At 68.8% G+C, this 230,686-nt stretch carries 178 protein-coding genes, 6 tRNA genes and 1 pseudogene (2 of these 185 running past the window's edge); 120 read left to right on the top strand and 65 right to left on the bottom strand.

The features are described from left to right. The 10 genes from ACZ6SF_RS28220 to ACZ6SF_RS28175 all read right to left on the bottom strand — a co-directional run. A protein-coding gene (locus ACZ6SF_RS28220) for a sensor histidine kinase (RefSeq protein WP_466066054.1) crosses the window boundary here: on the bottom strand, positions 1-1,038 show its start. 1,341 nt of this gene lie to the left of the window's left edge; the window shows 1,038 of its 2,379 coding nt (coding positions 1-1,038); the start codon lies at positions 1,036-1,038; its stop codon lies beyond the left edge, outside the window. Positions 1,039-1,336: 298 nt separating this feature from the next. Next, complete coding sequence (locus ACZ6SF_RS28215) at positions 1,337-1,714, bottom strand: DUF742 domain-containing protein (protein ID WP_466066052.1); 378 nt, start codon at positions 1,712-1,714, stop codon at positions 1,337-1,339. Further along, complete coding sequence (locus tag ACZ6SF_RS28210) at positions 1,711-3,999, bottom strand: sensor histidine kinase (RefSeq protein WP_466066050.1); 2,289 nt, start codon at positions 3,997-3,999, stop codon at positions 1,711-1,713. The genes ACZ6SF_RS28215 and ACZ6SF_RS28210 overlap by 4 nt, the downstream gene beginning before the upstream one ends. Positions 4,000-4,286: 287 nt before the next feature. Continuing rightward, positions 4,287-4,661: a DUF742 domain-containing protein gene (locus ACZ6SF_RS28205; RefSeq protein WP_466066049.1), complete on the bottom strand. Its 375-nt coding sequence runs from the start codon at positions 4,659-4,661 to the stop codon at positions 4,287-4,289. Then, a complete protein-coding gene (locus ACZ6SF_RS28200; RefSeq protein ID WP_466066047.1) occupies positions 4,658-5,074 on the bottom strand; it encodes a roadblock/LC7 domain-containing protein in 417 nt (138 codons plus the stop codon). Before ACZ6SF_RS28200 ends, ACZ6SF_RS28205 begins: the two co-directional genes overlap by 4 nt. Next, complete coding sequence (locus ACZ6SF_RS28195) at positions 5,052-7,364, bottom strand: sensor histidine kinase (protein ID WP_466066046.1); 2,313 nt, start codon at positions 7,362-7,364, stop codon at positions 5,052-5,054. The genes ACZ6SF_RS28200 and ACZ6SF_RS28195 overlap by 23 nt, the downstream gene beginning before the upstream one ends. A 286-nt stretch (positions 7,365-7,650) precedes the next feature. After that, entirely contained in the window at positions 7,651-9,192 is a 1,542-nt protein-coding gene (locus ACZ6SF_RS28190) for a hypothetical protein (protein WP_466066044.1), read from the bottom strand. 138 nt (positions 9,193-9,330) lie between these two features. Next, the gene (locus ACZ6SF_RS28185; protein WP_466066043.1) at positions 9,331-9,687 is read right to left on the bottom strand and encodes a hypothetical protein; all 357 of its coding nucleotides are present in this window, start codon (positions 9,685-9,687) and stop codon (positions 9,331-9,333) included. 61 nt (positions 9,688-9,748) lie between these two features. Further along, positions 9,749-11,281, bottom strand: a complete 1,533-nt coding sequence (locus ACZ6SF_RS28180; protein ID WP_466066041.1) for an acyl-CoA synthetase — start codon at positions 11,279-11,281, stop codon at positions 9,749-9,751. A 203-nt stretch (positions 11,282-11,484) separates the two neighbouring features. Continuing rightward, positions 11,485-12,348 (bottom strand): alpha/beta fold hydrolase, encoded by an 864-nt coding sequence (locus ACZ6SF_RS28175; RefSeq protein WP_466066040.1) that lies wholly within the window; start codon positions 12,346-12,348, stop codon positions 11,485-11,487. 364 nt (positions 12,349-12,712) lie between these two features. On the opposite strand from ACZ6SF_RS28175, the gene ACZ6SF_RS28170 reads away from it, so the two are divergent. The 5 genes from ACZ6SF_RS28170 to ACZ6SF_RS28150 are packed head-to-tail and all read left to right on the top strand — an operon-like array spanning position 12,713 to position 17,813. Further along, on the top strand, positions 12,713-13,858 hold the full coding sequence (locus tag ACZ6SF_RS28170) for an acetamidase/formamidase family protein (RefSeq protein WP_466066039.1): 1,146 nt from the start codon (positions 12,713-12,715) through the stop codon (positions 13,856-13,858). Then, on the top strand, positions 13,855-15,072 hold the full coding sequence (locus tag ACZ6SF_RS28165; protein WP_466066037.1) for an amidase family protein: 1,218 nt from the start codon (positions 13,855-13,857) through the stop codon (positions 15,070-15,072). The genes ACZ6SF_RS28170 and ACZ6SF_RS28165 overlap by 4 nt, the downstream gene beginning before the upstream one ends. Positions 15,073-15,081: 9 nt before the next feature. After that, on the top strand, positions 15,082-16,056 hold the full coding sequence (locus tag ACZ6SF_RS28160) for an ABC transporter substrate-binding protein (protein WP_466066035.1): 975 nt from the start codon (positions 15,082-15,084) through the stop codon (positions 16,054-16,056). After that, a complete protein-coding gene (locus ACZ6SF_RS28155; protein ID WP_466066033.1) occupies positions 16,053-16,952 on the top strand; it encodes an ABC transporter permease in 900 nt (299 codons plus the stop codon). The genes ACZ6SF_RS28160 and ACZ6SF_RS28155 overlap by 4 nt, the downstream gene beginning before the upstream one ends. 51 nt (positions 16,953-17,003) lie before the next feature. Then, positions 17,004-17,813, top strand: a complete 810-nt coding sequence (locus ACZ6SF_RS28150) for an ABC transporter ATP-binding protein (RefSeq protein WP_466066031.1) — start codon at positions 17,004-17,006, stop codon at positions 17,811-17,813. Positions 17,814-17,882: 69 nt separating this feature from the next. Here the strand turns inward: ACZ6SF_RS28150 and ACZ6SF_RS28145 are convergent, their stop codons facing one another. The 3 genes from ACZ6SF_RS28145 to ACZ6SF_RS28135 form a co-directional block, all read right to left on the bottom strand. Next, positions 17,883-18,635, bottom strand: coding sequence for an isocitrate lyase/PEP mutase family protein (locus ACZ6SF_RS28145; RefSeq protein WP_466066029.1), 753 nt, complete (start codon positions 18,633-18,635; stop codon positions 17,883-17,885). A 28-nt stretch (positions 18,636-18,663) separates the two neighbouring features. Beyond that, positions 18,664-20,004 (bottom strand): amidohydrolase family protein, encoded by a 1,341-nt coding sequence (locus ACZ6SF_RS28140; RefSeq protein ID WP_466066027.1) that lies wholly within the window; start codon positions 20,002-20,004, stop codon positions 18,664-18,666. An 82-nt stretch (positions 20,005-20,086) separates the two neighbouring features. Then, positions 20,087-20,782, bottom strand: coding sequence for a GntR family transcriptional regulator (locus ACZ6SF_RS28135; protein ID WP_466066026.1), 696 nt, complete (start codon positions 20,780-20,782; stop codon positions 20,087-20,089). 199 nt (positions 20,783-20,981) lie between these two features. Here ACZ6SF_RS28135 and ACZ6SF_RS28130 point away from each other — a divergent pair, with 199 nt between their 5' ends. The 5 genes from ACZ6SF_RS28130 to ACZ6SF_RS28110 all read left to right on the top strand — a co-directional run bounded on the left by ACZ6SF_RS28130 (position 20,982) and on the right by ACZ6SF_RS28110 (position 25,934). After that, a complete protein-coding gene (locus ACZ6SF_RS28130) occupies positions 20,982-21,725 on the top strand; it encodes a sulfite exporter TauE/SafE family protein (protein ID WP_466066025.1) in 744 nt (247 codons plus the stop codon). A 38-nt stretch (positions 21,726-21,763) separates the two neighbouring features. After that, a complete protein-coding gene (locus ACZ6SF_RS28125; RefSeq protein WP_466066023.1) occupies positions 21,764-22,960 on the top strand; it encodes an amidohydrolase in 1,197 nt (398 codons plus the stop codon). 68 nt (positions 22,961-23,028) lie between these two features. Continuing rightward, complete coding sequence (locus tag ACZ6SF_RS28120; RefSeq protein WP_466066021.1) at positions 23,029-23,850, top strand: ABC transporter ATP-binding protein; 822 nt, start codon at positions 23,029-23,031, stop codon at positions 23,848-23,850. Further along, complete coding sequence (locus ACZ6SF_RS28115; protein WP_466066020.1) at positions 23,847-24,710, top strand: ABC transporter permease; 864 nt, start codon at positions 23,847-23,849, stop codon at positions 24,708-24,710. The genes ACZ6SF_RS28120 and ACZ6SF_RS28115 overlap by 4 nt, the downstream gene beginning before the upstream one ends. Positions 24,711-24,797: 87 nt before the next feature. Then, entirely contained in the window at positions 24,798-25,934 is a 1,137-nt protein-coding gene (locus tag ACZ6SF_RS28110) for an ABC transporter substrate-binding protein (RefSeq protein ID WP_466066018.1), read from the top strand. A 120-nt stretch (positions 25,935-26,054) separates the two neighbouring features. On the opposite strand, the gene ACZ6SF_RS28105 is transcribed toward ACZ6SF_RS28110, so the two are convergent. Further along, entirely contained in the window at positions 26,055-27,152 is a 1,098-nt protein-coding gene (locus tag ACZ6SF_RS28105; protein WP_466066016.1) for a serine hydrolase domain-containing protein, read from the bottom strand. Positions 27,153-27,459: 307 nt separating this feature from the next. Here ACZ6SF_RS28105 and ACZ6SF_RS28100 point away from each other — a divergent pair, with 307 nt between their 5' ends. Further along, entirely contained in the window at positions 27,460-29,010 is a 1,551-nt protein-coding gene (locus ACZ6SF_RS28100) for a bifunctional 3-(3-hydroxy-phenyl)propionate/3-hydroxycinnamic acid hydroxylase (protein ID WP_466066015.1), read from the top strand. A 21-nt stretch (positions 29,011-29,031) separates the two neighbouring features. Here the strand turns inward: ACZ6SF_RS28100 and ACZ6SF_RS28095 are convergent, their stop codons facing one another. Continuing rightward, positions 29,032-29,793 carry an IclR family transcriptional regulator gene (locus ACZ6SF_RS28095; RefSeq protein WP_466066013.1) on the bottom strand — a complete coding sequence of 254 codons (762 nt, stop codon included), beginning with the start codon at positions 29,791-29,793 and terminating at the stop codon, positions 29,032-29,034. Positions 29,794-29,998: 205 nt separating this feature from the next. On the opposite strand from ACZ6SF_RS28095, the gene ACZ6SF_RS28090 reads away from it, so the two are divergent. The 10 genes from ACZ6SF_RS28090 to ACZ6SF_RS28045 all read left to right on the top strand — a co-directional run bounded on the left by ACZ6SF_RS28090 (position 29,999) and on the right by ACZ6SF_RS28045 (position 40,955). After that, complete coding sequence (locus tag ACZ6SF_RS28090; protein ID WP_466066011.1) at positions 29,999-30,589, top strand: VOC family protein; 591 nt, start codon at positions 29,999-30,001, stop codon at positions 30,587-30,589. After that, complete coding sequence (locus ACZ6SF_RS28085) at positions 30,586-31,515, top strand: fumarylacetoacetate hydrolase family protein (RefSeq protein WP_466066009.1); 930 nt, start codon at positions 30,586-30,588, stop codon at positions 31,513-31,515. Before ACZ6SF_RS28090 ends, ACZ6SF_RS28085 begins: the two co-directional genes overlap by 4 nt. A 32-nt stretch (positions 31,516-31,547) precedes the next feature. Next, a complete protein-coding gene (locus ACZ6SF_RS28080) occupies positions 31,548-32,648 on the top strand; it encodes an alpha/beta hydrolase family protein (RefSeq protein WP_466066007.1) in 1,101 nt (366 codons plus the stop codon). Positions 32,649-32,683: 35 nt separating this feature from the next. Further along, the gene (locus ACZ6SF_RS28075; RefSeq protein ID WP_466066006.1) at positions 32,684-34,099 is read left to right on the top strand and encodes a LuxR C-terminal-related transcriptional regulator; all 1,416 of its coding nucleotides are present in this window, start codon (positions 32,684-32,686) and stop codon (positions 34,097-34,099) included. A 137-nt stretch (positions 34,100-34,236) separates the two neighbouring features. After that, the gene (locus ACZ6SF_RS28070; RefSeq protein WP_466066004.1) at positions 34,237-35,391 is read left to right on the top strand and encodes an acyl-CoA dehydrogenase family protein; all 1,155 of its coding nucleotides are present in this window, start codon (positions 34,237-34,239) and stop codon (positions 35,389-35,391) included. 54 nt (positions 35,392-35,445) lie between these two features. Further along, positions 35,446-35,886, top strand: a complete 441-nt coding sequence (locus ACZ6SF_RS28065) for a thioesterase family protein (RefSeq protein WP_466066003.1) — start codon at positions 35,446-35,448, stop codon at positions 35,884-35,886. Continuing rightward, positions 35,883-36,878, top strand: a complete 996-nt coding sequence (locus ACZ6SF_RS28060; protein WP_466066001.1) for a DMT family transporter — start codon at positions 35,883-35,885, stop codon at positions 36,876-36,878. Before ACZ6SF_RS28065 ends, ACZ6SF_RS28060 begins: the two co-directional genes overlap by 4 nt. Continuing rightward, positions 36,875-38,041 (top strand): thiolase family protein, encoded by a 1,167-nt coding sequence (locus tag ACZ6SF_RS28055; RefSeq protein WP_466066000.1) that lies wholly within the window; start codon positions 36,875-36,877, stop codon positions 38,039-38,041. The genes ACZ6SF_RS28060 and ACZ6SF_RS28055 overlap by 4 nt, the downstream gene beginning before the upstream one ends. Positions 38,042-38,200: 159 nt before the next feature. After that, complete coding sequence (locus ACZ6SF_RS28050) at positions 38,201-39,745, top strand: acyl-CoA synthetase (RefSeq protein WP_466066166.1); 1,545 nt, start codon at positions 38,201-38,203, stop codon at positions 39,743-39,745. 103 nt (positions 39,746-39,848) lie between these two features. Further along, complete coding sequence (locus tag ACZ6SF_RS28045) at positions 39,849-40,955, top strand: winged helix DNA-binding domain-containing protein (protein WP_466065998.1); 1,107 nt, start codon at positions 39,849-39,851, stop codon at positions 40,953-40,955. A gap of 37 nt (positions 40,956-40,992) precedes the next feature. Here ACZ6SF_RS28045 and ACZ6SF_RS28040 read toward each other — a convergent pair whose 3' ends face one another. Continuing rightward, positions 40,993-41,211 carry a hypothetical protein gene (locus ACZ6SF_RS28040; protein WP_466065996.1) on the bottom strand — a complete coding sequence of 73 codons (219 nt, stop codon included), beginning with the start codon at positions 41,209-41,211 and terminating at the stop codon, positions 40,993-40,995. Positions 41,212-41,433: 222 nt separating this feature from the next. Here ACZ6SF_RS28040 and ACZ6SF_RS28035 point away from each other — a divergent pair, with 222 nt between their 5' ends. From ACZ6SF_RS28035 to ACZ6SF_RS28020, 4 genes are all read left to right on the top strand, one after another. Continuing rightward, positions 41,434-41,763: a hypothetical protein gene (locus ACZ6SF_RS28035; protein ID WP_466065994.1), complete on the top strand. Its 330-nt coding sequence runs from the start codon at positions 41,434-41,436 to the stop codon at positions 41,761-41,763. Next, the gene (locus ACZ6SF_RS28030) at positions 41,744-42,265 is read left to right on the top strand and encodes a DUF6879 family protein (protein WP_466065992.1); all 522 of its coding nucleotides are present in this window, start codon (positions 41,744-41,746) and stop codon (positions 42,263-42,265) included. Before ACZ6SF_RS28035 ends, ACZ6SF_RS28030 begins: the two co-directional genes overlap by 20 nt. Continuing rightward, positions 42,262-43,110: a helix-turn-helix domain-containing protein gene (locus tag ACZ6SF_RS28025; RefSeq protein ID WP_466065990.1), complete on the top strand. Its 849-nt coding sequence runs from the start codon at positions 42,262-42,264 to the stop codon at positions 43,108-43,110. Before ACZ6SF_RS28030 ends, ACZ6SF_RS28025 begins: the two co-directional genes overlap by 4 nt. Positions 43,111-43,347: 237 nt before the next feature. Then, complete coding sequence (locus ACZ6SF_RS28020) at positions 43,348-44,685, top strand: ATP-binding protein (protein ID WP_466065988.1); 1,338 nt, start codon at positions 43,348-43,350, stop codon at positions 44,683-44,685. A gap of 22 nt (positions 44,686-44,707) precedes the next feature. Here ACZ6SF_RS28020 and ACZ6SF_RS28015 read toward each other — a convergent pair whose 3' ends face one another. From ACZ6SF_RS28015 to ACZ6SF_RS27995, 5 genes are all read right to left on the bottom strand, one after another. Beyond that, positions 44,708-45,361 (bottom strand): alpha/beta fold hydrolase, encoded by a 654-nt coding sequence (locus ACZ6SF_RS28015; protein ID WP_466065987.1) that lies wholly within the window; start codon positions 45,359-45,361, stop codon positions 44,708-44,710. Further along, positions 45,358-46,059, bottom strand: a complete 702-nt coding sequence (gene biuH, locus ACZ6SF_RS28010) for a biuret amidohydrolase (RefSeq protein WP_466065985.1) — start codon at positions 46,057-46,059, stop codon at positions 45,358-45,360. The genes ACZ6SF_RS28015 and biuH overlap by 4 nt, the downstream gene beginning before the upstream one ends. Continuing rightward, complete coding sequence (gene atzD / locus ACZ6SF_RS28005) at positions 46,056-47,114, bottom strand: cyanuric acid amidohydrolase (RefSeq protein ID WP_466065983.1); 1,059 nt, start codon at positions 47,112-47,114, stop codon at positions 46,056-46,058. The genes biuH and atzD overlap by 4 nt, the downstream gene beginning before the upstream one ends. Beyond that, a complete protein-coding gene (locus tag ACZ6SF_RS28000) occupies positions 47,111-48,442 on the bottom strand; it encodes a nucleobase:cation symporter-2 family protein (RefSeq protein WP_466065981.1) in 1,332 nt (443 codons plus the stop codon). The genes atzD and ACZ6SF_RS28000 overlap by 4 nt, the downstream gene beginning before the upstream one ends. A 243-nt stretch (positions 48,443-48,685) precedes the next feature. Next, the gene (locus tag ACZ6SF_RS27995) at positions 48,686-49,366 is read right to left on the bottom strand and encodes a GntR family transcriptional regulator (protein ID WP_466065979.1); all 681 of its coding nucleotides are present in this window, start codon (positions 49,364-49,366) and stop codon (positions 48,686-48,688) included. A 463-nt stretch (positions 49,367-49,829) separates the two neighbouring features. Between ACZ6SF_RS27995 and ACZ6SF_RS27990 the strand changes: the two genes are divergently transcribed. From ACZ6SF_RS27990 to ACZ6SF_RS27980, 3 genes are read left to right on the top strand one after another with little or no spacing between them, the layout of a single operon-like run. After that, on the top strand, positions 49,830-67,853 hold the full coding sequence (locus ACZ6SF_RS27990; RefSeq protein ID WP_466065977.1) for a WXG100-like domain-containing protein: 18,024 nt from the start codon (positions 49,830-49,832) through the stop codon (positions 67,851-67,853). 15 nt (positions 67,854-67,868) lie between these two features. Continuing rightward, positions 67,869-69,500 carry a hypothetical protein gene (locus tag ACZ6SF_RS27985; protein WP_466065975.1) on the top strand — a complete coding sequence of 544 codons (1,632 nt, stop codon included), beginning with the start codon at positions 67,869-67,871 and terminating at the stop codon, positions 69,498-69,500. A gap of 26 nt (positions 69,501-69,526) precedes the next feature. Beyond that, positions 69,527-69,838: a WXG100 family type VII secretion target gene (locus ACZ6SF_RS27980; RefSeq protein ID WP_466065973.1), complete on the top strand. Its 312-nt coding sequence runs from the start codon at positions 69,527-69,529 to the stop codon at positions 69,836-69,838. A 110-nt stretch (positions 69,839-69,948) separates the two neighbouring features. On the opposite strand, the gene ACZ6SF_RS27975 is transcribed toward ACZ6SF_RS27980, so the two are convergent. After that, positions 69,949-70,716, bottom strand: coding sequence for a trypsin-like serine peptidase (locus ACZ6SF_RS27975; RefSeq protein ID WP_466065971.1), 768 nt, complete (start codon positions 70,714-70,716; stop codon positions 69,949-69,951). A gap of 583 nt (positions 70,717-71,299) precedes the next feature. Here ACZ6SF_RS27975 and ACZ6SF_RS27970 point away from each other — a divergent pair. Genes ACZ6SF_RS27970 through ACZ6SF_RS27955 form a run of 4 tightly spaced genes read left to right on the top strand, consistent with a single transcriptional unit; the run spans position 71,300 to position 73,664 of the window. Further along, positions 71,300-71,629 (top strand): hypothetical protein, encoded by a 330-nt coding sequence (locus ACZ6SF_RS27970; RefSeq protein ID WP_466065970.1) that lies wholly within the window; start codon positions 71,300-71,302, stop codon positions 71,627-71,629. After that, positions 71,610-72,137, top strand: coding sequence for a DUF6879 family protein (locus ACZ6SF_RS27965; RefSeq protein WP_466065968.1), 528 nt, complete (start codon positions 71,610-71,612; stop codon positions 72,135-72,137). Before ACZ6SF_RS27970 ends, ACZ6SF_RS27965 begins: the two co-directional genes overlap by 20 nt. Next, a complete protein-coding gene (locus ACZ6SF_RS27960) occupies positions 72,134-72,988 on the top strand; it encodes a helix-turn-helix domain-containing protein (protein ID WP_466065966.1) in 855 nt (284 codons plus the stop codon). Before ACZ6SF_RS27965 ends, ACZ6SF_RS27960 begins: the two co-directional genes overlap by 4 nt. Beyond that, positions 72,978-73,664 carry a nucleoside/nucleotide kinase family protein gene (locus ACZ6SF_RS27955; RefSeq protein ID WP_466065964.1) on the top strand — a complete coding sequence of 229 codons (687 nt, stop codon included), beginning with the start codon at positions 72,978-72,980 and terminating at the stop codon, positions 73,662-73,664. The genes ACZ6SF_RS27960 and ACZ6SF_RS27955 overlap by 11 nt, the downstream gene beginning before the upstream one ends. On the opposite strand, the gene ACZ6SF_RS27950 is transcribed toward ACZ6SF_RS27955, so the two are convergent. Continuing rightward, entirely contained in the window at positions 73,661-74,500 is an 840-nt protein-coding gene (locus ACZ6SF_RS27950) for a class I SAM-dependent methyltransferase (protein ID WP_466065962.1), read from the bottom strand. The genes ACZ6SF_RS27955 and ACZ6SF_RS27950 overlap by 4 nt on opposite strands. 145 nt (positions 74,501-74,645) lie before the next feature. Next, positions 74,646-75,791 carry an LLM class flavin-dependent oxidoreductase gene (locus tag ACZ6SF_RS27945; protein ID WP_466065960.1) on the bottom strand — a complete coding sequence of 382 codons (1,146 nt, stop codon included), beginning with the start codon at positions 75,789-75,791 and terminating at the stop codon, positions 74,646-74,648. A 231-nt stretch (positions 75,792-76,022) separates the two neighbouring features. Here ACZ6SF_RS27945 and ACZ6SF_RS27940 point away from each other — a divergent pair, with 231 nt between their 5' ends. Both ACZ6SF_RS27940 and ACZ6SF_RS27935 read left to right on the top strand, forming a co-directional pair. Next, the gene (locus ACZ6SF_RS27940; RefSeq protein ID WP_466065958.1) at positions 76,023-77,246 is read left to right on the top strand and encodes an acyl-CoA dehydrogenase family protein; all 1,224 of its coding nucleotides are present in this window, start codon (positions 76,023-76,025) and stop codon (positions 77,244-77,246) included. Then, a complete protein-coding gene (locus ACZ6SF_RS27935) occupies positions 77,243-78,667 on the top strand; it encodes an LLM class flavin-dependent oxidoreductase (RefSeq protein ID WP_466065957.1) in 1,425 nt (474 codons plus the stop codon). The genes ACZ6SF_RS27940 and ACZ6SF_RS27935 overlap by 4 nt, the downstream gene beginning before the upstream one ends. A gap of 25 nt (positions 78,668-78,692) precedes the next feature. Here the strand turns inward: ACZ6SF_RS27935 and ACZ6SF_RS27930 are convergent, their stop codons facing one another. Further along, on the bottom strand, positions 78,693-79,184 hold the full coding sequence (locus tag ACZ6SF_RS27930; protein WP_466065955.1) for a GAF domain-containing protein: 492 nt from the start codon (positions 79,182-79,184) through the stop codon (positions 78,693-78,695). A 146-nt stretch (positions 79,185-79,330) separates the two neighbouring features. On the opposite strand from ACZ6SF_RS27930, the gene ACZ6SF_RS27925 reads away from it, so the two are divergent. The 3 genes from ACZ6SF_RS27925 to ACZ6SF_RS27915 all read left to right on the top strand — a co-directional run bounded on the left by ACZ6SF_RS27925 (position 79,331) and on the right by ACZ6SF_RS27915 (position 83,323). Beyond that, positions 79,331-80,707 (top strand): styrene monooxygenase/indole monooxygenase family protein, encoded by a 1,377-nt coding sequence (locus ACZ6SF_RS27925; RefSeq protein ID WP_466065953.1) that lies wholly within the window; start codon positions 79,331-79,333, stop codon positions 80,705-80,707. 286 nt (positions 80,708-80,993) lie between these two features. Continuing rightward, positions 80,994-82,112 (top strand): dimethylsulfone monooxygenase SfnG, encoded by a 1,119-nt coding sequence (gene sfnG, locus ACZ6SF_RS27920; protein ID WP_466065952.1) that lies wholly within the window; start codon positions 80,994-80,996, stop codon positions 82,110-82,112. Then, positions 82,109-83,323, top strand: coding sequence for an SfnB family sulfur acquisition oxidoreductase (locus tag ACZ6SF_RS27915; RefSeq protein WP_466065951.1), 1,215 nt, complete (start codon positions 82,109-82,111; stop codon positions 83,321-83,323). The genes sfnG and ACZ6SF_RS27915 overlap by 4 nt, the downstream gene beginning before the upstream one ends. 34 nt (positions 83,324-83,357) lie before the next feature. Here the strand turns inward: ACZ6SF_RS27915 and ACZ6SF_RS27910 are convergent, their stop codons facing one another. Continuing rightward, positions 83,358-83,888: a hypothetical protein gene (locus ACZ6SF_RS27910; protein WP_466065949.1), complete on the bottom strand. Its 531-nt coding sequence runs from the start codon at positions 83,886-83,888 to the stop codon at positions 83,358-83,360. Between the two features lie 155 nt (positions 83,889-84,043). On the opposite strand from ACZ6SF_RS27910, the gene ACZ6SF_RS27905 reads away from it, so the two are divergent. Then, positions 84,044-84,859 carry an alpha/beta fold hydrolase gene (locus ACZ6SF_RS27905; RefSeq protein ID WP_466065947.1) on the top strand — a complete coding sequence of 272 codons (816 nt, stop codon included), beginning with the start codon at positions 84,044-84,046 and terminating at the stop codon, positions 84,857-84,859. A 121-nt stretch (positions 84,860-84,980) separates the two neighbouring features. Then, entirely contained in the window at positions 84,981-85,853 is an 873-nt protein-coding gene (locus ACZ6SF_RS27900) for a siderophore-interacting protein (RefSeq protein ID WP_466066164.1), read from the top strand. Positions 85,854-85,884: 31 nt separating this feature from the next. Here the strand turns inward: ACZ6SF_RS27900 and ACZ6SF_RS27895 are convergent, their stop codons facing one another. The 6 genes from ACZ6SF_RS27895 to pcaH form a co-directional block, all read right to left on the bottom strand. Beyond that, positions 85,885-87,096 carry an acetyl-CoA C-acetyltransferase gene (locus ACZ6SF_RS27895; protein ID WP_466065945.1) on the bottom strand — a complete coding sequence of 404 codons (1,212 nt, stop codon included), beginning with the start codon at positions 87,094-87,096 and terminating at the stop codon, positions 85,885-85,887. A gap of 26 nt (positions 87,097-87,122) precedes the next feature. Further along, on the bottom strand, positions 87,123-87,902 hold the full coding sequence (locus ACZ6SF_RS27890; protein ID WP_466065943.1) for an IclR family transcriptional regulator: 780 nt from the start codon (positions 87,900-87,902) through the stop codon (positions 87,123-87,125). Further along, entirely contained in the window at positions 87,899-89,131 is a 1,233-nt protein-coding gene (gene pcaDC, locus ACZ6SF_RS27885; RefSeq protein WP_466065941.1) for a bifunctional 3-oxoadipate enol-lactonase/4-carboxymuconolactone decarboxylase PcaDC, read from the bottom strand. Before pcaDC ends, ACZ6SF_RS27890 begins: the two co-directional genes overlap by 4 nt. 171 nt (positions 89,132-89,302) lie before the next feature. Beyond that, entirely contained in the window at positions 89,303-90,649 is a 1,347-nt protein-coding gene (pcaB, locus tag ACZ6SF_RS27880; RefSeq protein WP_466065939.1) for a 3-carboxy-cis,cis-muconate cycloisomerase, read from the bottom strand. Positions 90,650-90,662: 13 nt separating this feature from the next. After that, positions 90,663-91,289, bottom strand: coding sequence for a protocatechuate 3,4-dioxygenase subunit alpha (pcaG, locus tag ACZ6SF_RS27875; protein WP_466065937.1), 627 nt, complete (start codon positions 91,287-91,289; stop codon positions 90,663-90,665). Continuing rightward, positions 91,282-92,001 (bottom strand): protocatechuate 3,4-dioxygenase subunit beta, encoded by a 720-nt coding sequence (gene pcaH, locus ACZ6SF_RS27870; RefSeq protein ID WP_466065935.1) that lies wholly within the window; start codon positions 91,999-92,001, stop codon positions 91,282-91,284. Before pcaH ends, pcaG begins: the two co-directional genes overlap by 8 nt. 152 nt (positions 92,002-92,153) lie before the next feature. On the opposite strand from pcaH, the gene ACZ6SF_RS27865 reads away from it, so the two are divergent. Beyond that, a complete protein-coding gene (locus tag ACZ6SF_RS27865) occupies positions 92,154-92,900 on the top strand; it encodes a CoA transferase subunit A (protein WP_466065934.1) in 747 nt (248 codons plus the stop codon). Then, positions 92,897-93,553 (top strand): CoA transferase subunit B, encoded by a 657-nt coding sequence (locus ACZ6SF_RS27860; protein WP_466065932.1) that lies wholly within the window; start codon positions 92,897-92,899, stop codon positions 93,551-93,553. The genes ACZ6SF_RS27865 and ACZ6SF_RS27860 overlap by 4 nt, the downstream gene beginning before the upstream one ends. Before the next feature lie 31 nt (positions 93,554-93,584). Here the strand turns inward: ACZ6SF_RS27860 and ACZ6SF_RS27855 are convergent, their stop codons facing one another. Next, the gene (locus tag ACZ6SF_RS27855) at positions 93,585-94,493 is read right to left on the bottom strand and encodes a LysR family transcriptional regulator (RefSeq protein WP_466065930.1); all 909 of its coding nucleotides are present in this window, start codon (positions 94,491-94,493) and stop codon (positions 93,585-93,587) included. A 124-nt stretch (positions 94,494-94,617) separates the two neighbouring features. Here ACZ6SF_RS27855 and ACZ6SF_RS27850 point away from each other — a divergent pair, with 124 nt between their 5' ends. Genes ACZ6SF_RS27850 through ACZ6SF_RS27840 form a run of 3 tightly spaced genes read left to right on the top strand, consistent with a single transcriptional unit; the run spans position 94,618 to position 98,543 of the window. Next, on the top strand, positions 94,618-95,856 hold the full coding sequence (locus tag ACZ6SF_RS27850; RefSeq protein WP_466065929.1) for an MFS transporter: 1,239 nt from the start codon (positions 94,618-94,620) through the stop codon (positions 95,854-95,856). Beyond that, positions 95,853-97,034, top strand: a complete 1,182-nt coding sequence (locus ACZ6SF_RS27845; RefSeq protein ID WP_466065927.1) for a 4-hydroxybenzoate 3-monooxygenase — start codon at positions 95,853-95,855, stop codon at positions 97,032-97,034. The genes ACZ6SF_RS27850 and ACZ6SF_RS27845 overlap by 4 nt, the downstream gene beginning before the upstream one ends. A 42-nt stretch (positions 97,035-97,076) precedes the next feature. Next, complete coding sequence (locus ACZ6SF_RS27840) at positions 97,077-98,543, top strand: aldehyde dehydrogenase family protein (protein WP_466065926.1); 1,467 nt, start codon at positions 97,077-97,079, stop codon at positions 98,541-98,543. Positions 98,544-98,548: 5 nt separating this feature from the next. On the opposite strand, the gene ACZ6SF_RS27835 is transcribed toward ACZ6SF_RS27840, so the two are convergent. Next, positions 98,549-99,136 (bottom strand): type 1 glutamine amidotransferase domain-containing protein, encoded by a 588-nt coding sequence (locus tag ACZ6SF_RS27835; protein ID WP_466065924.1) that lies wholly within the window; start codon positions 99,134-99,136, stop codon positions 98,549-98,551. Positions 99,137-99,335: 199 nt separating this feature from the next. On the opposite strand from ACZ6SF_RS27835, the gene ACZ6SF_RS27830 reads away from it, so the two are divergent. Then, complete coding sequence (locus ACZ6SF_RS27830; RefSeq protein ID WP_466065922.1) at positions 99,336-99,815, top strand: Dps family protein; 480 nt, start codon at positions 99,336-99,338, stop codon at positions 99,813-99,815. A 117-nt stretch (positions 99,816-99,932) separates the two neighbouring features. After that, positions 99,933-100,763 carry a Vgb family protein gene (locus ACZ6SF_RS27825; RefSeq protein WP_466065921.1) on the top strand — a complete coding sequence of 277 codons (831 nt, stop codon included), beginning with the start codon at positions 99,933-99,935 and terminating at the stop codon, positions 100,761-100,763. Between the two features lie 17 nt (positions 100,764-100,780). Here the strand turns inward: ACZ6SF_RS27825 and ACZ6SF_RS27820 are convergent, their stop codons facing one another. Both ACZ6SF_RS27820 and ACZ6SF_RS27815 read right to left on the bottom strand, forming a co-directional pair. Further along, on the bottom strand, positions 100,781-102,421 hold the full coding sequence (locus tag ACZ6SF_RS27820) for an ABC-F family ATP-binding cassette domain-containing protein (protein WP_466065920.1): 1,641 nt from the start codon (positions 102,419-102,421) through the stop codon (positions 100,781-100,783). Positions 102,422-102,848: 427 nt separating this feature from the next. Next, on the bottom strand, positions 102,849-103,022 hold the full coding sequence (locus ACZ6SF_RS27815; RefSeq protein ID WP_466065918.1) for a hypothetical protein: 174 nt from the start codon (positions 103,020-103,022) through the stop codon (positions 102,849-102,851). 221 nt (positions 103,023-103,243) lie between these two features. Between ACZ6SF_RS27815 and ACZ6SF_RS27810 the strand changes: the two genes are divergently transcribed. Further along, complete coding sequence (locus ACZ6SF_RS27810; RefSeq protein ID WP_466065916.1) at positions 103,244-103,942, top strand: CPBP family intramembrane glutamic endopeptidase; 699 nt, start codon at positions 103,244-103,246, stop codon at positions 103,940-103,942. Here ACZ6SF_RS27810 and ACZ6SF_RS27805 read toward each other — a convergent pair. The 4 genes from ACZ6SF_RS27805 to ACZ6SF_RS27790 form a co-directional block, all read right to left on the bottom strand. After that, positions 103,925-104,404, bottom strand: a complete 480-nt coding sequence (locus ACZ6SF_RS27805; protein WP_466065914.1) for a hypothetical protein — start codon at positions 104,402-104,404, stop codon at positions 103,925-103,927. The two genes, ACZ6SF_RS27810 and ACZ6SF_RS27805, sit on opposite strands and share 18 nt — an antisense overlap. Before the next feature lie 98 nt (positions 104,405-104,502). Continuing rightward, positions 104,503-104,973 carry a hypothetical protein gene (locus ACZ6SF_RS27800; protein ID WP_466065912.1) on the bottom strand — a complete coding sequence of 157 codons (471 nt, stop codon included), beginning with the start codon at positions 104,971-104,973 and terminating at the stop codon, positions 104,503-104,505. Positions 104,974-105,030: 57 nt separating this feature from the next. Then, complete coding sequence (locus ACZ6SF_RS27795; RefSeq protein WP_466065910.1) at positions 105,031-105,762, bottom strand: ABC transporter ATP-binding protein; 732 nt, start codon at positions 105,760-105,762, stop codon at positions 105,031-105,033. Further along, a complete protein-coding gene (locus ACZ6SF_RS27790) occupies positions 105,759-106,847 on the bottom strand; it encodes an ABC transporter permease (RefSeq protein WP_466065908.1) in 1,089 nt (362 codons plus the stop codon). Before ACZ6SF_RS27790 ends, ACZ6SF_RS27795 begins: the two co-directional genes overlap by 4 nt. 170 nt (positions 106,848-107,017) lie before the next feature. On the opposite strand from ACZ6SF_RS27790, the gene ACZ6SF_RS27785 reads away from it, so the two are divergent. Further along, positions 107,018-108,253 (top strand): sensor histidine kinase, encoded by a 1,236-nt coding sequence (locus tag ACZ6SF_RS27785; protein ID WP_466065907.1) that lies wholly within the window; start codon positions 107,018-107,020, stop codon positions 108,251-108,253. Further along, on the top strand, positions 108,250-108,888 hold the full coding sequence (locus tag ACZ6SF_RS27780) for a response regulator (protein ID WP_466065905.1): 639 nt from the start codon (positions 108,250-108,252) through the stop codon (positions 108,886-108,888). The genes ACZ6SF_RS27785 and ACZ6SF_RS27780 overlap by 4 nt, the downstream gene beginning before the upstream one ends. 34 nt (positions 108,889-108,922) lie before the next feature. Here ACZ6SF_RS27780 and ACZ6SF_RS27775 read toward each other — a convergent pair whose 3' ends face one another. The 3 genes from ACZ6SF_RS27775 to ACZ6SF_RS27765 all read right to left on the bottom strand — a co-directional run bounded on the left by ACZ6SF_RS27775 (position 108,923) and on the right by ACZ6SF_RS27765 (position 111,305). Beyond that, positions 108,923-110,170, bottom strand: coding sequence for an MFS transporter (locus ACZ6SF_RS27775; protein ID WP_466065903.1), 1,248 nt, complete (start codon positions 110,168-110,170; stop codon positions 108,923-108,925). Then, the gene (locus ACZ6SF_RS27770; RefSeq protein WP_466065901.1) at positions 110,163-110,924 is read right to left on the bottom strand and encodes a DeoR/GlpR family DNA-binding transcription regulator; all 762 of its coding nucleotides are present in this window, start codon (positions 110,922-110,924) and stop codon (positions 110,163-110,165) included. The genes ACZ6SF_RS27775 and ACZ6SF_RS27770 overlap by 8 nt, the downstream gene beginning before the upstream one ends. A 296-nt stretch (positions 110,925-111,220) precedes the next feature. Next, positions 111,221-111,305 (bottom strand) — tRNA-Leu (locus tag ACZ6SF_RS27765). 388 nt (positions 111,306-111,693) lie between these two features. On the opposite strand from ACZ6SF_RS27765, the gene ACZ6SF_RS27760 reads away from it, so the two are divergent. Both ACZ6SF_RS27760 and acpS read left to right on the top strand, forming a co-directional pair. Beyond that, positions 111,694-121,047 (top strand): fatty acid synthase subunit beta domain-containing protein, encoded by a 9,354-nt coding sequence (locus tag ACZ6SF_RS27760; protein ID WP_466065899.1) that lies wholly within the window; start codon positions 111,694-111,696, stop codon positions 121,045-121,047. A gap of 11 nt (positions 121,048-121,058) precedes the next feature. Continuing rightward, positions 121,059-121,496 carry a holo-ACP synthase AcpS gene (gene acpS, locus ACZ6SF_RS27755; protein ID WP_357422647.1) on the top strand — a complete coding sequence of 146 codons (438 nt, stop codon included), beginning with the start codon at positions 121,059-121,061 and terminating at the stop codon, positions 121,494-121,496. 62 nt (positions 121,497-121,558) lie between these two features. Here acpS and ACZ6SF_RS27750 read toward each other — a convergent pair whose 3' ends face one another. The 3 genes from ACZ6SF_RS27750 to ACZ6SF_RS27740 all read right to left on the bottom strand — a co-directional run bounded on the left by ACZ6SF_RS27750 (position 121,559) and on the right by ACZ6SF_RS27740 (position 124,173). Further along, positions 121,559-122,179: a TetR/AcrR family transcriptional regulator gene (locus tag ACZ6SF_RS27750; RefSeq protein WP_450001618.1), complete on the bottom strand. Its 621-nt coding sequence runs from the start codon at positions 122,177-122,179 to the stop codon at positions 121,559-121,561. A gap of 234 nt (positions 122,180-122,413) precedes the next feature. Then, the gene (locus ACZ6SF_RS27745) at positions 122,414-123,142 is read right to left on the bottom strand and encodes an ABC transporter permease (RefSeq protein ID WP_466066162.1); all 729 of its coding nucleotides are present in this window, start codon (positions 123,140-123,142) and stop codon (positions 122,414-122,416) included. An 80-nt stretch (positions 123,143-123,222) separates the two neighbouring features. Beyond that, on the bottom strand, positions 123,223-124,173 hold the full coding sequence (locus ACZ6SF_RS27740) for an ATP-binding cassette domain-containing protein (RefSeq protein WP_466065897.1): 951 nt from the start codon (positions 124,171-124,173) through the stop codon (positions 123,223-123,225). A gap of 395 nt (positions 124,174-124,568) precedes the next feature. Here ACZ6SF_RS27740 and ACZ6SF_RS27735 point away from each other — a divergent pair, with 395 nt between their 5' ends. After that, a complete protein-coding gene (locus ACZ6SF_RS27735; protein WP_466065895.1) occupies positions 124,569-125,189 on the top strand; it encodes a TetR/AcrR family transcriptional regulator in 621 nt (206 codons plus the stop codon). A gap of 42 nt (positions 125,190-125,231) precedes the next feature. Here ACZ6SF_RS27735 and bcp read toward each other — a convergent pair whose 3' ends face one another. Next, the gene (gene bcp, locus ACZ6SF_RS27730; protein ID WP_466065893.1) at positions 125,232-125,705 is read right to left on the bottom strand and encodes a thioredoxin-dependent thiol peroxidase; all 474 of its coding nucleotides are present in this window, start codon (positions 125,703-125,705) and stop codon (positions 125,232-125,234) included. 174 nt (positions 125,706-125,879) lie between these two features. Between bcp and ACZ6SF_RS27725 the strand changes: the two genes are divergently transcribed. Further along, positions 125,880-126,101: a DUF3618 domain-containing protein gene (locus ACZ6SF_RS27725; protein WP_466065891.1), complete on the top strand. Its 222-nt coding sequence runs from the start codon at positions 125,880-125,882 to the stop codon at positions 126,099-126,101. An 88-nt stretch (positions 126,102-126,189) separates the two neighbouring features. Here ACZ6SF_RS27725 and ACZ6SF_RS27720 read toward each other — a convergent pair whose 3' ends face one another. Beyond that, positions 126,190-126,501 carry an excalibur calcium-binding domain-containing protein gene (locus tag ACZ6SF_RS27720; protein WP_357422652.1) on the bottom strand — a complete coding sequence of 104 codons (312 nt, stop codon included), beginning with the start codon at positions 126,499-126,501 and terminating at the stop codon, positions 126,190-126,192. Positions 126,502-126,843: 342 nt separating this feature from the next. Between ACZ6SF_RS27720 and ACZ6SF_RS27715 the strand changes: the two genes are divergently transcribed. After that, positions 126,844-128,961, top strand: coding sequence for an acyltransferase family protein (locus ACZ6SF_RS27715; RefSeq protein WP_466065889.1), 2,118 nt, complete (start codon positions 126,844-126,846; stop codon positions 128,959-128,961). Between the two features lie 60 nt (positions 128,962-129,021). On the opposite strand, the gene ACZ6SF_RS27710 is transcribed toward ACZ6SF_RS27715, so the two are convergent. Continuing rightward, positions 129,022-129,333 (bottom strand): hypothetical protein, encoded by a 312-nt coding sequence (locus ACZ6SF_RS27710; RefSeq protein ID WP_466065887.1) that lies wholly within the window; start codon positions 129,331-129,333, stop codon positions 129,022-129,024. 529 nt (positions 129,334-129,862) lie between these two features. Beyond that, on the bottom strand, positions 129,863-130,492 hold the full coding sequence (locus ACZ6SF_RS27705; RefSeq protein ID WP_466065885.1) for a transglycosylase SLT domain-containing protein: 630 nt from the start codon (positions 130,490-130,492) through the stop codon (positions 129,863-129,865). Positions 130,493-131,218: 726 nt separating this feature from the next. Here ACZ6SF_RS27705 and ACZ6SF_RS27700 point away from each other — a divergent pair. From ACZ6SF_RS27700 to ACZ6SF_RS27685, 4 genes are all read left to right on the top strand, one after another. Further along, positions 131,219-133,258, top strand: a complete 2,040-nt coding sequence (locus tag ACZ6SF_RS27700) for an oxidoreductase (RefSeq protein ID WP_466065883.1) — start codon at positions 131,219-131,221, stop codon at positions 133,256-133,258. A gap of 100 nt (positions 133,259-133,358) precedes the next feature. Next, positions 133,359-134,189, top strand: coding sequence for an ABC transporter permease (locus ACZ6SF_RS27695; RefSeq protein WP_466065881.1), 831 nt, complete (start codon positions 133,359-133,361; stop codon positions 134,187-134,189). Further along, the gene (locus ACZ6SF_RS27690) at positions 134,182-135,030 is read left to right on the top strand and encodes an ABC transporter permease (RefSeq protein ID WP_466065880.1); all 849 of its coding nucleotides are present in this window, start codon (positions 134,182-134,184) and stop codon (positions 135,028-135,030) included. Before ACZ6SF_RS27695 ends, ACZ6SF_RS27690 begins: the two co-directional genes overlap by 8 nt. A gap of 15 nt (positions 135,031-135,045) precedes the next feature. Next, positions 135,046-136,026: an ABC transporter ATP-binding protein gene (locus ACZ6SF_RS27685; protein WP_466065878.1), complete on the top strand. Its 981-nt coding sequence runs from the start codon at positions 135,046-135,048 to the stop codon at positions 136,024-136,026. 59 nt (positions 136,027-136,085) lie between these two features. Here ACZ6SF_RS27685 and ACZ6SF_RS27680 read toward each other — a convergent pair whose 3' ends face one another. Beyond that, positions 136,086-137,291, bottom strand: coding sequence for a L,D-transpeptidase (locus tag ACZ6SF_RS27680; RefSeq protein ID WP_466065876.1), 1,206 nt, complete (start codon positions 137,289-137,291; stop codon positions 136,086-136,088). Positions 137,292-137,600: 309 nt separating this feature from the next. On the opposite strand from ACZ6SF_RS27680, the gene ACZ6SF_RS27675 reads away from it, so the two are divergent. Both ACZ6SF_RS27675 and ACZ6SF_RS27670 read left to right on the top strand, forming a co-directional pair. Next, positions 137,601-137,673 (top strand) — tRNA-Lys (locus ACZ6SF_RS27675). A 167-nt stretch (positions 137,674-137,840) separates the two neighbouring features. After that, positions 137,841-139,178, top strand: coding sequence for an MFS transporter (locus ACZ6SF_RS27670; RefSeq protein ID WP_466065874.1), 1,338 nt, complete (start codon positions 137,841-137,843; stop codon positions 139,176-139,178). A gap of 3 nt (positions 139,179-139,181) precedes the next feature. On the opposite strand, the gene ACZ6SF_RS27665 is transcribed toward ACZ6SF_RS27670, so the two are convergent. Further along, the gene (locus ACZ6SF_RS27665; protein ID WP_466065872.1) at positions 139,182-139,790 is read right to left on the bottom strand and encodes a TetR family transcriptional regulator; all 609 of its coding nucleotides are present in this window, start codon (positions 139,788-139,790) and stop codon (positions 139,182-139,184) included. A gap of 175 nt (positions 139,791-139,965) precedes the next feature. Here ACZ6SF_RS27665 and ACZ6SF_RS27660 point away from each other — a divergent pair, with 175 nt between their 5' ends. From ACZ6SF_RS27660 to ACZ6SF_RS27635, 6 genes are all read left to right on the top strand, one after another. Continuing rightward, the gene (locus tag ACZ6SF_RS27660) at positions 139,966-141,024 is read left to right on the top strand and encodes a ferredoxin reductase (RefSeq protein ID WP_466065870.1); all 1,059 of its coding nucleotides are present in this window, start codon (positions 139,966-139,968) and stop codon (positions 141,022-141,024) included. Positions 141,025-141,074: 50 nt separating this feature from the next. Then, on the top strand, positions 141,075-142,259 hold the full coding sequence (locus tag ACZ6SF_RS27655; protein WP_466065868.1) for a fatty acid desaturase family protein: 1,185 nt from the start codon (positions 141,075-141,077) through the stop codon (positions 142,257-142,259). Next, complete coding sequence (locus ACZ6SF_RS27650; protein WP_466065866.1) at positions 142,259-142,648, top strand: hypothetical protein; 390 nt, start codon at positions 142,259-142,261, stop codon at positions 142,646-142,648. The genes ACZ6SF_RS27655 and ACZ6SF_RS27650 overlap by 1 nt, the downstream gene beginning before the upstream one ends. A gap of 64 nt (positions 142,649-142,712) precedes the next feature. After that, positions 142,713-143,033 carry a hypothetical protein gene (locus tag ACZ6SF_RS27645; RefSeq protein WP_466065864.1) on the top strand — a complete coding sequence of 107 codons (321 nt, stop codon included), beginning with the start codon at positions 142,713-142,715 and terminating at the stop codon, positions 143,031-143,033. A 113-nt stretch (positions 143,034-143,146) separates the two neighbouring features. Further along, positions 143,147-144,196 carry a mechanosensitive ion channel family protein gene (locus ACZ6SF_RS27640; RefSeq protein ID WP_466065862.1) on the top strand — a complete coding sequence of 350 codons (1,050 nt, stop codon included), beginning with the start codon at positions 143,147-143,149 and terminating at the stop codon, positions 144,194-144,196. A gap of 152 nt (positions 144,197-144,348) precedes the next feature. Next, on the top strand, positions 144,349-145,050 hold the full coding sequence (locus tag ACZ6SF_RS27635; RefSeq protein ID WP_466065860.1) for a DUF4389 domain-containing protein: 702 nt from the start codon (positions 144,349-144,351) through the stop codon (positions 145,048-145,050). Positions 145,051-145,117: 67 nt separating this feature from the next. Here the strand turns inward: ACZ6SF_RS27635 and ACZ6SF_RS27630 are convergent. The 4 genes from ACZ6SF_RS27630 to ACZ6SF_RS27615 form a co-directional block, all read right to left on the bottom strand. Then, positions 145,118-145,190, bottom strand: a tRNA-His gene (locus ACZ6SF_RS27630). A gap of 53 nt (positions 145,191-145,243) precedes the next feature. Further along, the gene (gene orn / locus ACZ6SF_RS27625) at positions 145,244-145,918 is read right to left on the bottom strand and encodes an oligoribonuclease (RefSeq protein WP_466065858.1); all 675 of its coding nucleotides are present in this window, start codon (positions 145,916-145,918) and stop codon (positions 145,244-145,246) included. Between the two features lie 80 nt (positions 145,919-145,998). Next, positions 145,999-146,802, bottom strand: a complete 804-nt coding sequence (gene cmrA, locus ACZ6SF_RS27620; RefSeq protein WP_466065856.1) for a mycolate reductase — start codon at positions 146,800-146,802, stop codon at positions 145,999-146,001. A 180-nt stretch (positions 146,803-146,982) separates the two neighbouring features. Further along, a tRNA-Arg gene (locus ACZ6SF_RS27615) sits at positions 146,983-147,056 on the bottom strand. Between the two features lie 136 nt (positions 147,057-147,192). Between ACZ6SF_RS27615 and ACZ6SF_RS27610 the strand changes: the two genes are divergently transcribed. The 7 genes from ACZ6SF_RS27610 (at position 147,193) to ACZ6SF_RS27580 (ending at position 158,804) form a co-directional block, all read left to right on the top strand. Beyond that, positions 147,193-149,232, top strand: coding sequence for a bifunctional copper resistance protein CopD/cytochrome c oxidase assembly protein (locus ACZ6SF_RS27610; protein WP_466065854.1), 2,040 nt, complete (start codon positions 147,193-147,195; stop codon positions 149,230-149,232). After that, the gene (locus tag ACZ6SF_RS27605; RefSeq protein WP_466065852.1) at positions 149,233-150,201 is read left to right on the top strand and encodes a threonine/serine dehydratase; all 969 of its coding nucleotides are present in this window, start codon (positions 149,233-149,235) and stop codon (positions 150,199-150,201) included. Positions 150,202-150,387: 186 nt separating this feature from the next. After that, complete coding sequence (locus ACZ6SF_RS27600) at positions 150,388-150,888, top strand: single-stranded DNA-binding protein (protein ID WP_466065850.1); 501 nt, start codon at positions 150,388-150,390, stop codon at positions 150,886-150,888. Between the two features lie 35 nt (positions 150,889-150,923). Next, the gene (ettA, locus tag ACZ6SF_RS27595; protein ID WP_466065848.1) at positions 150,924-152,600 is read left to right on the top strand and encodes an energy-dependent translational throttle protein EttA; all 1,677 of its coding nucleotides are present in this window, start codon (positions 150,924-150,926) and stop codon (positions 152,598-152,600) included. Positions 152,601-152,693: 93 nt separating this feature from the next. Next, complete coding sequence (locus ACZ6SF_RS27590; RefSeq protein WP_466065847.1) at positions 152,694-157,640, top strand: NAD-glutamate dehydrogenase; 4,947 nt, start codon at positions 152,694-152,696, stop codon at positions 157,638-157,640. Next, a complete protein-coding gene (locus ACZ6SF_RS27585; protein ID WP_466065845.1) occupies positions 157,637-158,110 on the top strand; it encodes an acyl-CoA thioesterase in 474 nt (157 codons plus the stop codon). Before ACZ6SF_RS27590 ends, ACZ6SF_RS27585 begins: the two co-directional genes overlap by 4 nt. Positions 158,111-158,135: 25 nt before the next feature. Next, positions 158,136-158,804, top strand: coding sequence for a DUF8185 domain-containing protein (locus ACZ6SF_RS27580; RefSeq protein ID WP_466065843.1), 669 nt, complete (start codon positions 158,136-158,138; stop codon positions 158,802-158,804). Between the two features lie 153 nt (positions 158,805-158,957). On the opposite strand, the gene ACZ6SF_RS27575 is transcribed toward ACZ6SF_RS27580, so the two are convergent. Then, positions 158,958-159,680: an HNH endonuclease gene (locus ACZ6SF_RS27575; RefSeq protein WP_466065841.1), complete on the bottom strand. Its 723-nt coding sequence runs from the start codon at positions 159,678-159,680 to the stop codon at positions 158,958-158,960. A gap of 251 nt (positions 159,681-159,931) precedes the next feature. Here ACZ6SF_RS27575 and ACZ6SF_RS27570 point away from each other — a divergent pair, with 251 nt between their 5' ends. The 3 genes from ACZ6SF_RS27570 to ACZ6SF_RS27560 all read left to right on the top strand — a co-directional run bounded on the left by ACZ6SF_RS27570 (position 159,932) and on the right by ACZ6SF_RS27560 (position 161,292). Next, positions 159,932-160,363: a globin gene (locus tag ACZ6SF_RS27570; RefSeq protein WP_466065839.1), complete on the top strand. Its 432-nt coding sequence runs from the start codon at positions 159,932-159,934 to the stop codon at positions 160,361-160,363. A gap of 184 nt (positions 160,364-160,547) precedes the next feature. After that, on the top strand, positions 160,548-160,841 hold the full coding sequence (ctaJ, locus tag ACZ6SF_RS27565; protein WP_466065837.1) for an aa3-type cytochrome oxidase subunit CtaJ: 294 nt from the start codon (positions 160,548-160,550) through the stop codon (positions 160,839-160,841). Next, positions 160,828-161,292, top strand: a complete 465-nt coding sequence (locus tag ACZ6SF_RS27560) for a DUF5130 domain-containing protein (RefSeq protein WP_466065835.1) — start codon at positions 160,828-160,830, stop codon at positions 161,290-161,292. Before ctaJ ends, ACZ6SF_RS27560 begins: the two co-directional genes overlap by 14 nt. A gap of 97 nt (positions 161,293-161,389) precedes the next feature. Here ACZ6SF_RS27560 and pepN read toward each other — a convergent pair whose 3' ends face one another. After that, on the bottom strand, positions 161,390-163,957 hold the full coding sequence (gene pepN / locus ACZ6SF_RS27555) for an aminopeptidase N (protein WP_466065833.1): 2,568 nt from the start codon (positions 163,955-163,957) through the stop codon (positions 161,390-161,392). A gap of 115 nt (positions 163,958-164,072) precedes the next feature. Here pepN and ACZ6SF_RS27550 point away from each other — a divergent pair, with 115 nt between their 5' ends. Continuing rightward, a complete protein-coding gene (locus tag ACZ6SF_RS27550) occupies positions 164,073-164,897 on the top strand; it encodes a phosphoribosylaminoimidazolesuccinocarboxamide synthase (protein ID WP_466065831.1) in 825 nt (274 codons plus the stop codon). An 18-nt stretch (positions 164,898-164,915) separates the two neighbouring features. Here ACZ6SF_RS27550 and ACZ6SF_RS27545 read toward each other — a convergent pair whose 3' ends face one another. Next, on the bottom strand, positions 164,916-166,136 hold the full coding sequence (locus tag ACZ6SF_RS27545; RefSeq protein WP_466065829.1) for an NAD(P)/FAD-dependent oxidoreductase: 1,221 nt from the start codon (positions 166,134-166,136) through the stop codon (positions 164,916-164,918). Between the two features lie 116 nt (positions 166,137-166,252). Between ACZ6SF_RS27545 and ACZ6SF_RS27540 the strand changes: the two genes are divergently transcribed. After that, the gene (locus ACZ6SF_RS27540; protein WP_466065827.1) at positions 166,253-166,939 is read left to right on the top strand and encodes a mycothiol-dependent nitroreductase Rv2466c family protein; all 687 of its coding nucleotides are present in this window, start codon (positions 166,253-166,255) and stop codon (positions 166,937-166,939) included. A gap of 272 nt (positions 166,940-167,211) precedes the next feature. Here ACZ6SF_RS27540 and ACZ6SF_RS27535 read toward each other — a convergent pair whose 3' ends face one another. Continuing rightward, on the bottom strand, positions 167,212-168,261 hold the full coding sequence (locus tag ACZ6SF_RS27535; protein ID WP_466065825.1) for a M48 family metallopeptidase: 1,050 nt from the start codon (positions 168,259-168,261) through the stop codon (positions 167,212-167,214). Between the two features lie 75 nt (positions 168,262-168,336). Between ACZ6SF_RS27535 and ACZ6SF_RS27530 the strand changes: the two genes are divergently transcribed. Together ACZ6SF_RS27530 and ACZ6SF_RS27525 are read left to right on the top strand one after the other, a co-directional pair. Further along, positions 168,337-168,810, top strand: a complete 474-nt coding sequence (locus tag ACZ6SF_RS27530) for a ribose-5-phosphate isomerase (protein ID WP_466065823.1) — start codon at positions 168,337-168,339, stop codon at positions 168,808-168,810. 18 nt (positions 168,811-168,828) lie between these two features. Beyond that, complete coding sequence (locus ACZ6SF_RS27525; RefSeq protein ID WP_466065821.1) at positions 168,829-169,641, top strand: Fpg/Nei family DNA glycosylase; 813 nt, start codon at positions 168,829-168,831, stop codon at positions 169,639-169,641. 7 nt (positions 169,642-169,648) lie between these two features. On the opposite strand, the gene ACZ6SF_RS27520 is transcribed toward ACZ6SF_RS27525, so the two are convergent. Continuing rightward, complete coding sequence (locus ACZ6SF_RS27520) at positions 169,649-170,605, bottom strand: diguanylate cyclase domain-containing protein (protein WP_466065819.1); 957 nt, start codon at positions 170,603-170,605, stop codon at positions 169,649-169,651. A gap of 376 nt (positions 170,606-170,981) precedes the next feature. On the opposite strand from ACZ6SF_RS27520, the gene ACZ6SF_RS27515 reads away from it, so the two are divergent. Continuing rightward, positions 170,982-171,052 (top strand) — tRNA-Gly (locus ACZ6SF_RS27515). 40 nt (positions 171,053-171,092) lie between these two features. After that, positions 171,093-171,166: transfer RNA gene (locus tag ACZ6SF_RS27510), tRNA-Pro, on the top strand. A 25-nt stretch (positions 171,167-171,191) separates the two neighbouring features. Here ACZ6SF_RS27510 and ACZ6SF_RS27505 read toward each other — a convergent pair. Continuing rightward, complete coding sequence (locus ACZ6SF_RS27505) at positions 171,192-172,010, bottom strand: MerR family transcriptional regulator (protein WP_466065818.1); 819 nt, start codon at positions 172,008-172,010, stop codon at positions 171,192-171,194. Between the two features lie 446 nt (positions 172,011-172,456). Here ACZ6SF_RS27505 and ACZ6SF_RS27500 point away from each other — a divergent pair, with 446 nt between their 5' ends. The 9 genes from ACZ6SF_RS27500 (at position 172,457) to ACZ6SF_RS27460 (ending at position 181,926) form a co-directional block, all read left to right on the top strand. Further along, the gene (locus ACZ6SF_RS27500; RefSeq protein WP_466065816.1) at positions 172,457-172,753 is read left to right on the top strand and encodes a hypothetical protein; all 297 of its coding nucleotides are present in this window, start codon (positions 172,457-172,459) and stop codon (positions 172,751-172,753) included. 45 nt (positions 172,754-172,798) lie between these two features. Continuing rightward, the gene (locus tag ACZ6SF_RS27495; RefSeq protein ID WP_466065814.1) at positions 172,799-173,692 is read left to right on the top strand and encodes an ROK family protein; all 894 of its coding nucleotides are present in this window, start codon (positions 172,799-172,801) and stop codon (positions 173,690-173,692) included. 301 nt (positions 173,693-173,993) lie between these two features. After that, a complete protein-coding gene (locus ACZ6SF_RS27490; protein WP_466065812.1) occupies positions 173,994-175,124 on the top strand; it encodes a GAF domain-containing protein in 1,131 nt (376 codons plus the stop codon). An 86-nt stretch (positions 175,125-175,210) separates the two neighbouring features. Next, positions 175,211-176,206: a conjugal transfer protein gene (locus tag ACZ6SF_RS27485; protein WP_466065810.1), complete on the top strand. Its 996-nt coding sequence runs from the start codon at positions 175,211-175,213 to the stop codon at positions 176,204-176,206. A 13-nt stretch (positions 176,207-176,219) separates the two neighbouring features. Then, on the top strand, positions 176,220-176,483 hold the full coding sequence (locus tag ACZ6SF_RS27480) for a hypothetical protein (protein ID WP_466065808.1): 264 nt from the start codon (positions 176,220-176,222) through the stop codon (positions 176,481-176,483). Further along, on the top strand, positions 176,480-177,040 hold the full coding sequence (locus tag ACZ6SF_RS27475) for a hypothetical protein (protein WP_466065806.1): 561 nt from the start codon (positions 176,480-176,482) through the stop codon (positions 177,038-177,040). Before ACZ6SF_RS27480 ends, ACZ6SF_RS27475 begins: the two co-directional genes overlap by 4 nt. After that, the gene (locus tag ACZ6SF_RS27470; RefSeq protein ID WP_466065804.1) at positions 177,040-179,565 is read left to right on the top strand and encodes an ATP-binding protein; all 2,526 of its coding nucleotides are present in this window, start codon (positions 177,040-177,042) and stop codon (positions 179,563-179,565) included. Before ACZ6SF_RS27475 ends, ACZ6SF_RS27470 begins: the two co-directional genes overlap by 1 nt. Positions 179,566-179,602: 37 nt before the next feature. Continuing rightward, entirely contained in the window at positions 179,603-180,439 is an 837-nt protein-coding gene (locus ACZ6SF_RS27465) for a hypothetical protein (protein WP_466065802.1), read from the top strand. Then, positions 180,436-181,926, top strand: a complete 1,491-nt coding sequence (locus ACZ6SF_RS27460; RefSeq protein WP_466065800.1) for a C40 family peptidase — start codon at positions 180,436-180,438, stop codon at positions 181,924-181,926. Before ACZ6SF_RS27465 ends, ACZ6SF_RS27460 begins: the two co-directional genes overlap by 4 nt. A gap of 49 nt (positions 181,927-181,975) precedes the next feature. Here ACZ6SF_RS27460 and ACZ6SF_RS27455 read toward each other — a convergent pair whose 3' ends face one another. Next, positions 181,976-184,285: a hypothetical protein gene (locus ACZ6SF_RS27455; RefSeq protein ID WP_466065798.1), complete on the bottom strand. Its 2,310-nt coding sequence runs from the start codon at positions 184,283-184,285 to the stop codon at positions 181,976-181,978. A 285-nt stretch (positions 184,286-184,570) separates the two neighbouring features. Here ACZ6SF_RS27455 and ACZ6SF_RS27450 point away from each other — a divergent pair, with 285 nt between their 5' ends. The 9 genes from ACZ6SF_RS27450 (at position 184,571) to ACZ6SF_RS27410 (ending at position 197,344) form a co-directional block, all read left to right on the top strand. Further along, on the top strand, positions 184,571-186,823 hold the full coding sequence (locus ACZ6SF_RS27450) for a hypothetical protein (RefSeq protein ID WP_466065797.1): 2,253 nt from the start codon (positions 184,571-184,573) through the stop codon (positions 186,821-186,823). A gap of 9 nt (positions 186,824-186,832) precedes the next feature. Further along, positions 186,833-189,373, top strand: coding sequence for a hypothetical protein (locus ACZ6SF_RS27445; RefSeq protein ID WP_466065796.1), 2,541 nt, complete (start codon positions 186,833-186,835; stop codon positions 189,371-189,373). A gap of 33 nt (positions 189,374-189,406) precedes the next feature. Continuing rightward, on the top strand, positions 189,407-190,888 hold the full coding sequence (locus ACZ6SF_RS27440) for a PPE domain-containing protein (RefSeq protein WP_466065794.1): 1,482 nt from the start codon (positions 189,407-189,409) through the stop codon (positions 190,886-190,888). Then, positions 190,885-191,244: a YbaB/EbfC family nucleoid-associated protein gene (locus ACZ6SF_RS27435; RefSeq protein WP_466065792.1), complete on the top strand. Its 360-nt coding sequence runs from the start codon at positions 190,885-190,887 to the stop codon at positions 191,242-191,244. The genes ACZ6SF_RS27440 and ACZ6SF_RS27435 overlap by 4 nt, the downstream gene beginning before the upstream one ends. Continuing rightward, positions 191,241-191,912: a hypothetical protein gene (locus tag ACZ6SF_RS27430; RefSeq protein WP_466065790.1), complete on the top strand. Its 672-nt coding sequence runs from the start codon at positions 191,241-191,243 to the stop codon at positions 191,910-191,912. The genes ACZ6SF_RS27435 and ACZ6SF_RS27430 overlap by 4 nt, the downstream gene beginning before the upstream one ends. A gap of 30 nt (positions 191,913-191,942) precedes the next feature. Next, on the top strand, positions 191,943-192,308 hold the full coding sequence (locus tag ACZ6SF_RS27425) for a hypothetical protein (RefSeq protein WP_466065788.1): 366 nt from the start codon (positions 191,943-191,945) through the stop codon (positions 192,306-192,308). A gap of 41 nt (positions 192,309-192,349) precedes the next feature. Beyond that, positions 192,350-192,655 (top strand): hypothetical protein, encoded by a 306-nt coding sequence (locus ACZ6SF_RS27420; protein ID WP_466065787.1) that lies wholly within the window; start codon positions 192,350-192,352, stop codon positions 192,653-192,655. A 9-nt stretch (positions 192,656-192,664) separates the two neighbouring features. Then, positions 192,665-195,262, top strand: coding sequence for a hypothetical protein (locus ACZ6SF_RS27415; protein WP_466065785.1), 2,598 nt, complete (start codon positions 192,665-192,667; stop codon positions 195,260-195,262). 87 nt (positions 195,263-195,349) lie between these two features. Then, the gene (locus tag ACZ6SF_RS27410) at positions 195,350-197,344 is read left to right on the top strand and encodes a type VII secretion target (RefSeq protein WP_466065783.1); all 1,995 of its coding nucleotides are present in this window, start codon (positions 195,350-195,352) and stop codon (positions 197,342-197,344) included. Positions 197,345-197,678: 334 nt separating this feature from the next. Here the strand turns inward: ACZ6SF_RS27410 and ACZ6SF_RS27405 are convergent, their stop codons facing one another. After that, positions 197,679-198,869, bottom strand: coding sequence for a hypothetical protein (locus ACZ6SF_RS27405; RefSeq protein WP_466065781.1), 1,191 nt, complete (start codon positions 198,867-198,869; stop codon positions 197,679-197,681). A gap of 191 nt (positions 198,870-199,060) precedes the next feature. On the opposite strand from ACZ6SF_RS27405, the gene ACZ6SF_RS27400 reads away from it, so the two are divergent. The 18 genes and pseudogenes from ACZ6SF_RS27400 to ACZ6SF_RS27315 all read left to right on the top strand — a co-directional run. After that, a complete protein-coding gene (locus ACZ6SF_RS27400; protein ID WP_466065779.1) occupies positions 199,061-200,026 on the top strand; it encodes a C40 family peptidase in 966 nt (321 codons plus the stop codon). Positions 200,027-200,041: 15 nt separating this feature from the next. Further along, positions 200,042-201,799, top strand: a complete 1,758-nt coding sequence (locus ACZ6SF_RS27395; protein WP_466065777.1) for a WXG100 family type VII secretion target — start codon at positions 200,042-200,044, stop codon at positions 201,797-201,799. 514 nt (positions 201,800-202,313) lie between these two features. Next, on the top strand, positions 202,314-204,071 hold the full coding sequence (gene eccA / locus ACZ6SF_RS27390) for a type VII secretion AAA-ATPase EccA (RefSeq protein WP_466065776.1): 1,758 nt from the start codon (positions 202,314-202,316) through the stop codon (positions 204,069-204,071). Between the two features lie 102 nt (positions 204,072-204,173). Further along, positions 204,174-205,730: a type VII secretion protein EccB gene (gene eccB, locus ACZ6SF_RS27385; protein ID WP_466065774.1), complete on the top strand. Its 1,557-nt coding sequence runs from the start codon at positions 204,174-204,176 to the stop codon at positions 205,728-205,730. Continuing rightward, positions 205,727-209,737, top strand: a complete 4,011-nt coding sequence (gene eccCa / locus ACZ6SF_RS27380) for a type VII secretion protein EccCa (protein ID WP_466065773.1) — start codon at positions 205,727-205,729, stop codon at positions 209,735-209,737. The genes eccB and eccCa overlap by 4 nt, the downstream gene beginning before the upstream one ends. Positions 209,738-210,472: 735 nt before the next feature. Further along, on the top strand, positions 210,473-210,889 hold the full coding sequence (locus ACZ6SF_RS27375) for a hypothetical protein (protein ID WP_466065771.1): 417 nt from the start codon (positions 210,473-210,475) through the stop codon (positions 210,887-210,889). 37 nt (positions 210,890-210,926) lie between these two features. Then, positions 210,927-211,226 (top strand): hypothetical protein, encoded by a 300-nt coding sequence (locus ACZ6SF_RS27370; protein ID WP_466065769.1) that lies wholly within the window; start codon positions 210,927-210,929, stop codon positions 211,224-211,226. Positions 211,227-211,570: 344 nt separating this feature from the next. After that, on the top strand, positions 211,571-211,930 hold the full coding sequence (locus ACZ6SF_RS27365) for a hypothetical protein (protein WP_466065767.1): 360 nt from the start codon (positions 211,571-211,573) through the stop codon (positions 211,928-211,930). 27 nt (positions 211,931-211,957) lie between these two features. After that, positions 211,958-213,316, top strand: a complete 1,359-nt coding sequence (locus ACZ6SF_RS27360; protein WP_466065765.1) for a PPE domain-containing protein — start codon at positions 211,958-211,960, stop codon at positions 213,314-213,316. Positions 213,317-213,433: 117 nt separating this feature from the next. Further along, entirely contained in the window at positions 213,434-214,267 is an 834-nt protein-coding gene (locus tag ACZ6SF_RS27355; protein WP_466065763.1) for an ESX secretion-associated protein EspG, read from the top strand. 30 nt (positions 214,268-214,297) lie between these two features. Continuing rightward, entirely contained in the window at positions 214,298-216,112 is a 1,815-nt protein-coding gene (locus tag ACZ6SF_RS27350; RefSeq protein WP_466065761.1) for an AAA family ATPase, read from the top strand. Next, positions 216,109-217,647 carry a type VII secretion integral membrane protein EccD gene (eccD, locus tag ACZ6SF_RS27345; RefSeq protein WP_466065759.1) on the top strand — a complete coding sequence of 513 codons (1,539 nt, stop codon included), beginning with the start codon at positions 216,109-216,111 and terminating at the stop codon, positions 217,645-217,647. Before ACZ6SF_RS27350 ends, eccD begins: the two co-directional genes overlap by 4 nt. Further along, a complete protein-coding gene (gene mycP / locus ACZ6SF_RS27340; RefSeq protein ID WP_466065757.1) occupies positions 217,647-219,005 on the top strand; it encodes a type VII secretion-associated serine protease mycosin in 1,359 nt (452 codons plus the stop codon). Before eccD ends, mycP begins: the two co-directional genes overlap by 1 nt. Then, a complete protein-coding gene (eccE, locus tag ACZ6SF_RS27335; protein WP_466065755.1) occupies positions 219,002-220,729 on the top strand; it encodes a type VII secretion protein EccE in 1,728 nt (575 codons plus the stop codon). The genes mycP and eccE overlap by 4 nt, the downstream gene beginning before the upstream one ends. Before the next feature lie 23 nt (positions 220,730-220,752). After that, a complete protein-coding gene (locus ACZ6SF_RS27330) occupies positions 220,753-221,097 on the top strand; it encodes a helix-turn-helix domain-containing protein (RefSeq protein WP_466065753.1) in 345 nt (114 codons plus the stop codon). A gap of 95 nt (positions 221,098-221,192) precedes the next feature. Further along, the gene (locus tag ACZ6SF_RS27325; protein WP_466065751.1) at positions 221,193-222,311 is read left to right on the top strand and encodes a discoidin domain-containing protein; all 1,119 of its coding nucleotides are present in this window, start codon (positions 221,193-221,195) and stop codon (positions 222,309-222,311) included. Between the two features lie 174 nt (positions 222,312-222,485). After that, complete coding sequence (locus ACZ6SF_RS27320; RefSeq protein WP_466065749.1) at positions 222,486-223,217, top strand: hypothetical protein; 732 nt, start codon at positions 222,486-222,488, stop codon at positions 223,215-223,217. A 242-nt stretch (positions 223,218-223,459) separates the two neighbouring features. Beyond that, a pseudogene (locus ACZ6SF_RS27315) lies at positions 223,460-226,708 on the top strand (NAD-glutamate dehydrogenase); the annotation flags it as partial. A gap of 106 nt (positions 226,709-226,814) precedes the next feature. Here the strand turns inward: ACZ6SF_RS27315 and ACZ6SF_RS27310 are convergent. Further along, on the bottom strand, positions 226,815-227,957 hold the full coding sequence (locus ACZ6SF_RS27310) for an SPFH domain-containing protein (RefSeq protein ID WP_466065747.1): 1,143 nt from the start codon (positions 227,955-227,957) through the stop codon (positions 226,815-226,817). Positions 227,958-228,161: 204 nt separating this feature from the next. On the opposite strand from ACZ6SF_RS27310, the gene ACZ6SF_RS27305 reads away from it, so the two are divergent. Together ACZ6SF_RS27305 and ACZ6SF_RS27300 are read left to right on the top strand one after the other, a co-directional pair. After that, positions 228,162-229,685: an amino acid permease gene (locus ACZ6SF_RS27305; protein WP_466065745.1), complete on the top strand. Its 1,524-nt coding sequence runs from the start codon at positions 228,162-228,164 to the stop codon at positions 229,683-229,685. Positions 229,686-229,830: 145 nt separating this feature from the next. Next, on the top strand, positions 229,831-230,686 hold the beginning of the coding sequence (locus ACZ6SF_RS27300) for a serine/threonine-protein kinase (RefSeq protein ID WP_466065743.1). It continues 1,802 nt past the right edge of the window; the window shows 856 of its 2,658 coding nt (coding positions 1-856); it begins with the start codon at positions 229,831-229,833; its stop codon lies off the right edge, out of view.

The raw sequence follows: 230,686 nt of genomic DNA, 5'->3' as shown, positions 1-230,686 counted from the left end.
CGCGATGAACCGGTTGGCCAGCACCAGCGCGGCGAGGAAGGCCAGCACGGTCAGCAGCAGCACCGCCGCGCCGCCGGCCAGCGAGCGCATCGCCGTATCGTCGCCCTGGGCCCGGGCCGTGGCATGGGCGTCGTTGCTCTGATCCTCCCAGAGTTTCAGCAGCCGCCCGGTGACCTGGCCGGAAGCCTGCTGCCAGGTGGTGATATCCATCGGCAGGGCCGCCGGCTCGCTGCCGGCCCGTTCACCGGCGCCCGCGCGTCCGGTCTCGGTCGTCTCCGGCCGGGATTCCCCGGGGAGCCGGGCGCCGCGCTGCATGATGGCGTCCTGCATCGCGATCACCTGCTGATACGCGGCGGAGCCGGTGATCTCCTGGAGCTGGGCGAGCCGGTCACCGCGCAGCACGGCGGCGGAATACGCGATCTCGCCCCGGAATTCGCCGACGTAGCGGTTGAACTCGACCAGCTGGGCCTGGGACAGCTCATCGAGGGTGAGCGCCGCCGCGCCGAGCGTATCGGCGCTGGACAGCGACTCCGCGGCGCGCAGGGGTTCGACACCGTAGCCGAGCGAGATCGCCAGCCCGGCGTTCGGGGCCACCCGCGCCGCCAGCATCGACGCCGCGACGATGGTGTCGATCACCTGGCCGAAGAAGCCGAACGCGTCCTCGCGGGGGATCGCGCGGGCGTCCACGGCCGCGCGGGTCGTCGGAATACGCCCGAAGAGCTGGACGTATTCCTGCAGTTCGGCTTCCGACCCCGCGGGACTCAGCTGCTGGGCGGCGTCGTTCTTGGCGACGACCGCGGCCAGGGCGAGGTCGGATTCCTTGCGCGCGTCCACCAGCGCCGGCCCCACAGCGAGATTGCCCGCCAGATACAGCGACGACAGCCGCCGCTCCTCCTGGAAGGCCTGCACCATCGAGATCGCCGGGGTGGTGGTGCTGCTCGCCAGTTCCGCCCATTTCGTGGCGTCGCGGCCGGATTGCACCAGGTAGGCGGCGGCGCCGATACCGATCGTCAGCAGCGCGACACTGGTGATCAGCACGATCGCGAGCAATCGGGTGCGGATTCCGACCCGGCCGCGGGTGCGATCCCGTCCGGAACCGATCCTGCGGGCCGGTGCTGCGGGGAGAAGCCGAAAAGCCAAAGTAGGTCCCACTCGTTCCCGGGGGGAGCGCCACCACCACGTTGTCGGTTCGGCTCGTCGCCCCAACTTTCCCTGCATTGCGGTGATCCCGGCAATGCCCCATCTGTCTCAGACCCTAGCGAAGAAGAGTCGTTTCAGCCTCCCGGGAGCGGGGGGTCGCACCGGTCGTTCACGCGGCGTTCTCCGCCGATCCGCGTCAGCCGCCGCGCAGACTGTTGGCGATGGTCTTCAGCAGTCCGAGTCCGGCCTCGTCGTCGGTGGTCCGCACCGGCGCGCGCACAGCGAGCCGGCCGTCCTCGATCAGATCGCCGACCAGCACTTTGGTGAGAGTGAGGGGAACGTGGATATGGGCCGATATCTCGGCCACCGATTGCGGGGTCCGGCAGAGTTGGACGATGGCGACGTATTCGGGGGCGGAACGCCGGGGCGCGAGCCCCGCCTCGGTATCGACCACCATGGTGTCGAGGGTGAGTTCCGACCGGCGCGACCGGCCCCGGCCGCGGGTCAGCGCGTAGAGCCGGACGACAGGTCCGACTACCTCTTCGTCCCAGGGTTCGTCGTCGGGCGGGTTCACGGCTGTCGCTCACCCTCCGGATCCGAGGTGCCGGAATCCGCGGTCTCGGCGCTCTGCTCGCGGCCCGAACGGGTGCCGCCCTCGATCGCGGCCATCAGATCGCGCGCCTGTTCGGGGGTGCGCTCATGGGTCGGCTCGGCGGCGGCCGCGGCGGCCGGGTTCTCGCCGGTATCGGGTTCGGCGGACTGGCGGCGCCGGCGGGGCAGCGGCGGTTTGGCGCCCGGGGCGGCGGGAACGGGCAGCTTCTCGGTGACCTGTTCGGCGGCCACCGCGAGGGCGGGCGCGGCCGAGGCGCCGTTGGTCCGGGCGGGCGGAGTCTTGGATCCGGCGCCGGCGAGCGCGGGTTCGGGCACCGGCGATTCGAGGGGAACACCGGTTTCGACGAGGGGACCGGGAATGAGCACGATCGCCTTGAGCCCACCGGATTCCGATGCCGCGAGCCGCACCGAGACCTCGTGCCGGGCCGCCAGCGTGGCGACCACGAACAGTCCGAGACGCGTCTGGCCGGTCAGCGCCGCCACCCCGAAGTCGGGCGGTTCGGCCAGCAGCCGGTTGCGTTCGGCGATCTCCTGCTCGGTCATGCCCAGTCCCTGATCGCTGATCTCCACCGCGACCCCGCGCCCGACCTCGGTCGCCGACACCTCCACCTGGCACTGCGGCGGCGAGAAGGCGGTCGCGTTGTCGATCAGTTCCGCGAGCAGGTGGATGAGGTCGGCCGTGGCCTGACCGGCGATATGGACATGACTGATATGGCCGATCTGGATCCGGGTGTAGTCCAGGCTCTCGGCCTCCGCGCCGCGGATCAGATCCCACAGCGGGATGGGCTTGCGCCAGCGGCGGCCGGGTTTCTCGCCGCCGAGGACGATGAGGTTCTCGGCGTGGCGCCGGGCGCGGGTGGCGAGATGGTCGAGCTGGAACAGCAGTTCGAGCTGGTCGACGTTCTCTTCCTGGCGTTCGGCACGTTCCAGCAGCGTCAGCTGGCGGTGCACGGTCACCTGGCTGCGGTGCGCGATGTTCAGGAAGACGCTCCGGAAGCCCGACCGGGTGCGCGATTCCGCGACCGCCGCCGAGACTGCCGCGAGCTGTGCCCGGTTGAACGCGTTCGCGACCTCGCCGAGCTCATCGGTGCCGAAGTCGAGCGCGGGCACCGCGGTGGCGGAATCGACCTGTTCGCCGTTGTCGAGACGGCGCATGATGTCGGGCAGGCGTTCGTCGGCGAGTTCCAGGGTGTCCTTGCGCAGCCGGCGCATCCGCGCGACGAACCGGTTGACCATCAGCAGTGCCGTGCCGACGGCCAGTCCGGTGATCAGCAGGACGAGAATGCCGCCGGCGAGTGAGGTCGCGGCCGTGGTGGTGCCCTCGGAGCGCGCGGTGGCGTGGGCGTCGCGGCTCTGGTCCTCCCACAGCTTCAGCAATGCCGAGTTGAGCTGCTGGGATGCCTCCTGCCAGGCGGGCACGGTGAGCGGCAGGGCGGTATCGCCCCGGCCGGACTGCTCGGAGCCGGACCCGTCGGTGTTCGCGCCGCGGGAGGGCACCGGACCGCGCAGGATGACGGCGTCCTGAATCTCGACCACCTGGTGCCAGGCCGGCGAGTCGGTGATCGCGCGCAACTGGTCGAGCCGTTTGCCCTTCAGCACCGCCGCGGCATAGACCGCCTGGGCCCGGAACTCGCCCGCGTGCCGGGTGAACTCCAGCAACTGGCCGGGGGTGAGCTGGCCGCGCATCACAGCGACCACGCCCAGCGCGTCGGCCTTGGACAGCGCCTCGGCGGCCCGGAGCGGTTCGACGCCGTACCCGAGTTCCAGGGCGGTGCTCGCCTCGGGCGCGACCCGGGCCGCGATGAGCGAGGCGGTGAAGATCGTATCGATCACCTCGGTGAAGAAGGCGAACACTTCCTCCCGGGGGACGACGCGGGTATCGATCGCGTCGCGCATCCCGGGCACCCGGTTGTAGAGGGGGCGGAACGTCTCGAGTTCGGCCGCCGACCCGTCGGGATCGAGCCGCTGGGCGGCCTCGCCCTTCTCGATCACGGCGGCCAGGGCGTCATCGGAGCGTTTGCGGGCGGGTACCAGTTTGTCCGCCGCGGTCGGATCGTTCTCCAGGAACAGCAGCGTCAGGCGCCGTTCCTCTTCGAAGGACTGCACCATCGAGATGACCGGGGTCGTCGTACTGCTGATCAGATTGGCCCATACGGTGGCCTTCAGGCTCGAGAACAGCAGATATCCGGCGGTCCCGGTGCCGACCGCCAGCAGGGTGACACTGGTGACGAGGACTATCGCGAGCATCCGGGTGCGGATACCGATCCGGCCGCGAAATCCCTCTCCGCCGAAACCGGTCGCCCGGACCAATGATCCGGGTAGGCGCCGCAGACCAGCCACAATCGATCAACTCGTTCCCGGCGATGCGCCGCGTACGACATCCCGGCGCCCGGCCCACCACCCAATGCTCGGCGTCGCCGACAACTCCGGCGACGCATCGGGTTTCGTCCGGAGACCATAGCAAGTCGCCCGCTCGGCCGGTGACGGGTCTCACCGAGCGGTCCACGATGTTTGGATTGTGATCGGGTGTGAGATCAGCCTCCCCGCAGGCTGTGGGCTATGGTCCGCAGCAGGTCGAGGTCGGGTGCGGCGGCGGTGGCCTCGACGGGAGCGCGCACGATCAGCCTGCCGTCGTCGATGAGATCGGCGATGAGGATCTTGGTCAGCGCGAGCGGGAGATGCAGTTGCGCCGAGACCTCGGCCACCGATTGCGGGTGCCGGCACAGCCGGATGATATCGACGTACTCGGGTTCGGTACGCCGCGGCGCGAATCCGGCCCCGGCATCGACCACCCTGGTATCGAGGGTGAGATCGGCCCGCGCGGAGCGGCCCCTGCCGCGGGTCACCGCGTAGAGGCGTACGACGGGTCCGGCGTCCTCCTCGTCCCAGGGGTCGTGCGGGGCGTTCACGGCAGTCTCGCGCCGTTCGGATAGGGGCGGGCCTCGACCGCGAGATGCGCGCCCACCCGCGCGACGGTGCGGTTCATCTCGTAGGCCACCATCCCCATATCCGCGGAATCGGCGGCCAGCAGGGCGAGGCAGGCGTTACCGCCGGCCGCGGTGATGAACAGGACGGCCCGGTCGAGTTCGACGACCGTCTGGCAGACGCCGCCGGCGTCGAAATGGCTGCCGGCGCTACGGGCCAGGCTGTGGAACGCCGAGGCCATCGCCGAGAATCGTTCGGCGTCGACGCGGTCGAGTGCGGCCGAATGGCCCATCAGCAGGCCGTCGGTGGACAGCAGAACGGCGGATTCGGCGTCGGGCAGACCACTGACCAGTTCTTCGAGGAGCCAGCTCAGGTCAGTGCGCGGGGAAGTGGTCATCGTTGCCTTCTTCTCGACGGTGTTCGGTTGTGGGGTGTGCCGGACCGGCGCGCCGCCCCGACCGGGTGCCGCCCTCGATGGCCGACATGAGGTTTCGTGCCTGGTCCGGGGTGCGGGTCGGGGGCGTCTCGAGGACGGGGATCCGTCCGGTATCGCTATCGGCCGGTGGTCTGTTTCGCCGGGGCAGCGGCGGTCGGGCGCTCTCGGACGGGCGGGGTTCCGCGACGATGGTGAGAGTTTCGGCCATTCCGTTGGCGCTGCGGGGTGGTGCGGCGCTGCCGTGGGACCGCGTGGGCGCGGGCCGGGTTTCCCGGACCGGTTCGATGGCCGGGCGTTCACCGGAAGGCGGTCCGCCCACTTCGGTGAGCGGGGTCGGAATGATCACGATGGCCTTGATCCCGCCGTACGCGGACTCCGACAACCGCACCGCGACCCCGTGCCGGGCCGCCAGGGTGGCGACGACGAACAGGCCGAGCCGGGTATCGCCGGTCAGCGCGGCCACTCCGAAGTCCGGTGGCTCGGCCAGCAACCGGTTACGGGTGTCGATCTCCTCCTCCGACATTCCCAGACCCTGATCGGCCACCTCGACCGCGACCCCGCGCCCGACCACGGTCGCCGACACCTCGACCCGGGATTCCGGCGGCGAGAAGGCGGTGGCGTTGTCCATCAGCTCCGCGAGCAGATGGATGAGATCGGAGGCGGCCTTCCCGATCACCCGGACGTCGGCCACCCGGCCGGTATGGATCCGGGTGTAGTCCAGGCTTTCCGCCGCCGCGCCGCGGACCAGATCCCACAGCGGCACCGGATTACGCCAGCGCCGGCCCGGCTGTTCGCCGCCGAGCACGATGAGGTTCTCGGCGTGGCGGCGGGCGCGGGTGGCGAGATGGTCGAGTTCGAACAGCAGCTCGAGCTGTTCGGCGTTCTCTTCCTGGCGTTCGGCCCGGTCCAGCAGGGCGAGCTGCCGGTGCACGGCCAGCTGGTTGCGGTGCGCGATATTCAGGAAGACGGTGTGGAACCCGGCGCGGGTCTGGGCCTCGGCCACGGCGGCCGAGATCGCGGCCACCTGGGCCCGGTTGAACGCGTCGGCCACCTGACCGAGTTCGTCGGTGCCGAAGTCCAGCCGGGAGACCTCGGCGGCGGAATCGATCTTCTCGCCCCGCTCCAGGCGGGCCATGATGTCGGGCAGCCGCTGATCGGCGAGTTCCAGGGTGTCGGTGCGCAACCGGCGCATCCGGGCGATGAACCGGTTCGCCAGCACGAGCGCGGCGAGGAAGGCCAGCGCCGTGATCAGCAGGACCGCCGCGCCGCCGAGCAGCGAACGGAACGCGGTGTCCTCGCCCTGGGCCCGGGCGGTGGCATGGGCATCCGCGCTCTGGTCCTCCCACAGTTTCAGCAGTCCGCCGATGACCTCGCCGGAGGCCCGCTGCCATTCGGGAACGCCCAGCGGCAATTCGGGGGTTTCGGATTCGGTCGGCTCGCCGGCACCGTAGCGGCTGCCGGTGGTGCTCGTCGTGCTGTCGTCGGCTTCCTCGGCCGTGACCGGTCCGCGCAGCATCACCGCGTCCTGTACGGCGATCAGCTGATACCAGGCCGGGGAGGTGGTGATCGCCTCCAGCTGCGCCAGCCGCTGTCCCTGGAGTTGGGTGGCCGAATACGCCACTTCGCCGCGGAATTCGCCGACCAGGCGGTTGAATTCGATCAGTTGCGCGTTGCTCAGCTCACCGAGGGTGAGCGCCACCGCGCCGACGGTATCGGCCCTCGACAGCGCCTCGGCGGCGCGCAGCGGGTCGACCCCGTAGTCGAGTGCGATGCCGATACCCGCGTCGGGAGCCACCCGGGCGGCCAGGACCGAGGCGTCGATCACGGTATCGATCACGGTGCCGAAGAACCCGAACGCTTCCTCTCGCGGCAGTGCGCGGGCGTCGACGCCCGCGCGCAGCATCGGCACCGCCTCGAAGAGCTTGCGATACCCCTCCAGCTGGTCCTTCGACCCGTCGGGGTCGAGCCGCTGGGCGGCATCACCTTTGGCCGTGAGCATCGCCAGGGCCGCATCGGAGCGCTGCCGCGCATCCACCAGAGCGGGCGCCGCGCCGGGATCACCGGCCAGGTACAGCAGCGATAGCCGCCTTTCCTCCTGGAGGGACCGGACCATGAGGATGGCGGGGGCCGTGGTGCTGCTCGCCAGGTCCGCCCATTCCCGGGCCTCCCGGCCGGATTGCACCAGGTACGCCGCGGCCCCGACGCCGATCGCCAGCAGGACGACGCTGGTGATCAGGACGATCGCGAGCAAGCGGGTCCGGACACCCACCCGGCCGCGCGTCCGGTCCCGGCGGGCATCGAGTCTGCGGGCAAGAAATCGGGGGAGGGGCAGTCGTACGGCCACGGCAGGTCAACTCGTTCCCGGGCATGCGCGCGTCCGACGGCATACGTGGCCGGCCACCGCCCAACTCTCTAGGCACTGGCGGTGATCCGGCAATGCGTCGTGCTCGATCCGAGAATTTACCGAAAGTTCCGCGTTTCAGTCAGGAAAATGACGAGTCTCACCAGGAGTATTCGCCGAATTCCGAATCTTTCTTTTACCGGAGTGCCGAGCCGGTGGTCCGGGAAGTGGTGGTGCGTCCGGCGGCCGCGCGGAAGCACAGCACCAGATCGCCGTAATCCGCGAGCGGTTGCGCCTCGGCCGCCTGCCGGACACCGCTGGCCGGAAGTTCGGTCAGTTTCGCGAACATGGTGGCATTACCGAACGCGGAACGGATCTGGGTCTCCGAGGCGTAATCGGCGCCGTAGTCGGCCAATTTACCGAAATCCAATGGCGCCAGCGGGGCGTCCAGGGCGACCGGCTCGGCCGGCCGGCCCAGCGCCGCGTACTGCGTGGCGCTGCCCTGCTCGTACCAACACAACTCGTAGGCGAAGCTTTCGGTGCTGGTCACGCTCATCACCGGCCAATGTTTCGACAGGCTCAGCGCCAGCGGGTTCTTCGCCACCGGGGTGAGCTCCCATTTCAGGCTCTTCACCGCCACCCAGCTACCCGAGAGTCGTTCCACGAGCACGATGTCCTCACCGAGTTCGGTGGCGGCGTTCATCTGCGGATCCCGGGTCCCCCAGTGCGCCTTGTCCACTCCGTAGGCGGTGTTGATATCGGCCCGTTCGGCGCCCGCCGCGGTGAAGGCCTCGATGATCGCGGCCCGCACCTGTTCCAGCGCGTCGGGCGCCGAACACAGCACGCTCAACGCCCCGAACGACGAACCGATCTCCACCGGTTTGGCGGGCTGATCCGGCATCGCCCCGGCGACCAGCGGTTTCAACCCGACCAGCGCCAGCTGCCAGTTGATCTCCTCGATCGTGGCCAGATCGCCCGCGCTTTGGTACAGGATCTGCTGCTGGGTCAGATAGCCGGCGCGCTCCAGCGTCCGGCATTCCAGTTTCCGCAGCGCGGACTGGGTTTTGCCGGTGAAACCGATCTCCTCGATCTTCAGCGCGCGCAACTGTGCCGCCATGGTGGGCGTCGTGAGCGCGGTATAGCGCTCGCGGTACATCGACACGGCCTGTTTGCGCTGCCGGCCCACCATCAGCGTGCGCAACAGGGTGTTCAGGGTGGCGAGGTATTTACGGGATTGCTCGGGATCGGCCTGGAACAGGGTGGCGCGGATGCGCACCGCCTCGTCGGTGGCGACCACCGCCGCGCCCGGATCGAGCCGGCACAGCCACACACCGCATTTGGACAGACCGTCCGCGCAGACCCCCGCCGCGTTCGGGTACTCGTGTGCCACCTGCGTATAGGCATTACAGGCGTCGCGGATGGTGGCGGTGGCGAGTTCGCGATGCCCGATGGCGCGGGCCGCCTGTTCCAGCAGCCGCAGCGTGTCCTGGACCTCGTTGGCGAATACCGCCGAGACCCGGCCCGCGGTGAACCAGCGCAGCCGGATCATCACCGCTTCCTGCGCGGGTTCCAGGGCGCCGGCCACCCGGTTGCGCACCGAGCCGTCGTTCTTGGTCTCCAGATACCCCGTGGCGAGTTCACACAGGGTGGCGGCCAGTTGGAGTTCGGTTTCCGGGGTCCGGTGCCGCGCCGCGATCCGGTCCGCGGCGACCCGCCCCTCGATGGCGATCAGATCCATCGCGCTCTCAATTCCCGCATCACCTTCCGCGCACGGTCGTCGAGCGGCCGTCGTCCCAGCATTTCCGCAAAGTCTGCCACACGCAGGGGTGGGTTAGCAGGGCTACCGGGAGGTATCGCTGCGCGGCGCCGCCGTGGATCACCCGGCCGGTATCGTCGCGCTGCCCATTCCGAGATAGAACAGGGTCAGCAGCAACAGGAACCAGCCCGCGCCCTGCCAGATCGGCCAGGTCCCGCCGCGCCGCCACACCCGGATGGTCTCGGCGAACGCGCCGATCCCGCCCAGGAACAACACCGCTCCCGGGCCGAACAGCACCGCGATCTGCGCGGGCGTATCGCACAGCAGCGCCTCGGCGTCGCGGCACCGGCCGGTGGCGGCCCACAGTGCGGTGGCCGCGCACACCAGCGCGGCGACCACCAGCACAGCCAGTACATAGCGCACGGCCCGGCGGAAGTTCCCGTCGTCGGACCAGCGTTTCTCCACATCGTCGGTCATCGCCGGATCCTCCTCGGCGCGGGATAACCCGGTGTGTCCGGCCCAAACGTGCGCTGCCCTCTCAGAGATACTGTTCGCGTAGTTTGCGCTTGACCAGTTTGCCGGTGGGTGTGCGCGGCAGTTCCTCGGCGAAGTCGACACTGCGGGGCACCTTGTAATGCGCGATGCGCTCACGCAGGTAGTCGCGCAGTTCGGCGGCCAGTTCCGGCCCCGGCTCCGCACCGGGCGCGGGCTGGACGACCGCCTTCACCGATTCGCCCATCTCCTCGTCGGGCAGCCCGATCACCGCGACGTCGAGCACCTTGGGATGCAGGGCCAGCGCGTCCTCGACCTCCTGCGGGTAGATGTTCACCCCGCCGGAGATGATCATGAACGCCTTGCGGTCGGTGAGGAACAGGAAACCGTCGGCATCGACGTAGCCGATATCGCCGGTGGTGGTCCAGGTCGGATACGCCGGGTGCTGCGCGTCCTCGGTTTTCGCCGGATCGTTGTGATAGGTGAACGGCACTTCCTCGCGTTCGAAGTAGATGGTGCCGATCTCGCCGATCGGCAGCTCCGCGCCGTCGTCGCCGCAGACGCGGATCGAACCCATTCCGGCGGGCCCCACCGATCCCGGCTTCCGCAACCACTGCTCACTGTCGATGAAAGTGGCCCCGTTGGCCTCGGTGCACGCGTAGTACTCGTACAGGACCGGGCCCCACCAGTCGATCATCGCCTGTTTGACCTCGACCGGGCACGGGGCCGCGGCGTGGACGGCGACCCGCATGCTGGAGACGTCGTAGCGGGCGCGGACGGCCTCGTCGAGTTTGAGCATCCGCACGAACATGGTCGGCACCCACTGGCTGTGCGTCACCCGGTAGCGCTCGATCGCGGCCAGGGCGGCCTCGGCGTCGAACCGCTCCATCACCACCAGGGTGCCGCCGAGAGCGTGCACCACGCCGCCGAACCGCAGCGGGGCGGCGTGATAGAGCGGGGCGGGCGACAGGTACACGGCATCGGGGCCGAATCCGTAGAGCGGGCCGAAAACGGCGGTGTAGGGGTCGCCGGGCTCATCGCCGACCTGACTGTCCGACAGCGGCTGTTTGATGCCCTTCGGGCGGCCGGTGGTGCCGGAGGAGTAGAGCATATCGGCGCCGCGCGGCTGGTCGGCCAGCGGTTCGGGCGAGGCCGCGGCCAGGGCTTCTTCGTAGGATTCGTACCCGGCCACCGCGCCGCCGAAGGCGAGCCGGAGCTCCACTCCCGGCGTCTTCCCCGCGACCTGCTCGACGGCCTCCCGCAGACCGGCCGACGCGATCAGCGCGCGGGCGCCGCAGTCGTCGACGATATAGGCGATCTCGTCCGGCGACAGGTGCCGGTTGACGGCTGTGATGTAAAGCCCGGATCGCAGCGCGGCCCAGTAGGCCTCGTACACCTTCGGATCGTTTCCGGACACCAGCGCGATGTGATCGCCGCGGCGCAGTCCCGCCTCGTGCAGATGGCGGGCGAGCCGGGCGGAGTTGTCCTCGAGTTGCCGATAGGTCAGCGTCTCGCCGGTCCCGGCCATGATGACGGCCGGTTTATCAGGGAAACGATCGACATGCGCACCGGGGTACATGCTGCTCCTCTTCGCCAACACCGGCGGTCGCGACCGGCCGCCGAGCCGATGGGGGACCGCGCCGCGCCGCGTCGCGCGTCTCCCGCCGGGCGTGTTGCCCGGTAGCGCGACGATAACCGAAAGTGAACGGTCATTCGGTCAATATGTCTGAAATTGCGAGGTGCCACCGCAATCCGGCGCCGCCGCGGTCCGGGTTGCCGGGTTCAGGTGTGGCGGGTCTCCGTCAGGAAGGTGCTCGCCAGTTCGTTGAACAGCGCCGCGCGCTCCCACTGCACCCAGTGACCGGCCCTCGCCACCCGGTAGATATCGCAGTCGGGCATCCGATCGGCCAGCATGCGCGCGCCCCCGGGCCGGTTCACCCGGTCGTGCGCGCCCCAGACGACCAGCGTCGGCTGCGATACCCGCCGCAGCCGGGGGTCGCGGGTGAGGTCCATGCGCAGCAGGGTCCGGGCGGCGCCCCGGCCGGACGGGCGGCGTAGCGGCGGGTTCGCGACCACCTCGGGGTCCACACTGGCCCGGAACCGGGCGTCGATCATCTCGTCGGTGACGGCGCTGCCGTCGAAGACCAGGTGTTCGCGCAGGAAGACGGCGAGTTCGTCCCGGTCGGGCCCGGTGCCGGTGTAGTAGGACAGCAGTGCCCGCAGCCCCGGCGTCGGCAGCGTCCGGGTGGTGCCGATACCACCCGGCGCCAGCAGGATCAGCCGGTCGACGAGATCCGGGCGGTCCATCGTCAGCCGCAGCGCCGCCGCCCCGCCGTAGGAATTCCCGATCAGGTGCGCGCTCGGCAGGTCCAGTGCGTCCAGGAGCCCGCCGATCGCGGCCGCCAGATCTCCGAACGGGTCGGACCGGTCGATTCGTTTGGTGGACCGGCCGTAGCCCGGGAGGTCGGGCACGATCACCCGGAACCGGCGGGCGAGGGCGTCGATATTGCGCGAGTAGGCGGCCGCGCCCGAGGCGCCGGGTCCGCCCCCGTGCAGCAGCACCACGGGTGTTCCGCCGCCGTGGTCGCCGTAGAAGATCTCGCGGTCGCCCACGTCCACTGTGCGCCCGCTGTCCGCGCCGGTCATCCGATCCTCCTTGCCCGGGGTACGCGCCGAACGCTACGCAATGCGGGGGAGGGGTGACGGTCCGGTGCTACGGAGCCGGGCGGTGGTGCGGTGGCCGGGCGGTGGTCGGCGGGCCGACATCCGAGTGGTCTGACCAATACTCCGATTTCACTCGGATCGGTATGGGCCGGTGCCGCTCGGGGGTTGTCGTCCGCGGTGTGAAGTCTCGCCTAATTGGTCGGGGAAGTTACCGCCGCACAGTGATTTTCCAGGTTGTATTGCCGCCCGGTAAATCGGTCGTTACGTTCGGCGACCGTTCTCGCCAGGGCCGGTCCGGCACCTTATCGTCGGTGCATCAGGTGGTCTGACCAATAAGGAGATCGCGGTGACGCTGACCTGGCAGGAGGCCGCGGCCTTTCCGGTTTTGCAGCAGGACACGGGAATCGAGCCGGGTACGGCGTATGTACCCGCCGAGCCCGGCACAGTGCTCTGGGGCAGGTTGCCCTGTCGCTCGGATTCCCCGGTGGCGACCTTCGCGCCGGGCACGACGGTGGTGATCGACACGATCAGCCACGAGGGAATCCTGGAGGACCAGGGCTCGGATCCCGTGCGCTATTTCGGGGGCCACGGGGTGGAACGCGACGACGTGCTCGCCGATGCCGTCGAGGTGACGGCCCGCTGCCGGCGTGAGCCCGGCGCCGGGCCGCATATCGTCACCGGGCCGATCGCGATCGCGGGGGCGCGGCCGGGCGATCTGCTGGCGGTCCGGATCGACGCGCTCACCATGCGGGCGCCCTACGGCGTGATCTCCACCCGCCACGGTCGCGGAGTGCTCGCCGGGCGTCCGGGATTCGACGGCGACTACGGCCAGTTCTGCCGCGTGCGGTCCCAGGACGGCGACTGGATCGCCACCATGCCGCTGGCCGCCACGGCCGGTGCCGCGCAGGCCGCCTTTCCGCTGGCGCCGTTCCTGGGCATCATCGGGGTGGCGACCGATACCGGTATCCGGGTCGACTCGGTGCCGCCGGGCCCGCACGGCGGCAATATCGACGTCAAACTCCTCACCGAGGGCGCCACCCTGTTCCTGCCCGTGCAGGTCCCCGACGCGATGCTCTACATCGGCGATCCGCATTTCGCCCAGGGCGACGGCGAGGTGGCCCTCACCGCGCTCGAGGCACCGCTGCGCGCGAGCCTCACGGTGGATGTGATCCCGGCCGCGGAGATCGCGGGTGGATTCGGCGGCCGGATCGGGCCGTTCGCCGCGGCGCACGGGCTGCTGATCCCCACCGGCCTGCACACCGATCTGAACACCGCGCTGGAGCTGTGCGTGACCCATGCGGTGGAGATGATCTCCGAACTCTTCGACGCCGAACCCCGGCGCGCCTACCTGTATCTCAGCGCCGCCGCGGATTTCACCGTCTCGCAGGCCGTGGACCGGGTCCGCGGGGTGCACGCCGCGGTGCGCCGGTCCGATTTCGGTCCGGGCGCCGATACCGCACTGGCCCGCCGGATCCTGGAGCGGGTGAGATGACCGGATCCGCGGCCACCGAGGTGGACACCACGGTCTGGCGCCTGGTGGGCGCGCCGCTGGTCGAGGCCACGGCGCCGGGACCGCTCACCGGTCATACGGTGGCGGTCAAGGATCTGTACGCCCTGGCCGGATACACCATCGGCGCCGGGGTGCCCGGTTACGAACTCGACGGGACCCCCGCCCGCGCGCATGCCGCGGTCCCGGCCCGGCTGCTGGCCGCGGGCGCGCACATCACCGGTATCGCGCAGACCGACGAATTCGCCTACAGCCTCACCGGCAGCAACGGCCGGTTCGGGATGCCGGTCAATCCGGCCGCCCCCGACCGGATTCCGGGCGGTTCGACCAGCGGCCCGGCGGTGGCCGTGCGCCGCGGCGAGGTGAGTATCGGACTCGGTACCGATACCGCGGGATCGATCCGGGTACCGGCCGCCTACCAGGGGCTGTGGGGAATCCGCACCACCCACGGCCGGGTCGCGACCACCGGGCTGCTGCCGCTGGCGCAGTCGTTCGACGCGGTCGGCTGGCTCACCCGCGACGGCGCCACCCTGGCCGCGGTCGCCGACTGCGTGCTCGGCGTCGATATCGAGCTCCAGGGCCGCACCCCGGGCCCGGTGGAGTCCGCCGATCCGGCACCCCGCGCGGGTTTCGCGTTCGACCCGGCCTTGTGCGATCGCGCCGACGCCCCGATAGCGGCCGCGGTCCGTGACTACGCGCGCGCGGTCGGCGCCACCCGGGTGGACCTGGCCCCGGACGGATCCTGGCCCGAGGCGTTCCGGGTCGTCCAGGCGTTCGAGGCCTGGGCCAACCACGGGCGGTGGATCGCCGCGCACCCCGGCGTACTGGAACCCGATGTGGCCGAGCGGTTCGCCTTCGCCGCGACCGTGACCCCGGCACAGGCCGAGGCCGCGCGCGCGGTCCTGGCCGACGCCTCGGACGGTATCCGGGCCGCGGTCGCCGGCCGCGCCCTGATCCTGCCCGCCACCGCGACCCAGCCGCCGCGTCGTTCGGCGGGCCCGGCGGCATTCGCGGCCGCCCGTGCCCGCACCGTCGCGCTGACCTGCCCGGCCGCCATCGCGGGCCTGCCCGCGGTGACCCTGCCGCTGGGCGATCACGACGGCGCGCCGGTCGGCGTCTGCCTGGTCGGCGCGCCCGGTACCGACCGCTCCCTGATCCACCTCGCACTCAGCAGCGCCGCTGGGCCCGCTCCACAGTGAGGACCGAGTATGAAACGCCCACTCCGTCATATCTTCTCGATCATCGCGGTCGCTGTCCTGGCGGTGGCCGGCCTGAGCGGGTGTATCGCCACACCCGACAGCGTCGGCGGTGACCCGGGCGCGATCAAGATCGGAACCCTGCGCGGGCAGCCGCATCTGTACGCCCCGTACTTCATGCAGCGGTTCGCGCCGGAGAACACCACCTACGAGGTCGTGCTGTTCGAGAACTCACCCGATATCAAGAACGCCCTCGCCTCGGGCGCCATCGATCTCGGCGTACTCGGCGCACCGGCCATGCTCGCCGGAGTCGCCGCGGAACAGAATGTCCGTGTCATCGCCTCGGCGGCCGACGGCGGATCCGGTTTCGTCGGGCGTCCGGAGATCCGGACCGTGCAGGACCTGCGGGGTAAGCGGATCGGGTTCCCGGCCGGGTCGTCGCAGGAGATCGCGCTGAAACTCACCCTGCGTGCGCACGGCCTGGACCCGGACTCCGATGTGCAACTGGTGAATCTGGCCTACTCGGATATGGCCAACGCCTACACGGCCGACCGGGTGGACGCTTTCCTCAGCGCCGAGATGGGCGTATCCATCGCCCGGCAGGCCGGGGCCCATGAAATCGTCTCCCCCTACGAGACCCCGATCGGCGCCACCAATATCGTCTTCGGCGGTAACGGCGCCTTCCTGGACGCCGAACCCGACCGCGCCCGCGAAGCCGTCGGCGCCTTCACCCGCGCCACCGATTTCATGAAAGGCGACCACGACGCGTGGGCCGCCGGACTCGTGGAAACATTCGGGATGGAGCGGGGCGTCACCGATATCGCCATCGGCAATATCAGCCTGCGCTGGCAGCTGGACGACGAGTACCGGCAGCGGGTCGCCGAACTCGCGCGACAGATGGTCGCCTTCGATCAGCTCCCGGCCGCTCCGGATATGACGAAGGTCTTCCGCACCGAATTCCTCGACACCGTGGGAGCCGCGGGATGACCACGCTGGGAATCGCGGCCGAAACCACCGACGCGAAGCCGGTCACCCCGGCGGAAGCCGAACCCGGCCGCGGCCCGGCACGGTGGGCGCGCTACCGGGGCCGGCTGGTCACCCTGCTCTGGGCGCTGCCGGTGCCGGTCCTCGGACTGCTGCTGTGGCATCACGGCGTGGGTGGCGGCTGGACGCTGCCGTTCGGGATCCAGATGGAATTCCTGCCCACCCCCTACGAAGTGGCGCGCCGGCTGGCCGACCTCGCCGTCGGCGGCATCGTCGACGACACCTACAGCGGCACCCTGTGGGTGCACCTCTACGCCAGCACGCTGCGGGTGGTCCAGGGCTTCGCGATCGCCGCGGCCATCGCGGTACCGCTGGGTATCGTGATGGGCCGCTCGCCGCTGGTCTACCGGATGCTGGAACCGACCCTCGGCCTGATCCGGCCCATCCCGGTGACCGCGTGGGCCCCGCTCTCGCTGCTCATCATCGGATTCGGTGATCGCGCGACAATCTTCCTGGTGTTTCTCGCCGCGGTGTTCTCGATCCTGATCAATACGATCGCCGGGGTGCGCGCGGTGCCGCGGCGGCTGTTCGAGGCCGCCGCCATGCTGGGGACCCCGCCCGCGCAGACCCTGTACAAGGTCGTGCTGCCCGCGGCGATTCCCACCATCGTGTCCGGCCTGCGGATCGCGCTCGGATTGTCGTGGGTGATCCTGGTGGTGGGTGAGACCGTCGGTATCCGGGTGGGGCTGGGTGCGTTGATCACCCAGGCCCGCGAACAGTCGCGCACCGATCTCATCGTCGCGGTGATGATCGTGATCGGCCTGGCCGGTTTCCTCGCGGACCGCATCCTGATGCTGGCCGTGCGGTTGTTCGCGGGGCGGCGCCCCCTCCTTCCATGATGCGGCGGCGCCCCCTCCTCCCATGACCCTTCCTCGGATCAGGTGATCACCATGAAGATCTATTCCACCCGCCGCCGCCCCCACCGGCCCGCCCGTATCACGATCGAGGATCTGGGCAAACGGTATCCGGGCAGCACCGGCTACGCCGTGGACGGTGTTTCCCTCGATATCACCGCCGGTGAATTCGTCTGCGTGGTCGGCGCGAGCGGCTGCGGTAAATCCACCCTGCTGCGGATACTCGCCGGTTTCGAGACCGCGACCAAGGGTTCGGTCGCCGTCGCCGAGGAACACGTCACCGGCCCCGGCCCGGACCGCGGCGTGGTCTTCCAGGACTACGGTCTGTTCCCGTGGCTGACCGTCGCCGAGAACGTCGCCTACGGGCCGAAACAGGCCCGGATGACCCGCGACGATATCCGCGAGACCACCGACCGCTGCCTGGAGACGGTCGGGCTCACCCGGGTCCGCGATTCGTTCCCGCATCAGCTCTCCGGCGGTATGCAGCAGCGGGTGGCCATCGCCCGGGTGCTGGCCAACCGGCCGGCCGTCCTGCTGATGGACGAACCCTTCGGCGCCCTGGACGCGCTCACCCGCACCGGGATGCAGGCCGAACTGGCGCGTATCCACCGTGATTCGGGGGTGACGGTCGTCTTCGTCACCCACAGTGTGGAGGAGGCGGTGTACCTGTCCGACCGGGTGGTGGTGATGGCCGGGGGCACCGCGCACGGGTCGGCGGGGCATATCCGCGAGGTCGTCGAGATCGATCTGCCCCGCGAGCGCGAATCCACCACCCCGGAATTCAACGACTACAAACGCCGTATCGACGCACTCATCCACCAGGGCGATCACGCGGCCGCGCACTGAGCCGGAGATGTCACGAGGACGGCCCCGGCCTGTGTGACACCTCCGGGGCGGTGCCTCATCCGTGTGGGCTCACCGCCAGGGGGCGAGCAGCCGGTTCGCCTCCGCCGCGAGCGCGTACTGCAGAAACGGTCCGAAACTCACTCGTGCCGCGCCGTGTTCGGCGAAGTACGCCTTATCGCCCTGCTCCGGCAGCGTGACGGCGTTGACCGGCAACGGCAGTTCCGCGCACAGGCGGCTCAGCACCTCGGGTCCGTAGCGGCCCACCGGGTACAGCACATCGGCGCCGGCCGCGGCCGCCAGCCGCAATCGGTCGATCGCGGACCCGGCCAGTTCGGCCGGATCGCCGGAGGACGTGAGCAGCAGATCGGTCCGGGCGTTCACGACGACGTGCACACCGGTATCGTCGGCGGCCAGGCGCAACCGGCCCACCAGATCGGCGTGCTCCTGCGGCTCGCGCATCCGGCCGCCCTCTTTGTGCACTGTGTCCTCGATATTGAAACCGACGGCACCGGCCTGCAGCAGCCCGTCGATGAGGGCCGCCGGCTCGATCCCGTAGCCGGATTCGAGATCGACCGAGACCGGCACGTCCACCGCCGCCGTGATCTCCCGGACCCGGCCGAGGACTTCGGCGAAGGCCATACCCTCCTGATCGGCTTTGCCGACCGAGTTGGCGAGCGGATGACTGCCGACCGTGAGCGCCGGAAAACCGGCCTGCTGCACCAGATCCGCCGACCACGCGTCCCAGACCGTGGGCAGGACGACCGGATCACCGGGACGATGGAGCGCGAGAAACGCGGCGGCTTTTTCGGACAGTGTGGTCATCACACCGATCCTGCCGTACTCCCGGCTCTCATCCGGCGGTGACGGGCAGCAACTCGCGGATCCGTCTGGTTCGCGCGACCACCCGGCCGCCTTTGATCACATAGCAGCGGTCGGGCCGGTCCAGCAGCGCGTCGGCGACCCGCGAGGTGTCCAGGACCACCAGATCGGCCGCCGCGCCCACCCGCAGGCCGTAGCTGTCGGCGATACCGATCACCGCGGCGGCCTCGTAGGTGGCCATACCGAGGACCCGGGTGAGGTCGGCGGGACCGGCCAGATGCGAGGTCTGGGCCAGGAACAGGCCGATATCGAGCAGATCGGCATTGCCGTAGGGGGTGAAGGCATTGCGAATATTGTTGGACGAGTAGGCGGTTCGCACTCCGGCGGCCCACAGTTCGCGGACCGGGGCGATACCGCGGCGGATATTCGCGGTATCGGTACGGCCGCCGAGGAACATATCGGTGGCGGGCAGCGGCACCACCGCGACCCCGGCGTCGGCGAGCAGGCGCAGCACCCGTTGCCGGTCCCCGGGTTCGCGGGCGGCCAGTGAGGTCGCGTGACCGATGGTGACCCGGCCGCCCATTTCGGTGCGCCCGGTGACCTCGGCGATGTAATCCGCGAGGGCGAACCGGGGATCACCGATATCGTCGGCGAAATCGGCGTGCAGATCCACCGGCACCCCGAATTCGGCGGCCAGTTCGAAGACCAGGTCGATATGCCGGCGGCACTGCGCGGGCGAATCCTCGTTGTAGGTGCAGCCGCCGATCACATCGGCGCCGTCACCCAGCGCCTCCCGCAGCAGCGCCAGGGTGCCCGGCGCGCGGAATATCCCCTCCTGCGGAAACGCGACGATCTGCAGATCGATCCGGCCCCGGAACTCCTCCCGCAACTCCAGCAGTGTGTGCACACCCAGCAGTCCGACGATCGGGTCCACATCGGGGTGGGCGCGAATGGCCGTGGTGCCGTTGCCGATCGCCTGTTCCAGGACCCGGCGGGCGCGGGCGCGGAGGGAATCCGCGGTGAACTCGCGTTTGAGGTCCGCGGTGATCTCGATCGCCCGGGCGAGGGTGCCGTCGTCGTTCGCGCGCTCCCCGTCGAGCAGCGCCTTGTCGAGGTGGACATGTGATTCCACCAGTCCGGGGATCACCACCCGCCCGGCGCAGTCGATCTCGTGCGCGGCCGGCACCGCGATATCCGGCCCGATCGCGGTGATCACGCCGCCGGTGACGGCGATATCGACCGGAGCGGTCGCGTCATCGATCCGGGCATGCCGGAGCAGCAGATCGGCGGTGCCGGGCGCGGCCGGCGGCGAATCGCGCAGCGGGATCTCCGGTGCCGGAGCCTCGGGTGTGCGGAGCGGGGACGTCGACATCGATACCTCCCGGAGAAAAACGAACTCCGGTTTGTATACGACCCGGGTGTTTCCGGTAGGGCGGCGGAATGCTTCGCTCAGGTTACGAACTCGATCCGGGCCCGCCGGTGACCGCGGGGTGGTGCTCCGGTACCCCCCGCTGCCGCAGCCGGTACGCGGTGGTCGCGTGCCCGATGTGCTCGGCGACCACCCGCCGCGCCGCCTCGGCGTCCCGGGCCTCGAGGGCATCGCAGATCCGCTCGTGTTCGTACCAGGAATCCGCGGCGCGGCGCGGGAGTTCGACCGCGTACACCCAGGCGATCTTCCAGCCGAGCTGGGTGATCAGCTGGGTCAGCAGCGTACTGCCCGACGCTTCGGCCAGCACCTCGTGGAACCGGCTGTTGAGCCTGGTCAGCTCGTCGAGCCTGCCGCCTCGGACCGCCTCCTGGCCGAGCGCGGTGAGTTCTTTGAGCCGGCCCAGCTGCTCGGGGGTGCGCCGGTGCGCGGCCCGGCTCGCGCACAGCGGTTCCAGCAGCGCCCGGATCTCGAGCAGGTCGGCGGCCTCGTCCTCGGTCAGTTCCGCGACGAAGGTGCCCGCATAGGGGCGGGAGTAGGCGAATCCCTCGGCCTCGAGTGTGCGCAGTGCCTCGCGGACCGGTACCCGGGAGACGCCGTAGCTCTCGGCGAGGGTGTCCTCGGTGAGCCGCTGGCCGGGGGCGAACAGGCCGTGGATGATGTCGTCGCGAATGGCGCGGCACACCTGCTGCTTGGTCATGCGCGGGTTGCGGGTGCTGTCCACATCGTCCTCGGTTCGCTGGGGGAGCGGCGGCCTTCGTCTACGATCCGCCGCCCGGTATTTCCACTGGATACCAGGAAACTCCGCCGGACGCCGAGGGGGCTCGCCCGGCCGGGGCGGTCGGAGTGACCGGCGGCACTCGATCGACAGGCCGGAAATTTTTCGTATACGATCCGGACTCACTTCGGATCGGAAGGACGCCATGGATCCCGTGTACGCGGTTCTGCTGCTGGTGGCCGGATTCGGCGCCGGCGTGTGCAATGCCATCGCCGGCGGCGGCAGCCTGCTCTCGTTTCCCGCCCTCGTCGCCACCGGACTGCCCCCGGTGACCGCGACGGTGACCAACGCCGTCGCCGTGTGGCCCGGTTATCTGGGCGGCGCGGCCGCCCTGCGCTCCCGGCTCGCCGATCACCGCAGCCTGGTCCCGGGGCTGGTCGCCGCCGGTACCGCCGGTGCGATCGGCGGAGTGATCGCCCTGCTCGCGGCCCCGCCGGAGGTGTTCGCCGCTCTCGTGCCGTATCTGGTGCTCGCGGCCACGGCACTGTTCGCCGCGCAGCCGATGATCTCCAAGCGGCTGGCCCAGAAGGGCGGCGACTCCCGGTTCACGTTGTTCGCCGGGGTCTTCCTCGGCGGTGTCTACGGCGCCTATTTCAACGGCGGGATGGGTATCGTGCTGCTCACGGCCCTCGCGCTGGGGATCGAGGCTTCGATCAATTCACTCAACGGCCTCAAGAGCGCGCTCACCCTGGCCGTCTCCACCACCGCCACCATCGCGGTCGCGCTGTTCGGGCCGGTCGAATGGTGGTCGGTCGCGGTACTGGCCCCGGCCTGCCTGCTCGGCGGCACGGTCGGCGCGAAGATCGCCGACCGGCTGCGCCCCGGGGTGTTCCGCGGCGTCGTGATCGTGTTCGGCGCCGGCGCCGGCCTCGCCATGCTGTTCACCTGATTCGCCGGACCCACTCCACTCTCGGGAAAGAAGGAACCATGACCGACCTGCTGTTGCGCAACGGACGCCCCTGGAGCCCGGGCAGTCCGCTCACCACCGCCGATATCCTGGTCCGGGGCGGCCGGATCGAGAGCATCGGACCCGATCTCGCGGCCGCCGATATCGAGACCGTGGATCTCGGCGGCGCGCTGGTGCTGCCCGGCTTCGTCGACACCCACTGTCATCTCGACAAAACCCTGTACAGCGGTCCGTGGGTGCCCAACACGGGTGGCCGTTCACTGGCCGGCCGGATCGCCAACGGCGAGAACCGGCGCGCCGAACTCGGGATCCCCAACGCCGGTTACGCCGGAAACCTGCTCGCCGCCATGATCGGCAGCGGCACCTCCTACGTGCGCAGCCATATCGATATCGATCCGTCGGTGGGGCTGGGCGGGGTCGAGGCGGTGCGCGAGGCCGCGGCCCGTCACCGCGACCGGGTGGACGTCGAACTGGTCGCGTTCCCGCAGGGTGGTCTCGTCTCCCGGCCGGGCGTCGCCGATCTGCTCGCGGCGGCCTTGGCCGACGGCGTCGAGGCGGTGGGCGGAATCGACCCCGCCGGCTTCGACGGCGATCCCACCGGCCAGCTCGATATCATCTTCGGCCTGGCCGAACGGTTCGGCGTGAAGATCGATATCCACCTGCACGATCCGGGCAACCTGGGCGCCTGGGAGTTCGACCTGATCATCGAGCGCACCAAAGCGACCGGGATGGCCGGCCGGGTGACCATCAGCCACGCCTACGCGATGGGCGGGCTACCGGCCGACGATCAGCAGCGTATCGCGGAACGGCTGGCGGAGGCGGGGGTCGCCATGGTGACCTGCGCTGTCGGCGACGCGCCGGTGGTCCCCGCCCGGGTGATGCACGCCGCCGGCGCGACCCTCGCGCTGGGCAACGACGGTATCCGCGATCTGTGGACGCCCTACGGCGACGGTGACATGCTGCGCCGGATCATGACCGTCGCGTTCCGCGACCGGCTGCTCTCCGATACCGAGATCGAACTGGCCCTGGCCGCCGGAACCCACGGCGGCGCCGAGGTTCTGGGGCTGACCGATTACGGCTTGGTCCCGGGAGCCCGGGCGGATTTCCTGACCGTGGACGCCCCGGCGCCCGCCGCGGCGGTGGTGAGTGTCGCGCCGCGCGGACTGGTGGTCAAGGGCGGCCGGGTGGTCGCGCGGGCCGGGCAGCTCACCAACTGATCGTATACGAAACAGGGGTGTAATCCGGTCGACCGCGATCGGCAATCAGCGCCCGATAAAACTGTTTCATGAGCACAAAGGCTATTCCGGTACCGACCTCCGTGGAGGAGGCCGTGTATACGAACCGCGCGGCTACGGCCGAGCCGGACCCGGCGCTCGCGTTCCGGAACGTTTCGATGGTGTTCGAGAACGGGACCGCCGCTCTGCGCGATATCGATATCACCGTTCGCCCAGGGGAATTCGTCTCCCTGGTCGGGCCGTCGGGGTGTGGCAAATCGACCCTGCTGCGCTTGGCGGCCGGATTCGAGGAGGCCAGCGCCGGTTCGGTCGACGTGGCCACCGAACAACTCGGCTACGTCTTCCAGGAGGCCACCCTGCTGCCGTGGCGGACGGTACTGCGCAATGTCGAGCTACCCGCGGAACTGGCGGGGGTGGACCGCAAGGTGCGCCGCGCCGCCGCCCTCGACGCCATCGAGCGGGTCGGTCTCGGTGGTTTCGAGAAACACAAACCGGCGCAACTGTCCGGCGGGATGCGCATGCGGGCCTCGATCGCCCGCGCGCTCACCCTGCGCCCGGAGGTGTTCCTGTTCGACGAACCGTTCGGCGCGCTCGACGAGATCACCCGCCAGCGCCTGAACGAGGAGGTGGGCGGGTTGTTCCGCCGGGACGCGTTCGCGGGTGTGTTCGTCACCCACTCGGTACCGGAGGCGGTGTTCATGTCGACCCGGGTCGTCGTGCTCACCGGCCGTCCCGGCCGGGTGGCGGCCGATATCACCGTGCCACTGGACTTCCCGCGCGACACCGGGATGCGGTACACGCCGGAGTTCGCCGAAATCGCCGGCACCGTCTCGGCCGCCCTGCACGCCGCCGAACAGGCGGTGGCGGCATGACCACGGTGGCGGCGGATACCGCCGCGCAGACGGTCACCGCGGAAGCCCGCCCGAAAGCCGCCGCGGGGCGGCGGGCACGGATCGCGCCGGTCCGGATCATCGCGCCCGTAGTGGTGTTCGTGCTGGTGATGGGCGCCTGGTACATCGCGAGTCACTATCTGATCGCCGCGGAATCGCGGTTCCTGCTGCCGGGGCCGGACCAGGTGATCACCGAGGGCCTGCTCGATGCCGCGGTGCGGGCCGAGATCCTGTCCGCGCTGGGATCCACGGTGCTGGTGGCGCTCAGCGGGCTGGTGATCGCGATGGTGCTGGGGGTGGGCTTCGCGGTGATCATGAGCCAGGCCCGGTGGGCGGAGTACTCGCTCTATCCGTACGCGGTGATCCTGCAGACGATTCCGATCCTCGCGGTGGTACCGCTGTTCGGGTTCTGGTTCGGCTACGAATTCGGCAGCCGGGTGATCGTCTGCGTGATGGTGTCGCTGTTCCCGGTGGTCACCAATACGCTGTTCGGTCTCAAGGCCGTCGCGCCGGCCGAACACGATCTGTTCACCCTGCACGGCGCCACCCGGTGGCAGCGCCTGCTGAAACTCCAGTTGCCGACCGCGCTTCCCGCGATGATCTCCGGTTTCAAGATCTCCGGCGGGATGGCGATCATCGGTTCGATCGTGGCGGATTTCTTCTTCCGCCAGGGCGAACCCGGAATCGGCCGGATGATCGACGTCTACCGGCAGCGGCTGGCCACCGAGGAACTGCTGACCGCGCTGCTGCTCTCCTCGCTGGCCGGTCTGATCCTGTTCTGGTTCTTCGATTTCCTGGCCGTCCGCGTCGAACGGGCCCACGGCCGCCGCCGCGGCCACTGATCCCCGCCCGGCGGTGATCGACCGGTGCGAACCGGTGGATCACGGCCGTGCTTCCCTCCCATCCACCGCTGCACACCAGGAAGTCCCATGAAGAGACCCCTTTCCGTCCTGACCGCCGTAGCCGGCGCCGCGCTGCTCACCGCCTGCGGCGGCGCGACCTCGGTTCCCGAACCCACCGGTGAGGGCCCGCTGGCCGGTGTCTGCCCGTCCACCGTCGTCATCCAGACCGACTGGTACGCGACGCCGGAACGCGCGGCCGCCTTCCAGCTCGTCGGTCCCGACGGAACCGTCGACGTCAACAAGGGCTCCTACGCCGGCCCGCTGGGCGATACCGGTATCAACGTCGAGGTCCGGCTCGGCGGCCCCTTCCTGGGCGGGCAGCCGGTGCCCGCGCAGATGTATCAGGACACCTCGATCACACTCGGATTCGTCCCGACCGACGACGCGGTGAGGGCGCAGTCGGAATTCCCGGTGACCGGTGTGTTCGCTTCACTCGATGTGAACCCGCAGATCGTGATGTGGGATCCGGCGACCTACAAGGTCGATTCATGGAAGGACGTGCCCGGCACCGACGCCCCCGTGGTGTACAGCGAGGGCAAGATCTTCATGGACTATCTGGTCGCCAACGGGTTCGTGCGCCCCGATCAGGCCGACGCCTCCTTCGACGGCACCCCGAGCCGGTTCGTCGCCGAACGCGGCAAGGTGATGCAGCAGGGTTATGTCTCCAACGAGCCCTATCGCTGGGAACACGATGTCGAGGGCTGGAAGAAACCCACCGACTATCTGCTGGTGCACGAGGCCGGCTACGAGATCTATCCGCACGCCTGGTCGGTGCGCGCCGGTGAACTCGAATCGCTGCGTCCCTGCCTGACCGAACTGGTGCCGATGCTGCAGCAGGCCCAGGTCGATTACATCGCGAATCCGGAACCGGTCAACGCCGCGCTGCTGCGTATCGCCGAGACCATCCCCGACGGCCCGCCGATGACCGCGGCCGGTAACTCCGATTCGGTGAAGGTGCAGGTCGCGGAGAAGATCGTCGGCAACGGACCCGACAGCACGCTGGGCGATTTCGATACCGCGCGGGTGGACCGGGTGATCGACGCGGTGACCCCGATCCTGCGCAAACGCGGTGATCAGATCGCCGACGGCCTCACCGCCGCCGATCTGGTGACCAACGAATTCATCGATCCGGCCATCGGCCTGCCGGCCGCGCCGAAGCCCTGAAACCCGGCGCCGTCCGGCTGCCGAGCCCGGCCGGACGGCGCCGACCCGTCCTCCGGTAGCCGTCCGTGCCGCGGTTGCCGGAGGACGGTGCCGTCCGGAGCGCCGCCGGTCGCGAGCCGCTCATCCGGCGACGTCGGCGTACACGGCGCGGACGAGGTCCGCGAACGGGTGCTGCGGGTGCGGTCGCTCGTCGAAGAACTCGTTGTGACAGATCATGACGGCGAGCTCTGCGTCCAGATCGGCAAATCCGAGGGCTCCTCCGGCGCCGGGATGCCAGAGAACACGATTGCTTCGAAAACCCAAGAGTTCGTCGCATGCGGGGAGGGCCGAGCCCACCATCAGTCCGCCTGTTCCGATGACGGCCCGTGGGCCCGCGATCGATCCGGCCGGGTGGGCACAGGCCCGGGGTGCCAGGAAGGTCTCGATGCGATCGGAGGGCAGCAGGCGCGCTCCGTCCAGCTCGCCGCCCTGGGCGTACAGCGCCCAGAGGCGTGCGGCCCCTCGTGCGGTCGTCCACGCCCCGCTCGGATCGATCCTGTCCCGGTACCGGGGCGTGTTGATCTCGTGGTCCGCGCTGACGATGAACTTCGCCGGATCCCCGCTGAGGATCTCACCCTGTACTACGGCGACATCCGTCTGCGCCGATTCCGGTAGCCGGTGCCAGATCTCGGTGATTCCCAAGGGTGCATGGACCTCCGCGCGAACGAGGTCCTCGAACGATCGGCCCGCCGGGTCGGCCCGCCGAGCGATCTCCCCGACGACGTAACCCCAGGTGCGTGCGTGATAGCTGTTCCGGTGGGCCGGAACATCGCTCGGGGCCGAACGTGCGAGTCGTTCGACCATCCACTCCCAGTCTCCGAGCAGTTCCGGTGTCGCATCGCCGGGCAGGTCGGGGAGGCCGACGCGGTGGGTGAGAGCATCGCGCACCGTGGCCGTCTCTTTCCCATGAGCGCCGAACTCCGGCCAGATGGACGCCACGGGCTGGTCGTAGTCGAGCAGCCCCCGTTCCACCTGCACGTGCAGGGCAGTCGCCGTGGACACCTTCCCCGCGGAGGCCACCCAGAAGATCGTGCCGGAGCCGACTTCATGGCTGTCCGGCGCCACTTTCCCGGCGTTGATATCGATGACCAGCTCGCCCCGGTGGTACGCCGCGACCTGCAGGCCCACTTCGCCGCGCGAGAGCGCCTGGTCGATCGCGTTCGCTACTGCGCTTCCCATCGTCGAAACCATCCCGTTCATATGTCGGCCAGTGGATTGTGGAGCGGGACGGACAAGCCGATACGGGCGACGGAGCGACCATCGGTTATCTGTTCACCAGAACGTGATCTGTAAAATAGAACACATTCTCCGCCCTCCGCAAGGTTTTCCGTCACGGGAGGGGCCCTGCCGGTGATCTGCTTGACAGAATTTGTTCTGCTCAACAGAATATCGAAGACCTGTACTCGACCGCTGCCGCGGTGCGGGTCCCGCGCGGCCCGCCGGCCGCGCCGCAGGTCGACGACGGCTAGGCGAAAGGTCGCAGCACATGACTCCTTCCGGGGACCCCCACACCACCTCGGCCGATCCTTTGGACGCGGACGTCCTGATCGTGGGGTACGGCCCGGTCGGTCAGGGCCTGGCCGCCCTGCTCGGCGGGGCGGGACACCGTGTCATCGTGTCCGAACGGCGTGCCGGTCGTTACGAGACGCCGCGTGCCGGTCACTTCGACCACGAGATCATGCGAATCTTCCAGGCGATGGGCGCCGCCGACGCGGTCGGCCGTATCGCCGATCCCGCGCGCCTGTACGCGTTCCTCGACCCCGGCGGGGAGGTGCTCGCCCGGCTCCCGCGGGATTGGGACGCTCCGTCCGGGTGGGAGGCGTCATATCACTTCTACCAGCCCGAACTCGAGGAAGTCGTCGACGCGGCGATCCATGAGATTCCCACGGTGGACCTCCGCTTCGGTGACGCCGTCGTCGATCTCCGGCAACACCACGACCGCGTTGCGGTGACCATGGCCAGCGGTACGGTCGTCACCGCTCGCTATGTGGTCGGCGCGGATGGCGCGAACAGTACGGTGCGGGCTCTGTGCGATATCGGCACCGAGGACCTGGGCTTCCGTGGGGACTGGCTGGTTGCCGATATCCGCCCGAAGCCCGGTGCCCCCGTGCTCGACATTCCGCACACGGGACAGGTCTTGAACCCCGAGCGGCCGAATCATATGGGCCGGGTTGCCCAGCGATACTTCCGGTGGGAGTTCATGCTCGTGGACGGCGATGACCCCGCGGAGATGGCGACCCCGGAAAATGTGTGGAAGCTGGTGCGGCCGTGGATCGGGCCGGACGCGGGCGAGCTTATCCGGCAGACCGTCTACCAGTTCAGATCCATAGTGGCGGAGACGTTCCGCGCCGGATCGGTCCTGCTGGCGGGCGATGCCGCGCACGTTATGCCGCCGTTTCTGGGACAGGGCATGAGCTCCGGTATTCGCGACGCCGCGACGCTCGCCTGGATTCTCGACCTGATCGTGAGCGGGGCCGCGGACCCACGGCTCCTGGATCTGTACACCGCCTCGCGCCGGCCGCAGGTCCTGGCATATATCGAGGAGTCGATCCGGATCGGGACCGTCGTCTGCGAGACCGATCCGGTACGCGCGGCGCAACGCCGCGAGACCATGCGGTCCGCGACCGAACTGCCACCGCCGTTCCAGCCGCCGGTCGGCGCGGGTTTCCGCGCCGGGGACCCGCTGGCCGGTCACCTCGGTGTCCAGCCCCTGCTGCGCACCGCGGAGGGCAGGTCCCGCCGCTCCGACGACATCCTCGGCACCGGGTTCACCCTCTTCAGCCTTGCCGAACTCGATACTGCCGCGGCCGCGGCGGTCGCCGAGCTGGAGAGCTCGATCGGCCTGCGATCGGTGGTCGTGAATTCGCCCTACGGGCTCTATGAGGACGGCGATACATTGAGCCGGTGGATGAAGGAGGCCGGCGTCATCGCGGTGCTGGTGCGCCCGGACTTCTATGTCCTCGGTTCGGCGTCCGAGCTCGCCCGGGTGCCGGGACTTCTCGCCTCGCTGCGACCGGCACTGTCGCTGACCCGGTAGCCGTCGCCCTGGGGGCGGTCGCTAGCTCAGCGCCGCGCTGAGCCGGTCGGTCGCCTCGAGCAACGCCTGGGCATGGCCGGCCAGCTCGTCTTCGGTCAGCCGGAACGACGGCCCGGAGATGCTGATGGCGGCGCGGACATTGCCTGCCGCATCGAGAACAGGGGCTGCGATGGCATGCAGACCCGGTTCGCTCTCGCCGAGGTTCACCGCGTAACCCTGCCGGCCGACGGTCTCGAGTGCTTCTTCGAGCTTGCGCCGGCTGGTGATCGCTTCGGCCGTGCCGCCCTGAATGCGGCTCCCCGGATATCGTTCGCGAAGCTCTTCGCGGGTCAGCGATGCCAGCAGCACCTTGCCTGCCGCCGACGCGTGCGCGGGCGCCCGGTCTCCGGTCCGTTCCGCGGCACGGATCGCGAATCGCCCCTCGACACCGTCCAGGAACACGATCGTCGTGCCGTCGAGCACGATCAGGTGCGCCGTTTCGCCGATATCGTGGCAGAGCCGCTCGAGTGTGGGCCGCACCTCGGCCCGCAGATCGTTCGCGCCGATAACCGCGATACCGAGCTGTACGAGCTGAGGGCCCGCGGCATAGCCGCGCGTCGTGGGGTCCTGGCGCAGCAGCCCCTGGGATTGCAGGGTTGTCAGCATGCGGTGGGCGCTGGACCGGGCGATGCCCAGCTCCGAGGCGACCTCGGCCACGCGGAGAACGCGCCGGCCGCGCAGCATCAGCAGGACCCGGGCAGCGTTCTCCACCGATTCGATCGGGTAGCCGGCCAGCGCCGCCATCGGTGCCCTCCATGGATGTCGAGACGAAGACCACGCCCGGTGGCGGTCGCACCCTATCACGGACCGGGCGAAATCATTCTGTTGTGCAGAACAATGTATGCCCAGCGCGTCGACCATTGTTCTATTGACAAGAACCGCGTCTGCTGAACAGAATGGGTCGCAGATCGCGGTCGTCGACCGCTCATCGCTGAAAAGGATTCGCTCCATGTACGCGTACACCGACATCCCGCGCCCGAAGGTCGCGGAGCTCGGCCACGTCGGCATCCGCTGCCTCGACGTGGACAGGCAACTCGCGTTCTACACCGAGGTACTCGGGCTGGTCGTCACCGATCACGACCCCGCACTCGGTAACTACTTCCTCTCCGCCCGTCCCGACGACGAGCACCACGAGCTTCTGCTGGCGAAGGGGCGCGACGTACCCCGCGAGGGCCGCTTGATCCAGCAGATCTCGTTCCGTTGCGAGACGTTCGATGATCTCCTCGGGCTGTACCGCCGGCTGCGGGAGCACCGGACCGAGTTCGACATGATCGTGTCCCACGGCAACGCCGTGGGTGTGTATTTCTTCGACCCCGAAGGCAATCGGGCCGAGGTGTATTGGCGGACCGGTCTGGTGGCGCGCCAGCCGTTCGTCGAGACCATCGATATCGAGACCCCGGCCGCGGAGCTCATGGCCGCCATCCGTGCCTCGGTGGACAAGTACGGAACCGCTGGGTTCACCGAAGAGAGCTATGAGCGGTGGACCCACGACCAAGCGGGTCCGAAGGACGCTGTCACGAAAGGGAATGTCGCCGAATGAAGTTCGCTCGATTCGCTCGCACCGACGGTGCGGTCCAGGTCGGGGTCGTCGTCGAAACCGGCTTCCGAGTCCTCCACGGCTACAACGACCTCCTTCCGCTCATCGAATCCGGGGAGGCAGCCCTGCTGGCGGCCGGACGCGAGGCCGCGGCTTCCGGCGCGGAAGTCGATCCCACGGACGTGCGCATCCTCTCGCCGCTGGAGACGCCCCCCACCTTCCGCGACTGCTACGCCTTCGAACAGCACGTCCGGGCCGGCCGCGCCTGGCGTGGGCTCGAAATGGACCCCACCTGGTACGAAATTCCCGTCTTCTACTTCTCCAATCCGTACGCGTTCCGCGGCGATGGGGAGATCCCCATGACCCCGGGAGCCACCAAGTTCGACTTCGAGCTCGAGGTGGCGGCGGTTGTCGGCAAGGCGGGCGCCAACCTGACCGTCGAGGAAGCGGCCGATCACATCGTCGGCTACTGCGTCCTCAACGATTGGAGCGGCCGCGACGTGCAGCAGCGCGAGATGACATTGTCCATGGGCCCGGTCAAGGGTAAGGACACTGCCACCGGACTGGGGCCCTACCTGGTGACCGCCGACGAGCTCGCTCCGTTCGCCGCGGGCAACGGCTTCGACAGGGCCATGACGCTGACGGTCAACGGCCGCCTCTATACCGAGGCCAACTGGTCCGATGTCCACTGGTCGTTCCCGCAGATGATCTCGTATGCCTCGCGCGGAACCGAGGTCCGGCCGGGAGATGTCATCGGGTCGGGCACCTGCGGTACGGGCTGCATCCTCGAGTTGTCCCGAACCCACAGCGAAGAGGCCTATCCGTGGCTGAAGGAGGGCGACGAGATCGTCGCCACCATCGAAGGGCTCGGAAGTCTTCGCAATACGATCGTCGCCGCCGATCCCGTCCATCCGCTCGACCGAGGCTGATTCCGGTCCGGCCTCTCGACTATCGGAGCCTCATGACCGAGATCAGCGAAAAACCCCGGGAACCGGCAGACGCGGTCAAGACGCGAGCCGCGCTCCTGCGCTCCATGACGCCGACCCGCATGCTCGACTACGGCATGGATCATTGGGACGCGGCCCAACTCACCGGCGCACCGGCCACGCAGGCCTGGGACGATACCGCGGCCGCGCTCGCCGAAGCTCAGCTCGCCCGCGCCGCGTCCGCTGTCGGACAGGGCAATATCGAGACGGCGGTCGACTGTTACCGGTGGGCGGTGGCGGCACTGGTCGCCGCCCAGATGGCCCACAACTACGACAACGCCGCCAAGCGCGCTCTGTACGGCCGGCTGTCGCAGGCCTACCAGGACGCGGCCCATCTCGACACCGACCTGTGCGTCGAACGACTGGCGATCCCCCACAGGTCGAGCCACTGCATCGCATGGTTCGTTCGTCCTCGCACGGATCACCCGACCCCGACGGTCATTATCGTGGGAGGTCAGAGTGGGTGGGGGCCGGCATACCACCGGCAGGCCGCAGCCCTGGCCCGGCGGGGGCTGTCCGCCGTCCTGCTCGAGGCTCCCGGCCAGGGCGAAACCCGGATCTTCAACGGTCTGTACCTCGACGAGCATGCGGATGGGGCCTTCAGCGCGACGCTCGACGCTGTGCGCGAACGCACAGGTTTCACCGGCCCGGCCGGAGTGTGGGGCAACAGCTTCGGCGGATTGATCGCCGCGCGCGCCGCCCTCCACGACAGCCGCTTCGGCGCATGCTGTGTCAACGGCGCACCCTCGCGCCCGGAACCCGCGCCGTTCCGTACTGCCGGCGAGCAGTCCCGAGCCCTGCTCGGTGTCGGAAGCGACGAGGAGGTCGCCGCCATCTTCCGTACGCTCTGGATCGACCCGGCGGTCGACCGCACCTCAGCGGCGGTGCTCGTGCTACACGGCGAGGCCGACCCGCTGATCACATTGGACCAGCAGCGCGCCTTTCTCGACCTGTCGGCCGATTCGACACTGCGAGTGTGGGAGGACGGCGAGCACACCATCTACAACCATTCCGCCGAACGCACGGATTTCGTGGCCGACTGGTTCCGCCATCGGCTCAGCGCACTGTCCGCGTAGGACACCCGGTTATGCGGAAGTGATATTCTCCTGCAGTGGAATCGCCGATCAACCCGCAGGTCGGCGACGTTCTCTATCTCATGGCCACGGTCGAGCGGGCCGAGGGACTCACCGAATCCCAGCTGTCCGGGCTGTCGGTCGGCAGCGCCGCCCTGGTACGCGGCGATATGCCCGCCGCGCTGGCCGGTTTCGATATCGTGCTCGCCGCGCCCGACCTCACCGAGAAGACCCGTGACCAGGTCGCCGCGCTGCGGTTGCTGACCGTGACACTGCTCGGCGATCCGGCCGGCCGCGCCCCGGATCCCGCCGAGGAGGCGGGCGGGCCGGCGCTGCGCGCCGTCACCCTGTGCCTGCGTGCCGACCGGCGCTGGCGGGCCGGTGAACTCGCCGAGGCGCTGTGGCAGAACCAGCTGGCCGAGAACGTCGCGGCCGAGGCCGGGCCGGTATGGCACGTCTACACCCGGCTGATGTCGGCGAAACGGCTGGTCGATATGCGGGTGACCGCCCGGGCCGCCGATCTCGTCGCCCGGGTCCGCGAGGAGCAGGATCGGTACGGCCTGCACGCCTTCGAGTCCATCCCGGCCGCGCTCGACGCCGCGCTGTGCCTGCAGCGCGACGAACCCGAGGCCGCGTTGCGCTGCGCCGCCGCCGCGATCGAATACGCCCGGCGGCACCGGACCACCGTCGCGGTCCCGCGAGCGCTGGCGGTCTCCGCGCTCGCCCGCCTCCGGCTCGGGGATATCGGCGGGGCCGCCGAGCAGCTGCGCCGGATGCGCGAGCTGCCGGATTACTTCGTGCTGCCCGATACCGTGGCCCGCGCCGCCCTGATCGAGATCGCGATCGCCGCGCGCGGGTCCGATCCGGACGCCGCGGCCGGTCTGGTGCGCGCCGGCCGGCCGGTGATCGAGGCCGAACCGGCCTCCTTCCTGGAGGACCCCACGACGGCGGGCGTCCTGACCGCTACCGCCGTGCGCGCGGGCGATACCGCCACGGCCCGGCTCGTCGTCGCGGCCATCGAGGCCCTGGCGCAACGGAACCCGGGGATCTCCCTGCTCTACGACGCCGCCCGCTACGCTCGCGCCGTTCTCCACGGCGACGCGCACGCCCTGGCGCACCTACTCGATTCCGCCTCCGACCCCTACCTGTTGCGTCATCTCCGGGCGGAGGCCGGTGCGGCGCCCGCGCAGTCGCGTCCGGGCGGCGCACCAGCCGCCGCGTCTCCCGTCCATCTTCCGCCGGTGATCGGTTCCGGCGGCGCGCTCTACGCCGAACTCACCGACCGGGAACACGAGGTCGCGGGACTGGTCGGCCGGGGGATGACCAACCGTCAGGTGGCGCGCGAGGTCGGGATCACCGAGCACACCGTGAATTTCCATCTCCGCAAGATCTACCGGAAACTCGATATCTCCTCACGCGCCGAACTGATACGCCGAATAGCCAGTTCCGACTGAACGCCGCGGCGCTACCCGTTCTGCTACTACCAATTTTGGTAGTCCCCATTCACATTGCGCGGCAATATGATTCGAATATGGGCAGCGGAGCCTGATCACGATCCGAAACCTATTCGAACAAGGAAGCGGAGGGTTGGGTGAACGACTTCTGGGAGCGGGCGCAGCTCATACGCGAATCAATTCGCGAAGATCTCGAGAATCTGGATGCGAAGAAAACCGATGCCGCCACCGGAGACGATATGGTCTCCCGGCTGATCGCCCTGGGCTGGAGCGGGGTCGGTATTCCGCGGCAGTGGGGTGGGCAGGGCAAGGGCACCCTCGCGCGGCTGGTGGCGATCGAGGAGGCCGCCCGTAAGGATGCCGCGCTGGGTGCGAGCCTGTCCGCGGCGACACTGGGCGCGGGCCTGTTACTGGAGTTCGGCGACGAGCGGCAGCGCGCCCGCTGGCTCCCGCAACTGGCCCGCGGCCAGGACATCATGACGATCTGCATGACCGAGGCCGATTCCGGATCGCATCTGCTGGGGATGGGCACCACCGCGGTCCGCGACGGTGACCACTGGATCGTCAACGGCCGCAAATGGTTCATCGGCAACTCCCATATCGCCACCCTGCACGGGGTGATCGCGCGGACCTCGCCCGGAGCGCACTCCGGTGCGCTGAGCGCGTTCGTGGTGGAGGCCGGCACCCCCGGCTGCTCGGCCGGGATCGAACACGATCTCGCCGGACTGCGGGGATTCAGCCTGGGCGAGGTCGTCTTCGAGGACTGCCGGATACCGGCGGGCAACATGATAGGAGGGGAGGGCGAGGGGCTCGGCTACGCGCACGCGGTGGTGACCAGGCACGGAAAGCCGAATATCGGTTCGGTGGCGCTGGGTCTGGCCACCGCGGCACTGGACCGGGCACGCGAATACAGCCGGAACAGGGTGCTCTACGACGCGCCGCTGGCCGGGCTGGACAGTGTGCAACGCCGCCTCGCCGATATGTTCGCCGGTATCTACAGCAGCCGGCTGGCGCTGTATCACGCGGCGTCCCGCCTCGATGCCGGGCATCGGCACGATGTCGGCTTCATCATCGGAAAACTGCAGGCCAGCGAAACCGCCGTGCACTGCGCGACCGCGGCCGTCGAGCTCATGGGCGCCCGCGGCTGCCATCCCGGTATCGGCGCGGTGCAACTGCTCGACGACGCGCTCATGACGCTGGCGCCGTCGGGAACCTCCGATGTCATCCGGAAACGGCTGGCCGAGTTCGCGCTCGGCGTCAACCGGCCGGCCCCGGAAAGCGCCCCGGTCTGATACCGGCGCGTGCCCTCCGAATTTCTCTTCCCTATTACGACAGGAGCTTCTGCTGTGCGTGACATTCTGACCGTGGGCGACGTCCAGGAAATGACCTATACGGTGCCCGAGAACAAAACGGTGCCGCATCTGTATCCCGAATCCGAGGATTACCGCATCATGCCGGAGGTTTTCGCCACCGGTTTCATGGTGGGCCTGCTGGAGTGGTCGGCGATCCTCGCGCTGCGCCCGGTGCTCGAAGAGGGCGAGGGCAGCCTCGGCACGATGGTGAACATCCTGCACAGCGCACCGACCCCGCCCGGCGCCCGGCTCACCGTCACCGCGCGCTGCGTCCGGGTGGACAAGAACTACGTCGAATGGGAGGTCGAGGCCCGCGACGACGAGGGGGATGTGGCGGCCAAGGGCACCCACGGCCGGCACGTGATCGACACCGGGCGATTCCTCGCACGCGTCGCCGCCAAGGCCGAACGCCTGGTCCCGGTCAGCGCGTCGTGACCACCGCCGCCGTATCCACCGCCGACCGGACCGCGCACGGATGGTCGGTGGGTACGGCGGTCCTCGCGACGGTATGGGCGCTGCTGTGGGCGGGTGCGTTCCTCGCCACCCAGATCGCGTTGCGGCACGCGGGTCCGGCCGCGGTCGTGGGCGCGCGCTGCGTACTGGCGGGGCTGGTCCTGCTCACGCTCCGGATACATCTGGTGCGCACCCTGGCGCCGCGCTCGCTCCTCGCACTCGGCCTGCTGGGGCTGCTCAACAACATCGGATATCTGCTGGTGATGGCCTGGGCGCTCCCGCATCTGTCGGTGGGAATGGCCGCCGTCCTCTCGGCGTGCACTCCGCTGCTGGTGCAACTCGGGTCGGCCGCGCTGGGACAGGGGCGGCTCTCCGGCGTCCGGCTGCTCGGCCTGCTCCTCGGGTTCGGCGGCATCGTGGTCTCCGCGCTCGACCGGCTCGGGGCGGGGGTGATCACCGGTGCCGGGATCGCCGCCGGGGCGGTCGCGGTGGGATTCCTCGTGGTGGCCACCGTCTGCACCCCGCGCCTGGTCGGCGATATCGACCCCTATCTGGCCACCGGCTGGCAGGCGCTGGTCGCCGGGGTGCCGATGGTCGTGTTCGCGGTGGCCTCCGGCGACACCGTGGATTTCGGACCCGCGCCGGCCGTCGCGGTGCTGTTCCTGGCCCTGGGCGCCTCGGTGATCGGGATGAGCCTGTGGCTGCTGCTGATCCGGCGGGCCGGACCGGCGGGCGCCAGTGTCGCCCAGTTCATGCCGCCGCTGTTCGGGGTCGCGCTCGGGGCGCTGGTCCTCGGAGAGGCGGTCACCGCCGTCGAAATCGCCGCCGTGATCCCCGTGGCGGCCGGAATCGTCCTGGCCACCCGGCGGCCCGCCGCTTCATCGGGGCGTCCCGACGCCGTGCGACCGACAACCGGGCGGACCACGCCCGGTGCCCGACAAGATCGTTACCGACAGACCCAGGAGTCGTCATGAGAGACGCAGTGATCGTCGAAGCCGTCCGCACCCCTATCGGCAAAGGCAAGGCCACCGGAGCGCTGCACGGCGTCCATCCGGTCGACCTGCTCGCCCACAGCCTGCGAGAACTGGTGGAACGCACCGGTATCGACCCGGCGCTGATCGACGATGTGATCGGTGGCGTGGTCACTCAGGCCGGCGAGCAGTCGGTCAATATGAGCCGCCGGGCCGCGCTGGCCGCCGGCTACCCGGAATCGGTCCCCGCGACCACCGTCGACCGGCAGTGCGGGAGCAGCCAGCAGGCGATCCATTTCGCGGCCCAGGGCGTGATCGCGGGCGCCTACGACTGGGTGGTGGCGGCCGGGGTGGAGTCGATGAGCCGGGTGCCGATGGGCGCCAGTGTGCTCGGCGCCGACCTGGACGGATCCGATTTCCCGAAGCGCTATCCCGAACCGCTGGTATCGCAGGGAATCAGCGCGGAACTCATCGCCGCCCGCTGGAATCTGACCCGCGGTGAGGTCGACGAGTTCGCGGCCGTGAGCCACGAGAAGGCGGCCCGGGCCACCAAGGACGGCGCCTTCGATGCCCAGCTGGCCCCGATCGCGGGCCTGGCCACCGACGAGGGCATCCGCACCGGGACCACCGCGGAGACCCTGGCCGGGCTGCGCCCCGCCTTCCACAGCCCGCAACTCGCCGATCGCTTCCCCGAGATCGGCTGGAACGTCACCGCCGCCAATGCCAGCCAGATCAGTGACGGCAGTGCCGCGGTGCTCATCACGACCAGCGAGAACGCCGCGCGGCTCGGGCTGCGGCCGCTGGCCCGCCTGCACAGTTTCGCGGTGGCCGGTGACGATCCGCTGCTGATGCTCATCGCGGTGATCCCGGCGACCCGCAAGGTGCTGTCGCGCGCGGGTCTCGATATCTCCGATATCGACCTCTTCGAGGTGAACGAGGCCTTCGCGTCGGTAGTGCTCGCCTGGGCGCGCGACGTTCGGGCCGAGCTGTCCCGGGTGAACGTGCACGGCGGCGCGATCGCCCTCGGCCACCCCCTGGGGGCGTCCGGAGCCCGCCTGGCGACCACCCTGGTGCACGCCCTGCGTGATCGCGGCGCCCGCTACGGCCTGCAGACCATGTGCGAGGCCGGCGGTCTGGCCAACGCCACCGTCTACGAACGACTCTGAGCCGCGAACGTCTGAGCTGCGAACGTCGCCGAAAACGCCGCATCGGGCCGGGTGTGGCGAGTACAACCGGAACAGGGCCGAATCCGCCGGAGTATGAGGACCACGCGTATGAACGACCAGCACAGCCCATCGCGGGACGGATTTCCGCGGGCGGCCGAGATGACACCCGGATGGCACGCCGAGCGCACACCGGACCGCCCGGCCGTGATCATGGCCGAAAGCGGGCAGGTCGTGACCTACCGCGAACTGGAACAACGTTCGATCCGCGGCGCCCGCGCCCTGCGGGCCCGCGGATTGCGCACCGGCGACCATCTCGCGATCCTGATGGAGAACAACGCGGCGAATCTGGAGATCGCCTGGGCGGCGCAGCGGTCGGGTCTGTACTACACCGCCGTCAACTGGCACCTCACCGCCGGTGAGGTGCAGTACATCCTCGACGACTGCGGCGCGACCGCGCTGATAGCGGGGGAGTCGGTGGCCGGGGTCGTCGCGGACCTGGACCTCACCCGGATCCCGGTGCGGATCGCGGGAGCCGGTGAGCTGCCGGGTTTCGAACGCTACGAGGACGTGCTGGCCGCCGAATCGGCGGAGCCGCTCGGCGCCGAGGAATGCGAAGGCCGGGAGATGCTGTACTCCTCGGGTACCACCGGACGGCCCAAGGGGATCCGCAAACCGCTACCGGCCACACCGCTGGGCGATCCGTCCGCCGCGCCGGTGCAGATCGCCCGCGGGCTGCTGGTGAGCGGCGATACCGAGGGCGCGGTGTATCTGTCGCCCGCGCCCCTCTATCACGGTGCGCCGCTGGTGTTCTCCATGTCCTGGCACCGGCTCGGCGCCACCGTGGTGGTGATGGAACGGTTCGAGCCGCGGTTGTGCCTGGAGCTGATCGAACGGCACGGTGTCACCCACACCCAGATGGTGCCGACCATGTTCGTGCGCCTGCTGCGCCTGCCCGCCGCCGACCGCGCGCGCTACGACACCTCCAGCCTGGTGGACGTGGTCCATTCGGCCGCGCCGTGCCCGGTCGCGATCAAACAGCAGATGCTGGACTGGTGGGGGCCCATCATCTCCGAGTACTACTCGGGCACCGAGGATGTGGGCAACACCTATATCACCGCCCGGGAATGGCTCGACCATCCCGGATCGGTGGGCCGGCCGGCGCAGGAATGCCATATCGTCGGCGAGGACGGCGCCGAACTCCCCGCCGGTGCGGTCGGAGTGGTGTATTTCGACGGCGGCCGCCCGTTCGAATACCACCACGACCCCGGCAAAACCGCGTCCGTGGTGCATCCGAAGGGCTGGCGCACACTGGGCGATATGGGGTATCTGGACGCCGACGGCTATCTCTACCTCACCGATCGCCAGGCCCATATGATCATCTCCGGCGGAGTGAACATCTATCCGCAGGAAGCCGAGAACACCCTGGCCGCCCACCCCGCCGTCGCCGATGTGGCGGTGATCGGGGTACCGGACGCGGAAATGGGGGAGTCGGTCAAGGCCGTGGTGCAGCCGGTCGACCCGGCCGCCGCGAACGCCGGGCTGGCCGCCGAACTCATCGCCTGCTGCCGGGCGGAACTCGCCGGTTACAAATGCCCCCGCACGGTCGATTTCGTGGACGAACTGCCGCGCGACCCGAGCGGGAAGCTGTACAAGCGGCAGCTGCGGCAGCGGTACTGGCGCGACCACGACAACCTCATCGTCTGAGCCCGAGGTCGTCGCCGCGCACGGGCTCGTTCGTGGCACCGCCGCGTCGGTGGGCGGGTGTAGCCTGCGGCTTCAGCGGTTGTCGGGAGTTCGGGAGGCTACGGTGCGGCTCGGCCGGGATCAGGTGTTCGCGTGGCGGCTCGAACGTCAATTCGTCTCGCGGGTGGCGAGCGGCGGGGCGGCCGAGGTGGCCGGGCGGCTGGCCGGGGTGCAGGCGCAGGTGACGTCGGCGGCGGAGATGGCGGTGGCGCTCCGGAGCGCGGCGCCCGAGCCGGGCGCCGTCGCCGGCGCCCTCGAGCAGGGTGTGCTGATCAAGACCTGGGCCATGCGCGGCACGCTGCACGCCATGCTGCCGAGCGACGCGGCGGCGGTGCTGCCGCTCATGGCGGCGACCCGGATCTGGGAGAAACCCTCGTGGCAGAAGACGTTCGGCGCGACGCCCGCCGAGGTCGCCGCGCTCACCGAGGCGGTCGGCGGCATCCTGGCCGATGCGGTGCTCACCCGGGAGGAACTGGTGGCGGCGCTGCTCGCCGATCGCGCGTTCCACCGGATGGGGGAGGAGTTGCGTTCGGGCTGGGGTGCGCTGCTGAAGCCTCTTGCCTGGCAAGGGGCGCTGTGCCACGGCCCACCGCGCGGCACCAAGGTCACGTTCACCGCGCCGCGGCGGGCCGTGCCCGGCTGGACCGGCCTCGCCGATGTGGACGCGGCCGCGACCACCGCGATCACCGCCTATCTCGGCGCGTACGGTCCGGCCACACCGGAGGTGTTCGACGCCTGGCTGACCCGGAGCAGCCTGCGCAAGACCCTCGTGCGCGGATGGTTCGGCGAGATGGGTGACGCGCTCACGCCCGTCGATATCGACGGGCGCCCCGGCTACGCCCTCACCGAACACCTCGACGCGCTCGCCGCCACGAAACCCGATGACGCGGTCTACCTGATCGGCCCGTTCGATCAGTACGTGCTCGGCCCCACCACCGCCGATACCGACCTGCTCCCGAAACAGCACCGCTCCGCCGTCAGCCGTACAGCCGGGTGGATCGCGCCGGTGGTCGTGGTGAACGGCCGCATCGTGGGCACCTGGGAACTCGACGGCGCCGAGGTCGCGATCGCGATGTTCGACGAGGCACCGCTGCCGGAGAGACTGGATGCGGCCGTGGCGCGCGTGGCGGCGGCCGCCGGCCTGGAGAAGGTGAGCGTGCGGGCGGTGTGAGGGTGGTGTCGCCGGGCCGGGGCCTACGCCTCGGAATTCAGCGGCGCCCGGGACGGGACGCCGTTCGCTTGTCGGGTGCCGGAACGTTCACGAGATCTATGTCGAATACTGCCGGAGCCGTACCGCATTCGGCGATCATCCGGATCGCCTCCTTGCGTATCGCCTGTTCGTCGAGGACAATCCTCGTCACGCCGAACGCTGGTGCGGTGATGAGCCACCGGGCGCCGTCACAGCTCACCCTCACCTCGAAGCGCATGCTCTCCCCTTTGTCATTGTCACCGACCCCATGGGCCGTGCCGACGCGAAAGCACCGGGCGCGGCAGCCGATTCGACGTTAAGGAGCCGATACCCGCCAAGGCGAGCAGTGAGCACAAGTTTGCACAGATGCCGTTTCGTGTGCGACCCGAGTAAACAGTGGGGTGCATGATGGACCCGGTACGGGAAAACTCGTGCTCATCTTCGGAACAGGGGTCGAACAATGCAGTTGGCGTTCCTCGGCAAAGGCGGTTCGGATCTGGGTGGCTGCCCGAGCCTCTACACCACCGATCAGGAGAGCTATCTGGTCCAGGGCTGGGAGACGGAAAGACCGGAAACCATCGAAATCCCTCATCTGCTGGTCGGATACGTCGAGCCCGATACTTTCATCGGCGCCACGATGACCGATACCGGGCGGGGTACCTTCACACTCACCGGTCGTCCCGTCGCCGAGCGCGAGGTCCTGGCGCAGCTCGAACTCGCGCCGAACGAAACCGCGATCGAAGTCCCGAAAACTCGAAGGACGTTCTACGGTGCTCTACCTTCCGCATGAACCGCCGGACTGGGCCGCATTGCTCCGTGACTGTGACCTCGAGGCCTTCCACCTCGAGGTCCGCGACGACTACGCCGTTCCCACCGAGTCGGACCGGTACCGCCGGTTCCTGGAGGGGCGGCCCCTCCGGCCCGACGCCTACAAGGACCGGTGGAACACCCTGATCAGGGCGACGATCGCCCGGGGGGTGACGGTCCGGAGGGTGCGGGTGGTCACCGTCCCGCACACCACCTACCACCGGTGGCTGCTCTCGGTGACCGATACCAATACCGAGGCGGGTGAGGATATCCGCTACGTTCCCCGGCATCTGGCCGGGGACGTCCCGCCCGACGACTGGTGGCTGATCGACAACGAGCGCGTCGTCTACAACCTGGTCGACGTGTGCGGGAGCCCCGCCGGGCTGGCGATCACCACGGACCCGGAGATCGCCGGGCACTGCCGGACCGTGAAAGAGCGGCTCTGGGAGCTCGCGACGCCCTACCCGGAGTACGCAAGACGATGACCGACGTACACGACGCGCGGGAAGCGCTCGGAGCCAGACTCCGCGAGGTCCGCCGCACCGCCGGGCTCACCAACCGCCGGCTCGCGCAATTGGCCGGCTGGCACGAGTCCAAGGTCAGCAAAATCGAATTCGCCCGGATCAGGCCCTCCGACGACGATGTCCGCGCCTACTGCCGGCACTGCGACGCCGACGATCAGCTCCCCGATCTGCTGGCCACCGCGCACACCATCGAAACCGCCTATCTGGAGTGGCAGAAGGTCCTCGGGACCGGCCTGAAACGCCGCCAGCAGAAATCGCTGAAGCTCGAAGCGGCCTCCACCCATATCCGTGATTTCCAGCCGCAGATCATTCCCGGCCTGCTGCAGACCGCCGAATACGCCGAGGCGAAGCTGCGCCGGGGTATCGAATTCCATCGCATACCCGGCGATATCGAGGAAGCCGTCGCGAAACGGATGGAGCGCCAGCAGGTCCTGTACAAACGCGACCATCGGTTCCACTTCCTGATCGCCGAGCAGGCGCTGTACACCACGGTCGGCGACGATGCGGTGATGATCGGCCAGCTCGACCGCCTGTCCTCCATCCTGGGTATGCCCCGGGTGACCCTCGGTGTGATCCCGTCCACCGCCGAGGCGCTGGTGGTTTCCACGAATTTCGCGATGTTCGACAACCGGCTGGTCATGGTGGAGGGGACGGCGGCCGAACTCACCATCACCCAGCCGCGCGAGATCGACGTCTACGGCCGCGCGTTCGACACCCTGGCCGAGCAGTCGGTGACGGGTGCGGGGGCGCGCGGGCTGATCCAGGCGGCATCGCGGGCCCGGGGTGCGGAGGTCGGCGGCAGGTGATCCTTCGAAGGCCCCGTGAGCTGGGGATCTTCGATACCGAGAAGTGTGCTCTGGACGCGCCCTGGGGCCATAAAGTTCGATAAAATAAACTAAGATCTAATCAAACTTAGATTCGATCTAACATTATGGAGGCTGTCTGTGCAGTTCAGGGGCCGTACCGGCGACCTCCGGTTGTTGAACGAGCAACTGAGGTCGGTTGCCGAAGGGACCGGCGCGACCAGGGGACGGGCCGTCATCATGACCGGCCGTCGCCGGGTCGGAAAATCGCGCCTCGTCCAGGAGTTCTGCGATCGTTCCGGGCTTCCGTATGTCCTCTTCCAGGCGACCCGAGGTCGTAACTCGGCGGCCGAACGGGCGGATTTCGTCTCCGCCGTCGCGTCCGGCCCGTTCGATAATGCGGAGCTGGTGGCCGGGCTCGCCACGGCGGACTGGAATCAAGCGTTGCGTACCGCCGCGATCGCGGCCGCCGCCGACGCTCCGAGTCTTCTCGTGCTCGACGAAGTCCCCTGGCTCGTGGAGCAGGATCCCGAGTTCGAAGGAGCATTGCAGACGATCTGGGATCGGCATCTTTCGGCGAAGCCGGTCCTGCTGCTGCTGGTCGGAAGCGATCTCTCGGTGATGGAGGCGCTGCAGTCGCGCGACCGGCCCTTCTTCGGGCGCGCGACGAAGATGACCGTACAACCGCTGCATCTGGCCGATGTGCAGGAGATGACCGATCTCCCCCCGGCGGAGGCGGTCGATGCTCTACTCATCACCGGTGGATTTCCCGAGATAGTTCAATCCTGGCAACGGGGTAGCAGTCGCGGGGAATTTCTCGCGGAGTCACTGTCCAACCCACTGGCCCCGCTGCTCGTCGCGGGAGAGCTGTCGTTACTCGGTGAGTTTCCCGAATCCAGTAGGTCCCGTGCTGTGCTCGAGGCGATCGGTAGCGGCGAACGCACGCACGGCACGATCGCTGCGCAGGCGGGGAATTCCGGTTCGCTGCCTGCGGGGACCCTGTCGCCGATATTGAATACGTTGCAGGCCAAGCGAATCGTCGCCGCGGATCTGCCGCTGTCGACCGCATCCGATACCAAGAACAAGCGGTACCGGATCGCGGACTCCTACTTACGATTCTGGCTCGCATGCCTGGAGCGCGCGATCCCGTTGACCGAACGAGGACGCGGCGATCTCGCACTGGCCCGGGTCGAACGTGCGTGGACGAGCTGGCGAGGCCGCGCGGTGGAGCCGCTCATCCGGGAATCGCTGGCTCGAATCCTTCCCGATGAGCGCTGGTCACGCGTGGAAGCGGTGGGTGGATGGTGGAATCGGCAGAACAATCCCGAGATCGACCTGGTCGGCACCGATCGGCGGCCGGTTGCCGGGGAGGTGTCGTTCGTGGGCTCGATCAAATGGCTCGAGGACCGGCCGTTCGATCGACACGATTACGACGCGCTGGCTCGCAGCGTGCTCGCTGTTCCCGGGGCGGCGGCGACCACTGCGCTGGTCGCGGTATCCCGCTCGGGGACGGTCCCCGACCTACCACTCGCGATGGTATGGGGGCCCGACGACCTACTGCGCGCGTGGCATCGGTGAACAGCGGGCCGTGCGGCGGTGATCAGGGGAAGGGCGGCGTGCGGTAGGCCCCGACCCCGGCTCCCGCTCTGCGCCGGATCAGGGTCGCCAGCTGCGACGGGTTCTGCAGGTGGACCGCGTGACCGGTACCGGGGATCTCGCGGTGCCCGGCGCCCAGGAGGCCGGCGAGATCGCGGACCGAGCGGTGGCGGATGGGCGGTGAATTCCGGCCGACGGTGAGGGTGATCCGGTCCGGCGCGGCCACCGGTTCCGGTTCGAACGCGCGGAACATCGCCAGCTCGGCGGCCACCGTTTCGCGGGACGCGGCAGTGAGTTCCGGCGACCAGCACGGTCCGTAGAGCGTGCGGCCGAAGCCGGCCACTCCGTCGCGTCCGAACTCGCGGACGACCTCGTCGAGCAGTCCGGGCGCCAGCGATCCGGCGGCGGGTTCGTGCAACAGCGCGCCCGCGAATTCCACGCCCCGGGCCGCCAGCGCCAGACCCAGGGTCGCCCCGCCGCTCACCCCGACCACCAGCGCCCCCGCGCACAGTGGGGCGAGGGCGGCGAGTTCGGTGTCCATATCCCCGGATTGGGGGCGGTCGGGAGTGTGCACTTCCACCGCCGGGCCGAGTGCGGCGACCGTGGCCGCCCACACCCGGCTGTCGGTGGCCACCCCGTGGATCAGGACGACCCTCATGCGGTGACGGGCTTCGTCCCGAGTGCGGCCAGGAGCTGGTCGGAGGTGGCGACCGCGCCGAAGATGCCGCCCTGCATGGTGACCATGCTCAGGGCCGCCTCGTGATGCCTGCGCTCGGTGGCGCCCGTGCAGTCCGAGAGCACCAGGCATTCGTAGCCGCGGTCGTTGGCCTCGCGCATGGTGGTGTGCACGCAGACATCGGTGGTGATTCCGGTGAGGACGATATGAGTGATGCCCGCGCTGCGCAGCAGCAGGTCCAGGTCGGTGGCGTAGAAGGCGCCCTTACCCGGTTTGTCGACGATCGGTTCGCCGGGAACCGGCGCGACCTCGGGCACGATCTCCCAGCCCGGTTCGCCGCGTACCAGGATGCGCCCGCACGGGCCCACACTGCCGATCTCCGCGCCGACCCGCGCCGACCGCCAGCGTTTGTTGGCGGGCAGATCGGAGAGGTCGGGGCGGTGACCCTCGCGGGTGTGGATGACGGTGAAACCGAGTTCGCGGGCGGCGGCGAGGACGCGGGCGGTGGGTTCGAGCCCGGCACGGGTGAGCGACAGGTCGTAACCCATCTGGTCGACGTATCCGCCGGGTCCGCAGAAATCGGTCTGCCAGTCGATCAGCAGCAGCGCGGTGCGGGCGGGGTCGATCGTGCCGTCGAAGGGCCAGGTGTAGGGGGTGGCGTCCACGGGGGTGATGGTCATGGCGTAGCGGTCCCTTCCGGGGTCGGGAGTTCGTAGATCACGGTGACGCTGCCGCCGCCGGGTGGGCCCTGGTGCTCGGCGCCGCCGGAGACGTACACGGCGCTGTCACCCTTGAGCGCCGCCAGCAGGCCGCCGACCGCGCCGCGGGCGTGCCGGGTGGCGTTGATATCGGAGTCGGTGAGCATGGTGTGGCGGAATCCGCGGATCGATCCGGCCGGATCGGCCTCGGCCTTGGCGAAGATCTGGCGCACGGTGCCCCCGGCGGCCGTCACCCGGGCCAGGAGTTTCTGCACCGACGCCAGGTCGATGGCATCGGTCATATGTCCGTGCAGCGCGCGCAGCGGGTTGGCGGCGGTGGGGCTTTCGGCGACCACCAGCACATGGCAGTCATCGAGTTCGGCGCCCGCGCTGGCCGAGGCCCGCGCCGACCAGACGCCGGTGTCGCCGGCGAGTGCCCGCAGCGCGGTGTCGCGATCGCATTCACCGAGCGCGACCGCGATTCCCAGTGAACTCGCCGCCCGCGACCAGCCCATCGACGCGTAGGTGTCGGTGGCGACGGGCACCTGGCCGGCGGCGTGCAGCGCGGTGATCTTGTCCGAGGTGAGCAGCGGGCATTTCACCAGCACCAGATGGACGTCGGCGGGGGTCACGCCCAGTTCGGCGAGCAGTTTGCCCACGGTTTCGGTGACGGTGTCCACCTGACCGGCCCGCCCGAGCTCGGCCGGATCGAGCACCCGGCTGCGCCGTGCCGCCGCGACCAGGCCGCGATCGAATCCGGGATGGTGGCGTTCGTCGCGGACCAGCAGGTTCACATGCGGGCTCAGCACCCCTTCGGTGCCGCCGGAGAACACGGTCACCGCGGCCTCCGGAATGCGCGGCTCCCAGACCGCGGTGGCCAGGGTGCGGCTGAAATCGTTGACGCAGCCGTTGCCCTCGGTCTTACCGATGATCGAGACGAGATCCTCGGTGCGGTAACCGGATTCGGCGAGTACCTCGACGGGGTGGGTATCGCCGGGATCGGCGGTGGGGACGGTCAGCAGGGCGATGCCGGTCATACGGCGCTCTCCTTCGGGGTGCGGGCCGGGGTGAGGTGGTTGAAGACGAGGTTCAGGACGAACGCGACGATGACCGTGCTGGTGATCGCGCCGCCGGCGATGATCCGCACCGAGGACGGCAGTCCTTCGTAGACCTCCGGCGCGACCACCGGGATCATGCCGATACCCATGGCCAGGGAGACGACGAGCAGATTGTCGTTGCGGGAGTAGTCGACCTTCGCGAGGGTGGCGATCCCGACCCCGGCGACGGTGGCGAACATGACCAGGCTCACCGAGCCGATCACCGCCCCCGGCAGGTTGGCGACGACCTCGCCCATCTTGGGGACCAGTCCCAGCGCCACCAGCAGCCCGCCGGCCACGGCGACCGCGTGCCGGCTGGCGACCCCTGTCATGCGGACCAGGCTCACGTTCTGCGCGAAGATCGTGTCCGGGAACGAGGTGAGCACCCCACCCAGCACCGCGGAGGCGCCGTCGGCGCCGAGGGCGCGGGCCAGCCGGTTCGGTTCCAGCGGGCGGCCCAGATGGTCGGCGGTGGCCATCAGATACGCGGTGGACTCGGTGAAGATCACCAGCATCACCAGGCACATCGAGATGATTCCGGCGATCGGGAAGGTGGGGGTGCCGAACAGGAACGGGTTGGGCAGGCCGAACCAATCCGCGCTGCCGACCGCGCTGAAATCGGTGAGGGAGAGGGCGGCGGCGGCCAGCGTTCCGGCGACCAGTGCGATCAGCACCGCGGACTGCGCGATGATGCCGCGGCCGTAGCGCATCAGCACGATGATCATCACGATCACACCGAGTGCCAGCGCCAGCGGGGCGCCGCCGGCCGGTTCGTCGCCGAAGGTCATGGAGACGGCCTTGCCGATCAGCGACAACCCGATCATGGTGACCGCGGCGCCGCGCACCATCGGCGGGAAGAACCGCACCAGCTTGGAGAACGGGACCGCCACCAGCATGCCGAAGATCCCGGCGGCGATCATCGCGCCGTAGACCGCGGACACCCCGTACTCTTCGCCGATCAGGATCATCGGCGTGACGGCGGTGAAGGAGGCGCCGGCCACCACCGGCATCCGGGCCCCGAGCAGTTTCCCGAGCCCGAGGGCCTGTACGAGCGTGATGACCCCGGCGACCAGCAGGTCGGCGTTCACCAGTGTCGCGATGGTGGAGGTGTCCAGGCCCAGGGCGGCGCCGAAGACGAGCGGGACCGCGACGCACCCGGTGTACATGACGAGCACATGCTGGACACCGAAGAGCGCGGTGCGCCACCAGGGGAGCGGCGGGGAAGAGATCAGCTGCGGCGACTGGGTCGGGGCGGCGTCGGTGGACATGGGACCTGGCCTAGGGCAGAGGAAATAAGCAACACCCAAGTTTGTATACAAACAACGTTTCATTGATGTTGCCCAAGGTTCCAGTACCGTGAACTATCGAGAATCGGCGAGGATGTCGACCAATCTTGTATACAAGAAGGCATCGAATCGAGTCCGGAGTGACCCGGGCGCCAGGGCGTGGGAAACATTCACCGGGAGTGCGTGTTCCGGATCCATCCCCGGAATCCGCGGCGCGCGAGGTCCCTATGGCCCCGGGGTGTTGTCCGGCGCGGTATCCGCATCCATCTCGGCGAGCAGCTCCTCGTCCCGGGCGATGTGCTCGTCCATCAGAAAACCGGCCTGAACAGGTGACCCGTTGAGAATGGCCTGGGCGATCGCCGCGTGATCACTCCACGAGATATGGGTGCGCGATTCGAGCCGCTGACCGAAGATCCAGGACACCCGCTCCAGAATCTGCTCCAGCATCGCCCGCAATTGCTGATTACCGGATGCCTCCGCCACCAGGGAATGAAACCGGTGGACCAGGGAGGGCACCTCGTCATGGGCGTGACTGCGATCGGCGGACCGGCCCAGCTCCACCACCCGGGCCAGCTCGGCGGCCACCGGACCACCCCGCGAGCCGGCCGCCAGCTGCGCGGCCAGCACCTCGAGTCCGCGCCGGATCTGCACCAGCTCCCGCGCCGCCGACCCCGAAGGAGCCGATACCGTCGCGCCGCGATACCGCACCAGGGTGACGAAGCCCTCGCTCTGCAGCTGTGACAGCGCCTCGCGGACCGGCACCCGGGAGACCCCGAACCGCTCGGCCAGATCCACTTCCCGCAGCCGGTCACCGGGCGAGAGCCGGCCGGCGAGGATATCTCCGCGCAGGGCTTCGGCGACCGTCGTACCGGGGGCGGTCCGGCCGGTGGGCTGGGAGATGGTCATGTGGTGAGGGTAATCGGGTCCGCCGGCCCGGCCCGGCTCGCCGCGGCCCTGTCGACCGATACTGCCGGAGTAACGGTTCCCGGGAAACGTCGAATTCACTGAAATGTAACCCCGGCAACTGTATCGCGGGATTTTCGGCAAACTCACAGACATTCTCACAATGGGTCCGATCGTGGCGCCGGGTCGGTAATTCAGCGCTGTCACCTGTATTGATGCCGACGGTTTCCCATGGATCGGCGGAGCTCTGTGTACGGGTGGCCGTTTCGCCCTGATTGACAGGGCCGCAACATCTTTCGTACACGAGCCCAGCATCCCACCGGCATTCGAGCCGAGACACCCTGCATTCCCGGTGAATTGGGGTACCGTTTATCGGGAGTCCACGTACGGATTCGTCCCGGACACGAGATCCCCGGTGGCGAGGGAAACCGCCGACGGCAGGTACGCGCATGAGATCGGCTGATCGATGAGCATCGAGATTCCGCCCGAATTGCAGTGGCTGTCGTATCTGGCCGGGGCGTCGTGGCCGCAGGGGGACGAGGACGCGCTCTTCGCGCTGAGCCAGGACTGGACCGATGCCGCGAACGCGCTGCTCGGCGAAGTCATCCCGGCGCTGCGCACCGCCTGCGATACCGCGCTGCGGAATTACAGCGGGAGCGGCGCGGACCAGATGTCGGCCCAGTTCGACAAGTTCTTCTCCGGCGACACCTCCGTGGAGTCGATGGCGCACGCACTCGAACAACTGGCCGATTCGGTATTCGATTGCGGGACCCAGGTCGAATACGCGAAGTTGCAGATCATCATCACCCTGGCCGTGATGGCCATCGAGATCGCCTACGCCCTGGCCTCGGCGTGGGGGGCGTGGGCGGTGCCGATCATCCAGGCCACGGGGGCCGGGGTCATGCGGACCATCGCCTCGCGAATGGCCTCGGCCCTGGCCGCGCGTGCGACCAAGATGGCCCAGACCCCGCTGTGGCGGCTCACCGCGATCCAGGCCCTCGAAGAGGCCGCGATCGGGTTCGGGATCGACGCCTTGGCGCAGGGAATCCAGCTGGCGAACGGGCACCGGGAGGAATTCGATACCGAGCAGGCGTTCGTCACCGCCGCCGTGAGCGGGTTCGCCGGCGCCGTGGCCGCGCCGGTCGGGTACTTCGGCGGTAAGTACCTGGGCGGCGTGGTCAGCAAACACGGCCCGATGACCTGGTGGAAAGGCGGGCTCGTCGCCGTCGGCGCCGGTATTCCCGCCGGCCTGGTGGGTGCCGGGGCGAGCATCGTGGGCGTCGGGGTGCTCACCGGGAACTGGGAATTCGACCCGGCGGCCCTGGTCGGCGGTGTCGGCGGCGGTATCGCCGGTGGGATGCACGGGGTGGCGGGGTACTTCCAGAACCAGGCCGTCGCCGCGCATCTCCAGGCCGAGGCCCTCGCCGGGCCGGGTGGCGGTACGGAGAAGGTGCCGCCTATCGGTGGTACGGAGGGCGATCCGCCGCCGTACAGCGACGGGAGCGCGCTGCCGCCCGGCGCGACCACCGGCGATCCGCCGGCCTACGGCGACCGGAACGCGCCGCCGCCCGAGACCCGGAACGGGGGACCGGACAACAGGACCGTCGGCCCCGCGGCCTTCGGCAACAGCGACGAGCAGGCGGTCGACGGCGGTTCGCGGCGCGCGCCCGGCGAGGGCGAGAACCGGACGGGCCCGCTGGAGAACTCGCGCAATGGCAACGGCACCCTGTCCGGCGGCAACCACAACGGTGCCCCCTCCCAGTTCCAGCGCAACGGGGTGGAGAGCGAATCGCCACAGGTCAATGGCAATTCGCAGCGTACTCCGGGCCAGTCCGATGGACTGCCCGGCGCGGACGAGAGCACACGGAACGGACACAGCAACGCCCCGGGCAACCAGAACGGCGTCACGCCGCAGGCCCACGGCGACGAGTTCCCCGGGTCGTCTTCGAACGACGGTGAGTTCGGCGGGTCGTCCGAATCGGATCGTGACGATGTTTCCGAGATCTCGTCGGAGGACGACGACTACCAGGGGACGCCCTGGTCGGGCCGTGACGACGCTTCCGAGGTCTCTTCGCTCGATGGTGAGTTCGAGGGTTCGCCGTGGTCGGGTCGTGACGACGCGTCCGAGGTGTCCTCGCTCGATGGTGAGTTCGGTGAGTCGTCCCAGTTCTCTCGCGAGGATGACGAGGGTGTCCGGGATTTCGACGGAAACCGCGAGGAGTACTCGCCGAACGACCTCTTCACACCGGACGGTGACCGGACCGAGAACCCGTTCTTCACGCCGACGACTCCGGCGGACGGCATCCGCGGTGCGAATCCGGCCGTCCAGCAGCCGGTACCGCCGGGCAGCGAAAGCTCCTCCCCGCGACCGGAACAGCCGCCACGCACCTATTCCACGACCGTCGAGATCGCGGACGGCTCCGCCTCCGCCAACCCGTTCCGCTCCGATATCCAGGACCGGCCCCGCCCCAGGGCAGCGCTACCCGGCAGGAACCCGTTCGGTACCTCGTTCGCCGCCAACGGCACCGATCAGTTCCGGCCCGTTCCCGGCGCGGACTCCCCGGACCGCAACCCGTTCCGTACCAAGGCGGACGATATCCCCGGCGGGCGCTCGACTACGACCGAGGACGGTCGCGACCGCAGCAGTGCCATGCGGCCCACCTCCGATCAGAACCAGCGCACCCCGCTCACCAGGTCCGACGGCGACACCCGGCTGCCGCGCGAGGAGGCCCCCGGGCCCCGGGCCCGTGACACGAATCCGTTCCGGTCACACCTCGGCAACGGCGACGATCCGGTCTCGCGCATCACGGCGGACCGGCGTGATCCGGTCCGGCCCGTAGCGAAGGACGGCACCGAACAACCGGCGTCGACGGAGCGGTTCACCGAAGTACCCGGTATCGCGCGGGAGCATCCGGCCGCCGATCGCGTCACCGGTGACCGTATCGGTAACGAATGCGGCCGGCAGGTGTTGCAGCGGCTGGCCGCCGAATTCCCCGGCAATCACCGGATCAACGCGCCCCGGGATCCCGTGGGTCTGCGCGGTATGGACGCGTTCGAGTTCGAGATGCGCTCCACCGGCACGCTGCAGCGCTTTCCCGGCCACGAGGCGGTCGGTGCGGCATTGGACGCACTCGGCCCGGGGGCGCGGGCGGCGGTGGTGGAAACCTATCGGGGGCCGGTCGATCGGCACGGTATCGGTGCGCATGCCGTGGTGATGTCGGTCCGGAACGGCGAGACCTGGGTCTGGGATCCGGCCACCGGGCAGGAAACTCCGCTGCTGTTCCGCGACAGCGACGATATCGCGGTGGTGACCGCGGTGCTCTACGACGCCGACGGGTCGCCGTCGATCGATTCCGCGTTCGGTCTCGACGGGGTTCTCGCCACCGGCGGTGCCCGGATCGGGTGGTCCACCGCGCCGGGTTCGGATTCCCTCGGGACTTCGTCACGTGATGAGCCCGGACCCGGCGACCTCCCCTCGACCGACCCGGCCGCCGTATCGACGCGCGATTCCGATGTGTACCGGGATCGTGTCACCGCGCAGGAACGGGCCGAGCAGCATCAGCAGCAGGTAAAGCAGGCCGTCCAACGGTCCGGTGACCGCCTCGAGGAGACCCGGCGCGCGCTGGAGGCGGCCGTGGCGACCGACGACGGCTCGCGTATCGGCGAGGCACGGACAGCGCACACCCGGGCGGCCGAGGATCATCGGCGGACGGTCGAATCGGCCGTCGACGAACTCATGGACGCCGCGAAGGTGGCCGGTACGGACACCTGGAACGCGTTCCAGGACGGATATATCGGCCGCGATGACGCCTTCCCCCTGGTGCGCAGGGAGCGGGTGTCGGCCGCGAAGGCCGCCGCCGAGGTACTGCTCGCGCATTACGACAGCCAGGCCGGAACGGACAGGTCCGGTCCGCTGGCGACGCTGAGTGGCGCGGAGCTGGAACAGCGAATCCTCACCGGTTCGGAGAAGGACTCCCGCGTCGCGCAGATCGAGCTGTTCCGCCGCGGTACCGGCGGCGATATCGGCGGTCCGGGCGGCAAGGTGCTGCGGTGGACCCAGCTGACCTCCGAAATCCTGATGCACCACGGCCCGGTCGAGATGGACACCGGTGAGGGCAAGGAACTGACCGCCATCTCGCGGGCCACCCGCACCGCCCTGGACAAAGGTATCGCCCATGTGATGACCAGCAGTGATCCGCTGGTGGTGCATATGCAGCACGAGTTCGAGAATCTGGTCGCCGGCGATCACGGCCTGGGTATCGATGTGTACCACCTGGATTCGGACCAGCCGTTCCCGGAACGGGTGGAGGGCCGCAAGCTGATCGTTCTGGGTACCGCGCAGGACTACGGGTTCCGGGCGGTCAAAGAGGCGCAGGCGGTGGTCGACACACTGAAACAGAGCGGGATGCCGGCCGAGGAGCTGACCCGCCTGCGCTCGGATCTCGAGCAGGCGCCGTCGATGCGGGAGTACAAGGCGCTGCTGGACGCCGCGGCCGCGGACCGCGGATCGGACGAGCGTTTCGAACCGTTCCCCGGCGGGGATCTGATCATCGACGAGATCGACGCGCAACTGATCGACGAGCAGACCCACTACGTCCTCTCACCAGGGAAGTCCGGCCCGGCCGACGAGACCTTCTCGAACCGTGTCCACGACGTCTGGAACACACTGCAGGAAGCGAAGCGCAAGGGTGTGCTCAGTGCCGCGGATTTCGGAAAGGATCCGGACAAGCGCGGGATCTTCGACGCGAAGATGACCCGCTGGGGCCGGGCCAAACTGGCGACCATGCTGAAGTCCGGCCAGAACATCAGCGACGCGGACGCGGAGGAGTTCGCGCATGCCGCCCAGGCCGAATGGGGACCCGAGCGGGATTCGGACTACCACGTGAGCGACGACGGCAAGATCAAGATCATCTCCTCCCAGACCAACGATCAGGTCATGGATGATCCGGAGAAACAGAGTTCCAGCCGGTGGAACGGATTCGCGAAATACCTGGAGGCCAAGAACGGGCTGGAGATCACCGCGGACTCGGAGCATTCGCTGAGCATCACCGGAAAGCAGATATTCAGCGGCGGCCACTTCGGCCACATCACCGGCATGTCGGGGACCCTGCTCACCCCCTCGGAGGGCAATCCCCGCGGCGTCGAGGACGTGATGCACGAGGAGTACGGGACCGGGCCGATCTCGCATGTGGACAGATTCTTCAAATCGCAGCTCGAAACCCCCGACGCGCGGCATTTCACCTCCGGCGCCGAGAAGTTCGCGGCGATGGCGACCGATATCCTCGACACCGCGTTCTTGCGGAACCCCCAGTCCGGGGCCTGGGAGCAGAAGGGTTCGCCCCAGCTGGTCATCGCGATGGACAACGCCGATGTCGCCCGCCTCGCCCAGGCGCTCGATAGTGCCGCGGCGCAGCGGGGCGTCGAGGTGAAGTTCGACAAACTCGATGTCGCCTGGGTGGATTCGCACGGCAGCAAGGACCGGGCGAACGACGAACTGCAGAAGATCATCGCCGACGGCGGCGAGATGGGCCGGATCATCCTGGGTAACAAGATGATGGGCCGGGGCGTCGATATCACTCCCTCCAAGGAGGCCGTCGCGAACGGCGGACTGAAGGTCAAGATCAGCGGCGGACCCGCGTACTCGGAGCGCGTGAACCATCAGGCCGAAACGCGCGCCGCCCGCAGCGGCGATCCGAACGGGGACTGGGCGACCGGCGGAACTCCCGGCGAAGCCGTGCACTACGTCTCGCCCGAGGACTATCGCAGCGCCGCTCCGAACACCCGGGTCAAGACCTTCATCACGCGCTACGAGCAGGCGGCGGACCGGCACCGGGAGGCCGCAGCGGCGCACCGCGACGATCGGACCGCCGATACCGAGGCCGATCTGGACCGGACGCGCGCCGCGCTGGAAACGGCCGAGAACGACCTGCGCGACCTCGCGACGCCCCTGCAGAAGGCCGCCGTCGAACAGCAGCTGCTGGGTTCGCGGCGCACCGATCCGGACCCCGGCCGCGGGCCGCCGCTGCAGGACGACACCGGCGTCCGGCGTCCGGCCGTACCGCCTCCCGAGCCCGTCGCGGCGGAAACGGGCGCCACGCGCCCGCCGCCCACGACCGACGGCAGCGACACCGATCGCGCGGACCGTCCGCTACCGCGACGAAGCCACCCACCCTCCGGGCCCCCGGGCATCGGACGGATCCCCGGACCGCACCCTGTCGTCTTCCAGCAGCGGCGAGAATTCCCCTCGATCGAAACCATGCTCGGTACCGGGCAGTTCGGTTCGATCGGCCTCGGCACCGACCCGGCCGGTACCGCCACCCCCGGCCCGTCCTTCCGCCCGGAGGACCTGCCCGATTCCACCGTCGACGGTTCCGCGCCGCCGGTGAAACAGCCCCCGCCGCCAACCGGGCAACCGACTCAGAGCGCGCCGCCACGGCGATTCCCCGTGACCACCGCCCCGTACGAACGCCGGGCGAGGTCCGGGCTCGGGCGGCTGTTCCGAGGACTGTCCCGCGGGGTGCCCACAGTACTGGTCGACGGCCGCCGGACGACCGTGCAGCAGGAGTCGTGGCACCACCCCGCGACCATGCGCAACCCCTACCTGCAGTTGACCGGTGAAACGAACGACCGGACGCTGTGGGTCCGCCCCGAGAGCCGGGTGGCGGAACTGCCCGGTCATACGGTCGGCCGGTTCGGCGGCTGGCTGGCGATGCACTGGCTGCTGCACGAGTCGGACGACGCCGACCGGTTCGATTTCACGACGCTCACCTCCGCGCAGCGCCAGGACGCGATCAATGTGATCGCCGGGCTGCGCGCGGATACCGACGAGCGCACCGCGGACCGATGGGTCAATTGGGTGCAACTGAGCATGGGCGCCGGAGCCACTCACGCACTGCGCGAATCCGCGCCGCTGCGGGATCTGGCGGACAACGTCCGGATCTGGATGGTGGATCCGGGCCACACCCGGGCGCTGGCGGTGCAGCGCGTCGACGGGACCGAGGATTTCCGCGTCTACGATCCCGACACCGGCCGGACCGCGTACACGCACGTCTCGGTGCTGGAACAGATGATGACCCGCGCGGGCATCACCGATCTGCTGATCCTCGAACCCACACATGCCGACGCGGCCGCCGGGATGCCGATGCCCCGGGCCGTGGCCCCCGCGCGCGACGATCTGCCGGTCTACGACTATCCGGAGCTGCCCCGCTATCCGACGCCACCCGCCTACACGGGCCCGGCGGATCCCGTCGCGCTGTGGGGTGAGGCCAACTGCGCGGTCGTGGCGCTGGAGCAACTGTCGGCGTTCACCGGTCGTCCGCGTCCGCGGGTGCCCGGCGATCTGGCGGGAATCACCGGTATGCCCGCGGACGTGCTGGCCGGCCAGGCGGGCGCGCCGTTGCGGCGGTTCGGCGATCACGCGGATATCCGCACGCAACTGGAAGAGCTCGGGCCGGGCGCGGTGGCGCTGGTGGTGGACGAGTACCGGGATCACACCGACGCCCACGGGGTGGGGGCGCACGCGTATCTGCTGCGGGTCGGGGAGGACGGCACGGTCGGGGTCCACGACCGGTCCGATCCCGATACCCGGGTCTTCCCGCCGCGGATGCCGCACGAGCTGGCCGGGACCCATGCGGTGCTCTACGACGCCGAGGGCAACCCGCAGGTCACGGTGCCCGCCGGCGCGGAGGGGCTGCCCGCCTCCACCCGGATCGGCGCGAATCCGCTCAGTGACCCGGTCAAGAATTTCGGCGCGCACCGCCGCGGTGCCGAGGACCTGATCCACGTCATGCCCATCCCGCAGCGCACGATCGAGTGGCTGCGCGACCGCATCGTCGACGAAGTCGCGGCCAACAGCGGCAAATCGGACGCACAGCTCTGGCTGCAGGAGGTCAGAGAGCTCAATCCGGATGTCACCCCCGCCGCGATCCGGGAGAAACTGAAGGAACTGGGTCGCGACGAGAAGTTCGCCGCCGAGGTGGAAAAGAACCTGTCCACCGGACCGGGCCGGTTCGAGCGCGTCCTGACCATGGCGGGCCTGGGCAAGAAACCCGAGGGCGACGAACCGGAAATCGTCCCGGACAAGAAGTTCCGCGCCGCTGTCGACCGGAAACTGACCTCCCGCCTCACCACCGCCGAGATCTACCGCCTGCTGAGCGAATCGGGTATGCCGCTGGCCGTCGATTACCAGGGCAAACCGTTTCCGGTGTTCCTGCGGCTGGCTTTGAAGCCCCGCGACGGTTCGGTGGCGCACGACGGCCCGACGGTGAGCACCCAGCGGTGGACCTACGGGTTCACCGAAGCCAGCGATACCGCGGGCAGCCACGACCTGCGCTCGGCCGGGCTCGCGATCGACCTGCTGTGGGACGCGTTCAGCCAGAAGTTCCTCAACTGGGGTCTGGCGCCGCAGATCAACGCCACGCACAACCAGCTGTCCTCGAGCACCTCGGTCTTCTCGACGATCCAGTCGATCATCAAGAAGCGCAGTACCGAGGCCGCCGCCGTGCCGCACGGCTACGAGATGCAATGGGAGATGCGTCTCAACGACGACGGCCTGGCCGGGGTGATGTCACCGGACCTCCCGACGGCGAAGGGCTGGAAACCCATCCGGGGGCCGGTCCCGGACGATCTGGTGGCCTGGTTCCCGAAATACCTGCACGCGAGCGAGGGCCTTCCGAAGGTCGATACCGAGAAGCCGGCCACCGTCCCGCTGCCCTGGCATCGGCCGCTCGTGACACCGGAGCCCACCTCCTCGGCGTCTCCGCACGCGAAGGACGAGGACGGAGCCGTCGCGCCGGCGCAGCAGCCGGTGGAGGACGAGAACTCCCTCTCGCAGAAACAGCTGCCCTTCTACGGGCCGCTCGACTTCCCGCATCAGGACCGGCTCTTCGCCGATGTGATGAAATCGTTCCCGGGCCGGGTCGAGGGGATCTCCCAGAGTTCCGCGGTCGGGCTGCGGGCGTTCTTCGGCGACAACTTCCGCGGCAACATCCCGATGATGCACGGCGGCCGGGTGCAGTCGCCGACCCTGTACACCGCCTCCGGCGAACCGCTGGGGTTCTTCGAGGTGGAGATCGCCGACTTCCACGGCGGGGACACCCTCACCGGACCCACCACCACCCCGGGCGCCTCCCGCCTCGAATACAACGTGCTGCGGGCCTTGCGCACCCAGGCCCGGTCCATGATCTCCAACGCGCTCGGCGGCTCGCTGGCGCTGTCGTTCGGGCTGGGGAAGGGTAAGGCCGACAAGAAGACCGGATACTCGCCGGTCGGCGGGAACATCACGCCGCTGAAGGTGGGGGCGTCGCACGAGGCCAGCCATTCGCTGACCTACGGCGACCGCGCCCTCACCTCACGTGCGCTGCGGCTGGTGGCGCATCTGCTGCACACCACGCCCGAGATGGAGATCCGGGTCAGGTTCGTGCCGCCCGACGGTCCGCCCCTCGAACCGGACCCGGGGACGCCCCTCGGCATACCGGTGCGCGACGACGAGCAGTCCGAGACCGGCGAGACCAGGAAGGACGGTAAGCGCTACCCGATCAACATGCTGGTGCCGTCGATGGAATCCCTCGGTCGCCCGCCCATGGATTCCGAACGCCGCTATCTGCCCTCGGACCTGCTGCATCTGCAACAGCTCGGTTTGCTCACCACGCCGCTGCAGGTGAACGTGCCCCAGAACGTGTTCGACGGTATCGAGAAGTTCGTCGCCGACAAGGGGTTCCTGCCGCCGGCGACGGAGAAATCCTCCATTCTCGATCAGGACTCCACCCGGAACCAGCGGCTGGAGAACTACCGCAAACTCGCGCAGATCAAATCCCGGATGAACCGGCTCGGCACCGCGGACGAGATGATCCAGGGCGGCTCCCGGACAGTGTTCGAGAAATCCAACGGAGTCGATACCGAGCGCATCACCGTCACCATCAAGGCCGCCCGGAAATACGACACCGTCGATGGCCGGTACGACGAGGACAGCGACCCGAACGAGGGTGTGAGCCACTACTGGCTGACCCCCCACGTCCAGACGATGAACTACACCGGCATCATCCTGTACAGCGGGGAACAGTCCGAAAGCACACCGTTCGCCTGGGATGTCGGCGCCGCCGCCGCGGTGACCAATCCGTTCGACGTCACCGGCAGCCAAGGAGTGTCGAGCTTCGGCGGCTCGTACGACCGGTCGGGCGGCACCTCGAAGACCACCCAGAGCGACCACAATCACGCCGAGGAGAACTACACCTTCAGCCCGGGCCCCAATGCCGACAAGCCCGGTATCCAGCTGTTCCGCGTACCCACCCGCTACTACGTGGAGATCGCCTACAGCCACGGCCGCGGCGCGGATCCGATCGAGGGCGAAGGCAGCTTCCACCTGGCGGTTCCGACATATCTGACCACGGGCGAACCCAATACCGAACCGCTGGCCGAACCGAGTATCCGCCCGGATTCGGAGTCGAAGGACGGCCCGCCCGCCGAGGTCACCGAGCGGCTCGGCCTCGCCACGAAGGCTTCGATCGAGAAAGGCGTCGGCAGACTACCGCTGGCCGCCGTCATCGCCGGCCACCCGGTCGGCGAGATCCTCCACAAGGCCACGGTCGGCCTCATCGGCGATATCGAACGCGACGCGGCAACCGAGGCGAGGGAGCGCCTGGACGGTGAACGGCCCCCGTCCGTCCCCGGCGGGTTCACGCCGACTCGGGAGGACACAGAGTCGTCGCACCGGCAGCAGGAGCCGGGCTCGCGGTCCGGCTGGAACCTCGGGGGGTGGATGCCGAGCACGAACCCCTTCCGCCGGGCTGCCGACGCCTGGTTCGGCTCGCGGGATACCGAGCCGGAGAGCCACGAACTGACCGTCCGCGACCGGACCCGCCCGGTCGTCCCCGAGGCGCCGAAGTCCACCGAATCCGGCACGGTCGGTCCCGAGATCACCGTCGGAACGGTCGATCTGGAGGCCCAGAAGTCCACCGCCGGCACGGTCGATCCCGAGATCCGGCAGGCCACCGGCCGCGACGCGGAAGACGACGAACTGCCGAAGCCTCCGGGCGCCTGGCGCGAAGACGGCGAGGAGACCCCGGCCGGTGCGGTTCCGGAAACGACCTGGTCCGATGTCGGGCACTGGATGCTGGACAAAGCGGCGGGCGTCGGAAAATGGATCTGGCGCAATGCCTTCGGCGATCCCGTGGACAACCCCACCTCGTCGGTCCAGTCGGTGGTGCACACCGCGCTGTCGCCGCACCATATGTCCTCCTTCGCGCCGCTGATCTTCCGTGACTCCTACAAGTTCGAGGCCGAGATCCCCGGCGATGTGGCCGGAACCGATTACAGCGTCGATATCCGCGGCTACTTCGACAACATCAAGGCGCTGGAGCCGACTCCGATCGATACCGAGCACTGGCTCGAGGGCACCAACAACACCGCCCGCACCACGACCGTGAACAGCGGCAACCGCGGCGACATCACCCTGCAGGGCACCTACGGCAACAAGGCCGACAACAGCTTCCGGCCCGCCGGCGGCTGGCAGGGCAGCGACTCCACCAGCAAGAACGTCACCTCCGCCGATGCCACCGACACCATGCGCGTCACCTCCGACTACAACGGCAAGGTGTACCGGTTCGTGGCCGACGGCCACTACCTCGTCACCGTCGAGGTCGGTCTGCGCAACTATCTCAGCGGCCTGCTGCACGGTAAGCCGTACGCCAGTCGCACCCGCGTCGTCGACGCGCCGCAGCGGTTCGAGTTCTTCCTCACCGACCACGATCTGCACGACCATCCCGAATACCTGAAACTCGTCCAGGACGCGGCGAAGGCACGCGGCGACGAACTGGAGATCCTGCCCGAGGCGCAGGAGAAGAAGGACGGCGAGTGGCGGCCGACCGAGCCGCGCCTGCTGCCCGACGCCTACGCCGGAAAACGCGCCGACGATCCCGAGACGGCCAAGGGCCTGCTGTCCTTCGGGGCGGTCACCGAGGTCCTCTTCGACGACGGCCGCGGCGCGCTCGGAAACAAGGCCACCGAACTGGTGGAGAAACTCTCCCCGGGCGCCACCACGGTCGGCTCCACCAACTACCACCCGGGTGTGGCGCCGCTGATCAACAGGCAGACCACCAGTTTCGGTGTGCGCAACCTCGCCAACGCCGGGTCCGAGGGCAATCACTCTTTCCACTTCGTCGACCGGACCGGGTTGACGCCGCGCCTGGTGGGGGTCACCTTCACCGCCCGGCCCCGGCGGGACGAGGATCTGCCCGACGGGCAGACCCTGGCCACACTCGAAGGTAAGCAGGTTCCCCGCACCGCCGCCCTGGACAACGTCCACCGGCATATCCGCGCCGACGGTAACGCCCTGCTCGAACCCGGTGCGACCAGTGTCGGCACCAGCCGCACCAAGGGCAACGAACTGAGCGTCACCATGGGCGGCCAGAAGGGCCGCCATCGCCCCGCGGGCACGCTCGCCGTCCAGCGCGAAGGCACCCACAGCGAAGTCCAGACCTCCACCCGTGACCTGAGCGCGTGGCAGCGCAGTGGCGATGCCCAGTACCAGTTCAAGGTTCCGACCGAGTACAGCGTCACGGTCGACTGGCGGCCGATGACCGCGGCGTTGTCGTCCTACCTGCAGGAAAAGGCCGGGGATGCCCTCGTGATGGGCGGGCAGTGGATGGGTGTCACCCAAGGTCTGGTCCCCGAAGAACTACCGCCCCCGGGCGAATCCGAATCCGCGACCCTGAACGCCACCTCGCATGTGCGCCTGCATATCGCGGATACCAAGCCCAAACCGAAGCCGGGGGAGTCCGCCGCGCCGGAGGTTGCGCGTACCCGGCCGGCGGTCTTCGGATTCGATCCGTCCGCGAGCAAGCTCGGTCCGACCGATACCGTGCCGGCGGACGTGCGCTCACTGCTGTCCGTCGAGTCGTGGAAGCCCGAGCTACCGTTCGATATCCGCGAATTCGACGGATCGCAGCAACTCGCCGAGGTGCTGCTGGCCGTCGACCCCTCCCTGTCGACCAACGACAACACGCGCTCGGCCGAGGCCATGTACAACCGCCTCGTCACGCTCGTGGCCAGCGGCGAGGCCACCGCCCTGGGACCCCAGTCCACCGCACCGTTCCTCAATGTCGATCCGTCCGGCGCCGTGCCCGCCCCGCGTGCGCACGCCGCGAAGGTGACGGTGGACGGGATCGAGATCAAACTCAGTCTCTACTCGCCGCGCGCGGAGGAATCCGCCACCTCCATCGCCAACGACCGCTTCGAATTCACCGTCGACAATATGAGTTCCTCGGAGAGCAAGAGCACGACGGTGGCTCCGAGCTTCACCTACAGCGGCAAGCTGACCGCGGAGGGCAGCCACCGCATGGGCCCCACCGGCGTTCCCCTCGGCGGGCAGACCGAGACCAAGGGCGGCAGCGCCGCCACCGGCAGTATCCTGCGCAATCTCTTCCGCACCAACGCGCCGGCGAACGGCCACCGCCTGCGCTCGGTGGCCCTCGTCGAGGTCAGCGGACCGAAGGGCACCCTCTGGGTCACCGGCGATCTGATCCTGCGCAGCATCGAGACGCCCCCGGCGAGCGCGAACGTCACGAAGACCGTCGATCCTCCGAAGGACGGAAAGCCTCCGAAGACGGAACCGGAGCAGAAGTCCGAACCCGAGAAGTCCGGGGACGAGAAGGGGTCCGATACCAAGGACAAGGAAGGCAAGGACAAGGACGCCGAAGCAAAGGCGAAGGCGGATGCGGAGGCCAAAGCGAAGGCGGACGCGGAAGCCAAAGCGAAGGCGGACGCGGAAGCCAAAGCGAAGGCCGACGCGGAAGCCAAAGCGAAAGCCGACGCGGAAGCCAAGGCGAAAGCCGACGCGGAAGCCAAAGCGAAGGCCGACGCGGAAGCCAAAGCGAAAGCCGACGCGGAAGCCAAAGCGAAAGCCGATGCGGAAGCCAAAGCGAAAGCCGATGCGGAAGCCAAGGCGAAAGCGGATGAGAACGCGAAAGCGAAAGCCGATGCCGATGCGAAGCCGAAGGCGGACGAAGAAGCCGAAGGGAAGGAACAGGCCGAGGCGAAGCCGAAGGACGTAGCCGAGTCCGAGGCAGAGGCCAAGGCCGATGCGGAAGCCAAGGCGAAAGCCGATGCGGAAGCCAAGGGGAAAGCCGAACAAGAGGCCGGGGAAGGGGACGATGCCGCGAAGGTCGACGGGAAGGGCAAGTCCGTACTCTCGGGCCCGGAGGGAAGCTACCACTACAAACCACCGCCGCCGAAGATCAGGCGTGGCACCGGAGCGCGATCGGCCGTGGTGGACGGCGTGCAGGCGCCGGAGGGTTACGTGTGGGAATCCATGCCCCCCGACGGCGACTGTTTCTTCCACTCACTCGAACGCATCGTGCACCGCGACCCGTACGCATCGGAATCCGAACTCGACCGCCGGATCCGCGACCTGCGCAGGCTGACCGCCGACGAACTGTCGGGTCCCAGGCGTGCCGACTACTTCGAGGTCTTCCAGAACATCATGGTCGCCGCCGAGAACCGGGGCCGGAAACTCACGCCCGCGCAGGAGAAGGCCCCGATCTCGCCGCGGGATACCGCCCGCTATCGTGCGGCATTCGACGAACAGGTCGAACAGATACGGCGGCGCGGAGTCTGGCGGACCGGTATCTTCCACCTGGTTCCGCGGGCGGCGGCCGCTGCGCTCGCCGAGCACGGTTCGATCGTGCGCCTGTACAGCCGGCAGATCCCGGAGGGCTGGACCTTCGGCGAGGACACCGGGGCGCGTCCGGACGGCGCGGCCCTGATCGCGCACAACCACTACCATCTCGCCGTACCCGCTGGGGACCGGGTGCCCGGCCATCCACCCGGCGCACCCGCAGGCACGCAGCACACCAGGACCTGGGGTGAATTCGCCGATGTTCTCGGCCCCGGCTCCGTGCAGTACACCCCGCAGGCCTACGCGCAACCTTCCGCCGACACCACCCGGATCGTGGTGTTCGGCAACGAGAACGCCGTCCGCTATATCTGGCTCCCGCCGACCGGTGCGTGGCCCGGCGAGATGCACGACGCCGACAGCCTGCCGGTGCAGGTCACCTTCGACCAGGTTCTCGCCGATCCGGCCATTACCGTTGTCCGCGCGTCCGCGCCGGTCACCGAGGACGGCGACCGGAATCAGGAGTGGACCGATCCCGACCTGGCGGCCGCCATCGCCGCGTCCCTGGCCGGCTTCGAGGCAGCCGAAACGGAGGTCGACGACAGCCTGACGAAACCCGGCCCGGTCGCCGAATCCTCGTCCACACCGCCCGCCGTGCCGATCCCGGCCACCCCGGCCGACCTCGATCCGGTCGTCGTCACCGAGTATTCGCCCGCCGTGCCGTCCGAGAGCGTGCAATCCGGTGCCGAACTACCGGTCGGCACCGATCCGGCAGCCGAAGCCCCGGTCCTCGGCACCCTCGACGAGGAGGCCGTCGAATCGGATGACGATATCGTCGTTCCGCCCGTTTCTCCCACGGGCACCGTCATTCACCATCCCCTGTCCGAGGACACGAAAGCCGTGCTGTCCGAGGAGGAATCCGGTCCGCTCGATCCCGGTCCGCTCGATGGGACGGCGAGGCGACACCCCACCCCACCCCTCGTCCCGGCCACGCACCACATCCGCTCGAGTTCGCTGCCGCCCGGGATCCGGCCCCGCCCCGTGGTCGCGCCGGACCAGGACAGGCAGCCGCGACCGTCACGTTCGGATGAGCAGATCGGCTTCACCCGGCTCCAGGCCGCGGGCCGCCCGGCCCTGTTCTCCGGCGCGAGTTCACCGCGTATCGATCCCCGCCTACCGGCCGCGGCGGACCCGCTCTCCACCGTGTCGACGCCGCGCGAGAATCTCGAGAACCTCGGGCCGCCGGAGTCGTCCGGGATCGTGGATTTCATTCCCTCCGAGACTCCTCCCCGGTCCGAGACTCCGGATTCGCCCCGGGTCGTCCCGGTATCCGAGAACATCACGCCGATCGGACCCGTCGAGGGGTCGCCCGACCGACTCCGCGACTCCGCGATCCGGGACCTGAGGCCGGAGGAGAATCACGCGCTGGGCGAATACTCCGAGGTCCGGCGGCTCGTTCTGCAACGGATCGTCTCCTACCGCGGAGTCGACGAGGACGACGTGGTCCGCCTTGTCGAACGGATGAGCCCGCAGCTGCCAGCCGACCTCACCCGTGCGGCGGAAGCACTCGGCACGACCGTCCGGAATGCCGCGCGGTGGCAGGCCCGGGCCGACAACCTGGGGACGAGCGTGCAGGACGTCGCCCGTGCGGAAACGCGGGAGACCGACGATTTCGGCGACGGCTTCGTAGACGATTTCGCCGCATTCCGCGCCGGTGACGCGATGGGCGATTTCGCCGGACTCCGGGGCGTGAACGACGAACGATCCCCGGAGCCGCCGGTATACGGAGACGCCACCGTGCCTTCCGACGACGTCACCGTGCAGCCGAAAGAAGAAACCGCGCAACGACCGACGACACCGGAATTCCGCGAGCCGACAGCCCCCGAAACCGAGGCGTTGCGCCGATTCGCCGCGATCGACGAGGCGATCGACGCCACGGAACCGGAGAACAGCCTGGAACTGGCCCGGCACCTGTGGCCGGAGTTGCAGGACGCTTTCCACGGCGCGGTGACAGCGCTGCGGGTGCCCCCCGAACTGGCTGTGGACCTGTGGGCAGAAGCCGCCGACCGCCGGTCCGCCGACCCCGGTATCCGGGTGGAGGACATCAGACGGCGGATCACCCTGTCCTGGGAACCGGGAAACAACCACACCGGACTGCCCGCACCCGTCTGGGCATCGTCGCCGAACGATGGAAACCACCTGCTGGACTTGTTCACACCGCTGTCCGGGCACTCGACACCACACGAGACGCGCGCCACGCTCGCCCGGCGGATGGAGGCGCATCTCGAGGACTATGTGGATCTGATCCCCGCCTACACCCCGGACGGGTTGAAGGAGCTGAAGGTCGAGAAGCTCCGCGTCGCCCGGATGGAGGCCCAGGTCAGCGGGGAACGGTGGCGTCGCGCCCAGTTGCACACCGAACTCGTCATGCGCGGCGAGCTCACCCGCGATCAGCCGTTGCCGAGAACCGCCGAGGATCTCGCGGCGGAGACCCGCCGCCACGAGCAATTCGAGGAATCGATCCGGCGATTCGACGAATCCGGCCGCCGCCGGGCACGGGAGCGGCTGGCGTATCTTCTCGACGCGGTGCGCGACCCGAACCGGCCCACCGACCATCTCATGAGCGCCGATCTGCTGCCCATCGTCGCCCGGGAACTCGGACTCAACATCGTCGTGCTGCGTCCCGACGCACCCCGTGACGTCTTCCCCCACGGCGGACCGGAAGCGCCCTTCACCCTCCTGTACGCCTCCGCCGAGAACCCGCGGCATCTGCAGGTGGCCACGACCGCGGACGGTAGCCCGCTCCTGCTGCATCCGGACGAACTGCACACCGCCGCCGCGTTCGAACCACCGCCCGGACGCGAATGGCGGCCCGGCCCACCGGCCGGGCACTCCGGCACCGGACACCTCGACGACACCGGCACCCGGGTGTTCGATTCCGACGACGCGGGCCTGAACTACGGCGAGGCCGTGCTGAACCAGTGGCACCTGCTGCCGCCGGAACAACAGCACGCGGCATGGGCGTATCACGCGTCCGCGATCCACAACACCCTCCTCCGGGAGGGCGGAGGCCGAGCACAGGAGGTGCTCGACCGCGGGCACTCGGCGGCCGAACACCTCGGGCTGCTGACCGAACTGACCGGATCGGAGGAGCCCACACCGGCCCGGCTCGCCGAGCACTACCGCGCCGGAGCAGAGCATGTGTACGAGGCGATCACGGATCCGCGGCGCGCGAACACCACCTGGCGGCTGCTCCACGCCATCGTCACCCGCGATGATCCGGAATCCACGCTCGCGCAGCTGATCGCCGACGCCGCCTTCTACCGGCAGACGCTGCAGCAATTCTTCCAGCGCTATTTCGGTACGACGCCGCGACTCGACATACTCGGGCACGGGGTCCATACGCTCGATCGGGCGACGCGGCCGCTGCCCAATACCGAACCGATCCGGGTGGTGCGCGGTCTGACGGATATCGGGTTCATGCGCAATCGCGACGGCAGCCGCTTCGGTTTCTTCCAGGGCCCGGCCGATCTCGTGGGCTCGGTGCAGCAGGAACCCGGCTACCTGTCCACCTCGGCCGGTAGCGATCTCGCCACCATGCCGGACGGCCGCCGGTTCGAGTACCGGCTGAATCTCACCGTCCCGCCGGGCGCCCCGGGCCTGTGGATCGGGCCGCGCAGCGGCGTGCCCCGCGACAACGAACTCCTCCTCGCCCGCGGGACCCGCTATCGCATCACCGGGGTGACCCGGGACGAAGCGAACCACACGATCGTGCTCGACGCGGTGGTCCTGCTCCCCGACGAGCCTTCCGAGCCCTCGGAAGCCGCGCCCGATCACCGAGCACCCGAGCCGGAGGCGTCCGAGGACGACTCGCGTCGATGAGGAAGGCAGGATCGAATGAACGAACCGCACCAGGACCCCGCCGCGTCCGGCGAGGCTCCGGATATCGCCTTCAACCTGAGCGGTCCGGTTCCCGTGGGAGCGCTATCGACCGCCGGCCAGGTCGATTCCGGACCGGCGGGCCCGGTCGCCTCGGCGGCCGGTATTCCGGCCGGGCCCACTACCGACGCGGCGCCCGGCGCCGAACCGGTCCCGGCGCAGGCCGAGCCGCCCGACGCCGCCCCGCCCATCGAGCAGCAGGCGACCGAACTCGCGCATACGGTCGCGCGTGAACTCGCCGCGGCGGGCCCGCCGGGATGGCAACGCCTGGAAGCGCATTTCGCGATCACGACCGTGGGCGGGGTGACCTACTCGCTGTACACCGATCCGACCGGGCGAGTGTCCCGGTTCGAACCGTCCGACGAGATCGTCGATATGGTCCGGCTGCAGCGTGAGATATCGGCCGGGCTGGGGGACGGTCCGTGGTGGCGGATGGTGATCCGGCTCGATAGCGCCGGTGACCTCGCGATCACCTACGACTACGGCGAGGAACCGTTCCCCGATGATCAGCTGCTGGTCCCGGACGCCTACCGCGCGGATCTGGAGACCTTCCCCCGCGACCGGCTGCCGGTCTGGCTGGCGGCCTATATCGGTCACGGGAACCGGCAGTGGCGACCCGCGCAGCGGGCAGCGGCACGCGCCCGCGCGGACCAGGACGCCGGTATCACCGCGGTGCGGGCCGGCGACGATCTCCCCGAACTGCCGGTGCTCTGGGCGCGCTGGGCGACGATCGCGGCCGCCTTCGTCGCCGTCGGCTCGGAATGGGGCCCGCGAATCCTGCCCGCACTCGGCGTCTTCGAGGGTTCCGGGCGCAGCGGCGCCACGCTGTATGTCCTGCCCGGGGGACGCGCGGTGCTGTCGGGCGGTGTGTGGAACGCCCCCGAACTCGATGCCGCCTACAACGACGGCCGCCCCATGCCCGACCTGTACGCGGGCGCCCCGGAGTGGGTGGCCGACCAGGTGCTCAATCCCCGTGCCGCGCGCGGCCTGCTGTCGTTCTGCTACTGGTGGGAGGGCGACAGCTGGTTCCGCGGCGAATCGGCCCCGGCGGACCTGATCAGCGCCGCGGTACCCGGGGTGTGGTCGGCGCGGACCGTCGCCGAGGTGGTGTGCGGCGTGGTGAGTCCGGACCCGAGCGACCGGCAGCGCGCGGCCGCGGCGGATCTGGTGGCCGCCACCGAATCCGCTGTCGTCAACCGCGATACGCTGGCCGCCCTCTTCGACAACCCGTCCGACGATCTCGACGCCGCCCTCTACCAGCTCTCCCTCGCCGGTGTGGTGACCGAGGTGCCCGAGGTGCTGACGCGGGACCGCGCGATCGCCACGGTGCGCGAGCACATCCTCGCCCTCGGCATCGACACCTCCGGCTACCCGGTCGACGAACTGGTGGCCGAACGCCTGACCGTCGGCTGGATGGTCTTCGTGCCCACTCGGCCGGACGAGATCTCCATCGGCCGCGCGATCTTCTACATCGCCGACGACGGGGTGATCGAGCAGTCCTCGTCCTCCACCGCGCCCTCCCGCTACACCGAGGGCTTCGAGGCCCGCTTCCACCAGCGGCAGGGCGCCGCCGCCGACTTCACGATCTGATCCGAACCGAGAACAGGAGCAGGGCAATGAGTGATTCCGTAGAGATCAACCCCGACGGACTGCGCCAGGCGGGAGTCGAATTCGGTGTCGTCGCCGATATCACCCGGGGAGTTCTCGAGAACCTGCGGACCTCCTGCGAGAGCCGGGGCGAGCCGTGGGGCGACGACAAGGCCGGCCGGGAATTCGCCGAGGGGGAGAAGGGCTACAAGGCGAACCGGGACAACACCTTCGGCTCCCTGTCCCAGCTCGTCACGGTTTTCGGGGACAACGCCGACAACCTCCGCGACTCGGCGAACGCCTTCGAGCACAACGAGAACGAAGTCTCCGGCAACGGCTAGTGCGGGCGCGGTACTCGGCGGAACAGATCGCCCTGATGCCGGGCGCGGACGAGGTCCTGAAGGAAATCCTGCGGCGAGTGCGGTAGGCACGATCTCCGACCGCCCAGCGGTCAGCAGTCGTTGACGATATCGGGAACGGGAGCCGTATCCGACGGGCCGCGGCTCTCCGCCCGCCGAATCAGTGCGTGCAAAGCGTCGTCGAACGGCGGTGTGTAGGAAACTCCGGTCGCGCAGCCGCCCAGATGCGGACCGGCGATGATTCCGACGAGATCGCGCCCGTTCCGCGCAACCCACGGCCCCCCGCTGGTCCCGTACACGAAACCGCCGCAGACGAATGCGGAGTAGCCATGCTCGGCCTGGGCGGGTCGTGTGCAGGCGGTCGGCGAATCCAGCAGTCCCACACCGTAGCCGGTCACGGTGACCGGATCCCCGACCCCGGGATTGCTCGCCACTCGGAGTCCTCCTCCGACCGCGTCTCCGATAGAGACCTCCCTCGCACCCGCTCCCGGGCGCACGCGCAGTATCGCGTAGTCGTGATCCACCGCGAGCCCGGCCACCCAGCGCCGATCGAGATAGACCTGCGATACCTGCCACCGCCCCAGCGGCTCACGCCCTCGGTCGTACCCCGGCGCGAAGCCGATGAGCGCCCCCGGCCCGATCACACAGTGCGCGGCGGTGATGACCAGATCCCCGTCCCCGCTGTCCAGAACACTCCCGGAGCAGGTGTGTACGGCCGTGCTCCCGACGAACAACGCTCCGATGCGCGGATCCGGTTCGGCCACCGGATACGAATCCGGCACCTCCTCCGCCCGGCCCGGTGCGGAGGTCCCCATCAGCACCGAGACCAGCAGAACAAGTACTCCGGCGGCAGGACGCATGCGCTCACGCTACAACTCCTTTCCCCCGCGTTGCGGCCCGGAAATTCGATACTGTGAGATCAACTGGAACGGTCGTGGCGCCGATCGTCGGATATCTGATCTCCTGCCACCCGGCGGGATCCGCTCGGCCGGCTGGACGTGGGCGGGTCTCCGGGCAGTATTCGAAGGTCGGCTCGGTCCAAGACCCTCCCCAGCTCCAACTCGATTTCGAACGTAGAGGGGGCGGCGCCGCACTGGGCGATCATGTCGCGCGCGGTCTGCCGGATAGCGTGCTTTTCCGCGACGAACCGCGATACGCCGAACGCGGGCGCGTACAAGAACCACTGCGATCCACAACAACTCACTCTCACGGAGAACAGCATGGTTGGCCCCTTGCCCTGTGTCCTTGGCTTGCTCGCGGCGGCGGGGAAGCGGCGCCCGACGCCGCGAGCTGCAGATGACGCTAGATTCGATCGGCTCTGACGCCCAGGAGTTTGGCACTGTTTGACGCATTTATTTCTACCTGCGGTGATATTGCTGATGCGCGGGCACAATCAGTTTCAGGAGTGTCACATCAGGTCATACTCCGGAACGGAGGAGAGGCATGCGTTTGCAATTCCTGGGCAGAGGCGGCTCGGGCGTCGGCGAGTGCCCTTCGCTGTATGTCAGCGACGAGGGCACCTACATAGTTCAGGGCTGGAGGACCGGTCGGTCCGGGACGGTGGAAATCCCGCATCTGCTTCCGGGTTTCGCCGAGCCGAATACGTACATAGGTGCGACGATGACCGATACCGGCCGGGGGACCTTCACCCTTGCCGGGCGTGCGGTTTCGGAGCCGGATACGCTCGCCCAACTCGACTTGGCCGAGGGCGAGTCGGCGATCGAGGTCCCGAAGCGGGAGAGGTATTTCTACGGTGCTATTGCTGCAAGCTGATCCCTTCCCGGATCTGCTTCGCGCCTGCACGCGCGAAGCGTTCCATCTCGAGGTGCGTGACTCCTATGGGGTCGCTGTCGAGTCCGAGCCACTGCGAAGATTCCTGTCGGGAGAGTCGGAGCCGGATTACGAGTGGTTCCGCCCGTGGCGGTTACTGATAGAGGAGACGACTCGACGCGGGGTTGCCGTACGTCGAGTGCGAGTAGTCACAGAGCCGCTCACCGATTACCATCGCTGGTTGCTGACGGTCACGCCGGAAAACCTTGCGGCCGGTGAGGACATTCGTTACTTGGGTCGGCACAGAGCCGGTCACATCCCGACGGAGGATTACTGGCTGCTGGACGACGTCCGGGTGGCATTCCACGCACGCGACCCCGACGGCCGTGGCCGCGGGATGGTCGTGACAACCGATCCGTGGATTGTTGATTACTGTGTCGATGTGAAACAGCGGTTATGGGCCTCGGCCACCCCCTACCACGAGTATCCGGCAGCCGACTCTCACCAGTGAGCAAGGCGGTTCACGAGCAGCGTCGAGCGCTCGGACAGCGTCTCCGTGAGATCCGCAAGGATGCGGGTCTCACGGGGCGCCGACTTGCCCTGCTGGCCGGCTGGCACGAGTCGAAGGTATCCAAGATCGAAACGGGTGACCGCAGCCCAAACGAAGCCGATCTGCGCGCATATTGCCTGCATACCGATAGTGGAGAGCAGCTTCCGGATCTGGTGGCCGCCGTTCGCAACATCGAGGCCGCCCATCTGGAATGGCGCCGGATACTTCAAACAGGAACGAGACAGCGGCAAGCGCGTTCGGTGGCGCTGGCCGAGCAGACGAGGCTGATGCGGATCTATGAGCCGGTCCTCGTTCCAGGAATGCTCCAGACCGCCGAGTACGCCGAGGCGGTTTTGCGCACCGGAGCCGGGTTCTATTCCGTACCCGATGACGTGGAACAGGGCGTATCGCGGCGGATGGAGCGGCAGCGGTTCCTGTACACAGGCGACCGCCGGTTTCATATCGTCATCACCGAACAATCGATCGCGACGACGGTCGGTGACCATTCGGTCATGGTGGGTCAACTCGACCGGCTCCTGGCTGTGATGGGATTGCCTCGGGTATTGCTCGGAGTTGTTCCTCTGTCCGCAGAATGGAGAGTTCCGGCAACGAATTTCGTCATGTTCGACGAGCGGATGGTGCTGGTGGAAGCTGTGTCGGCGGAGCTCACGATCACTCAGCCGCGGGAGATTGCGCTCTACCGAAGGGCTTTCGGGATCCTCGCGGAGCAGGCGGTTACGGGCGATGCCGCGCGTGGGCTGATTCACGAGGCAATGACCCGTCGGCGCGACGCAGTCGCCGGTGATCGGTGACGCCCGGGAGGATGCGCTGACAGTATCTGTGGAGCGGTTGGCGGCGGCGGTGCTGTCGCGGGCTTCGGGTGGGCGGCGGTTCGTGCTCGGTATCGCCGGGCCGCCGGCGGCGGGGAAGTCGACCCTCGCGGCGCGGCTGGTGGACGCGATGAACGGAAGTTCGGGTGGGGTCGGGGGCGTAGCCCCGATGGATGGGTTTCATCTGACTTCCGACGCCCTGGCGGCGGCCGGGGCGGCGCATCGTAAGGGGGACCCCGGCACATTCGATGTGGCGGGTTTCGTCGATCGGCTGAGACTCCTGCGGGAGACCCCACTCGGCCGGGAAGTGCCCTGGCCGACGTTCGACCGGACACTGGATGACCCGGTTGTCGATGGTTTCGTTTTCACGACGGAGCGGATCGCGGTGGTGGAGGGGAATTATCTCCTTGTCGACCGTCCGGGCTGGCGCGATATCCGGGGGCTTCTCGACGAAGTGTGGTTTCTGGATGCCTCCGAGGAGGTGATCGGCCAACGGTTGCGGCGGCGTTTTCGCGATGGCGGGAAATCCGCCGCGGAAACCGAGCGCAAGATCTCCGAAAGCGATCTGCCGAACGCGCGCCTGGTCTCCGGTACGTGGTCCCGGGCGGATCTCCGGCTGCGTGAACGCGGTGGCGGTTATCTCGTCGAGCGTTCCTAGAAACGCCTGCCGTCGCCTGCGTCGGGGGCTGTTTCGAAGAGGTTGAGTTTGTAGGTGGTGACCGGGGGCGGGAAGACCAGGCGCATCACCTTCATACCCAGGCGGTAGCGGCGCGGCCAGGTGCGGGCGACGGCGGGTTGGGGGGTGGCGAAGGTGCGGGAGTCCCGGAGTCGCAGGCCGAGCTCTTCGAGCGTGCGTGGGTCGTCGCAGATCCATTTCATGCGAGCCTGGAGCTGTTTGAATACCGGGTTTCTGTCCTGGGTGTTCATCATGGCCTTGCCGCCGGTGTCGAAGGCGAGGCCGCTGCCGGGGAACGCGGTCGCGATACGCTCGAGGACCGGGTGGACGGTGTCGGCGGGGAAGTACAGCAGGACCGCTTCGCTGAGCAGGAAGATCGGGCCGCCGCGTTCACGGACCCGGTCGAACCATTCGTCTTCCAGGATCGAACCCTCGACCATGGTGTAGCGGTCGCTGTCGGTGAAGAACTTGCGGCGCAGGGCCATGGTGTCGGGGAGATCGAGGTCGAACCAGCGCAGGCGGCCGTTGTCGAGACGGTCGAATCGGGTGGAGAGCCCGCAGCCGAGATCGACCACCGTGCCGTCGGGGTGTTCGGCGAGGAAATCGCGGACGTACTGGTCGAAGATCGAGGCGCGCAGCACCGACCCTCCGAGTGAGGGCCCGCGCAACTTGCCGAAGTCGTAATCGATGGCGGCGACCAGTTCGATCGCCTTGGTGTCGCGCAGAATGCTGTCGGGCCGCTGCGCATCCCGCGCGCGCCCGTACAGGGGTATCAGCAGCGTCTCTTGGACCACACCCAGCGATATCGCCTCACCCATGCGCCCAACGTAGCCGGAAACGGGAAAGAACGGTGAGCTACGTATCGCCGGGCGTGTTCACCAGATGATTGTCGGCCGAGTGACCCATCGGCACGCGCGGTCGGGCACGGATACCGGCGTGGCGGTGAGGTATTCGGGGCGGGGTTCAGCTGGTGGAGGCGGTGGCGAAGGGGGTGCCGGTGGCGGCTACGGGGCGGTCGACGGCGCGGCGCCACAGGCCCTTCTTCTCCAGGATCGGCAGGACGCCCTCGCCGAACCAGTACGCCTCCTCGACGTGCGGGTAGCCGGAGAGGATGAAGTGGGAGATACCGAGGCGCGAGTATTCGATGAGCCGTTCGGCCACCTCTTCGTGCGACCCGACGAGCGCGGTGCCCGCGCCGCCGCGGACCAGGCCGACGCCCGCCCACAGATTGGGGGCGATCTCGAGTTTGTCGGTGCGGCCGCCGTGCAGTTCCAGCATACGCCGCTGACCTTCGGATTCGCTGCGGGCGAGGTTGGACTGGACGCGTTCGATATCCGCCGGATCGATCCCCTCCAGCAGCCGATCCGCTTCGGCCCACGCCGCTTCCGAGGTGTCGCGGGTGATCACGTGCAACCGGATACCGAAGTCGACGGTGCGGCCGCGGTCGGCGGCCAGGCCGCGGATCCAGTCGAGTTTCTTGCTGACCGCGAAAAGCGGTTCACCCCAGGTGAGGTAGGTGTCGGTGTACTGGGCGGCGACCGGGCCGGCGGCGGGGGAGGAGCCGCCGAAGAAGATGGGCGGCAGGGGGTCGGGGTGGTTGTTCAGCAGGGCGTTCTGGACCTGGAGGTGGGTGCCCTCGAAGGTGAACGGTTCGCGGGATTCCCACAGGCTGCGCACGATGTGCAGGAATTCGCCGGTGCGTTCGTAGCGGTGTTCCTTGTCCAGGAAATCGCCGAAGGCGCGCTGTTCGTGGGGTTCGCCGCCGGTGACCACGTTGAGGAGTAATCGGCCGCGGGAATGCCGCTGGAAGGTGCCGGCCATCTGGGCGGCGAGGGTGGGGCTCACCAGACCCGGCCGGAACGCCACCAGGAACTTCAGCGTCTCGGTGGTCTCCACCAGCATGGCGGTGGCCAGCCAGGCGTCCTCGCACCAGGCGCCGGTGGGGGTGAGTACCGCCTCGAAGCCGTTCTCCTCGGCCGCGCCCGCGATCTGGTTCAGGTAGCGCAGCGAGGCGGGACGGTCGCCGGACATGGCGGTACCGTGACCGCCGGCGATCAGGCCGCGCGAATCGCCGTAGGTGGGCAGGAACCAGTGGAAGGACAGGCTCATCCGGGGAACTCCTTCGAGGGGCTCGAGAGCGGGCAGGGCGGCGGCCGAGCTCCTCGCCGGGCCGACCTCCGATCCTGACCCGTCCCGCCGCGCGGGTCACCGGTTGGAATCAGCGGGATTCTTGCCCGGGAAGGGTGCGGATGCCGTGCCCGGGCCGCGCCCGGCGGCCGGTTTCGGATCGCGGTGCGCGTAACGGGTGAGTGTGCGGGTGGCGTCGGTGATCGTGGGGCGATGACCTCCACCGCATCCCAGCCCGCGACCGATGCCGATCTCGACGCGGTGTTCGCGCCGATCTACGCCGATATCGCGGCCGGCGCGGTCGAACGCGAGATCGACCGCCGGCTCGCCCACGACGAAGTCCGCCGCCTGCGGAAGGCGCGGTTCGGCGCGCTACGGGTCCCGGTGGAGCACGGCGGGTACGGGGCGAGCGTGCGGCAGCTGTTCCGGCAGCTGATCGAACTGGCCGCCGCCGAATCGAATCTGCCGCAGGCGCTGCGGGTGCATTTCGTTTTCGTGGAGGATCAGTTGCTGGCCGAGGCCGGCGAGGGGCGTGAGCGCTGGTTGCGGGCACTGTCCGAGGGCGCCCTGATCGGGAACGCGATCACCGAGCCGGGGGTGGGCGCGGTGGACCGGTACGCGACCCGGCTCACCCGCGCGGGGGACGGCTGGGTACTCGACGGCACCAAGTACTACAGCACCGGATCGCTGTACGCCGACCACATCCTGGTGGCCGCCGATCGCGACGGTGAGCGGGTGGGGTTGCTGGTGGCCGCCGACGCCGAGGGGGTGCGTCAGCACGACGACTGGGACGGATTCGGGCAGCGGCTCACGGCCAGCGGTACCACCGAGTTCAGCGGGGTCGCGGTGGCCGAGGAGCAGATCCTCGGACCTGGCTACGGGGTCGCCGGGCCGACGTACTCGACCGCTTATCTCCAGTTGTTCCAGCTCGCGGTGCTGGCGGGTATCGCACAGCGCGCCGAACGCGACACCCGGGAGTGGGTGGCGCGCCGCCGTCGCGGCTACACCCATTCGGCCGCCGATCTGCCCCGTCACGATCCGCTGGTGCAGCAGGTGATCGGCCGGTTGTCGGCCGCGGCGTTCAGCGCGCGGGCGAATGTGCTGGCGGTCGCGGATCTGCTCGACGAGGTGCTGGCCGCGGGCGCGCAGGACGAGAGCGCGCTGAACCGGGTCGAGCTGGCGTCCGCGCAGGCGCAGCTCGCCGTGATCGATACCGTGCTGCCCGCCACCAGTGAACTGTTCGAGGTGGGCGGGGCGTCCATCACCGCCGAAGGGCTGCGGCTGGACCGGCATTGGCGCAATGCCCGCACCATCTCGGTGCACAACCCGGCGATCCAGAAGGCGCGGGCGGTCGGGGACCATCTGCTCAACGGCACCGAACTCCCGTTCGCCTGGAGCGCGGGTGAGCGCGCGGCGGCGCAGGAGCCGGCGAAATGACCCGGCGCATCCGGTTCAACGCGTTCGATATGAACTGCGTCGCCCATCAGTCCCCGGGCCTGTGGCGGCACCCGGACGATCAGTCGCACCGGTACAAGGAGATCGGCTACTGGACCGAGCTGGCCCGGTTGCTGGAACGCGGCCGGTTCGACGGGCTGTTCATCGCCGATGTGCTGGGCACCTACGACGTCTACGGCGGCGACGACCGGGCGGCGCTGCGGCAGGGCGCGCAGATCCCGGTGGCCGATCCGCTGCTGCTGGTATCGGCCATGGCGGCGGTGACCGCGAATCTCGGTTTCGGGATCACCACCGGCACCGGATTCGAGCATCCGTATCCGTTCGCGCGGCGGCTGTCCACACTCGATCACCTCACCGGCGGCCGGGTGGGCTGGAATGTCGTCACCGGGTATCTGCCGTCGGCGGCCCGCAATTTCGGCGCCGACGATCAGCTCGACCACGACGAACGCTACGACCAGGCCGACGAGTACCTGGAGGTGCTGTACAAGCTGTGGGAGGGGTCGTGGGAGGACGACGCCGTGGTGCGCGATCCGGTGCGCAACGTCTATGTGGACCCGGCGAAGGTGCACCATATCGGCCACGCCGGTAAACATTTCACGGTGCCGGGCGTCCATCTGTCGGAACCGTCACCGCAGCGGACGCCGGTGATCTACCAGGCCGGGGCGTCGCCGCGCGGGGTGCGGTTCGCGGCCGAGAACGCCGAGGCGATCTTCGTGGCCGCGCCCTCGAAGCGGGTGCTGACACAGACGGTGACCACCCTCCGCGATGCGCTCGAGGCCGCCGGGCGCGACCGCCACGCCGCCCGTATCTACGCGTTGGCCACCATCGTCACCGACGCCACCGACGAGGCGGCGCGCGCCAAACACGAGGACTATCTGTCCTATGCCAGCGTCGAGGGCGGTCTGGTGTTCATGTCGGGCTGGATGGGCATCGACCTGTCCCGCTACGACCTCGACGACCCCATCGGCGAGGTCCGGAGCAACGCCATCCGGTCGGCGGTGGCGGCGTTCCAGGAGTTCGACGACGACGGCCGGGAGTGGACCGTCCGCGATATCGCCCGGTGGGCCGGTATCGGCGGTATGGGCCCGGTGTTCGTCGGGTCCGGGGAGACGGTGGCCGACCGGCTGCAGGAGTGGGCCGGGGAGACCGATGTGGACGGGTTCAACCTGGCCTACGCGATCACCCCGGGCACCTTCGAAGATATTGTCACGCACGTGATTCCGGTGCTGACAGCGCGCGGCGCCTATCCCGGCGAGTACGTCCCGGGGACATTGCGCAACGCGCTGTTCGGCCGGGGCGACCGGCTGCCCGCCGAACATCGCGGTGCGCGGTACCGGCCGGGCGGTCCCGGTTCGACGGCGTTACCGGACGAGATCGCGCGGGATGCGCGGCTGGTCCCCTGATGCCGGTGGACGCGAGCAGGCGCGGTCAGGACGGCTTCAGGGAATTCACGAACACCTCGGCTACGGCCTCCAGCCCGCGGCGGTCGATCTCGTCGAACCGCGCCGCACGGGGACTGTCGATATCGAGGACGCCGATGAGGGTGTCCTCGCGGACCAGTGGCACCACGACCTCGGAGCGGGAATCGGCATCGCAGGCGATATGGCCGGGGAAGGCGTGGACATCGGCGACCAACTGGGTGCGCCGGGTCGCGGCGGCGGTGCCGCACACCCCGGCGCCCAGCGCGATCCGCACACAGGCCGGTTTGCCCTGGAACGGGCCGACCACCAGTTCGTGTCCGTCGAAGAAATAGAAACCGGCCCAGTTCACCTCCGGCAGCGAGTGGAACACCAGGGCGCTCAGATTGGCGGCATTGGCGATCCGGTCGGTCTCGCCGGTCAGCAGCGCCGCGGCCTGGAGGGTGAGTTCGCGGTATCCCTCGGCGCGGTCGCCGGAGAGCGGAACGAGGTCGAAGGACATGCCCGGATCGTAGAACGGGCGCTCGCCCACGTCGCCGGGCCGGTCCCCGGTGCGCCCGGAAAAACGTGCGGTCCAGCAGTTTTCGGCATCGATTCGCGGTGAGTGTAATACTGCACCGCATCGCCGGTGATCGAGACCATAGCGCCATGACATCCCAGACCAATTCCCCTCGTAAGGCAGCCGTCGTCGGGGCCGGGCAGACCGGCGTCACCGCGGCGCTCGGCCTGCTCGACGCCGGTTTCGACGTCACCCTCTACAGCGAACGTGATCAGCGCGAACTGCGCGACGCGGTACCGGCGACCGGCACCGCGCTGATCTTCGGCGAGGCCCAGGAGGCCGAGGCGAAGCTCGGCCTGCCCACCTACCGCGACCGCGCCCCGCTACACACCGGCCTCACCGTCCGGGTCGCCGGCGGCGGTGAGGAGTTGATCGCCTTCGACGGCGCCTTCGACGGCTTCGTGGGCCTCGCGGTCGACACCAGGCTCAAGGCCGATGAGCGCCTGACCGTCTTCCTCGAGCGTGGCGGGCGGTTCGTCGTCGACTCCGTCACCGCCGAAAGCCTCGATCCGATCGCGGCGGGCAACGATCTGACCCTGGTCGCCACCGGCCGTGGCGGCCTGTCGCGACTGTTCGAGATCGATACCACCCGCACCGTGTACGACGCGCCGCAACGCAGTCTGCTCACCGTCACCGTCACGGGGCTCCCGCACGACGAGTCGGTGTTCGCGCACCGCAGCCCGGCCGGGGGCGGGCGCAGCCTGTTCTCCATCGTCGCCGAACAGGGTGAGGCCTGGTGGGGCCCCTACCTGCACAAGGACGTGGGTCCGAGCTGGGCGTTCCTCGGCTGGGCGCGCCCGGGCAGCGATTGGGAAAAGCGTTTCGCCGCCGCGGATTCGGCGGAATCGGCGCACCGCATCGTGACCGAGCTCTACCGCGACTACCTCGACTGGGATCTGCCCGAGGTGCTGGCCACCAAGCCGATCACCTCCGATCCGCATTCCTGGCTGAAGGGCGCGGTCCGCCCGCTGTTCCGGCGCGGGGTGGGTCATACCGCCGGCGGACACACCGTCGCGGCGCTGGGCGATACCGCCGTCGCCTACGACCCGATCGCGGGCCAGGGCGCGCAGAGCGGGCTCATCCAGGCGCAGCGGCTGGTCGCCGCGGCCGCCGCGCACGACGGGGCGTTCGACGACGCCTGGATCACCGCGCGGTACGAGGAGTTCCTGGCCGCGCGGGCGGAGGACGCCGCCAAGGTCACCCGGCTGTTCCTCAGCGACCCCGACTTCGCCGAGGTCGGCGGCCAGTTCTTCAGCGCGGCGGCGGCCGACGAGCGGTTCGCCTCGGCGCTGGTGAGCACTCTGCACTATCCGCAGGCGGCGCATTCGGTGAACTCGGTGGAGGACGCGCACAACCTGATCGCCCAGGTCACCGGCGAGGACGCGGCCACCGTGCTGGGTCGTTTCCAGCCGGCGGGCCGGTTCAGCCGGTCGGAGTACAAGGGTCACGCCGAGTCCAACGCCTGATCCCGTGTAGCGCCGCGTACCGAACTGCGCCCGGTGTGCGGCCGTCCGCACGCCCGGCGCCCGGCATTCCCGCCGTGGCGCCGGGCGTGGGTGCGGGGGATGTGATCCGCTCGATTCAAACCCTCGTACCCCCAGCATCACGCTGGTGAACTGTGGGCGCGCCGGAATCGCGCCTGTCGCGCCCGGCGTCCAGACGACCACGCCCCACGGCCGGTAGCGGGAGCAGCGATACCCCGCCCACGCTTCGGCCTCCGCGGACCGCACGCACCAGCTCGAGGGAGGCTCGATGAGCACTGAGAAGACCACCGACCAGATCCGGTTCGCGTACTGGGTGCCCAATGTCAGCGGCGGGCTGGTGACCAGTGCGATCGAACAGCGCACGAGCTGGGATTTCGAGTACAACAAGAAGCTCGCGCAGACCGCCGAACGCAACGGTTTCGACTACGCCCTCTCCCAGGTGCGCTACACCGCGTCCTACGGCGCGGAATTCCAGCACGAGTCGACCTCGTTCAGCCTGGCGCTGCTGGGCGCCACCGAACGGCTGAAGGTGATCGCGGCGGTGCATCCCGGGCTGTGGCATCCGGCGGTGCTCGCGAAATTCGGGGCCACCGCCGACCACCTCTCGAACGGGCGGTTCGCGATCAATGTGGTGTCGGGCTGGTTCGCCGGGGAGTTCACCGCGCTGGGCGAGCCGTGGCTCGAGCACGACGAGCGGTACCGGCGCAGCGCCGAGTTCCTGGAGGTGATCCGCAAGATCTGGACCGAGGACGAGGTGAACTACGGCGGTGACTTCTACCGGATCCGCGATTTCACGCTGAAGCCGAAACCGCTGAACACCCCCGAACGGCCGAATCCGGAACTGTTCCAGGGTGGTAACTCCAGCGCGGCGCGGCGCAACGGTGGCCGCTTCGCCGACTGGTACTTCTCCAACGGCAAGGATTTCGACGGTGTCACCGAACAGCTCGACGATCTGCGCGCGGTGGCCCGGGCCCACGACCGGGAGGTGAAGTTCGGGCTCAACGGGTTCATCATCGCCCGCGATACCGAGCGCGAGGCGCGGGAGACGCTGCGCGAGATCATCGCCAAGGCGAACAAACCCGCCGTGGAGGGATTCCGGGACGCGGTCCAGCAGGCGGGAGCGTCCACCAGCGACCGCAAGGGTATGTGGGCGGATTCCAGTTTCGAGGATCTGGTCCAGTACAACGACGGTTTCCGGACGCAGCTCATCGGGACGCCCGAACAGGTCGCCGAACGGATCGTCGCCTACCGGGAACTGGGAGTCGACCTCATCCTGGGCGGATTCCTGCACTTCCAGGAGGAGATCGAATACTTCGGGGCAAAGGTGCTGCCGCTGGTGCGCGAACTGGAGGCCGCGCGACGTCCCGCCGCCGCGGCAAGCCGATGACCGCCGTCGGCGCCGCCCGGATCACCTCCGCCGAACAGGCCCGGGCGGCCGCCGAACGTCTCGCGGCCGAGTTCGCCGCCGGAGCGGCCCGCCGTGACGCCGAACGTGAGCTGCCGTTCGCCGAGATCGGGCAGCTCACCGCGAGCGGACTGCTCGCCGTCACCGTGCCCGCCGAACTCGGCGGCGCGGATCTGCCGCCCAGCGCGGTCGCCGAGATCGTGCGGGTGCTGGCCGTGGCCGACCCGAATATCGCGCAGATCCCGCACAGCCATTTCGTCTACGTCAACCTGCTGAAACTGGCCGGGACCGAACGACAGCGGAGCCGGTACCTGACCGCGGTGCTCGACGGCGGGCAGATCGCCAACGCGCAGTCCGAACGCGGCGGCGCCACGGTCGCCGAGATCGCGACCACCGTGGCCCCGATCGAGGCCGCGCAGCGGTTCCGGATCGACGGCACCAAGTACTACTGCACCGGATCGCTGTTCGCCGATACGCTCGCCGTGCTCACCCGGCTCGACGACCCCGACGGGCGATCCGGGCTGCCGGCCGGGCAGTATGTGGCCTTCCTGCCCGCCGACGCGCCCGGTGTCCGGATCGTCGACGACTGGAACGGGCTCGGACAGCGCACAACCGGCAGCGGCACGGTGATATTCGAGGGCGTGGCGGTAGAACGCGATCAGCTCGTCCCCCGGACCGCGGCCGTCGACGCCCCGACCGGCTACGGCGCCGCCGCGCAACTCCTGCATGCCGCGATCGATGCCGGGATCGCGCGCGGCGCGCTCGCGGCGGCCACCGAGTTCGTGCGGGACAAGAGCCGGCCGTGGTTCGAGGCGGGGGTGTCGCGGGCCGTCGACGACCCCCTGGTGATCCAGCGCTTCGGGGAGCTCGCGGTGACCCTCGCCGCCGCCGAATCCACTCTCGTGACCGCGGGCGCCGCCGTGGACGCGGCGGTGGGCGACCCCGGCCGGGTGGCCGCGGCGTCGATCGCGGTCGCGGGCGCGAAGGTGCTCGCCGACCGGGCCGCCAACGAGATATCCGGCGCATTGTTCGAGGTGAGCGGAACGCGCAGCGCGGCAGCCGATCTCAATCTCGCCCATTTCTGGCGCAACGCCCGCACCCATACCCTGCACGATCCGGTCCGCTGGAAATATCAGCACATCGGCCGCAGTCTGCTGCACGGGACACCGCCGCCCCTGCACGGGGTGATCTGAGAATCCGGACCGCCGCGGGAGCGGCGGTACTGCCTCAGGCCGCCGAACCCGTGGGCAGGCCGGTGACCACCACCGGGACGATATCGACCAGCTCGGGAACGAAACCACCGCTCACCGGTGCGATATTGCAGATCGTGGCGACCAGGTAGATGCCCTGGGGCACCTCGGTGAACGATCCGGCGACCTGTCCGGTCGGGCCGGCGAACTGGATCCGCGGTCCGGCGGCGACGGCGCCGTCGGCGATCAGGCGCTGCAGCAGGGCGAACGCGTCGGGGGTGCGGCCGGCGAGCGAGTCGACGGCGGCGGGGGTGAGCGCAGGGGCGGCGGCCAGGGTGTCCACCAGGACGGTGGTGCATTCGCCCGGTATGACCGGGAAGTTGTTGCGCCGGTTGGGGATATCGGCCACCGCGTAGTCGATGGTGGTCCCGGAGACGGCGGCGGAGAGGGTGATCGCCGGTCGGGTGTCCTGAGCGACGGCCGCCGCGGGGAACAGCGCGGCCAGGACGGCCAGGACGAGCGCGGCGAAGGTCGCGCCGAGGCCGAGACGGAGAACGGACCGATCCATCGATCTCTCCTGTTCGTCAGGTTGCGGTCACGCTAGCAGGAAAAAGCAGGTCAGCGTGGTATTCACCCGGGTGTGCCGCGAGGGTGACATGGTGGCGGCGGGCGTATCAGTCCGGCGTCAGGGAGCTGTCAGGCCGGGTGCCGATAGTTGCTGTCATGACGAACCACAGCATCTATTCGGACAACTCGCACTGGACCGGCATGGTGGAGGTCGAGGACACCGCCCTCGCGGTCACCGATACCGGCGGCCCCGGTATTCCCCTGGTCTACCTGAACGGCCAGTTCGCCACCCAGGGCTACTGGAAGAAGGTCATCGCCGAACTCGGCCCCGAGTTCCGCCACATCACCTACGACGAGCGCGCTCGCGGCAAGTCGAAGCGTTCGGCCGACTATTCCTTCGACGCGGCGGTCCGGGATGTCGACGCGATCCTGGCGGCCCGGAGCGTGGACCGGCCGCTGCTGGTGGGCTGGTCCTACGGCGCGGTGGTCGGGGCGCACTGGGCGAACCGTAATCCCGGCCGGACCCGCGGCGCGGTCCTGGTCGACGGCGCGTTCCCCTACGACTGGCTCGACGACGCCATGGAGCAGCGGATCCGCAAGCTGTTCAAGCGGCTGAGCCCGATAGCGCCGCTGGTGCGGCCCACCGGCCTGATGCCGCGGATGAGTGCCGCGCAGCAGGCCGAGAGCAATATCGAACTCGGCCGGCTCTCCCGCGAGCGGGAACTCGGACCGGTGCTGGACGGTATCGCCGTTCCCACCCGCTACGTCGTCGCCTCGGGGACATCCTTCGGCAGTAGAGGCGACGAGCAGGAACGGATCCGCGCCGGCCTGGACCAGGTGACGACCCGGAACCCGAATATCCGCATCAGCGCGAAGGTCGCGAGCAATCACGGCGCGCTGCTGAAGAAGGATTTTCGCGCCATCGCCGATGCCGTCCGTGAGACGGCGTCCGCCGGGAGCCGGGAGGGATGAGGGGTCGTCCGGCCGAGATACCGCACAGTGGCCGGGAGGCGAGACTTCACGCCCTGGATCCTGATAGGCCTGCTACCGTGGTTAGGGTTACCTAATAACTGTGGGAGGGTCAGTGGAGACGATGAAGGCCGCGATCCGGCAGCGGGCGCAAGGTGATCGGCTGCTGTCGTTGCGGGTGCGGATCGCGGGAGTCGACACACTTTCGCCGGGATTCACCCGAGTGGTGCTGGAGGGGCCGGAGCTGTCCGAATACCGAGATCCGCGTCCGGCCGACGCGTTCAAGATCATGCTGCCGCCCGATCCGGAGACCGCCGTCGAGACACCGGTGCGCGGCGCGAACGGTCTGCCGGAGTGGCCGGGCGGGGTGCAGCCGGTGCTCCGGGCGTTCACCGTCCGCACCTTCGACCCCGCCACGAACAGGCTGACGATGGATGTGGCGGAACACGAGGCGGGCGTGAGCATCTCCTGGCTGCGCGCGGTGCGGCCGGGCGATGAGGTCTGGCTGGCCGGGATGCGGCCGGAATGGGCCGTCGCGCCGGGGGTGCGCGACCATGTACTGGTCGGCGACGGTACGGCGCTCCCCGCGATCGCCGCGATCCTCGAAGGTCTCGACCCGGGCCACACCGTCTCCGCCTACCTCGCGCCGCCCGACCCCGCCGATCTGGAACTCGTTCCGCCGCATCCGAATCTGACACTGCGGTCGCTGCCGTCGGTCACCGATGTCACCGAACTGCTACCGCTCTCGTTCGCCGCCGGCCGCCGCACCCAGGTGTGGATCGCGGCCGAAGCCGCACAGGTGCGCCGGGTGCGGGCGCATGCGGTCGACGTCTGGGGTGTGGATCGCGGGGATATGCTCGCCCGCGCGTATTGGAAGCGCGGCAGCACCAACACCGAGATCGACGCGGCCGCCCGGATCCGGTACGAGCGGGCAATCGCCGAGGGCGGCAGTGCCTACGATCCGGAATTGGCCGAGGCCATCGACCTGGCGGTGTGATCGCCTCCGGTAGCGCCGCCGCCCAGGGGCTTCAGGAGAGCCGTTCGAACACCGCCGCCAGACCCTGGCCGCCGCCGATGCACATGGTCTCCAGGCCGTAGCGGCCTTCGCGGCGGTCGAGTTCGCGCAGCAGCGTGGCGAGGATCCGGGCGCCGGTGGCGCCGACCGGATGGCCCAGGGAGATCCCGGAACCGTTGGGGTTGAGGCGGTCGTCGCCGGCGTCGATCTTCCAGTTGCGCAGCACGGCCAGGGTCTGCGCGGCGAAGGCCTCGTTGAGTTCGATGACCGACATATCGCCGAGAGTGAGATCGAGCCGGGCCAGCGCCTTCTCGGTGGCGGGGACCGGGCCGATACCCATCGTGCGCGGCGGCACCCCGGCCACCGCCCAGGACGCGAGCCGGGCCAGCGGGCGCAGGCCCAGGGCCCGGGCCTTCTCCGGGGTGGTGACGATACAGAGGGCGGCGCCGTCGTTCTGGCCGCTGGAGTTTCCGGCGGTGACGGTGGCGCCGGGGTCCACCCGGCCGCGGATCGGGCGCAGTTTCGCGAGGGCCGCCACGGTGGTGTCGGCCCGGGGATGCTCGTCGGTGCCGACGACGACCGGATCCGATTTCCGCTGGGGGACGGGGACTCCGACGATCTCGTCGGCGAAGCGGCCCGCCTCCTGGGCGGCGACCGCCCGGCGATGCGACTGCACGGCCAGTTCGTCCTGCTCGTCGCGGCCGATCGAATAGTCGGCGCGCAGGTTCTCCGCGGTTTCGATCATGCCGCCGGGGACCGGGAAATCGCGGCCACCGGCGCTGACCCGGGCGCGGGCCAGCCGGTCGTTCAGCGCCACTCCCTCGCCCTGCACCCCCCAGCGCATACCGGTGGCATAGAACTCCGCCCGGCTCATGGACTCCGTGCCACCCGCGAGCACCAGATCACTGCCACCGGTGGACACCTGCATACACGCCTGCAGCACCGCCTGCAGCCCCGACCCGCAGCGCCGGTCCACCTGCAACCCGGGGACCTCCACCCCGAGGCCGGCGTCGAGGGCGGCCACCCGGCCGATGGCGGGGGCCTCACCGTTGGGGGAGGCCTGCCCGAGAATCACATCGTCGATCCGGCCGGCGTCCAGGCCGGTGCGGGCGAGGAGTTCGGTGATCAGGGTGGCGGCCAGGGTTTCCGGCGCGATATCGGAGAACACTCCGCCGAAACGGCCCACCGGGGTGCGCAGTGGTTCACAGATGACGGCGTCGTACATGGAGATTCCTTCGTGGAGCGGGGTTTTCAGGAGCGGTTCTGGACCCGCGACAGGTCGGCGCCGATGGCGGCGGCGGTGGCCCGCAGGGGTGGCAGCAGATCGGCGCGGACGGTATCGGCGCTGTAGCGGGCGGCGTGGGTGGAGATGTTCACCGCCGCGCAGACGGTGCCGGTGTGGTCGCGGATGGGCGCGGCCATGGACCGCAGACCCTCCTCGAGTTCCTGGTCGACCAGGCAGTAGCCGGCGTCGCGGGTGCGGCGTACCTCATCCCGGAGGGCGTCGACGGTGAGGAGCGTGCGGCCGGTGAGCGGTGTCAGCGTGACCTTCGCCAGATACTCCTCGAACGCGTTCTCGGACAGGCCCGCCAGCAGGACCCGGCCCATCGAGGTGCCGTAGGCGGGGAAGCGGGTGCCGATGGTGATCGAGACGGTCATGATCCGGCTGACCGGGACCCGTGCCACGTAGACGATGTCCTCGCCGTCGAGGATCGAGACCGAGGTCGACTCGTGCACCTGGTTGGCCAGCGCCTCCAGATGCGGGCCCGCGACCTCGGGCAGGCTCAGGCTGGACAGATAGCTGTAGCCCAGTTCCAGAACCCGCGGGGTGAGCCAGAACTGTGAACCGTCGGTGCGGACGTAGCCGAGTTCGACCAGGGTCAGCAGGAACCGGCGGGCGGTGGCCCGGGTCAGCCCGGTGGCCTTGGCGACCTCGCTGAGGGTGCGGCGCGGATTCTCGGCGTCGAAGGACCGGATGACGGCCAGGCCACGGCCCAGCGACTGTACGTAATCCGGTGAGGGTTCGGTCATGATGGTTCCTCTGCGTCCGTGGGGCCGGTCGCGGGTTGGTCGGACGGCCCGGCCCCGATCCCCTCGGCGAGCGCGGCCCGGCCGAGTCCGAAGGCGAGGTTACTGTTCGGCACACCCGCGTAGACGGCGGTGTGCAGGAACACCTCGGCCAGCTCGTCGGGTGATACTCCGGCCCGCAGCGCGGCGCGGATATGCATATCGAGTTCGTGGGTGTTGCCGACCGCGGTCAGAATCGCGAGGGTCAGCAGTCGCCGGGTGTGCTGGTCGAGTCCCGGCCGGGTCCAGATATCGCCCCAGGCGGTGCGGGTGATGAAATCCTGGAACGGCGCGGTGAAGGCGGTGGTGGCGGCCACGGCCCGGTCCACATGGGCGTCACCCAGCACCGCCCGGCGCATCCGCATCCCCTCGGTGAACGCGGCGGATCGCTCGTCGTCGCGGCGAATATGCGCGGCGAGCAGCGCCGAAACCCGGCCGGCCTGTTCGATATTGGCCAGATGCGCCGCCGGGTCGAGGATGTGCAGGACCGAATTCGCGATGCCGTCGGCGAGGACGCGCATATCGTCCGGGGTGGTGGCCGGATCCTGGGCGCCGGCGATCACCAGGGTGGGTGCGGTGATCCGGGCCAGGTCAGCGCGGCCGTCGAAATGGGCGAGTGCGGTGCAGCAGGCGGCGTAGCCCGCGTCCGGGGTGGCCGCGATCATCGCGCGGCCGCGGGCCACCAGCTCGGGGTCGCGGTCGGCGAGTTCGGCGGTGAACCAGCGGCCGACCACCGTGTCGGCGAGCGAACCGGTCCCCTCGGCCCGGACCGCGGCGGCGCGCTCGAGCCAGGACCGCGGTGTCCCGAATTTCGCGGCGGTGCACAGGAGCGTGAGCGTCCGCACCCGCAGGGGCGCGTGCGCCGCGATCCACTGCGCCACCGCGCCGCCGAGCGACAGTCCCACCAGGTGGATTCGCTCGCGGCCCAGCCGGTCCAGCAGGGCGAGTACATCGGCGGCGAGATCGGCGACAGTGCAGGGGCCGTCGGCAACGGGGGAGTCGCCGTGACCGCGCAGGTCGACGGTGAGTACCTCGTATTCCCCGGACAGCGCGGCGACCTGCGGATCCCACATGGACCGGTCCGAGCCCAGCGAGCCCAGCAGGACCACGGTGGGGGCATCGCCGCCGGGTCCGGTCGCCCGGTGGGCCAGATCGGCCTCCGGTCGTGCCGTATCCGCCGCGGGTGTGCTCATACCATCTGCTCCGTTTCTCTCACCGGCGCTCCTCGACGCCGAGACCGCCTGCACCTTCTCCGGCTCGCGGTGGTGTTCCACTGACCGGCATCTGGTTCGCGTTTGCCGAACTCGGCCGCACTGTTCGCGGCCGGTCATCGTCGACCGGGCGGCTCGGTGACGCCGAGCTCCTCACGGTGCGCCGGGTGTCGCTGTCGCGGCGGGTACGCCCGTGTCGCGGGCGGCCAGGACGCGGTCGACAAGATCGGTCGCGTGACCGAGATAGGTTGCGGGATCGAGGAGTTCACGGATCCTGTCGGCCCCCAGCGCCTCTACGATCGCGGGATCGGTGGCGAGGGCGGGTGGATCGGCGGTCGCGGCGGCGGTGACGATCTCGCGCGCGCGGCCGGTGTGCTCGGCCAGGGCCGCGGTCACGCGTTCGGCCAGCAGCAGACCGCCCGTGATCTCGAGATTGCGCGCCATCGCGCCCGCGTGGACGTGCAGGCCGGTCAGGCTCTGCGCCAGCCGGTGGGCCGCGCCCCCGGTGAGCCGCAGCAGGTCGGTGACGGTTTCCCACTCCGCGTGCCACGCGCCCGCCGCGCGCTGGAATTCGTGATCCATCGCGGCGAGTGCGTCCGCGACGAGCCCGGGGACCCGCCGTGCGGCCGCCCGCGCGGTGATCGCGGCGACCGGATTGCGTTTATGCGGCATCGCCGACGAACCACCGGGGGAGTCCTCGCTCACCTCCGCGACCTCGGTGGCCGACAGCGCGACGATATCCGTCGCTATCTTGGCGACCGCGCCGGCGGCGACCCCGAGCGCCGTGCACAGTTCGGCGATCGGAGTCCGGTCGGTATGCCACGGGACCCGCTGATGGGCCAGGCCCAGTTCGGCGGCGAGCGCGTCGGCGACCGCGAGGCCGTGCGGGTGCAGTGCCGCGAGAGTGCCCGCGGCCCCGCCGAATTGGACGGGCAGTTCGGCCAGCACAGATATCAGCGCCGCGGCGGCCCGGTCCAGGGCCGCGCACCATCCGGCCGCGAGCGCGCCGAAGGTGGTGGGCAGCGCCTGCTGTCCGAGGGTGCGCGCGGCCATCGGGGTGTCGCGGTGGGTCCGGGCGAGTCCGGCGGCGGCGTCCGCGGCGGCGCCCAGGTCGGCGATGATCAACTTTCCGGCGCGCTGGACGAGCAGCAGCAGCGCGTTGTCCAGGATGTCCTGACTGGTGGCGCCCCGGTGTACCGCGGCCGCCGGGACACCGCGCTCCGCGCAGGCCGCGCGCAACTCACCCACCAGCGGGATCACCGGGTTACCGCCCGCGACGGCCGCCTCTCCCAGCGCGGCCGGGTCGAGGGCCGCGGCCACCGCCGGACCGGCCGCGTCGATGGCGGCGGCGTGGTCGTGGTCCAGCACACCGGCCACGGCCTGGGCCCGCGCCAGCGCGCATTCGACGTCGACCAGGGCGGTGATCCAGGCGCGGTCGGAGAGGACGGCGCCGAGCCCGGCCGCTCCGAACAGCGGATCGAACAGTTCTCCACGCGGCACGGTGCGATTCCTCCTAGAAGTAGAAGAATGGGGTCTCGGCGCCGTCGGGGTCGGCGTCCTGGAGCACGATGCCGAGGTGGTAGCCGTCGGCGGTGGCGGTGGCGATCAGCTTGTGGCGCTGGGATTCCGGTAGCGCGGACAGCACCGGGTCGGCGGCGTTCGCGGCCGCCTCGCCGGGGAAGTAGAGCCGGGTGACCAGCCGGTTGAGCATGCCGCGGGCGAAGATCGAGAGATTCAGATGCGGCGCCTGGAGGCCCGTGTCACCGGCCGGGACGGCGCCGGGTGCGACGGTGGTGAACCGGACGGTGCCGGTCGCGTCGGCCGGGCAGCGGCCGAAACCCCGGAACGCCTCGTCGGTCTGTGCGCGCGGATCGTCGGGGTGTTCGAAGACCCCGTCCCGGTTGGCCTGCCAGACCTCCACCAGCGCGTCCGTGACCGGGCTGCGGTCTCCGTCGAGGACCGTGACGGTGATCGTGATCGATCCGGCGGTGCCGGGGGCGACGATCTCCGGGCCGTCCGGCCAGGGCAGACCGATATGCAGGTAGGGCCCGACGGTCTGCGAGGGTGTCGGCCCGAAATCGGCGGTGGTGAAATCGCCCGGCGTCACCGGGTATCGGGGGGCGAATACGGCGTCATTCATCGTGGTCGTCCTCCTCGAACGGCGTCGCGTCGCGACCCCGCAGCACGATGTCGAAACGGAAGCCGAGCGCCCAGTTGTCCCTGGTGGCCGAATAGTCGAACACGCTGATCATGCGCTGGCGGGCGCCGTCGGGAACCGAGTTGTAGATCGGGTCCTGGAAGAACATCGGATCGTCGGGAAAGTACATCTGGGTGACCAGACGCTGGGTGAAGGCGCGCCCGAACAAGGAGAAATGGATATGCGCGGGCCGCCACGCGTTGTGATGGTTGCCCCAGGGGTAGGCGCCCGGTTTGACGGTGGTGAAGGAGTAGTGCCCGTCGGCGTCGGTGAGGGTGCGGCCGACCCCGTCGAAATACGGGTCGAGCGGGGCGGGCCAGCGGTCGCCCTGATGCCGGTAGCGGCCGGCGGCGTTGGCCTGCCAGATCTCGACCAGGGTGTGGGGGACGGGTTTGCGGTCGCTGTCGAGTACCCGACCGTGGACGACGATCCGCTGACCCGCGGCCTCGCCGCCGCGGGCGAGCGTGAGATCCGCGTCGGCGTCGGTGACCCGGCCTTCGCCCAGCGCCGGCCCGGTGAGCTCGCCGAGCCGCTGCGGGAGCAGCACCAGCGGTTGTTTCGGATGCCGCAGGGCGGTGGTGCGGTAGTCGGCGAAGTCGAGCGGAGCTTCCTCGTTCTTTTCGATACCGCGATACGGCGGTGGCAGTTGGAGCATGCGCGACGACCTCATGTTCGGTATGTGGACATAGTTCCGGTATGCGAACAGCATAGGACGCCGGGGTGGGGGCGCCAAGCGTGACGCTCGGGTGTTCGCTATGCGTACGTTGGTTCACAATACGCACGATTGAGGTTACAGTGGTCGGCGTGATGGACAAAGTCATTGCCTCGGCCGCCGACGCGGTCGCCGATATCCCGGCCGGTTCGTCGCTGGCCGTCGGCGGATTCGGGCTGGTCGGGGTCCCCGAAGTGCTGATCAACGCGCTGCTCGAACAGGGCGCGGGCGAGCTGGAAGTGGTGAGCAACAACTGCGGCACCGCCGGTTTCGGGCTGGGTGTGCTGCTCGCGGCGCACCGCATCCGCCGCACCGTCAGCTCCTATGTGGGCGCCAACGAGGAGTTCGCGCGGCGGTACCTGTCCGGCGAACTGGAGGTCGAACTCACCCCGCAGGGCACGCTGGCCGAACGGATGCGCGCCGGCGGCGCCGGAATCCCGGCGTTCTTCACTCCGGCGGGTGTCGGCACCCAGGTCGCCGAGGGTGGTCTGCCGCTGCGCTACGACGGGTCCGGCGGTATCGCGGTGGCGAGCCCGCCCAAGGAGACCCGGGAGTTCGACGGGATCACCTACGTCATGGAACGCGGCATCGTCACCGATTACGCGCTGGTCCACGCCTGGAAGGGCGACCGGCACGGCAATCTCGTGTACCGCGCCAGCGCCCGCAACTTCAATCCGCCCGCCGCCGCCGCGGGCCGCGTCACCGTCGCCCAGGTCGAACATCTCGTGGAACCCGGCGAACTGGACCCCGACGAGGTGCACACCCCCGGGATCCAGGTCCAGCGCGTGGTGCACGTGGGCGAGGTCGAGGTCGGAATCGAGAACAGGACGGTGCGTGCATGACGCTGACCCGCGAACAGATGGCGGCCCGGGTGGCCCGGGAACTCGAGGACGGGCAGTACGTCAACCTCGGGATCGGGATGCCCACGCTGGTGCCCAACTATCTGCCCGGTGATATCACCGTGGTCCTGCATTCGGAGAACGGCGTCCTCGGCGTCGGGCCGTACCCCACCGAGGAGGAGCTCGACCCCGAGCTCATCAACGCGGGTAAGGAGACCGTCACCGTCCTGCCCGGCGCCTCGTTCTTCGATTCCGCGCAGTCGTTCGGGATGATCCGCGGCGGTCAGGTGGATATCGCCGTACTGGGCGCCATGCAGGTCAGCGCCCGCGGCGACCTGGCGAACTGGATGATCCCGGGAAAGATGGTCAAGGGTATGGGCGGCGCCATGGATCTGGTGCACGGCGCCCGCCGGGTGATCGTGATGATGGAGCACGTCTCGCGCGCCGGGGAACCGAAGATCGTCGAGGAATGCTCCTTGCCGCTGACCGGTCTGGGCTGTGTGGATCGCATCATCACCGACCGCGCCGTCCTGGATATCACCGAGACCGGCCTGGTTCTGGTGGAAACCGCGCCGGGAGTGACCGTCGACGAGGTGCGTGCCGCGACCGGCGCCGGGATCGAGGTCGCCGCCGATCTGCTGGAGCGGGTGAGCTGAAATGCCCGGCGGTGCGGCGGGTCCCGGCTTCTCAGAGTGCCGGGAGCTTCGCCGTCGCGGTCCGGATCACGTCCAGGAACCAGCGCTGCGGTGCACCGCCCTCCGGGGTGTGCCGGGTGTAGGCGGCGACCTCCACCGGGTCGACCGGCCACGGCAGCCGGAAGATCCGTACGGAATGGGTACGACCCAGGGCCCGCGCGACCCGCTCGGGCACGATCGCGACCAGTTCGCTGTCCTGCACCACATACGGCAGCGTCGCGAACCGGGTGACCTGGACCGCGATCCGGTCCTCGAGCCGGTGTTCGGCCAGTGCCGCGCGCGGTCCGGGGTGCCCGGTGCCGCCGTCCACCACCACATGGCGTTCCCGTTCGAGGTCGGCCTGGTCCGGGGTGGCCGACCGGAGCCGCGGGTGGCCGGCGGCCACCATTCCCACGTATCCCTCGGTGAACAGGGGCGTGCGGCGCAGCCGGGGCGAATCGAGAACCGGGCTGGCGATCACGGCGTCGAGTTCGCCGCGCGCCAGCTGATCGGTCGCGGTGTCCAGATCGAACGCCCGCACCCGCAGCCCGGCCCGCGGCGCCTGCTCCGCGAGTTCGGCCAGTACCAGCGGCAGTACCGTCACCTCACCCAGATCGGAGAGTCCGAGGGTGAAGCGGGTCGGGCGGCCGGGGTCGAATTCGTCGGTCGCGCCGAGGGTTTCGGTGACCTTGGCCAGTGCGGTGCGCAGCGGTGGGTAGAGCCGTTCGGCCTCCGAGGTCGCGGTGAGTCCGCCGGGGCCGCGCACGAACAGTTCGTCGTCGAGGCGCCTACGCAGTTTGCCGAGTCCGTAGCTGACCGTCGGCTGGGTGACGCCCAGCAGATCGGCGGCCGCGGTCACGCTGCGCGTCTCGTAGAGCAGCACGAATGTGCGCACCAGGTTGAGATCGAAATCCGCCGCCATAGATCCCCTCTATCCAACTTCGGAAAAACATCTATTGGATTTCTGATGGACGCGAGCTTAGCGTGAGTGCCATCACAGTTCCGGGTCGGCACGCACGACCCGAAGATCAGAAATGAATTCCCCCATGAACAAACTGCTGTCGTGGCCGGCCGCGTTGTGCTGGCTCACCGTGCTTCTCGACGGGTACGACCTCGTCGTGCTCGGCGCGGTCATCCCGACGCTCATCGACGAGCACCACCTCGGGTTCACCGCCGCGAGCGCCACGTTCGCCGCCACCATCTCCCTGGTCGGCGTCGCGATCGGCGCCGCCGGAGTGGGACCGCTGGCCGATCGCTACGGCCGCCGCCGGGTGCTGCTGGCCTCGATCGCGCTGTTCTCCGTATTCACCATCGTGGTGCCCTGGGCGGGCTCGGTCGGCGTCTTCGGCGCCTTCCGGCTGCTGGCCGGGCTGGGGCTCGGCGCGTGTATGCCCACGGCGCTCACGTTCATGGCCGAACATATGCCGCCCGCCCGCCGGGCCTTCGCCAGCACCTTCACCATGACCGGATACCACTTCGGCGCCGTGCTCGCCTCGCTGCTCGCGCTGTGGCTGGTGCCGAACTGGGAGATCCTGTTCTACGCCGGTGGTATCGCCGGACTGCTGCTGGTGCCGCTGATGTGGCGCAAACTGCCGGAATCCGACGCCTACCTGGAAGCCCGGGAAAACACCGTGCGGGTCAAGCCGACGGTCGTCCTGCAGCCCCGCTACCTGCGCACCACGCTCGGCGTCTGGGTGGGCTCGTTCATGGGCCTGCTGCTGGTCTACGGCCTGAACACCTGGCTGCCCAAGCTGATGCGCGACGCCGGATACAACATGTCCACCTCGCTGACCCTGCTGCTGGTGCTCAATATCGGCGCCATCATCGGCCTGGTCGTCGCGGGAATCCTGGCCGACCGCCGCGGCACCAAACCGATCATCCTGGTCTGGTTCGCCGCCGCCGCGGTCCTGCTGGCGCTGCTGAGCGTCAAGGTGTCGAGCACGATCGCCCTGAACGCCCTGGTCCTGGTGACCGGTATCTTCGTCTTCTCGGCCCAGGTGCTCGTGTACGCCTACGTCACCCAGGCCTATCCGGCCGAGGTCCGGGCCACCGCGCTCGGCCTGGCCGCGGCCGTCGGCCGGCTCGGCGCCATCTTCGGCCCGAGTATCACCGGAGCGCTCATCGTCTCCGGATCGGCCCATCCCTGGGGATTCTATTTCTTCGCGGCGGTGGCCGCGCTGGGGCTGCTCGCGCTGGCGACGGTGCCCCGCCTGACCCGGCAGCTCGACGCGCCGGCCGAACCCGCCCGAACGGGACACGACGATCTGAAGGAGTACGCCACATGACCACCACCCGCACCCAGGTAGCCATTGTCGGCGCGGGTCCGGCGGGCCTGCTGCTGTCGCATCTGCTGCACCGGTCCGGAATCGACTCGGTGGTGGTGGATATCCGCGACCGGCACGAGATCGCGACCACGATCCGCGCCGGAATCCTCGAGGCCGGATCCGTGCGGACCCTGGTGGAGTCCGGCGTCTCCGACCGGGTGATGACCGAGGGCGACCGGCACGACGGGGTGGTGTTCCGCTTCGGCGGCGACAACCATCGCATCGATTTCAAGGATCTGGTCGGCGAATCGGTCTGGCTCTACCCGCAGAACGACGTCTTCGTCGATCTGGCCGCGCGCCGTGAGGCCGACCAGGGCGATGTGCGCTACGGCGTCACCGGCACGTCGGTGGATATCGACGCCGAGCGGCCGGTCGTCTCCTTCACCGGCCCCGACGGCCGGCCCGCCCGGGTGGAGGCGGATCTGGTGGTCGGCGCCGACGGGTCGCGGTCGATCTGCCGCAAGACCTTCCCGGCCGGTACCCGTAGCGAATGGTTCCGCGAATACCCCTTCGCGTGGTTCGGGTTTCTCGCCGAGGCGCCGCCCTCGCATCCGGAGCTGATCTACGCGCAGTCCGAGCACGGCTTCGCCCTGGTCAGCCAGCGCACACCCACCGTGCAGCGGATGTATTTCCAATGCTCGCCCGACGAGCGCCCCGAGGAGTGGGACGACGAGCGGATCTGGGCCGAGATGCGCCGCCGGGTGAACGGGAACGGTTTCGAGATCGTGGAGGGGCCGATCAGCGCGAAGATGGTGCTGCCGTTCCGGTCCTTCGTCACCGCGCCCATGCGGCACGGCCGCCTGCTGCTGGCAGGCGACGCCGCGCACACCGTCCCGCCGACCGGCGCCAAGGGACTCAACCTGGCCCTGGCCGATGTGCGGGTGCTGCACGAGGCGATCCTCGACTTCCTCGGCGGGATGGGCGATCCCGCGCTCGACCGCTATACCGAGCGGGCGCTGGACCGGGTGTGGAAGGCCCAGCACTTCTCCTACTGGATGACCACCATGCTGCATTCGGTGGAGGGCGCCTCGGCCTTCGATATCGAACGCCAGCGCGGGGAACTCGCGCTGGTCACCGGATCGCGCCACGGCGCCGCCTATCTCGCCGAGGCGTATACCGGCTGGCAGCAGGCGGCGTAGGCCCCGAGACCCGTCCCGACCACGACTCGTGAAGGAGTTCCCATGACCGCCACCGCCGGATCCGCGACCACCGCCTGGCACGGCGCCCTGTTCGACGGTGCCTTCCGCCCCGTATCCCGCGCCCTGCCGGTGACCTCGCCCGCCACCGGAGCCGTGATCGACACGGTGGGCGAAGCCGGGGCCGAAGATCTGGACCGGGCCGTGGATTCCGCGCTCGCGGCGCAACGGGACTGGGCCGCGCGCACCTATGACGAGCGGGTGGCGGTACTGCTGCGGGCCGCGCAGCTACTCGGCGAGAATCCCGACCGCCTGGCGTCCTGGCTGGTCGCCGAGGCCGGTTCGGGGCAGGGGAAGGCCGCGTTCGAGGTCGGGCTGGTGATCAGCGAACTCCAGGAGTCGGCGGCCCTGGCCTCCCATCCGTACGGCGAGATCCTGCGCTCGAGCAAACCCCGGTTCTCGGTGGCGCGCCGGGTGCCGGTGGGCGTGGTCGGCGTGATCTCACCGTTCAACTTCCCCGGCATCCTGTCGATCCGGTCGGTGGCGCCGGCCCTGGCCCTGGGGAACGCGGTGATCCTGAAACCCGACCCCCGGACCCCGATCTCGGGCGGTCTCGCGCTCGCCGAACTGCTGTCGGAGGCGGGCCTGCCCGCCGGTGTCCTGCATGTGCTGGCGGGCGGCGGTGAACTCGGCGCCGCGATGGTGTCGCATCCGCGGATTCCGTGCCTGTCGTTCACCGGGTCCACGGCGGCGGGCCGGCGGATCGCCGCCGAGGCCGGGCCGCTGCTGAAGAAGGTGCATCTCGAACTCGGCGGGAACAACGCGCTGCTGGTGCTGCCCGACGCCGATATCGCGGCCGCCGCCTCGGCCGGCGCGTGGGGATCGTTCCTGCACCAGGGCCAGATCTGCATGACCACCGGGCGTCATCTCGTGCACAGTTCGATCGCCGGCGATTACATCGCGGCGCTGACGGAGAAGGCCCGCGCTCTCGCCGTGGGCGATCCGGCCGACCCCGCCAACGCGCTGGGCCCCATCATCGACGCCGCCCAGCGCGACCGGGTCCACGAGCTGGTGACCTCCGCAGTCGCGGCGGGCGCCACGGTCGCCGCCGGCGGTGATTACACCGACCTGTACTACCGGCCCACGGTCCTCACCGGCCTCACCCCGGACAACCCGGCCTGGACCGAGGAGATATTCGGCCCGGTGGCGCCGGTGCTCACCTACGACACCCTCGACGAGGCCGTCGATCTCGTCAACGCCTCCGAATACGGTCTCTCGGTGGGCATTCTGACCGGCGACGCCTTCCGCGCGTTCGAACTGGCCGATCGAATCCACTCCGGTGCCGTGCACGTCAACGATCAGACGGTGGACGACGAGGCGGTCATTCCCTTCGGCGGTATCAAGGCATCCGGGGTGGGCGGACGGTTCGGCGGGCCCGCCGCCAACCTCGACACCTTCACCGAAACCCAGTGGGTCACGGTGCAATCCGATATCGCCCGTTACCCGTTCTGACCCGATCAGCGGGACGCGGTGGCGCCCTCCGGACGCACCGGATGCCGCCCCTCCGCGAACTCCTCGACGATCTTCGCGCAGAACGCGGGTAGATCGCCGGGGTTGCGGCTGGAGACCAGGCCGTGGTCGTTCACCACCTCTTCGTCGACCACGGTGCCACCGGCATTGCGGATATCGGTGCGCACGCTGGGGTAGGAGGTGAGGGTGCGCCCGCGCACCACATCGGCCTCCACCAAAGTCCACGGTCCGTGACAGATCACCCCCACCGGTTTGCCGACGGCGAAGAAATCGCGGACGAATCCGACCGCCGCGGGATCCTGGCGGAGTGCGTCGGGATTGGTGGTGCCGCCGGGGAGCAGCAGGGCATCGAATTCCGCGGCGGAAACCTCGCCGACCACCCGGTCGACCGGGAAGGTGTCGCCCTTCTCCACATCGTGGTTCATGGCCTGGACGCGCCCCGGCCGCAGCGAGACCAGGGTGGTGCTCGCGCCCGCGTCCTCGACCGCCGAGCGGGGCTGTACGAGCTCGACCTGCTCCACACCGTCGGCCGCGAGGATCGCCACCCGGCGCCCGGTCAGATTGTGCTGGGCCATTTCCTGCTCCCTTCTACGCGGAATCTTCGTACCTGCGAAAACGCTGTGCCGATACCGGCATGTGGGCGGCCTACCCCGGCCCGCGGCCGCGAAACAGATGTGATCGGCGCCATCGGTGAGATGGCGGCCTGCTTGATTCGAGAGTGTGATTCCGGGTAGCCGCCCTCTTGTCCGGAACGACAAGAAAGGGTTTTCGTTGATGAACGTCCCGATCAAGAGCACGCTCGACCCGGAACAGCAGCGCATCACCGGTGAGGCCCTGCGCGCCACCGTCGTCGACCTCATCGACCTGACGCTGATCGCCAAACAGGCGCACTGGAACGTCCTCGGACGGAATTTCCGCTCCGTCCATCTGGCCTTGGACGAACTCGTCACCGCGGCCCGCGATTTCACCGACCAGGCCGCCGAACGCGCCACCGCCATCGGGGTGAGCCCGGACGGGCGCGCGGCCACGGTCGCCAAGGAGGCCGGTGGCCCGGATTTCCCGGACGGCTGGCAGCAGGACACCGATGTGATCAACGCGGTGGTGCAGAATCTCGATACGAACATCCGCCGGCTCCGGGTCCGGATCGACAGCACCGAGAAAGCGGACCCGGTCACCCAGGACCTCTTCATCACCATCGCGGGACGGCTGGAGCAACTGCACTGGATGTGGCAGGCTCAGCTGTCCTCCGCCTGATCCGCCGGCGCGGCGTCGCAGCCCGGCGGGCGGCCGAGGGGTCGCGTCGGGGTGACCGTTACGGTCCCCGCCGGGTTGTGTCGCGCCGGATCGCCGGCGCCGGAAGAGGAGTGGCACATGGTAGAGGTTCCCGGGGCGCCGTACGGAGTGAGCACGGGAGCCGACGGCGCCCTGTGGTTCACCCTGGCCGGTACCGGCGCGGTGGGCCGTTATCTCGAGGGCGACGTGCGCGTTTTCGCGTCCGACCGCCCCGACGGACAGCCGACCGTGATCGTGCCCGGGCCCGATGACGCCATGTGGTTCAGCGAATTCCGCGGCAACCGGATCGGCCGGATCACCGGGGAAGGTGATCCGGCCTGGTTCCCGGCCGAAACGCCGTACGGACTCACCACCGGTCCGGACGGCGCGCTCTGGTTCACCGAACTCCAGGCCGACCGGATCGGCCGGCTGGCGCCGGACGGCGGTACCACCTATTTCCCGGTGACCGGTATGCCCTCGATGATCACCACCGGTCCCGACGACGCCCTCTGGTACACCCTCAACCAGGGCAACGCCATCGGCCGGACCGGCCTGGACGGTATCTCGACCGCCCACCCGCTGCCGACGCCGGGCGCGAACCCGGTGGGGATCACCGCCGGCCCGGACGGCGCCCTGTGGTTCGTGGAGATCGGCGCCGGGCGGATCGGCCGGATCACGACGGCGGGCGAGATCGAGGAGTTCGCACTGCCAGATCCCGCCGCCCGGCCGCACGCCATCATCACCGGCCCGGACGGGGCCCTGTGGTTCACCGAATGGGCCACCGCCCGGCTCGGCCGGATCACCGTCGACGGGGTGATCACCGAAACCGGGCTCCCGGGTTCGGAACCACACGGTCTGGCCGTCGGCCCGGACGGTGCGCTCTGGGTGGCGATGGAATCGGGCACTCTGGAGCGCGTTCCGGTCCGATAGCGGTTCCGGGCCGGTACTCAGACCGTCGCGGGCGGCCCCGCGATCTCCCGCAGGCCGCCCTCCGACAGGCGCAGCCACCGCCGCACGCCGATCTCGCGCAGGAAGCGTTCGTCGTGGCTGACCACCACGAACGCGCCCTCATACGCGTCGAGCGCGCTTTCCAGCTGTTCGACGCCGACCAGATCCAGGTTGTTGGTCGGCTCGTCCAGCAGCAGCAGTTGCGGCGCCGGTTCGGCGAACAGGACACACGCCAGGGTCGCGCGCAGGCGTTCACCGCCGGAGAGCACGCCGACCGGGAGCTGCGTGCGGGCGCCCCGGAACAGGAACCGGGCGAGCAGATTCATGCGATCGGAGTCCGGGAGTTCGGGAGCGGCCGCGGCCAGGTTCTCGGCGACCGTCCGGTCGGGGTCGAGCAGGTCCAGCCGCTGCGAGAGATAGGCCACCCGGCCCTCGGCGCGGGTGACCTCGCCCGAATCCGGGATCAGATCACCGTGCACGATCCGCAGCAGTGTGGACTTGCCGGCGCCGTTGGGCCCGGTCAGCGCGATCCGTTCGGGGCCGCGGATCGCCAGGTCGGCGCCGTCGGGGCCGAGGACGGTGTGGTCGCCGAACCGGTGCCGCAGCCCCTCGCCGAGGAAAACGGTGCGTCCGGCCGGAACGCGGGTGCGCGGCAGCTGGATCGAGATCTTGTGCTCGGTCCGCAGCGCGCGTTCGGCCGAATCCAGTTTGGTCTTGGCGGCCTCGACCCGCGCGGCGTGGGTTTCGCCGGCCCGGCCCGCCGATTCCTGCGCGTTGCGTTTCATCGTGCCCGCGAAGATCTTGGGCAGCCCGGCATTACCGAGATTGCGCTGGGCGGTACCCGCCCGGCGGGCCGAGCGTTCGCGGGCCTGCTGCAATTCGCGTTTCTCGCGTTTGACCTCCTGTTCGGCATTGCGGATGTTCTTCTCCGCGACGTCGCGCGCCGCGCGGACCGATTCCTCGTAGTCGCTGAAGTTGCCGCCGTGGAAGGCGATCTCACCCGCGTGCAGTTCCGCGATCCGGTCCATCCGGTCCAGCAGCGCCCGGTCGTGGGCGACCAGCAGCAGAGCGCCTTTCCATTCGCCGAGCACGTCGTAGAGGTTGTGGCGGGCCTCCAGGTCGAGATTGTTGGTGGGTTCGTCCAGCAGCAGCACATCGGGCCGGCGCAGCAGCTGGGCCGCGAGCCCCAGCGACACCACCTGACCGCCGCTGAGCGTACGCAGCGGGCGGGTGAACGCCAGGTCCCCGATCCCCAGCCGGTCGAGCTGGGCGCGGGTGCGCTCTTCGATATCCCACTCCGAACCGATCGTGGTGAAGTGTTCCTCGGCGGTATCACCGGATTCGACCGCGTCGAGCGCCGCCAGCACGGGCGCTATCCCCAGCAGCTCGGCCACCGTCATATCGCGAGCCAGCGGCAGGGTCTGGGGGAGGTAACCGAGAACGCCGTCGACGGTGACGCTGCCGGCCGATGGCGGTAGGTCACCGGCGATCAGCCGGAGCAGGGTGCTCTTCCCGGCGCCGTTGGGGGCCACCAGACCGGTGCGCCCGCCGGGGACGGAAAAGGACAGGCCGGTGAAGACAGGAGTGTCGTCCGGCCAGGAGAACGACAGATTCGAGCAGACGATACGGGCATCGGACATCAGGGGAGACCTTCGTTTCGTGCGGGCGCCGGTGGCAGCACCGCGAACGGATCGGCGAACGACGATATGGCCACGACAGCGGCGCCCGATGCGCCCAACTGGTGGCCGTCAGAGCCGGGTGACCCCGGTGATGTCGAGTTCACCAACCATGGTCGGTCTCCTGTACTTCGATAACCGGTAGCAGGATATCAGCCGTGCCGCGACCGCCCGGCCGGGTCGCGGCGGCCGGCGGCGCCCGGCGACCGGTCCCGGAAACGGATGAGCAGGTCGCGTGGGTACACGGCCTGCTCATCCCGACGCACGCTCCTTCGCGAGCAACGTGCGTTCTGGGTGGTGGTTCGGGTGAGGTGGCGGGGCGGGTGCGCGATCTGTCTCCGTGAGCGGATCGGACGGCGGACGGGGTCGCGGATCGCGCTCGCCCGAGTGGTCAGATGCAGACCTCGGCGCTGCCGAGGGGGACGCAGATCTCTACCGATCCGAGGCCCGGGATCACGGGCGCCTGGATCGGGCCGGTCGCGGCCGACGCGGCGGGAGCCGCGGCTGCGCCCAAGGCCAGAGCGATGGCGGTCGCGGCGAAGAGCTTGGTGATTCTGGCCGGCATTTCAGGACCTTTCCATTGGTGAAACCGTTGACTTCTCCTGCGCTCCCCCAGTTTTCGCCGGTCAGGGCGTCGATACCAGACAAGGAAGCATTACGTTCCGGTGTCCGGGTCACAGAAGGGTCGCCGCGGCGGCGGTAGGGGTCGCGGAAGGGTCACATCGCGGCCGCCGCAGCGTCTCGCCGCGCCGGTCACGCGGGCCGGTGTTCGGTTAGGGTGAGTTCGTGCGGGTTCGGCGGTGGCGGCGCGTCTATCTGGCCGCGGAGTACACGGCACTGTTCTTCGGCGGTGCCACCCTCTACAACCGGTATCTCCGGGGGAAACCACCCATTCCCGGGCTGGTGGTCCTGGCGGCCGGTGCGTCGGCCTATCTGCGCAGTACCCCGGATTTCGACCGCTCCGCGCTGTGGCGCCCGCGGGCCCTGCGCGACCAGGCGGCGCCCATGGCGGCCCTCACCGCGGCGAGCGCGGCCCTGCTGGCCGGCGCGGTCGCCGTGACCGATCGCGAGAACCTGTTCGACCTGCCCCGCCGCCATCCCGGGCTGTGGTCGGCGGTGATGGTCCTCTATCCGGTGCTGAGCGTGTATCCGCAGGAACTGATCTTCCGATCCTTTCTCTTCCACCGCTACGCGCCCGTCTTCGGCACCGGAACCGGGGTGGTGGCCGCCAGTTCGGCCGCGTTCGGATATGTCCACATCATCTTCGGCAGCTGGGTCTCGGTGGTGCTGAGCACCGCGGGCGGCTGGATCTTCGCGCGGCGCTATCAACGGACGAATTCGCTGTTCACCGCCTCGGTCGAACACTCGATCTACGGAATGCTGGTGTTCACCGTTGGGCTGGGCACGTACTTCTACCACGGGTCTGCGGTGGCCCGCCCGGCCGCCGGACCCGCGGGTCCGGCCCGCTCACTCGGGAATGCGTAGCAGGCACTCGTCGTAGCCGACACCGGACGCGAAGCAGTCGGCCAAACCGCTCTGCACATCGCCGGAGGTGGGTGGTTCCCCGCAGAGCAGGCCGCAGCGCTGAGAGCCGGGGACCTCGGCGCCGTCGGGATACCGGCAGCCGTCGGCGTCGCAGGTGTAGCCACGGGTATTCGGGTCGCGGGGCAGCGGCGACTGCGTATACGACCAGACATGGCTTTCGCTGTCCACGATCGCGGTGCAGTAGACGGTTCGCCCGTCCGCCTGCCCCACGGCGCCCGGTTCGGAGCAGTAATCGTTCAGGGCGACCGACGGGATCTCGGGATCGGCGCGCGCCGGTCCGGCTCCCGGTAGGGCAGGGGCCAGCAACGGCCCGGCCGCACCGGCGGTGAACAGGACGGCCGCGGCGGCGAGAATCCGGAGCCGCTGGCCGGGGAGAACGTGTGAATGCGCTGGGTACCGCATGGATTTCACCATCTTCGATACTCGGGTGCGTGTCAGGATCGTCGCGGGTGTCGAAGCGGGCGGCGTGGGGGCGAGCGGAGACGATCGGTATCCGCCCGTTACCGGACGGCGTGGACCTCCCGGCCCGCGCCGTTGCGCAGACCGTCCGCCCAGCCGTTGTTGACATCGTCGTTGGTGGGTGGTTCGCCGCAGCGGGCGCCGCACCGCTGTTCCTGCGGAACCTGGTTCCCGTTCGGGAACGTGCAGTTCGCTCCGTAGCAGGTGTACCCGCCGGTATTCGGATCCACGGGTAGTGCCTGGGGTTCGGGCCACATGGACCACACGTACGAATCGGAGCCGTTGATGGGCGTGCAGTAGACGGTCTCACCGTCCGCGAGGTGACCCACCTCGCCGGGAGCTTCGCAGTACTGGTTCAGTTCGACCTGTGGACCCGGTTGCCCGGCGACGAAGGCGTTGCCGCCGAAGGGGAGGGCCACCGCGGGTGCGGCGGTGACGATGAGCGCTACGGCCCCGACCATGGTGCCGATCAGTCGAGGGCCCGCGCGCAGGAACTGCGCTTGTGGCCTCATGGGTGGATTCCGTTCTGTCGAGTGTCCGACCCGATTCGACTCGATTGATAGTAGCTATCACCGCTGCTCGGTGGCAATGCTCGCTTGTCGCTCGGTGGCAATGCTCGCTGTTCGCCCGGTGACGATTCCCAGCCGTCCGTCGTCGATTTCGGCGATCCGGTCGGCGGCCGCGAGATGGGTACGGTCATGGGTCACCAGGACGGTGGCGGTGCCCTGCCTGCGGGTCAGCCGGGCGATCAGGTCGACCACGGCCGCCCCGCGTTCGTGGTCGAGGGCGCTGGTGGGTTCGTCTACGAGGAGCACCGTGGGGTCGTTCATGAGGGCGCGGGCGACATCGACGCGCTGGCGCTGCCCGCCGGAGAGCTGGTGGGGACGGCGGTGGGCCAGGCCGTCCAGGCCCACCGCGTCGAGGAGTTCCCTCGCCCGGTCCCGGACGGTGCGGGGTCTGCGGCCGTCGATCTGGGCCATGACCTGCAATTGCTCGACAGCGGTGAGCGCGGGCAGCAGATTGGGTTGCTGGAAGACGATACCGATTGTGCGGCGGCGCAGTTCGGCCAGTTCACCACGGGTCATACCGGTGGTCGAGGTGCCGTCCACGACGACGGTGCCGGAGTCGGGCGTGATCAGGGTGGCCGCGACGGCGAGCAGGCTGGATTTACCGGAACCGGAGGGGCCGACCACGACCGTGAGCGAGCCGTCCGGGACTTCCAGGCCGATCCGGTCGAGCGCGGTCAGGCGGTTGTCTCCGTCGGGGTAGGTGAGGGTGATATCGGTCAGTGTCAGGCTCATCGGGCGCTCCCCAGGGCGGTCAGTGGATCGACGGAGGTGATGCGGCGGATCGACAGCGCGGCTCCCAGCGCGCCGAGCAGGATCATCACCGTGGCCGGTAGGAGGACGGTGGCGGGGGTGAGGAGGAACGGTACGGCCGAATCCGCGACGAGTGCCCCCACGGCGGCGGCGAGGCCCGTGCCCAGCAGAGTGCCGCCGGTGAGCAGCACGACCGCCTGGCCGAGCGCGTCCACGAGCAGGTTGGTGGTGGAGGCTCCCAGGGCCTTCAGCACCGCGATATCGCCGCTGCGCTGGATGGTCCACACCGTGAAGAAGGCGCCGATGACCAGGGCGGAGATGGCGAACAGGAAACCGCGCATCAGCTGCAGTGAACCGTTCTCGGAGGTGTAGGAGCCGATCGCGGACAGCGAGTCCCCGGTGGCGACGGTCGTGGTGCCGGCCATCCGGTCGGTGGCTTCGGTATCCACCCCGGAGGTGGTGTTCAGGGTGAGGACGGTGGCGATCGGGGGCGCCCCGTCGCCGGCCGGCGGTGCGGTCGCCTGCCAGATGTCCAGACCGGTCCAGACGACCGGCGTATGACTGAAGAACGCGTCGCCCGCGACGGCCGCCACCTCGAGTCGCCGGCCCGCCACGGTGAGGGAGTCGCCGGTCGTCACGTCCAAGGCGTCCGCGGCCGGGGCGGACAGCACGACCGCGTCGCCACCGATCTTGTCGCCGTCGGGGGCCAGGCCGGATCCGGGCTCGACCCCGAAGAGCGAGACCCCGGCACTCGTGGTCCCGGTAGTGGCCACCGTCGTCGTGATCCCCAGCGGTTCGGCGCTTTCCACGCCGGTCGCCTCCGACCACTGCTGCCACTGCTGCCGGGTGACCGTGGAGCCGCTGTACGAGAGGTCCCGACCGTCGCGGGGCGCCTGGAACGCGATCTCGTCGGCGGGCAGTTCCGTGATCGCGGAGGTGTTCTGCCGGCCCAGTCCGGCCGTCAGCCCGGACAACAGGCCCACGAGCAGGGTGATCAATACGATGACGGTTCCCATCAGGGCGAAACGCCCCTTGGCGAACTTCAGATCTCTCCAGGCGACGAACACGGCTGCGGCCCGTCCTTTCCAGCGATGACAGCGGTACGACTCCACGGTCGCACCCGAATCCCCTGCGCGCGTCCGGCGCAGGACCGCATTCCGGGAGCCGGAAGGCGGCACGCGGGTTCCCTCTTTCGATAGAGGTCGGGGGCGTCGCGGCTCCGTAGCCTGGAGATACTGTGAAGACCGCCGCCCCCGCCCTGACGCCCACCCCCCGGATCCTGGCCTGGTGCCTGCATCTGCTGATCATCGGCCTGCTCGCGCTGGCCGCCGGGCGGGCCGTGACCGGCGACCGCCCGCACAGCGCAGGGGTGGTCGCCGTGGCCGCGGTCTGCGGCCTGGTATACGCGGCGGGTCCGGTATCGCCGCGCGTCCACCGCTCGCGGCGTGCCGCCGCCCTGTGGCTGGCGGCGGTGGGCGCGATCTGGCTGGTCCTGCTCGCGCTGACCGCCGATGCCGTATGGGTGGCCTTTCCGCTGTTCTTTCTCCAGCTCCACCTGTTGCCGCGCCGTATCGGCCTGGCCGCGGTGGCGGCGACGGCGGTGGCGGGTATCGCCGGATACGCCCTCCATACCGGTTCATTCGCCCCGGCCATGGCGATCGGTCCCGCGCTCGGCGCCGCTGTCGCCGTGGCCGTGGTGTGGGGTTACCAAGCCCTGTACCGGGAAAGTGAACAGCGCCGGCGGCTGATCGAGGAGCTCACCGCCACGCGGGCCGATCTGGCCCGGGCCCAGCACACCGCCGGCGCGCTCGCCGAACGTGAACGGCTGGCCCGCGAGATCCACGACACCCTCGCCCAGGGACTGTCCAGCATCCAATTGCTGCTGCGCGCGGCAGAACGGGCTCTGCCCGACGCACCGGAGAACGCGGCCCGCTATATCGATCAGGCCCGGCAGGCCGCCGTCGACGATCTCGCCGAGGCCCGCCGCTTCGTGGTCGCCCTCACCCCGCCCGCGCTGGAGGGTACCTCCCTCGCCGGCGCCCTGGAACGCCTGTGCGCCACCACCTCCGAACGGCACCGCCTCACCGCACGCTTCCGGCTCCGGGACGAGTCCCGGCCGCTCGCGACCGCGCACGAGGTCGCGCTCCTGCGTATCGCGCAATCCGCCCTGGCCAACACCGTTCGCCACGCCGCCGCCACTCACGCCGAGGTCACCCTCGGTTACCCCGGTGACCACGTCGTCCTCGAAATCGCCGACGACGGAACCGGTTTCGACCCCGCGCACCTGCCCGCCGCACCCGATCCCGAAACCGGCGGTTTCGGGCTGGCCGCCATGGCCGCCCGGGTCCGGGCACTGGGCGGCACCCTCGCCGTCGAATCCGCCCCCGGTCACGGCACCACGCTGACCGCCCGGTTGCCTCTCGTTCCGCCCGCCGAGGCCGGGTCCGAGCCGGATCCGGAGGCCCACCGGTGACCGAACCCACGATCCGCCTGCTCGTGGCCGACGATCATCCTGTCGTCCGGGCGGGGTTGCGCGCGGTGCTGGAGACCGAGCCCGGCCTGGTCGTCGTCGCCGAGGCCGCGACCGCCGAGGAAGCCGTCGCCCGCGCCGCCGCCGGCGATATCGACGTCGTCCTCATGGACCTGCAGTTCGGCAAGGGTATGGGCGGCGCCGAGGCCACTGCCCGGATCACCGCCCGCCCGGACGCCCCGCGGGTGCTGATCGTCACCACCTACGACACCGACGCCGATACCCTGCCCGCCATCGAGGCCGGCGCCACCGGTTACCTCCTCAAGGACGCGCCGCCCGAGGATCTGGCCGCCGCCGTGCGCACGGCCGCGGCCGGCCGCACCACCTTGGCTCCCACCGTCGCGAACCGGCTGATGAACCGGCTCCGCAGTCCCGGCACCACGCTGACCCGGCGCGAAACCGATGTCCTCGTCCTGGTCGCCGGGGGGTTGTCCAATCAGGCGGTCGGTGAGCGCCTCCACCTGACCGAGGGCACGGTCAAATCCCACCTGGCCCGCATCTACACCAAACTCGACGTCGACTCCCGCACCGCCGCCGTCGCGGTGGCCACCGAACTCGGTCTCATCCGAAGGCCCTAGGGCGCGCGTCGGGCACAGTCCTGTGTTTCCAGCGTCACGCGTCCGCGGTAACCAGAGCGGGCTTGGTTTTGAACACCCGTCCGAAACGCGCAATTGTTGCGATCATCACCCCAAGGGCCGGCAGCACCCACAGGGCCGCGGTCAATGAGGTCCATTCGGCGAGATGCCCGATCAACGGGGGGCCGGAGACGAAGCCCAACCACCCCAAAGCCGAGACGACGGCGATGGCTCTGCCCGCGTTACCGTCGATCCCGTCGCTTCCGATGGCGCCGGCCGCGCTGAACGCCGTGGGAACCACCAGCGCCAAACCTACCCCCATGCAGGCGAACCCGGCCAGCGCCGCCACGGGCTGCGCAATCAAAAGTGATGTGACCATTCCAGCCGCGAAAATCATCGCGAGAGCCGGTATCAGATTCCGTGCGTCGTACCGTGCCTGCAAAATTGTGGCGGTCAGACGCAGAGTGACCATCGCCAGCGCAAACGAGGCGTAACCCAACCCTGCCAGCGCGGCGCCGGTGTGCAGCTCGGTCTTCAGATAGTTCGCCGACCAGTCGGCAGCGGCACCTTCGCACAGCATCGACGCGAAGGCGAGCACTCCCAGAACCAGAATCGGGCCGACCGGCACACGCCGACCGGAGTCCGGCTTCGCGAGCGGCGGTGACGGATCCCCGGCACGAGGAGCAGCATCGAGCAGAAGTGCAGCGGAACGGAATTCGACCACCGCGACCGCCACCACACCGAGAACGACCATCTGCGTCGTCAGGCTCACATCAATGGCCACCGCGGCAGCGCCGATCAGGGCACCGGCGAACCCCCCGAGGCTCCACATCCCGTGCAGCCGGGACATGATCGGCTTGTCCACGGCCGTCTCGACGGTCACGGCCTGGGTGTTCATCGCGACATCCAGAGCCCCTTGGAACAACCCCCATAGGGCCAGCGCGACGAAGAGCAGGGTGGGTGAACCGGCAACACCGACTCCGATACTGCCGACCGCGTAGCCGACCACGGTAATCTGAATCATCGGCCGACTACCCACCCGCGGCAACAGCCAACTGCACAACATCATTGCCGCTACCGACCCGATCGGCGCTCCCAGCAGGGCAGTGCCCAGCATCGCGTCGGTCATCTCGAGCTGTGCCTTCACCTGCGGAATATGGGCGGTCCACGCCGCGAACAGCATTGAGTGCGCCACAAAGGTCGCACCCACCACCGTCTGGGATACCCGCAGATCACGACCTGTCGCCGGTGGTGACTTCGCGTAGGGCCGGCTGTGGTCAGACACGATGGACCTCGATGCCTTCGGAACCGAGAGCAGCGACCGATGCGTCCGGCGCATCCTCGTCGGTGACCACGATGTCGATATCGGCGGCCGGGCACACTACAGCCATCGCGGTCCGCGCAAACTTGCTCGAATCGACCATCGCGATGGTCCGTGCGGCCGACGACATCGCCGCGCGCTTGACCGCCGCATCCTGCAGATCGTAGGCGGTGACCCCACGGCGCGGATTCAGGCCGCAGCAAGTCAGCAGCATGGTGTCGAATCGCAGGTCGGCTAGGTTGTGTTCGGCTATCGGGCCGACCAGCGAGGACTCACCGGGGCGCACCGAACCTCCCGGAACCAGCAGCGCGACGTCGCGGCCCGCGGCCAGGACGGTGATCTCGTTGACCGCCAGCGGCACCACTGTCACCCGCCGCTGAACAAGAATGCGTGCTGCCGCCAAACCGGTTGTACCGCTGTCGAGAACTACCGATTCGCCATCGGAGATCAACTTCACAGCCGCCGCCGCGATCCTGGCCTTGGCCTCGGCACGCTCCAACTCCCGCATCGCGAACGGTGATTCCTCACCACGCAGCATGGTGCTCACCGCGCCGCCCCGGACCCGGCGCAGCACCCCGGCCTGCTCGAGCTCTGCCAGATCTCGCCGAATGGTCACCTCGGACGTGCCGAGTTCCTGCGCCAGCGCGGTGACGCTGACCAATTCAGTCGTTTTCAACGCGCGCACGATCTCCGCGTGTCGTTGTTCGGCTACCACCATACCCATACGGTACAGAAAGTATGATCGTTCGAAAGCTATGACTGATCGATAGTGCCGGATAGGTCTTGTAACCGCGCCACAGCAGGTGAGGCCTCGGCCGATAGCGCAGCATCCGTGGCCGGTCATTCGTGGGAAACCGATCAGAGACCCGGCCACGGGCCGGCGGCCCGATCTTCCGACGGATACGGCGCCGCCGGAGCACGGGCGGCCTGGATTCACGATGATCGAAGTGATCGCGGGCTCGACGCAGCGAACATCGGAACCCGAGGCGCGGATGCCGAAAATACGGGGGAGGGTGGTGCGCGAGGGGGGACTTGAACCCCCACGTCCGTGGACACCAGAACCTAAATCTGGCGCGTCTGCCAATTTCGCCACTCGCGCTTGGTGGTACGACCGTCCAAACTCTACCGGGCCGGCGGCTGATCATGAAGACGCGGGCGGCGTGTTTGTACTCACCAGTAACCCCACCTGGGATTATAACGATTATGTTACGGCCAATATGAGGAGTACTCATGTTTCGCGGCGGTAAGCACACGGCCTCACCTGCGGCTTCAAACATGAGGGAGGGTCATATTTTCGGTAACTCTGGTACGTACGTACTGAAATACTCGTGGGTAAGCGACGCACCGGCAGGCAAACGTGAGGATTTCCTCATGATTTCGTGGCATCCTCGCCGATAGCGAGCCGACGGGCATGGCATGCCCGCGCGCGGACCGGGAGCCGGGGAAGCCTCCGAAGATATGTCGCCACGAGAGAGAGCCGAAGCGTCTTGACGATTAACGAGAGCACTGCGTCCGGAGCCGGAAACCGGATGAACGCGGCCGGGGCCGCGAGCAGGTCTGCCTCCGAGACGAATCGCACACCGTTGCTGGACCGTCTGCGGGAGGGAACCCCCTACGCGCTGGCCTTCGGAGGCCAGGGCGCGAGCTGGCTGGGAGAGCTGGCCGAGATCGGCCGCGACGCCGCCCTGGAGCCCGAACTCACCGCACTGGTCAACGAGGCGGCCGCGCTGCTGGCGCCGGTCTCGGATCAGCTGCTGACCGTCCGGCCCGTCGGCTTCGACCCGGTGGCCTGGATGCTGGAAGACGAACTCGCCGACGACGACACCGAAACGGTCTCCGACGCGCCGCCGGAACGCGTGCTGCGCTCGGCCGCGGTGTCGATGCCCGGTGTGCTGCTGGCGCAGCTGGCCGCGCTGCGGGCGCTGCGGTTGCAGGGGCTGGATCCGGCGGAATTCGAACCGGTCGCCGTGGTCGGTCATTCGCAGGGCCTGCTCGCCGCGTCCGCGGTGGCCGCCCGCGGGCAGCGCGACCCGGAGATGCTGGCGATCGCCCAGCTGGTCGGTGCGGCAGCGGGTTTGGTCGCGCGGCGGCGCGGGCTGATGCCGGTGGGCGAGCGCTCCTCGATGGTCGCCGTCTCCAATGCCGATCCGGAGCAGTTGCGCGTCGTGATCGCCGGTGTCGCCGCGGGTATGGATCCGGCCGCCGCGCCGGTGCTGTCCATCCGTAACGGCCGGCGTCGCGTTGTGCTCTCCGGCACCCCGGACGCGCTGCGCCGGGTGCGGCAGCGCTGTGCGCAGCTGCACGACGAGCAGGAGCGGGAGCGGTCCGCCAAACAGCGCGGCGGCGCCGTATTCGCGCCGGTGTTCGAAGATCTCGATGTCGACGTGGCGTTCCATCACCCCGCCCTGGCCGATACCGTCGACCTGGTCGTGGGCTGGGCGGGCCAGTGCGGCCTGGATACCGAGCTGGCCGGGCGGTTGGCCCGGCAGATCCTGGTGGACCCGGTGGACTGGGTGTCGATCGTCGACGGTGTGGTCGGCGCGGGCGCCGAATGGATCCTGGATCTCGGTCCCGGCGATCTACTCTCCCGGGTGAGCGGCAACTCCCTCAAGGGCACCGGCGTGGGCGTGGTCGCGGTGGCCACCCGGGCCGGTCAGCGCAGCCTGCTCACCCCGGGCGCGACCCCCGAGGTGGCCCGGCCGTGGTCGGCGTTCGCGCCGGCGCCGGTGCGGCTGCCCAACGGGCGGATCGTGGTGGAAACCGCGTTCACCCGGCTCACCGGACGCTCGCCCATCCTGCTGGCGGGGATGACCCCGACCACGGTGGACGCGAAGATCGTCGCGGCCGCGGCCAACGCCGGGCACTGGGCGGAACTGGCCGGTGGCGGCCAGGTGACCGAGCAGATCTTCGCCGACCGCGTGGAGGATCTGAAGAAGCTGCTGCAGCCCGGACGGCAGGTGCAGTTCAATTCGCTGTTCCTGGACCCGTACCTGTGGAAACTGCAGCTGGGGGGTAAACGGCTGGTTCAGCGGGCTCGCGCGGCGGGCGCTCCGTTCGACGGTGTGATCGTCACCGCCGGTATCCCGGAGCTCGAGGAAGCCGTCGCGCTGATCGAGGAACTGACCGAGGTGGGGATCGGCCACGTCGCGTTCAAACCGGGCACCGTCGCGCAGATCCGCTCGGTGCTCCGGATCGCCGGCGAGGTCCCGGACTACCCGGTGATCATGCATATCGAGGGTGGAAAGGCCGGTGGGCACCACTCCTGGGAGGATCTGGACGATCTCCTGCTCGAAACCTATGCCGAACTGCGCGGACACGGAAACGTCGTGGTCTGCGTCGGCGGTGGGATCGGAACCCCGGAGCGGGCCACCGAGTATCTGACCGGCACCTGGTCGGCGGCGCACGGCTATCCGGCGATGCCGCTGGACGGTGTCCTGGTGGGCACCGCCGCGATGGCGACCCTGGAGGCCACGACGGCGCCGGAGGTCAAACAGCTGCTGGTCGACACCCCCGGCACTCCGGACTGGGTGGGCGCGGGCACCGCGACCGGCGGGATGGCCTCGGGCCGCAGCCAGCTGGGCGCCGATATCCACGAAATCGACAACGCCGCCTCGCGGACCGGCCGCCTGCTCGACGAGGTCGCCGGGGACGCGGACGCGGTCGCGCAGCGGCGCGACGAGATCATCACCGCCCTGAACGCCACGGCCAAACCGTATTTCGGTGATGTGACCGCGATGAGCTACCTCGCCTGGCTCGAACGCTATGTGGAACTCGCGATCGGCCAGGAGGGCCGGCAGGAGTTCGACTGCGGTAGCGATCTCGGCGAGACCATCTCCGAATGCACCCGGTCGCTCTGGCTGGACATCAGCTGGCGTGAGCGGTTCGCCGAGATGCTGCGCCGCGCCGAGGCCCGGCTCGCGCCGGCCGACCGCGGCGAGATCGACTCCCTGTTCGCGGACGAGGATCTGGAGAACCCGGCGCGCGCCCTCGCGACGCTGGGCGAGCGGTATCCGGCGGCCGCGGCCACCCTGCTGCATCCGGCCGATGTGCCGTTCTTCATGGCGCTGTGCAAGACCCCGGGCAAGCCGGTGAACTTCGTCCCGGTGGTGGACCAGGACGTGCGGCGCTGGTGGCGCTCCGATTCGCTGTGGCAGGCGCACGATCCGCGCTACTCCGCCGACCAGGTCTGCGTGATCCCGGGCACCGTCTCGGTCGCCGGCATCACCCGGGTCGACGAGCCGGTCGGCGAACTGCTGGACCGGTTCGAACAGGACGCGGCGTACACGCTGGTCCGCGACGGTGTGGTGCCGTCGGCCGTCGACGCGCGCCGGGTCGCGTCGGTGACCAGCGGCCCGATCGATGTGGTGCTGGCCGCGCCGGATGTGAGCTGGTCCGGCCGGGCCACCGTCAACCCGGTGCACCGCCTGGGCGACCTGCACGAGTGGACCGTGGACGAGAAGGGCGCGATTCATCCGCCCACCGGCGCCACCCTCGTCGAGACCGAGGGACCCGAGGCCGAGCATTCGTATGTGGAACTGACCGTCCCGCTGTACGCCGGACATGTGGTGCGGATCCGGATCACCGTCCCGGTATCGGTGTACAACGGCGGCGCGCCCGTGGTGACCGAGACCGACGCGGACGCCGCCATGTCGGCGCTGCTCGCGGTCGCGGCCGGGCAGACGCTGCCCGAGGTGAAGGGCAATATCGCGCACGTCAACCTCGCCTGGACGCCCGACCTGGTCGCCGACCACGCCGGCGTGACCGGTGCCGGGCTGCCCGCGGATCTGAGCACGCTCGGCCGCACCGTGCCCGATGTCCTGGTGGGCGCCTGCTGGCCGGCGGTCTTCGCGGTCCTGGGCGCGGCGCGAACCGCGCCCGGCGCCAGCGTGATCGAGGGCATGCTCGATCTGGTGCATCTCGATCACCGGATCGAACTGCTGCGCGAACTCCCCGATGTCACCAGCATTCTCGTGGTCCGCGCCCAATCCGGTTCGGTGCTCGACACCGATCTCGGCCGCGTGGTCGAGGTGGAGGTCACCGTCGGCGAGATGCGGGACCAGGGCCTGGACGTGGTGCCGCTGGCCCGGCTCGCGGAGCGTTTCGCGATCCGCGGCCGCACCGGCGCGGGAGAACTGACCGATCCGCCGCGGGCCGCGGGCACCGTGAGCGACGACGCCACCGAGACGCCGCGTCGCCGGCGCCGGGACGTCACCATGATCGCCCCGCGCAGTATGGCCGCGTTCGCGTCGGTCTCCGGTGATCACAACCCGATCCACACCAGCGATGCCGCGGCGAAACTGGCCGGGCTGGGTAGCCCGATCGTGCACGGGATGTGGTTGTCGGCCGCCGCCCAGCACGCCGTCTCCGCGGTGGATCCGCAGGCATCGGTACCGGCTCGCACCCTGACCGCGTGGACCACCCGCTTCCTCGGCATGGTGCGGCCCGGTGCGGAGATCGACGTCCGTGTGGAGCGGATCGCGGTCGACGCCGGTGACGAGATCATCGAGGTCTCCTGCCGGACCGGCGGTGATCTGGTGATGACCGCGACCGGTCGCACCGCCGCCCCCAAGACCGTCTACGCCTTCCCCGGCCAGGGCATCCAGCGCAAGGGAATGGGCCTGGACGCCCGCACCCGGTCCAAGGCCGCCAAGGCGATCTGGGATCGCGCCGATAAGCACACCCGGGCGGCGCTGGGCTTCTCGATCCTCGCCGTGGTGCGGGACAACCCGACCTACCTGAAGGCGCGCGGTGTGGAACACCGGCACCCGGACGGTGTGCTGCATCTGACGCAGTTCACCCAGGTCGCGATGGCGACGCTCGGTGTCGCCCAGGTCGCCGAGCTGCGCGAGGCCGGCGCTTTCGTCGAGGGTTCGCTGCTGGCCGGACATTCGGTGGGCGAGTACAACGCGCTCGCCGCCGTCGCCGGGGTACTGCCGCTCGAGGCCGTTCTCGAGGTGGTGTTCCAGCGCGGTTCGGCCATGCACGAACTGGTCCCGCGTGACGACCAGGGCCGCAGCGACTACCGGATGGCCGCCATCCGGCCGTCGCAGATCGGGCTGCCCGACGACGAGGTCATCGAGTTCGTCGCCGAGGTCGGCCGGGAGGCGGGCGAATTCCTCGAGGTGGTGAACCTCAACCTGCGCGGTTCGCAGTACGCGATCGCGGGTACCGTCGCCGGTCTCGAGGCGCTGGAAACCGAGATCGACCGGCGCCGCGAGGAATTCGGCGGTAAACGCGCCTTCATCCTGGTGCCCGGAATCGATGTGCCGTTCCATTCGACCGTGCTGCGCAAGGGCGTTCCGGAGTTCCGGGGCAAACTCGAGCAGTTGCTGCCGGAGGAGCTGCATCCGGAGGTACTGGTCGGCCGCTACGTTCCGAACCTGGTGCCCCGGCCGTTCTCGCTGGAGCGCGAATTCGTCGCCGAGATCGCGGATCTGGTGCCGTCCGAACCGCTGGCCGCGGTGCTGGCCGATTTCGACTCCTGGTCGCAGCGGCCCAGTGAACTGTGCCGGGTGGTGCTGATCGAGCTGCTGGCCTGGCAGTTCGCCAGCCCGGTGCGCTGGATCGAGACCCAGGACCTGCTCTTCGGTGAACTGGGCGTGGAACGGTTCGTCGAGGTCGGCCTGGGCGCCACCCCGACGGTCGCGAACCTGGCGAGCCAGACCCTGAAACTGCCCGATTTCACCACCGCCACCGTGGAAGTGCTCAATATCGAGCGCGAGTCCGGGATCGTCTACTCGACCGATACCGATCCGGCGCCCGTGGACGAGCCGGTGGAGGAGGTTGCCGAGGCGCCCGCCGCGGCCGCCGCTCCGGCCGCCGCGCCCGCTGCCGCACCGGCGGCCCCCAGCGGTGGCCCGCGTCCCGACGACATCACCTTCACCGCCGCCGACGCCACCCGGGTGCTGATCGCCCTGTGGACCAAGCTGCGGATCGACCAGATCGGCCCGGTCGACACCATCGAGGGCCTCTGCGACGGTGTGTCCTCGCGACGCAACCAGTTGCTGGTGGACCTCGGTTCCGAGCTGTCGCTCGGTGCGATCGACGGGGCGGCCGACGCCGATATGGGTGCGCTGTCGGCCACGGTGGAACGCCTGGCCCGCACCTACAAGCCGTTCGGCTCGGTGCTCTCCGACGCGATCAACGACCATCTCCGCAAGGTGTTCGGTCCGTCCGGTAAGCGCCCGGCGGCCATCGCCGAACGGGTGAAGAAGGTCTGGGAACTGGGCGACGGCTGGGCCAGCCACATCACCGCCGAGGTCTCGCTGGGCACCCGCGAGGGCGCCAGCGTGCGCGGCGGCGATCTGGGCGGCCTGGTAGCCGGTGCGCTCACCGACGCCGCCTCCGTGGACGCGGCCGTCGACGCCGCCGTGCAGTCGGTGGCGGCCCGCCGCGGCGTCGCGGTCTCGCTGCCGAGCGCCGGCGGATCGAGCGGCGGCACCGTGGACGCGGCCGCGCTCGGCGAGTTCACCGAACAGATCACCGGTAAGGACGGCGTGCTGGCCTCGGCCGCGCGCCTGGTGCTCGAACAGCTCGGCCTGAGCGAACAGGTCTCCGCCCCCGAGGCCACCGAAGACGGTCTGGTGGACCTGGTGTCGGCCGAACTCGGTTCGGATTGGCCGCGCCTGGTGGCGCCGGCCTTCGACGGCCGCAAGGCGGTTCTGCTCGACGACCGCTGGGCCACCGCGCGCGAGGATCTGGCGCGGCTGTGGCTCGGCGCGGACGCCGAGACCGCGCAGCTGCCGGTGACCGGGTTCGCCGGAGCCGGTGCAGCCGTGGCCGCGCAGGCGGACTGGTGGCGGCAGCGGGCGGTGCACGAGGCCCGCTCGGTACTGGCCGGGCACTACGAGCGGATCGCGGTCGCGGCCCGCGACACCGAGCAGGTGGGGGAGTGGTCCTCCGATATCGCGATCGTCACCGGCGCCAGCAAGGGTTCCATCGCGGCGGCCGTGACCGGGCGCCTGCTGGGCGGGGGCGCGACCGTGGTGGTCACGACCTCGCGCCTGGACGACTCCCGGCTCGGTTTCTACCGCGACCTCTACCGCGACCACGCCCGCCAGGGCGCCGCGCTGTGGGTGGTCCCGGCGAATATGGCCTCCTACACCGATATCGACGCCCTCATCGAATGGGTCGGCACCGAACAGGTCGACAACGCGGGCGGCGCCAAGATCAAGACCAAGGACGCGCTCACCCCCACCCTGCTGCTGCCGTTCGCGGCGCCGCGGGTGGCCGGTGACCTCTCCGACGCCGGCGCGCGCGCCGAAATGGAGATGCGGGTGCTGCTGTGGTCGGTCGAGCGGCTGATCGGCGGACTGTCGAAACTGGGCGCCGATCACGATGTCGACGCGAAACTGCATGTGGTGCTGCCGGGTTCGCCCAACCGCGGGCTGTTCGGCGGTGACGGCGCCTACGGTGAGGCCAAGGCCGCGCTGGACGCCGTGGTCGCGAAGTGGCGGGCCGAGAAGTCGTGGTCGGCCCGGGTCACCCTGGTGCACGCGCTGATCGGCTGGGTCCGGGGCACCGGGCTGATGGGTCATAACGATGTCATGGTCGAGGCCGTCGAGAAGGCCGGGGTGCAGACCTGGTCCACCGCCGAGATCGCCGACGAACTGCTGAAGTGGGCGACGCTGCAGGCCCGGACGGTGACCACCTCGGGTCCGCAGCAGGTCGATCTGACCGGCGGCCTGGCCGGTGCGAATCTCGATCTGCCGGAGCTGGCGAAGCAGGCGCAGGAAGCCGCGGAGCAGGCGGCCGCCGAAGAAGCCGATACGCGGTCGGCGACGCGGATCGCGGCGCTGCCCGCCCCGCCGGCCCTGACCTCGGCACTGCCGGTGCCCGAATGGGGTCCGGTGACCAGCGATCTCACCGATATGGTCGTCATCGTCGGCGCCGGTGAACTCGGACCGTACGGTTCGGCGCGCACCCGCTTCGAAATGGAGGTCTCCGACGAACTGTCGGCGGCGGGCGTGCTGGAGCTGGCCTGGACCACCGGCATGGTGACCTGGGAGAACGATCCCAAACCGGGCTGGTACGACACCGAATCCGGCGATCTCGTGCCGGAACACGAACTGGCCGGGAAGTACCACGACGCGGTGGTCGAACGCTGCGGTATCCGCCGCTACGCCGACGACGGCGCCATGGTCGACAACAGCAGCCCGCTGATGACCTCGGTCTTCCTCGACGAGGATCTGTCGTTCACGGTCGGCGGCGAGGCCGAGGCGCGCGCCTTCCACGCGGCCGATCCCGAGCACACGGTGATCACCCCGGTCGCCGACTCCGGCGACTGGACGGTGACCCGCAAGGCCGGCACCGAGATCCGGGTGCCCCGGCGCGCGAATCTCTCGCGCACCGTCGGCGGCCAGATCCCGACCGGCTGGGATCCCACGGTCTGGGGTATCTCCGCGGATATGGCGTCCTCCATCGACCGGGTGGCGCTGTGGAACATCGCCTGCACGGTCGACGCGTTCGTCGGCTCCGGGTTCAGCCCCACCGAGCTGATGAGCTGGGTGCATCCGAGCCTGGTCGCCAACACCCAGGGCACCGGTATGGGCGGTATGTCGTCGATGCGCTCGCTCTACGTCGACAACCTGCTCGGCGAATCGCGGCCCAACGACATCCTGCAGGAAGCGCTGCCCAACGTGGCGCTGGCGCATGTGGTGCAGTCCTATGTGGGCAGCTACGGCGCCATGGTGCACCCGGTGGCGGCCTGCGCCACCGCGGCGGTCTCGGTCGAGGAAGGCGTCGACAAGATCAAACTCGGTAAGGCCGAGGTGGTCGTGGCCGGTGGTTTCGACGATCTGGGTATCGAGGGCATCGTCGGCTTCGGCGATATGTCGGCCACCGCGGATTCCGCGGCCATGAGCGCCAAGGGCATCAGCGACCGCTACTTCTCCCGCGCCAACGACCGCCGCCGGGGCGGGTTCGTGGAATCGCAGGGCGGCGGCACGGTCCTGCTGGCCCGCGGCGATGTGGCGCTGGAACTGGGTCTGCCGGTACTCGGCGTGGTCGCCTACGCCCAGTCCTTCGCCGACGGCGTGCACACCTCCATCCCGGCGCCCGGGCTCGGCGCGCTGGGTGCGGGCCGGGGTGGCCGGGAATCCCGGTTCGCCGCGGAACTGCGCAAACTCGGTGTGGGCCCGGACGATATCGCGGTGGTGTCCAAACACGACACCTCCACGGCGGCCAACGACCCCAACGAGTCCGAACTGCACGAGCGGCTCGCGGCGGCCGTCGGCCGGTCCGAGGGCGCACCGCTGTTCGTGGTGTCCCAGAAGAGCCTCACCGGGCACGCCAAGGGCGGCGCCGCCGCCTTCCAGCTGATCGGCCTGTGCCAGGTGCTGGAAAACGGTGTGGTGCCGCCGAACCGGAGCCTGGACTGCGTGGACGAGAAGATGCGGGAGTACCCGCATCTGGTCTGGCTGCGGGAGGCGCTGCGCTTCGGCGACCGGTTCCCGCTGAAGGCGGGTCTGGTGACCTCACTCGGGTTCGGGCATGTATCCGGTCTGCTCGCGGTGGTGCATCCGGAGGCCTTCGTGCAGGCGATCGAACCGGGCCGGCGGGCGGAGTACCAGCGCCGGGCCCAGGAACGGCTGCTCGCGGGCCGGCAGCGCATCGTCGAGGCCATGTGCGGCGGGCCGGCGCTCTACGAGCGTCCCGCCGACCGGCGTCTCGGCGGCGACGGCACCCCGGCGGCGCAGGTGCGCGGTCTGGAAGCCGGTGTGCTGCTCTCCGAACAGGCCCGGCTCGGCGCGGACGGGGTGTACCAGGTCGGCGGAGCCGGTTGCGAGACCGGGCAGTTCGCCGGTGGCGGTTCCGATGCCGGCGCGCCCGCCACACCGTAGGCTGCGCCACTGTGACCATCATCGGAATCGGCTTGGACCTGGTAACAATCTCCGAGTTCGCCGAACAGCTCGACCGTGCCGGAACCACCATGCTCCGGGAGAGTTTCACCGCCGGTGAGCGGCGATACTGCCAGAGCAAGGCCACGGATCCGGCACGGAGTTACGCGGCGCGGTGGGCGGCGAAGGAGGCGGTGCTCAAGGCCTGGGCATCGTCGCGCTTCGCCCGCCGCCCGCAGATCGGGGACAACCCGTATCCGCTGATCGAGGTGGTCAACGACGCCTGGGGCCGGCCGAGCATCAAATTGCACGGCCTGGCCGCGGAGTTCCTGCCCCGGGTGCGGGTGCATCTGTCGCTCACCCACGACGGCGACACCGCGGCGGCGATGGTGGTACTGGAGGATCCGGGTGAACTGGCCGACCTCATCGAGGGCCGGTCACCGGAGAACTGAACAGATAGAGACGAGAAAGGGCCCGCAGCGCAACGCTGCGGGCCTTTTCTCGGATGTGTGGGTCAGCGCTGGCCGCCCGTGCGCGATTCCTTCTCGGCGACCAGGAGATAGGCGACCATGAGCCGTTTCAGCTCGGCGACCGCGTCGGCGTGGCTCTGTTCGTCCTGTACCGAGAAATTCATCATCGAATACACCACGTGCACCAGCACCTCGGCCATCATGGTGCGCCGGGCGCGCGGTGTGCGCGGCGTCAGCGGGCGCAGCATCTGCGAGACGACCTCGGCGAACTCCTTCTCGTGGATGGCGCCGGTGGCCCGGGTGGACGGCGTGGACTGCATGGCCAGCCACACCTCGCGGCGGGAGGGGTCGGTCATCCAGAGATTGGCCAGGTGATCGACGAACTGGTTCATATGCCGGAGCCAGTCCAGGGACGGGATCTCTCCGTGGAAGTCCGCGAGTTCCTGAGACACCGCCACCAGATCCTGCCGGTTCAGCTCGCAGACGATCACGTATTTGTTGGCGAAGAACTGGTAGAGGGTGCCGATCGGCACCTCGGCCCGGGCGGCGACCTCTTCACACGTGAACGATTCGAAACCCACTTCCACCAGCAGCTCCCGCGACGCCTGCAACAGTGCGTCGAACTTTCGCTTACTGCGTTCCTGGGTCGGACGCCGCCGCGGCATCAGCTCCTGCGGATCGTCCTGGAGTTCCAGCGCAGGGTCCGGACGCCGTTTCGCCCTGGCCTCTGTGCGTACGTTCACCTGTCCCAGGCTAGCGGTAGCACGAAGTCCGTGGTGCAGAGTGTGCGACTGTGACGGCGAGTCTGTCATGTCTCACCACCGCGGTCCCGCCGATCCGGGCTCCGCGACATCGCTGGTGCGCGCTGCCGCGGCCGGTGGATCGGCGGGCGCACCGTCTCAGTTCCGGGTCCGCCGCTGGAAAAGGATCAGCGCGGCGGTATAGGCCATCACCGCGATGCCGCCCCACCAGATCAGAGCGAGGACGGCGCTGTTGCCGATCGGCGTGCCCACCAGCAGCCCGCGCAGGGTTTCGATGACGGGGGTCACGGGCTGGTGCTCGGCAAATCCGCGCAGCCACGAGGGCATGGTCTCCGGCGGGACGAACGCGCTGCTCACATAAGGGAGGAACATCGCGACGATGGTGAATCCGTTGGCGGCCTCGGGGCTACTGGCGAGGAGCCCGAAACACGCGGACACCCAGGACAGTGCGACGATCACCAGCGCCAGGACCGCGGCGGCGGCCAGCCAGCGCAGTGGGTCGGCGGTCGGGCGGAATCCGATCACCAGCGCGACCGCGACGACGACGGCGGTGGCCGCCATATTGCGCAGCAGGCTTTCGGCGATATGCCCGGTCAGGAACGCGGACCGGCCGATGGCCAGGGTGCGGAACCGGTCGACGATGCCCTCGGTGATATCCACCGAGACGCCGACCGCGGTGGTCGCGGCTCCGAAACTGGCGCACAGCAGGATGATCCCGGGTACGACGTAGTCGACGAACGGGCCGCCGACCTCCATGGCGCCGCCGAAGACGTAGACGAACATGACCAGGATCATGATCGGCAAGGCGAGGGTGCTGATGACTCCGTCGGGGCTGCGCAACGTATGGCGGAGGTTGCGGCCGGTCATGGTGGCCGCGTCCTGGACGGTGTGGGCGAGTGTGGTCACGGGTGGGGCTTTCTGTGCGGCGGGGAATGGGTGCGAGCGGGTCACGAGGCCGCGGCCACTGTTTCGGCGGGTCGGCCGGTGAGCGCGAAGAACACATCGTCGAGATCGGGGGTGTGCACGCTCAACTGCTCGACGCCGATATCGAGGACCGCGAATTCGTCGAGTAGATGCTTCAGATGGGAGACGCTGCCGTCGGACGGGACCTGCAGGGTGAGTTCGTCGGGATCGGTTTCGGTATGGCCGGTCAGCCGGGCGGCGGCGGCCAGCCCCGCGGCGTCGGCGAAGCGGAAGAGGATATGCCCGCCGGGGGTGAGCTGTTTCAGTTCGGCGGGGCTGCCGTCCGCGACGATCAGGCCGTCGTTGAGCACCGCGATCCGATCGGCGAGCTGATCGGCCTCCTCCAGATACTGGGTGGTGAGGAAGACCGTGACACCGTCGTCCACCAGTTCCCTGATGACAGACCAGAGTTCGCGCCGGCTGCGTGGGTCGAGCCCGGTGGTGGGTTCGTCGAGGAACACCACCTCGGGCTGCCCCATCAGGCTCATGGCGAGGTCCAGGCGGCGCCGCATACCGCCGGAGTAGGTGGACGCCGGGCGCCCGGCGGCCTCGACCAGATCGAACCGCTCCAGGAGTTCGGCGGTCCGGCGGCGGGACTCCGCCCGGTTCAGATGGAGCAGGCGCCCCACCAGGTGCAGGTTCTCGCGCCCGGTGAGGACCTTGTCCAGTGCCGCGTACTGGCCGGTGACGCCGATGGCGGCGCGGACCCGGTCGGGGGCACGGAGCACGTCGTGGCCCGCGACCCGGGCGGTGCCGGCGTCCGGGGCGGTGAGGGTGGCGAGGATGCGCACCATCGTGGTCTTCCCGGCGCCGTTGGGTCCGAGCAGGGAGAAGACCGTGCCGGCATCGACCTCGAGGTCGATGCCGGTGAGTACGCGGTGGCCGGCGAAGGATTTGCCGAGGCCGGCGAGGGCGATGGCGGGTGGGGCGGTCATGGTGGACTCCGTTCCAGAAACCGTATGCCTCATAAACTGTATATGGCATATATTCTGATTAGAGCGTACACAGTTTGGAGCGGGGCGCAAGAGTCCGGTGGGGAGGTGCGGTAGGAAAGGATGGTCACCGGGTAGGTACCGCGGTGGCGGTGCCGTACCGGCTGTTGCCGCCGGTGGCCGAACGAAAGGAAGCGGAATCGATGCCGAGCTCAGCCGGGAGCGGTCCGGACGCGGATGGGCGATCTCGGGCTGCGCAGGCCGGCGATCCGGCGGAATCCGGTTTCCGGCCCGGGAACGCGCCGGAAGCGCGACTGCCGAAATCCATCGAGTTGATGTGGGGGTTGGCACCAGAGGGGGCCCGGGGGCCGCGGCGCGGCCTGAGCGTGGAGCAGATCGTGGACGCGACGATCGAACTCACCGATGAGATCGGGTTCGACTCGCTGTCGATGACCAAGGTCGCCGAGCGGCTCGGCTTCACCGCGATGTCGCTCTACCGGTACGTGGACAGCAAATCGACACTGGTGGAACTCGCATTGGACCGGGTGATCGGCCAACCGCCGGAGATAGCACCGGGGACACCGTGGCGCCCGGCCCTCGAGCAGTGGGCCCGGGCGGAGTACCGGATCGTCTCCCGGCACGCCGCCTGGCTGAGCGTGCAGATGCGCACCCCACCGCTGGGACCCAACAACTTGGCCTGGCTGAACGCCGGCCTGGCCGCGCTCGCGCAGACTCGGCTGGCCGAATCGACGAAACTGCAATTGGTGCTGAATCTGTCGCTCTACATCGTGGGACGGGCGCGGATGGCCGCGGAGATCGAACCCGAAAACGAGGAATCCGAAGGCGACTGGGGGATCCTCGCGCAAGTGCTGGACCCCGAACGGTTCCCGGCGCTGGCCGCCGCCGTGCGCGCCCAGGCCTTCGAACAGGACGAACAGGGATGGGCCGACCTGTTCTTCGACAAGAGCCTGGCCCTGCTGCTGGACGGATACGAGCGGCTCATCGACTCCCAGGAGTAGACCGGCCCCGGCCGGTGGGCACCGGCCGGGGCCGGCCGGCGCTCATACCGAAAGATCGCGGCGGAGCTTGGCGACATGCCCGGTGGCACGCACGTTGTACTGCGCCACCTCGATTTTGCCCTCGGCGTCCACCAGGAAGGTGGACCGGATCACGCCGGTGACCTTCTTGCCGTACATCGTCTTCTCGCCGAACGCGCCCCAGGCCGTGAGCACCGCGCGGTCGGGGTCGGACAGCAGCGGGAAGTTCAGCCCTTCGGCATCGCGGAACTTCGCGAGTTTGGCGGGTTTGTCGGGGGAGATGCCGATCACATCCAGCCCGGCGGAATTCAGCTCGCCGAGGTTGTCACGGAAGTCGCAGGCCTGCTTGGTGCAGCCCGGAGTGCTCGCCGCCGGATAGAAGTAGACGACGACCTTGCGGCCGCGGTAGTCGGCGAGCGATACCTCGTTGCCGTCGGCATCGGGGAGGGTGAAATCGGGTGCCGGATCGCCCGGGGAGAGTCGCTGGTTGTCGGTCACCCTGGCACCGTAGCCGAACCGCCCCGGTCGGCGCGGGGTCCGAGGGAAGTGGCGGCGACGGTGGCCGCGGATACACTCGAGCGCGAACCCTGGCGCGATCCGGCGCGAGCCGCGGTCCAGGGGTGTTCATCGGCCGCCGGAGGACGCGGCAGACCAGGTACAGGAGGCTTGAAGGTGGCAAAGGATACCGAGCGGATCGAGCGGGAGATCGAGGCCGCGCGGGAACGTCTGGCCGGCACGCTGGACGAGATCGCGGTCCGGGCCGATCCGCAGCGGATCGCCTCGGATACCAAGGCGCTGGCGCTGGCCAAGGTGAACGAGCCGAAGGTGAAGTACACGCTGATCGGGGTGGGCGCCCTGCTCGTGGGCGCGGTGCTGTTCAAGATTCTGCGCTGAGGCCTTTCGGGATCCGGCGTCGGCCGCATACGAAAACACCCGGTGACAGAAGTTCTGTCACCGGGTGTTCGTGCGCAGTGGAGTCCGATCAGACGGTGGGGCAAGCGAACCCGTCGCCGTCCGGATCCAGATGCGGACCGAAGCCGGGCTCGCCACGGAAGATCGGCGCCCGACCCGCGGCGCGTGCCTCGTCACAGTTCTTGAAGGCCCCGCCCGCGGAACCGGTCTGCGCCAGCTGCGCGGAACCGGTGGCGCCCAGGACGGCGTCGGCCGCCGAGGAACCGGTGCCGGCCAGGGACGGCAGCGGAATCTGGAAGGGGGCGGCGCTCGCTGCAGCGGGAGCGGCCAGAAGAGTCAGCCCCGCGGCGGCGGCGCTGACATAGAGCTGGCGTACGTTCATGAAATCCTCTATGTCTGCTGGGGAGTGGAACTTGCGTCCGACAGGAGAACGCGCGGCTACCACTGTTGTGAGGGGCGCCTCGATTGTCAACTCGTATGGCCTGGATAAGACAGGGGAAATTGCCCACACAGATGGGTACTCCCCGGATGCCGCGGCAGACCACGCCGCGGTGGCGGATCTCCCCTGGCGACACCGGGAGAATTCGCCGGAGAGAACACGTTGTGATAGGGATGCATGCTATGTCCGAGGCTCGACTCCGCTGCTGTTTCTCGCCCCACCCGGGGCCGGCCGGAGAATTCGATAGGTCGGAGTAGCAAGGTGTTGCGAATCAAGGACCGTGGCGTGGCCGATACTCCCGGGGATCGGCCCGATGCCGCAGCCCGCTCGGCGGATTACCGGCTCGACCTCGATGGGCTCCGGGGGATCGCGATCGCCCTGGTCGTCGCCTTCCACGTCTGGTTCGGCAAGGTTTCCGGCGGCGTCGATATCTTCCTGGTGCTCTCGGGCTTCTTCTTCACCGGCATGCTGCTGCGTCAGGCCGAGCGGGCCGGCCGCGTGGAGTTGCGGCAGACCGCGGTGCGGACCGCGCGCCGGTTGCTGCCCGCTCTGATGGTGGTGCTCGCCGTGGTGGCGGTGGTCACCGTCGCGACCCGGCCGTATTCCACCTGGGCCAATATGTCCGGCCAGACCGTGGCGTCGGCCTTCTACTACCAGAACTGGTACCTGGCCCAGGCGGCCGAGAGCTACCTCGCCGCCGACCCCTCGGTGAGCCCGCTGCAGCATCTGTGGTCGATGGCGGTGCAGGGGCAGTTCTATCTGGCCATCGCGGTGCTGCTGGCCCTGGTGGCCTGGACGTGCCGCCGGGCCGGCGGCCCGGCGGCGGTCCGCCCGGCCGTCGCGGTGCTGGCGCTGCTGCTGGGCGCGGCGTCGTTCACCTACGCGGCCGTCTGGATGACGGTGTCGCAGGAATGGACCTACTACGACAGCGCCGCCCGCGCCTGGGAGCTGCTCACCGGCGCCCTGCTCGCGGCGATACTGCCCTGGGTCCGGATCGGCGCGGGCCGGGTGTCGCGCGCCGTGCTGGGCCTGCTGGCGGTCGCCGGTCTGACCGCCGTGCTGGTCTGCGGTGTGCTGTTCGACGGTGCCCGCCAGTTCCCCGGACCCGCCGCACTGTTCCCGGTGGGTGCCGCGGTCGCGTTGATCATCGCCGGTATGCGCACCGAGAACAGCACCCGGCCGGCCGTCAGCCGGTTGCTCGCGACCAGGCCCATGGTCGAACTCGGCGCGATCGCCTATTCGCTGTATCTGTGGCACTGGCCACTGCTCATCTACTACCTGGTCCAGACCGGGAAACCGCATGCCGGGCTGGAGGGCGGCCTGCTGGTGCTCTCGGCCTCCCTGGTGCTGGCCGTGGTCACCAACAAGTTCGTCGAGAACCCGCTCCGTATCCGTTCCGGCGCGACCTTCGCCGGGCCGGTGTGGCGCCGCCGGGTTCCGGGTGTGGCGGTGAGTCTGGTCGGTGTGCTCGTCCTGGGCGCCTGCGTCTCCTGGCAGGTCGTGGTGGCGCGGACACCGTCGGAGCCGGTGGAGGCCCTGCCGGTCAACGAATATCCCGGCGCCGAGGCGTTGTTCGCCGGGGCGGCGGTCCCGGCCGCGAAACTGCGGCCCTCCATCCTGGAGGCGTCCAACGATCTGCCGGCCCCCACCCGCGACGGCTGTATCTCCGACTGGTTCAACAAGGAAGTGGTCACCTGTACCTACGGTGATCCGAACGGTTCGCGCACCATCGCGATGGTGGGCAACTCCCACGCCGAGCACTGGATGCCGGCCATGGACGCCTTGGCCCAGGTGCACGACATCAAAGTGGTCGTCTACCTGAAGATGGGCTGTTCACTCAATATCCGCGACGACGCGCAGTACCGCGGTCTGGATATCTCCGATTGCCGCGACTGGTCCCGTCAGGTCATCGATATCCTGTCCGCCGATCCGCCGGACTGGGTGTTCACCACCGCCACGGCGCCCATCTGGCCCAGCGGCGGCGATGTGGTCCCCGCCGAATACCTCGACGTCTGGGCCGCGCTGGCCGAACGAAACCTGCCCGTCCTGGCGATCCGGGATACTCCCTGGCTGCGCAGTCCGGAGGGCATCCGGTACAGCGCCGTGGACTGCCTGGCCGCCGGCGGCGACAGCGTGACCTGCGGTATGCCCCGCACGGCCGCGCTGGCCCCCGTCAATCCCGCCCTGGTGCACGCCGCCGCGTTCCCCAATATGCGTCTGCTCGATCTCACCGATTCGGTCTGCGGCCCCGATATCTGCCGGGCCGTGGAGGGAAATGTGCTGGTCTACCACGACGAGCATCATCTGAGCGCCAGCTACGCCCGCACCCTGGCCCCCGAGTTGGAGCGGCAGATCGGAACGGCCACCGGCTGGTGGGAGACCCCGCAGCCCGCCGGAGCGTGATCGACCGGCCGGCGCGGCCTCGGGCGGATGATTCCGCCCCCGGCCCGCGCCCGGCCGGTGTCACCACGGTGTGACAGGTGGTTTCACCCAGAGCAGCTTCTCGTCGGTATGCGGCCGTCGCGCGGCGGGGTGAGAGGGATGCCGTTCCGCCCACCCGGACTTCTCGTCCAGGAGGTGCGCCACCGATCGCCAGGTCTCTTCCGTACTCGGTGGATTGACGCCCGCCGCACGGGCGAGTTTGCGCCGCGCCGCCGCCGGGAGTCCGAGAAGTTCACGACCGGAGATATCCCGATCCCAGAGATACCCGGCCAGCTCCCGTGCCTTGGCGGCACGACCGGCCTCCGCGGCCGGGGAATGCGCGTAATCGGCCATACACAAGTGTAAGTACCGGCCGGAGTGCGGAGTTCGGCGGGCAGCGCGCGACCTCGGCCGAAACGCGTCGATGCCGCCCGGAATCCGGACGGCATCGACTACCCACGTCGTTGTGGTACACCCACGCCATTGTGGGTGATGCGTACCGGCCTCCCGGCCGAGCACGCGGTTGGACTTCGGGACCACCACGCTGTGATCCGGCAATACGACTCTGCAAACCATCCGGCGGATCCGCACCAGCGCGTCCCACCGTCCGGTAAATTTCTCGATTCCGGCCCACTCAGTGCTCCACCGGCCCCCTGCCCACATCGGCGCCGCCGGTCGACCCCTTCCGAACGGCCGTGCGCACCCTCACCGCGGCACCACCCACCCCGGCGATCAACGCCTTTCCCTACTGGTCGCCGACGCCAGGGTGGGGCCCGCCCGGTTCTGGAGCGACCAGAGGGAGGGAGCGCAGCGACCGACCGCCGGGAGTGAAGAACCGGGATGTCAGGGCCCCACCCTCGAGCGGCGGAGCCGCTCCAAAATGTCAGTACGCGCTGTTGACGTTGTCCATGGAGCCGTAGCGGTGGAAGGCGTAGTTGCAGGCCGCGGCGATGTTGGAGACCGGGTTCCACACGTCGAACGGGGTGCCTTCCACGTGGTAGGCGGCGAAGGTGGGGTCGATCACCTGGAGCAGGCCCTTGGAGGGGATGCCCATCACGGCGTTGGAGTCCCAGAGGTTGATGGCCGCCGGGTCACCCGAGGACTCGCGCAGGATGTTGCGGTGGATGCCCTCGTAGCTGGCGGGGATGCCGTTCTTGTTCAGGATGTCCAGCGCCTCGCGGATCCAGCCGTCCAGGTTGTTGGGGTACACCGGGGCGGGTGCGGGCGCGGGGGCCGGGGCGGGCGCCGGAGCGGCCTCGGGGGCCGGGGCGGGCGCGGCCAGCGCTTCCGGAGCGGGGGCCGGGGCCGGGGCGGGCGCGGCCAGGGCGACGGGGGCCGCGGCGGCGGCCGGGGCCTGCTCGGCGACCATGGCGACCCGGTCGGGGGTGCTGTCGTCGGCCATGGAGACCGCGGAGGAGGCGGTCACGGCGACGAGGCCGGCGGTGGCGAGAGCGAAGCCGACCGCTTCACGCTTGGTACGGAGGCGCAGGGTGGAGAAACGATGAGTAGCCATTGCGGATTCGGTTCCTTGATCGGGTCTCGGGATCCGGCCCGGTTCGGGCAGCACGGATCTTCGGCGGCGGGGCGGGTGCCTCACAACCGGAAAACATGACTGTGCTGTTGTCGGGTTTTGTTGTATTGACACCGAACCGGGCGGGTTCGGGTCCGGATGGCGCATTTCGCGATTCCGGGGTGGTTTCCCGGTTCGCCGCGCCGGCGCAACTCCACCAATGGGCGGAGTACAGTGGACTCGGGTTCGGTGTTCGCGAAAACCGTCTGCGATTTCCGTTCCGCCGGGCTTCCGCGGTTGTTTCTCAACCTCGTGCCCGCAACGTGGCGGCCATTTCGAACCTCAGGTCTGTATCGACCGGATCTCAGAATGGTCACAGCAGGTGAACAGAAGGTGAACGGGACCTGAGAAAATCCTGAGCCCGATCTTGAATGCCGAAATGAACATGTTCTATCGGCGCGACGACCTGGGGAAATGTCGCTAAACCTCTTGTGGCGCAGGCCACAGAATTTCTTCCCGCGAACCGTGGATTTCCCGGTTTGTGATGGTTCCGTGATGGGAAAAGCCCCGGTTTCGCGCCCGCCGCGGGCCGGCGGATAACCGGCCGTTACCGGCGGGGCGTGCGACGTACCGGGCTGGTTTCCGGGTGCGGCTGATGATGTGATGGGTCCAGCAGGCGCAGTACCGGGCGGTAACAAGCCCGGACCGAGACCGGAAAGAGGGCCGGCGATGCACTCGACGACGAGTTATCCGCAACTGTTCGCTCCGCTCGACCTGGGGCACACCACGCTGCGGAACAGGGTGGTCATGGGCTCTATGCACACCGGGCTGGAGGACCGGGCGTGGGACGTCAACCGTCTGGCCGCCTACTTCGCCGAACGGGCCCGCGGCGGGGTCGGGCTGATCATCACCGGTGGTTACGCCCCCAATCGCACCGGCTGGCTCCTGCCCTTCGGCGCGAAGCTCACCAGCCGGACCGAGGCCTACCGGCACCGGGCGATCACTCGCGCGGTGCACGAGGCCGGCGGGAAGATCGCCCTGCAGATCCTGCACGCGGGCCGGTACGCGTACGTTCCGGGCAGCGTGTCCGCGTCCTCGATCAAGGCCCCGATCAACCCGTTCCGTCCGCGTGCGCTCTCCGAACGCGGCATCCGCCGGACCATCGACGACTATGTCCGATGTGCCGAACTCGCCCGGTTCGCCGGTTACGACGGAGTCGAAATCATGGGCGGGGAGGGATATTTCATCAATCAATTCCTCGCCCCGCGTACGAATAAACGTACCGACCGCTGGGGTGGATCCGCCGAGAATCGGCGCCGCCTCGCCGTGGAAATCGTCCGGCGGACCCGCGCGGCCGTCGGCCCGGAATTCATTCTCGTATTTCGATTGTCGATGGCCGAATTGGTCGAGAACGGTCAGACATTCGAGGAGATCCTCGAACTGGCCCGGGAATTGGAAAACGCCGGGGCGAGCATTATCGATACTGATATCGGATGGCACGAGGCGCGGGTGCCCACCATCGTCACCTCGGTGCCCCGCGCGGCGTTCGTCGAGTTCACCGCGAAAATCGCCGCAGCGGTCGAGATTCCGGTGTGCGCGTCCAACCGCATCAATATGCCCGAGATCGCCGAGGAAATCCTCACCCGGGGTGACGCGCAGCTGATCTCGATGGCCCGGCCGCTGCTGGCCGACCCGGAATGGGCGAACAAGGCGGCCGCGGGCCGCGCCGACGAGATCAACACCTGTATCGCCTGTAACCAGGCCTGCCTGGACCACGCCTTCCAGCGGCGCACGGTGTCGTGCCTGCTCAACCCCCGGGCCGGGCACGAGACCGAACTGGTTCTGCTGCCCACGCGCCGGACCAAGCGGATCGCGGTGGTCGGGGCCGGGCCCGCGGGACTGTCGGCGGCGGTCAACCTCGCCGAGCGCGGTCACCGCGTCGACCTGTTCGAGGCGCTGGACCGGATAGGCGGGCAATTCGATATCGCCCGGCGTATCCCCGGTAAGGAGGAGTTCGACGAATCCATCCGGTATTTCACCCGCCGGCTGGAACGCACGGGCGTCCGGGTGCATCTGAACACGCCGGTCACCGCGGGCGAACTGGTGGCCGGCGGGTACGACGACGTGGTCCTGGCCACCGGAGTCCGGCCCCGGATCCCCGATATCCCCGGGATCGACCATCCGATGGTGCTGTCCTACGCGGAACTGGTGCGTGAGGAGAAGCCGGTAGGCGCCCGCGTCGCGGTGATCGGCGCCGGCGGGATCGGATTCGATGTGAGCGAATACCTCACCGTGGAGGGCCACCCCACGCTGAAGGTCGACGAATGGAAACAGGAGTGGGGTGTCGACGCCGACGACGAGCGGCTGCCCGGCCAGTTGCGCACCCCCCGCCCGTCGCCCGCGGCCCGGGAGGTGGTGCTGCTGCAGCGTAAGGACACCCCGTTCGGAAAGGGCCTGGGCAAGACGTCGGGCTGGGTGCACCGGGCGGCGCTGAAGGCCAAGGGTGTGGAACAGATCGGGGGTGTGAACTACGAGCGGATCGACGATGACGGGCTGCACATCAGCTTCGGGCCGAAACGCGAACGTCCCCGGCTGCTGCGGGTCGACAATGTGATCGTCTGCGCCGGTCAGGAATCGGTCCGCGACCTCGAGGCCGAACTCGGGACGGCCGGTATCGCGGTCCATCTCATCGGCGGCGCCGATCTGGCCGCCGAACTCGACGCCAAACGCGCCATCGACCAGGGCACCAGGCTGGCCGCCCGGCTGTGACACCGGCGGCGGCCCGGACGACGGGCCGCCGCGAAATATCCTTTCCCCGAACGGGTTCGCACGGTAAGGTTCCGTCCTTGTGTTCGCACGAGGGAGGGGGGTGACTGTGCTGGGCGCGGCCGATCTCCCGGGTACAGCGAAGGTCTACTGGCGCTTGGTGGTCGCCGGATTCCGGCGGCAATGGCATTACAAACTGGCCATGTTCGCGGGGCTGTTCACCAACTGCGTATTCGGATTCGTCCGCGCGTCGGTGATGGTCGCGGCCGTCGGGGCCACCGGCGGATTCGCCGGCTACGACGCCGGCAGTATCGGGGCGTACGTGTGGATCTCCCAGGGACTGCTCGGCGCCCTCCAGTTCATGGCCGTCGAGCTCGAACTCGCCGAACGGATCCGCACCGGCGATATCGTGGTCGACTTCCTTCGTCCCGTCGATATCCAGCTGAGCAATCTCGCCGCCGATCTCGGCCGCGCCGCCTGCACGCTGATCCCGCGCGGGCTGCCGAGTCTGGTGATCGGTTCGCTGACCTTCGGCTTGGTCCTGCCCGGCACTCCCGAGTCCTATCTACTCGGCGCGGTGAGTGTGTTGGTCGCCGCCGCGATCTCGTTCCTGGCGCTGTTCGCGCTGACCATGGCCGGTTTCTGGGTGGTCGAGACACGCGGTATCCGGACGCTCTACCAGACCTGCGGTCCCTTTCTCGCGGGCCTGTTCGTCCCGGTGCACCTCTTCCCCGACTGGTTGCGCGCCCTCGCCACCGCCACCCCGTTCCCCTCGATGCTGCAGGCTCCGGTGGATGTGCTCTCCGGGCGGGTCGCCGGCTGGGAAGCGGTGCAGGTCGTCGGCACCCAGCTCTTCTGGTTGCTGGCGATCATGGCGCTCGGGCGGGTTCTGCTGGCGGCGGGACAACGCAAGCTGGAGGTCCAGGGTGGCTGAAGTCACGGCGGACGCCTCCGGGCAGCGGGCCGGATCGGCCGGATCGCGATGGCGGCCCTACGCCGCTGTCCTGAGTTCCCGGATCCGGGCCCAGCGGTCCTATCGGCTGTCGTTCGGCGGCGAGATGCTGGCGGCGGCGCTGCTCGGACTGGTCGAGTTCGCGGAGGTATGGCTGATCTTCCGGCAGGCGAAAGTGCTGGGCGGACTGGATATGGATGCCGCGCTGCTGCTGTTCGGGATGAGCAATCTCGCCTTCGCGTCGGCCCAGCTCTTCTGCGGTCACCTCGACAAACTGCCGTCCCTCATCCGTCTCGGCCTGCTCGATATCTACCATCTGCGCCCGCAACCGGTACTGCTGCAGCTGATCACCAGTGATTTCTCGTTACGTCGTCTGGCCCGCGCCTCGGTCGCGCTGGTGGTCCTCGCCGCCGGTCTGGTGCGCAACGATATCGAGTGGTCGGTGCTCACCGTGGTCCTGATCCTGATGACCCTGATCTGCGGCGCGGCGCTGTTCGCCGGCCTGTTCGTGACGGCGGCGGGCTGCCAGTTCTTCCTCATCGACGGCGCGGAACTGACCAACAGCTTCACCTACGGCGGATCCTTCGCCGCGACGCAGCCGACCTCGGTTTTCCCCACGCCGCTGCGGATGTTGTTCTGCGTCGCGATACCGGTCGCGTTCACCGCCTATTTCCCGACCCTGGCGGTGCTCGGCATGCCCGGTCCGGCGGGGCTGCCGTCGTGGCTCGCCTGGCTGGCGCCGATCGCGACGGTGTGGGTGTGGCTGCTGGCGGCGGGGATGTGGCGGTTCGGCACCAGGCACTATCAGAGCGGCGGTGGATGAGATGGGAGACCGGTGATGGCCGGGACGGATTCGATCATCGAGGTCGACGAACTGACGCGCCGGTTCATCCGGTACCGGCGTGACGGTAAACGCGGCCGGCGGCGCAGAGAGCAGGTCACCGCGGTCGATGCCATGAGTTTCACGGTCGAACGCGGGGCGGCGGTCGGGTACATCGGGGCCAACGGCGCCGGGAAGTCGACCACCATCAAGATGCTCACCGGAATCCTCGTCCCGACCTCCGGCGCGGTGCGGACCTGTGGCCTGGAACCCATCCGGCGCCGCCGGGAACTCGCGAGCAGGATCGGGGTGGTGTTCGGGCAGCGGTCCCAGCTGTGGTGGGATCTGCCGCTCCACGAATCCTTCACGATCCTGACGGCCGTGCACCGGCTGGATCCGGCGGCCGGCCGGGCCCGCACCGCGGAACTGGTCGCGCAACTGGAGATGGAGGACACCCTGGATACGCCGGTGCGGCAGCTGTCCCTGGGACAGCGGATGCGAGCGGAGGTCGCGGCGGCCCTGCTGCACTCCCCGGAACTGGTGATCCTGGACGAGCCGACCATCGGCCTGGACGTCCTGTCGAAACAGCGGCTGCGCGAGTTCCTGCGCGCCGAACGCCGCGAACGCGGCACCACCCTGCTGCTGACCACCCACGATATGGGCGATATCGAGCGACTCTGCGACCGGGTGCTGGTGGTGGACCACGGGCGGCTGGCCTACGACGGCTCGCTCGACGGTCTCGGCGCGACGGTGGGCGCGCAGCGGGTGCTGGTGGTCGACCTCGCCGAACCGGCCCCGCCGCTGCGCGGGCTGTCCGGGGCGGAGCTGGTGGCCGCGGAGGGTGAGGGGATGCGGCAGCGGCTGGCCTTCGACGCGGAGACCACCACCGCCGCGCAGCTGCTGGCCGAGGTGTCCGCGCGCGCCCGGGTCCGCGATCTCTCCATCGAGGAACCCGATATCGAGGACATCGTGCGACGGTTGTACGAAACCGCCCGCTGAACACGACGGTGCCGGGCCCCTGCGGGAGCCCGGCACCGGTGCTGTGTCGCGATCGGCCGTTATGTCTGGGCGTTGCCGGCTTTCCACTCCGACCACGGGATATTCCAGTCGCCCAGGCCGTCCACCCCGGACAGGGTGCCCCCGACGGTGTTCTGCACGATGGTGATATCACCGCGTTTGGCGGTGTTGTACACCCACTGGGCGTCCTCGGGACTCAGGTTCAGGCACCCGTGGCTGGTGTTGGTGTTGCCCTGCGCGCCCAGCGACCACGGCGCCGAATGGAAGAAGATCCCGCTGTAGGACATCCGGGTGGCCCAGTCGACATCGGTGCGGTACCCGGCGGGGGAGTTCACCGCGACACCGTAGGTCGAGGAGTCCATCACGATGTGCTCGTGGCGGTCGGCCAGGATGTACACGCCGTTGTCGGTGGGGGTGTCGTCCTTGCCCATCGACGTCGGCATGGTGCGGATGACCTGGCCGTTCTTCTCCACCGTGACCATCTTCGTATTGTCGTCGGCCTTGAAGACCACGGCATCGCCGACCACGAAGTGCGAGGTGATGTCGTCCTGGCCGTAGAGCCCGTTGCCCAGGTCCTTGCCGTAGACGTTCACGTTGATGTCCACGCGGGTGCCCTGCGCCCAGAAGTGTTCGGGCCGCCAGCGGACCTCGCGGTTGTTCACCCAGTAGAAGGCGCCCTCCACCGGAGGTTCGGTCTTGATCGTGATGGCGTCCTGCGCGGCCTTGCGGTCGGGGATGTTCTCGTCGAACTGGATCGCGACCGGCTGGCCGATCCCGACGACCTCACCCTCGCCCGGGACGAGGTAGGGCTTGGTGACATTGCCGGGAGCCGTCGTGGTGAAGCTCATCCCCGCGGTGGACGCGCCGCCCAACCCGATCGACCGCGCCTGCAGCCGGTAGGTCTTGCTGTAGCCCAGCGGCTCGGTGGTGCTCCAGCTGCGCTTGTCCTGGGAGAGCTCCCCGGCGACCGGCTGGCCGTCCGGGTTGAGCAGGGCCACATCGGTGAACAGGCCGTCGGAGATCTCGAACTTCAGCGGAGAAGCCGGCGACACGCCGATATCGCCGTCCTTGACGGGCGCGACGAGTTTGGGCTTGATGAGTTCGGTGATGGGGTTGCGATCGATGGCGACGGATTTGTCCGCTGCTTCCGAGGACGAACACCCGGACATCACCAAAGCGATCAAACTGATGAGAAGAATCGGCCCGAAGAACCGACCGATCGGCCTGCGCCGATCACCTGTACGCATATCAACCCCGTTTCAAGTCCCGGCGCACCCGCTCCGCGCCGATGGCTTCGGATCCGACCGATTTCCTGCTCACCTCGACCCACCGCAGCGGCGGGATCGGTCGAGACCACGTCCTACTATTCTGCCAGCCGTTCCGAGGTGATCCCAACCGAAGATCATCTCCCCGGGCCCGGGCGGCCCACCTACACATAGGGTTCGGGCCGGTATCCGTTACGGCGTCGCGCGGCTCACACCCGCCCGACTCGCTATCGATTTCACTTCTACGGCCCGGGCCTGTTAATGTCTGTCCCGCACCGCACGACGGGGCGCGCGCCATTAGCTCAATTGGCAGAGCAGCTGACTCTTAATCAGCGGGTTCGGGGTTCGAGTCCCTGATGGCGCACCTCAGGGTTCCAGGACCCGTTCCGACTATAGGGTTCCCGATCACGATTCGCGTTGGGCGACAGTCAGATGTGATCAACCCGCTACCGGCCCGTATTTCGAACGTGGCTGTGCCCTACATCCGCCGAGGCCCGGCCGGTTTCCCGAGGATCGGTTAGTGTGCGCGGTATGAGCGAGGCGGACGCGCGGGTGGGGCGCGGACAGGTGACCGCGTGGGGGCTGTGGGACTGGGGTTCGGCCGCGTTCCACGCGGTGATCGGGACCTTCGTCTTCGCGGTCTACCTCACCGACGGCGTGGGCGAGGATCTGCCCGGCGGTATCTCCGCCAGCGCCTGGCTGGGCTGGGCGCTCGGGATCGCGGGCCTGGTGGTGGCCCTGACGGCCCCGGTGACCGGACAGCGTTTCGATGCGACCGCCAATCGCAAACGTTCGCTGGCGATCATGACCACGGTGACGGTCTGCCTGATCGCGGCCATGTTCTTCGTCCGTGACGATTATCACTATCTCTGGCTGGGGCTGGTGCTGCTGGCGTTCGGTCACGTCTTCGTCGAACTCGCGACCGTGCCGTACAACGCGATGCTGCGTCAGGTGTCCACCCCGGCGACGGTCGGCCGGATCTCCGGGTTCGGCTGGGCGATGGGCTACTTCGGCGGGATCTTCCTGCTGCTGATCAGCTACTTCGGATTCATCGCCGGCGACGGCGACGAACGCGGCCTGTTCGGGGTTCCGACCGAGGGCGGGCTCAATATCCGGCTGGTGGTCCTACTGGCCGCGCTCTGGTTCGCGGTGTTCGCGCTGCCGGTGTTCTTCGCGGTACCGGAGGTCCGGCGGACCGGCGCCGACCCGGGGGCGGCCTCGGCCGGATTCTTCGCCTCCTACCGGGTGTTGTGGCGGGACCTGCGTGAGCTGTGGGCCCTGGATCGCCGGGTCATCTGGTTCCTGCTGGCCAGCGCGATCTTCCGGGACGGGCTCGCGGGGGTTTTCGCCTTCGGGGCGGTGCTGGCCGTGCAGGTCTACGGGATCAGCGATTCCGATGTCCTGCTGTTCGGGGTCGCGGCCAACGTCGTGGCGGCGCTGGGCGCGATCGTGGCCGGCCGCTTCGATGATTCGATCGGCCCGAAACGGGTGATCGTGGTGTCGCTGGCCGCGGCGGTGGTGTGCGGCGGTGCGCTGCTGGTGGTGTCCGGGGTGACCATGTTCTGGATCTTCGGCCTGGCGCTGACGCTGTTCGTGGGGCCGGCGCAGGCGTCGGCGCGGTCGTTCCTCACCCGGCTCACGCCGCCGGGACGGGAGGGTCAGCTGTTCGGGCTCTACACCACCACCGGACGGGCGGCGTCGTTCCTGTCGCCGTCGCTGTTCGGCCTGTTCGTCTGGATATTCGGCGCGGACCGGGCCGGGATCGCCGGACTGCTGGTGGTCCTGGCCGGTGGTCTGATCGCGCTGCTGCTGGTCCCGGCGCCCGACGATCGGGGCAGCCGGGTGCCGGCCCCGGCCTCGGTCGCCTGACGGTCAGGGTTTCCAGACGCCCATGCCGAGGGCGATGAGACGGACCTGCGCGATCGTGCGCTCGACGGTCGGCTGTTGCTCGCGGGGCGTGGCCGAGACGTAGTCGGCGATACCGTCGGTCACGGTGGCGACCAGCAGATCGGCCGCGATCTCGAGATCGCCGGGCGACCAGGTGTCCAGCGCGCGGACCCGGGACAGATCGGCCACGAGTTCGCGCACGATGAGCTGGAGTTCCAGGGCGATCGCGGTGCGCAGGGCGGCGGTGCCCCCGCGCTGTTCCCGGATCAGGAATCCGTACAGTTCGCGTTTCGCGCCGACCTCGCCGAACACGAAGCGCACCGTTTCGGAGAGCCGGGCGTCGGGGGTGCGGCGTAACTGCCGCAGTGCCAGACGCAGGGCCTGGACGCCTTCGTCCACGAGGGTGGCGCCGAGGTCGTCCAGAGAGTCGAAGTGGCGGTAGAAGGCAGTCGGCACGATACCGGCCGACCGGGCGATCTCCCGCAGGCTCAGGGCCCCGAACCCACGCTCGGCGGCCAGCGCCAGCGTGCCGTCGAGCAGGGCCTGCCGCGTGCGCTCTTTGCGCTCGACTCGGCTCGCTCCCTGATCGGTCATTTCAGTGAGCATACAGCCGTTCACCATCCATCCCTCGCGTATATGTCGTCCGCGTCACACCGATTCCTGGTTGACAGTTCCATCGGGGTATCCGGCACACTAGTTGAGTGTACATACGTACACTGAAAATGGTTCGAGTACGTGACGCGACCGATGGACGGACGGAGAACTGGCTATGGCGGCCCTTCTCGATCTGGTGCAGACCCTGACCACCCCGCACCCGGTGGACCGGTACCTGGAACTGGTGCGCCCGACGCTCACCGTGCGCGATATGCGAGCGCGCATCGTCGAGGTCGACCGTTCGGTCCCGGGCACCTTACGTCTGGGCCTGCGCCCGACCCGGCAGTGGAAGGGACTGCGTGCGGGGCAATTCGTGCAGGTGGGAGTGGTTATCGACGGTGTGCGCCAGACGCGGTGCTATTCGCCGGTGAACTCCCAGCACGACCCGCGCCGCCGGCTCGACCTCACCATCCGGGTACACCCTCACGGGCTGGTGTCGCGTTATCTGAACGAGAACGCCCGGCCCGGCGCGATCGTGGATCTGGAACCGGCCTCCGGTGTCTTCCACCTGCCCGAGCGGCGTCCGGAGCAGGTGCTGCTGATCAGCGGCGGGAGCGGGATCACCCCGGTCCTGTCGATGCTGCGCACCCTCGCCGACGAGGGATACACCGGCCCGGTGGTCTTCCTGCACTACGCGCGTTCGCCGGAGTTGGTACCGCATCGCGCGGAGCTGGCCGAAATCGCTGCCGCGCACCCGAATATCTCGGTCGAGATGCGGTACCCGGAGCAGGACGGGCGCGGCTTCTCCTACGACGAGCTCACCCGGGTGGCCCCGTGGTTCGCCGACGCGCAGACCTACCTCTGCGGTCCGCCGCCGCTGATGGAGTCGGTGCGGGAGATCTTCGACGCCGAGGATCTCGGTGAACGCCTGCACACCGAGGAGTTCGTCGCCACGGCCGTACCGGTCGACAGCGCGGACGTGCACGGGACAACGACGTTCTCCGCCAGCGGGGTCACCGCGGACAACGCCGGCGAATCGCTGCTGGAGCAGGCCGAGGGCGCCGGACTGACGCCGGAATTCGGTTGCCGCATGGGTATCTGCTTCTCCTGCACCTCGGTGCGGCGCAGCGGCTGCACCCGCAACCTGCGTACCGGCGAACTGGAATCCGACCCCGATCAGCCGATCCAACTCTGCGTCCAGGCCGCCGTCGGCGACGTGGACATCGACATCTGAGTGCACACCGCTGCACCGCCACCGACATCTGGAAACGAAGGGGAGAACAGATGACCATCCTCACCGAGACCAAGGACGGACCGCTGGTCCTCTCGCCCGCGGAGGTCGAGGAGATCGGCCGCGCCCTCGACGAACTGCGCGACCGGGTGGTCGCCGATCTGGGCGCCCGCGACCGTGAGTACATCTACGACATCATCAAGGCCCAGCGGGGATTCGAGATCGCCGGGCGCGGCCTGATGTACCTGGGCTTCCTGCCGCCGTTCTGGCTGGCCGGCGTCGCCGCGCTGAGCGTGTCGAAGATCCTCGACAATATGGAGATCGGCCACAACGTCATGCACGGTCAGTACGACTGGATGCGTGAACCGGGGCTGAACTCCCGGGTCTTCGAATGGGACACCGTCTGCCCGGCGGACCAGTGGAAGCATTCGCACAACTACATGCACCACACCTACACCAATATCCACGGCAAGGACCGCGATATCGGCTACGGCGTGCTGCGTATCGACGAGGGCCAGGAGTGGAACCCGTACTACCTGGGCAACCCCCTGTACGCGTTCCTGCTGATGGTCTTCTTCGAGTGGGGCGTGATGCTGCACGATCTCGAAGCCGACAACATCGTCAAGGGCAAGCGCAGCTGGGCCGAGCTCAAACCGCTCCTCAAGGGCCAGTTGCGGAAATCGGGCCGGCAGGTGCTCAAGGACTATGTGGCCTTCCCACTGCTGTCGGGGCCGCTGTTCCTGTCCACCCTGGCGGGGAACGCGACCGCGAACATCGTGCGCAACCTGTGGGCCTACTCGATCATCTTCTGCGGCCATTTCCCCTCCGGCGTGCAGTCGTTCACCGAGGACGAGACCGCCGAGGAGACGCGCGGGGAGTGGTACGTGCGCCAGATGCTGGGCTCGGCCAATATCTCCGGTAGCCCGCTGTTCCACATCATGTCCGGCAACCTGTCGCATCAGATCGAGCACCACCTGTTCCCCGATCTGCCGGCCAACCGCTACCCGCAGATCGCGCCGGAGGTCCGGGCGCTGTGCGAGAAGTTCGGGCTGCCCTACAACACCGGGCCGCTGGGCAAGCAGATCGGTTCGGTCTGGGCCAAGATCTTCCAGCTGGCCCTGCCGCCGCAGTTCACCGAGTCCCGCTTCGCCCGGTTCCTGCCCGCTGTACTGCGGAAACGTCCCGAGCCCGGTGTTATCGTGATGCGTCAGCAGAGTCCAACCAAAGCGGGCGTGTGATGATCGGCAAATTCGAGGCCAACAAGGATCTGATCCAGGAACTCACCTCCTCGGGTGCGCGCCGGGTCGGCAATATCGCGGGGATCATCACCGGCACCGTCGCCGAGGTGACGCGTGAGATCGGTGAGTGGATCACCGACGCGATCGAGATGAACGAGGCCGCGGCCGCCGCCCGTCGCGACGCCGCGGACGCCCGGGAAACCGGTGCGGAGGTGGCCGGTGATCCGGCCGCCGGCGACCACGCGGATGACCGGCGCTCCGGCCACGCGGACGATGTCATCGACGGTGAAGTGGCCGGACCGGGTGTGGTGGACGCCGATGTGGTGGACGCGGACGTGGTGGACGCCGGCGCCGCGGAACCGGGTCCGTACGGCAAACAGGACCGATAGGGTCCGGACAACCGCCCGGTGGGACAACTCACCGGGCGGTTATCCATGAGCTAACCTCAGGTTCGTGCCCGCCTATATCTCCTCCCCGGAGCTGACCTTCGGCTTCCTGTTCGCGCTCGAGGATCCGGAGCGGATCGCGGAGGTGGTGCGGGGTCTCATGGAGCGCAAAACCGTCTCGGTCTTCCGGCTGGCCCGCCTCTCCGACGACGCCGGGCCCCCGGAGCGGTATGTGGTCAACTGGGCCGCCATTCCGCAGATCTCCATCACCACCACGGCGCCGGACCCCGCGGAACTGCGTGCCGAGCGGGTGATGCTGGTCAACGCCTTCCTCGGCGACGGCGGTGAGGTGCGGTTGTACTCGGCGCAGGGCCGGGCGCCGGAGTAGCCCGTGACGGGAGATGCCGCGATCGCATTCCCGTGACCGGTGGTGACCCACCGTTATCGAACTGTAGCCTTGTTCGGGGGATAGCAACGATCGATGAGCAAGGAGTGGGCGCAGTGGAGAACGTACTACGGCTGCTGATCGTGTTCGGGGGCACGCTGGCCGTGACGATCGCGATCGGCTGGGCGATAGACCGTGGCCTCAGGTTCTGGTCGACCCGGCACCCCAAGACCGCGGTTCCGGGGATGTTGCGCCGGATGCAGCTCCCACTACAGCTGTTCCTCGGATTCGCCGCGCTCCGGCTCACCTACCCCCTCGCGGAACTGGACCTCCGACAGGATGCCGTCATCCTGAACGTGCTGGCCACCATGGTCACCATGTCGGCGGTCTGGCTGGTGGTCAATATCGCCGACGCGGTCGCCGACGGCCTGCTCAACACCTATTCCCGCCGCGCCCGCGACCCGCGCCGGGTCCGGCAGCTGAACACCCAGTTCACCCTGATCCGCCGGATCACCAGTTCGGTGCTGGCCGTGGCCACCGCGGCCATCGCCATGCTGATCATGTTCCCGGAACTGCGGGTACTGGGCACCTCGCTCCTGGCCTCGGCCGGCATCATCGGCATCATCGCCGGTGTGGCCGCCCAGTCCACCCTGAGCAATCTCATGGCCGGTCTGCAGATCGCCTTCGGCGATTCGGTGAAGATCGGCGATACGGTCGTGGTGGAGGGGGAGATGGGCACCGTCGAGGAGATCACGCTGTCCTTCCTCACCGTCCGGATCTGGGACGACCGGCGGCTGACCATGCCGGTGTCCTACTTCAACAGCAAGCCCTACGAGAACTGGTCCCGCGGCGGGCCGGAGCTCACCGGCACGGTTTTCCTGCATCTGGACCACAGCACCCCGGTCTCGGAGCTGCGCGCACATCTCTACGAGTATCTGAGCGATCACCCCGACTGGGACGGCCGCAGCTGGAATCTGCTGGTCACCGACAGCACCCCCACCGGAATCGAGGTCCGCGCGTCGATGACCGGGCGCGATTCGGACGCGGTGTGGTCGCTGCGCTGTGCCGTGCGCGAGGAACTGATCGGCTGGCTCAACGACAAGCATCCCGGCGCGTTGCCGCGGATCGCGCCGCTGGAGGGGTTCGAGAAGACCCCGGTGCGCTGAGGGTCCGAAGGCCTGCGCGGCGCTCCTGATCTCGATGGCGTGTCGGTATCCGGCACAGAGCCCGAATGAGTGTGTTATAGCTCACAATTGAGGTACGGCCGAGCCTCATCCGGCCGGCCGGGACGAGCACACTCGAAGGAGCGTTGATCACGATGCCTGCTCCCGCCGGTTATCCGGTCCGTATCCGCGGCGATCTGGACCCCGCGCTGTCGCGCTGGATGTGGATCGTGAAATGGATTCTGGCCATACCCCACTACATAGTCCTGTTCTTCCTGCACATCGGCTACGCCGTGGTGACGCTGATCGCGTTCTTCGCGATCCTGTTCACCGGCCGGTATCCGCGTGCGCTGTTCGACTACAGCGTGGGCGTGATGCGCTGGTCGTGGCGCGTCTCCTACTACGCCTGGTCGCCGGCCGGAACGGATAAGTACCCGCCGTTCTCGCTGGCACTCGACGAGACCTATCCGGCGGATCTCGACGTCGACTATCCACAGACCCTGCACCGCGGCCTGGTTCTGGTGAAATGGTGGTTGCTGGCCATCCCGCACTACCTGATCATCGGCGGGCTGACCGGCGCCGCCTGGGTGGTGGACTACGACGACGCCGACGGTATGGCCAGTGCCATGGGTGTACCGCTGATCGGCGTGCTCACCCTGGTCGCGTTGGTCGGACTGCTGTTCGTCGCCCGCTATTCCCAGGGCCTGTTCGATTTCGTGATGGGAATCAACCGCTGGATACTGCGGGTCCAGGTCTACGCGTCGCTGTTGCGCGACGAGTATCCGCCGTTCCGGCTGGATCAGGGCGCCCGCGATGTGGCTGTGCCGGTGGTGGACCCGGAAAAGCCCGCCGACTGATCGCTCACCGCGTACCCGGCCGGGACAAGGAAAAAGCCCGAGGGCGTGAACCCTCGGGCTTTCTCAGGGTGAGTGACGGGACTCGAACCCGCGACAGCCAGGATCACAACCTGGTGCTCTACCAACTGAACTACACTCACCATCGCCGGAAACACCGGCGGCCTAGATACTAGCGTGTCTACCCCGTCGTTAGCTAATCGGTTTCCGGTGTGGCGGTGACCTGCGCCGATTCGTCCGCACCGGATAACGGGGCCAGATCTTCCCGCGCCTGGGTGCTGACCTCGGCGGCGATCGCGCCGATCTCCGCCGTCGACGGGCCCGGAGCGGGAACGAAAGCCGTGCGGCGGTAGTACCGGAGCTCCCGGATCGACTCCTGGATATCGGCGAGTGCGCGGTGGGCCAGACCCTTCTCCGGCTGGCCGAAATAGATCCGCGGGTACCAGCGGCGGCACAGTTCCTTGATGGAACTCACATCGATCATCCGGTAGTGCAGGTGTTCGTCGAGACGCGGCATATCCCGGGCGAGGAAACCGCGATCGGTGGCGATGGAGTTACCGGCCAGCGGCACCGTCCGCGCGGTGGGCGCGTACTGCATCACGTAATCGAGCACCTGTTGCTCGGCCTGTGCCAGGGTGACCGGGGACCGGCGCACCTCCTCGGTGAGCCCGGACCGGGCGTGCATATCGGCGACCACCTCCGGCATCGCGCCGAGCGCCTCGTCGTCGGCGTGGATGACGATATCCACCCCGTCGCCGAGCACATTGAGGTCGCTGTCGGTCACCAGGGCGGCCACTTCGATCAGCTTGTCGGTGACCAGGTCGAGCCCGGTCATCTCACAATCCATCCACACGATCAGTTTGTCGGACACTCGTACCAGCCTAATCAGCCCGGCACCGCGTCACGCGCATTCGTACGGTCTGCGGTATTCGCCGGGCGTGTGGGCGGGGCTCAGCCGCCGAGTTTCTTGTAGAACGCGCCCGCGATGGGAGCGGTGAGCGCGCGTGGACCGTAGTTTCCGGCGACGCTCATCCCCTTGCCGATCACGCCCGGGATCACCCGCATCTTGTTCCGGGCCAGGGCGTCCAGCGACAGCCGCGCCGTGTAGTCGGAGGACACCCACAGTGCGTCGGGGACCATCCGGTCGACCAGGGACGCCTCGGCGGGGTCGGGCATTTCGGTGCGTACCGGACCGGGGGCGAGCAGGGTGATGTGCACGCCCGAACCCTTGAGCTCACCGCGCAGCGATTCGGTGAACGTATTGGCGAAGGCCTTGCTCGCGGCATAGGTGGCGTTGTTGGGAATCGGCATGTTCCCGGCCGCCGATCCGCTCACCAGGATTCCGCCCGCGCGGCGCGCCAGCATGCCCGGTAGCACCGCCAGCGTCAGGTCGTGCACGGCCACGGCATTGAGTTCGAGCTGGTCGCGTTCGTATGCGGGATCCAGTCCGGCCAGCGGGCCGAAGGTCGCGATACCGGCGTTGTTGCACAGGATCGAGATCTCGCGTCCGGCCAGTTCCTCGGACAGGGGGGCACGCTGCGCGCGGTCGGCCAGGTCCACGGCCCGGACCTCCGCGGTGATTCCGTGCGTGCGGGTGAGCCGTTCGGCGAGATCGTCGAGCAGATCGCCGCGCCGCGCGACCAGTACGAGCGAGTACCCGCGGCGCGCGAGCTCGGTGGCCAGAGCGGTTCCGATACCGGAGGAGGCGCCGGTGACGACGGCGCGGCTATCGGCGGTAGGCGAAGGCAAACCCATTCCGTCACCCTAGGACAGGCCCGCCGGGACCGGCTCGGCACGGCGGCCGGCCCGCGAACCGGGGCCACGGCGGCGTCCCGGGAGAATCCGAACTCTCTGTGCGGAGGGTGTGTTTGGAGTTCTGAAGGAGTGGGTAAACCCACTCCGACTGGCCTGAGCAGCTCAGTCGGGTGGGTGGAGCGCCCCCGGCAGGAATCGAACCTGCGACCTAGGGATTAGAAGGCCCTTGCTCTATCCAACTGAGCTACGGAGGCAGTGGTTCCACCATCGCGGACAACGGGCGCGTTGTCCAGCTGAAAAGTGTAGCGATCGTCCGGATCGTTTGTTTTGGGCTGCCCGCAGAACAGCCCGGCCGGGCCTGTCGGGACCCGTCGAACTACCCTCGAACCTATGTCGTCAGCCCAGGCCTCCGCCGCCGAACCAGTCACCGAGGCCGGTGGGCCGGCCGGTACGGCGACTGTCCCGGCGGTGCTGACGGTGGTGGCGGGAGCCTTGGCGGCGCTGGTCGCCGTCGCTGTGGTGAGCCTGTCCGCCGCCGCGGCGCTGGGCCTGCTGGGCATACCCGACCCGGGTCCGCTGACCACCTACGGACTGCCCGCCGTCCGGGCGCTCGCCGACCTGTTCGCCGCCCTGACAGTGGGCGCGCTGCTGTTCGCGGCATTCCTGGTTCCACCGCAGCGCGGCGGGCTGCTCGACACCGGCGGCTACCGAGCTGTCCGGCGGGCCTCGGTGCTCGCGGGCGCCTGGGCCGTATGCGCCGCGCTGCTGGTGCCGCTGACGGTTTCGGACAGCACCGGCCGCCCGGTCACCGAAATGCTCGCGCCACAGGATCTGTGGGGCGTGATCGACGAGATCGAACTCGCCGGTACCTGGCGGCTCACCGCGATCTGCGCCCTGCTCCTGGCCGTGGCCTGCCGCCTGGTGCTGCGCTGGGGATGGACCCCGGTCCTGTTCGCCGCCTCGCTGGCGGTCATGATGCCGCTCGCGCTCACCGGGCATTCGTCCTCGGGTGGTTCCCACGATGTGGCGACCAACAGCCTGATCCTGCATCTGATCGCGGCGGCGGTCTGGGTCGGCGGACTGATCGCGGTGCTGGTCAACGCGCTGCGTGACGGTACGCACACCGATCTCGCGGCCCGCCGGTTCTCCCCGGTGGCGGCGGTGTCGTTCGTGGTGCTCGCGGTGAGCGGCGTGGTGAACTCCTGGGTGCGGGTGCCCTGGGACGAACTGTTCACCAGCACCTACGGGCGGCTGGTCCTGGCCAAGGTCGCGGCGCTGGCCGCGCTCGGTGTCGTCGGCTGGTTCCAGCGGCGGGCCGCGCTCCCGGCGCTGGCAGCCGACCCCGGGGACCGCCGGGCTCTGGTGCGTTTCGCCGGGGTGGAGATGCTGCTCTTCGCCGCGACCATGGGTCTGGCGGTAGGGCTGGGCCGCACGCCGCCGCCTCCGCCGACCGCCGTGCCGACCCCGGTCGAGGTGGAACTGGGCTACACCCTGGACGGCCCGCCGACCGTGGCGCGGCTGCTGTTCGACTGGCGGTTCGACCTGATCTTCGGCACCCTCGCGATCGTGCTGGCGGTGCTGTATCTCCTCGGGGTCCGCCGCCTGCACGCCCGCGGCGACAGCTGGCCCGTCGGCCGGACCGTCGCCTGGTTGCTGGGCTGCGCGATCCTGCTGTTCACGACCTCTTCGGGGGTGGGCCGGTACGGGCCCGCGATGTTCAGCGTCCATATGGGCGCCCATATGGCGTTGTCGATGCTGGTGCCGATCCTGCTGGCGCTCGGCGGCGTGGTGACGCTGGCGCTGCGCGCGCTCCCGCCGGCGGGTCGCGGCGGGGCGCCGGGGCCCCGGGAATGGATTCTCGCCGCCGTGCACAACCCGGTCTCGCGCTTCCTCACGCATCCGATCGTCGCGTCGGTGGTGTTCGTGGCCGGTTTCTACGCTCTGTATCTCGGCGGTATCTTCGACACCTTCGTCGATTCCCACGCCGCGCATCTGCTGATGAACCTGCATTTCCTGGTCAGCGGATACCTCTTCTACTGGGTCGTGATCGGTATCGACCCCAAACCCCGGCGGGTGGAGCCGCTGACCAGGCTGGCGATGGTGTTCGGGTCGCTGCCGTTCCACGCGTTCTTCGGCGTGGTGCTGATGGGAATGAGCACGGTCCTCGGCGGCTGGTTCTATCGCAGCCTGGCCCTCGACTGGCACACTGATCTGCTGGGCGATCAGCGCACCGGCGGCAGCCTGGCATGGGCGAGCGGTGAGGTGCCGCTGGTAGTGGTGATGCTCGCGCTGCTGATCCAGTGGTCACGCAGTGACGAGCGGCTGGCCCGGCGTACCGACCGGGCCGCCGAGCGCGACGACGACGCCGATCTCGCCGCGCACAACGCCATGTTCGCCGAATTGGCCAAGCGAGATCGGGCGAGTAGGTAGATGACCGAGCAGAAGACCCCGCTGACACCCGTGCACCCGCTCCGGCGTATCTACCGGTCGGATGTCCGGGCGGCGCGGCGCCGGCTGGGACGGCGTATCCGCAAGACCCCGGTGTTCCATACCGTCGTACCCGGTCCGTTCGGGCCGGTACCGGTCACCCTGAAACTGGAGTACCTGCAGCACGGGGGCACCTTCAAGGTGCGCGGCAGCTACAACGCGCTGCTCTCGGAACGGATCTGCCCGGAACATGTGGTGATCGCCTCCGGCGGGAACGCGGGTATCGCGGCGGCGCTGGCCGCGGCCGGTATGGGCAAGACCTGCACGGTGGTGGTCCCCGAATCGGCGCCGCATACGAAGGTCGCGGCGATGTGGTCGCACGGAGCCGAGGTCCGCTGGTACGGCACCACCTACGCCGAGGCCTACGAGCACGCCTGCGAACTCACCGCCGAACGCGGCGCCCTGCAACTGCACGCCTACGATCTGCCCGCCGTGGTCGCCGGGGCGGGGGTGATCGGCCTGGAGATCGAGGAACAGGTCCGCGGCCGGCCGCCCGTACTGGTCGCCGTCGGTGGTGGCGGTCTGATCGGCGGTATCGCCGCGGCCGGTGGCCGCCGCCGCGAGATCGTGGGAGTGGAACCGGAAGGGATTCCGACCCTGCACGCGGCGCTGGCTGCCGGGAAACCGGTCGATGTGGGCGTGTCGAGTATCACCGCCGACGCACTCGGAGCGTCGCGGATCGGCGAGATCTCCCTCGATGTGTGCCGTCGCTACGGCGTGCGATCCGAGCTGGTGACCGATGACGCGATCACCGAGGCCCGGGAGTATCTCTGGCGGGAGTTCCGGATCGTGGTGGAACTGGCGGGCGCGGTGGCGCTGGCGGCGATCCTCAGCGGCGCGTATGTGCCGGCGGAGGGGGAACGGCCGGTGGTGGTGCTGTGCGGGGCGAATACCGAGCTCCCGGTGCTCTGACGGCCGGACCCCGGTCGGCGGGCGTCGCCGCGGGCGAGTTGTCCACAGGGGGACGGCGGCGGGGAAGTTGTCCACAGATCGTGGTGGTGGTCTCCGCGGCGCTGCCGGGCGGGCGACGATGGAGTCGTCCCGGATCGCGGGGCGGGGCCGGCCCGGATACACCGGGTGGGGACGAAGGGGTGGGATATGTACGAAGCAGTGGCGACGGTGGTCGGTACCGTGGTGACCGAACCGGTGAAACGGGAGCTGCCGAGCGGTGAGCAGACGGTCAGCTTCCGGCTGGCCAGCGCCGCCCGCCGGCTCGACCACGATTCCGGCGAATGGGTGGACAACGGGATCCTGTTCCTCACGGTGAGCTGCCGGCGGCGGCTGGTCGCGGGGGTGGACGCCTCCATCCGGCGCGGTGATCCGGTGATCGTGCAGGGCCAGCTCCGATCGAACGAGTACCGTACCCGGGAGGGCGCCGAGCGCCGTGACCTCGAGATGCGGGCGCATACGGTGGGGCCGGATCTCACCCGCTGCACCGCCCGGGTGACGCGTCGGCGATCCGGGAATCCCCCGGTCACCGGGAATAATTCCACCGGTTCCCACGCTGGGGAAACCGGAAACGGGGGCGTGGGGGACCAGGACGTGACGCCGGCGGCACCGCCGGCCCGGGACGACCGGGCCGGATGCGCCGACGTATGAAACCAGACCGATGTACGACGGATAGGGTGATCGCCATGGCTGAGTTCATTTACCAAATGAAGAAGGTTCGTAAGGCGCACGGCGATAAAGTCGTGCTCGACGATGTCACCTTGAACTTCCTTCCCGGCGCCAAGATCGGCGTCGTCGGCCCGAACGGCGCCGGTAAATCCAGCGTGCTGAAGATCATGGCCGGACTGGACCAGCCGAACAACGGCGAGGCCTTCCTCGCGCCGGGCGCCAGCGTCGGGATCCTGCAGCAGGAACCGCCCCTGAACGAGGAGAAGACCGTTCGCGGGAACGTCGAGGAGGGCCTCGGCGAGATCAAGGTCAAACTCGACCGGTTCAACGAGATCGCCGAACTCATGGCCACGGACTACTCCGACGAGCTCATGGACGAAATGGGCAAACTGCAGGAGGATCTCGACCACGCCGACGCCTGGGATCTGGACTCCCAGCTGGAGCAGGCCATGGACGCGCTCCGGTGCCCGCCGCCGGACGAGCCGGTCACCAACCTCTCCGGTGGCGAGCGGCGCCGGGTGGCGCTGTGCAAACTGCTGCTGAGCAAACCCGATCTGCTGCTCCTGGACGAGCCGACCAACCACCTCGACGCCGAGAGCGTGCTGTGGCTGGAGCAATTCCTGGCGCAGTACCCCGGCGCGGTCCTGGCCGTAACCCACGACCGGTACTTCCTCGACAATGTCGCCGGCTGGATTCTGGAACTCGACCGGGGCCGCGCGATCGGGTACGAGGGCAACTACTCCACCTACCTGGAGAAGAAGGCCGAGCGCCTGGCGGTCCAGGGTAAGAAGGACCAGAAGCTGCAGAAGCGGCTCAAGGACGAACTCGCCTGGGTCCGTTCCGGGGCCAAGGCCCGGCAGGCCAAGAACAAGGCGCGCCTGGGCCGCTACGAGGAGATGGCGGCCGAGGCCGAGAAGATGCGGAAGCTGGACTTCGAGGAGATCCAGATCCCGGCCGGTCCGCGCCTGGGCAGTGTGGTGGTCGAGGTCGAGCATCTCGACAAGGGCTTCGGCGACCGGCAGCTGATCAAGGACCTGTCGTTCACCCTGCCCCGCAACGGGATCGTCGGTGTGATCGGCCCGAACGGCGTGGGTAAGACGACCCTGTTCAAGACCATCGTCGGTCTGGAGGAGCCGGACAGCGGCGTGGTGAAGGTGGGGGAGACGGTCCAGCTGAGCTATGTCGACCAGTCCCGCGCCGGTATCGATCCGAACAAGACCGTGTGGCAGGTGGTTTCCGACGGGCTCGACTACATCGAGGTCGGCCAGCAGGAGATGCCGTCGCGGGCCTATGTGAGCGCGTTCGGCTTCAAGGGACCCGATCAGCAGAAGCCGGCCGGGGTGCTCTCCGGTGGTGAACGCAACCGGTTGAACCTGGCGCTCACCCTCAAACAGGGCGGCAACCTGATCCTGCTCGACGAGCCCACCAACGATCTGGACGTGGAAACGCTCGGCTCGCTGGAGAACGCCCTGGAACAGTTCCCCGGCTGCGCAGTGGTCATTTCCCACGATCGGTGGTTCCTGGACCGCACCTGCACGCATATCCTCGCGTGGGAAGGTGACGCCGACAACGAAGCCAAGTGGTTCTGGTTCGAGGGCAACTTCGAAGCCTACGAGGCCAACAAGATCGAACGCCTCGGCCCGGAAGCCGCACGGCCCCATCGCGTGACACATCGCAAGCTGACCCGCGGGTAACGCCGCAGATCTTTTCCCGCTACCAGGGTTCGGGACTACCCTCGGGACCGGCAACGGTGTGTCCGAGAACATCCGCATTCAAGGGAGTGGGAAATGACGGTCTCGTCCGAATTGTCCAGCGAGGCATGGATTGCCGAGTTGCCGGACACCCTACGGGCCGGACTCGGCGCGTTGGAGGACGGATACTTCCGGCATGTCGGGACCGACGACGCGGATTGCGAGATCACCGCTCCCACCCTCACCTTCCGGGCCCATCTGGCCCTGGCCCTGACCCGGCAGCCGGGTCAGGGCCTGGTGCGGGCGCATCACCCGGACGACGGCTCCGGACTGGGCGCCGCCGTGCAGATCGTGACCGACGATATGCCGATGCTGGTCGATTCGGTGACGGCGCTCTTCAGCCGGATGGGTGGCACGGTCAGCGAGGTCATCCATCCCATCGTCACCGTCGAGCGTGATGCCGACGGGCGGCTGATCGCGGCGCGCCCGCACGAGGCCGGGCGGGGGCGCAACGGTACGGCCCTCGGTCGCGAATCCTGGATCCACCTCCAGTTACACCCGGCCACCGGGGTGGAACTACTCGCCGAGATCGCCGCGGCCATCCCCGAGGTGATCGCCGATGTGCGGCGCGTGAGCAGTGATACCGCCGCCATCGAGGCCCGGCTCGGTGAGCTGGCGGCCGGTCTCGACACCGCCGGCGCCGCAGTCGCCGCCGATGCCGATATCGAACCGGCCGAATGCGCGCGGCTGCTGCGCTGGATGGCGGACGGCAATTTCACCGTGCTCGGGTACACCCGTTACCGCTACGAGCCGGGTGAGCCGGTTCCGGTTCCGGTGGCCGATTCCGGGCTCGGCGTCCTGCACCCCGACGCCGGCACCGGATTCCAGGTGCCGGTCAACACCGGCGCGCGGCCGCTGCTGCGGATGACCCAGGGCCTGGTCCCGGTGACCATGCAGCGCGCCGTGCACCCGTATTTCATCGGTGTGGCCGATCTCGACGGCGACGGCGAGGTCCGGGGCGAGCACCTCTTCCTCGGGGTCTTCACGGTGACGGCGCTGCACGAGAACGTCCTGGACATCCCGGTGGTGGGGCAGCGGGTGCTCTCGGCCATCGAGGGCAGCGGCTTCGCGCTCGATTCCTTCTCCGGGCAGGCCATGCTCGAGGTGATGCAGGGCTTCCCCCGCTCCGAACTGTTCTCCTCCGACGCGTCGACCCTGCGCCGCGTCGCCGGTGCGGTCCTCAATGTGGGCCTGCGCCGTCAGGTGCGGCTGTTCCTGCGGGTCGACCCGTACGGGCGTTTCGTCGCGGCGATGGTCTACCTGCCGCGCGACCGGTACACCACCGCCGTCCGCCTGGAGATCCAGGACATCCTGGTTCGCGAACTCGGCGGCGCCTCCATCGACTATTCGGCACGAGTGAGCGAAAGCGAACTCGCCAGTGTGTATTTCACCGTCCGCATGCCGGGCGCCGACGACGCCGATCCGGTGCGGGTCTCCTCGGCCGAGGAGATCTCCGAGGCCGAGCGGTTGCGGATCCAGAATCTGCTCGCCGAAGCGAGCCGTACCTGGGACGATCACCTCAACGACGCGGTGAGCAGTTCCACCGTGCTCGACCCGCGGATCGTGCGCCGTTACTGCGAGGCGTTCCCGGAGGGTTACAAACAGGATTTCACCGCCCGGCGCGCGCTCGCCGATATCGACCGGCTCGAGCGGTTGACCGCCGGCGGTATCGACCAGCACCTCTACCGGACCGCCGACGCACCGGCCGGTTCCTGGCGTTTCACCCTCTATATCGGCGGTGGCGCCATCTCGCTGAGCCAGGTGCTGCCCGTACTGCAGAGCCTCGGCGTCGAGGTGCTCGACGAACGGCCGTACCGGATCCGGCGTGAACCCGACGGCCGCAGTGCCGACCAGGAACACTGGATCTACGATTTCGGTCTGCAGGCCAGCCCGGAACTGCTGCGCGGCGCCGTCGACCAGGATCTCGACGCCGAACTGCTCGAGGTGGCGCCCGATACGCCGGCCCGGACGGCGGCCGTCGCCGCCACCGCCGCGCGCGTGCGCGATCGGTTCACCGCGGCGTTCGACGCGCTCTGGTACGGGCGGGCCGAGGCGGACGGGCTCAACGAACTCGTCCTGCGGGCCGGGCTGGACTGGCGTGAGGTCGCGGTGGTGCGGACCTACGCGAAATACCTCCGGCAGGCCGGTTTTCCGTACAGCCAGTTCAATATCGCGCGGGTGCTGCACACCTATCCGGATACCGCGCGGCTGTTCGCCGCGCTGTTCGCCGCCCGGTTCGATCCGGACAGTCATTCCGCCGAGCGCTGCGACGAACTCGAACAGCGCGTCCGCGACCGGATCGACGAGGTCGTCAGCCTGGACGCCGACCGCATCCTGCGGGCCATCCTCGGCCTGATCCGCGCCACCCTGCGCACGAACTACTACGTCACCGACAACGACGGCGCGGCCCGCGATTTCATCTCCGTGAAGGTCGAGCCCCAGGAGATCGCCGAACTGCCGCAGCCGCGGCCGCGGTATGAGATCTTCGTGTATTCGCCGCGGGTGGAGGGTGTGCATCTGCGGTTCGGTGCGGTGGCGCGTGGTGGTTTGCGGTGGTCGGATCGGTTGGAGGATTTCCGGACCGAGATTCTGGGTTTGGTGAAGGCGCAGGCGGTGAAGAACGCGGTGATCGTGCCGGTGGGTGCGAAGGGTGGTTTCGTGGTGAAGCGCCCGCCGGCCGCCACCGGCGACGCCGCGGTGGATCGCCAGGCACTCATGACCGAGGGCGTGGAGTGCTACCGCACCTTCATCTCGGGTCTGCTGGATATCACCGATAACGTCGACCTCGCCGGTGGGCAGGTGCTGCCGCCGGAGCGGGTGGTGCGCCGCGACGGTGACGATACGTATCTGGTGGTCGCCGCCGACAAGGGCACGGCCACGTTCTCCGATATCGCCAATGCGGTGGCCATCCGCTACGGGTTCTGGCTGGGTGACGCTTTCGCGTCGGGTGGTTCGGCCGGGTATGACCACAAGGCGATGGGGATTACCGCGCGGGGTGCGTGGGAGAGTGTGAAGCGGCATTTCGCCGAGATGGGGATCGATACCCAGTCGCAGGATTTCACGGCGGTGGGTGTGGGGGATATGAGTGGTGATGTGTTCGGCAACGGGATGTTGTTGTCGGAGCATGTTCGGTTGGTGGCGGCTTTCGACCACCGTCATATCTTCCTGGACCCCGACCCCGACGCCGCTTCCTCCTACGCGGAGCGGAGCCGGATGTTCGAGTTGACCCGGTCGAGTTGGGCCGATTACGACAAGTCGCTGATCAGCGCGGGCGGCGGCGTCTACGACCGCACGGTGAAATCGGTGCCGATCAGCCCGCAGGCGCGGGTCGCGCTGGGACTGGACGACGACATCGTCTCGCTGTCACCCCCGGAATTGATCCGGGCCATTCTCCTGGCCCCGGTGCAACTGCTGTGGAACGGCGGTATCGGCACCTATATCAAGGCCAGTAGCGAAACCAATGCGGACGCCGGTGACAAGTCCAACGATGCCGTCCGGGTGAACGCGGATCGGCTCCGCGCGAAGGTCATCGGTGAGGGCGGCAACCTCGGTGTCACGGCATTGGGCCGGATCGAGTTCTGCCGTAACGGCGGGAAGATGAACACCGACGCGCTGGACAATTCCGCGGGCGTGGACTGCTCCGATCACGAGGTGAACATCAAGGTTCTGCTCGACGGTGTGGTGTCGGCGGGGGAGTTGGAGCTCGCCGACCGTAATCCGCTGCTGGCCGAGATGACCGACGAGGTCGCCCGGATGGTGCTGGAGGACAACGTCTCCCAGAACTACGTGATGGGGATTTCCCGGGCCGAGTCGACCGGAATGCTCAATGTGCACCGGCGCCTGATCGAGGATCTGGAAACCCGGCGCGGCCTCGACCGTGAGCTGGAGGCCCTGCCCACCGATATCGTCCTCAAGCGCCGGCTCGAAGAGGGCAGCGGGCTGGCGTCACCGGAACTCGCCAATCTGCTGGCCCATGTGAAACTCGCGCTCAAGGCCGACCTGCTGGCCGGCGATCTGCCCGACAGCGCGCATTTCGCGGCCCGGCTGCCCGAATACTTCCCGACGCCGCTGCGGGAGCGTTTCGGCACCGCGATCAAGAAGCACCGGCTGCGCCGCGAAATCGTCACCACCCTGATCGCCAACGAGGTGGTGGACTACGGCGGGGTCACCTACACCTTCCGGCTCGGGGAGGAGATCGGCGCGACCGCCACCGATACCGTGCGCGCGTTCACCGCCGTCACCGAGGTCTTCGGGCTGCACGACATCTGGGCGCGTATCCGGGCCGCGGACGCCTCGGTGGGTGTGCGCGATCAGCTCGAACTGGAGACCAAGCGCACCCTGGACCGGGCTTCGCGCTGGCTGCTCACCAACCGGCCGCAGCCGATCGCCGTCGGCGCCGAGATCAACCGCTACCGCGAGGGCGTGCGGGAACTCGCCCCGCAGGTGCCCGGCTGGCTGCGCGGTCACCATGTGACCACCCTGACCGATCACGCCGCCGATCTCGTCGCACACGGCGCGCCGCTGGATCTGGCCACCGAGGTCTTCGGGCTGCTGCACCTGTTCCCGCTGCTCGACGTGATCGATATCGCCGATATCACCGATCGCTCGGGCGAGGAGGTCGGCTCCCTCTACTACGCCCTCAACGAGCATCTGAAGATCGACTGGCTGCTCGAGGCGGTGAGTCACCTCGAACGCGGCGACCGCTGGCACGCGCTCGCCCGGCTCGCGCTGCGCGACGATATGTACAGTTCGCTGCGGTCGCTCACCCTCGACGTGCTCTCCGGCGGCGACCCGGAGGAGAGCGCGGACGAGAAGATTGCATACTGGGAGTCCAAGAATCAGTCCCGGCTCGGTCGCGCCCGCGCGGCGCTGGCGGAATTGTTCGAGTCCGGAACCCACGATCTCGCCACGCTGTCGGTTGCGGCGCGGCAGGTGCGCAGCATGGTGAGTGGGGTGGGCGCCCAATCGGAGGTACCACGGTGACGAACGCTGTTTCCCGCAACGGGGAGGGTGCCGGAGCGGTCGCGGCCGCTCAGGCCCGACGCTTCCATACCCAGGTGCATGTGCGCTGGTCGGATATGGATGTCTTCCAGCACGTCAACCATGCCCGGATGGTCACTCTCCTGGAAGAGGCGCGGATCCCGTGGCTGTTCGGGGACGACCGGCCCACCGTCGCGCTGCGCAACGGCTGTGTGCTGGTCGACCTGCACGTGAAGTACCGGGGCCAGTTGCGCCACGAGGACACCCCGCTGGATATCGCCATGTGGATCGAGCGGTTGCGGGCCGTCGATTTCACGGTCGCCTACGAGGTGCGGGCCGCCGGCTCCGCACCGGGCACGCCGGCGGCCGTCACCGCCACCACCCAGCTGGCGGCGTTCGATATCGATTCGCAGAGCCTGCGGCGCCTCACCGCGCCCGAACGTGACTATCTGGCGCAGTGGAAGGCCGAATGACGACTGTGGCGGTGCCGAGCCGATCATGATGTCCGAAGAACGGGTCCTGACCGTCGCGGATCCGGCGGAACGGGAGAACCTCGCGACCTTCCTCACCAGGGCCCAGCGCCTGGACCCGGCCGTGGTGGTGCGGTTGCGCCGCCGTGGCGAAGGCCGGGTGGCGGCCTGGGTCGCGACCGGATTCGAGGCGCTGGCGACCCGGACGGTCGCCGCCGAACTCGGCGTCGACGATGTCACCGTCGGCGCCGACACCGTACTGGCCGGGTTGTCCGCGCCGGGCCCGATGGACCTCGGCTTCTCCGTCGACTCCGCCTGGCGCGGCGCCCTGCCGCCCGGCAGCGGGTTCTCGCATATCGACGACCTCCCGGCCCGCACACTGGTGGAGCTGGCCGAACGGGGCGCGGACCTGGCGAAGGAGCACGGCTCCGGCCACGGCCCGCCCGCCTCCCTGCTCGACCAGACCGTGCTCACCGTCTCGGCCGCCGGCGAACAGGTCCAGGTTCCGATGCGGGTGGTGTTCGCGCTCACCGCCATGGACTTCATCCCGCACTCCGGCGACCGCACCGAATCCGCGCGAATCCCCTCCGACGAACGCGTCCGCGTCCGCGCCAGCACCACCTGGCTACGCCTGGACGCCCGCTACGGCTCCGTAGCCCGCCGCCGCGCCGGCACCCTCTCCCTCACCCCGAACTGACCCCCGCATTCCCTTCCACCAACCGCTCGCCCCCGCCAGGGCCGGGCCCGCCCGGTTCTGGAGCGACCAGAGGAAGGGAGCGCAGCGACCGCCCGCCGGGAGCGAAGAACCGGGTTAACAGGGCCCCGCCCTCGAGCGGCGGAGCCGCTCCAACTAAGCAGCCCCCTCGCCGAGGTATTGGAGCCAGACCGGATCGAGTTCGTTGACGGTGGACAGCAGCCGCCAGTGCGGGCCCTTCGGGGAGACCAGCGGAGAGCGCAGGGTCCAGCCCAGTTCGGCCAGGAGTTTGTCGGCTTTTCGATGGTTACAGGGCGCGCAGCTCGCGACGCAGTTCTCCCAGCTGTGTTCGCCGCCGCGGCTGCGCGGGATGACGTGGTCGATCGTTTCGGCTTTGCCGCCGCAGTAGCCGCAGCGGTAGCGGTCGCGTTGCATGAGGGCGGCGCGGGTCATCGGGACGCGGGCGCGGTAGGGGACACGCACATAGGTGCGCAGCCGGATGACGGAGGGAATGGCGACCGCGGCGCCGGCGGAGTGCAGGACCGGGCCGGTGGGATCGTGGTGGACCGCGTCGGCCTTATCGCAGACCAGCAGGACGATCGCGCGGCGGGCGGTGAGCGCGGTGAGGGGTTCGTAGGTGGCGTTGAGCAGCAGAACGCGCCGTTTGAGCCAGTTCAGCGGTGGGGTGGGGAGAGCGGAGTCGCTCGGAGAGAAAACGGAATCGGTAGCGGATGCGGTATCGGCGGTGTGCCTGTTGACCGCGTGATCGGACAGCAATTGCAACGGAGGAGCCCCCGACCCACGAGCGTGGACGTCGGCGGGCTTCAGTTGTCGGTGGCGTAGGGCCTCCGTTGATCGGGCGCCGGTCCGTTGCTTCATGTCGACCCCAAATTCTGCGTTTCAAGATCATGTGGTATCTCGCCGGGAGACAGAACCCAGTTGACCACGGAAAGTTCCGGAGTGCACGGTTATTTTGCACAATGGCTGGTTAACTGTCGCTGAAGCGACGCCCGGGGGCCACCCGGGCGGTGGGCCCGGCGCGGCCCGCTGCCGGTCGGCGGCGGGGAATCTGCGACCGCGCGGCGCGGCGGGCACAATGGACGGCGCACCCACCGAAAACGAGAGGTTTCATGACTTCGGGTAACCCGGCTTCCGGCCCTGCGCCGAGCGAACCGGCCGCGAACTCCTTCTACGAGGCCGTCGGCGGGGACGAGACGTTCCACCGGCTGGTCGCGGTGTTCTACCGCGAGGTGGCCGCCGACGAGATCCTGCGACCCATGTATCCGGAGGAGGATCTGGGCCCGGCGGAGCGCCGGTTGCGGATGTTCCTCGAACAGTACTGGGGTGGCCCTCGCACCTACTCCGACGAACGCGGCCATCCGCGCCTGCGGATGCGCCATATGCCCTTCCAGATCGGCCCCGTGCAGCGGGACGCCTGGCTGCGGTGCATGCGGATCGCGGTCGCCGAGATCGAACCCGAAACCCTCGACGACGAGCACCGCCGCCGGCTCCTGGACTACCTGGAGATGGCCGCCAACTCCCTCATGAACAGTGTTTATTAATTTTGGAGCAGCTCCGCTGCTCGAACCCGTTTTCGGGCCTCGCCGGGTTCGGCGGGGGCGGGAGATCGATTCTGTACGGCGGGATGGGCGAGCGTCGCCGGAGATCGGGCGCTGTGCGGGTCGTGGGGTGGGCAACACGCCACCGGTGGGCGATCTACTACAGGGGATCGGATACCTTTAACGGGTGAGCATTCTCGAGACAGTGGCGGTGTTCGCCGGTATCCCGCTGGGGATCTACCTCATAATCGCCGGTTTGTCGTATATCGGTAAGCCGCTGCCCGGTGAGAAGCCGGTCCACTTCGATATGAGCAAGAAGTGGACGTCGGAGCCGGTGCTGTGGAGTGCTACCGATGAGGTCACCGGGCATGGTCATTCCTACGATGCCGGTGAGTCGTCACATGGGTCCCATGTGGCGTTCGATTCCCTGGAAGCCCCGAAGGGCGCGCTGATCGGAGGCCGGGCAAGTGGCAAGTACTAAATGGCCCGCGGTGGTCGAGTCCGACCTGCCGCACGGATACGCGCTGATGAGCAGCGGCCGGGTCTCCGGGGTGCACGAGGCCGGCGATGTGTTCAAGGAGGCGCCGTTCGACAACAACGAGCGGCTCGCCGTGGACAATGTGCTGACCGAGGCGACCCGCGCGACCAAGGTGCGGTTCAACGTGTTCATCGGGGATCTCGGTCCCGATGCCGGCGCCGCCGTGGACGCGTTGTTCCCGTCCACTCCCGAGGCCGCTCGTTCGGTGCTCATCGCGGTCTCCCCGAACGATCATTCCGTCGAGGTCCGCTCCGGCCGGGATGTGGCCGAACGGGCCAACGACCGGGTGTGCCAGCTCGGCGTCACCGCCGCGCTCAGCTCGCTGCGCCAGGGTGAGCTGATCGACGGCCTGATCTCCGCTGTCCGGGTGATGGCCGCGGCCATCGGCCGCTGAGAGCGCGCCCCGGACGGGGCGTGATCCGGGAGCGCTCGCTACCGACGACAACGGCGCGTCCACCCCTCGGGGTGGACGCGCCGTTTCGCGACCGGTGTCAGGAGATATCGAAGGCGCGGGCCCGCAGCGAACGTTCGATCCCGGCTTTGCCCTCGGTCACCAGGCGGCGCAGGGCCGGCGGGTGGTCGCCGGCGAGGAATTCGTCGGCCCGGGCCACGGCCTGCTCGCTGATCTCCCAGGACGGGTAGAGCCCGATCACCACGGTCTGCGCGACCTCACTGGAGCGCCGATCCCATACCGCGGGGATCTCGGCGAAGTACCGCTCCAGATACGGCTGCAGCAGGGCATCCTGACCGGCGGGAGCGAATCCGTTGACGATCGAACGCGCGGTGATGTTGGGCACCGAGTCGTCGTCCATCACGGTCGCCCACGCCGACTCCTTCACCTCGGCGATCGGCCGCGCGGTAGCGGCGGTGGCGGCCTGGCGCCGGCCGGCGGCCGTTTCGTCGTTGCGCAGTTCGCCGTCGATCACGGGAGTGCCGGCGCCGTCGGCGTCGACCTCTCCTGCCGCCGCCAGCGCGGTGAGCAGCCGCCAGCGCAGATCCGTATCGACGGTGAGCCCGGCGAGGCCCACCGCGGCCGGATCGCCGTCGAGGAGTTCGCGCAGCACCTCGGTATGCCACGGCGACAGTTTCGCGCCGGTGAGAGCGTTGACGAAGGCCAGCTGATGGTCGGAGCCGGATTCGGCTTCCCGGGCCAGTTCCAGGAGCCGGTTGGCGTAATCAGCCCACCCGGTCGCCTCGGCCCACGCCGGATCGGCGTAGCTGCGCAGCGTGGTGTTGGCCTGCATGAGCAGGCGCTGCACCACCCCGATCTCGGATTCCGCGCCCACTCCGCGCTGCACCAGGGCGACGAAGTCGCGGGCCCGGAATTCGGCCTGCCGGGTCATCTCCCAGGCCGCCGACCAGGCCAGCGTGCGGGGGAGCGGTTCGGCGATATCGGCGATCCGGTTCACCAGGACGTCGAGCGAATCGGCGTCGAGCCGGACCGAGCAGTAGGTGAGGTCGTCATCGTTGACCAGGACGAACTTTCCGCGCGGAACACCGGTGAGTTCGGGCACCTCGGTGCGTTCGGCGGCCCGCAGATCGAGCTCCACCCGGTGGGTGCGCACCAGTTTGCCGTCCCGGTCGTCGTAGACGCCGACCGCCAGCCGGTGCACCCGGCGTTCTCCGGCGCCGGGTTCGGCGCCTTCCTGGATCACCGCGAAGGAGGAGAAGTTTCCGTCGGCGTCCACCTCGAAATCGGGGCGCAGGATATTGAGACCGGTGGTCTTGAGCCACTGGGTGCCCCAGCCGGACAGATCCCGCCCGGAGGATTTCTCCAGAGCCGCGAGCAGATCGTCGAAGGTGGCGTTACCGTACGCGTGGTCGGCGAAGTAGGCGCGCAGACCGGCCAGGAACGGCTCCAGCCCGACATAGGCGACCAGCTGCTTGAGCACGCTGGCGCCCTTGGCGTAGGTGATGCCGTCGAAGTTCACCTCCACCGCCGCCAGATCCGGGATATCGGCGGCGATCGGGTGCGTGGAGGGCAGCTGGTCCTGCCGGTAGGCCCAGGATTTCTCCACATTGGCGAAAGTGGTCCAGGCGCTGGTGTATTCGGTGGCCTCGGCCTGGCACAGCACCGAGGCGAAGGTGGCGAACGACTCGTTGAGCCACAGATCGTCCCACCACTTCATGGTGACCAGATCGCCGAACCACATATGGGCCATCTCGTGCAGCACGGTTTCGGCCCGGCGCTCGTAGGAGGCCCGGGTGACCTTGGACCGGAACACGTAGTCCTCGAGGAAGGTCACCGCGCCCGCGTTCTCCATCGCGCCCGCGTTGAACTCCGGTACGAACAGCTGGTCGTACTTGCCGAACGCGTACGGGATCCCGAAGTTCTTGTGGTAGAAGCCGAATCCCTGCTTGGTCTCGGTGAACAACCGGTCGGCGTCCATGAACTCGGCGAGTGAGGCACGGCAGAAGATCCCGAGCGGGATGGTGCCGTGATCATCGGTGTAGCTGTCGGACCACTGCGCGTACGGACCGGCGATGAGCGCGACCAGATAGGTGCTCATCAGGGGAGTGGTGGCGAACGTGTGCCGCCCGCCGTCGGCGGTGCCCGCGCCGTTGGAGATCACCTTCCAGTCCTGCGGGGCGATGACCTCGATATCGAAGGTGGCCTTGAGGTCCGGCTGGTCGAAGCAGGCGAACATCCGTTTCGCGTCGGCCGTCTCGAACTGGGAGTACAGGTACACCGCGCCGTCGGCGGGGTCGACGAACCGGTGCAGGCCCTCGCCGGTGTGCGAGTACTCGCATTCGGCCTCGACCACCAGTTCGTTGCGTTCGGCCAGGTCGGGCAGGGTGATCCCGGTCGCCTCGTCGTATCCGGCGATATCGAGCGGTTTGCCGTTGAGGGTCGCCGACCGCACACCCCGCGCCACGATATCGATGAAGGTGCGGGATCCGGGTTTCGCGGTGAAGGTGACCGTGCTGCGGGAGAAGAACGTCTGTTCGCCCGGTTGACCGCCGCCGTCCGTGAGATCGAGGTCGACGGAGTAGTTCTCGACCGAGACGATTCCGGCGCGTTCGATCGCCTGATCGCGGGTGAGGTTCGGTGCGGACATCGGACTCCTTCGAGGGCACAGTGGGCACGGGCGCTGTCCACAATGCCACGTGGGTAAGGTTGCTCGCGTGCGCGTCGACCCCGCACACCACTCGACCAGGATCGGAGCCCCGCCAGTGAAACACGTGCACGCCGGCAAGGTGCGTGACCTGTACACCGACGGCGACACCCTGCTGCTGGTCGCCTCGGACCGGGTCTCGGTGTACGACGTCTCGCTGCCGACCCCGATCCCGGACAAGGGCGCCCTGCTCACGCAGCTGTCGAACTGGTGGTTCGAGTACTTCTCCGATATCCCCAACCATGTGCTGTCCACCACCGATGTGCCGCCGGAGTTCGCGGGCCGCGCCATCCGGGTGAAACCCCTGAAGATGGTGCTGGTGGAATGCGTCGCCCGCGGCTACCTGGTCGGATCGGGCTGGAAGGACTACCAGCGGACCGGTTCGGTATCGGGGATCCGGCTGCCCGAGGGGCTGCGGGAGGGCGACCGGCTCCCGGAACCCATCTTCACCCCGACCACCAAGGTCTCGGCGTCCGGTCACGACGAGCCGATGACCTTCGACGAGGTCGTCGCGCAGGAGGGCCGTCCCGTGGCCGAACGCCTGCGCGATCTCACCCTGGAGTTGTACACCCGCGGTGCGGCCTATGCGGCCGAGCGGGGTGTGATCATCGCCGACACCAAGGTCGAGTTCGGCTGGGACGGTGAGGTGCTCACCCTCGGCGACGAACTGCTGACCTCGGATTCCTCCCGTTTCTGGCCGGCCGCGGAATGGGAGCCGGGCCGCCCGCAGCGCTCGTTCGACAAACAGTTCGTCCGGGACTGGGCGACCTCGACCGGCTGGGACAAGGAGCCGCCGGGGCCCGAGATCCCCGCCGATATCGTGGCGGCCACCCGCGGGAAATACGTGGAGGCCTACGAGCTGATCACCGGCCGCACCTGGTAGCTGCCACCGGCCTCCGGTTCACAGCGGTATCGAGGTGTCCGCCAGTCTGTCCGGATCGACCGGGTCTCCGGAAAGGATCAGTTCCTTGATCCGGTCACCGGCGTCCCAGACGTTCACATTCATCCCGGCGAGCACCCGGCGCTGTGCGTCGAGCCAGAACGCCACGAACTCCCGGCCCGCCCGATCGCCGCGCACCACCACCTGCTCGTAGTCGCCGGGCGCCGCGAACCCGGTGTACTCCATCCCGAGGTCGTACTGGTCGGTGAAGAAGTACGGGAGCCGGTCGTAGACGGCCGACTTGCCCAGCATGGTCTCCGCGGCCACGGCCGGCTGATTCAGGGCAGTGGCCCAATGCTCGACCCGGATCCGGCGCCCGAGCACGGGATGGTCCTGTTCGGCGATATCGCCGACCGCCACGATATCGGGATCACTGCTGGTCAGACCGGCATCGACGAGGACCCCGGTATCGATCGGCAGCCCCGCGGACTCCGCGAGATCCAGCCGCGGCCGGGCCCCGACCGCGACCAGGACGGCATCGGCCGCCACCGTCGAGCCGTCCGCGAAACGCACCCCGGTCGCCCGCCCCGCCGAGGTGGTGATCTCCTCCACCCGGGTGCCGAACCGCAAATCCACCCCGTGCGCGCGATGCAGGTCGGCGAAGACCTCGCCCATCTCGGGCCCGAGAGCGCCCAGCAGCGCCCCGGTCGCGGTCTCCACGACCGTGACCGCCACATCCGCCGACCGGGCCGCCGCGGTGACCTCGAGCCCGATCCACCCGGCCCCGATCACCACCACCCGCTCGGCGGTGCGCAGCAACTCGATCAGCGCGTCGGAGTCCTCCAGCGTGCGCAGGGTGTACACCCCCGGCGCGTCGGCGCCCGGGATCGGCAGGGTGCGGGGCGCGGACCCGGTCGCCAGGGCGAGTTTGTCGTATTCCAGCGCCGAACCGTCGGGCAGCCGCACCGTCCGGGCCGCCCGGTCGACGGCGGTGACCTCGGTACCGAGCAGCAAGTCGACGTTGTGATCGCGATACCAGGCGGAATCGGCGACGGTGAACTCCTCCACCGGTTTCTTACCCAGCAGGTACTCCTTGGACAGCGGCGGGCGTTCGTAGGGCAGGTGCTCCTCGGCGCCGATCAGGGTGATATGCCCGTCGAAATCGTTGTCCCGCAGCGCCTGGGCGAGTTTCGCGCCGGCCAGCCCGGCGCCGACGATCACGAAATGTCGCGCAGATGTCATGGATGACACTCCCTTGTGGTGGGTTGTTCCAGCGACGATCCGGACTACTCCCGCCAGCGTACTGAGCGCGCCCGCGATATTCGGCCGGACCGGGAACGAAAACCCGCCCCGGTGGGTTGGTCGGAGTGCAGCGAAAACTACGGAGAGGAACATTCGTGTCCGACACGGCCGTGAAGAAGGATCTTGCCGAATTCTGGTTCGACCCCCTGTGCCCGTGGTGCTGGATCACTTCCCGCTGGATCCTCGAGGTCGCGCAGGTCCGCGATATCGAGACCCGATTCCACGTGATGAGCCTCGCGGTGCTGAACGAGGGCCGTGATCTGCCGCCCCAGTACGAAGAACTGATGAAGAACGCCTGGGGCCCGGTCCGCGTGGCCATCGCGGCGGCCCGGCAGCACGGCGACGACATCCTGCCGGCGCTCTACACCGCGATGGGCACCCGGTTCCACGACCGGCGGCCGGAGTTCGAGCAGGAGGGTGACGCGCAGGCGACGTTCGCGGCGATCGTCGCCGACGCGCTCACCGAAGCCGGCCTGCCCGCCGAACTGGCGGAAGCGGCGACGAGCACCGACTACGACGAGGCGCTGCGGGTCAGCCACCACGCCGGTATGGACAAGGTGGGACCCGATGTCGGCACACCCACCATCCACGTCAACGGGGTCGCGTTCTTCGGACCGGTGCTCTCCCGCATCCCGCGCGGGGAGGAAGCGGGGAAGCTGTGGGACGCGGTGGTCACACTGGCTGCCTACCCGCACTTCTTCGAGCTGAAGCGCACCCGCGACGAGGAGCCCGTGTTTACCTAGCTGGAATATTGGAGCAGCTCCGCTGCTCGAGGTTCGGCCCTCTTTGGCGCCTGCTGTCGGCCCTCGAGACTCGTGGCTTCGCCACATGCGCTTCGAGGGCCGACAGCAGGCGCGGGCCGAACCGTTTCAGGCGCGGGCCGAACCGTTTCAAGGGCGGGCCGAACCGTTCAAGGCCTCGCTGGACTCGGCGCCGTGAGGGGTCGGCTCGGGTTGGGTGGAGCGGGGCGGGGCCCGAGTTGGAGGGACCGTCGGGTGGGACCGGGTCGGGGCGGTCAGTGGGGGGTTTTCGACAGCTCCACTTCTCCGCCGCCGAACGGGCCGGGTGGGGGCATGGGAGGCGGGGCGAGGCGCGGGGGTACGGGGTTGGGGCGCCAGAAGAGACGGCCGTGGGCGCTGCGGTCGCGCAGGGCCCACATTCGCCAGGTCAGGACGGGGTGGGAGGACATGGCGTTGACCATCCAGACGAAGAAGCCGCGTTCCTGGGCGGCGCGGTCGGCCATCTCGTCGAAGCCCACGACGCTGTTGAGGTACTTGCCGGCGGCCAGGGTGCCCATGGCGGCGGGGGCGCCCTGGGGGCGATGGCAGTAGCCGTGGTTGTCGGCGGTGTATTCCTGGGAGCGGATCAGCGAATTGCCGAGGATCGGCAGGAACGGCACCAGGAACATGCCGAGCTGGCGCCAATAGGAGGTGTGACCGGCGGCGATATGCCCCACCTCGTGGCCGATGATGAAGGCCAGGGCGTCGGGTTCGCGGGCCGCGCCGCTGATCTCGAAGAGGTCGCTGTAGACCACCACGTACCGGCGGAAACCGTGCCCGGACGCGAACGCGTTGATCTGGCCGTTGCCGAGCACGACATAGGCGTCCGGGGCCTTCGCCATCCCGAACCGCGCCGCGGCCTCCTGCACCATGCGGTATCCGTCGGGAAACTGCGTCGGTGACATCCGCACCCCGTTGACCCGCTGGGACGAGAAATTCACGCCGCGGCCGAACCAGATCAGCAGCGGGGCCGCCACCAGGATCAGTACGTACTGGTTCACCGCGCCCAGGAACAGCAGCAGAAACGCGAGCGCATAGGCCACGGTGGTGAACAGGACCACCACCACCAGTAGCGGAATCTCCCAGCTGTGCCGCGCGGGCATCCCGAACGGGGATAGTCCGCGCGGCTCGTGGGCCGGTCCCGGCGGCGGCGGATAGCCACCGGCGAAGGGAGCGGCGGTCGCCCGGTCGGTGAGCCACGGGTAGTGCCCGGGCTCCGGCGGATGCGCGGACCAGGCGGGGCCGGGCCCGGATCCGGACGGTTGCTGAGGGTCGTGCGGCTGCATACCACGACTCTAAGCAGTCACCCCGGGACACCGCCCGCCGTCACGGCCTGTCCCGGGGCCTGACACAATCGCGGCATGCGCGTATACCTGGGTGCCGATCACGCTGGTTTCGAACTGAAGAACGCCGTCAAGGACCACCTGGAAAAGGCCGGTCACGAGGTCGTCGACTGCGGCGCCCTCGTCTACGACGCGCTCGACGACTACCCCGCCTTCTGCATCGAGGCGGCCCGCCGCACCGTCGCCGACCCGGGCAGCCTCGGGCTGGTCTTCGGCGGTAGCGGGAACGGCGAGCAGATCGCCGCCAACAAGGTGCCGGGCGCCCGCTGCGCCCTGGCCTGGAGCGTCGAAACGGCGCAGCTGGCCCGTCAGCACAACAACGCCCAGCTCATCGGAATCGGCGGGCGGATGCATTCGCGGGAAGAAGCGCTCGCGATCGTGGACGCCTTCCTCGCGACCCCCTGGTCGGAGGAGGAGCGTCACCAGCGCCGGATCGATATCCTCGCCGACTACGAGAAGTCCGGCGAGGCGCCGGCGCTGCCCGCCCACTGACCGGACAGGTCAGCGGCGGTGCCGGAAGGTCATACCCTGCACCGTCTCGCGCGCCGGCACGATCGCCGGCTCGCGGGCGCGGTGGTGCGGGTGTCGAGCCCGCAGGGCAAATTCGCCGACGGCGCGGCCCGGGTCGACGGGCGGATGCTGCGCCGGGCGCAGGCCTGGGGTAAGCATCTGGTCCACGAATACGAGGGCGAGATATTCGTCCACGTCCACCTCGGGCTGTACGGCACCTTCACCGAATCCGGGCTGCCGATGCCCGAACCGGTGGGGCAGGTGCGGATGCGCCTCACCGGGCCCGGCCGCGACGGTTCCGGGTTCGGTACCGACCTGCGCGGACCCACCGCCTGCGAGATCCTCACCCCACCGGAGGTCGACGCCCTGGTCGCGCGGCTCGGACCCGATCCGCTGCGCGCCGACGCGGAACCCGGGCGCGCGTGGGAGCGGATCCGGCGTTCCCGCCGGGGCATCGGGTCGCTGCTGATGGATCAGCGTGTGGTCGCCGGCGTGGGCAACGTCTATCGCGCGGAAGTGCTGTTCCGGCACGGGATCTCCCCGGCCCGGCCGGGAACCGATATCACCGCGCCGCAGTGGTCGGCGCTGTGGGACGACCTCGTCGCGCTGATGCGGGTAGGCGTGCGTCGCGGGAAGATGCACGTGATCCGCCCCGAAGACGACCACGGCGCGCCCTCCTACGCCCCCGACCGGCCCCGCACCTATGTGTACCGCCGCGCGGGCGAACCGTGCCGCCGGTGCGCGGCGGCGGTGCGGTACCGCGTGCTCGAGGGCAGGAACCTGTTCTGGTGCGCGCAGTGCCAGCCGGACTGACGCCGGATCAGCCCGCCACCGCGGTATCGACGGCGGTATCGCCGGGGTCGGCGCCGACGTAGCGGCGGCCGCCCGCGGTTTTCGCCGAGTACATCGCGTGATCGGCACGACGCAGCAGTTCCGCCAGTTCGCTCCGGTCCTCGGGCGGCGAATAGGTGGTCCCCACGCTCGCCGATACCGGTACCGGCCCGGCCGAGGACCACACCGAATCGTTGAGGGCGAGAACGATATCGCCGGCCAGTCCGGCGACGTGGTTATCGGCCATCGCGGCGGCCAGCACGAACTCGTCGCCGCCGTACCGGCAGACCACCGCGCCCGTGGGCGCCACCTCGCGGAGCCGTTTCGCGAGTTCCACCAGCACCTCGTCGCCGACGGCGTGGCCGTAGTTGTCGTTGATCTGTTTGAACCGGTCCAGGTCCACCACCAGCAGCCCGATACCCCGTTCCGGGTGTTCGGCCATCTTCCGAACCCGGTTGCGCAGCAGCGTGCGGTTGGCCAGCCCGGTGAGGGCGTCGTGGGTGGCCTCGTGTTCCAGCCGCTGCTGCAGCGCCGCGAATTCCCGGACCCGCTGGGTGGCCTCGTCGGAGAAGTTCTTCTTCTGCTGGGCCAGGGCGAGTTCCTGCAGCGCCTGGGCGTAGCTGTCGATGGCCTGACTGGCCACCAGCGGCCACTGTGTGGCGACCAGCGAGCCGCGCGGTCCGGCCGGGAACCCCAGCAGGGTCCGGGTGACCAGCGCCAGCATCCGCACATGGTGCAGTGGCTCGGCGCACAGTCGCGCGCCCAGCCGCCGGGCGGCGCGCACCGGGAAGGGATCGGAAACGGTGAGATCGAGTAGTTCCTCGAGAATCTCGATGAGAACGGGCTCGATCTCCGCCGCGGTGATGTCCGCATCGGGCTGTGCGCCCGCGGCCAGCGCCCATTCGCGCGCCGTGGAGCGGACCGGGGGCCGGCTCTCAGCTGCCATGGCGATCACCGGAGGCCGAGGTCATCGCGCCGCGGATACCGTCCCGCGGCTCGGGTGCCGGGCCGGGCCGGCTCTGTCGTACTGCTATGCGGGAGGTCCACCTTGTCGGGTGCACGCCACCGCCCCCTTTCCAGAAACCCCGTCCGGCAAGAAGATCGTAGCAAGATGGTGGGTCCCGGCGACTTGCCTTCTATAACAAGTTCGCGGACCCGGAGCAACAGCAATCTCTGTCGTATCGCTATGAATCCGTCCGCGTTACACACTTTTTCTCCCGATCGCCGACGCGGCGGAGGGGGTGATTGGCGAAACGAATGTGCGATTGGGTACAGTCGCTGATGCGCGCGGCGTCGCGGTGATACCACCGAGGCCGCAGCACGCGGGTGTAGTTCAATGGTAGAACCTCAGCCTTCCAAGCTGATGGTGCGGGTTCGATTCCCGTCACCCGCTCCGAGGACCGATAACACCACCCCCACTCCAGGGGGTATAACGGGGTGTGGCGCAGCTTGGTAGCGCACCCGCTTTGGGAGCGGGTGGTCGCAGGTTCAAATCCTGTCACCCCGACAGTCTTTCGCCCCCTTCCCTTGCGTCAGCGGTGTGAGCGCGACGGTTGTTTTCCGTTCGGGGCGGCGGTGCGCCGGGTGGTGTACGGCGAATGCGCGGCATCGGCGGCGGGCAGTCCGGCCGGTTCCGCGGTGGGGAGCGCGGGGATCTCGGGTGCCGGTAGCTCCGCGCGCCGGCCGAAGGCCTGGTCGATCAGCTCGGAGGCGGCGCGGGTGACGATCAGGCGGGCGATGGCCAGATCGGTCTCGAGTTTGGTGCGGTCCTTGGGGTTGCGTTCGGACTGCTCGTAGGCGCGGCCGGCCAGGACGTAGAAGATTTCGGCGGCATAGCGCTCGGCCATCCGGTCGCAGTCGGCGCGCATCCGTTCCACCAGGTGGAAGGTGGCCGCCGCGGGGAGCCCGGCATCGGTGAGCCTGGTCGCCAGATCGCTGCAGCGGGGGTTGGTGACCCGGTAGACGTCGAACGGGTCGTCGCTGGCGGCCAGGGCTTGCTGGACGTATTCGGGGAGCTCGTGGGCGGGCTCCTCCGGTTCCGGCTGGGGTGGGTCGGCCGCGGCGCGTCCGGGCGGCGCGGCGTTATCGGTGACGCCCAGGACGTCCGCGAGACCGTCGCCGCGGTCCCACGCCGAGAGCAGCTCCCGGATGCCGTTGAGCTTCATCCCGCGCCCGAGCAGCCGGCTGATGGTCTGCAGCCGGTTGAGGTGGTCTGCGTCGTAATAGCCGATCCGGCCACGAACTTCGGGCGAGGGCAGCAGCCCACGCTCGTGGTACACGCGGACGCTGCGCACGGTTGTCTCGGCAGCACGCGCCAGCTCGTCGATCGTGAACTCGGATTCGCCAGCCATACCTATAGGAAACCACAAGTGGGCCCGTAGTTAAACGGTCCGTAACTAAACGAACCGCTAATCGACGGCTTAATGATGTGAAAATAAGATCAACGTCCCGTTACTTAACGGTACGAGACCTTGCTTTCCGGCCCTCCGGTGCTTTACCGTCGTGATACAGCTGACATCAGCTGGTTTCCGGGGACTGTTGAGCAGCCCTGACGTTCCGCCCGACCAACGGGACACGTATCGGTTCCACCGGCGTGCCCTCGGCAGTTCCGGAGACGGTGATGACGACAACACGAGTTCGTACCCTGAACGTGGTTCTACCTCGGACTACGCAAATTCCGCGAGTTCCCTCGCCGACTGTGCCCGCCGCGCCGAAATCGACGCAGCGGCCGCCGTGCGCAGAGTTGCCCGACAGCTGGGACCTGGATTCCGGCACGCCGGAGGCCTGGCATTCGGCAGTGCGTACTTGCTATGGCTGTCCGCTTTTCGAGCAGTGCGCCCGGCTGGCACAGACACTCATCGACCGGGGCGATGCGCCGCGAGCCATGATCTGGGCGGGCATCGCCTACGACAACTCGGGCAATGTGATCGAGAACCTCGATCGCCACCGCACGGTGCCGATCGACCACAAGCGACCCATGCGGATCATCCGCAACGGCCCACGTCCGACCCACGGCGCGGCCGTATCCGGTGCGCCCAAACGGCATATCGTGCTGGGCCGCCCGCTGCATTCCGCGGAAACGGCAGCTGTCTGACTATGCTGCGGGGGCAAACGCGGATCTAGCTCTGGTGGTGCGTAGATGACAATCCTGGCGTTGGAGATCGGCGCGGCCCGGCTGGCCGCGATCGAGATCGCCGACGATGTCGGTTCCGACGGGCTCCAGCAGATCCCGGTCCCCGAGTACGGCGCCTGGGATCAGGTGCGGGACCTCCTGCTCGGTATCGCGGCGGGCCGGGACGTGGTGGCCGTCGGCATCGCGTCCCACGGGCCGCTCGATATGGCCTCCGGGGTAGTGGCGCCGACGCGGATCCGCGAATGGCAATCCGGGTTCCCACTGGTGGAATCGGTGCAGAAGCTGTTTCCCGCGGCGTCGGTGGTGCTCGCCCTCGACGGAGTCTGCCTCTCGCTGGCCGAGCGGCATTTCGGCGCCACCCAGGAGGTCATGGACTCGCTGTCGATCCATCTGTCGGACACGATCGTCGGCGGTGTCATGGTGGGCGGGTTCGTCGTAGTCGGGCGTACCGGTAATGCCGGCCAGGTCGGTCATATGCTGGTGCCCGGTTTCGACGAGGTCTGTGAATGCGGCGGCCGCGGCTGCCTGGAATCGGTCGCCGGCGGCACCGCTCTCCTGGCCTGGGCGAAGGCCCAGGGCTGGGGCGGTGATTCGCTCGGCTCGCTGGTCGCCGACGCGCAGGCCGGGGAACGGATCGCCGTATCGGCGCTCGAACGTGCCGGGACCGCGCTGGGCCGGGTCATCGCCTCGGTGGCCCCGCTGCTCGATATCGACCGGGTCGCTGTCGGCGGTCCGATCGCGGCGGCCGGCTCCCCGCTGTGGAAACCGCTGCACAGCGCGATCGCCATGCACGCGCGGCTGCCGGTGTTGACCGGGCTGCGCGCGGTTCCTTCGGATCTGGAGGATCTCGGGCTGCTCGCGGGTGCCGGGGTCATAGCCCTGACCTCGCAGGCCGAATGATCGACCGCTGACGAGCCTGCCGCCGGACCCACTGCGACCCGGGCGTATTCACATCGTGGGCCGCTGCCCACCCCGAATCGACCGGGTATTCACCTGTTTTCGTACAATCTTTCGGCCGGACCGCCCGCATGGTCCGGCCGAGACGGTTGTGTCTTCGGGTGGGTCCCGGTCGGATCTCGAGCCGAGTCCGGATTTCACTGTTGAACGTACCGCTGAGCAACGGTACATTATCTTCTGCGGACGTTGTCTCGTTGGAGACATGCTCCGCGCAACAGTTGGACGCAGGCGATGAGAGGGCGCAGTGATCCCCTGGGTGACGGTCGAAACATTGGCACCGGAAGGCTTCTCGGTCGCCTCGGTCGGGGATACCGCGCGGGATTTCGCCGACTGGCGGCGGGTGCTGCAGCGTCAGCTGGCCCGGACCCCGGCGCTCTACGACGGGTTGAGTACCCGCGATATCACCGAGGCCCTGCGCACCTCCATCGAAGGCGCGATCGATCTGGACCGTACCGTCACCACACGGTCCGGTCCGCACCGGCTGATGGTGCGGCCGGTTTTCGGTCCGGCGGGTGAAGTGCACGCGGTGCGCTGGTGGGCGGGGCCGGCCGACGGTCCGGTGCCGCCGCTGCCGCCGGCAGTCGGCGCGATCTGGGATCTGGACAGCCAGACCCTGGCCCAGCCCAGCGGTATCACCGCACTGTCGGGGATCGCACCCGAGGAATACGTCCCGCGGATGTCGATCGCCGAATTCTTCCACCGGGTTTCGGCCTTCGACCGGCACGCGGAGGTACTCGATCTGCTCTACCGTCCCCAGTCCGGCGACAAGCTCCAGTTCGAGGTGTCGATACTGCGCCCCGCCGGCCGGGCCACCCGGTGGCGGATCACGGTCCGGGCGCGCGACGACGACCACACCCGTGGCGCCTGGTGGCTGATCGAGGACATCACCTCCGAGGACGATCCGGCGGTATGGCCGACGCTGGAGAGTGTCGGCCTGCGCGAGGCGCATCGACGGGCCGGAAACCACCTCGCGGTGGTTCAGCTGGCGCACACCACGATTTCGCATTGGCTCACCGATCCGGCGCCGTGGGTGCGATGGGACTACCTCTTCCGGCCGGTCGACGTCTTCCATCCCGAGGACCGGGTCCGGCTGGTCGAACTCGGGTCCCGGGTGCGTGCCGGTGACAGCACCGGGGTCACGGTGCGGGCGTTGAACTACGGCGGCGGTTACACCCCGACCTCGCTGCTCCTCTATCCCTACCCGGGTTTCTCGAACCGGGAACTGGCCATCGCCCAGCTGGTGCGCGCCGCCGACGATATCCCGGTGGTGGAACCGGATCTCACGGATCTGGCGTCACCGGATGTCCCGATCGGTTACGACGACCAGCTGCGCTACCGGCTCGCGGGCCGGCTCCGGCACAGTACGGTCTCCTGATCGGGCCTCGCCGGATGCCGTCCGAGTCCCCATGTGTGGGAAGGGATCGGCCGCCGGTGAGGGGCCCTCTCTCTACCATTTCGAGAGTGAGGACTGGGGCGGCGGGACGCGCGGATTCGGGCGAGGCACTGCTTCGCCAGATGGCCGCGCGCCGGCGCCGCGACAATATCGTCGTCGTGGTTCTCGCCGTTCTCGCCGTTCTCGGCGGCGGCCACGCGGTCTACAGCTTCTTCGCCGCCGACCCGGCGCCGCCGGGTGACGAGTCCATGGTGAGTGTGACCGGGCACGCGCAACTGGCCGGTTCGTTCGCCGAGGATTTCGTGGTCACCTATCTGAGTGCCGGATCCGGGCAGCGCGACGCACTGTCCCGTTTCGTCGACGGAACTCAGCAGATATCACTGCCGAAAACCGGGCAGCAGGTAAGCGATCCGCTCGTCGTCTATATCTCGCGTGCGCTGGCCGCGGGTCCGGTGGACGTCTGGTCGGTCACCGTCTCGGTTCGTACCGGGCACGGCCAGACCCAGGCGCCGCGCCAGTACTACCGGGTGCCGGTCTCGGTCTCGGAGGGCAATCTGCGAGCGCTGACCCTGCCCGCCGCCGTCGCGGCTCCCGGCATCGGTTCCGACCTGGCGCAGTCGTATTCGGCGCCGTGCGGGGAGGAGACTCCGTTCACCCAGGTGGCGACCGGATTCCTCACCGCCTATCTGACCGGCTCCGGCGATACGGCCCGCTATGTCAGCGTCGACTCCGGTATCGCGGCGTTGCGCCCGGCGCCGTACACCGAACTGGAGACCGTGACCGTCACGGCCGAGGATTCCGCCTGCGGGACCGCGGGGTCGCAGGCGCGGGTGCTGGCGACCGTCACCCCGAAGGGCGGGAGCGGGAGCGCGCCCTCGCTGGCCTATCCGCTGACCATGGTCCGCGGCGAGGGGCAATGGCAGGTCCGGGCCATCGAAGCGCTGCCCGCGCTGAAGGAACCGCTCACCGCGGTCATGCCCCAGGGAGAGAAGTCCGATTCGGCGCCCGGCGCCACCACCGCTCCGACCACCACTGTGCAGATCCCGCCGGCGACCCAGAACTGATGAGGCGACCACCATGAGCAATATCAGCAATATCCTCTACGGCATCCTGGTCTTCGTCCGGTGGGCCGGCCTGATCCTCATCACCATCGTCTCGATGGGTGTGCTGATCGCCGAGGCCGCGAAATCCAAACTCTCCCCCGCGAAGATCCTGGGTGTAGCGGGATCGGCAATCCTGGCGGCGGTGCTGTTCTGGATGTTGCCGACCCTGGTCAACTACGCCCGCAGTGACGCGAACACGATCGTGCCCGATCACCCGGTGGGAAGCCTCTACCAGTGACCCAGGTGATCAAGGTCTTCACCCCGGTCAAACGGGTCCCGACGATGATCGGCAAGGCCCAGAACGGCCAGAAGCTGCCGTTCGGGCCCTACACCCTGCCCCAGGTGGCGGGTGTCGCGGTGGGGTTGATCCTCACCGGCGCCGCGGCGATGACCCTGCCGGTGAATCCGGCGGTGACCTTCCTGGCGGGTGTGGCCTTGACCGTGGTGCTCGGCTTCGGCCTGGGGCTCATACCGTATACCGGCGTACGACTGTCGTCGCGCGTGCTGTGGTTCGGGCGGCTGATCCTGTGGCCCAAACCCGTACTGGCTTCGGGGATGCCGGTGACCCCCGAATCGGCCCGGGTGACCATGTTCGTCGAGCAGACAGTGGTGGCGATCTTGCCGCACGAACCGCCGGCGAGCGCCGGTGCGGACCGCCCGCGTGGTGTGCAGTTGCTGGACCTGGTGAGCGGTGGCCGATCCACCCGGCCCGCGGCGACGGCGGCCGGACTGTCGAAGTGGCGGTCGCTGGTCGACGGTTACGGGGGGCGGCCGAAAAGCGGAGAGGGACGCTGATGGGATTCAACCGGGACTTGCAGCCGACCGCGGCCATTCGCGGGCATCTGCAGTTCACTCATTCAGGGCTGGTGACCGCGAACTATTTCATCAGCCCGCTCGGTTATGGACTGCGCAAGGCCGGCGACAAGTTCGATGTCAAGCTCGCCCACCACTCCTTGATCAACAACCTGCCCAACGGTTCGCTGTTGCTGGGCGTCCAGGCGCGGCAGAACACCATCGATGTGCTGAGCAAGATGGTCGAGGGCGTCGATCTCGACGAGTGCGCCGACTACGCCGACGAGGTTTTCGCCTCCTATGAACGAGTCCGGGCGATCGCACCTCAGACGCGTATCTTCCTGCTCTCGATCCCGGTCGGTACCGCGAACACCGGTGGGATCTCCACGCTGTCACGGATGTGGCGGGGCAGCACCACCACCATCGATGCCACCACGCTCTCTCGTGCCGAGATCGAGGGCTACGAGGCAGAAGCCGATGAGATCCTGTCGCGCATCGGTGACGATTTCGACCCGGTGCCGGTTCCGGCAGCCCTGTTCCAATGGCTGTGGGAGCACTACCTGGCCCGTGGCGCGGTCGGTGACCCGGTAGCACCCACCCGGGCCGGCGCGCTGGATGATGCCACCGCGGCGGTGTTCAAGTCCGCGGCTCTCGACGAGGGCGCCCGCGCGGACTCTGCGCGGCGTCTGCGGCCCTCGTTCGTCCCGGTGGTCAAGGTGGTGCAGTCCGATATCGGATACCGGCCGTCCTATCAGGCGATGCTGACACCGCGTTCTTTCCCGTACGGAGGTATGGCTTTTCCCGGAGGCAGTGAATTCCTGAATGTCATCGACGGGCTCGGGGATGTCACGGTGGACTGGGGTATGCGGATCTCCACGAAGCCCGCCGACCAGGTCCTCAAGAGCAACGAGGTGAATCTGCGGCGGCTCGGCGAGCAGATGGATCAGCGCGACCAGGAGCTTTCCTTCGCGCAGAACACGCTGATGTCGAAGGCGCAGATGCTGGGGGAGTACAACCAGCATTTCGAGGTCAACGGTGGCGAATCGGAGGTGTCGTTCACCACGGTGATCGCGGTCGGCAGCTCATCGCACGACGACACGATGGATGCTGTGAACGCATTGCGGCGCCGGTACAAACGATTCCAGGTCGAGATGACCGCCCCGGTCGGCGCGCAGGTGGACCTGTGGTCGCTACTGGTGCCCGGCAGTCCGCCGCGCCGGGCGTTCGACGATTTCGCTCATATCGTCCCCTCCGATATGTGGGCCGGTTTCGTACCCTTCACGACGAGTCAGATAGGTGACGACAGCGGTCCGGTGATCGGCGTCAACCTGCTGTCGGGGCATTTCGAGCCGATTCACTTCGGAATCATGGAGGCCGCGCTACACGATCTTTCGGCTTCGTTCGCGGTGACCGGCGAACTGGGTTCGGGAAAGTCGTACTTCCTGAAACTGATGGCGGTGCTCGTGCACGATATGGGTGGGCAGTTCTTGGCCATCGACCGCAGTCAAGTAGGGGAATGGGAACATTTCGCCTCGGCGATCGACGACGCGGTGATCATCGATCTTGCCGACCCGTCGGTCTCGCTGGATCCCCTGCGGCTGTTCGATCCCCGGGTCGCGGGCGAGCGCGCGCTCGACTCGGTGCTACCGCTGCTGGATCTCTCGCCCACCTCGGGCACCGGTGCCGCGATCAGCAATCTGCTGTCCCCCAAAGGTATCGCCCACTACGGCATCACCAGTCTGCTCGACCTGTACCGGGTGGTGTGCCGGTTACGCGACGAGCCGGGGTCGCCGGAGGAGTACACCGATCTGGCGGCGCGACTGGGCAGCATCGCCGAACGTGTGCCGGTCCTGTTCGATCCGGCCCTCGCGCCGATTAGGCTGGATGCCGCGGCGACAGTGGTGCGGACCCATAAGCTGGCCCTGCCCACTGCCGAGGAGTTGACCACCCCACATCTGTACAACCGGTTACCCCTGACCAAACGGCTCGGCACCGCGTTGTACGAACTGGTGGGAGTCACCGCGCGGGAGGCATTCCTCTCCGACAACGGGCGTTTCGGGCTACTGGTGGGCGACGAAGCGCATCATTTCACCCAGACGCAGGTGGGGGCGGCGGTGACCTCGGATTTCAGCCGGGACGGACGTAAGCATCTGGCCGCGATCGGGTTGGCGTCTCATGATCCGGCCACCGACTTCCGGGGTGCGGCGCATAATCTGATCCCGAACCGCTTCGTTTTCCGCCAGCGCGACGAAACATTGGCGCGGAACAGCCTCGAATGGCTGGGAGTCGATCTCGAAGAAGCCCCGTTCCTGCTGCAGGCACTGCGTGAGGAGACCTCACCACCGGTGGGGGCGGGGCGTCAGGTTCCGGAAGAGCGGCGCGGGGAGATGTTCATGCGAGATGCGCTGAGCCGGATCGGTCGCGGAAAGGTATTGGGTCCGGCCCGGGCCGACCGGGCCGACGCGATCACCAGCACTCCGACACTCGCTGTACGCGCGGACCGGACGGAGCCCGAGGTCGTGCGATGAGATCTTTCGTGCCGCAGTTTCCCTATCGGTGCCGATCGTGGCGATCGACGAGCTGATCGGGGGCGATCCGTCGGGCAGTGACCGCTCCCGCACGGTATGGCTACTGCTGATCCTCGGTGTGCTGATGTGCTGTGGATGTGGCGGAATGGTGGTCTCGGTCCTGGCTCCGATAGGGGAACTCACGTCGCTGGGGAGGTCGGACCTCCAGCGTCAGTGCGATATAGCGCTGGGCCGGCCACCCGGTTCGCCATCCGGCACGCCTACCTCCGCCGCTGCCACCACTACCGCTGATGCGGCCTCACGCTCGCCCCGTCCGAGTGTCAACCCGTATGCCGCGCTGACCGTTGCCCCCGACGATCCGGCGGTGTCCGGACATGACCGGTCGTGTCTGTCGGCGATGCGACTGGCGCCCTACCAGGATGCGCCGTCGAATCGGCCGAACACCGGTGCCGCCGCGACCTGTGCGGCCGGCCTCGCCCTGCGCTATCCCGAGGCCGGTGGGACGCCGGACGCGGCGATGCTCGCGCGCGACGTGATCTACAGCGCTTCGGTCGCGGCCGAGGCGAATTGTGCGCTCACCCGAGCCCCGGACGCGCCGTCGTCGGCCGGCTGTGGGGACCCGGGCGTTACGGCACCGATCGTTCTACCGGGAACCATCGCCGGTCAGGGATTGTGCGGTCAGCTGGTGGAGCGGGCCGCGGTGTCGCCGGGTGATCTGGTGTTCTGGAATTACGACGGCTCCGGGGCTACCAGAGCCGGAATCGCACTCGGTGCCACCGAGATGATGACCACCGACTCGGGACGGTTCGTGCGCGCGGCCATCCCCGACAGTGACGGAGTACGGGTGAAGCGAGTACTCGGGGAGGCGCTGTGACAAGTGCGGAGGTGGGACCACAACCGGTGGGAGCCGAGGTCGACGAAGAGGATCCGATACTCGCTACCGCTCCGGATGCCACAACGCCCTGGACCGCAGGCGAACACCGGCGCTGGGGTGCGGGCCAGAACAACGGCTCCGCGCCGGGGGCGCCGGGCCTGCCCTCCGGGCAGGCGTCGACCCCCGGTGCCACGCCGGTGTCGAACCCCGCCGCCGGCCCGGCCGGCGGCGCCCCGGCGGGCGTTGCGTCGTCGGGGCCGGGCGCGTCGGCACCCGGTCCGGCGACGGCCCCGGGAGCGGCGGTAGCGCAGCCGGTCGCGGCCGCGGCTGCCCCGCCGGCGGCACCGGGGCAGCCGGCGGGATCGCCGGTATCCGCTCCGGATGCCGGCCGGGACACCGACGAGACAGAAGCTCGATCCCTGCTCGACCCCGAGTCACTGGCCCAGATGGCGCCGATGGCGATGATGGCCGGCTCCGCGCTCCTGCCGATGATCGGGTCCGCGTTGTCCGGATTGCTGGGTGGTGGTTCCGGTGGCGCCGCGCCAGGCGGCGGAACCGATCCTGTGGTGGACGGCGCCGAGGGCGGAATGGCGCCGGAGTCCCAGCGGGCAATGCGCGCGCTGAAGGCCCTCGAGGCGGTCTACGGCGAGGGCGAACCCACCGATCCCGAGGTCAAGAAACTGCGCGAAGAGCTGGGCACGCCGAAGACCGCGGGGTCCGGCGAAGGCGCGGCGATGGTGAAGGCCGAACAACTGTTCCAGGCCAACCGGGCGACGGCGTTCAACAACCTCGATACCCAGCTCGCCAATTACATCTCGCGTCTCGCCGGCTCGAACAAGGTCGACAAGACCGCCGTGCGTAACCTGCTGAAACAGGTCAACGAGGCGCTGAACGAACTCGGGCCGACCGCCTACACCAAGGAAGGCCAGCAGAAGGTCCGCCAGATCCTGACCGTTGCACTGAAGAAGGCGCACCAGATCGTTTCGGGCGGTCAGAGCAACGCCGGTGATACCGCTTCGGCGATCGGACAGCTCACCAACCAGTATCTCTACAACATTCTCGGTAAGAAGATGCCGGGTGGAGTGAACCTCGCCTCGGGCGGGTCGAGCGGAGGAGGCGGAGGGGCCTCCCCGCGGGCGCAGCATGCACTGAAGACGGCGCTCGCCCAGATAGGCGATCCCTATGTGTGGGGTGCGGAGGGGCCCGGTAGCTTCGACTGCTCCGGACTGATGCAATACGCGGCGCAGAAGGCGGGCGTCAATATTCCGCGGGTCGCCGACGACCAGTACCGGAGCCTGCCCCGGGTGGCCAACAGCGATATCCGGCCCGGTGACCTGATCTTCCCGGCCAGCAGCTACAAGAACGGAGAGATGGGGCACGTGATGATGTACGTCGGCAACGGCCAGTGCGTACACGCTCCGCGTACCGGCAAGGATGTCGAGATAACCTCGCTCCCCACACGTTTCGCGGCCGGCCGCTTCGCGTGACGCGGTTCCCGGCCCCGTGAGGGTTCGGGGCCCCACGGTGCCGTGCTGCCTACGGATCCCACGGGTCGAGGCCGTGGGCCGGGTCGAGATGGTCGAGATTGGCGATGCGGTTGGACCACTGGATCAGAGTCTGGCGATTGAGTTCGCTCGGATTGGCGTGGTACCTGACCGCGGCCTGTTCGAACCCGGTGGCCGCCTCGGTCGCGACGGTCCAGCGGGTGTCGCGCCCGACAGAATTCCACTGCTGCGGCGTGATCGCGTTGCGAAGCGCGATATCGGAGTCCCAATTGCGGCGGACGTCGTTCACGAACGCGTGGTTGATCCGTGCACCCGGCGGCGGTGCGCTGGTATGCCGGGCGAAGTTCTGGGCGGCGACCACCGCCTGGGCCGAGAATGCCTGTCGAGTTGTCAGTGAATCGCCTGGCCGGAGATGGTTCTCGACCGCGCGGCCGGCCGCGAGCGCCTTCTGCAGCGGTGCCCAGCCGTAGGGGTTGGACGACATACTCGACTTCTGCGCGGAGGCGGCGCGCAGCACCTGGTGGACCCGCTCGTCGGGCGTTCCGGCGGCGCGCAGCAAACCGGCGATCTGACTGTCGGGCACGCGGCTGTCTCCCGCACCGTCCAGTGCGTTGGCGACACCGAGCGCCGCCGTCATGCCGCCGTACGGATCGGCCCGCACGCGTGCTTTCCGCAGCCAGTTCGCCCGGCCGAGTTGCGACCAGTTGTACATCTCCTCGCGGGACATGGCGGTTCTGATATTGGCGAGATCGGAGCGCCTCCGACCGCGTGCGAGCGGATTCAGCGGGCTGGGGGTGGCACCCAGGAGCCAGGCCGTGGCCGGGGAACTGTTCACCGTGTTGAGTGCGGCGAGTGCGGCGATGCCGGTCAGGCCGCCACCGCCCGAACCTCCACCGCCGGCCCCCATACCCATCCCCAGAGCGGCGCCGCCCCCGCCGGAGCCGCCCCCGGAGGAGCCGCCCTGAATGGCCAGCGAGAACCGGTTGGCGATCCAGTCGTTCCCACGCGACAGGCTCTTGTTGAGTCGGCGAACCTGGGTGATGGCCACGATCTCGATCACGCAGGCGATGACGATCACCGACATCACCTGGCCCTGCGCCTGATTGAACACGTTGCCCATGAAGAGCACATAGACACCGAGGAATACCGTGAACGCGGTCATCCGGGCCGCCGCGACCAGAGTGTCGACGATATTGCGCACGAGGAAGGTCTGGGTGGGCCCGTAGACGAAACCGCCGGCCGCGAAACCGAAAATGGCCATGAAGCCGTGGTAGATGGCGTTCAGGGCCGCCTTGATGACCTTGAGCGCGAGGTAGATCGCGAACATCAGCAGAACCGTGGCGCAGACCAGGAGGATCAATCCGGTCCCGACCTGACCCATCGTGGGAGTCGAAGCCCGGGCGTACGCGGATTGGTTGCCGCAGTCCCGCATACCCTCGCGGACATTGGTGTCCTTACCGGAGAGCACACCGGAGGTCCAGGCGGTTTCGCAGGCGGCGTAGTTGTCGACGATATGGCCGAAGTTCCACACCTGGACGGGTTTACGGGCGAAGTTGTCGGCCAGATCGTGCTGGACGACCGTGACGAGTTCGGCCGGATTCGGGCTGCCGTCCCCGGTGAGCCCCGCCGCGACCGAAAGACCCACATCACGTCCCTGGGTCAGCAGCCCGTCCGAGGAGAGCACATCGGCCAGGGGTGCGGACAGGAAGATCGGACCGAGTATCGCGACCCCGAGCATGGTGACCACCTGCATGGTGGCCTTGCTGGGAAAGCCGCGGACGATGAACCAGGCGACGAAGAAAGCGCCGATACTGGCCGCGGTGATGAGCACCATGGGAGTGGCGATCTGGCGGGTGAGGGCGTCGCCGACACCGGTGAGGGCATCGGCGAACATATCGAGCCAGGTGAAGCTGAACGCGAACCCGATGATCCAGATGGCGGTGGTCACGATCGCCATATAGCCGACGAACTCGAGATTGATCAGCGTCCACAGAATGGTGTTGCCCGGGTTGAACAGACTGCCCTTGTCGGTGGCGAAGGTATAGCCGGCGAGCGGGACTCCGTTGGAATCGCGGACATTCATCCAGCTCAGCCCGTCTATCTGGGATACGCCGCTGCTCACCTGCGCGGTGGCGACGACGCCGAGTAGCCCAGGAAAGACCACCAGCACGAAAACCGTGACGCTTGCCCACAGCAGCCGACGGCGCCAGGGCCGGGCCGCGAGCCAGGTCCGCGCCCGGAGGGCGAGGGTGTCCGGATACCAGCGGAGAGGATCCCAGTTCGCCTCGGCCGGGACGGAATCCGCGGTGGCTGCTCGTCTCAGCGGATTACGCAGGTTCATCGCCCGTATCCTCCTGCGTCGCTGATCGGTCCCGCACCGAGAGGACCCATTGTTCGTGCGCGTCAGTGTATGACTCGAAGTTTCGATGATGACCTGTTCCACCAGGTCAGCGCTTCCCGCTCATGGGAATCCCCGACAATGAACGGGTCAGGAAGGGAGTCTCGCGCATGGTCGGCTGTCCGTGCCCGGTACCTCGAACCCACCGGGCGATGACCGAGTGCCGGAATGCCGGCAGGGGGTCCGAGAGGGTGCCCGTGCCCGCGGTGAGGCCGGGCAGGTGAACCGTTGGGTTTCTGGGACGGGGTAGGCGATTTCTTCGGCGAATACGGCGACGACATTCTGGTCGGCGCCGTCAGCGTCGCGGGCTTCGCGGTGGGCGGGCCGATCGGCGCCGCGGTGGCCGGCGCGGTCGCGGGCGGAGCGGTCGCCGCGTATCAGGGTGAGAATGTCCTGGTCGGTGCCGGAGCCGGAGCGTTGGGCGGAGCGTTGGGTGGCGCCGGTTCGTGGGGCGTGCGCGGGCTCATCGGTGCGCGCGGGTCGCTGACCGCCGCGCGCGAACTGACCAGCGAACTGGGTGAGGAGGCCGCCAAGAAGCTTGCTCTCAACAAGAATGTGCTGGGCGCGGTCCCGCGCATGATCGGTGGCGCGCACCTTTCACCCTGGCGCACCTATATGGGTCTGCTGGGGGCCGCGGGAACCGGTCCACTCGCGAGCGGGCTCGAAGACAGTTTCTACAAGAACGTCATCGGCTACCCGGCCATCCCACTGATCGATATCAGCGAAGAGGAACTCGACGATATCCCGAAACGGATGCCCCACGTCTTCATGCCCGATCCGGATGGCATGCCTCACGGCCTCGAATTCTCGCCACCGATGCAGCAGAACTATCGCACGCTGCCCCCGACCCATCTCGGCTACTGGAAGAGTTTCGGCACGGACCCCGCCGACCGGACGCTGCCCGAAGAACTCGCGGTCGGCGATATCTCGGGTGAAGAGGCGGCGCATATCCCGGATTATTCCCAGCGGGTGGAGGCACTGCGGGAGCAGTACTCACGATTACGGTCGATGACCGGGGCGGTGGCGCATGCGGTCGAGCGGACGGCGACCCTGTGTGACGGTGGACGCAAGGATATCGGCGCCTCCATCGATGCGCTGAAGCGTTTCGCGGGATGCGATCCGCGGGATGTGGAAAAGATCGGCGAGCTCGTCACGGAATACACGGAAAAGGCCCAGCGCAGCCAGGAATCCGCGGCCGGACCGGACGATATCGCGGTCCCGGAGTTCCTCATCGACCCGGAACAACTCGCTGCCATGGGCGGAGGCGAAGATTCCTACGTCATGATGCTCATCGAATCTGCGTTCAATACCTCCGAAGTGATCATGACGACCTACGCCCAGGCCTTCGAAGCCGTCGCCGCGGACACCCAGGCGGCGGAACCGCTGAGACCCCAGGGTGAAACCGGGCAGCCCACCGATACGAATGACGGCACCACCGGAGATCGAGGTCGAACAACCGACAACGGAGACCAGGTCTTCGGGCCGCCATCGGCCGATCGGCCGTCCGCCGATGCGCCCGGGACCTCGGCCGGTGAGTCGGTGTCTCCGCCGCCTCCGCTGGACCTCGACGCGGAGGCGGCTACGGAGGATCCGTCCGATTCACCCGGCGAACTCGTCGAAGGAGCGTCCGGAACCGGTGATACGAGCTCGAACGGGCTCGATGTACCGGGCAGCGGCAACAGTGGCGGTCCGGCGGCGACTGCGCCATTCGTGCCGAATGCGATGACCGCCGGGACAACCTCCGGTTTCGCGAATATGTTGCTGCCGGCCCTGCTGCAGGCAGCCATGAATCGGCAGGGAACCGCGCCCGACAGCTCTGCTCGGCGTACGGACGACCCGGGTCGCACCGACACCAAGGGTCGCCCCGGATCGGTTTCCCCCAGCACACCCCCGGCGCGGCAACCCCAGGTGGTTGCGCAACCGGCCACAGCCCAGGCGGCGAACAACGTCACCGCGGCGAAAACCGTCACCGCCGCACCGAACACAACACCCCCTCCCGGCGGGCGCCGCAGTGCGGGCACAGCGGAGAATATCGTCTACACCTTCCCGGACGGCCGCACCCAGGAGGTGTCGGCAGTGGTCGCGGCGGTATTGGATGCCGCTTTCGGCAATGCGGCGACCACCGACGCCCGGCAGGCATACCAGCGGACGCCCGCGGCCTGGACCGATATCGAACGCACCGGGGCCCGAGTGGACCCGAATCAGGTGATGACCGGCGATATCGGAGTCTGGCAGGAGCGCAACGCGGTACTGGCGGTGTTCGACAACGAAGCCGGTGGCACGCTGGAAGCGGTCGTCGACGGGGCCCTGCGGCCCGTCGTTTCACTGGCCGAGATGAGCGATACGGCGGGCGGCTTCGGGCCCTTCGTGGGATTGTTCCATCCGCCCGGTATCGACAAGGCGGCTTCCGGCAGCGCCGAATCTGCAGACCAGGCTGTTCCCGTCGACCAGGCCACGGTCGGCGCCGTGGCGCCCGCGTAAGGAGTTGATATGGGCATCCTCGGATTCGTCACCGATGTCGCGGTAGGAACGATCGCCAGCAGGGTTCCCGGAGGTGTGGTCGTCAAAGGCCTGGTCGGGGGCGCCGCGGGTGGTCTGGCAGGTGAGATGGTCGAAAACGGCTGGAGTGTGGGCGGGTTCGCCAAGGCGGCCGGCTTGGGGGCGGCCGGCGGTCTGGGCGGCGGACTCGTCGGGAAATTCGCGGGTAATCGTCTCGCGGATGTGGTGAAGGCCAGGCGAGAGGCCATGGCCACCGGCACCGACAACCCTTACAGGCAATGGGAGGAAGCCAAAGTCGATAGGGGCCTTGCCCAGGACTCGTACCTGACGCATTTCGAGTCTTACCACGGGTCGCTCGGCCTGGGGCAACGCGCGCGTAACATGCTTCCGGGAGCTCAGCAGCCCTCGACGCTAGCCGACCTCAGGCAGGCCGACAATGCTGTCACGAATACGATGAAGCGGGCCAAAGGCCTGGAGTCCGCCGCCAAGAAATTCGAGAAGGGCACGAAGAACCGGGAAGAGTGGGCTCGGCATTTCAGCAACGGTGAGAACCTCAAGTGGTACCACCAGTTCGGGACCTCGGGATTGATCGGGCTCGGCTCGGCTTTCGTCGTCGAGTCATATGACGCGGCCGCCGCGGAAGCCAGTGGCGCGGACGGCGGTGGTGGTAAAGACGCCGGCGCACCCGAGCAGGGCAACACTCCGCTGGTCTGGGACGGGATCGCTCCGGCCCAGGCAGCCGGCGTGATGTGGACGCCACCCTTTCTGCAGGATGCGTCCGTGGTGGTGGAAGGCGGATCCGGTTTCCTGCTGCGGCCCGATAAGCTTTCGCAGGGGCTGATCACCTGGTATGCCGGGCAGTCGAATTCCTTCGCCTCTTCGGTCGTCGAGAATTTCGAGATGTTCGGCGACCTGAAGAAGAAGGAGCAGTTGTCGATCACTCCGATACCGAAGGTCCCCGGCGGTGGCGCGGGCAAACAGGCCAGTGCGGGCGGTAGCGCGTACCAGCAAGCGGCGGCCTCTTTGACCTCCGCCGCCACTGCCCTCGACAAATCGCAGGTAACGCTCGCGGAGACCATCGACAAGGTCGAGCAGATCTCGCAGACCGGGAAAGAGAATATCGGCCAGCTCATCGCCGGTGTGAACACTGTCATGCAGAGTATCCCGGACAATTCGGACGTCAACTTCCTGACCGTCCTCTCCCAGGCTTTCGGCGAGCTGGTCGGGGTGATGGAAGACGCGGCCGCAAAGAACGAACTCGCGGCCGGTCAGGTCAACGGGCCCGACCAGGGAGACCAGAAGGCTTCCGACGATCTTGCCAACTCGGTCGACAGGTTCGCGAATCAGGCGCAGGACCCGGCCTACACCCCCGACAGTTCCCGGATCGGGGTCAACAATCCGTACGATCCCGGCAATATTCCCGGGTACAACAGCACGCCGTCGAGTGAGGACCTGAAGGACGCGACCGAGCAGTTCCGTAAGGACGCCGAGGATCTGCAGAACCAGGCCGACAACCCGCAGAGCCAACTCGGCGGGTTGGGTTCGAGCAACAATCCGTCCACCACTCCCGCCGCGTACAACCCGAATATGTCCGGTCTCGGGGCCGACAGTGCGATGGGCGGAATGGGCAGTCTCGGTGGCCTCATGGGTCCGCTGTTCCAGATGATGGCGGCGAAGGCGGCCATGCAGAACACCAACGACAGCGATATGGCGAGTCGGATGCGCGACCTGGATCCGTCCCGGTACGACCGGGCCGCCGCGCCGACTATGCCGCAGGCTCAGCCGGCCGCCACCACCCCGTGGTCGAACCAGGCCGCCACCGGTGCCGCACCGGCCCAGGCCCAACCGGCCCACCACCAGACCGGCGCACCCAACGGTGCCACCTCCACCCAGACCGGCGTCGGGGCGCCGCGCCGGGTGCCCGGCGAGGACGGACTGGTGCCCTACTCCTTCCCGGACGGCCGCAGCCAGCGGGTTTCGCCGGCGGTCGCGCAGGGGCTCGACAAGGCGTTCGCCAACAAGTCCGGTACCGACGCGCAGGCCGCGTACGACGGGACCGCGGCGGCCTGGACCGATCCCAAGGACATCGGTCTCGCGGTTGATCCGTTCCAGCTGATGACCGGCGATGTCGCGACATGGACGGTCGCGGTATCGAAGGATGAATCGAAGGTCCCGGCCGGGGCGCAGGCGGTGGTGTCCTCGCTCGGTGGCGACCCCGGCTCCGCAGCGGGTGAATCCGGGGACTCGAAGCAATCCGAGCAGAAATCCGAGAAGCCGAAGGGTGACCCGTCCTACCGTACGGCCATCCTGGTTGCCTTCGGGGAGGGGGAGAGCGGCACACTGGAGGCGGTCGTGGCCGGCGAATTGCAGCAGTACGCGCCGGATATGGCCGATGCCGAAGGCCCGTTCGGCGATTTCGCCGGCTTCAAGCATCCCAAGGGCGTCGAGGCCGCCGGCGACAAGGGCCAGGACGTCGACGGCGCGGCCGCGGACCCGTCCGCGACCGATGTCCCGGTGCTGGCACCGGCATAGCGGGATGCGGGCGATGGATGAGAGGAGCAGGGCATGGCGCTGAACGTCGATCTCGGCGAGCTCGTGTCGGTGGCCGGACGGTCCGCGGACACGGCCCGGGTGACCGGTGCGGCGATGCCCCGGGAATGGGTGCTGCCCGCGGGAACCGACCCGATCTCGGCGCAGGCCGTCCCGCAACTGAACTCCCAGGCCGCCGCGCTGTTCAACGCGACGATCGGGGTGCTGAACAAAATCCAGCACGATGCGCATCTGGTCGGGCGGGCGGCGGCCGACTACTCGGCCACCGACGACGAGGGCGCCCGGTTGATCAACGGGTCGGGCGCCGAACTGGTGGGTAATCCGGTACCGGCAGTGGAACAGGTGGGGCTGCGGCGGGTGCCGCCGGGCCTGTCCACCATGCCGGTGGTCACCGGTGATCCGCTGACTTTCGCCCAGCAGTTGCAGAACGGCCCGGGGGCGGGGCCCGCGTACCGCTTCGCCGATTCGGTCCGGTTGTTCAACACCAGTTCCCGGGCCCAGGCGTCCGGTGATATGGATCGCGCGGGGTCGGTGTTGCAGCATTGGTCGCCGGTGGGTTCGGACGTCGCGCAACGCTTCGCCACCTATCGGGGCTGGATGGACCACCTGGGCGACGCGATGGAGAAACTGGCGCAGGGCGCGGAGTCCTACGGCAATGCCTTCGCCCGGGTGAAGGCCAAACACCCGACACCGGAGGAGATCCGGGCGGCCCGTAAACGGATGCTGGCGGCGGCGCGGTCGAAGAACGAAGCGGCACTGGCCGCGGCGACGGCGGAATACAACGAGCTGAATCTGCGAGCGGGCGAGGCGACCGGATCCTATGTCGCCGAGACGGGGACCGGTGTCGGGAATTCGGAATCCGGCACCGCGGGTTCGGAGGCGGCGGGCGCAGGGCAGCAGAGCGGGTCCGGAGACCAGATGCTGTCGCAGATGCTGCCGGCGCTCATGAGCATGATGGGGCTGGGCGCCAACGGGTTGTCCCAGAACGAGGACATCTCCGACGACTATTACGACGACTACTACGACGATTACGGTCTGGGCGACTACGCGGTGCCGTCGTTCCCGGCCATGAACAGTGGCGGATCGCCCTCGATGCCGGGCGGCGGTGTGCCCAGCGTCAGCGATGTGCAGACGCTGTCCGCCACCACGGCCATGCCACTGGCCGGTGCCGTCACCGGCGCGAATGTGGGCAGTGCGCCCCGGGTTCCGGTGGGTGATGCCATGGCCGGCGGCGCCGGTGGCCAGGGGGCTCGGACCGCGGGGTCGCCGATGATGCCGTACGCGCCGATGGGCCCCGGAATGGGTGGTGCCGGCGGCGCGGGTGGTAACGAACGGAACCGGGTGGTGGCCTGGCATCCCGACCGCCTCATGTACGTCGACGACACTCCGCATACCGAACCCGTTATCGGGGAACGGCCCACCATCGCGCCGACGGTCACGCAACCGACACCGGCGCCGGCCAACCAGGCCCCGACCCGATCCGGAGGGAACGTATGAGCATTCACCCCGACGTACAGGCCGCATTGGACGCGGCCCGCGAACTGCGCCATCGGATCGCCGATATGCGTGAGCGCATCGACGAGGTCCGGGCCCGGCGGCCCTCGCCCAGCGGCACCGTGATTCCCGAGGTGGATGCGATGGGCCGGCTCACCAGTCTGTATCTGGCGCCGGGCACGACGGACCGGTTCACCAGTGACGAGTTGGCCGCCGAGATCATGGCGGCCATCCGGGAGAGCACCCAGGACGCGGCCCGGCAGTACCAGGTGATCATGGAAACCGTGATCACCGAGAACGAATCCGAGGACGCGGGTTCCGCGCGTGAACCGGAGCCGGTCGCGGAGCCGGCACGATGACCGACGCCGAGATGGACGATTCGGTTTCGGCGGCCGATGCGATCGGCTGGCTGCACGAGGAGGGGCTGGCGCGGCTGGCCGGACTCGGGGCCGGTTCGTCCGCGGCTGCCGTCGCCTTCGCAGTGGATGTATCCACCGGGATCGTCACCAAATTTCCGGCCGCCAACGGCGGTATCGGCGCGGATTCCACCACCGTCGCCGCCGACGATCTACCCGCGCCGACCGGGGGAGCCCATCGGCTGGTGATCGTCGGTATCACTACCAGCGAGCAGTTGCTGGTAGTGGATCTGGCAGGTTCGCTGGTGATCGGGATCAATGGCGAACGGCCCGAATTGGCGGCACGCTCCTGGGTGACCCAGCTACTGCTGAACCCCGATGTCACTGTGACGACCAACAGTGCGGAGGTGGCATTAGGCGGTAGCCCGCGGTGCCGCAAGAGTTTCATCCCCGGCGGTAGCGGTTCGGTGATCTCCGTGGACGACGGCCGCCCGCCGGTGACCACCGTATCGATGAACTCGGATATGGACAGTCCCGATTATCTGGACCTGCTCGGCGACGGTTCCGCGGAAATGTATCTGGGCGCGCGGGTATGGCCGTTGCGGCTGGTGATGACCATCGCCGACGCGCCGTGGGCGGTGCTGTCGCAGACCCTGGCCGAGACCGCGTAACAGTTTCCGGGTGACCTCTGGGAGATAGTGATGACCGACGATTACGACTACGACGCCGCCGACGATTTCGGCGACCAACCGGCCGCGAAACCGGCCGCATCGAAGCAGGTACACGAGGTGTTCAACCCTGACCACACGGTCGGCGTGGCCTGCGACCGGGACGGCGAGGTGGTCGGTCTGCACATCACCGACGACGCGCGGGAGAACGGGGACAGCTGGTTGAGCGCGGAGATCCTGAAACTGGCCCGCCTCGCGCATGCCAAATCCCGGCTCGGGTTGCGGCGTGAGATGGAGGCCAACGGAGCCCGCTCCTACACCATCGATTCCTTCGGTCTGCCCAGCGAGACCGCGTACCAGGCCATGGAAGACGAGGCCTTCGGGCTGCGGCCCGCCTGAGCACCTCCGGCGCGAGCGATCGACAGATAGGAAGACGACAGATGGTGGATATCGACGATCCGGACACGGTGCGCGCGATCGGCGGCAATTTCGGTGTGGCCATGGCCGAGATGACCGGGAGTTTCGGTTCGACCAAGAATTCGCTGGTGCTGCAGTGCAAGGGCGATTCCCCGGTGGATCGCGTGACCACCGACAGGCTCGATTGGATGCTCGACACCTTCACCGACGCGGTCGCGGAGGCATGCCGTCAGGCCGGTATCACCGTGCGGGCCAACGATTTCGCGCTGACGACCCTGGACAACAACGATATCGACGGCGGCAGAACTGTCTCGTCGGCAGGGGTCTGACCGTCCGCGATGGCGCCGGAGCAAGCGAGTCCGCATTGGGACCGGATCGTCGGTGACGACTGGCCGCAGATCCCGCCGTCGGCCTGGCATGCCCTGGAGACCGCGGCCCGGGAGGGTGCGGAGGCCCTGAATCTCTCCGATGTGACACAGGCCCGGCATGCCTTCGACGAGGCGGTCCGGCGTTCGGAGGGGCTGGAGCGGATCCGGCTGGCGATGATCGCGCTGGAGAACCGGCCGCGCGCCTTCGCGGCCGCGTTGTCGGCGGCGGCCGACACCTTCGGCACCTTCGGTGACGTGGTGCGCCGCACCCGCAACCAGATTCTGGACGTGGTGGACGACGCCACGGACCGGATCGAGCAGGTCGGGCGCGAGAACAATGCCGAGGACGACGGGGAGGGCGACGAGGCGGAGGAGGCGGCGGCCGATCGCCGGGCGGTCGAGGCGATCCTCACCGAGGCACGGGCGGATGTCCGGGATATCGTCTCGGCGGCCGTGCGGTCGATGGGCCCCCAGGGCCTGCCCCGCCTCGACGATATCGCCGAGGCGCTGGGACAACCCGGCCCGTGGCGCACCGGTTCGGTACCCGATGCGGGGCCGTCGAAGCAACGCCGCTCCTGGGGGCCGGGGGACCGCAACGATCGGCACTGGGATCCGCGCCGCCGCGGAGACCATCCGCGCTGGGGGCCGGGTTTCGGACATCTGGTACCGCCCGATTCCCCGCTCGGGAGAATTCTGATCGACCTGGTCGGCGATATCCTGCACCCCCCGCCCGGAATGCCGGGTCCGGTGCTGCCGCCTCCGGGCGCCGCCGCCGATCTGCCCATCGGTCCGCAGACGCCGGTCGGCGGTGAGAACCCCGTGGGTGGGGGACCTCCTGTCGGCGAGAACGTTCCAGTGCACGGCGGCCCGGCGCATGTGGGGTCCGATCCCGGGTACGGCGCGTCCGGCCCGGCTCCGGGGCAGCGCCCGGACCCCGGCGTGCGCGGCGGCGGGTCCGAGGGGGCGGCGAGCGATACCGGGGTGGACGACCCGGGGGCAGGTGACGGGCCCGCGGCCGATCACACCGATAGGCAGGTGGGGGACCGGTCCGGGGATACCGAGACTGCCGGCGCCGGATCACCGGACCGCACGTCGGAAGCGGTGCGAACCGACGGTGCCGATCGCGGGGACATATCGGAGGTTCTGGCGCGCACCGCGGTCCAGGATTCCGGGTCCGCGCCGGGAGCCCCGGCGGTGCCGGTCGTGCCCGCGGCGTTCCCGGGCGGCGCCGCGGCCGCCGCACCGGGCACGGTGGCGTCCACCGCCGCGGCCACGACCGGAGGCGCGGGTTCCGCGGCGGCCGGTTCGCCCGCGCCCGGTTCGCCGGGCGTCGCCGCGTCCGCGGTATCGACCACCCAGGTCGCCAAGGGTGTGCCAGGGGTCGTGGAGGCGCATCGGGCTCCGGGGGCGACCGGGAAGGTCGCCCTGCCCGGAACCGGCGCCTCGGTACCCACCGCCACTGTCGGTAAAGTGCCCGGCTCGTTCCCGGATGGTGCGCCGGAGACGAACAGGCCCGAGGGCGCGCCGACCGTGCAGGAGGCGCTCGGGGTCGCCATGATCTCCTCGGCCGCACCGGCATTCGTGGTGGGCGAGCGGGTGGACGGTGACCTCGTCCTCGCCCGCACCGTGCTCGGCGGAATCCGGGCGGCCACCGATTCCTGGGTGGTGGGGGTGGATTGGGCGGTGGCGGTGCTGCGCCACCCGAGCGGGGTGAGCGCGTTCGTCACCTCCAACGAGGGGCGCGGCTGGCTGCCCGCGCGGTTGTATCTGCCGACCGAGATCTCGCTGCCCTGGCTGTGGACCGTCGCCGAGGGGTCGGGCTGGGAGGGAGTGGCCGACCCCGCGCGGATCCTGGTGGAATTCGCCGCGGCATGGGGGGAGAAATCGGGTTCCAAACTCGCGGCGCTGGCGTCCTCGCAGCCTATCGATCCGGTGCTGGGGCGTCAGCTCGGTGCCGTGGGGCTCGCCGGTTCGGTGGGGCCGTCGGACACCATGGACCTGCGTACCCCGGGGCACGGCACCCGGGATCGGCTGGGACTCACCGCCGCCACCGCATTACTCGACCGGACGGCGGCGGTCCCGGACACCCTGGTCGCGTTGCGCTGCCTGGAACTGGCGGTGGACGCCCATCTCCGGGTCGGGCGGGCGGATCTGGCGGCGGTGGACGCGATGGGGGCGCCGGAGATCCGCCTCCGTATCCTGCGTGCCCTGCGGGACGGCCGGGATTTCGCGGCGAGCTGGTGGGAGGAGATGCAGGACGCGGACGATCTGATCGCCGCGACCGCGCTCGGGCATCGCGCCGATACCTCACGGATCGCGCTCGGCGAATTACGCGCGACCGCCGACGAGCCGGAACCGGATTCGGATCTCGCGGTCGTGCGCGCGCTGACCTTCCAGCGCCGCTGCAACGAACTCGTCCTGCTGCTCGCCGAGCACCGCGACCGCCAGACCCTGCGCGACGCGGTGTACGCGCACGCCCAGATCCTCACCCATCCGGTCTTCACCCGGCAGACCGAGGCCACGCCGCCGCCCGCGCGGGGTACGGTGACCGCCGGCCCCACCCGCTGACCCAGGTGTACCCGCGTATCGAAACTCCCCAGCATTGGGAAGAATTGACAATGGGGGTAATAGCTGGCGGAAAGGATTTGATCGAGCATGCCGGACCGGTTGGATATCGAACCCGCGGTACTGCGCCAGCTGGCCGACCAGCACGATCAGGTGGCGGCCGAAACGCGGGAGTGGGCACAGCCGCCCGCGGACTGGCTGGCCAATTTCGAACCCACCTACGGCAAGATCGCCGATCCGGTGAAGCGCGCGCTCGAGGACTATTACGATGCCCGGCTGCGCGCCGGTGAGGCGCTGGCCCGTGAACACGAGCAGACCGCTAGATCTCTGCGCGACTCCGCCAACGAGTACGAACGCGGCGATCTGGAGGGCGCGGCCACCATTCGCCGGAACGGCGAGGATACCGACGGGGGCCGAGGCTCCGGATTCGACGACTCGGCCCCGGCCCCGAGGCCCGCGGTCGACGCACCGGGCAGGCCCGAGACCGCGCCGGTCGCCGCGGCGCCCGCCGACGGCAGCGGCCCCGGCATCACCACTCCGGCGGGCGGTGGGGTTCTTCCCGGAAGTTCCGACGCGACCGGACCCGCCGGTGCCCCGGCCGGCGGTGCCTCGCAGCCCGGACAGCCCGGGGCGGCACCGCAGACCGGCGGCGCTGCTCCCGGTGCGGTGCCGCCCGGGGAGAATATCGCCGCGTCCGCGGCCGGTACGCCCGGTACCGGCGGGACCGCGGGGGGTCCCACCGGAACGGGCGTGGTCGCGCCGGGCAGCGGCCTGATCGGTGGACCTCTCGGCTCCGGGGCCGGTGGCGACGAGCGTACGGGTGCCACCTCCTCGAACGCCGCCGCCTCGGACGGCACCCCCGTTCCCGTGGGAGCGGCGCCGACACCGTTCAATGCGGCCGTGGCCTCGGCCAAGGACCGGGAGGCCGAACCCGATTACATCGTCGGCGAGGCGGCGAACGAGGATCTCGTCATTGCCAAGACCCTGCTCGGCGCGGTTCTCGCCGCCACCGACTCGCCGGTCGGCATGACCTGGGCGGTGGCGGTGCTGCGCGGTCCGGGCGGTGCCGGGATGTTCATCACTTCCAACGAGGGCCGGGGCTGGCTGCCCGCCGGGCTCTACATTCCGCGCCAGGTCTCCACACCGTGGCTCTGGGATGAACTGCTCGCCGCCGATGGCGATATCGCCGCCCCGTGGGAGGGTGTCGCGGATCCGGCGCGGGTGCTGGTGGAGTTCGGCCTCGCCTGGGGCGCGAAGGCGAACGCCACCTTGTCGGCGCTGGTGTCCTCCGGGCCCATCGATCCCGGCCTGCAGAGCAGGCTCGGCGAAGTGGCGATGCAGGGCCTGGTCGGTCCCGGATACGACGTCGACCTGCGTGTGCTCACCTCCGATACCGCGGACCGCCTGGGCATCACGGGATCGGTGCCGTCCTTGGAATCGGTCGCCGCGGTCCCGGATTCCGGAGTCCGCGCGCGCTGTATCGCGCTGGCGGCCGACGCCCACGCACAGTTGTCCCGTTCCGTGCCGGGCCATTACGACACGGTCGGGGCTCGCGGAATCCGCGACCGGATCCTGGCCCGGGTCGAGGTGGGCGACGAGATCCCGCGCAGTTGGTGGGAGGAACTACGCGACGCCGACGATCTGCTGGCCGCGGCGATGATCTCACAGCGGGTCGATGTGGGTCGCGTCGATATCGGCGGCATCAGGGTGGGCGACGAGGTGACCGCGCTGCGCGCGATGGTGTGGGAGCGCCGATGCAACGAACTGGTCGCGTTGCTGGCCCGCGAGCCCGACCGGCAGGTCTTGCGTGACGCCGTCTACGCGCATGGCCAGGTGCTGGAACATCCCGGCTTCACCGCGGTTCCGGCCCCGGTGGCGGTGGGTGTGGACGAGCGAGTGGCGCAGCCCGGTGGCGGGTCGGGCGCCGTCTCGGCGCCGCCGGCCGGGGTGGATGCCCCAGCCGCCGGCGCCCCGGTGGGTCCGCCCGCCGGAGGCGTCTCGGCGCCGAGTACGGCAGCGGGCCCGCCGCCCGGTGTGGTTCCACCGGTGGTCACACCGCCCGGCGGGGACCGGGACGCGGTGTGATATCGGGTTGACTTCTCGGCCGGGCCCCTCGCCGCTCCAGATGGGTCGCGGGGGCCCGGCCCGGGAGCGTGGCCTGCGGTGGCACTACCAGGCCCGCCCCGGCCTCACCGCGGAACGTTTCGTCGCCGACCCCTTCACCCCGGGGCCGCGCGGGCGATTCCGCTATCCGGTGAGCCCGGCCGAAATGAGCCCGGCGTCACCCGAACCCGGTCGATGATCGACTCTCGCGGACGGTGACGAGCCCGCCGCGCCGGATTCTTCGCGTCTCGGCCGACTCGGGCCGCTATCGGCCTACCGCCGCGGGGCAGGACGAATCATGCATCGGGACAGTCGGTCACGCCTGTTTGCTGGGAGGTGTCGGGCCGTAGGGAATCTCGGTCTGCGGTGTTCCCGGCTGCGGATTCTGGTTCGGCGGCGGTGCGTCGCCCGCGGGCGGTGCCGCGCCCTGCGGTGCCTGGGCGGTGGGGTCGGTCGGAGCGGGCCCGGCAGCCGGAGCGGGCCGGCTCGGCGGCGCTTCGTCCTCGTCCTCGTTCTCGTCGTCGTCCTTTTCCTTGTCCTTCTGCCCGAGCATCTCCGGCAGCTGGCCGAGCATCGGCATCAGCGCCATGGGCAGCATGGCCAGCATCGGCAGGATCGAACCGAGACCGCCACCGGCGCCTCCGGCCGCGCCGGCGCCCGTGGCACCGCCACCGCCGCCACCGGCGGAACCGCCGCCACCGGAGCCTCCGCCCGCGGCGCCTCCGCCCGCGGCGCCCGTGTTCACTTCCTGAGCCTTCTGCACCTCGTCATGGACCCTGGTCACCGCGTCGGCGACGGCGTCCATGATCTTGGCTTCCTGGGCGGGTTTGAGCTTTTTCGCGCCGACCGAGGCCAGCGCGGCATTCAGTTCGGACTTGATGTGGTGGATCCTGAACAGGGTCTGCGCCTGTTCGGCGGCCACCATCTGCGAGGTGCCGTCGACCTGGGCGTCCATATCCACCATGGAGTCCTGCCGGGCTCCGGCCGAGAGGACCTGCTGTTTGTACTGATCCACTCCCGCGCCCGAGCCCTCGAGCCCGGCGAGCTGGATCTTGTCCGGGGTACGCCCGTTCTTGGGTGGCGGCGGTGGATCCGACCGCCCGAAACCGAGCACATCCACCGACTGCTGCATGGCGGCCTCGGCCTGGCCGATGAAGAGTTTGAGCTCCTCCGAGGCGCCGGGGGGCCGGAGCAGGGCGATCGTGGTCTGGGGCTTCTCGGGACCGGATTTGCTGATGACGTGCAGAGCACCGGATTTGGCGGCCACATCGCCCGCGCGCTCTTCGGGCCCGCCCGTTCCCGGAGGCGCCGCGCCACCCGCTGTACCGGATCCGCCGCCGGGGCCCGCTTTATCGGATATCGGGGTGGCGGGCCTGGGCTCGCCGGGTCCGGGCGCGGGTGAGGCAGCGAGGATCCGGGGGTCCCGGGATCGTTGGTCGACGGGTCCGGCGCCGTCCGACGCGGGGACGGAGGTGTCGGGTTCCGCGTTCGCTGTCGCTGTATCCATCCGCTGTCGTCGCCTCCCGTGCAATCTCCTTCATTGTGTTGTCTTCCTAAGGATGGGAATAGGACGCGCCGCGTTCACTGCCGTCGTGTCGCATAGTCGAACCACGAAAATAGGGCGTAGTTGCCGAAGAATTGCCCGGGGTGCGGGGCAGAGAGGTAAGTCGGTGCGATGAGCGATGCTGAGCTGATCGTATGCCGGCACTGACCGACGATGTGCACGGTGTGTTACGGGAGCTGCTCGGGCTGTACGGAGCCGGGCAGCCGGCCGAACGCGGGTCGGCCTCGCTGGCACAGGCCATCGCATCGGATCTGAGCCGGCTCTCCGGCGGCGGGGCCACCCGCTACAACGACGCGCTGGGCATCCAGCGGACGGTGCTCGAGACACAGCACGGCCGCGAGGGGGTCGTGAGCAAGACGGTCACCGAATCGGGGACCGGCACGCTGAACGGACGGGGAGTGCTGACCGGTCAGATCTCCGACCTGCAGGCACGCATCCAGGCCATCACCGCCATCGGTGATACGAGATTCAGCGGTCCGGCGCTGCTCGATTCGGCCCAGCAGACCATCACGAATGCGACCAGGCAGGTGAACGCCGATATCGACGCGGCACGTAGACAGGCGGCGCAGATCATGCCGTCGGCGGCGCTCGCCGAGCGCGCACGCACAGCCTCGACGCCGCCCCGGAAACGGCGGCGCCGGCGGCGCCCACGCATGGTGTCCGGACAACAGGTCACCCAGCAGCAGCCCTCCCGGAGAACCCGGCGCAACTGGGACAAGAGCAAAGGCGGCCGGGCGGCCCAGGTGGCGGATTCCGCGCTCGGGCTGCCCTATATCTGGGGCGGCGGCGGCGCCGGCGGTCCCTCCGGGGGCGGTTTCGACTGTTCCGGCCTGACCCAGTACGCGATCGCACAGGCGACCAACGGTGAAGTGGTGCTGCCCCGGACCACCTACGAGCAGATCTACGCCGGAGAGCGGGTCGATCCACGCGATGTCCGTGCGGGTGACCTGGTGTTTCCGGCGGGATCGTTCAGCTCCCGCGGCCCCGAGCACGTCCAGCTCGCCGCCGGTAACGGTATGGTGATCGAGGCGCCGTACTCGGGTGCGACGGTGACGTATTCGCCCATGCCGCCCAGCGCTGTAGTGATTCGAGTCGTCTGAGCGGAACCCGCGCCGTTGGCCATCGAGATACCCCACGAAGTGGCGATGTTCCTGAACTTCGTCGGTGTCCCGTACCCGGATATCAACGAGGACCAGGTACGCGAACTGGCCGGGCACGTACGCACCTTCGCCGACGAGGTCGCCGGTACCCACGCCTCGGCGACGGGCGCCATCTCCGATATGGGGGCGGTGTACCAGGGGCAGTCCTACCGCGCTCTCGTGGCGTCGTGGGCACGGCTGAGTTCGTCGCATATGGAGAAACTCGACGAACTGTGCAACGGTGTCGCCACCGCGTTGGAGATCGCCGCCGAGGTGATCACCGCGGTGAAGATCGTGGTGCTCACCGAACTCGCGTTGCTCGCGGCCGCCTACGGCACGGCGATGGCGGCGACCGTGGCCACCGGGGGCGTTTCCACCGCCCTGGGCCAATCCCTCGCGATGGCGGCGAAACAGCTGGTCAAGGCCATGGAGCAGATGCTCATCGCCTATATCCTGGCCGAGGTTCTGGGCAAGGCCATCGAACCGCTGGAGGCCGCGGTCGCCGATATGATCAACGGGGTCGTCTACGACGCGGCCGCCGATCTGCTCGGTGTCGATCCCGGTGGTAGCGACGTGCTGCATATCGACCCGGACGAGGTCCGGCGCTACGCCCAGGTGCTCGACGATCACGCCGACGACATCATGGGGCACGCGGAGAAGTTCGCCGGCAACGTGGCGGCCTTGGATTTCACCACGCCGGTGGGCCCCGCTCCCGGTGCTGCCGCCCAGCCGGGCGCGGTACCGCCGGGGTCGAATCCGGTAGCGCCCGATCGTGTCCCGCCCGGCACCGGTGCGGGGCAGTCGCAGTCGACGGCGCCGGGTGCGGCTCCGCGCAACTGGATTCCGGATCCGGGGAAAACCGCTGTCGCGGAGTCGCCCGGGGACGACCCGTCGCGGAACGGGACCCGATCAGGGAGCGCGGAACCCGACGGGACGGGTCGGGGGCCCGAGTCTCCGGCGTCCGCGCGGCCGGTGGGTTCGGACGACGGGGCGGGGCGGGCGCTGGCGGCCGCGCAATCGCAGGGGACCCCGGGTGCGGAGCGGTTGGTGCCGGAAGCGCGATCGGAGACGGGTGCCCGGCCGGCGGCGGTTTCGAGCGAGACCCACGACAACGGTTCGCCGGGGGTTCCAGCGGTCACCGCCGATACCGGCGTGGCAGATGTCGGCGACCGGATCGCGGCGGAATCGGCCACATCGGCGTCTTCGCCGCCGGCGGAGACGGGCACCCGCGCGGCTACCGGTCCCGCGGCCGGTGCCGGGACGGAAGCGGCGCAGGCGAACCCGTGGAGCCGTGGCGCGGCCGCGGGTCCGGGTGGCGCCGACGCGGGCTCCGGTAAGGCCGCTCCTCGTGATCCGGCGGGCGCCGGGACGCGGGCTCCGCGGGGGCGGCCCGACCGGCGCCGGAAGACCGCGAAACCGAACCCGTGGTCGCAGCGTCCGGCGGATCCGGTGGCGGAACCGTCGAAAACGCCGTGGGCCAGGCCTGATCGTCCGGCTCCACGAGTTCCGGTTGTGACGGCCGCCGGGGATTCGCCGCACCAGGACGCGCCGCGGGGGGATTCGACACCGCCGCTCGGTGAGCCTGTCGCGCAGCCGGCGGGGGCATCGAGCGGACAACCGCCTGGAAATGAGGCCGAGCCGCGACCCGGGCACGATGATGATCGACGGCGGCGGACCGGGACCGCGGCGGTTTCGGCACCGCCGACCGCCGATGACGGCCCGCCCCGGATCTGATCGGGAGAGAATGCGGCGGCCGGTGGCTCGCTGTTTCCACCGGCCGCCGCTGGAACGGTCATCAGGGATGAGGGAACTGGTGACCTGCCGACTACTCTAGCAATGAATAACGTGCCGTCAACCAGCGGCACTATTGCCAATGGGGGGAAGGGTTCCTCGGCGGCAGATGGCCGAGGTCGTCCGAACTCCGCGGGATATCGAGGTATTCCAGGGGAATTCATGCGGAAGCCGGCCCCGGATCGCGGAGGCCGGCTGTCCGTAGAGAGTGGCCGGCGCGAGGTGTGGCGCGCGGCCGCCGATACCCTAACGCTGTTCTATGAGCCGTTCAATGGTGGGAGCTTCCGACCGTTCGGCGGAGCGCCCGGGAGGTTCTCGGACCCGGGAGCGGATACCTCACCGGTTCCGCGGGCCATTCGGTGAATGTTCCCAAGGGCGGGAAATGGGCGGTGCGTCCGGATCGGGGGCGGTGGCCTACCCTGCCAGCAGGCGAGGGTCGGCGGAAGGGAAGTCCGAGTTGTCAGCGGCCGAGGACGCGTTCTACACGGGCGTGCAGAGTTTGGGATTGGTCGCCGGTGGGGTGCGCAACGAAGAGCACGCACGCGCGGCGTTCACGGCGGCAACGGATCTCGATCCGGATATGTGCGATGCCTGGCTGGGCCGCGCGATGGCGGGTGAGGTGACCTCCGAGGTCATCTACGGCGCCTATCGTTCCTCGCACAATCTCTACCGGGACCAGCAACGCGCCGGTCTGGTCGACCGTGCGCTGTGGTGCCAGGTCGAGATCGGCGTCTTCGGTCTGCGGGTCGTGATGGCCGACCGCGACCAGATCGCCATCGCGCAGGCCTGCGCCTACGCCGGGGGAGGCGAATGGCAGGAGGCCGCCGCCATTCTGGACGAGGTCCGGGGCGACGATGTCGCCGATTTCGCCCGGCTCTCACTGTTCTACCGGACCGGCCGCTGGCCCGATGTGCTCGCCAACCGCGGGCAGAAACCGGTACTCGAAGACGGATTGCTCGATATCGCGGCCGAACTCATGGCGGCGAGCGCTCTGGCCCACCTCGGGCGTTTCGGCGAGGCCATGCCGCGCGCGCAGCGCATCGTCGAGGACAGTCAGTCCGGCAACCTCTCCTATATCTGGGCCGACGCCCATTACCTGCTCGGGATGATTCTGCGGCACAACGGCGAACACGACGCCGCCGAGAAGATCCTGAAGGGCCTGCAGGGGTCGGGTCTGTGGCCCGACCGGCCCAACTGGCAGCAGGCTGTGCGGGACAAGAATTACCGGCTCGAGGTCACCACGCCCGCCGTGATCGCCTCGCGCGTGAATATCTGGGATCCGAAATCCGGCGACGATCCCGCCGAGGTCGCGGCCAGCGCGGCCAAGGCGGAGCGGGACACGCTGCTCGACGAGGCGTCGAAACTGCTGCAGTCCCAGATCGGTATGGATTCGGTCAAGGAGCAGGTCGACCGGCTGAAGTCCGGCGTGCTCATGGACCAGGTGCGGGCGAAGCGTGGGCTGGCGGTCGATTCGCGCTCCAACCACCTGATCTTCTCCGGGCCGCCCGGAACGGGTAAGACCACCATCGCCCGGGTCATCGCGAAGATCTTCGCCGGACTGGGGGTGGTCGAGAACGCCGATGTCATCGAGGCCTCCCGCAACGATATGGTCGGCACCCATCTCGGCCATACCGCGCCCAAGACCAACGCGCTGATCGATTCGGCGCTCGGCGGTGTGCTGTTCATCGACGAGGCCTACACCCTCATCCAGGAGGGCCTGTCCGGCGGCGACGCCTTCGGCAAGGAAGCGGTGGACACGCTGCTGGCCCGGATGGAGAACGACCGCGACAAACTGGTGGTGATCATCGCCGGCTACGAGGCCGAGATCGACCGGTTCCTGCAGTCGAACGAGGGGCTGTCATCGCGTTTCACCAAGCGGGTGCGCTTCCCGAGCTACGACCCCGACGAACTGGTCCAGATCGCCGACCATATCGCGGGCAAGAAGGATTCCATTCTGTCCGATCAGGCCCGGGAGGTCCTGCGCGATCGGTGCACTGTGATGTCGGAGCAGAGCAAGAACGGGCGCCGGCTCATCGATCTGGCCGGTAACGGCCGTTTCGTCCGCAACGTGGTGGAGGCCGCCGAGGCGGAGCGGGATTTCCGGTTCACCCGCGACAATGTGGATATCGCCGCGCTGACCGATGAGGAGCTCATGACCGTCGACGCCTTCGATATCACCGCGGCTCTGCAGGGTTTGGCGCCGGTCGCCAAGTAACGCGTACCGCCGGGCCCACTGAATCTTCCCATTTTTGGGAACATTCCGGCGGTGGGTCGCGCGTTAGGTTGTGGCCGAGGTCGGCGGAAGGAACGAATACCGGTGGCACGCTTCCGGGTGGTGACCAAACACCAGGTTTCGGGTTGGCGGTTCCTGCTACACCGGATCGAGCACGCCCTGGTGCGCCGCGACGCGTCGATGATCGATGATCCTTCCCGCGGCCGGTCCACCGCGCTGGCCATCGGGGTGGCGCTTGCCTGTATAGGTATCGCCGGAGCGGCGGTCCTGGCATTCTTCAAACCGGCCAAACCGGTGGGGGATTCGCCGATCATCGCGGAAAAGAGCAGCGGCGCCCTCTACGTGAAACTCGGCGACCGGCTGCATCCCACGCTGAATCTGACCTCCGCCAGATTGATCGTCGGCCGGGCCGTGAATCCGGTGGAGGTCTCGAACAGCGAATTGGCGAAGTACCCGCGCGGCGCCTGGGTGGGAATACCGGGGGCGCCGGGGCAGATCTCCGACGAAGAGGAGAAGGATTCGCAGTGGACGGTGTGCGATACCGCCCGCACCGGCGCCGCCGCTCCGGTGGATCCCAAGACCGGTCTCCCGACGCTGACCCGGTCGGCGGTCCTGACCACCGCGATAGCCGGGCCGCTGACCGTCGACGATGACGCCGTCCACGAACTGAGCGGTCGGCAGGCCCGGCTGCTGCGCGGTGACGACGCGACCTGGCTGGTGTACTCCGACCCGGTGCAGGGCGTGGTGCGCGCGGAGATCAACCTCGCCGAATCACCGGTGATGCTGGCCCTGGGTATCGACTCGACCGTGCAGGTCGCCGCGGCGTCGCCGGGGCTGCTCGGCGCGATCCCGGAGGTGGCGCCGATCCGGGTTCCGGATGTCCCGGGCGCGGGGGCGCCGGTGACCTTGAAACCGGCGCTGGACGCGGTGGTCGGGTCGATCGTCACCGCGGCCTCGCCGAATCAGCCCGCCACCTACTATCTGGTGTCGAACGCGGGTCTGGTGCGGGTGAGCGCGGTGATCGCCTCGATCGTCCGCAACGCCAACTCCCACGGCTCTGTAGCGACGAGCACTATCGGCCCGGATGTCGCCGCGGCGAATCTGCGGCCCGGGGACTGGCCGGGAACGGCGACCTATCCGGCCGAACCGGTCGAGATACTCGATCCCATCCGTGATCTGATCACCTGCTACCAGTGGACCCGCACCGGTTCCGACCCGGACGCCCACACCCGGCTGCTGTTCGGCAGGCAGCTCCCGCTCACCAAGGAGGAGCAGGGTCGCACTGTACAACTGGTCACCGCGCCGTACTCCGGGGGCGCCACGGCCGACTTCGCCTACCTGCCCCGGACCTCCGGGAAGTTCGTGCAGGTCACCGGCTCCGAACCCGGGTCCCCGCTGCGCGAATCCCTGTTCTGGATCTCCGACAGTGGGGTCAGGTACGGGGTCGGCGCGGATATGAAATCGGGTGGCCAGAGCGATCCGACGCTCACCGCCCTGGGATTGAGACCGCCGGTGACAGCGCCGTGGAGCATCGTCTCGCTCTTCGCGGTCGGACCAACCCTGTCGATCGGCGACGCGATGATCCAGCACGACGGGATACCACCGAATATGGCGGGTGTGCAGATGACGGGTAACAAATGACCGCGACCCGCCGTTTCGTGCGGCCGGCGCGGATGGCGCGCGGCCCCAAGGCGCCGGCGGTCACCGAATTGCGGCTGCAGCCACCGACCGAACTGCCCCGGCCGGTGCCCATGTCCAAGCTCAAGATGATCATGCCGGTGATCATGGTGGCGGCCATGGTCGGCATGATGGCGATGATGTTCAGCGGCGGCCGGGCCATGTCGCCGATGATGCTGATGTTCCCGATGATGATGATCGTGTCGATGTTCGGCATGATGGGCGGTCAGCTGGGCGGGGGCGGGGGTGCCACCAGCACGGCGGCCGGCCTGAACGAGGAGCGCAAGGACTATCTGCGCTCGATCACCGACAACCGTAAAACCATTCACGAGTCCGAAACCGAACTCTACGACTACCTCTCCTATACGCACCCGGGCCCGGCGGGTCTCGGACGGCTGGTCGGCGGTAAGCGGATGTGGGAGGTACAAGTCGCGAATCCGCAGTTCCTGCGGGTCCGGATGGGCCGCGGCCGGATCGCCAACCAGGTCCGGGTGATCGTGCCGGAAGCGGCGCCGACCTCTGATCTCGACCCGGTGGGCGTGGTCGAACTGACCCGGTTCGCCAAGGCCTATTCGACGGTCGGCGGGATGCCGGTGGCCATCAATCTGCTCTCCGCGCCGCTGGTCGGACTGGACGGCGATCCCGCCGCGGTGGCGGGCCTGGCCCGGGCGATGATCGCCGAGATCGCGGTGCTGCACGGCCCGGACCAGGTCGCGGTGGCGGCGGTACTGAACCATCCGGATTCGCCGGAGTGGTCCTGGCTGAAATGGTTGCCGCATACCCAGCATCCGGCCGAAAGCGATGCCATCGGCTCGAGCCGGATGATCTACCGCACCGTGGCGGAATTGCGTACCAAGGTGCTCGCCGGACTGAACCGGGGCCCGTTCTCGGCCAACAACGAGCCCGCGCTGGACAAATCGCATTTCGTCCTGATCGTGGAATCCGGCGGCACCAACACCGACCGCGATATCTCCGGTATCGACGGCTGCACCTGGTTGCGGCTCGGACCTTCGGAACAATCGCTGCCCCGTTCGCTGAAGTTCGCCCTCGGCGCCGACCACGCGCTACAGGAGATCACCGCGCGCGGCACCCGGCTGGTCGGGACCGCCGACCTCATGTCGATACCGCAGGCCACCGCGGTGGCGCGGCGGCTCTCCCCGTACCGGCTGTCCACGGTGGTCGAGGCGGTGGCCGCGGAACAGGCCACCAGCAGCACCTCCTGGGAGGACATGGTCGGTATCAGCGACCCCGGCGGCGTCCGGGTGGATCGGCAGTGGCCCGTGCGCCGCGACGCCGACCGCAACCGCTTGAACATTCCCTTCGGGCACGACCCGACCGGCCAGGTGGTGCGCCTGGACATCAAGGAATCGGCCGAAGAGGGTATGGGCCCACACGGTATGTGCATCGGCGCGACCGGTTCCGGCAAATCGGAATTCCTCCGGACCCTGGTGCTCTCCGCGATCGCCGAACACTCCCCGGACGTACTGAACCTGCTGCTGGTCGACTTCAAGGGTGGCGCGACCTTCCTGGGCTTCGACCGGCTCTCCCATGTGACCGCGGTGGTCACCAACATGGAGGAAGAGGCCGATCTCGTCACCCGTATGGAAGACGTGATCAACGGCGAGATGGCGCGGCGGCAGCGGGTCCTGCGCGACGCCGGTAACTTCGCCAGCGTCGCGGACTACGAGAAGGCGCGGGAACAGGGCGCACAACTGGAACCGCTGCCGACCCTGCTGATCATCCTCGACGAATTCGCCGAGCTGCTCGAACAGCACCCCGGCTTCTCGAAGCTGTTCGTCGCCATCGGCCGCCTCGGCCGTTCGCTGCGGATCCACCTGCTGCTCTCCTCGCAGAAGGTTCCGGCCAACCGGATGGGCGAACTCGAGGCGCACCTGTCGTACCGGATCGCGCTGCGCACCAACCAGACCAGCGACTCCCGCGATGCCATCGGCACCGCCGACGCCTACCACCTGCCGAAGAAGCCCGGTTCGGGCTATCTGCGGGTCGGGGCGGGCGATCTGCAACGCTTCCAGGCCGCCTACGTGGGCGGCCCCTACACCGCACCCGCGCAGACCACCGCGTCCAGCGCACAGCGGGCCCGGCGTCCCGGCGGCGGATACCGTCCGCCGCAACGGTTCACCGCCGCCTATATCGCGGAGGTGCGCGCGGCGCAGCCGGTGGAGGTGGTGCACGCGCCCGAACCCGGCGACACCGACGGTGAAGTGGTCACCGTGATGGAGACCACGCTGCAACAGTTCGCCCGGCACGGACGCCCGGCGCACAAGATGTGGCTGCCTCCGCTAGGGGTCCCGCCGACCCTGGACCGCCTTGTCCCGGCGGTGGAGGCGGGGACGCTGCGGATGCCGTGGGCCATTGTCGACCGGCCCCGTCAGCAGCGGCAGGATGTCTGGTCGGTGGATCTGTCCGGCGCCGGCGGGCATGTGGCGGTGGTCGGCGGTCCACAGTCGGGTAAATCCACCGCCCTGCAGACCCTGATCATCTCGGCCGCGCTGACCCACACGCCGGAGCAGGTCCAGTTCTACTGCTTCGACTTCTCCGGCGGGCTCGCACCGCTGCGGACGCTGCCGCATGTGGGCGCGGTGGCCGCGGCCCGTGATGTGGACCGGATCCGCCGTACTTTCGCGCTGATCCGCAATCTCATCACCTCGCGCCAGACGCTGTTCGACCATCTCGGAATCGATTCCATGCGGGAGTTCCGGCGGCGCCGGGCAACCCCGCAGGGTTCGGCGGAGTTGTCGTCCTACGGCGATGAGCACGGTGATGTGTTCGTGGTGGTGGACGGCTGGGATATCGGGTTCGCCGTGAACGGGCCGTTCTACGACGAGTACATGCCGACGATGGAGAATATCGCGCTCCAGGGGCTGAATTACGGCATCCATCTGGTGGTGAGCAGTTCACGATGGGCCGCGATCCGGCCGCAGGTGAAGGATCTGCTGCAGACCCGTGTGGAGATGCGACTCGGTGACCTCACCGATACCGTGTTCAACACGCACCGAGCGGTCGTCGCCGGAATTCCGCCTCACCGGCCCGGGCGCTGTATCTCCACCGATGCGCTCCATATGCTGACTGCGCTGCCACGAACGGATGGCGAAGGTGACGCCGAGACCGCGTCCGCGGGATTGGCCGCGACGATCACTCAGTTGAACCAGACGTATTCCGGCCGCCGGGCGCCCGAAGTCCGGCTGCTCCCAGGACAAGTGCGTTTGCCGGAGATCCTGGAAACTATTCCCCGCCCGACGAACCTGGCCGAGCGGCTGGCACTTCCGTTCGGTGTCCGCGAATCCGATCTCGGGCCGGCCGTTATCGATTTCGGGGTGTCGCCGCATTTCGTGATCCTGGGATCGACCGGATGCGGTAAGTCGACAACGGTGGGTGCGATCCTGGAGTCCATCCGCACCCGTTTCACTCCGGACGAGGCCCGAGTGCTGCTCGTCGACTACCGGCGTCACCATATGGACGCCCTTCCGCCCGAATATATGGTCGGCTACCTCACCAGCTCTCGCGATCTGACCGAATATCTGCCCCCGTTCGTCGCGAAAATGCGTAGCCGGCGACCCCCGGACGGCGTTACCTCCCAGCAGCTCAAGGAACGATCCTGGTGGAGCGGGCCGGAGATCTTCGTGGTGGTGGACGATTACCATATGGTCTCGCAGCGTGGCCAGATGAATCCTTTGGATCCACTGAAGGAGATCATTCTGGACGGTCGCGACACCGGCTTCCACCTCGTGGCGGCACGCAATATCGCCCAGGCGGATTCGGCCATGTACGACTCGGTACTCGGACAGGTCAAGAACCTGAACTCATCCGGCTTCATCATGGACGGAACCAAGATGGACGGCATGCTCATCGGAGATGTGAAGGCGACCAAGCAGCCGTTGGGCCGGGGGATTCTCGTGGAACCGCTGCTGTCACGCAGAGATCTCGTCCAGGCCGCCTGGCAGTCGGAGTGAGCACCCGCCGATATCGGCGTAAGCCGGTGTCCCGCAGCTCATCCCCACAGTTGGGAATGGCTTAGCGTTTTCGGTATCGCCTCGATGCGATCCCGGCAACGGTCGATTGGAGATATCCATGCTTCCCCTGTCAGTGACCGAACACCGTCCGGCCGTCGGAGTACGGCTCGATGCGGATCGGTCGACTCCGGGGGGCGCCGGTAACGGGACGCAGGGCGATGGGGCCGCCGCGCCGGTATCTCCCAGATGACCCGGTAACTGCTCCGGAACGGAGTCGCCATGCCAATATACGATTTTCGCGCGGCCGATCCGCCGCTGAACTGGATCCGGCCCGATAGCCGACAGGGCGCGTCGCGGCTGTTCGCGGCCGCGTATGCCGGCCGCGGGGCGGGCGAGTTGTCGGACGTCGCGTTATCGGCTCGTATATCTACGGCTGCGGTGTCCGTCGCGAATACGGCGAAGCCGGCTCCCTCCCCGACCGGTCCACGGTCGGCGCGTCCTCCGGTTGTCGAGCGCGCCGGTACGGAACGTACCGGACAACATCGGCACACTTTCGGCGCGAAAGCGTCGACGCCCGGAGGGAGGAATACCGAAGACCGGAGCAAGCTTCGTACCAGGCGCGCTACTCGTCGGTGCACTCGACAGTCCCGCGGTGGAACGGAATCCGACGACACAAAGATGTCCCGGTGATTATCCGAGGCGCAACCACATCATTCGAGAGGATCGGAAAGAGCTATGAGTGGAATTACTGATGCCGACGGCGATCTGCTGCGAACTGCGAAAGGCCAGTTCGCGGTCATCCAAGGCGATATCGAGGGCGCCGCGCAGGCCATGGCCGGTATCCAGCAGCAGTGGTTTGCCGCTGTCAAGGGGCAGATCGGCAATGCGGGCTACGAGGCGCTCGGGAACGTGTACGAGCACCTGAAGGGGTCGGCCCACATGATCCAGGACAGGATCATGAATCCCCTGGACTCGGCCGGTATCAAAACCGACACCACCGCACTCGACGAGTCGGAACGTCTTCGGGCCGCCATGGGTGACGACGGTGTCGTGAATGTCGGAAACGCCTCCGGCGCGTGGAACGACGGACAATTCGCCGATACCGGTGTCCTGCAGCAGGATTACGGGAAGATCAATCTCAACTTCGACTGAATTGTCGAATCCATACCAGCGAAAGGTTTGAACCGACATGGCTCAAATTTCCAATAACTACGGACAGGTCGATAACCTCACCGGGGAAACCAACAGGCAGGTTACCCGGCTTCGTGAGGAGATCATTCCGGATGTGAAGAAGCGTTGGGACGAAACCGTCGCGACGTTCCACGGTGAGGGCGCGGACGCCTTCGAGGTCATCACCAAGGAGTTCCACGCGCGAATGAGTGCGCTGGAAGAGTCGTTGAAGAACCTGAACAGCAAGGTCATCGAAATCGCCGCCAGTGGCGGTACCGTTCAGCAGACGGATGGCCAGATCGCCAAGCTGTTCTCGTAGCGAACGGGGTCGCCGGCCGGATGGGACTCGGAAGCCTTCGGTGCTCTCTCGGCGTGACGCTCGGACATACCGTTCGAGGTCGTGCGGTGAGGAGAGTGGACAGCGATCCGATCTCTATCAAGAGGTGCGTCGATGCCGCCCTGATCTCCACGAGATGGTCGGCATCGACGACTTTCCCCGGGCCGGCGGTTCGGTAACACGGGCGTTCGGATCCGGGAATGGGGAAGGTCGCATCCGTACCGAACCCGTCCGGTCAGCGGGACTCCCCAGAGTTGAGAATAGCCTAGCGTTCTAGATGCACCGCTCGGATGCGGAAACAGGAATACAGTCGATCGGAGCCATCGATGATCCCCCTTTCAGTCTTCAATGAAGAGCTTCCCGCGATCAGCGCCAAGCTGGGGATCGGGGAGTCGACGTTGTCGTCCGCGTTGCACACGGCCGGCCCCGTCGCCGCACCGCAACCCACCGGAGCGCATCTGCCCGGCTTCATACTCAGTGCGGGCTTCACGGCGGTCAAAGAGGCCTATTTCGCCAACCTCGATGCCGGTGTCCTCGAAAAGCTGCGTGCCGGCCAGGCGCTGGTCCCCGTGAGTGTCACCTATGAAACCGCGGACACCACCGGCGCCGCCACGGTGAGTGCTGCCGATCGAGCGCGTCTCCAGGCGGAGGGCAAAGAAATCGTCGACGATATCTTCGGCGACTGACCCGGAGGCCTGTGGAGCGGAGTCGCTATGCCGTTCTTGGAGTACTGGGCCCTACCCCCGCGGGCGAACTGGACGAGCCTGAACAGCGGGGAAGGCGCGGTCCCGCTCATCAATACGGCGACCGCCTATCGCGGGGTCCGCGCCGCACTGGATTCCGCCGCCTCGAGTACGGATGGATCTCTGTCCGATTTGGCCGCCTCGTGGCCCGGCGGTCTCGGTACGCAGCGTGCTCAATCGGCGTTCCGTAAGCACAACGAATGGGTGCGGGGTCAGACAATGATCGCCGACGCGCTGGCGCGGGCGGCCGACGAGGGTACGGCAGCGCACCTGATGGCCGTCGGCGCGATGCCGACGCTTCCGGAGATCACGGCATCCGAAACGGCCCTCGCGGAAGCCATCATCGATTTCGTTCCTACGGCCAATACGCCCGCGGCGTTGGTGACCGGTCCCAAACTGGCGACAGCGCTCGGTGCCTACATGCTGCTCTGGGATCGGGCCGCCGCGTCGATGACGGACTACGAAATCGATGCGGTCCGCATCGTGTCGGGTCTGGCCACCGTGCCGATGATGCCGCCGCCCCCGATTCTCACCGCGCCCGGCGGGGGCAGTCAGCCGCCGCTCGATCCCGGCGACGCCCTACGGGATCTGGCGGAAAACGGTCCCGACAGCCAGCTGCTGTCCGAGCATCACAACCAATCGACCGGAGACGGCACCCAATCCACCGGTGACGGGCAATCCGGCGGTGACGGGCAATCCGGCGGTGACGGGCAGCCCGGCGGTGATGGGCAGCCCGGCGGTGACGGCGGCGATCCGGGTGGCTCGGATCCGACGCAGTCCCAGGGCCTCCCGGAGCAGTCCACTTCCGGGCTCGATACGGTCACGGACGGCGGATCCGGTATGGATGGACCGTCTTCGGCCCTGGACCAGCTGCTCGGTACCCCCTCGTCGTCGACTCTCGCGGGTCTCAGCGGCGGAGTCGGTAGTCTCGTCGCCCTCGGGATGACACGCGGTGGCCTCGGCTCCATGCCGGGTGCCGCCACCGGTTTCCGGATGCCGACCGGGTGGACGCCGGGCACGGGAACGCCGTTCGGTGCCACCAGCGGCTCGCCCAGCGGTGCACCGGTGCGCAATATGCCCCGGCGGGTCTCCGCGCCTACCGCACGGATGCGGCGGCGGAAAAAGGAAGAGGACGAGAGGACCGGCAAGGTCTTCACTCCCGGTGAGCAATTCGAGGTACCCGTGCTCGAGCGCCCGCCGGCCATCGGCGTCATCGAATACCAGGACGAAGAATCCGAGGAACAGCTCGTGCTCGACTCGTCTCTTGTCGGAGTACTCGATCAACTCGACGACGATGAACGACGCGACGACGAGAAGACCTTCCGCTGAGCGATCAGCGAATATCCGACATCAACCTCGAAGGGAACGATATGGCCGGCAATGAGTTCCTCGGTATCTTCTGATTTGTTCGAGTATCGCTCGGCCGATGCCGGAACGGCGGAATCGATGGCTACCGATCCGGTATCCATCGATCTGAATGTCGATGCCGCGCTCCTTCTCCGGAGCATGGTCGATATCGACACCTATCCGCCGGTTCTGTCGATCCGGCCGAATATCTTTCGGATCCAGGACCGGGACCGGGTATGGGCGATCGTCAGGGAACAACTCGCCGAGGCGGGAGTGATTTCCGGTGACGAGGTCCATCCTGTGGTCGCCGGCTGGATCCGGCGGCTCGCGCGGCCGGACACCGAACTGATGGTGCAGGTCATCGATCGGGACCAGGAGAGCCGGACGCCCACCATTTTTCGCGCTTCACTGGTGCGTGAGGGCACTGAGCACGTGCTGGCCGTCCGCTACGACGACCACATCGTCATTCAGGCCGTGTTTCACGAAGGCCGCGATTTGAATACACTGACGGCGGTGTTGAAATCCGCACTGGGAGACTATCCGGTTCTGGATTTCGATCCGTTCGTGGTCCCGTCGGCGGCCCTGGAGGATATACCGGCCGGGCCGGACGAGCGCCGGGCCGGACTGCGGGAGCTCGGTGCCCTGCCGCGCACCGCGAGTGTGCTCACCCGGGCCATGGAGGAAGTTGTCCGACGCGCCGAAGTGATCATGGTCCAACACCGGGACGGTGGCGGTGTCCCGGACATGAACGCCTGTATGAACGTGATCGACACGCTCGCGGGACGATTGGTGGCCACGCCCAGCCGGGCCGCGGACGGGCAACTCTGGTCGACCTTCCGCCCCGGCGACGACCCGGCCCTGCACAGTGGTATCAACGCATTGGCCGAACTGCTACCCGGCCGAAGCTGGTTCGATACCGCACGCACCGGTTGAGGTTCCAGTGCTGGATGAGAGGACGGTGAGATGAACCGGGCACCGACAACGAACGGCGACGCCTCCGCGGCGCTCGCCAAAGGCGGCTACGACGCCTATTTCGCTCAGCTCGAGGAACGTCCCGACAGTGGGCCGTCCACACCGATTCCCCCGCCTCCCCCCGACACCCGTCCCGCGGCGGAGGCGTCCGGCGCCCCGGCCGCCGATACCGTCTCGCCGCCGGAAACCGATGCCGAGCGAGGGAGTTCAGTGTCCGCCGAGGATTTCGCCTCCAGACCGGTGTCCGGGCCACCCGCGGGCGGTTCCGCGCCGGCCGCGGTATCGCCCCCGGCCCCCGCGCAGCCCCCGGCCGGCAACGATTCACCGATCACCTCCGAACCCGATCTGGCCGAGCTGCGCCAGCGCGCCGCCACCGCACATCAGCAGGCGGCCGAAGAAGAGCGCCGGGCGATAGCGCAGCGACAGCAACTGGGAGCACAGCCGCCGGTGTCGCCGCCCCCGGTGGGTGCTCCGCCGGAGCCCTCCACCGAGCGCAACCCGGCGGCGGCGCACACCTCCCCGCCGAACTGGGGTGAACCGCAAGCGGGACCCGGACCGCAGGCCGGCGCGGACACCCCGGGGGCGGCGGCTCCGCACACCGGCCGGCCCGCGACTGCCGCGCCCACCGGTACGCAGTCCGGCTACTCGCAGGCCGAGGCGCAGACCGGCTACGAGACTCGAGCGGGCTACGCCGCGAGGCCGGACTACCCGGGTGCCGCGGCGGGTTACGGCGCCCATCCGGGCGCGCCCGCCCCGGTGATGGGCGCCGCCGACAATTCGCGCGTGCCCGACCGCATCCACCGGCCCGCCTACGAGACCTCCGGCCGGATCGAGATCCTGCCGCCCGCGCTGGCGTCGGCGGAACTGCTCGCCGAGATCGCGGCGGTGCGCCAAGCGCATCTGCGTTCCAACAGTGGTGTCCGCGGCGCACTCAACAAGGTCGGATTCAACCTCGGACTCTCCCCGGCCGAGCAGCGGGCCGAGAACCGCCGCACCCGTATCCGCCGCCAGCTCACCGCGCCCTATCAGATCGCGGTGGTGAGCGTGAAGGGCGGAGTCGGCCGGACCACCACCACCGCCGGGCTCGGGTCGGTCTTCGCGAAGCTGCGACCCGACCGGGTCGTCGCGATCGACGCCAACCCGGATTTCGGGGATCTGTCCAGCCGCACGTCCCGGCACCAATACGGCCTCACCCTGCGCGATCTCGCCCAGGCGAAGGGCCGGCTGGATTCGTTCTCCGCCGTGCACTCCTACACCTCGGTCAACACCGCCGACCTCGCGGTGGTCGCCTCGCCGTGGAGCACCGACGCCGGGGAAGCGCTGAGCGGCAGCGAGTACCAGACCGGCGTGGAGATCCTGCGGCGCCATTACAATCTGCTGGTGGTCGACTGCGGAACCGGTGTGCTGGATTCGTCGACCAATACCGTCCTGCGGACCAGCGATGCCGTGGTCGTGGTGACCCCGGCGACGGTCGGCGGGGTCACCGGCGCGGTGGCCACCCTGAACTGGCTCAGTTCGCACGGATTCGATCATCTGATCGCCTCGTCGGTGGTCGCGATCGTCCGGCAGCACCCCGCGAAGCCCACGGTCGATATCGAGGCCATCGAGAAGCTGTTCGCCTCGGCGCAGCGGCCGACGATCCAGATACCGTTCGACCCGCACCTGGCCGAGGGCGGCGAAATCGATCTGCGCATGTTGGAGAAGGAGACCGTGCTGGCTTTCGAGGATCTCGCGTCCGATCTGTCCGACGACTTCCCCGGGTATGTCGCCGAACCGACGGTCGGTGACCACGGAGATTATCGGTGACCGCTGTGCAGGCGGCGCCCCCGTCCCCGGCGGGGGGTGCGGCGCCGGCGGAGGTCGCGCGGGCGCGGATCGCGGTGATGGTGGCCACCTACCAGGTGGATGTGGTGGTGCCGACCAAGTTCACCGTGGAAACATTCATCGACGACCTGGTGGCCGTGCTGGCCAACGCCATCGGTGACGAGGAGGTCGATTTCACTCCGCCACAGGGACAGTGGAGCCTGGCGCGCCCGGGCGAACCGCCGATTCCGCGGTGGCGCAGCCTGGGGGATCACGATGTCGTCGACGGCACGGTGCTGCTGCTGGCCCCGGTCGAATCATCGGAGGTCTTCACCCCGGTGGTCGAGGACATCACCGATGCGCTCGCGCTGATCAACGAGCGTGAGTTCGCCGAATTCGATTCCGATACCGCCGCCGTCGTCGGCCTGGGCGTTTTCGGTATCGGCGCGGTCGGTATCGCGACCCTGCTGTCCTGGAGCTGGACGCAGTCCGGGTCGTGGCTGTGGTGCGGCCTGCCGGCGCTGCTGCTGGGTGTGCTGTGCTGGGCTGCCGCGGTGGCGATCAAGGGCAGCGGTGCGGCCCGGCGGATCTCACTGGGCGCCGCGCTGGCGGCCATTCCGCTGCTTTTCACCGGTAGCGCCATGCTGGTACCACCAGCCTACGGCGAACCCGGTCCGTTCGCGCCCGCCAATATCGCCGCGGGTGCGGTGGTGGCGGCGGTCGCGGCCATGGCCCTGATGCGGGTGACCGGTTCCGGTATCGCCACCCTGATGAGTGTCGCGGTGCTCGGCGTCACAGTGACGGCTGTCGTACTTCCCCTGGCCTACTTCGATCTGGCCACCCGTCAGGTCGCCGGCGGCGCGGTGTTCGCCGGGTTGGTGCTGCTCACCCTCGCACCTCGGATCGCGGTCGTGATCGCCCGGATCCGGCCCCCCGACCTGCCCGACCCGGGCAACGAGGTGAACCCGGCGACGCTCACCGATATCTTCGACGCGGAAACCCACCGGGACGTCGAGCAGAACGCGGAGGACGCGGCGGCGGCCGAGGAGTCCCGGCACGACAACGAAGTGGGTATCGAGAGCCGGGCTCGGCTGGCGGTCACGAGTCTGCGCGGTCTCGTCGTGGCCATCTCCGGTCTGCTGTCGGTGTCGACGGTGATCTGTGCCGCCGTGAGCCCGGGCGGGATCCGGGAGATCGTGATGGGGACGGCCGTCGCGGGGATCCTCGCCATGCGTTCCCGGTGGTACCCGGACCGGGTGCAGGCCATCGCCCTGATCGCCGGGTCCGCGGTGACCGTTCTGGGTGTCGCCGGGGTCCTGGTCACGGCGTACGGGAGTTCGTTCGCACGGGTCTCGGTCGTTCTCATCGTGGCTGTCATCGCCTGCGCGGCATTGGCGGCGGCGTTGACCCTGCCCGGGAAACGGCTCACGCCGGTCACTCGCCGGATCACCGACCTCATCGAATACGCGTTGATCCTGATCGTCCCGGTGATCGCGTTCTGGATCATGGGCATCTACACCGCCATGCGAGGAATCTGATGAGAGTGGGCGGGGCCGCCGCCGCGGTGCTGGCCGTACTCCTGCTGAGTACCGGCGCCGGCCCGGCCGGCGCGCTGATACCACCGGAAGTGGTCGTCGGAGTGGCGCCGCCGGACGGTCCGCCTGGGCCGGAGGGGCCGACCAAACAGACCAGCGGTTGTGTGTCGGCCGGTGTGCTGAAGGATACCGATACCACGCGAACGCCCCCTTCGGAGATCTCGCTGAACCTGAGCGACGCCCGCACTCTCAGCCGGGGTGCCGGGGTGACCATCGCGGTGCTCGATACCGGGATCACGCCGCATCCGCGGCTGCCGAACCTGACCGGCGGCGGCGACTACGTCGTCCCGGGCGGCGACGGCCTCCAGGATTGCGACGCCCACGGTACGCTCGTGGCCGGGATCATCGGAGCCGCCGCCGATCCCGCGGACGGGCTGACCGGCGTGGCTCCCGACGCCCGGCTCATCTCGTTGCGATACCGCTCCAACGCGTTCCGGCAGGACGGGATGTCCAGCGAACCGCGCGAGCAGATCTCGCTGGAGTTGCGGACCATGGCCCGCGCCATCACCCACGCCGCGAATATGGGCGCGGGCATCATCGCGATACCCCTGCCGATCTGCGTACCGGTGGATTCGGGCGTAGATCTCGGTGTGATCGCCGAGGCCGTCGGTTACGCGGTGCACACCCGGGGCGCCCTGATCGTCGCGGGTGCCGGTGATGCCGGGGGCGGGAACTGCCGGCAGAACCCCGATCACGATCCGGGCCGGCCAGGGGATCCGAGGAACTGGAAGTACGTCCAAGCCGCCTCGGTACCGAGCGTTTTCGCCGAATCCGTGCTGTCGGTCGGTTTCACCACGGCCAGCGGCGGCGTCACCAACGAGTCCATGCTGGGTCCGTGGGTCACCGTGGCTGCTCCCGGCACCAGTATCGAATCGCTGGGCCCGGGCGCCGCCGGTGTGATCAACGGCGTGGGCGAACCGAACAAACTGTCCCCGGTCGGCGGCTCCTCGTTCGCGGCGGCCTATGCCGCCGGTGTCGCGGCGCTGGTGCGATCCCGCTATCCGAACGAGACACCCACCGAGATCACCGCCCGGCTGACCGCGAGTGCGCACGCACCGGCTCGCGGTATCGATAACATCGTGGGCGCGGGCCTGATCGATCCGCTCGAGGCCCTGAGCTACCGCACCCCTCCGGAGGTGCCCGAGGGTCTGTACCAGTCGGCGGTACTGGAACTGCCGCCACCTCAACGTCCCCCGGACAACACACCGGGAATCACGGCCGCGATCGTGATCGGCGCGGCGGTGCTGATCGGGGCCGGCGTGACCTACGGCGTGAACACGCGGCGACGGAGGCACGGGTGACGGTGACTGCGGAAAGGGCGGTGCGCGCGCCCGACCGCCGGGTCGCCGGAATCGAACGCGGCCCGTTCGCGGTGATGGCGATCGGAGGCAGTGTGGTGGTAGCCGGTTTATCCGCGTACCTGCCGCTGTGGGGCGCGGCGCTGATCGTGGTCGCGCTCATGTTGTCGGTCCTGATCCGGATCCGGCAGCGGACGCCGATGCGATGGCTGCTGGATTGGCTGTCCTTCCGGACCGGACGTACGGCACGGGCCGCCCTGCTGGGGGATCGGCTTCCGGTACGCGATATCGAGGTGCCGGCCGGCGTCTGCGGTATCGCGCAGGAAGGCGACGTACTGGTCGCGATGATCCAGCTGGCGCCGAATCTGGACCTGCCCACGGTGATCGCCGATCAGACGATCTACACCGAGGACACGGTGCCGGTCGACGCGCTGCTGCCGATGCTGGACCAGTTCGGGATCGGGGTCGATATCGATATCGTCACCACCGGACAGCGGGTCCGGGCCGCGGGCAGCTACAGCATGCTCTACGACCAGCTGATCGGCTCTCAGCCCGTGGTGGGCAACCGGCTGACCTGGCTGGTGCTGCGGCTGGACCAGGAGCGCAATCTCCGGGCCCTGGCGCGCCGCGGCCCGTGCGCGGTGGTGGGCCCGAAAACCCTGGCCACCGCGGCCCACCGGATCGCCGGACGGCTGCGCGAACGCGGGGTGGCCGCGCACCCGCTGCCGGCGTCGGCGTTCGTGGACGCCACCCGGCTCCTGCACGCGGGGGCGGAGCTCACCGATCTGACCGAGCGCTGGGATTGTCTGCGGACCCCGGTGCCGGGGCGTTTCGTCACCAGCTTCGGCATCGATTGGGAACAGCTCGACGATTCGGGTCTGGACGACTGCTGGACCTGGAACAGTGGCCGTACCACGCTGGTGGTCGGGTTGTCGGCGGACGCCGGCCCGCGGGCCGTGGTGCGCTATATCGGCCCGGCGATGAACGAGGCGCTGCCGGACTATCTGCGCCGGTTGCCCGGACGGCAGTCGCTGGCGCTGCGTGCCAGCCTGCCGACCGGGGTCACGCTCGACGCGCTGACCCGGGACGAGCGGACCGTCGAGGAGGCGCCCACGGAGACGGCGGCCTCGCTGGCGATTCCGATCGGGCCCAACGGCCAGATCCTGGGGGCCATCAACGGGCAGCCCCGCCACCAGCTGGCACTGCCGCTATACGATCCCGCTCGCTACAATCCGCGCCGCCGCACGGTCGACGTCCAGGCCCTGTTGCCGGTGGCCCAGCAGCTCGTGCTGCGGGCGACGGTGGTCGGCGCGGATATCGAGGTGCATACCAACCGGCCGCAGCGCTGGCAGAATCTGGTGAGCGCGGTGGGCGATGCGCGCTCGCTACGGCTGGCCGGCGTCGACGAGGGCGATTCCGGTAGCGACGCCACCATCGTGGTGTTCGATCAGTTGCCCCCACAGGTGTCGGCGGCGCCCACCACCGTGTCCATCAGCGATCCGGGGAGCCCGCGGCGCGGGTCGGTGGATCTGTCGATCGAACAGGTCGGGGAGGCCCAGCTGGATGTCCGGATACCGATGCGCACGGTCCGGGTGAATCTGGTGGAACCGCGCGGGGAGACCCGCTATCTCGATCAGCCCGAACGTCCCTCCAGCGTTGTCGCGCCCCCGGTGAATTCCGAGCGCACCGTACCGGTCACCCGGCCGCACGGATATCCCACCCGTTGACTATGGCAGAACAGGTAATCTCGATGACCGTGGTAGCGGACCCCGAACCGGACAGTGCACGAGCGGACGAGGACGGCACGCAGGAGCAGACCCCGAGACAGGCCGCCGCGGCGATATTCTCCAGCCGGCTCTCGGAACTCATCGCCGAATCGGTGGTATCCACCGAGGACGGCTCGACCCGTGGGCTGACACTGTATTCGCTGGCCCAGCATCTGGAACTGGCCTATCCCGATGTGCCGGTATCGCAGTCGGGCCTGTACCGGCTGATCCACGGTGACGCCATTCCGCGGCTGGATCTGATCATCGCGCTGGCGCGGGTGTTCGATGTTCCGCCGGAGTATTTCGTCACCACCGAGAAACCACGCTAGAAAGACCCGTTCGCCGGTGGTGACCCCGGCCCGAGCCTTCCACTGTTGGGAATAACGGCGCGGGTGGGGTGCTGGTTGCCGATACCATTTCGCCTATGCCCGAAGCTGATTCCGGAGATGTTTTTCTCCGCAATCGAGGCGCGATCATGGATGCGCTACTGGCGGATCCGGCGTTCGGGCTCGGCGCGACAGCGCTCGCGGATACCGGAATTCCCGAGCCGGCGTCCGCGCAGGACTCCGCGATCGGTCTCGACGACTCCCTGCTCGCCGGCGCGCCGGCCGCCAGGGAACCGGTCGAGGTCGGAGCCGGGGTCACACCACCGTCCGCGGGAGCCGGGGCGACGGCGCCCGATTCCGGTCCCGCCGTCTCGAGGCCACGCCGTTCGACGGCCGGACCGTCGGCCAGCGAGCGGATCAACGCGTTGCTCAGCGGGCAGATCCCGGATTCCGGGCCGTCCTCCTCGCTGGCCGCCGAGAATTCCGAGCGGGTCGCCGGGCGGCTGGCGGGTGGCACCGCCCCGGAGGCCGAACCGGAGCGTTCGCCCGAACCCGAGCCCACCGGCGCCGAACGGCAGTCGCCGCAGGACCGGGCGCGTGAAGTCGTCGAGCAGCTGCGCAGGCCGCGGGTCGCGCTGGCGGTGGCGGCCGTGATCGCGGTGCTGATCGTGATCCTGCTGGTGCTCACCAGCGGTTCCGAGAAGTCCGACACCTCGCCGCTGGCGATCACCGCCGCGCCCACCCAGCCGGCCCCGCAGACCACCGAGCAGGCCGCGAGCGGCACTCTCGAGGTGAAATCCGCGGAATCGAGCTGCCCATCGGGTGGAACCGACGGGATGGACGCCTTCTCCGGCGAACCGGACAAGGCGTGGTCGTGCCCGCGGGCCTACAAGATCGACGGGCAGGTGCTGCGGATCGATCTGGGCAAGGAATACGAGATCGATTCGATCGCGATCGTGCCCGGCTGGGATCATGTGGGTACCGACGGCACCGATCAGTGGACCAAATTCCGGACGGTGAGCCGGGTCTCGTACCAGTTCGACGACGACGACAAGACCACCTACACCCAGGAAACATTGGATCAGCGGTCGCTGGTGGTGACCCGGATCGAACCGCCCATCACCGCATCGGAGATAACCCTGACCGTGCTCAAGTCCAGCGGTTCCACCTCGTCCAACACCGTGGCGATCTCGTCGATCGTGATCACCGGGCAGTGAGGCCGGAATGAGACACGGAGCGCGCGGATGACGGTCCGGTGTCAGTACTGCGGGCATGCGTCGGCCCCGGGTTCCGGAGCCTGCGCGAATTGTGGGGCGCCGCTGCCGGTGGCGGAGGTTCCCGCCGCGCACGGACACTCGGGCGCGGGTGCCCGGGCGCCGGGACCGCACGGGATGCTCGGTGCGTACCAGGCCGAGATCACCGGGTGGGCCGGTGGACTCGGCGCGCACGCGGGGGCCACTCGCCGGTCCGGTGCGCACGAGGAGCACGCCGACCCCGATCACCCGGGCCGTTCCCATCTGGAGCAGCACGGACCGCGCGGGGCCCTGGGATTCGTGCGCCGGCATCTGGTCGGGGAGGCGGAGGCCGTGGTCCGGCGGCAGCACCCGAAATGGCAGTGGCGGGCGGCGGCCGGTGCGGCGGTCGCGGTGCTGCTGGTGCTGGCCTTCCTGATGGTCAAGTCGTGCGCGCTGACCACTCCGACGCTCACCGGGCCGCCGGGTCTGGCTCCCGCCGGTCCGGGCGCGGTGGATTCCGACCCGATGGCCGCGTTACCGGCGCCGTTGCGTAGCGCGGCCTGCCGGCCGCATCCGGAAACCGAGGGTGTGCGCAACTGCGTGATCGCTGCCGACAGTCCGCTGTTGCTGGGGGAGATCACCGGCGGGCGGACGCTGGCGTTCCAGGTGCACGCCGCCACTCCCGACGCGCTGCGGCAGGCTGTCGCGCAGTGGCGTTCGGCCGGGGGCAGCGTGGTGGCGGACGGGGATGTTTTCGCGGCCGTGAGCGCCTCCTCGGCGGTGTGGTACGCGGATACGAACTCCGGATTGCGCGTCGACACCGGCTCGTTCGCCAGCGCGGCGGGCGCCCGCACCTTTCTCATGCGGTCGGGTCTGCTGCAGCCCTGACTCGCGCGCGAACACTGCCGTCCGTGCACTTCTTCCCTGATCACGCATGGGGTGATCGGTTACACATACGTAACGTACCGCTATACAACGGCACATTAAACGCGTACAGTAACCGGGTAGCAAGTGCTCGAAACCGAAGCGGAAAGGCGCGGATCACGGTGACGACAATTCAGGAGACAGTTTCGCCGATGCGATTCCGGATTGATCCGAACGAACTGGGGACAGCGCGTTTCCGGACCGCGCTGTACCGCACGGCCGACGCGCCGCCGGGCGAATGGCGTTTCACCCTCTACGCCGCCGGCGAGGGTGTCTCGCTGAGCCGGGTCCTGCCGGTTCTGCACAGCCTCGGTGTCGAGGTCGTCGACGAGCGGCCCTATCAGCTCGACTCCCGGGACGAGAACTCGGACTGGATCTACGATTTCCGGTTACGGGTGGTCTCGGCGGTCTTACGCAGCCAACTCGACCCCGAACTGGAGGAGGATCTGGATCTGCCCGACGGTCCGGGGGCCCAGGGCATCGCGCAGCGATTCACCGCCGCGTTCGAGGCCATGTGGTTCGGGGCGGCCGAGGTCGACGCCCTCAACGAACTCATCCTGCGCGCCGGCCTGCACTGGCGGCAGGTGGTGGTGTTGCGCGCCTACGCGAAATACCTGAAGCAGGCCGGATTCTCCTACGGCGCGGCGGGTATCACCCGGGTGCTGCTGGCCAGCCCCGATATGTCGCGCGGGTTCGTGCGGCTGTTCGAAGCCTATTTCGATCCGGACGGCGCCGCGGAATCGGCCGCGGCCATCGCCGACTGGCTGGAAGCCGAGATCGACGCGGTGGTCAGCCTCGATACCGACCGGGTGCTGCGCGCGGTCCTCGGTGTGGTCTCGGCGACCCTGCGGACCAACTATTTCCGGCGCGACGCCGACGGCGAACCGCCCGCGCATCTCTCACTGAAATTCGACCCACAGTCGATCGCCCTGCTGCCGCAGCCGCGGCCGCGGTATGAGATCTTCGTGTATTCGCCGCGGGTGGAGGGTGTGCATCTGCGGTTCGGTGCGGTGGCGCGTGGTGGTTTGCGGTGGTCGGATCGGTTGGAGGATTTCCGGACCGAGATTCTGGGTTTGGTGAAGGCGCAGGCGGTGAAGAACGCGGTGATCGTGCCGGTGGGTGCGAAGGGTGGTTTCGTGGTGAAGCGCCCGCCCGCCGCCACCGGCGACGCCGGGGCCGATCGCCAGGCCCTGTTCACCGAAGGTATCGCCTGCTACCGGACCTTCATCTCCGGACTGCTCGATCTCACCGACAATGTCGAACACGGAACCGGCACGGTGCTGCCGCCGGACCGGGTGGTGCGCCGCGACGGTGACGATACGTATCTGGTGGTCGCCGCCGACAAGGGCACGGCCACATTCTCCGATATCGCCAACGATGTGGCGGGGCGGTACGGGTTCTGGCTGGGCGATGCTTTCGCGTCGGGTGGTTCGGCCGGTTATGACCATAAGGCGATGGGGATTACCGCGCGGGGTGCGTGGGAGAGTGTGAAGCGGCATTTCGCCGAGATGGGGATCGATACCCAGTCGCAGGATTTCACGGCGGTGGGTGTGGGGGATATGAGTGGTGATGTGTTCGGCAACGGGATGTTGTTGTCGGAGCATATTCGGTTGGTGGCGGCTTTCGACCACCGTCATATCTTCCTGGATCCCGATCCGGTGGCGGCGTCGTCGTTCGCGGAGCGGAGCCGGTTGTTCGAGCTGGCCCGGTCGAGTTGGGCGGATTACGACAAGTCGCTGATCAGCGCGGGCGGCGGCGTCTACGACCGCACTGCCAAGGCTGTTCCGGTGAGTCCGCAGGTCAGGGCGGCGCTGAAGCTGCCGTCCACGGTCACCCGGCTCTCCCCGCCGGAGATGATCCGCGCGATCCTGGAAGCGCCCGTCGATCTGCTGTGGAACGGCGGTATCGGCACCTATATCAAGGCGAGCGCCGAAACCAACGGCGATGTCGGCGACAAGTCCAACGACGCGGTACGCGTGGACGCCGACCGGTTGCGGGTGAAGGTGATCGGTGAGGGCGGCAATCTCGGCGCCACCGCGCGCGGCCGGATCGAGTTCTGCCGTAACGGCGGGAAGATGAACACCGACGCGCTGGACAATTCCGCGGGCGTGGACTGCTCCGATCACGAGGTGAACATCAAGATTCTGCTCGACGCCGCGGTCTCCGCGGGCGAACTGGATATCGCCGATCGCAACCCGCTGCTGGCGGAGATGACCGACGAGGTCGCCGAACTGGTGCTCCAGGACAATATCTCGCAGAATTTCCGGATCGGGCTCTCACGTTCGATCGCCGCCCGGCGCGGAGCGGTGCACCGGCGCCTGCTCACCGAACTGGAAACCCGGCGGGGTGTGGACCGGCACCTGGAGGCGCTGCCCTCGGACGCGGAGATGGAGCGGCGTATCGCCGCCGGAGCCGGGCTCACCTCACCCGAACTCGCCACCGTCATCGCCCATGTCAAACTCTCGCTGAAAGCCGATCTGCTGGCCGGGGATCTGCCCGACAGCCCGACCTTCACCGCGATCCTCCCGCGATACTTCCCGACTCCGCTGCGGGACCGCTTCGCCGGCGCCATCGCCACCCACCCGCTGCGCCGGGAGATCGTGGCGACCGTGGTGATCAACGAGATGGTCGATTTCGCCAGTGCGACCTTCGCGTTCCGGCTGGCCGAGGAAATCGGCGCCACGACCGACGACGCCGTGCGGGCCTTCACCGCCGCGGTGGAGATCTTCCAGCTGCGGGAATTGTGGGCCCGGATCCGGACGACCCCGATGCCCGCGGACGTGCGTGACCGGCTCGAGCTGGAAACGCACCGCGTCCTGGAACGGGCCGCCCGCTGGCTGTTGCTGAACCGGCCCCAGCCCATCGCCATCGGCGCCGATATCGCCCGCTACCGCGACGGTGTCCGGGCACTGGCGAGCCAGGTCCCCGGCTGGTTGCCGACCCCGCTGTCCGACCATGTCGCGGCGCGGGCCGCCGCCGAGGCGGAGCAGGGTGCGCCCGCCGATCTGGCCGTCGAGGTCTACCACCTGATTCAGCTGTACCCGCTGCTGGATGTGCTCGATATCGCCGATATCGCCGAACGGGACGCGCACGAGATCGCCGAGCTCTATTTCGCGCTGAATGCCCATCTGGAGATCACCCGGCTGATCAGCGCGGTGAACGACCTCGACTACGACCAGCGCTGGGCCGGTCTGGCGCGGCTGGCCCTGCGCGACGACCTGTTCGAATCGTTGCGGCTGCTCACCCTGGATATCGCCACGGCCACCGACCCCGAGGATCCGGTGGGCGAGAAGCTCGACTACTGGGAGCAGACCAACCGCTCCCGGCTGACCCGGGCCCGGGCGGCGCTGACCGAGATCTTCGGGGTGACCCGGCACGATCTGGCGACACTGTCGGTGGCGGCGCGGCAGGTGCGCAGTCTCGCGGGCAGTACGGAATCGGGGCTCGTGGGCTGACCCACTCCCGGAACCGGCCTGTTCGGCATTCGCCGAGCGGGCCGGTTCTGTTCGGATCGGCGGGAGACAGCAGGGCTGTTGCGCGCCCGGACAGGGGAGCGGCCGGTCAGGAATGCGGCGCCGGCGTACCGCAGGCGGCGCAGAACTTCGCGGCCGCCAGGAGATCCGCGCCGCATCCCCGGCAGGCGGCGGGTTCGGCGGGGGCGAATCGGTGTCCACAGTTCACGCAGAAGTTCGCGCCGGGGGGATTGACCGTGGTGCACGCCGTACACGCCGGACCTGCCGCGCCGCGGCCCGCCGGTAGTTCGGCGGGCGCCGGGTTCGGGAGTTCCGGATATGCGGGTTCCGCTGCCGGATGGGCCTGCTGCCAGGGGGAACGGGGTGCGGTGGGAAGTTGCCCGGGAACCGGGGGGCTCGACTGCTGCAGCGCGTTGATCCCCAGCGCCGCACCCAGGAATCCGCCCTCGTGCCCGTGCCCGGTCGCCAGGCCGTGGCCCGCGCCCAGCGCCATCTCACCCGCCGCGTACTGCCGGAAGTCCCCGGCCAGCCGGATATAGGTGACATCCTTGGCCAGCCGTTTCAGCCGGTCGGAGTCCTCGGGGGCGAGGGTGATATCGAAGTTGCCCAGCCGGGGGAGCCGCAGGCCGTATTCGTAGAGGGTGGTGTTGGTCTGGTGCAGGACCGCCCGCTCGATATCGGGCAGGTGGCCGGACAGGCCCAGGACCGGCCATTCACCTCGGGAAACACCCTGGGTGACAGCGATTTTCATGGCCTTGAGCAGCAGATCCGCGCTCCAGGATTCGATTCCGGCCGGATCGTGCAGATCGGTGCTGCCCGCCAGCGAGGTGATCAGCTGTTGCGCGTCGCGTACGGTGACCGCGAACTCGCCGAACACACGCAACGTGACGATCTGCTCGCTCACCGGGTCGGCGATATCGGCGAGCCGTCCGCCGAATTTGATGCCCGCGAATTCACGGGTGGAGACGAAGTACAGCTCCGCGCGGTAGTAGTTGCCGCCGGAGAGGGTATCGACCAGGGCGCCGAGCAGCGGGAGCTCATCGGCGTCGATGCGGTGCCGGCCGGGGCCCAGCGTGCCCACCACATGGCCGGATTTCACGAACAGCGCCGTCTGGTCGGCGTTGACGATCGCGCGGGAGTACCGGCGGATGTTCACATCCGGCCACTTGTAGACGAGTTGCTGTTTGCCGGTTTCCGGTACGGCGATGAACTCGCGTTCGAACCAGGCCATCGGAGCGCTCCCTCATCGATTTGACCCATCCAGCGTAACGATATTCAGCGGCTCGATCAATCACTCATCCGCTGGTAGAGGGCGGGATTCGGCGAAAGTGCCTGGTTTCCACCGTGTTACGTCCAGCGGGCACCTATTGATTGTGCCGCTAACTAGCGGTACATTCATCGCAGACATGATCTGCGCCACTCGAAAGGCAATACGATGACCACTGTTCAACAGCCTCGGGGACAGGAGGCGCCGGCGGCGGACGGACTGCACGCCGAAGACGCGGGCTATCACAAATCGCTGCGTCCCCGGCAGCTCCAGATGATCGCCATCGGTGGCGCCATCGGAACCGGGCTCTTCCTCGGCGCCGGTAGCCGGCTGCACGATGCCGGCCCCGGTCTGTTCCTGGTCTACGGCATCTGTGGCATCTTCGTCTTCTTCATCCTGCGCGCCCTCGGCGAGCTGGTGCTGCACCGTCCCTCCTCCGGCTCGTTCGTGTCCTACGCGCGGGAGTTCTACGGTGAGAAGCTGGCCTTCGCGGTCGGCTGGATGTACTTCTTCCACTGGTGCATGACCGGCATCGTGGATATCACCGCGATCGCCACCTACGTGCACTTCTGGGGCGCGTTCGAAGTGATACCGCAGTGGACCATCGCGCTGATCGCGCTGGCCATCGTGGTCGCGATCAATATGATCTCGGTGAAATGGTTCGGTGAACTGGAGTTCTGGGCCGCGCTGATCAAGGTCGTCGCCCTGGTGAGCTTCCTGATCATCGGCACGATCTTCCTGGCCGGCCGCTTCGATATCGAGGGCCAGCCGACAGGTCTGAGCATTCTCTCCGACAACGGCGGCCTGTTCCCGACCGGATTCCTGCCGCTGGTCGTCGTCACCACCGGTGTCGTCTTCGCCTACGCCGCGGTGGAACTCGTCGGCACCGCGGCCGGTGAGGCGGAGAACCCCGAGAAGATCATGCCGCGCGCCATCAACTCGGTGATCGCCCGGATCGCGCTGTTCTACGTCGGCTCCCTGGTCCTGCTCGGCCTGCTGCTGCCGTACACCGCTTTCAAATCCGGTGAGAGCCCGTTCGTCACCTTCTTCTCCAAGATCGGTATCGACGGCGCCGGTTCGGTGATGAACCTGGTGGTGCTGACCGCCGCGTTCTCCAGCCTGAACGCCGGCCTCTACTCCACCGGCCGCATCCTGCGCTCGATGTCGATGAACGGCAGTGCCCCGACCATCGCGGGCCGGATGTCCAAGAGCGGCGTGCCCTACGTCGGAATCCTGGCCACCGGTGTGATCGCGCTGGCCGGTGTCGGACTGAACGCGGTGGTCCCCGAGCAGGCGTTCGAGATCGTGCTGAACGTATCGGCGCTGGGCACGATCTTCTCCTGGACCGCCATCGTCCTGTGCCAGCTCCAGCTGTGGAAGTGGGCGCGCGACGGCAAGGTGACCCGGCCGAAGTTCCGCCTGCCCGGCACCCCGTACACCAGCTACGCCACCCTGGTGTTCCTGGTCGGCGTGGTGCTGCTGATGCTGTTCAGCGAGGAGATCGAGCAGCGGGCCGCGGTGATCGCGATGCTCGTGATCGGAGTCCCGGCGCTGGTGGGCGGCTGGTTCCTGGCCCGCAAGCGGGTCGCCGAGCTCACCACCGCGCGGGCCGCCGTCGCGGCCGGGCCGGTCGAGTCCGGCGAACCGGCCGAGACCGTGCGGATTCTCGACGAACCCGAGGATCAGCGGTAGCCGACGCGGTCGTCAAGCGGGCTTCCCCGGGGTAGCACCCCGGGGAAGTCCGCGTTTCCCAGGGAAGGGAAACCCTCGGCTCCCGGTGCCCGGGCGGCAGGATCACAATGGACTCTCGGTTCACCGTGGGTTTGAGAGGTCGTGCATGCCAGAGCATCCCAGCTCGTCCGAGCGTCCGCTCCCGCCGCCGTGGTCCAAACGGCGGATCCGCGGGGCCGATATGCCCCGGCGGGCCGCGCACACCTGGTCGACCCGCCGCACCACCAGCAGTGAGAGTGCGCACCGCGCCGCGCCCGAATCGGATCTGACCCGGGCCGCCGACGAACTGCTCGCCGAATCCGCGTCGCCCGGCCCGCGCAGCGCCACCGATGCCGCGTCGCTGCCCAGCGTCTCGGGAGTTATCGTCCCCGTCACCGCCGGATCCGTTCCGGCCGTGGCCCCGCCGGACGCGGTCGCGCCGCCGGCACAACCGGACACCGCCCCCGAACCGCCCCCCGGCCTCACCGATTTCGATCGCGCGATCGCCGCCCTGACCGGCGACGATATCGCCCGGCTCAACAGCCTGGGCGGAGCCGACGACGATGACGACCTGGACGCCCTGCTGCTCGCCGACGACGAGGACGAACTCGGCGATCTGGACCCCTTCGCGGGTTTCGAGGACGAACCGGTCTCCGGCCGTAACGCCCGGTCCCGGCCGAGTGTGCGCCGGCTCGGCGCCGGACTGGTCGCCCTGCCGCGAGTGGATCCGGTGGACCCCGCGAGCGCGGTGCTCGCGGACCCGGTGGTGCCCGAACACAAGCGGTTCTGCTGGAAATGCCAGGCGCCCAACGGCCGTTCCGGACCGTCGGGCCCGGGCGCGGTGGCCGGGGAGTGCGAGCGCTGCGGTTCGGCCTACAACTATCTGCCGGCGCTGGCCGCGGGCGAGGTGGTCGCCGAACAGTACGTGGTCAAAGGCTGTCTGGCCCACGGCGGCCTGGGCTGGATCTACCTGGCCGTCGACA

The organism is Nocardia sp. NPDC049935, from assembly GCF_055586645.1.
Note: the sequence above shows the minus strand (reverse complement) of the source record. Positions and strands in the feature narration are given on the sequence as shown.

Excerpts from the sequence above, each read along its gene's own strand:
- ACZ6SF_RS28210 (WP_466066050.1), bottom strand. The coding sequence starts at position 3,999 with ATGCTCGCGATAGTCCTCGTCACCAGTGTCACCCTGCTGGCGGTCGGC.
- ACZ6SF_RS28200 (WP_466066047.1), bottom strand. The coding sequence starts at position 5,074 with ATGACCACTTCCCCGCGCACTGACCTGAGCTGGCTCCTCGAAGAACTG.
- ACZ6SF_RS28190 (WP_466066044.1), bottom strand. The coding sequence starts at position 9,192 with ATGGATCTGATCGCCATCGAGGGGCGGGTCGCCGCGGACCGGATCGCG.
- ACZ6SF_RS28185 (WP_466066043.1), bottom strand. The coding sequence starts at position 9,687 with ATGACCGACGATGTGGAGAAACGCTGGTCCGACGACGGGAACTTCCGC.
- ACZ6SF_RS28180 (WP_466066041.1), bottom strand. The coding sequence starts at position 11,281 with ATGTACCCCGGTGCGCATGTCGATCGTTTCCCTGATAAACCGGCCGTC.
- ACZ6SF_RS28175 (WP_466066040.1), bottom strand. The coding sequence starts at position 12,348 with ATGACCGGCGCGGACAGCGGGCGCACAGTGGACGTGGGCGACCGCGAG.
- ACZ6SF_RS28165 (WP_466066037.1), top strand. The coding sequence starts at position 13,855 with ATGACCGGATCCGCGGCCACCGAGGTGGACACCACGGTCTGGCGCCTG.
- ACZ6SF_RS28160 (WP_466066035.1), top strand. The coding sequence starts at position 15,082 with ATGAAACGCCCACTCCGTCATATCTTCTCGATCATCGCGGTCGCTGTC.
- ACZ6SF_RS28155 (WP_466066033.1), top strand. The coding sequence starts at position 16,053 with ATGACCACGCTGGGAATCGCGGCCGAAACCACCGACGCGAAGCCGGTC.
- ACZ6SF_RS28150 (WP_466066031.1), top strand. The coding sequence starts at position 17,004 with ATGAAGATCTATTCCACCCGCCGCCGCCCCCACCGGCCCGCCCGTATC.
- ACZ6SF_RS28145 (WP_466066029.1), bottom strand. The coding sequence starts at position 18,635 with ATGACCACACTGTCCGAAAAAGCCGCCGCGTTTCTCGCGCTCCATCGT.
- ACZ6SF_RS28140 (WP_466066027.1), bottom strand. The coding sequence starts at position 20,004 with ATGTCGACGTCCCCGCTCCGCACACCCGAGGCTCCGGCACCGGAGATC.
- ACZ6SF_RS28130 (WP_466066025.1), top strand. The coding sequence starts at position 20,982 with ATGGATCCCGTGTACGCGGTTCTGCTGCTGGTGGCCGGATTCGGCGCC.
- ACZ6SF_RS28125 (WP_466066023.1), top strand. The coding sequence starts at position 21,764 with ATGACCGACCTGCTGTTGCGCAACGGACGCCCCTGGAGCCCGGGCAGT.
- ACZ6SF_RS28120 (WP_466066021.1), top strand. The coding sequence starts at position 23,029 with ATGAGCACAAAGGCTATTCCGGTACCGACCTCCGTGGAGGAGGCCGTG.
- ACZ6SF_RS28115 (WP_466066020.1), top strand. The coding sequence starts at position 23,847 with ATGACCACGGTGGCGGCGGATACCGCCGCGCAGACGGTCACCGCGGAA.
- ACZ6SF_RS28110 (WP_466066018.1), top strand. The coding sequence starts at position 24,798 with ATGAAGAGACCCCTTTCCGTCCTGACCGCCGTAGCCGGCGCCGCGCTG.
- ACZ6SF_RS28105 (WP_466066016.1), bottom strand. The coding sequence starts at position 27,152 with ATGGGAAGCGCAGTAGCGAACGCGATCGACCAGGCGCTCTCGCGCGGC.
- ACZ6SF_RS28100 (WP_466066015.1), top strand. The coding sequence starts at position 27,460 with ATGACTCCTTCCGGGGACCCCCACACCACCTCGGCCGATCCTTTGGAC.
- ACZ6SF_RS28095 (WP_466066013.1), bottom strand. The coding sequence starts at position 29,793 with ATGGCGGCGCTGGCCGGCTACCCGATCGAATCGGTGGAGAACGCTGCC.
- ACZ6SF_RS28090 (WP_466066011.1), top strand. The coding sequence starts at position 29,999 with ATGTACGCGTACACCGACATCCCGCGCCCGAAGGTCGCGGAGCTCGGC.
- ACZ6SF_RS28085 (WP_466066009.1), top strand. The coding sequence starts at position 30,586 with ATGAAGTTCGCTCGATTCGCTCGCACCGACGGTGCGGTCCAGGTCGGG.
- ACZ6SF_RS28080 (WP_466066007.1), top strand. The coding sequence starts at position 31,548 with ATGACCGAGATCAGCGAAAAACCCCGGGAACCGGCAGACGCGGTCAAG.
- ACZ6SF_RS28055 (WP_466066000.1), top strand. The coding sequence starts at position 36,875 with ATGAGAGACGCAGTGATCGTCGAAGCCGTCCGCACCCCTATCGGCAAA.
- ACZ6SF_RS28050 (WP_466066166.1), top strand. The coding sequence starts at position 38,201 with ATGACACCCGGATGGCACGCCGAGCGCACACCGGACCGCCCGGCCGTG.
- ACZ6SF_RS28040 (WP_466065996.1), bottom strand. The coding sequence starts at position 41,211 with ATGCGCTTCGAGGTGAGGGTGAGCTGTGACGGCGCCCGGTGGCTCATC.
- ACZ6SF_RS28035 (WP_466065994.1), top strand. The coding sequence starts at position 41,434 with ATGCAGTTGGCGTTCCTCGGCAAAGGCGGTTCGGATCTGGGTGGCTGC.
- ACZ6SF_RS28025 (WP_466065990.1), top strand. The coding sequence starts at position 42,262 with ATGACCGACGTACACGACGCGCGGGAAGCGCTCGGAGCCAGACTCCGC.
- ACZ6SF_RS28020 (WP_466065988.1), top strand. The coding sequence starts at position 43,348 with ATGACCGGCCGTCGCCGGGTCGGAAAATCGCGCCTCGTCCAGGAGTTC.
- ACZ6SF_RS28015 (WP_466065987.1), bottom strand. The coding sequence starts at position 45,361 with ATGAGGGTCGTCCTGATCCACGGGGTGGCCACCGACAGCCGGGTGTGG.
- biuH (WP_466065985.1), bottom strand. The coding sequence starts at position 46,059 with ATGACCATCACCCCCGTGGACGCCACCCCCTACACCTGGCCCTTCGAC.
- atzD (WP_466065983.1), bottom strand. The coding sequence starts at position 47,114 with ATGACCGGCATCGCCCTGCTGACCGTCCCCACCGCCGATCCCGGCGAT.
- ACZ6SF_RS28000 (WP_466065981.1), bottom strand. The coding sequence starts at position 48,442 with ATGTCCACCGACGCCGCCCCGACCCAGTCGCCGCAGCTGATCTCTTCC.
- ACZ6SF_RS27995 (WP_466065979.1), bottom strand. The coding sequence starts at position 49,366 with ATGACCATCTCCCAGCCCACCGGCCGGACCGCCCCCGGTACGACGGTC.
- ACZ6SF_RS27990 (WP_466065977.1), top strand. The coding sequence starts at position 49,830 with ATGAGCATCGAGATTCCGCCCGAATTGCAGTGGCTGTCGTATCTGGCC.
- ACZ6SF_RS27985 (WP_466065975.1), top strand. The coding sequence starts at position 67,869 with ATGAACGAACCGCACCAGGACCCCGCCGCGTCCGGCGAGGCTCCGGAT.
- ACZ6SF_RS27980 (WP_466065973.1), top strand. The coding sequence starts at position 69,527 with ATGAGTGATTCCGTAGAGATCAACCCCGACGGACTGCGCCAGGCGGGA.
- ACZ6SF_RS27975 (WP_466065971.1), bottom strand. The coding sequence starts at position 70,716 with ATGCGTCCTGCCGCCGGAGTACTTGTTCTGCTGGTCTCGGTGCTGATG.
- ACZ6SF_RS27970 (WP_466065970.1), top strand. The coding sequence starts at position 71,300 with ATGCGTTTGCAATTCCTGGGCAGAGGCGGCTCGGGCGTCGGCGAGTGC.
- ACZ6SF_RS27950 (WP_466065962.1), bottom strand. The coding sequence starts at position 74,500 with ATGGGTGAGGCGATATCGCTGGGTGTGGTCCAAGAGACGCTGCTGATA.
- ACZ6SF_RS27945 (WP_466065960.1), bottom strand. The coding sequence starts at position 75,791 with ATGAGCCTGTCCTTCCACTGGTTCCTGCCCACCTACGGCGATTCGCGC.
- ACZ6SF_RS27940 (WP_466065958.1), top strand. The coding sequence starts at position 76,023 with ATGACCTCCACCGCATCCCAGCCCGCGACCGATGCCGATCTCGACGCG.
- ACZ6SF_RS27935 (WP_466065957.1), top strand. The coding sequence starts at position 77,243 with ATGACCCGGCGCATCCGGTTCAACGCGTTCGATATGAACTGCGTCGCC.
- ACZ6SF_RS27930 (WP_466065955.1), bottom strand. The coding sequence starts at position 79,184 with ATGTCCTTCGACCTCGTTCCGCTCTCCGGCGACCGCGCCGAGGGATAC.
- ACZ6SF_RS27925 (WP_466065953.1), top strand. The coding sequence starts at position 79,331 with ATGACATCCCAGACCAATTCCCCTCGTAAGGCAGCCGTCGTCGGGGCC.
- sfnG (WP_466065952.1), top strand. The coding sequence starts at position 80,994 with ATGAGCACTGAGAAGACCACCGACCAGATCCGGTTCGCGTACTGGGTG.
- ACZ6SF_RS27915 (WP_466065951.1), top strand. The coding sequence starts at position 82,109 with ATGACCGCCGTCGGCGCCGCCCGGATCACCTCCGCCGAACAGGCCCGG.
- ACZ6SF_RS27910 (WP_466065949.1), bottom strand. The coding sequence starts at position 83,888 with ATGGATCGGTCCGTTCTCCGTCTCGGCCTCGGCGCGACCTTCGCCGCG.
- ACZ6SF_RS27905 (WP_466065947.1), top strand. The coding sequence starts at position 84,044 with ATGACGAACCACAGCATCTATTCGGACAACTCGCACTGGACCGGCATG.
- ACZ6SF_RS27900 (WP_466066164.1), top strand. The coding sequence starts at position 84,981 with ATGAAGGCCGCGATCCGGCAGCGGGCGCAAGGTGATCGGCTGCTGTCG.
- ACZ6SF_RS27895 (WP_466065945.1), bottom strand. The coding sequence starts at position 87,096 with ATGTACGACGCCGTCATCTGTGAACCACTGCGCACCCCGGTGGGCCGT.
- ACZ6SF_RS27890 (WP_466065943.1), bottom strand. The coding sequence starts at position 87,902 with ATGACCGAACCCTCACCGGATTACGTACAGTCGCTGGGCCGTGGCCTG.
- pcaDC (WP_466065941.1), bottom strand. The coding sequence starts at position 89,131 with ATGAGCACACCCGCGGCGGATACGGCACGACCGGAGGCCGATCTGGCC.
- pcaG (WP_466065937.1), bottom strand. The coding sequence starts at position 91,289 with ATGAATGACGCCGTATTCGCCCCCCGATACCCGGTGACGCCGGGCGAT.
- pcaH (WP_466065935.1), bottom strand. The coding sequence starts at position 92,001 with ATGCTCCAACTGCCACCGCCGTATCGCGGTATCGAAAAGAACGAGGAA.
- ACZ6SF_RS27865 (WP_466065934.1), top strand. The coding sequence starts at position 92,154 with ATGGACAAAGTCATTGCCTCGGCCGCCGACGCGGTCGCCGATATCCCG.
- ACZ6SF_RS27860 (WP_466065932.1), top strand. The coding sequence starts at position 92,897 with ATGACGCTGACCCGCGAACAGATGGCGGCCCGGGTGGCCCGGGAACTC.
- ACZ6SF_RS27855 (WP_466065930.1), bottom strand. The coding sequence starts at position 94,493 with ATGGCGGCGGATTTCGATCTCAACCTGGTGCGCACATTCGTGCTGCTC.
- ACZ6SF_RS27850 (WP_466065929.1), top strand. The coding sequence starts at position 94,618 with ATGAACAAACTGCTGTCGTGGCCGGCCGCGTTGTGCTGGCTCACCGTG.
- ACZ6SF_RS27845 (WP_466065927.1), top strand. The coding sequence starts at position 95,853 with ATGACCACCACCCGCACCCAGGTAGCCATTGTCGGCGCGGGTCCGGCG.
- ACZ6SF_RS27840 (WP_466065926.1), top strand. The coding sequence starts at position 97,077 with ATGACCGCCACCGCCGGATCCGCGACCACCGCCTGGCACGGCGCCCTG.
- ACZ6SF_RS27835 (WP_466065924.1), bottom strand. The coding sequence starts at position 99,136 with ATGGCCCAGCACAATCTGACCGGGCGCCGGGTGGCGATCCTCGCGGCC.
- ACZ6SF_RS27830 (WP_466065922.1), top strand. The coding sequence starts at position 99,336 with ATGAACGTCCCGATCAAGAGCACGCTCGACCCGGAACAGCAGCGCATC.
- ACZ6SF_RS27825 (WP_466065921.1), top strand. The coding sequence starts at position 99,933 with ATGGTAGAGGTTCCCGGGGCGCCGTACGGAGTGAGCACGGGAGCCGAC.
- ACZ6SF_RS27820 (WP_466065920.1), bottom strand. The coding sequence starts at position 102,421 with ATGTCCGATGCCCGTATCGTCTGCTCGAATCTGTCGTTCTCCTGGCCG.
- ACZ6SF_RS27815 (WP_466065918.1), bottom strand. The coding sequence starts at position 103,022 with ATGCCGGCCAGAATCACCAAGCTCTTCGCCGCGACCGCCATCGCTCTG.
- ACZ6SF_RS27805 (WP_466065914.1), bottom strand. The coding sequence starts at position 104,404 with ATGCGGTACCCAGCGCATTCACACGTTCTCCCCGGCCAGCGGCTCCGG.
- ACZ6SF_RS27800 (WP_466065912.1), bottom strand. The coding sequence starts at position 104,973 with ATGAGGCCACAAGCGCAGTTCCTGCGCGCGGGCCCTCGACTGATCGGC.
- ACZ6SF_RS27795 (WP_466065910.1), bottom strand. The coding sequence starts at position 105,762 with ATGAGCCTGACACTGACCGATATCACCCTCACCTACCCCGACGGAGAC.
- ACZ6SF_RS27770 (WP_466065901.1), bottom strand. The coding sequence starts at position 110,924 with ATGGTGGTAGCCGAACAACGACACGCGGAGATCGTGCGCGCGTTGAAA.
- ACZ6SF_RS27750 (WP_450001618.1), bottom strand. The coding sequence starts at position 122,179 with ATGCCGCGGCGGCGTCCGACCCAGGAACGCAGTAAGCGAAAGTTCGAC.
- ACZ6SF_RS27745 (WP_466066162.1), bottom strand. The coding sequence starts at position 123,142 with ATGACCGGCCGCAACCTCCGCCATACGTTGCGCAGCCCCGACGGAGTC.
- ACZ6SF_RS27740 (WP_466065897.1), bottom strand. The coding sequence starts at position 124,173 with ATGACCGCCCCACCCGCCATCGCCCTCGCCGGCCTCGGCAAATCCTTC.
- ACZ6SF_RS27720 (WP_357422652.1), bottom strand. The coding sequence starts at position 126,501 with ATGAACGTACGCCAGCTCTATGTCAGCGCCGCCGCCGCGGGGCTGACT.
- ACZ6SF_RS27710 (WP_466065887.1), bottom strand. The coding sequence starts at position 129,333 with ATGGCCGATTACGCGCATTCCCCGGCCGCGGAGGCCGGTCGTGCCGCC.
- ACZ6SF_RS27705 (WP_466065885.1), bottom strand. The coding sequence starts at position 130,492 with ATGGCTACTCATCGTTTCTCCACCCTGCGCCTCCGTACCAAGCGTGAA.
- ACZ6SF_RS27700 (WP_466065883.1), top strand. The coding sequence starts at position 131,219 with ATGCACTCGACGACGAGTTATCCGCAACTGTTCGCTCCGCTCGACCTG.
- ACZ6SF_RS27685 (WP_466065878.1), top strand. The coding sequence starts at position 135,046 with ATGGCCGGGACGGATTCGATCATCGAGGTCGACGAACTGACGCGCCGG.
- ACZ6SF_RS27680 (WP_466065876.1), bottom strand. The coding sequence starts at position 137,291 with ATGCGTACAGGTGATCGGCGCAGGCCGATCGGTCGGTTCTTCGGGCCG.
- ACZ6SF_RS27670 (WP_466065874.1), top strand. The coding sequence starts at position 137,841 with ATGAGCGAGGCGGACGCGCGGGTGGGGCGCGGACAGGTGACCGCGTGG.
- ACZ6SF_RS27665 (WP_466065872.1), bottom strand. The coding sequence starts at position 139,790 with ATGACCGATCAGGGAGCGAGCCGAGTCGAGCGCAAAGAGCGCACGCGG.
- ACZ6SF_RS27660 (WP_466065870.1), top strand. The coding sequence starts at position 139,966 with ATGGCGGCCCTTCTCGATCTGGTGCAGACCCTGACCACCCCGCACCCG.
- ACZ6SF_RS27655 (WP_466065868.1), top strand. The coding sequence starts at position 141,075 with ATGACCATCCTCACCGAGACCAAGGACGGACCGCTGGTCCTCTCGCCC.
- ACZ6SF_RS27650 (WP_466065866.1), top strand. The coding sequence starts at position 142,259 with ATGATCGGCAAATTCGAGGCCAACAAGGATCTGATCCAGGAACTCACC.
- ACZ6SF_RS27635 (WP_466065860.1), top strand. The coding sequence starts at position 144,349 with ATGCCTGCTCCCGCCGGTTATCCGGTCCGTATCCGCGGCGATCTGGAC.
- cmrA (WP_466065856.1), bottom strand. The coding sequence starts at position 146,802 with ATGGGTTTGCCTTCGCCTACCGCCGATAGCCGCGCCGTCGTCACCGGC.
- ACZ6SF_RS27610 (WP_466065854.1), top strand. The coding sequence starts at position 147,193 with ATGTCGTCAGCCCAGGCCTCCGCCGCCGAACCAGTCACCGAGGCCGGT.
- ACZ6SF_RS27605 (WP_466065852.1), top strand. The coding sequence starts at position 149,233 with ATGACCGAGCAGAAGACCCCGCTGACACCCGTGCACCCGCTCCGGCGT.
- ACZ6SF_RS27600 (WP_466065850.1), top strand. The coding sequence starts at position 150,388 with ATGTACGAAGCAGTGGCGACGGTGGTCGGTACCGTGGTGACCGAACCG.
- ettA (WP_466065848.1), top strand. The coding sequence starts at position 150,924 with ATGGCTGAGTTCATTTACCAAATGAAGAAGGTTCGTAAGGCGCACGGC.
- ACZ6SF_RS27590 (WP_466065847.1), top strand. The coding sequence starts at position 152,694 with ATGACGGTCTCGTCCGAATTGTCCAGCGAGGCATGGATTGCCGAGTTG.
- ACZ6SF_RS27580 (WP_466065843.1), top strand. The coding sequence starts at position 158,136 with ATGATGTCCGAAGAACGGGTCCTGACCGTCGCGGATCCGGCGGAACGG.
- ACZ6SF_RS27575 (WP_466065841.1), bottom strand. The coding sequence starts at position 159,680 with ATGAAGCAACGGACCGGCGCCCGATCAACGGAGGCCCTACGCCACCGA.
- ACZ6SF_RS27570 (WP_466065839.1), top strand. The coding sequence starts at position 159,932 with ATGACTTCGGGTAACCCGGCTTCCGGCCCTGCGCCGAGCGAACCGGCC.
- pepN (WP_466065833.1), bottom strand. The coding sequence starts at position 163,957 with ATGTCCGCACCGAACCTCACCCGCGATCAGGCGATCGAACGCGCCGGA.
- ACZ6SF_RS27545 (WP_466065829.1), bottom strand. The coding sequence starts at position 166,136 with ATGACATCTGCGCGACATTTCGTGATCGTCGGCGCCGGGCTGGCCGGC.
- ACZ6SF_RS27535 (WP_466065825.1), bottom strand. The coding sequence starts at position 168,261 with ATGCAGCCGCACGACCCTCAGCAACCGTCCGGATCCGGGCCCGGCCCC.
- ACZ6SF_RS27530 (WP_466065823.1), top strand. The coding sequence starts at position 168,337 with ATGCGCGTATACCTGGGTGCCGATCACGCTGGTTTCGAACTGAAGAAC.
- ACZ6SF_RS27520 (WP_466065819.1), bottom strand. The coding sequence starts at position 170,605 with ATGGCAGCTGAGAGCCGGCCCCCGGTCCGCTCCACGGCGCGCGAATGG.
- ACZ6SF_RS27505 (WP_466065818.1), bottom strand. The coding sequence starts at position 172,010 with ATGGCTGGCGAATCCGAGTTCACGATCGACGAGCTGGCGCGTGCTGCC.
- ACZ6SF_RS27495 (WP_466065814.1), top strand. The coding sequence starts at position 172,799 with ATGACAATCCTGGCGTTGGAGATCGGCGCGGCCCGGCTGGCCGCGATC.
- ACZ6SF_RS27480 (WP_466065808.1), top strand. The coding sequence starts at position 176,220 with ATGAGCAATATCAGCAATATCCTCTACGGCATCCTGGTCTTCGTCCGG.
- ACZ6SF_RS27470 (WP_466065804.1), top strand. The coding sequence starts at position 177,040 with ATGGGATTCAACCGGGACTTGCAGCCGACCGCGGCCATTCGCGGGCAT.
- ACZ6SF_RS27455 (WP_466065798.1), bottom strand. The coding sequence starts at position 184,285 with ATGAACCTGCGTAATCCGCTGAGACGAGCAGCCACCGCGGATTCCGTC.
- ACZ6SF_RS27445 (WP_466065796.1), top strand. The coding sequence starts at position 186,833 with ATGGGCATCCTCGGATTCGTCACCGATGTCGCGGTAGGAACGATCGCC.
- ACZ6SF_RS27440 (WP_466065794.1), top strand. The coding sequence starts at position 189,407 with ATGGCGCTGAACGTCGATCTCGGCGAGCTCGTGTCGGTGGCCGGACGG.
- ACZ6SF_RS27435 (WP_466065792.1), top strand. The coding sequence starts at position 190,885 with ATGAGCATTCACCCCGACGTACAGGCCGCATTGGACGCGGCCCGCGAA.
- ACZ6SF_RS27430 (WP_466065790.1), top strand. The coding sequence starts at position 191,241 with ATGACCGACGCCGAGATGGACGATTCGGTTTCGGCGGCCGATGCGATC.
- ACZ6SF_RS27425 (WP_466065788.1), top strand. The coding sequence starts at position 191,943 with ATGACCGACGATTACGACTACGACGCCGCCGACGATTTCGGCGACCAA.
- ACZ6SF_RS27420 (WP_466065787.1), top strand. The coding sequence starts at position 192,350 with ATGGTGGATATCGACGATCCGGACACGGTGCGCGCGATCGGCGGCAAT.
- ACZ6SF_RS27415 (WP_466065785.1), top strand. The coding sequence starts at position 192,665 with ATGGCGCCGGAGCAAGCGAGTCCGCATTGGGACCGGATCGTCGGTGAC.
- ACZ6SF_RS27410 (WP_466065783.1), top strand. The coding sequence starts at position 195,350 with ATGCCGGACCGGTTGGATATCGAACCCGCGGTACTGCGCCAGCTGGCC.
- ACZ6SF_RS27405 (WP_466065781.1), bottom strand. The coding sequence starts at position 198,869 with ATGGATACAGCGACAGCGAACGCGGAACCCGACACCTCCGTCCCCGCG.
- ACZ6SF_RS27400 (WP_466065779.1), top strand. The coding sequence starts at position 199,061 with ATGCCGGCACTGACCGACGATGTGCACGGTGTGTTACGGGAGCTGCTC.
- eccCa (WP_466065773.1), top strand. The coding sequence starts at position 205,727 with ATGACCGCGACCCGCCGTTTCGTGCGGCCGGCGCGGATGGCGCGCGGC.
- ACZ6SF_RS27375 (WP_466065771.1), top strand. The coding sequence starts at position 210,473 with ATGAGTGGAATTACTGATGCCGACGGCGATCTGCTGCGAACTGCGAAA.
- ACZ6SF_RS27370 (WP_466065769.1), top strand. The coding sequence starts at position 210,927 with ATGGCTCAAATTTCCAATAACTACGGACAGGTCGATAACCTCACCGGG.
- ACZ6SF_RS27365 (WP_466065767.1), top strand. The coding sequence starts at position 211,571 with ATGATCCCCCTTTCAGTCTTCAATGAAGAGCTTCCCGCGATCAGCGCC.
- ACZ6SF_RS27360 (WP_466065765.1), top strand. The coding sequence starts at position 211,958 with ATGCCGTTCTTGGAGTACTGGGCCCTACCCCCGCGGGCGAACTGGACG.
- ACZ6SF_RS27355 (WP_466065763.1), top strand. The coding sequence starts at position 213,434 with ATGGCTACCGATCCGGTATCCATCGATCTGAATGTCGATGCCGCGCTC.
- ACZ6SF_RS27350 (WP_466065761.1), top strand. The coding sequence starts at position 214,298 with ATGAACCGGGCACCGACAACGAACGGCGACGCCTCCGCGGCGCTCGCC.
- mycP (WP_466065757.1), top strand. The coding sequence starts at position 217,647 with ATGAGAGTGGGCGGGGCCGCCGCCGCGGTGCTGGCCGTACTCCTGCTG.
- ACZ6SF_RS27330 (WP_466065753.1), top strand. The coding sequence starts at position 220,753 with ATGACCGTGGTAGCGGACCCCGAACCGGACAGTGCACGAGCGGACGAG.
- ACZ6SF_RS27325 (WP_466065751.1), top strand. The coding sequence starts at position 221,193 with ATGCCCGAAGCTGATTCCGGAGATGTTTTTCTCCGCAATCGAGGCGCG.
- ACZ6SF_RS27320 (WP_466065749.1), top strand. The coding sequence starts at position 222,486 with ATGCTCGGTGCGTACCAGGCCGAGATCACCGGGTGGGCCGGTGGACTC.
- ACZ6SF_RS27310 (WP_466065747.1), bottom strand. The coding sequence starts at position 227,957 with ATGGCCTGGTTCGAACGCGAGTTCATCGCCGTACCGGAAACCGGCAAA.
- ACZ6SF_RS27305 (WP_466065745.1), top strand. The coding sequence starts at position 228,162 with ATGACCACTGTTCAACAGCCTCGGGGACAGGAGGCGCCGGCGGCGGAC.